The sequence below is a fragment of the Nocardia yamanashiensis NBRC 100130 genome (assembly GCF_001613325.1).
In the GTDB taxonomy this organism is placed as follows: domain Bacteria; phylum Actinomycetota; class Actinomycetes; order Mycobacteriales; family Mycobacteriaceae; genus Nocardia; species Nocardia yamanashiensis.
The window spans coordinates 1-226,979 of the sequence record NZ_BDCD01000019.1 but is presented as its reverse complement, the minus strand read 5'-3'; the positions used below and the strand labels follow the sequence as shown (position 1 = coordinate 226,979).

217 protein-coding genes, 4 tRNA genes and 1 pseudogene (1 of these 222 running past the window's edge) are annotated in these 226,979 nt (G+C 68.2%); 137 read left to right on the top strand and 85 right to left on the bottom strand.

From position 1 onward, the window contains the following. The 5 genes from aceA to NY1_RS22665 all read left to right on the top strand — a co-directional run. On the top strand, positions 1 to 980 hold the 3' portion of the coding sequence (gene aceA, locus NY1_RS22680; protein WP_067716784.1) for an isocitrate lyase. The gene continues 310 nt to the left of window position 1, outside the view; only the last 980 of its 1,290 coding nucleotides appear in the window; its start codon lies beyond the left edge, outside the window; the stop codon is at positions 978 to 980. A gap of 254 nt (positions 981 to 1,234) precedes the next feature. Further along, positions 1,235 to 2,107, top strand: a complete 873-nt coding sequence (locus NY1_RS22675; RefSeq protein WP_067716781.1) for a 3-hydroxybutyryl-CoA dehydrogenase — start codon at positions 1,235 to 1,237, stop codon at positions 2,105 to 2,107. A 260-nt stretch (positions 2,108 to 2,367) separates the two neighbouring features. Then, positions 2,368 to 4,677, top strand: coding sequence for a 5-methyltetrahydropteroyltriglutamate--homocysteine S-methyltransferase (gene metE, locus NY1_RS22670; protein WP_067716778.1), 2,310 nt, complete (start codon positions 2,368 to 2,370; stop codon positions 4,675 to 4,677). A 126-nt stretch (positions 4,678 to 4,803) separates the two neighbouring features. After that, on the top strand, positions 4,804 to 4,929 hold the full coding sequence (locus tag NY1_RS45145) for a hypothetical protein (RefSeq protein WP_267888431.1): 126 nt from the start codon (positions 4,804 to 4,806) through the stop codon (positions 4,927 to 4,929). Between the two features lie 95 nt (positions 4,930 to 5,024). Next, the gene (locus NY1_RS22665) at positions 5,025 to 5,225 is read left to right on the top strand and encodes an antitoxin (RefSeq protein WP_067716776.1); all 201 of its coding nucleotides are present in this window, start codon (positions 5,025 to 5,027) and stop codon (positions 5,223 to 5,225) included. A 139-nt stretch (positions 5,226 to 5,364) separates the two neighbouring features. Here the strand turns inward: NY1_RS22665 and NY1_RS22660 are convergent, their stop codons facing one another. After that, positions 5,365 to 5,610: a hypothetical protein gene (locus tag NY1_RS22660; protein WP_067716773.1), complete on the bottom strand. Its 246-nt coding sequence runs from the start codon at positions 5,608 to 5,610 to the stop codon at positions 5,365 to 5,367. Positions 5,611 to 5,737: 127 nt separating this feature from the next. Further along, the gene (locus tag NY1_RS22655) at positions 5,738 to 7,876 is read right to left on the bottom strand and encodes a WD40 repeat domain-containing serine/threonine protein kinase (RefSeq protein ID WP_084535230.1); all 2,139 of its coding nucleotides are present in this window, start codon (positions 7,874 to 7,876) and stop codon (positions 5,738 to 5,740) included. A gap of 30 nt (positions 7,877 to 7,906) precedes the next feature. On the opposite strand from NY1_RS22655, the gene NY1_RS45140 reads away from it, so the two are divergent. Continuing rightward, positions 7,907 to 8,041: a hypothetical protein gene (locus NY1_RS45140; RefSeq protein WP_267888430.1), complete on the top strand. Its 135-nt coding sequence runs from the start codon at positions 7,907 to 7,909 to the stop codon at positions 8,039 to 8,041. A gap of 51 nt (positions 8,042 to 8,092) precedes the next feature. Here the strand turns inward: NY1_RS45140 and NY1_RS22650 are convergent, their stop codons facing one another. Beyond that, entirely contained in the window at positions 8,093 to 9,262 is a 1,170-nt protein-coding gene (locus NY1_RS22650) for an AI-2E family transporter (RefSeq protein ID WP_084535229.1), read from the bottom strand. 204 nt (positions 9,263 to 9,466) lie between these two features. Further along, positions 9,467 to 10,519: an NAD(P)-dependent alcohol dehydrogenase gene (locus tag NY1_RS22645; RefSeq protein WP_067717026.1), complete on the bottom strand. Its 1,053-nt coding sequence runs from the start codon at positions 10,517 to 10,519 to the stop codon at positions 9,467 to 9,469. Positions 10,520 to 10,584: 65 nt separating this feature from the next. Between NY1_RS22645 and NY1_RS22640 the strand changes: the two genes are divergently transcribed. Continuing rightward, positions 10,585 to 11,316 carry a ZIP family metal transporter gene (locus NY1_RS22640; protein ID WP_067716768.1) on the top strand — a complete coding sequence of 244 codons (732 nt, stop codon included), beginning with the start codon at positions 10,585 to 10,587 and terminating at the stop codon, positions 11,314 to 11,316. 66 nt (positions 11,317 to 11,382) lie between these two features. Beyond that, on the top strand, positions 11,383 to 12,486 hold the full coding sequence (locus NY1_RS22635; protein ID WP_067716764.1) for a S1C family serine protease: 1,104 nt from the start codon (positions 11,383 to 11,385) through the stop codon (positions 12,484 to 12,486). 1 nt (position 12,487) lies between these two features. On the opposite strand, the gene NY1_RS22630 is transcribed toward NY1_RS22635, so the two are convergent. The 4 genes from NY1_RS22630 to NY1_RS22615 all read right to left on the bottom strand — a co-directional run bounded on the left by NY1_RS22630 (position 12,488) and on the right by NY1_RS22615 (position 15,578). Next, the gene (locus NY1_RS22630; RefSeq protein WP_369690447.1) at positions 12,488 to 13,057 is read right to left on the bottom strand and encodes a vitamin K epoxide reductase family protein; all 570 of its coding nucleotides are present in this window, start codon (positions 13,055 to 13,057) and stop codon (positions 12,488 to 12,490) included. Next, entirely contained in the window at positions 13,054 to 13,842 is a 789-nt protein-coding gene (locus tag NY1_RS22625) for a DsbA family protein (RefSeq protein ID WP_233434435.1), read from the bottom strand. Before NY1_RS22625 ends, NY1_RS22630 begins: the two co-directional genes overlap by 4 nt. A 154-nt stretch (positions 13,843 to 13,996) precedes the next feature. After that, positions 13,997 to 14,848: a polyphosphate kinase 2 family protein gene (locus tag NY1_RS22620; RefSeq protein ID WP_067716758.1), complete on the bottom strand. Its 852-nt coding sequence runs from the start codon at positions 14,846 to 14,848 to the stop codon at positions 13,997 to 13,999. A gap of 49 nt (positions 14,849 to 14,897) precedes the next feature. Next, a complete protein-coding gene (locus NY1_RS22615) occupies positions 14,898 to 15,578 on the bottom strand; it encodes an ESX secretion-associated protein EspG (protein WP_067716756.1) in 681 nt (226 codons plus the stop codon). A gap of 272 nt (positions 15,579 to 15,850) precedes the next feature. On the opposite strand from NY1_RS22615, the gene NY1_RS22610 reads away from it, so the two are divergent. Further along, positions 15,851 to 17,344: a hypothetical protein gene (locus tag NY1_RS22610; RefSeq protein ID WP_067717021.1), complete on the top strand. Its 1,494-nt coding sequence runs from the start codon at positions 15,851 to 15,853 to the stop codon at positions 17,342 to 17,344. A 7-nt stretch (positions 17,345 to 17,351) separates the two neighbouring features. Here NY1_RS22610 and NY1_RS22605 read toward each other — a convergent pair whose 3' ends face one another. From NY1_RS22605 to NY1_RS22595, 3 genes are all read right to left on the bottom strand, one after another. Further along, positions 17,352 to 18,593, bottom strand: coding sequence for a saccharopine dehydrogenase family protein (locus NY1_RS22605; protein ID WP_067716753.1), 1,242 nt, complete (start codon positions 18,591 to 18,593; stop codon positions 17,352 to 17,354). 76 nt (positions 18,594 to 18,669) lie between these two features. Beyond that, positions 18,670 to 20,100: an ABC1 kinase family protein gene (locus NY1_RS22600; RefSeq protein ID WP_067716749.1), complete on the bottom strand. Its 1,431-nt coding sequence runs from the start codon at positions 20,098 to 20,100 to the stop codon at positions 18,670 to 18,672. A 142-nt stretch (positions 20,101 to 20,242) separates the two neighbouring features. After that, complete coding sequence (locus tag NY1_RS22595; RefSeq protein WP_233434434.1) at positions 20,243 to 20,959, bottom strand: TetR/AcrR family transcriptional regulator; 717 nt, start codon at positions 20,957 to 20,959, stop codon at positions 20,243 to 20,245. 148 nt (positions 20,960 to 21,107) lie between these two features. On the opposite strand from NY1_RS22595, the gene NY1_RS22590 reads away from it, so the two are divergent. The 6 genes from NY1_RS22590 to NY1_RS22565 all read left to right on the top strand — a co-directional run bounded on the left by NY1_RS22590 (position 21,108) and on the right by NY1_RS22565 (position 26,480). Further along, positions 21,108 to 22,448 carry a DUF445 domain-containing protein gene (locus tag NY1_RS22590; protein ID WP_067716747.1) on the top strand — a complete coding sequence of 447 codons (1,341 nt, stop codon included), beginning with the start codon at positions 21,108 to 21,110 and terminating at the stop codon, positions 22,446 to 22,448. 123 nt (positions 22,449 to 22,571) lie between these two features. Continuing rightward, positions 22,572 to 23,120 carry a helix-turn-helix domain-containing protein gene (locus tag NY1_RS22585; RefSeq protein WP_067716744.1) on the top strand — a complete coding sequence of 183 codons (549 nt, stop codon included), beginning with the start codon at positions 22,572 to 22,574 and terminating at the stop codon, positions 23,118 to 23,120. After that, a complete protein-coding gene (locus tag NY1_RS22580; RefSeq protein WP_067716742.1) occupies positions 23,117 to 23,782 on the top strand; it encodes a heparin-binding hemagglutinin in 666 nt (221 codons plus the stop codon). The genes NY1_RS22585 and NY1_RS22580 overlap by 4 nt, the downstream gene beginning before the upstream one ends. A gap of 60 nt (positions 23,783 to 23,842) precedes the next feature. After that, complete coding sequence (locus NY1_RS22575) at positions 23,843 to 24,136, top strand: DUF2516 family protein (protein ID WP_067717015.1); 294 nt, start codon at positions 23,843 to 23,845, stop codon at positions 24,134 to 24,136. A gap of 129 nt (positions 24,137 to 24,265) precedes the next feature. After that, the gene (locus NY1_RS22570) at positions 24,266 to 25,243 is read left to right on the top strand and encodes an alpha/beta fold hydrolase (protein ID WP_067716739.1); all 978 of its coding nucleotides are present in this window, start codon (positions 24,266 to 24,268) and stop codon (positions 25,241 to 25,243) included. A 238-nt stretch (positions 25,244 to 25,481) separates the two neighbouring features. After that, the gene (locus NY1_RS22565; RefSeq protein WP_067716736.1) at positions 25,482 to 26,480 is read left to right on the top strand and encodes an alpha/beta fold hydrolase; all 999 of its coding nucleotides are present in this window, start codon (positions 25,482 to 25,484) and stop codon (positions 26,478 to 26,480) included. 78 nt (positions 26,481 to 26,558) lie between these two features. On the opposite strand, the gene purU is transcribed toward NY1_RS22565, so the two are convergent. Both purU and NY1_RS22555 read right to left on the bottom strand, forming a co-directional pair. Further along, positions 26,559 to 27,449, bottom strand: a complete 891-nt coding sequence (purU, locus tag NY1_RS22560) for a formyltetrahydrofolate deformylase (protein WP_067716733.1) — start codon at positions 27,447 to 27,449, stop codon at positions 26,559 to 26,561. A 43-nt stretch (positions 27,450 to 27,492) separates the two neighbouring features. Continuing rightward, complete coding sequence (locus NY1_RS22555; protein ID WP_067716730.1) at positions 27,493 to 28,035, bottom strand: GNAT family N-acetyltransferase; 543 nt, start codon at positions 28,033 to 28,035, stop codon at positions 27,493 to 27,495. A gap of 71 nt (positions 28,036 to 28,106) precedes the next feature. Here NY1_RS22555 and deoC point away from each other — a divergent pair, with 71 nt between their 5' ends. Continuing rightward, positions 28,107 to 28,766, top strand: a complete 660-nt coding sequence (deoC, locus tag NY1_RS22550) for a deoxyribose-phosphate aldolase (RefSeq protein WP_174567212.1) — start codon at positions 28,107 to 28,109, stop codon at positions 28,764 to 28,766. A gap of 54 nt (positions 28,767 to 28,820) precedes the next feature. On the opposite strand, the gene NY1_RS44050 is transcribed toward deoC, so the two are convergent. After that, positions 28,821 to 30,113, bottom strand: a complete 1,293-nt coding sequence (locus NY1_RS44050; protein ID WP_084535226.1) for an LmeA family phospholipid-binding protein — start codon at positions 30,111 to 30,113, stop codon at positions 28,821 to 28,823. A gap of 113 nt (positions 30,114 to 30,226) precedes the next feature. On the opposite strand from NY1_RS44050, the gene NY1_RS22540 reads away from it, so the two are divergent. Together NY1_RS22540 and NY1_RS22535 are read left to right on the top strand one after the other, a co-directional pair. Continuing rightward, positions 30,227 to 30,829: a type IV toxin-antitoxin system AbiEi family antitoxin domain-containing protein gene (locus tag NY1_RS22540; RefSeq protein ID WP_067716724.1), complete on the top strand. Its 603-nt coding sequence runs from the start codon at positions 30,227 to 30,229 to the stop codon at positions 30,827 to 30,829. Between the two features lie 76 nt (positions 30,830 to 30,905). Next, positions 30,906 to 32,468, top strand: coding sequence for a hypothetical protein (locus tag NY1_RS22535; protein ID WP_157762430.1), 1,563 nt, complete (start codon positions 30,906 to 30,908; stop codon positions 32,466 to 32,468). Between the two features lie 205 nt (positions 32,469 to 32,673). Here the strand turns inward: NY1_RS22535 and NY1_RS22530 are convergent, their stop codons facing one another. The 3 genes from NY1_RS22530 to NY1_RS22520 form a co-directional block, all read right to left on the bottom strand. After that, positions 32,674 to 33,378 (bottom strand): class I SAM-dependent methyltransferase, encoded by a 705-nt coding sequence (locus tag NY1_RS22530; protein ID WP_233434433.1) that lies wholly within the window; start codon positions 33,376 to 33,378, stop codon positions 32,674 to 32,676. Positions 33,379 to 33,446: 68 nt separating this feature from the next. Then, a complete protein-coding gene (locus NY1_RS22525; protein ID WP_067716717.1) occupies positions 33,447 to 33,962 on the bottom strand; it encodes a DUF2505 domain-containing protein in 516 nt (171 codons plus the stop codon). Positions 33,963 to 33,993: 31 nt separating this feature from the next. Next, the gene (locus NY1_RS22520) at positions 33,994 to 34,479 is read right to left on the bottom strand and encodes a DUF2505 domain-containing protein (protein ID WP_067716715.1); all 486 of its coding nucleotides are present in this window, start codon (positions 34,477 to 34,479) and stop codon (positions 33,994 to 33,996) included. 92 nt (positions 34,480 to 34,571) lie between these two features. Here NY1_RS22520 and NY1_RS22515 point away from each other — a divergent pair, with 92 nt between their 5' ends. The 3 genes from NY1_RS22515 to NY1_RS22505 all read left to right on the top strand — a co-directional run bounded on the left by NY1_RS22515 (position 34,572) and on the right by NY1_RS22505 (position 38,012). Then, a complete protein-coding gene (locus NY1_RS22515) occupies positions 34,572 to 35,645 on the top strand; it encodes a UDP-N-acetylmuramate dehydrogenase (RefSeq protein WP_067717009.1) in 1,074 nt (357 codons plus the stop codon). A gap of 64 nt (positions 35,646 to 35,709) precedes the next feature. Further along, on the top strand, positions 35,710 to 36,948 hold the full coding sequence (locus NY1_RS22510; RefSeq protein ID WP_067716713.1) for a L,D-transpeptidase: 1,239 nt from the start codon (positions 35,710 to 35,712) through the stop codon (positions 36,946 to 36,948). A gap of 95 nt (positions 36,949 to 37,043) precedes the next feature. Then, positions 37,044 to 38,012 carry a hypothetical protein gene (locus NY1_RS22505; RefSeq protein WP_157762429.1) on the top strand — a complete coding sequence of 323 codons (969 nt, stop codon included), beginning with the start codon at positions 37,044 to 37,046 and terminating at the stop codon, positions 38,010 to 38,012. Here the strand turns inward: NY1_RS22505 and NY1_RS22500 are convergent. The 4 genes from NY1_RS22500 to NY1_RS22485 all read right to left on the bottom strand — a co-directional run bounded on the left by NY1_RS22500 (position 38,009) and on the right by NY1_RS22485 (position 42,280). Continuing rightward, on the bottom strand, positions 38,009 to 39,559 hold the full coding sequence (locus NY1_RS22500; RefSeq protein WP_067716708.1) for a class I adenylate-forming enzyme family protein: 1,551 nt from the start codon (positions 39,557 to 39,559) through the stop codon (positions 38,009 to 38,011). The two genes, NY1_RS22505 and NY1_RS22500, sit on opposite strands and share 4 nt — an antisense overlap. After that, positions 39,556 to 40,308, bottom strand: coding sequence for a glycosyltransferase family 2 protein (locus tag NY1_RS22495; RefSeq protein WP_067716705.1), 753 nt, complete (start codon positions 40,306 to 40,308; stop codon positions 39,556 to 39,558). The genes NY1_RS22500 and NY1_RS22495 overlap by 4 nt, the downstream gene beginning before the upstream one ends. A 146-nt stretch (positions 40,309 to 40,454) precedes the next feature. After that, positions 40,455 to 41,369 carry a beta-ketoacyl-[acyl-carrier-protein] synthase family protein gene (locus NY1_RS22490; protein WP_067717006.1) on the bottom strand — a complete coding sequence of 305 codons (915 nt, stop codon included), beginning with the start codon at positions 41,367 to 41,369 and terminating at the stop codon, positions 40,455 to 40,457. A gap of 176 nt (positions 41,370 to 41,545) precedes the next feature. Then, on the bottom strand, positions 41,546 to 42,280 hold the full coding sequence (locus NY1_RS22485; protein WP_067716702.1) for an SDR family NAD(P)-dependent oxidoreductase: 735 nt from the start codon (positions 42,278 to 42,280) through the stop codon (positions 41,546 to 41,548). A gap of 58 nt (positions 42,281 to 42,338) precedes the next feature. Here NY1_RS22485 and NY1_RS22480 point away from each other — a divergent pair, with 58 nt between their 5' ends. The 6 genes from NY1_RS22480 to NY1_RS22455 all read left to right on the top strand — a co-directional run bounded on the left by NY1_RS22480 (position 42,339) and on the right by NY1_RS22455 (position 49,226). Continuing rightward, positions 42,339 to 43,163, top strand: coding sequence for an alpha/beta fold hydrolase (locus NY1_RS22480; protein ID WP_067716698.1), 825 nt, complete (start codon positions 42,339 to 42,341; stop codon positions 43,161 to 43,163). Positions 43,164 to 43,253: 90 nt separating this feature from the next. Then, positions 43,254 to 44,621 (top strand): D-inositol-3-phosphate glycosyltransferase, encoded by a 1,368-nt coding sequence (gene mshA, locus NY1_RS22475; protein WP_067716695.1) that lies wholly within the window; start codon positions 43,254 to 43,256, stop codon positions 44,619 to 44,621. Beyond that, positions 44,618 to 45,205, top strand: a complete 588-nt coding sequence (locus tag NY1_RS22470; RefSeq protein ID WP_084535222.1) for a type III secretion system chaperone family protein — start codon at positions 44,618 to 44,620, stop codon at positions 45,203 to 45,205. The genes mshA and NY1_RS22470 overlap by 4 nt, the downstream gene beginning before the upstream one ends. A 12-nt stretch (positions 45,206 to 45,217) precedes the next feature. After that, positions 45,218 to 46,099, top strand: coding sequence for an ROK family protein (locus NY1_RS22465; protein ID WP_067716692.1), 882 nt, complete (start codon positions 45,218 to 45,220; stop codon positions 46,097 to 46,099). 42 nt (positions 46,100 to 46,141) lie between these two features. Next, complete coding sequence (locus NY1_RS22460) at positions 46,142 to 46,879, top strand: phosphoglyceromutase (protein ID WP_067716689.1); 738 nt, start codon at positions 46,142 to 46,144, stop codon at positions 46,877 to 46,879. A 295-nt stretch (positions 46,880 to 47,174) separates the two neighbouring features. Beyond that, positions 47,175 to 49,226, top strand: coding sequence for a CocE/NonD family hydrolase (locus tag NY1_RS22455; protein ID WP_067716687.1), 2,052 nt, complete (start codon positions 47,175 to 47,177; stop codon positions 49,224 to 49,226). Positions 49,227 to 49,300: 74 nt separating this feature from the next. On the opposite strand, the gene NY1_RS22450 is transcribed toward NY1_RS22455, so the two are convergent. Next, positions 49,301 to 49,939 (bottom strand): NADPH-dependent F420 reductase, encoded by a 639-nt coding sequence (locus NY1_RS22450; RefSeq protein WP_067716685.1) that lies wholly within the window; start codon positions 49,937 to 49,939, stop codon positions 49,301 to 49,303. A gap of 89 nt (positions 49,940 to 50,028) precedes the next feature. Here NY1_RS22450 and NY1_RS22445 point away from each other — a divergent pair, with 89 nt between their 5' ends. The 3 genes from NY1_RS22445 (at position 50,029) to NY1_RS22435 (ending at position 52,583) form a co-directional block, all read left to right on the top strand. Continuing rightward, the gene (locus NY1_RS22445; RefSeq protein ID WP_067716682.1) at positions 50,029 to 50,415 is read left to right on the top strand and encodes a winged helix-turn-helix transcriptional regulator; all 387 of its coding nucleotides are present in this window, start codon (positions 50,029 to 50,031) and stop codon (positions 50,413 to 50,415) included. A 234-nt stretch (positions 50,416 to 50,649) separates the two neighbouring features. Continuing rightward, a complete protein-coding gene (locus NY1_RS22440) occupies positions 50,650 to 51,897 on the top strand; it encodes a sensor histidine kinase (protein ID WP_067716680.1) in 1,248 nt (415 codons plus the stop codon). Continuing rightward, entirely contained in the window at positions 51,894 to 52,583 is a 690-nt protein-coding gene (locus NY1_RS22435) for a response regulator (RefSeq protein ID WP_067716677.1), read from the top strand. Before NY1_RS22440 ends, NY1_RS22435 begins: the two co-directional genes overlap by 4 nt. Before the next feature lie 163 nt (positions 52,584 to 52,746). Here NY1_RS22435 and NY1_RS22430 read toward each other — a convergent pair whose 3' ends face one another. The 6 genes from NY1_RS22430 to NY1_RS22405 form a co-directional block, all read right to left on the bottom strand. Further along, positions 52,747 to 53,079: a hypothetical protein gene (locus NY1_RS22430; protein ID WP_067716674.1), complete on the bottom strand. Its 333-nt coding sequence runs from the start codon at positions 53,077 to 53,079 to the stop codon at positions 52,747 to 52,749. A gap of 192 nt (positions 53,080 to 53,271) precedes the next feature. Continuing rightward, positions 53,272 to 53,736 (bottom strand): hypothetical protein, encoded by a 465-nt coding sequence (locus tag NY1_RS22425; RefSeq protein ID WP_067716671.1) that lies wholly within the window; start codon positions 53,734 to 53,736, stop codon positions 53,272 to 53,274. Between the two features lie 11 nt (positions 53,737 to 53,747). After that, positions 53,748 to 54,209 (bottom strand): hypothetical protein, encoded by a 462-nt coding sequence (locus NY1_RS22420; RefSeq protein WP_067716669.1) that lies wholly within the window; start codon positions 54,207 to 54,209, stop codon positions 53,748 to 53,750. A 19-nt stretch (positions 54,210 to 54,228) separates the two neighbouring features. After that, positions 54,229 to 54,750: a hypothetical protein gene (locus tag NY1_RS22415; RefSeq protein ID WP_067716667.1), complete on the bottom strand. Its 522-nt coding sequence runs from the start codon at positions 54,748 to 54,750 to the stop codon at positions 54,229 to 54,231. An 84-nt stretch (positions 54,751 to 54,834) separates the two neighbouring features. Next, a complete protein-coding gene (locus NY1_RS45135; RefSeq protein ID WP_067716664.1) occupies positions 54,835 to 55,509 on the bottom strand; it encodes a hypothetical protein in 675 nt (224 codons plus the stop codon). Positions 55,510 to 55,628: 119 nt separating this feature from the next. Then, positions 55,629 to 56,534, bottom strand: coding sequence for a DUF3109 family protein (locus NY1_RS22405; protein ID WP_174567211.1), 906 nt, complete (start codon positions 56,532 to 56,534; stop codon positions 55,629 to 55,631). Between the two features lie 65 nt (positions 56,535 to 56,599). Here NY1_RS22405 and NY1_RS22400 point away from each other — a divergent pair, with 65 nt between their 5' ends. The 9 genes and pseudogenes from NY1_RS22400 to NY1_RS22365 all read left to right on the top strand — a co-directional run bounded on the left by NY1_RS22400 (position 56,600) and on the right by NY1_RS22365 (position 65,399). Next, entirely contained in the window at positions 56,600 to 57,592 is a 993-nt protein-coding gene (locus NY1_RS22400) for a Ppx/GppA family phosphatase (protein ID WP_067716661.1), read from the top strand. A gap of 1,757 nt (positions 57,593 to 59,349) precedes the next feature. Further along, positions 59,350 to 59,604, top strand: a pseudogene (locus NY1_RS45560) (Rv0497 family membrane protein); the annotation flags it as partial. A gap of 64 nt (positions 59,605 to 59,668) precedes the next feature. Continuing rightward, complete coding sequence (locus NY1_RS22390; protein ID WP_067716998.1) at positions 59,669 to 60,538, top strand: sugar phosphate isomerase/epimerase family protein; 870 nt, start codon at positions 59,669 to 59,671, stop codon at positions 60,536 to 60,538. Positions 60,539 to 60,635: 97 nt separating this feature from the next. After that, on the top strand, positions 60,636 to 61,529 hold the full coding sequence (locus NY1_RS22385; protein ID WP_067716655.1) for a thioesterase family protein: 894 nt from the start codon (positions 60,636 to 60,638) through the stop codon (positions 61,527 to 61,529). Between the two features lie 27 nt (positions 61,530 to 61,556). Then, positions 61,557 to 62,375, top strand: a complete 819-nt coding sequence (gene proC / locus NY1_RS22380; RefSeq protein WP_067716653.1) for a pyrroline-5-carboxylate reductase — start codon at positions 61,557 to 61,559, stop codon at positions 62,373 to 62,375. 219 nt (positions 62,376 to 62,594) lie between these two features. After that, positions 62,595 to 62,840 carry a helix-turn-helix domain-containing protein gene (locus NY1_RS22375; protein WP_408639419.1) on the top strand — a complete coding sequence of 82 codons (246 nt, stop codon included), beginning with the start codon at positions 62,595 to 62,597 and terminating at the stop codon, positions 62,838 to 62,840. Between the two features lie 194 nt (positions 62,841 to 63,034). Beyond that, the gene (locus tag NY1_RS42130) at positions 63,035 to 63,136 is read left to right on the top strand and encodes a 30S ribosomal protein bS22 (protein WP_003402602.1); all 102 of its coding nucleotides are present in this window, start codon (positions 63,035 to 63,037) and stop codon (positions 63,134 to 63,136) included. A gap of 149 nt (positions 63,137 to 63,285) precedes the next feature. Then, positions 63,286 to 64,383: an NAD-dependent epimerase/dehydratase family protein gene (locus NY1_RS22370; RefSeq protein WP_067716993.1), complete on the top strand. Its 1,098-nt coding sequence runs from the start codon at positions 63,286 to 63,288 to the stop codon at positions 64,381 to 64,383. Beyond that, positions 64,380 to 65,399 (top strand): lysophospholipid acyltransferase family protein, encoded by a 1,020-nt coding sequence (locus NY1_RS22365; protein ID WP_067716651.1) that lies wholly within the window; start codon positions 64,380 to 64,382, stop codon positions 65,397 to 65,399. The genes NY1_RS22370 and NY1_RS22365 overlap by 4 nt, the downstream gene beginning before the upstream one ends. Before the next feature lie 143 nt (positions 65,400 to 65,542). Here the strand turns inward: NY1_RS22365 and NY1_RS22360 are convergent, their stop codons facing one another. Next, on the bottom strand, positions 65,543 to 66,562 hold the full coding sequence (locus tag NY1_RS22360; RefSeq protein WP_408639258.1) for an HAD family hydrolase: 1,020 nt from the start codon (positions 66,560 to 66,562) through the stop codon (positions 65,543 to 65,545). A gap of 103 nt (positions 66,563 to 66,665) precedes the next feature. Here NY1_RS22360 and NY1_RS22355 point away from each other — a divergent pair, with 103 nt between their 5' ends. The 5 genes from NY1_RS22355 to NY1_RS22335 all read left to right on the top strand — a co-directional run bounded on the left by NY1_RS22355 (position 66,666) and on the right by NY1_RS22335 (position 72,130). Continuing rightward, complete coding sequence (locus tag NY1_RS22355; RefSeq protein ID WP_067716648.1) at positions 66,666 to 66,926, top strand: glutaredoxin family protein; 261 nt, start codon at positions 66,666 to 66,668, stop codon at positions 66,924 to 66,926. A 302-nt stretch (positions 66,927 to 67,228) separates the two neighbouring features. Next, positions 67,229 to 68,077, top strand: coding sequence for a redox-sensing transcriptional repressor Rex (locus NY1_RS22350; protein WP_067716645.1), 849 nt, complete (start codon positions 67,229 to 67,231; stop codon positions 68,075 to 68,077). Continuing rightward, positions 68,074 to 69,459, top strand: coding sequence for a glutamyl-tRNA reductase (locus tag NY1_RS22345; protein WP_067716642.1), 1,386 nt, complete (start codon positions 68,074 to 68,076; stop codon positions 69,457 to 69,459). The genes NY1_RS22350 and NY1_RS22345 overlap by 4 nt, the downstream gene beginning before the upstream one ends. Continuing rightward, positions 69,456 to 70,571: a hydroxymethylbilane synthase gene (gene hemC, locus NY1_RS22340; protein WP_084535219.1), complete on the top strand. Its 1,116-nt coding sequence runs from the start codon at positions 69,456 to 69,458 to the stop codon at positions 70,569 to 70,571. Before NY1_RS22345 ends, hemC begins: the two co-directional genes overlap by 4 nt. Beyond that, positions 70,568 to 72,130 (top strand): bifunctional uroporphyrinogen-III C-methyltransferase/uroporphyrinogen-III synthase, encoded by a 1,563-nt coding sequence (locus tag NY1_RS22335; RefSeq protein ID WP_067716640.1) that lies wholly within the window; start codon positions 70,568 to 70,570, stop codon positions 72,128 to 72,130. The genes hemC and NY1_RS22335 overlap by 4 nt, the downstream gene beginning before the upstream one ends. A gap of 82 nt (positions 72,131 to 72,212) precedes the next feature. Here NY1_RS22335 and NY1_RS22330 read toward each other — a convergent pair whose 3' ends face one another. Further along, positions 72,213 to 72,524, bottom strand: a complete 312-nt coding sequence (locus NY1_RS22330; RefSeq protein WP_067716637.1) for a hypothetical protein — start codon at positions 72,522 to 72,524, stop codon at positions 72,213 to 72,215. Positions 72,525 to 72,765: 241 nt separating this feature from the next. Here NY1_RS22330 and hemB point away from each other — a divergent pair, with 241 nt between their 5' ends. From hemB to NY1_RS22310, 4 genes are all read left to right on the top strand, one after another. Continuing rightward, positions 72,766 to 73,743, top strand: a complete 978-nt coding sequence (hemB, locus tag NY1_RS22325) for a porphobilinogen synthase (protein WP_067716634.1) — start codon at positions 72,766 to 72,768, stop codon at positions 73,741 to 73,743. A gap of 19 nt (positions 73,744 to 73,762) precedes the next feature. Continuing rightward, entirely contained in the window at positions 73,763 to 74,296 is a 534-nt protein-coding gene (locus tag NY1_RS22320) for a hypothetical protein (RefSeq protein WP_157762427.1), read from the top strand. Between the two features lie 284 nt (positions 74,297 to 74,580). Beyond that, positions 74,581 to 75,126 (top strand): transport-regulating membrane protein Mce1N, encoded by a 546-nt coding sequence (mce1N, locus tag NY1_RS22315; protein WP_067716631.1) that lies wholly within the window; start codon positions 74,581 to 74,583, stop codon positions 75,124 to 75,126. After that, complete coding sequence (locus NY1_RS22310; RefSeq protein ID WP_067716629.1) at positions 75,126 to 75,362, top strand: hypothetical protein; 237 nt, start codon at positions 75,126 to 75,128, stop codon at positions 75,360 to 75,362. Before mce1N ends, NY1_RS22310 begins: the two co-directional genes overlap by 1 nt. Positions 75,363 to 75,574: 212 nt before the next feature. Here NY1_RS22310 and NY1_RS22305 read toward each other — a convergent pair whose 3' ends face one another. Continuing rightward, positions 75,575 to 75,934 (bottom strand): hypothetical protein, encoded by a 360-nt coding sequence (locus NY1_RS22305; protein ID WP_084535240.1) that lies wholly within the window; start codon positions 75,932 to 75,934, stop codon positions 75,575 to 75,577. Positions 75,935 to 76,300: 366 nt separating this feature from the next. Here NY1_RS22305 and hemL point away from each other — a divergent pair, with 366 nt between their 5' ends. The 6 genes from hemL to ccsB all read left to right on the top strand — a co-directional run bounded on the left by hemL (position 76,301) and on the right by ccsB (position 82,709). Then, positions 76,301 to 77,620, top strand: a complete 1,320-nt coding sequence (hemL, locus tag NY1_RS22300) for a glutamate-1-semialdehyde 2,1-aminomutase (RefSeq protein ID WP_439956031.1) — start codon at positions 76,301 to 76,303, stop codon at positions 77,618 to 77,620. Positions 77,621 to 78,063: 443 nt separating this feature from the next. Beyond that, positions 78,064 to 78,669 carry a histidine phosphatase family protein gene (locus NY1_RS22295; RefSeq protein WP_067716982.1) on the top strand — a complete coding sequence of 202 codons (606 nt, stop codon included), beginning with the start codon at positions 78,064 to 78,066 and terminating at the stop codon, positions 78,667 to 78,669. Beyond that, the gene (locus tag NY1_RS22290; protein ID WP_067716620.1) at positions 78,666 to 79,265 is read left to right on the top strand and encodes a TlpA family protein disulfide reductase; all 600 of its coding nucleotides are present in this window, start codon (positions 78,666 to 78,668) and stop codon (positions 79,263 to 79,265) included. The genes NY1_RS22295 and NY1_RS22290 overlap by 4 nt, the downstream gene beginning before the upstream one ends. A gap of 5 nt (positions 79,266 to 79,270) precedes the next feature. Further along, complete coding sequence (locus tag NY1_RS22285) at positions 79,271 to 80,086, top strand: cytochrome c biogenesis CcdA family protein (RefSeq protein ID WP_084535239.1); 816 nt, start codon at positions 79,271 to 79,273, stop codon at positions 80,084 to 80,086. Next, complete coding sequence (gene resB, locus NY1_RS22280; RefSeq protein ID WP_067716614.1) at positions 80,086 to 81,720, top strand: cytochrome c biogenesis protein ResB; 1,635 nt, start codon at positions 80,086 to 80,088, stop codon at positions 81,718 to 81,720. The genes NY1_RS22285 and resB overlap by 1 nt, the downstream gene beginning before the upstream one ends. Further along, complete coding sequence (gene ccsB / locus NY1_RS22275) at positions 81,720 to 82,709, top strand: c-type cytochrome biogenesis protein CcsB (RefSeq protein ID WP_067716611.1); 990 nt, start codon at positions 81,720 to 81,722, stop codon at positions 82,707 to 82,709. The genes resB and ccsB overlap by 1 nt, the downstream gene beginning before the upstream one ends. A gap of 12 nt (positions 82,710 to 82,721) precedes the next feature. On the opposite strand, the gene NY1_RS22270 is transcribed toward ccsB, so the two are convergent. From NY1_RS22270 to NY1_RS22260, 3 genes are all read right to left on the bottom strand, one after another. After that, positions 82,722 to 83,045: a hypothetical protein gene (locus NY1_RS22270; protein ID WP_067716608.1), complete on the bottom strand. Its 324-nt coding sequence runs from the start codon at positions 83,043 to 83,045 to the stop codon at positions 82,722 to 82,724. Between the two features lie 255 nt (positions 83,046 to 83,300). Further along, positions 83,301 to 83,489, bottom strand: a complete 189-nt coding sequence (locus tag NY1_RS22265; protein WP_067716980.1) for a hypothetical protein — start codon at positions 83,487 to 83,489, stop codon at positions 83,301 to 83,303. A gap of 70 nt (positions 83,490 to 83,559) precedes the next feature. Then, a complete protein-coding gene (locus NY1_RS22260) occupies positions 83,560 to 83,793 on the bottom strand; it encodes a BldC family transcriptional regulator (protein WP_067716605.1) in 234 nt (77 codons plus the stop codon). Between the two features lie 193 nt (positions 83,794 to 83,986). On the opposite strand from NY1_RS22260, the gene NY1_RS22255 reads away from it, so the two are divergent. Both NY1_RS22255 and cds1 read left to right on the top strand, forming a co-directional pair. Continuing rightward, a complete protein-coding gene (locus NY1_RS22255) occupies positions 83,987 to 84,328 on the top strand; it encodes a DUF4229 domain-containing protein (protein WP_084535217.1) in 342 nt (113 codons plus the stop codon). After that, complete coding sequence (gene cds1, locus NY1_RS22250; RefSeq protein ID WP_067716600.1) at positions 84,325 to 85,410, top strand: L-cysteine desulfhydrase Cds1; 1,086 nt, start codon at positions 84,325 to 84,327, stop codon at positions 85,408 to 85,410. The genes NY1_RS22255 and cds1 overlap by 4 nt, the downstream gene beginning before the upstream one ends. 37 nt (positions 85,411 to 85,447) lie before the next feature. Here cds1 and NY1_RS22245 read toward each other — a convergent pair whose 3' ends face one another. After that, entirely contained in the window at positions 85,448 to 86,332 is an 885-nt protein-coding gene (locus tag NY1_RS22245) for an MmyB family transcriptional regulator (protein ID WP_067716598.1), read from the bottom strand. A gap of 140 nt (positions 86,333 to 86,472) precedes the next feature. Here NY1_RS22245 and NY1_RS22240 point away from each other — a divergent pair, with 140 nt between their 5' ends. The 4 genes from NY1_RS22240 (at position 86,473) to NY1_RS22225 (ending at position 88,153) form a co-directional block, all read left to right on the top strand. After that, complete coding sequence (locus NY1_RS22240) at positions 86,473 to 86,760, top strand: hypothetical protein (protein ID WP_157762426.1); 288 nt, start codon at positions 86,473 to 86,475, stop codon at positions 86,758 to 86,760. Positions 86,761 to 86,885: 125 nt separating this feature from the next. Next, on the top strand, positions 86,886 to 87,107 hold the full coding sequence (locus NY1_RS22235) for a helix-turn-helix domain-containing protein (RefSeq protein WP_067716592.1): 222 nt from the start codon (positions 86,886 to 86,888) through the stop codon (positions 87,105 to 87,107). Then, positions 87,107 to 87,691, top strand: coding sequence for a Clp protease N-terminal domain-containing protein (locus NY1_RS22230; RefSeq protein WP_067716590.1), 585 nt, complete (start codon positions 87,107 to 87,109; stop codon positions 87,689 to 87,691). Before NY1_RS22235 ends, NY1_RS22230 begins: the two co-directional genes overlap by 1 nt. A gap of 81 nt (positions 87,692 to 87,772) precedes the next feature. Then, complete coding sequence (locus NY1_RS22225; protein WP_067716587.1) at positions 87,773 to 88,153, top strand: phage holin family protein; 381 nt, start codon at positions 87,773 to 87,775, stop codon at positions 88,151 to 88,153. Positions 88,154 to 88,233: 80 nt separating this feature from the next. Here NY1_RS22225 and NY1_RS22220 read toward each other — a convergent pair whose 3' ends face one another. After that, on the bottom strand, positions 88,234 to 89,103 hold the full coding sequence (locus tag NY1_RS22220; RefSeq protein WP_067716584.1) for a 1,4-dihydroxy-2-naphthoate polyprenyltransferase: 870 nt from the start codon (positions 89,101 to 89,103) through the stop codon (positions 88,234 to 88,236). 60 nt (positions 89,104 to 89,163) lie between these two features. Next, a complete protein-coding gene (locus tag NY1_RS22215) occupies positions 89,164 to 89,619 on the bottom strand; it encodes an SRPBCC family protein (RefSeq protein ID WP_067716582.1) in 456 nt (151 codons plus the stop codon). Positions 89,620 to 89,698: 79 nt separating this feature from the next. On the opposite strand from NY1_RS22215, the gene NY1_RS22210 reads away from it, so the two are divergent. Further along, complete coding sequence (locus tag NY1_RS22210) at positions 89,699 to 93,424, top strand: AfsR/SARP family transcriptional regulator (RefSeq protein WP_084535216.1); 3,726 nt, start codon at positions 89,699 to 89,701, stop codon at positions 93,422 to 93,424. A 16-nt stretch (positions 93,425 to 93,440) separates the two neighbouring features. Here the strand turns inward: NY1_RS22210 and NY1_RS22205 are convergent, their stop codons facing one another. The 11 genes from NY1_RS22205 to NY1_RS22155 form a co-directional block, all read right to left on the bottom strand. Next, positions 93,441 to 94,307, bottom strand: coding sequence for a cytochrome c biogenesis CcdA family protein (locus NY1_RS22205; protein ID WP_067716576.1), 867 nt, complete (start codon positions 94,305 to 94,307; stop codon positions 93,441 to 93,443). Next, complete coding sequence (locus tag NY1_RS22200) at positions 94,304 to 95,083, bottom strand: DsbA family protein (protein WP_218028411.1); 780 nt, start codon at positions 95,081 to 95,083, stop codon at positions 94,304 to 94,306. The genes NY1_RS22205 and NY1_RS22200 overlap by 4 nt, the downstream gene beginning before the upstream one ends. A gap of 75 nt (positions 95,084 to 95,158) precedes the next feature. Continuing rightward, entirely contained in the window at positions 95,159 to 95,560 is a 402-nt protein-coding gene (locus tag NY1_RS22195) for a hypothetical protein (RefSeq protein ID WP_157762425.1), read from the bottom strand. Between the two features lie 76 nt (positions 95,561 to 95,636). After that, entirely contained in the window at positions 95,637 to 96,476 is an 840-nt protein-coding gene (locus tag NY1_RS22190) for an ABC transporter permease (RefSeq protein WP_067716568.1), read from the bottom strand. After that, positions 96,473 to 97,483, bottom strand: a complete 1,011-nt coding sequence (locus tag NY1_RS22185) for an ATP-binding cassette domain-containing protein (protein ID WP_067716565.1) — start codon at positions 97,481 to 97,483, stop codon at positions 96,473 to 96,475. The genes NY1_RS22190 and NY1_RS22185 overlap by 4 nt, the downstream gene beginning before the upstream one ends. Positions 97,484 to 97,672: 189 nt before the next feature. Further along, on the bottom strand, positions 97,673 to 98,809 hold the full coding sequence (menE, locus tag NY1_RS22180; protein ID WP_067716563.1) for an o-succinylbenzoate--CoA ligase: 1,137 nt from the start codon (positions 98,807 to 98,809) through the stop codon (positions 97,673 to 97,675). Between the two features lie 105 nt (positions 98,810 to 98,914). After that, on the bottom strand, positions 98,915 to 99,298 hold the full coding sequence (locus NY1_RS22175) for a DUF3349 domain-containing protein (RefSeq protein ID WP_084535215.1): 384 nt from the start codon (positions 99,296 to 99,298) through the stop codon (positions 98,915 to 98,917). 25 nt (positions 99,299 to 99,323) lie between these two features. Further along, entirely contained in the window at positions 99,324 to 99,593 is a 270-nt protein-coding gene (locus NY1_RS22170) for a hypothetical protein (protein ID WP_067716560.1), read from the bottom strand. 11 nt (positions 99,594 to 99,604) lie between these two features. Further along, on the bottom strand, positions 99,605 to 100,843 hold the full coding sequence (locus NY1_RS22165; RefSeq protein WP_084535214.1) for an inorganic phosphate transporter: 1,239 nt from the start codon (positions 100,841 to 100,843) through the stop codon (positions 99,605 to 99,607). A gap of 98 nt (positions 100,844 to 100,941) precedes the next feature. Beyond that, complete coding sequence (locus NY1_RS22160) at positions 100,942 to 101,337, bottom strand: VOC family protein (RefSeq protein WP_067716557.1); 396 nt, start codon at positions 101,335 to 101,337, stop codon at positions 100,942 to 100,944. Positions 101,338 to 101,400: 63 nt separating this feature from the next. Continuing rightward, complete coding sequence (locus tag NY1_RS22155) at positions 101,401 to 102,294, bottom strand: 1,4-dihydroxy-2-naphthoyl-CoA synthase (RefSeq protein WP_067716974.1); 894 nt, start codon at positions 102,292 to 102,294, stop codon at positions 101,401 to 101,403. 344 nt (positions 102,295 to 102,638) lie between these two features. Here NY1_RS22155 and NY1_RS22150 point away from each other — a divergent pair, with 344 nt between their 5' ends. Next, the gene (locus NY1_RS22150; RefSeq protein ID WP_067716555.1) at positions 102,639 to 103,085 is read left to right on the top strand and encodes a DUF6918 family protein; all 447 of its coding nucleotides are present in this window, start codon (positions 102,639 to 102,641) and stop codon (positions 103,083 to 103,085) included. A gap of 109 nt (positions 103,086 to 103,194) precedes the next feature. Here NY1_RS22150 and NY1_RS22145 read toward each other — a convergent pair whose 3' ends face one another. Further along, positions 103,195 to 104,022: a siderophore-interacting protein gene (locus tag NY1_RS22145; RefSeq protein WP_067716552.1), complete on the bottom strand. Its 828-nt coding sequence runs from the start codon at positions 104,020 to 104,022 to the stop codon at positions 103,195 to 103,197. A gap of 122 nt (positions 104,023 to 104,144) precedes the next feature. Between NY1_RS22145 and menD the strand changes: the two genes are divergently transcribed. Continuing rightward, a complete protein-coding gene (gene menD, locus NY1_RS22140) occupies positions 104,145 to 105,776 on the top strand; it encodes a 2-succinyl-5-enolpyruvyl-6-hydroxy-3-cyclohexene-1-carboxylic-acid synthase (RefSeq protein WP_067716551.1) in 1,632 nt (543 codons plus the stop codon). A 27-nt stretch (positions 105,777 to 105,803) separates the two neighbouring features. On the opposite strand, the gene NY1_RS22135 is transcribed toward menD, so the two are convergent. Further along, complete coding sequence (locus tag NY1_RS22135; RefSeq protein ID WP_067716548.1) at positions 105,804 to 106,067, bottom strand: Rv3202a family protein; 264 nt, start codon at positions 106,065 to 106,067, stop codon at positions 105,804 to 105,806. Positions 106,068 to 106,162: 95 nt separating this feature from the next. After that, positions 106,163 to 106,396 carry a DUF8836 family protein gene (locus tag NY1_RS22130; protein ID WP_067716545.1) on the bottom strand — a complete coding sequence of 78 codons (234 nt, stop codon included), beginning with the start codon at positions 106,394 to 106,396 and terminating at the stop codon, positions 106,163 to 106,165. Between the two features lie 177 nt (positions 106,397 to 106,573). Between NY1_RS22130 and NY1_RS22125 the strand changes: the two genes are divergently transcribed. Next, positions 106,574 to 107,158, top strand: a complete 585-nt coding sequence (locus NY1_RS22125; RefSeq protein ID WP_233434431.1) for a TIGR03086 family metal-binding protein — start codon at positions 106,574 to 106,576, stop codon at positions 107,156 to 107,158. Positions 107,159 to 107,164: 6 nt separating this feature from the next. Here the strand turns inward: NY1_RS22125 and NY1_RS22120 are convergent, their stop codons facing one another. Then, on the bottom strand, positions 107,165 to 107,794 hold the full coding sequence (locus tag NY1_RS22120; protein ID WP_067716542.1) for a TetR/AcrR family transcriptional regulator: 630 nt from the start codon (positions 107,792 to 107,794) through the stop codon (positions 107,165 to 107,167). 83 nt (positions 107,795 to 107,877) lie between these two features. Between NY1_RS22120 and NY1_RS22115 the strand changes: the two genes are divergently transcribed. Beyond that, positions 107,878 to 108,912 (top strand): aldo/keto reductase, encoded by a 1,035-nt coding sequence (locus tag NY1_RS22115; protein ID WP_067716969.1) that lies wholly within the window; start codon positions 107,878 to 107,880, stop codon positions 108,910 to 108,912. A gap of 16 nt (positions 108,913 to 108,928) precedes the next feature. On the opposite strand, the gene NY1_RS22110 is transcribed toward NY1_RS22115, so the two are convergent. From NY1_RS22110 to NY1_RS22100, 3 genes are all read right to left on the bottom strand, one after another. Next, the gene (locus NY1_RS22110) at positions 108,929 to 113,425 is read right to left on the bottom strand and encodes a bifunctional nitrate reductase/sulfite reductase flavoprotein subunit alpha (protein ID WP_067716540.1); all 4,497 of its coding nucleotides are present in this window, start codon (positions 113,423 to 113,425) and stop codon (positions 108,929 to 108,931) included. 101 nt (positions 113,426 to 113,526) lie between these two features. After that, positions 113,527 to 114,240, bottom strand: coding sequence for a demethylmenaquinone methyltransferase (locus NY1_RS22105; RefSeq protein ID WP_084535213.1), 714 nt, complete (start codon positions 114,238 to 114,240; stop codon positions 113,527 to 113,529). A gap of 9 nt (positions 114,241 to 114,249) precedes the next feature. Then, positions 114,250 to 114,723 carry a DUF3592 domain-containing protein gene (locus tag NY1_RS22100; protein WP_439956032.1) on the bottom strand — a complete coding sequence of 158 codons (474 nt, stop codon included), beginning with the start codon at positions 114,721 to 114,723 and terminating at the stop codon, positions 114,250 to 114,252. A gap of 105 nt (positions 114,724 to 114,828) precedes the next feature. Here NY1_RS22100 and NY1_RS22095 point away from each other — a divergent pair, with 105 nt between their 5' ends. Beyond that, positions 114,829 to 115,332 (top strand): DUF2505 domain-containing protein, encoded by a 504-nt coding sequence (locus NY1_RS22095; RefSeq protein WP_067716534.1) that lies wholly within the window; start codon positions 114,829 to 114,831, stop codon positions 115,330 to 115,332. A gap of 74 nt (positions 115,333 to 115,406) precedes the next feature. Here NY1_RS22095 and NY1_RS22090 read toward each other — a convergent pair whose 3' ends face one another. Next, positions 115,407 to 115,841: a VOC family protein gene (locus NY1_RS22090; protein ID WP_067716532.1), complete on the bottom strand. Its 435-nt coding sequence runs from the start codon at positions 115,839 to 115,841 to the stop codon at positions 115,407 to 115,409. Between the two features lie 190 nt (positions 115,842 to 116,031). On the opposite strand from NY1_RS22090, the gene NY1_RS22085 reads away from it, so the two are divergent. Beyond that, complete coding sequence (locus NY1_RS22085; RefSeq protein WP_067716966.1) at positions 116,032 to 117,675, top strand: purine-cytosine permease family protein; 1,644 nt, start codon at positions 116,032 to 116,034, stop codon at positions 117,673 to 117,675. A 6-nt stretch (positions 117,676 to 117,681) separates the two neighbouring features. On the opposite strand, the gene NY1_RS22080 is transcribed toward NY1_RS22085, so the two are convergent. Both NY1_RS22080 and NY1_RS22075 read right to left on the bottom strand, forming a co-directional pair. Beyond that, complete coding sequence (locus tag NY1_RS22080; protein ID WP_067716529.1) at positions 117,682 to 118,101, bottom strand: helix-turn-helix transcriptional regulator; 420 nt, start codon at positions 118,099 to 118,101, stop codon at positions 117,682 to 117,684. After that, the gene (locus NY1_RS22075) at positions 118,098 to 119,372 is read right to left on the bottom strand and encodes a geranylgeranyl reductase family protein (RefSeq protein WP_067716526.1); all 1,275 of its coding nucleotides are present in this window, start codon (positions 119,370 to 119,372) and stop codon (positions 118,098 to 118,100) included. The genes NY1_RS22080 and NY1_RS22075 overlap by 4 nt, the downstream gene beginning before the upstream one ends. 157 nt (positions 119,373 to 119,529) lie before the next feature. Here NY1_RS22075 and NY1_RS22070 point away from each other — a divergent pair, with 157 nt between their 5' ends. Next, a complete protein-coding gene (locus tag NY1_RS22070) occupies positions 119,530 to 120,552 on the top strand; it encodes a polyprenyl synthetase family protein (protein WP_067716523.1) in 1,023 nt (340 codons plus the stop codon). A 77-nt stretch (positions 120,553 to 120,629) separates the two neighbouring features. Further along, on the top strand, positions 120,630 to 121,511 hold the full coding sequence (gene htpX / locus NY1_RS22065) for a zinc metalloprotease HtpX (protein ID WP_067716520.1): 882 nt from the start codon (positions 120,630 to 120,632) through the stop codon (positions 121,509 to 121,511). Positions 121,512 to 121,585: 74 nt separating this feature from the next. Here the strand turns inward: htpX and NY1_RS22060 are convergent, their stop codons facing one another. Beyond that, on the bottom strand, positions 121,586 to 122,077 hold the full coding sequence (locus NY1_RS22060) for a YajQ family cyclic di-GMP-binding protein (protein ID WP_067716517.1): 492 nt from the start codon (positions 122,075 to 122,077) through the stop codon (positions 121,586 to 121,588). 149 nt (positions 122,078 to 122,226) lie between these two features. Between NY1_RS22060 and NY1_RS22055 the strand changes: the two genes are divergently transcribed. The 10 genes from NY1_RS22055 to rplA all read left to right on the top strand — a co-directional run bounded on the left by NY1_RS22055 (position 122,227) and on the right by rplA (position 127,230). Then, positions 122,227 to 122,309, top strand: a tRNA-Tyr gene (locus NY1_RS22055). A gap of 256 nt (positions 122,310 to 122,565) precedes the next feature. Continuing rightward, a tRNA-Thr gene (locus tag NY1_RS22050) sits at positions 122,566 to 122,638 on the top strand. Positions 122,639 to 122,717: 79 nt separating this feature from the next. Continuing rightward, positions 122,718 to 122,790, top strand: a tRNA-Met gene (locus tag NY1_RS22045). A 44-nt stretch (positions 122,791 to 122,834) separates the two neighbouring features. Continuing rightward, on the top strand, positions 122,835 to 123,005 hold the full coding sequence (gene rpmG, locus NY1_RS22040; protein ID WP_029925945.1) for a 50S ribosomal protein L33: 171 nt from the start codon (positions 122,835 to 122,837) through the stop codon (positions 123,003 to 123,005). A gap of 199 nt (positions 123,006 to 123,204) precedes the next feature. Further along, positions 123,205 to 124,263 (top strand): fused (3R)-hydroxyacyl-ACP dehydratase subunits HadA/HadB, encoded by a 1,059-nt coding sequence (locus NY1_RS22035; protein ID WP_067716963.1) that lies wholly within the window; start codon positions 123,205 to 123,207, stop codon positions 124,261 to 124,263. Positions 124,264 to 124,435: 172 nt separating this feature from the next. After that, positions 124,436 to 124,508, top strand: a tRNA-Trp gene (locus tag NY1_RS22030). Positions 124,509 to 124,537: 29 nt separating this feature from the next. After that, a complete protein-coding gene (gene secE / locus NY1_RS22025; RefSeq protein ID WP_067716515.1) occupies positions 124,538 to 124,927 on the top strand; it encodes a preprotein translocase subunit SecE in 390 nt (129 codons plus the stop codon). A gap of 118 nt (positions 124,928 to 125,045) precedes the next feature. Further along, positions 125,046 to 125,843 carry a transcription termination/antitermination protein NusG gene (nusG, locus tag NY1_RS22020; protein WP_067716512.1) on the top strand — a complete coding sequence of 266 codons (798 nt, stop codon included), beginning with the start codon at positions 125,046 to 125,048 and terminating at the stop codon, positions 125,841 to 125,843. Between the two features lie 171 nt (positions 125,844 to 126,014). Beyond that, positions 126,015 to 126,449 carry a 50S ribosomal protein L11 gene (rplK, locus tag NY1_RS22015; RefSeq protein WP_067716510.1) on the top strand — a complete coding sequence of 145 codons (435 nt, stop codon included), beginning with the start codon at positions 126,015 to 126,017 and terminating at the stop codon, positions 126,447 to 126,449. A 70-nt stretch (positions 126,450 to 126,519) separates the two neighbouring features. After that, entirely contained in the window at positions 126,520 to 127,230 is a 711-nt protein-coding gene (gene rplA / locus NY1_RS22010; protein WP_067716507.1) for a 50S ribosomal protein L1, read from the top strand. Positions 127,231 to 127,340: 110 nt separating this feature from the next. On the opposite strand, the gene NY1_RS22005 is transcribed toward rplA, so the two are convergent. Next, the gene (locus tag NY1_RS22005; protein ID WP_067716504.1) at positions 127,341 to 127,589 is read right to left on the bottom strand and encodes a hypothetical protein; all 249 of its coding nucleotides are present in this window, start codon (positions 127,587 to 127,589) and stop codon (positions 127,341 to 127,343) included. A gap of 108 nt (positions 127,590 to 127,697) precedes the next feature. On the opposite strand from NY1_RS22005, the gene NY1_RS22000 reads away from it, so the two are divergent. Further along, complete coding sequence (locus NY1_RS22000; RefSeq protein WP_067716501.1) at positions 127,698 to 127,934, top strand: hypothetical protein; 237 nt, start codon at positions 127,698 to 127,700, stop codon at positions 127,932 to 127,934. A gap of 10 nt (positions 127,935 to 127,944) precedes the next feature. Here the strand turns inward: NY1_RS22000 and NY1_RS21995 are convergent, their stop codons facing one another. Continuing rightward, positions 127,945 to 128,262 carry a hypothetical protein gene (locus tag NY1_RS21995; protein ID WP_067716499.1) on the bottom strand — a complete coding sequence of 106 codons (318 nt, stop codon included), beginning with the start codon at positions 128,260 to 128,262 and terminating at the stop codon, positions 127,945 to 127,947. 321 nt (positions 128,263 to 128,583) lie between these two features. Between NY1_RS21995 and rplJ the strand changes: the two genes are divergently transcribed. The 16 genes from rplJ to NY1_RS21915 all read left to right on the top strand — a co-directional run bounded on the left by rplJ (position 128,584) and on the right by NY1_RS21915 (position 150,061). Further along, the gene (rplJ, locus tag NY1_RS21990) at positions 128,584 to 129,144 is read left to right on the top strand and encodes a 50S ribosomal protein L10 (RefSeq protein WP_067716496.1); all 561 of its coding nucleotides are present in this window, start codon (positions 128,584 to 128,586) and stop codon (positions 129,142 to 129,144) included. A gap of 64 nt (positions 129,145 to 129,208) precedes the next feature. Then, on the top strand, positions 129,209 to 129,589 hold the full coding sequence (gene rplL, locus NY1_RS21985; RefSeq protein ID WP_067716494.1) for a 50S ribosomal protein L7/L12: 381 nt from the start codon (positions 129,209 to 129,211) through the stop codon (positions 129,587 to 129,589). A 358-nt stretch (positions 129,590 to 129,947) separates the two neighbouring features. Continuing rightward, entirely contained in the window at positions 129,948 to 131,006 is a 1,059-nt protein-coding gene (locus NY1_RS21980) for an ABC transporter ATP-binding protein (protein ID WP_067716491.1), read from the top strand. 10 nt (positions 131,007 to 131,016) lie between these two features. Beyond that, positions 131,017 to 131,811 carry an MlaE family ABC transporter permease gene (locus NY1_RS21975; RefSeq protein ID WP_067716488.1) on the top strand — a complete coding sequence of 265 codons (795 nt, stop codon included), beginning with the start codon at positions 131,017 to 131,019 and terminating at the stop codon, positions 131,809 to 131,811. A gap of 105 nt (positions 131,812 to 131,916) precedes the next feature. Beyond that, positions 131,917 to 132,681 (top strand): ABC transporter permease, encoded by a 765-nt coding sequence (locus NY1_RS21970; RefSeq protein WP_233041687.1) that lies wholly within the window; start codon positions 131,917 to 131,919, stop codon positions 132,679 to 132,681. After that, positions 132,678 to 134,030 (top strand): MCE family protein, encoded by a 1,353-nt coding sequence (locus NY1_RS21965; RefSeq protein ID WP_067716484.1) that lies wholly within the window; start codon positions 132,678 to 132,680, stop codon positions 134,028 to 134,030. The genes NY1_RS21970 and NY1_RS21965 overlap by 4 nt, the downstream gene beginning before the upstream one ends. Then, on the top strand, positions 134,027 to 135,115 hold the full coding sequence (locus tag NY1_RS21960) for an MCE family protein (RefSeq protein ID WP_174567210.1): 1,089 nt from the start codon (positions 134,027 to 134,029) through the stop codon (positions 135,113 to 135,115). The genes NY1_RS21965 and NY1_RS21960 overlap by 4 nt, the downstream gene beginning before the upstream one ends. Further along, entirely contained in the window at positions 135,116 to 136,123 is a 1,008-nt protein-coding gene (locus NY1_RS21955) for an MCE family protein (RefSeq protein ID WP_067716481.1), read from the top strand. Between the two features lie 2 nt (positions 136,124 to 136,125). Then, positions 136,126 to 137,385, top strand: a complete 1,260-nt coding sequence (locus tag NY1_RS21950; protein ID WP_439956030.1) for an MCE family protein — start codon at positions 136,126 to 136,128, stop codon at positions 137,383 to 137,385. Continuing rightward, positions 137,382 to 138,605: an MCE family protein gene (locus NY1_RS21945; protein WP_067716478.1), complete on the top strand. Its 1,224-nt coding sequence runs from the start codon at positions 137,382 to 137,384 to the stop codon at positions 138,603 to 138,605. Before NY1_RS21950 ends, NY1_RS21945 begins: the two co-directional genes overlap by 4 nt. Next, positions 138,602 to 139,840 (top strand): MCE family protein, encoded by a 1,239-nt coding sequence (locus tag NY1_RS21940; protein WP_067716476.1) that lies wholly within the window; start codon positions 138,602 to 138,604, stop codon positions 139,838 to 139,840. Before NY1_RS21945 ends, NY1_RS21940 begins: the two co-directional genes overlap by 4 nt. A 52-nt stretch (positions 139,841 to 139,892) precedes the next feature. Beyond that, positions 139,893 to 140,720, top strand: a complete 828-nt coding sequence (locus NY1_RS21935) for an Rv1363c family protein (protein ID WP_084535210.1) — start codon at positions 139,893 to 139,895, stop codon at positions 140,718 to 140,720. A 13-nt stretch (positions 140,721 to 140,733) separates the two neighbouring features. Beyond that, positions 140,734 to 141,435, top strand: a complete 702-nt coding sequence (locus NY1_RS21930; RefSeq protein ID WP_067716473.1) for a hypothetical protein — start codon at positions 140,734 to 140,736, stop codon at positions 141,433 to 141,435. 477 nt (positions 141,436 to 141,912) lie between these two features. Next, the gene (gene rpoB, locus NY1_RS21925) at positions 141,913 to 145,398 is read left to right on the top strand and encodes a DNA-directed RNA polymerase subunit beta (protein ID WP_067716471.1); all 3,486 of its coding nucleotides are present in this window, start codon (positions 141,913 to 141,915) and stop codon (positions 145,396 to 145,398) included. A gap of 107 nt (positions 145,399 to 145,505) precedes the next feature. Beyond that, complete coding sequence (locus NY1_RS21920) at positions 145,506 to 149,459, top strand: DNA-directed RNA polymerase subunit beta' (protein WP_067716468.1); 3,954 nt, start codon at positions 145,506 to 145,508, stop codon at positions 149,457 to 149,459. 140 nt (positions 149,460 to 149,599) lie between these two features. Further along, the gene (locus NY1_RS21915; RefSeq protein WP_067716465.1) at positions 149,600 to 150,061 is read left to right on the top strand and encodes a hypothetical protein; all 462 of its coding nucleotides are present in this window, start codon (positions 149,600 to 149,602) and stop codon (positions 150,059 to 150,061) included. Positions 150,062 to 150,065: 4 nt separating this feature from the next. Here NY1_RS21915 and NY1_RS21910 read toward each other — a convergent pair whose 3' ends face one another. Beyond that, positions 150,066 to 150,713: a DUF8020 domain-containing protein gene (locus NY1_RS21910; protein WP_067716462.1), complete on the bottom strand. Its 648-nt coding sequence runs from the start codon at positions 150,711 to 150,713 to the stop codon at positions 150,066 to 150,068. Between the two features lie 113 nt (positions 150,714 to 150,826). After that, on the bottom strand, positions 150,827 to 151,765 hold the full coding sequence (locus NY1_RS21905; RefSeq protein WP_067716460.1) for an EamA family transporter: 939 nt from the start codon (positions 151,763 to 151,765) through the stop codon (positions 150,827 to 150,829). A gap of 39 nt (positions 151,766 to 151,804) precedes the next feature. Between NY1_RS21905 and NY1_RS21900 the strand changes: the two genes are divergently transcribed. Continuing rightward, positions 151,805 to 152,335, top strand: coding sequence for a CGNR zinc finger domain-containing protein (locus tag NY1_RS21900; RefSeq protein ID WP_067716457.1), 531 nt, complete (start codon positions 151,805 to 151,807; stop codon positions 152,333 to 152,335). A gap of 34 nt (positions 152,336 to 152,369) precedes the next feature. Here the strand turns inward: NY1_RS21900 and NY1_RS21895 are convergent, their stop codons facing one another. After that, the gene (locus NY1_RS21895) at positions 152,370 to 152,972 is read right to left on the bottom strand and encodes a TetR/AcrR family transcriptional regulator C-terminal domain-containing protein (RefSeq protein ID WP_084535209.1); all 603 of its coding nucleotides are present in this window, start codon (positions 152,970 to 152,972) and stop codon (positions 152,370 to 152,372) included. Between the two features lie 39 nt (positions 152,973 to 153,011). On the opposite strand from NY1_RS21895, the gene NY1_RS21890 reads away from it, so the two are divergent. From NY1_RS21890 to NY1_RS21880, 3 genes are all read left to right on the top strand, one after another. Continuing rightward, positions 153,012 to 153,530 carry a hypothetical protein gene (locus NY1_RS21890; protein WP_067716454.1) on the top strand — a complete coding sequence of 173 codons (519 nt, stop codon included), beginning with the start codon at positions 153,012 to 153,014 and terminating at the stop codon, positions 153,528 to 153,530. A gap of 76 nt (positions 153,531 to 153,606) precedes the next feature. Further along, positions 153,607 to 155,112, top strand: coding sequence for a malate dehydrogenase (quinone) (gene mqo / locus NY1_RS21885; RefSeq protein ID WP_067716452.1), 1,506 nt, complete (start codon positions 153,607 to 153,609; stop codon positions 155,110 to 155,112). 99 nt (positions 155,113 to 155,211) lie between these two features. Beyond that, entirely contained in the window at positions 155,212 to 155,682 is a 471-nt protein-coding gene (locus NY1_RS21880) for a PaaI family thioesterase (protein ID WP_067716449.1), read from the top strand. A gap of 7 nt (positions 155,683 to 155,689) precedes the next feature. On the opposite strand, the gene NY1_RS21875 is transcribed toward NY1_RS21880, so the two are convergent. Then, positions 155,690 to 156,697 (bottom strand): aldo/keto reductase, encoded by a 1,008-nt coding sequence (locus NY1_RS21875; RefSeq protein ID WP_067716446.1) that lies wholly within the window; start codon positions 156,695 to 156,697, stop codon positions 155,690 to 155,692. A gap of 205 nt (positions 156,698 to 156,902) precedes the next feature. Here NY1_RS21875 and NY1_RS21870 point away from each other — a divergent pair, with 205 nt between their 5' ends. Continuing rightward, a complete protein-coding gene (locus tag NY1_RS21870; protein ID WP_067716954.1) occupies positions 156,903 to 157,742 on the top strand; it encodes a helix-turn-helix transcriptional regulator in 840 nt (279 codons plus the stop codon). Positions 157,743 to 157,811: 69 nt separating this feature from the next. On the opposite strand, the gene NY1_RS21865 is transcribed toward NY1_RS21870, so the two are convergent. Beyond that, complete coding sequence (locus tag NY1_RS21865; RefSeq protein WP_157762424.1) at positions 157,812 to 159,470, bottom strand: carboxylesterase/lipase family protein; 1,659 nt, start codon at positions 159,468 to 159,470, stop codon at positions 157,812 to 157,814. A gap of 61 nt (positions 159,471 to 159,531) precedes the next feature. Next, on the bottom strand, positions 159,532 to 159,951 hold the full coding sequence (locus NY1_RS21860) for a RidA family protein (protein ID WP_067716443.1): 420 nt from the start codon (positions 159,949 to 159,951) through the stop codon (positions 159,532 to 159,534). Between the two features lie 34 nt (positions 159,952 to 159,985). Between NY1_RS21860 and NY1_RS21855 the strand changes: the two genes are divergently transcribed. Then, positions 159,986 to 160,624 (top strand): TetR/AcrR family transcriptional regulator, encoded by a 639-nt coding sequence (locus NY1_RS21855; RefSeq protein ID WP_067716948.1) that lies wholly within the window; start codon positions 159,986 to 159,988, stop codon positions 160,622 to 160,624. 54 nt (positions 160,625 to 160,678) lie between these two features. Here NY1_RS21855 and NY1_RS21850 read toward each other — a convergent pair whose 3' ends face one another. The 4 genes from NY1_RS21850 to NY1_RS21835 all read right to left on the bottom strand — a co-directional run bounded on the left by NY1_RS21850 (position 160,679) and on the right by NY1_RS21835 (position 162,979). Next, entirely contained in the window at positions 160,679 to 161,650 is a 972-nt protein-coding gene (locus NY1_RS21850) for a pirin family protein (protein WP_067716440.1), read from the bottom strand. Further along, entirely contained in the window at positions 161,647 to 161,958 is a 312-nt protein-coding gene (locus NY1_RS21845; RefSeq protein WP_067716437.1) for a GNAT family N-acetyltransferase, read from the bottom strand. The genes NY1_RS21850 and NY1_RS21845 overlap by 4 nt, the downstream gene beginning before the upstream one ends. 3 nt (positions 161,959 to 161,961) lie before the next feature. Then, positions 161,962 to 162,444, bottom strand: a complete 483-nt coding sequence (locus NY1_RS21840; protein ID WP_067716434.1) for a carboxymuconolactone decarboxylase family protein — start codon at positions 162,442 to 162,444, stop codon at positions 161,962 to 161,964. A 76-nt stretch (positions 162,445 to 162,520) separates the two neighbouring features. Continuing rightward, on the bottom strand, positions 162,521 to 162,979 hold the full coding sequence (locus tag NY1_RS21835) for a MarR family winged helix-turn-helix transcriptional regulator (protein WP_067716431.1): 459 nt from the start codon (positions 162,977 to 162,979) through the stop codon (positions 162,521 to 162,523). A 98-nt stretch (positions 162,980 to 163,077) separates the two neighbouring features. On the opposite strand from NY1_RS21835, the gene NY1_RS21830 reads away from it, so the two are divergent. After that, on the top strand, positions 163,078 to 163,719 hold the full coding sequence (locus tag NY1_RS21830) for a GTP cyclohydrolase II (RefSeq protein WP_067716428.1): 642 nt from the start codon (positions 163,078 to 163,080) through the stop codon (positions 163,717 to 163,719). 50 nt (positions 163,720 to 163,769) lie between these two features. Then, positions 163,770 to 164,570, top strand: coding sequence for a dioxygenase family protein (locus tag NY1_RS21825; protein WP_067716426.1), 801 nt, complete (start codon positions 163,770 to 163,772; stop codon positions 164,568 to 164,570). Positions 164,571 to 164,625: 55 nt separating this feature from the next. Here the strand turns inward: NY1_RS21825 and NY1_RS21820 are convergent, their stop codons facing one another. Then, a complete protein-coding gene (locus NY1_RS21820) occupies positions 164,626 to 165,639 on the bottom strand; it encodes an aldo/keto reductase (RefSeq protein WP_067716423.1) in 1,014 nt (337 codons plus the stop codon). After that, positions 165,636 to 166,103: a MerR family transcriptional regulator gene (locus NY1_RS21815; protein WP_067716421.1), complete on the bottom strand. Its 468-nt coding sequence runs from the start codon at positions 166,101 to 166,103 to the stop codon at positions 165,636 to 165,638. The genes NY1_RS21820 and NY1_RS21815 overlap by 4 nt, the downstream gene beginning before the upstream one ends. A 140-nt stretch (positions 166,104 to 166,243) precedes the next feature. Between NY1_RS21815 and sigJ the strand changes: the two genes are divergently transcribed. Next, the gene (gene sigJ / locus NY1_RS21810) at positions 166,244 to 167,185 is read left to right on the top strand and encodes an RNA polymerase sigma factor SigJ (RefSeq protein WP_067716945.1); all 942 of its coding nucleotides are present in this window, start codon (positions 166,244 to 166,246) and stop codon (positions 167,183 to 167,185) included. Positions 167,186 to 167,266: 81 nt separating this feature from the next. Further along, a complete protein-coding gene (locus NY1_RS21805) occupies positions 167,267 to 168,448 on the top strand; it encodes an NAD(P)/FAD-dependent oxidoreductase (RefSeq protein ID WP_067716418.1) in 1,182 nt (393 codons plus the stop codon). Between the two features lie 204 nt (positions 168,449 to 168,652). On the opposite strand, the gene NY1_RS21800 is transcribed toward NY1_RS21805, so the two are convergent. Next, on the bottom strand, positions 168,653 to 170,119 hold the full coding sequence (locus NY1_RS21800; protein ID WP_218028409.1) for an MFS transporter: 1,467 nt from the start codon (positions 170,117 to 170,119) through the stop codon (positions 168,653 to 168,655). Between the two features lie 174 nt (positions 170,120 to 170,293). On the opposite strand from NY1_RS21800, the gene NY1_RS21795 reads away from it, so the two are divergent. Further along, on the top strand, positions 170,294 to 171,130 hold the full coding sequence (locus tag NY1_RS21795; RefSeq protein WP_067716416.1) for an NAD(P)H-binding protein: 837 nt from the start codon (positions 170,294 to 170,296) through the stop codon (positions 171,128 to 171,130). Between the two features lie 13 nt (positions 171,131 to 171,143). On the opposite strand, the gene NY1_RS21790 is transcribed toward NY1_RS21795, so the two are convergent. Continuing rightward, complete coding sequence (locus NY1_RS21790; RefSeq protein ID WP_067716413.1) at positions 171,144 to 171,509, bottom strand: VOC family protein; 366 nt, start codon at positions 171,507 to 171,509, stop codon at positions 171,144 to 171,146. A 73-nt stretch (positions 171,510 to 171,582) separates the two neighbouring features. On the opposite strand from NY1_RS21790, the gene NY1_RS21785 reads away from it, so the two are divergent. Further along, positions 171,583 to 171,783, top strand: a complete 201-nt coding sequence (locus NY1_RS21785; RefSeq protein ID WP_067716410.1) for a hypothetical protein — start codon at positions 171,583 to 171,585, stop codon at positions 171,781 to 171,783. Between the two features lie 13 nt (positions 171,784 to 171,796). On the opposite strand, the gene NY1_RS21780 is transcribed toward NY1_RS21785, so the two are convergent. Further along, positions 171,797 to 172,288 (bottom strand): SixA phosphatase family protein, encoded by a 492-nt coding sequence (locus NY1_RS21780; RefSeq protein ID WP_067716407.1) that lies wholly within the window; start codon positions 172,286 to 172,288, stop codon positions 171,797 to 171,799. A gap of 224 nt (positions 172,289 to 172,512) precedes the next feature. Here NY1_RS21780 and NY1_RS21775 point away from each other — a divergent pair, with 224 nt between their 5' ends. Continuing rightward, complete coding sequence (locus NY1_RS21775) at positions 172,513 to 174,180, top strand: FAD-dependent oxidoreductase (RefSeq protein WP_067716404.1); 1,668 nt, start codon at positions 172,513 to 172,515, stop codon at positions 174,178 to 174,180. A 57-nt stretch (positions 174,181 to 174,237) separates the two neighbouring features. On the opposite strand, the gene NY1_RS21770 is transcribed toward NY1_RS21775, so the two are convergent. Both NY1_RS21770 and NY1_RS21765 read right to left on the bottom strand, forming a co-directional pair. Further along, on the bottom strand, positions 174,238 to 174,738 hold the full coding sequence (locus tag NY1_RS21770; protein ID WP_067716402.1) for a hypothetical protein: 501 nt from the start codon (positions 174,736 to 174,738) through the stop codon (positions 174,238 to 174,240). Between the two features lie 90 nt (positions 174,739 to 174,828). Continuing rightward, positions 174,829 to 175,602: an acyl-[acyl-carrier-protein] thioesterase gene (locus NY1_RS21765; protein WP_067716398.1), complete on the bottom strand. Its 774-nt coding sequence runs from the start codon at positions 175,600 to 175,602 to the stop codon at positions 174,829 to 174,831. 182 nt (positions 175,603 to 175,784) lie between these two features. Between NY1_RS21765 and NY1_RS44250 the strand changes: the two genes are divergently transcribed. The 9 genes from NY1_RS44250 (at position 175,785) to NY1_RS21720 (ending at position 185,981) form a co-directional block, all read left to right on the top strand. Beyond that, on the top strand, positions 175,785 to 177,617 hold the full coding sequence (locus NY1_RS44250) for a serine/threonine-protein kinase (protein WP_067716395.1): 1,833 nt from the start codon (positions 175,785 to 175,787) through the stop codon (positions 177,615 to 177,617). 84 nt (positions 177,618 to 177,701) lie between these two features. Further along, complete coding sequence (locus NY1_RS21755; RefSeq protein ID WP_067716392.1) at positions 177,702 to 178,676, top strand: NADPH:quinone oxidoreductase family protein; 975 nt, start codon at positions 177,702 to 177,704, stop codon at positions 178,674 to 178,676. Positions 178,677 to 178,759: 83 nt separating this feature from the next. Then, positions 178,760 to 179,872 (top strand): winged helix DNA-binding domain-containing protein, encoded by a 1,113-nt coding sequence (locus NY1_RS21750; protein WP_067716390.1) that lies wholly within the window; start codon positions 178,760 to 178,762, stop codon positions 179,870 to 179,872. A gap of 172 nt (positions 179,873 to 180,044) precedes the next feature. Then, positions 180,045 to 181,385, top strand: coding sequence for an amidohydrolase family protein (locus tag NY1_RS21745; protein WP_067716387.1), 1,341 nt, complete (start codon positions 180,045 to 180,047; stop codon positions 181,383 to 181,385). Between the two features lie 105 nt (positions 181,386 to 181,490). Next, on the top strand, positions 181,491 to 182,306 hold the full coding sequence (locus NY1_RS21740; protein WP_084535206.1) for an ABC transporter ATP-binding protein: 816 nt from the start codon (positions 181,491 to 181,493) through the stop codon (positions 182,304 to 182,306). Next, entirely contained in the window at positions 182,303 to 183,091 is a 789-nt protein-coding gene (locus NY1_RS21735; RefSeq protein ID WP_084535205.1) for an ABC transporter permease, read from the top strand. Before NY1_RS21740 ends, NY1_RS21735 begins: the two co-directional genes overlap by 4 nt. 37 nt (positions 183,092 to 183,128) lie before the next feature. After that, the gene (locus tag NY1_RS21730) at positions 183,129 to 184,292 is read left to right on the top strand and encodes a type 2 periplasmic-binding domain-containing protein (RefSeq protein WP_067716384.1); all 1,164 of its coding nucleotides are present in this window, start codon (positions 183,129 to 183,131) and stop codon (positions 184,290 to 184,292) included. Positions 184,293 to 184,318: 26 nt separating this feature from the next. Further along, positions 184,319 to 185,308 carry an isopenicillin N synthase family dioxygenase gene (locus tag NY1_RS21725; protein WP_067716381.1) on the top strand — a complete coding sequence of 330 codons (990 nt, stop codon included), beginning with the start codon at positions 184,319 to 184,321 and terminating at the stop codon, positions 185,306 to 185,308. A 28-nt stretch (positions 185,309 to 185,336) separates the two neighbouring features. Then, positions 185,337 to 185,981 carry a GntR family transcriptional regulator gene (locus NY1_RS21720; protein WP_067716378.1) on the top strand — a complete coding sequence of 215 codons (645 nt, stop codon included), beginning with the start codon at positions 185,337 to 185,339 and terminating at the stop codon, positions 185,979 to 185,981. A gap of 214 nt (positions 185,982 to 186,195) precedes the next feature. On the opposite strand, the gene NY1_RS21715 is transcribed toward NY1_RS21720, so the two are convergent. After that, positions 186,196 to 186,714, bottom strand: coding sequence for an Lrp/AsnC family transcriptional regulator (locus tag NY1_RS21715; RefSeq protein ID WP_067716376.1), 519 nt, complete (start codon positions 186,712 to 186,714; stop codon positions 186,196 to 186,198). A gap of 138 nt (positions 186,715 to 186,852) precedes the next feature. Here NY1_RS21715 and hppD point away from each other — a divergent pair, with 138 nt between their 5' ends. The 7 genes from hppD to tuf all read left to right on the top strand — a co-directional run bounded on the left by hppD (position 186,853) and on the right by tuf (position 193,905). Further along, the gene (gene hppD / locus NY1_RS21710) at positions 186,853 to 188,055 is read left to right on the top strand and encodes a 4-hydroxyphenylpyruvate dioxygenase (protein ID WP_067716373.1); all 1,203 of its coding nucleotides are present in this window, start codon (positions 186,853 to 186,855) and stop codon (positions 188,053 to 188,055) included. Between the two features lie 36 nt (positions 188,056 to 188,091). Further along, complete coding sequence (locus tag NY1_RS21705; RefSeq protein WP_067716371.1) at positions 188,092 to 188,628, top strand: DUF3558 domain-containing protein; 537 nt, start codon at positions 188,092 to 188,094, stop codon at positions 188,626 to 188,628. Continuing rightward, positions 188,625 to 189,191 carry a DUF3558 domain-containing protein gene (locus tag NY1_RS21700; protein ID WP_084535204.1) on the top strand — a complete coding sequence of 189 codons (567 nt, stop codon included), beginning with the start codon at positions 188,625 to 188,627 and terminating at the stop codon, positions 189,189 to 189,191. Before NY1_RS21705 ends, NY1_RS21700 begins: the two co-directional genes overlap by 4 nt. Positions 189,192 to 189,470: 279 nt before the next feature. Continuing rightward, the gene (gene rpsL / locus NY1_RS21695) at positions 189,471 to 189,845 is read left to right on the top strand and encodes a 30S ribosomal protein S12 (RefSeq protein ID WP_014353064.1); all 375 of its coding nucleotides are present in this window, start codon (positions 189,471 to 189,473) and stop codon (positions 189,843 to 189,845) included. After that, positions 189,845 to 190,315: a 30S ribosomal protein S7 gene (gene rpsG / locus NY1_RS21690; protein WP_040813378.1), complete on the top strand. Its 471-nt coding sequence runs from the start codon at positions 189,845 to 189,847 to the stop codon at positions 190,313 to 190,315. Before rpsL ends, rpsG begins: the two co-directional genes overlap by 1 nt. 177 nt (positions 190,316 to 190,492) lie before the next feature. Beyond that, a complete protein-coding gene (gene fusA, locus NY1_RS21685; RefSeq protein WP_067716368.1) occupies positions 190,493 to 192,598 on the top strand; it encodes an elongation factor G in 2,106 nt (701 codons plus the stop codon). Positions 192,599 to 192,714: 116 nt separating this feature from the next. After that, complete coding sequence (gene tuf / locus NY1_RS21680; protein ID WP_067716365.1) at positions 192,715 to 193,905, top strand: elongation factor Tu; 1,191 nt, start codon at positions 192,715 to 192,717, stop codon at positions 193,903 to 193,905. A 78-nt stretch (positions 193,906 to 193,983) separates the two neighbouring features. Here tuf and NY1_RS21675 read toward each other — a convergent pair whose 3' ends face one another. Beyond that, a complete protein-coding gene (locus tag NY1_RS21675; protein ID WP_067716362.1) occupies positions 193,984 to 194,220 on the bottom strand; it encodes a hypothetical protein in 237 nt (78 codons plus the stop codon). 36 nt (positions 194,221 to 194,256) lie between these two features. Next, complete coding sequence (locus NY1_RS21670) at positions 194,257 to 195,027, bottom strand: glutamate racemase (protein ID WP_067716360.1); 771 nt, start codon at positions 195,025 to 195,027, stop codon at positions 194,257 to 194,259. 145 nt (positions 195,028 to 195,172) lie between these two features. Between NY1_RS21670 and NY1_RS21665 the strand changes: the two genes are divergently transcribed. Next, entirely contained in the window at positions 195,173 to 195,529 is a 357-nt protein-coding gene (locus NY1_RS21665; RefSeq protein WP_067716357.1) for a DUF1330 domain-containing protein, read from the top strand. A gap of 88 nt (positions 195,530 to 195,617) precedes the next feature. Here the strand turns inward: NY1_RS21665 and NY1_RS21660 are convergent, their stop codons facing one another. Then, positions 195,618 to 196,823, bottom strand: a complete 1,206-nt coding sequence (locus NY1_RS21660; protein WP_233434430.1) for an NAD(P)/FAD-dependent oxidoreductase — start codon at positions 196,821 to 196,823, stop codon at positions 195,618 to 195,620. A 155-nt stretch (positions 196,824 to 196,978) separates the two neighbouring features. Here NY1_RS21660 and NY1_RS21655 point away from each other — a divergent pair, with 155 nt between their 5' ends. The 5 genes from NY1_RS21655 (at position 196,979) to NY1_RS21635 (ending at position 202,010) form a co-directional block, all read left to right on the top strand. Beyond that, on the top strand, positions 196,979 to 197,332 hold the full coding sequence (locus NY1_RS21655; protein WP_067716353.1) for an SPW repeat domain-containing protein: 354 nt from the start codon (positions 196,979 to 196,981) through the stop codon (positions 197,330 to 197,332). A 5-nt stretch (positions 197,333 to 197,337) separates the two neighbouring features. After that, positions 197,338 to 197,961 (top strand): TetR/AcrR family transcriptional regulator, encoded by a 624-nt coding sequence (locus NY1_RS21650; protein ID WP_157762423.1) that lies wholly within the window; start codon positions 197,338 to 197,340, stop codon positions 197,959 to 197,961. A gap of 177 nt (positions 197,962 to 198,138) precedes the next feature. Further along, positions 198,139 to 199,329: a lipase family protein gene (locus NY1_RS21645; protein WP_067716349.1), complete on the top strand. Its 1,191-nt coding sequence runs from the start codon at positions 198,139 to 198,141 to the stop codon at positions 199,327 to 199,329. A 90-nt stretch (positions 199,330 to 199,419) separates the two neighbouring features. Then, positions 199,420 to 201,756, top strand: coding sequence for a hypothetical protein (locus NY1_RS21640; RefSeq protein WP_067716346.1), 2,337 nt, complete (start codon positions 199,420 to 199,422; stop codon positions 201,754 to 201,756). Then, the gene (locus tag NY1_RS21635) at positions 201,756 to 202,010 is read left to right on the top strand and encodes a hypothetical protein (RefSeq protein WP_067716345.1); all 255 of its coding nucleotides are present in this window, start codon (positions 201,756 to 201,758) and stop codon (positions 202,008 to 202,010) included. The genes NY1_RS21640 and NY1_RS21635 overlap by 1 nt, the downstream gene beginning before the upstream one ends. 244 nt (positions 202,011 to 202,254) lie before the next feature. On the opposite strand, the gene NY1_RS21630 is transcribed toward NY1_RS21635, so the two are convergent. Next, entirely contained in the window at positions 202,255 to 202,881 is a 627-nt protein-coding gene (locus NY1_RS21630; protein WP_067716342.1) for a DUF3761 domain-containing protein, read from the bottom strand. A gap of 182 nt (positions 202,882 to 203,063) precedes the next feature. Between NY1_RS21630 and NY1_RS21625 the strand changes: the two genes are divergently transcribed. Both NY1_RS21625 and NY1_RS44665 read left to right on the top strand, forming a co-directional pair. After that, on the top strand, positions 203,064 to 203,771 hold the full coding sequence (locus NY1_RS21625) for a DNA alkylation repair protein (RefSeq protein ID WP_067716928.1): 708 nt from the start codon (positions 203,064 to 203,066) through the stop codon (positions 203,769 to 203,771). A gap of 300 nt (positions 203,772 to 204,071) precedes the next feature. Beyond that, on the top strand, positions 204,072 to 204,638 hold the full coding sequence (locus NY1_RS44665; RefSeq protein WP_233434429.1) for a transglycosylase SLT domain-containing protein: 567 nt from the start codon (positions 204,072 to 204,074) through the stop codon (positions 204,636 to 204,638). A gap of 7 nt (positions 204,639 to 204,645) precedes the next feature. On the opposite strand, the gene NY1_RS21615 is transcribed toward NY1_RS44665, so the two are convergent. Further along, entirely contained in the window at positions 204,646 to 205,701 is a 1,056-nt protein-coding gene (locus NY1_RS21615) for a ferredoxin--NADP reductase (RefSeq protein WP_067716339.1), read from the bottom strand. Between the two features lie 63 nt (positions 205,702 to 205,764). Beyond that, positions 205,765 to 206,385: a mycofactocin system transcriptional regulator MftR2 gene (gene mftR2, locus NY1_RS21610; RefSeq protein WP_084535203.1), complete on the bottom strand. Its 621-nt coding sequence runs from the start codon at positions 206,383 to 206,385 to the stop codon at positions 205,765 to 205,767. Positions 206,386 to 206,593: 208 nt separating this feature from the next. Here mftR2 and mftF point away from each other — a divergent pair, with 208 nt between their 5' ends. From mftF to NY1_RS21590, 4 genes are all read left to right on the top strand, one after another. After that, positions 206,594 to 207,994, top strand: coding sequence for a mycofactocin biosynthesis glycosyltransferase MftF (gene mftF / locus NY1_RS21605; protein WP_067716338.1), 1,401 nt, complete (start codon positions 206,594 to 206,596; stop codon positions 207,992 to 207,994). 198 nt (positions 207,995 to 208,192) lie between these two features. Next, positions 208,193 to 209,548, top strand: coding sequence for a GAF domain-containing protein (locus NY1_RS21600; RefSeq protein WP_067716334.1), 1,356 nt, complete (start codon positions 208,193 to 208,195; stop codon positions 209,546 to 209,548). Between the two features lie 519 nt (positions 209,549 to 210,067). Further along, positions 210,068 to 221,617 carry a non-ribosomal peptide synthetase gene (locus NY1_RS21595; protein WP_067716331.1) on the top strand — a complete coding sequence of 3,850 codons (11,550 nt, stop codon included), beginning with the start codon at positions 210,068 to 210,070 and terminating at the stop codon, positions 221,615 to 221,617. Then, positions 221,617 to 226,979: non-ribosomal peptide synthetase (locus NY1_RS21590; protein WP_157762422.1), on the top strand; the 5,363-nt coding region annotated here is incomplete at its 3' end. The genes NY1_RS21595 and NY1_RS21590, both read left to right, overlap by 1 nt.

The window sequence follows — 226,979 nt, the reverse complement described above, 5'->3', positions numbered from 1 at the left end:
ACACCTACCCGGACCAGTCGCTGTACCCGGCCAACTCGGTTCCGGCCGTGGTGCGTCGCATCAACAACGCGCTGCTGCGCGCCGACGAGATCGCCAAGGTCGAGGGTGACACCTCGGTCGCCAACTGGCTGGCCCCGATCGTCGCCGACGCCGAGGCCGGCTTCGGTGGCGCGCTGAACGCCTACGAGCTGCAGAAGGCCATGATCGCGGCCGGCGCCGCGGGCGTGCACTGGGAGGACCAGCTGGCCTCCGAGAAGAAGTGCGGCCACCTGGGCGGCAAGGTGCTGATCCCCACCCAGCAGCACATCCGCACCCTGACCTCCGCGCGTCTGGCCGCCGACGTCGCCGACGTGCCGTCGGTGATCATCGCCCGCACCGACGCCGAGGCCGCCACCCTCATCACTTCCGATGTGGACGAGCGCGACCGTGAGTTCCTGGACGGCACCCGCACCCCCGAGGGCTTCTTCGGCGTCAAGAACGGCATCGAGCCCTGCATCGCGCGTGCCAAGGCCTACGCCCCCTACGCCGACCTGATCTGGATGGAGACCGGCGTGCCGGACCTCGAGGTCGCGCGCAAGTTCGCCGAGTCGGTGCGCAGCGAGTTCCCGGACCAGCTGCTGGCCTACAACTGCTCGCCGTCCTTCAACTGGAAGGCGCACCTGGACGACGCCACCATCGCGAAGTTCCAGCGCGAGCTGGGCGCCATGGGCTTCAAGTTCCAGTTCATCACCCTGGCCGGCTTCCACTCGCTGAACTACGGCATGTTCGACCTGGCGTACGGCTACGCCCGCGAAGGCATGACCGCGTTCGTCGACCTGCAGGAGCGCGAGTTCAAGGCCGCCGCCGAGCGTGGCTTCACCGCCATCAAGCACCAGCGTGAGGTCGGCGCCGGCTACTTCGACACCATCGCCACCACGGTCGACCCCAACACCAGCACCGCTGCGCTGAAGGGCTCCACCGAAGAGGGCCAGTTCCACTGAGCCACAAACGGTTCTGAGGACTAACCCCGGGCAGCAGTCGCATCACACCTTCCGCTGCCCAGGGCCTCGGATCCGCCGAGGGGGACGGCAAGCCTCCCTCGGCGGGTCCGCCCACCCTTCCCGTCGACAGCCCCGGCGGGGAGGGTTTTTTCCTATAGCTTCGAAATCAAGACCTTAAGAAGGCGCAGGGTCACAAGTCAGTCCGACGCCTTCACCCACGAGCCACGACGGCCAACAACCAGCAGGAGCGGGACGTGAGCACCGAAAAGATTCAGCGTGTCGGCATTATCGGCGCGGGACAGATGGGCGCGGGTATCGCAGAGGTCTGCGCCCGGGCACATGTCGATGTACTCGTCTTCGAGCAGACTCGTGAACTCGCCGCTGCCGGTCGCGCCCGCATCCTGCGGTCGCTGGACCGCGGGGTGTCCAGCGGCAAGATCACCGAGCGGGAGCGTGAGCAGACCGCATGGCGGCTGCGCTTCACCTCGGACCTGGGTGATTTCGCCGATCGTCAGCTGGTCGTCGAGGCCGTCGTGGAGAACGAAGAGGTGAAGACCGCGATCTTCGCCGAGCTGGACAAGGTCGTCACCGATCCCAATGCGGTGCTGGCCTCCAACACCTCCTCCATCCCGATCATGAAGATCGCCGTGGCCACCAACAACCCCGAGCGGGTCGTGGGCATGCACTTCTTCAACCCGGTGCCGGTGCTGCCGCTGGTCGAGCTGGTCACCACGCTCAAGACCACCGAGACCGTCACCAAGCGAGCCGAGCAGTTCGCTGCCGACGTGCTCGGCAAGCAGGTCGTGCGTTCCGCCGACCGCTCCGGCTTCGTGGTCAACGCGCTGCTGGTGCCGTACCTGCTGTCGTCCATCCGCATGGTCGAATCCGGTTTCGCCACCAAGGAAGACGTCGACAAGGCCATGGTGCTGGGCTGTGCCCACCCGATGGGGCCCCTGGCCCTGACCGACCTGGTCGGGCTCGACACGGTGAAGTCCATCGCCGACTCCATGTACGAGGAATTCAAGGAGCCGCTGTACTCCGCGCCTCCGCTCCTCATGCGCATGGTCGAAGCCGGGCTGCTCGGTAAGAAGTCCGGAGCGGGCTTCTACCAGTACAACCGGGGCTAACCCGCCTCTCCGCGTACTCAGCGGGCGGCTGTGAGCCGTCGACGTCGGCAACCCGTGCCGGCGGTTGGGTGCCCAACCGATTTTGGACGTACCCGATGAGTTACCCGCCCCTCGCGAAATCAGTCGTTGCGTCGGGCGGGGTTCATCGGAGCCTCTCTCACAGGGGAGCGTCGCCGGGCATGTGGCGGCGTCCACCCTCATCGGGCATAAGCTGCAAATAGGTCGAGTCCGGCCAGCAGCTCGGAAGGAGTGTCCCGCTCATGGTCAACGTCACCGACGGCTTCGGGTCCAGCATTCTGGGGTACCCGCGCATCGGTCCGCACCGGGAACTCAAGCGTGCTTTGGAGTCCTATTGGCACGGCACGCTTTCACGCGACGAGCTGCTGGCCGTCGGGCGTGAGATTCAGGAGAGCCAGTATCTGGAACTGGCCGCCACCGGGCTCACCCAGGTTCCGGGCAACACCTTCTCCTACTACGACCACATTCTCGACAACGCGCTGCTGTTCGGCGCGGTCCCGAAGCGGTTCGAGGCGGAGCGAGAGGGCTTGCACCCCTTGGACTTCTACTTCCTTATGGCGCGCGGTCGTCCCGACCTGCCGCCGCTGGAACTGGTGCGCCTGCTCAATACCCCGTACCACTACCGGCAGCCGGAGCTGGAGACCGACACCGAGTTCTCGCTGCACCCCGAGGCGCTGCTGGACGAATTCGACCGTGCCAAGGCGGCCGGCATCGAACTGCGTCCCGTCGTGCTCGGGCCGCTGTCGCTGCTGCTGCTGTCCAAGACCGGGCACGTGCCCGGGGAGACCGAGTTCGACAAGCTGAAGCTGCTCGACAAACTGCTGCCGGTCTACGAGGAACTGTTCGAGGTGCTCGCCAAGCGCGGCGCCACCTGCGTGCAGCTGGACGAGCCGTGCTTCACCAGCGATCGCTCGCCGTCCACCATCGAACTGTTCGAGAAGGCGTACCAGCGGCTCTCGAAGGCCCCGCTGCGGCCGCGCCTGCTGGTCACCGGGCAGTACGGCGACTTCGGCGAGGCGCTCACGGTGCTGGCGCGATCCAATGTCGAGGCCATCGGGCTCGATCTGGCCAGCTTCCGGATCACCCCGGAGGCGCTGGCCGAGATCCCCGGCATCAAGCGCAAGCGGCTGTACGCGGGCGTCATCAGCGGCACCAACGTGTGGCGCGCCGACCGCTACCGGACCCTGGACTACCTGCACAAGCTGGCCCAGGTGTGCCCGGACATGGTGGTGTCCACCGGATCGACGCTGCTGCACGTGCCCTACGACACCCTCGTCGAGTACGAGCTCGAGGAGAACGTCGCCGACCGGCTCGCCTTCGCCAAACAGAAGGTCCTGGAAGTGGTTTCGCTCGCGAAGGCGCTCACCGAAGGGCCCTCGGAGAAGTGGCGCAAGGTGCCGACCGCGGTGCACTTCAAGCAGAAGCACGCGGTGCGGCAGCGGGTGTACGCCATCACGCCGCAGATGCGCGAGCGCGAACCGTATGCCGCCCGCAAGGTCGCGCAGCAGGCCAAGCTGAACCTGCCGCTGGTCCCAGCCACCACGCTGGGCTCCTTCCCACAGACCTTCACCGCCCGTCAGGCGCGCTACGACCTCGGTCAGGGCCGGCTGTCCTACGACGAGTACCGCAAGCGCATCGAAGCCGAGATCGAGTCCACCATCCGGTTGCAGGAGGACATCGGCCTCGATGTGCTGGTGCACGGCGAGCACGAGCGCAACGACATGATCCAGTACTTCGCGGAGCTGCTCGACGGCTTCGCCACCACCCACTTCGGCTGGGTGCAGGTGTACGGATCCCGTTGCGTGCGACCGCCGATCGTGTACGGCGACGTGTCCCGGCCCAAGGCCATGTCGGTGGACTGGACCGCCTACGCGCAGTCGCTCACCGACAAGCCGGTCAAGGGCATGGTCACCGGACCGGTCACCATGCTGGCGCGCTCGTTCGTGCGGCAGGACCAGCCGCTGTACGAGACCGCCGACCAGGTGGCGCTGGCGGTGCGCGACGAGGTGGTGGATCTGGAGAAGGCGGGCATCGCCATCATCCAGGTGGACGAGCCGTCCATTCGCGAGCTGCTGCCGCTGCGCAAGAAGGGGCAGGCGGAATACCTGCGCTGGGCGGTCGGGGCGTTCAAGCTGGCCACCTCGGGGGTCAAGCCGGAAACCCAGATCCACACGCACATCGGCTATTCCAGCCGGGACGACGTGGTGCAGGCGATCGAGGAACTCGATGCCGACGTCACCGCCATCGTCGCCACCCGCTCCATCGAATGGGTGCTGGAATCGCTGAAGGACGACTGCGCCGAAGGGCGCGGCCTCACCCACGGCGTCGGCCCGGGCGTGTACGAGTCGCGGTCGGCTCGCATCCCGGACATCGACGAGCTGGACGAACTGCTCACCGCCGCCGCGGAAGCCGTTACGCCGCAGCGGTTGTGGGCCAATCCGGACGGTGGCCTGAAGACCCGCCACCACTGGCAGCTCGATCCGTCCCTGCGCAATATGGTCGCGGCCGCCCGCCGCGTCCGCCGCCGGGCCGAAGCCGCCGAACAGGGTTAGCTCGAAAACTGAGGGGCGGCGCGGACTTTCGTCCGCGCCGCCCTTTTTCGTGCCCGATGCGCGGTCATGAACCGGTCACGAAACGCGAATTAGCCTGCGGAGGAAGGTTTTCGGAAGGAGAACGAGATGGATCCGTCAGGCAAGACCGACCAGCCCCAGCCCGACCCGGCGCCCGCCCGCGAGGCCGGGGAGAGCTACCGGGAGAAGACCGGCGAGGCACCGCCGGAATGGCAGTGGAAGACCTCGCGCTAGGGCGGGGAGTGGCGTAGAACGCGTCCGGAGTTCCCGGATCGGACGGATGCGCCGGGTTAGCCTGGGCGGGTTCGAATCGAGATGGGAGTAGGGCCGTGGGTCTGTTCGACAACTTGAAGGATGCCGCCGGGAAGGCCGCCGAGCTGGCGGGACAGCACGCGGACAAGCTGGATCCGCTGGTGGACAAGGCCGGCGACATGCTGGACGAGAAGACCTCCGGCAAATACGCCGAGCACGTGGACAAGGTGCAGGACGCGGCCAAGAAGGCGCTGCACGAGCAGGCGGGACAGCAGTAGCGGGTACTCCTCGTCGAGCGGCCGGCGGCTACGCTGTCGCCGGTTCGCTACTGCCGCAGGGTCTTTCGTGGCCTTTTAGGCCACTCACCGCGAGGTATCCGGGGGCCGAGCCCCCGGTAGCCCCCGGGAATCTGGGGATTCACCAGTTCCGACCGCTGTTGCCGCCGCTGCCGTTGTGATCGCCGCGGTCGTGGCCGTGCTCGGACTGCCAGCGATCCTTGTAGTGGCTCCAGCAGTAGTTCCAGTCGTAACCGCGGCTGTTGCGATCGCAGTAGTAGTGGTAGTCGTCGCGATCGCTGTTCGCGGCGGCGATGCCCGCGCCCAGGGGGAGGGTGAAGGCGGCGGCGACCAGTACGGTGGCGAGGCGCTTGGCGGTGTGTTTCATGCGATGGGCTCCTGTTGCGTTGGGACTCGGGGCGATTCCCTTGCAAGCAATGGTGCTGTTCAGCGCCGATATTCTCTGTCCGCTGCTCGACGGGCCAAGTGTGTTCGCGCCGACAGTCGCCCTCGGTTCAGCGCAGCAGCTCCGACACCTGCCACAGCCGCACCGTGGCATCGGCGCTGCCGGTGGCCAGCACCTTCCCGTCCGGGCTGAAGGCCAGGGTGTGCACCGGAGAAGTGTGGCCGGACAACGGATTTCCGATCGGCTCGCGGGTGCCGAGATGCCACAGCCGGGCGGTGCCGTCGCGGCTGCCGCTGGCCAGCAGCGTCCCGTCGGGGCTGAATCCCAGGCTCAGGATCGGTTCGCTGTGGCCGCTCAGCGGTTTGCCCGAGGCGGCGCGATCGGCCCACAACCGGATGGTGGCATCGTCGCCGCCGCTGGCCAGCAGGGTGCCGCCCGGGTTGTAGGCGACCGTGCGGATCTGGCTGTTGTGGCCGGTGAGGGTGGCCAGGGCGGCGCGGGTCTTGACCGACCAGAGGCGCACCGTGGTGTCGGCGCTGCCGGTGGCGATGGTGGCGCCGTCCGGATGGAACGCCACGCCGCGCACCGCGCCGGTGTGCCCGGTGAGCGCCGCGCCCGCCGGTTGCCGCGACCGCACCGTCCACAATTGCGTCGTGGTGTCCTCGGAGGCGGTGGCGAGCAGGGTGCCGTCGGGGGAGAAGGCCAGTGCGCGAATGGCATTGGTCTGCGCGGTGAGCGGGCTGCCGAGCGGCTGGCGGGTGTGCGCGTCCCACAGCCGGACGGTCATGTCCTCGCTGCCGGTGGCGAGCAGTGCGCCGTCGGCGGAGATGGCGAGCGCGCGGATCGAATTGCTGTGCCCGGTCAGCGGATTGCCCAGCTCGCGGCCGGAGGCGACCTCGAAATAGCGGGCGGTGTTGTCCTTGCCGCCGATGATCAGCGTGCCGCCGTCCGGGGTGAACGCCAGAGCCAGCACCTGGGACGGAAGCGTGAGCCGCTCCGGGGTTTTCGCGGCCTGGGCGGGTTCGCTCGCGGAGTTCTGGTCGCCGTCCCGGGTCGAGACCGCGAGCGCCGCCGCCGCGACCGCCGCGCTGACCCCGGCAGCCGCGCCGCCGATGAGCAAGCGCCGCCGTGTGATGAGACGCCTTGGTGATTCAGGGGGAATCCCCTGTGCCGCAGACCCTTCCTGGCCGGTAGTGGGACCGGTTGCTGGGCTGCCGCCCGGAAACCGCTGAGCCGCAATGCCTTCCGGAGGTGTCGGGGTGCGGCGTTCCGGCTGGTAGAAGCCGAGTCCGCGGCCGGACGGATTCGATCCGGGCGTGTCCGCCGGTGGGGGAGTGCGTGGTTCGCCCGGCGGCGTGGTGATCGTCGCCTCGTCCGCGGCGGGGACGTAGCGCCTGGTCACGGTGTTCCCGGACGGCTCCGCCACCAGTGCCGCATGCGCCGCGCGGGCCATGCTGGTGCAGTCGGTGTAGCGGTCGTCCGGATGCTTGGCCAGCACCGTGGCGAACACCTCGTCCAGCGCTGCCGGCAGATCCGGGTAGCGCTCGGAGGGGCGCGGCGGGGGCGAGTACAGGTGCGCGGCCATGATGGCGGCCTCGTCCGGGCGCGGGTACGGGGCCTCGCCGGTGAGGAGTTTGTAGAGCGTGCAGCCCAGCGAGTAGATGTCGGCGCGGTGGTCGACGGGGTTGCTGCTGAAGCGTTCCGGGGCCGCGTAGGCGACGGTGGCCGAGACGCGGGAACCGGTCTCGGTATCGTCCAGGCTGCGCGCGATGCCGAAGTCGGTGACCAGGGTGCGTTCGTAATCCTCTTGTTCGACAAGGAGATTCGCGGGTTTCACATCGCGGTGCAGGATGCCGTAGCGATGGGCGTGGTCGAGCGCGGCGGCGGCATCGCCGATCATGCGCACGGCCCGCGCCACCGGGATGCGCCCGCCGGAGGCGTTCAGCAGCCCGGCGGCGTCGCCGCCCTCGATGAACTTCATGGATATCCACAGCACATCGTCGTCGGGCGAATTGCGGTCGTAGATGGGCACGATGTTGGGATGGTCGAGCGCGGTGATCATCGCTGCCTCGCGCTCGAATCGCGCCCGCGCCTTCTCGTCGTCGGCGAAGCTCTCGTTCAGAACTTTGAGGGCGACCAGTCTCTTCAGGCGTGGATGCCGGGCCAGATACACCACACCCATTCCGCCCGCGCCCAATTGGCGTTCGATGGTGTACCCCGCGAACCTCGCTCCAGCCCGGAACCGCATCGGGCACCTACCTCCCCTGATACACGCGCCGTGCAGTCACAGTACGCCGTGATCCGGCCCTTGGCCGAAGGAAAGGTGTGGGGGTTTCACCCCCACACCCCCTTCTTCGAGGTGGTGGGCTCCACCCCGCCGGTCGACATCCGCCTCCAACCGGTCGGCGGGTAGCGCACGGCGGCCACCGATCACCCGGTACTACGAGCCGGGCGGGCGGCAGGTTCAGGAGGGAGCGGAACGGAATCGGTCTCGCAGTGATTTGCGTGGGCGGGCTTGGGGTTTCGCGACGTCCGGCGGCACCACCTCGTAGCGCCGGATGTACGCGCCGATGAACGCCTGCGCGGTGGCGGTCACGGGTATCGCGAGCAATGCGCCCGTCGCGCCGAACAATGCCGCGCCCGCCAGCACCGCCCCGAAGGCCACCGCCGGATGCATATCGAGCGTGGTGGCGGTGATGCGCGGTTGCAGCACATAGTTCTCGAACTGCTGATACACCACGATGAACGCCAGAATCCAGAGCGCGTCGCGCGGCTGCTGCGCCAGCGCCACCACCACCGGCAGCGCCCCGGCCAGGTAGGTGCCGACGGTCGGGATGAACTGCGAGACCACGCCCACCCAGATGGCCAGTGCGAACGCCGACGGAATCCCGATGATCCGCATGGCCGCGTAGTGGGCGACGGTCGAGCAGAGTGCCAGCAGCGCACGGGAATACAGGTAGCCGCCGGTCTTCTCGACCGCGATATCCCAGGCCCGCAGCACGGGTACCTGACGTTGCGGCGGCAGCAGCGAGCACACGGCATTGCGGAAACGCGGCCCGTCCGCGGCGAAGTAGTAGGTGAACAGCAGCACCCCCAGCCCCTGGAAGATCACCCCGATGGCGGTGGTGCCGATGCCCCACACATCCCCGGCCAGCCCCACCACGTACCCCTCCAGCGAGGAGCTCACCTCACCGGCCCGCTCGGTGATATCGGCGGCCGAAAGTTCGGTGTGGAAGGTCGAATTGATCCAATCCACCGTGTCGTCGGCATAGCGCGGGGCATTGCGCACCAGCGAGGTCACCTGCTCGACGACCAGCTCACCCAGCGTCCACACGAAACTGATCAGCACCACCAGCACGCCCGCGAACACCGCTCCGGTGGCCGGCCCGCGCTTCCACCCCTTGCTCGCCAGCCAGTTCACCGCCGGTTCGATCGCGAACGCCAGAAACAGCGACACCACCAGCACGGTCAGCAGCCCGCGCAACTGCAACAGCACCCAGAAGGTGACGACCACCGCCGCCACCGTGACCGCCGCGAGCAGATACGCACGCGGCAGCCACGGCGGCAGCACCGCCGAAACCGGAACCGGCTCGGGCGCTAGGTCTTCCTCGGGAGCACGATCATCCTCGGACACACGGCCAACGTAGTCGGCGACCGCCTTTCACACCGGGAGCGGCGCGCGGCCCTCGGCGCCGCCGGCACCGGGGGGCAGAGTCGGCGCGACTCGCGGACACTATCCACCCCCGGGAGGTGAGGAGGCGGCGCGACCCGCGGACACCACCCCTCTCCCAGGGGGTTTCAGGGGCGAAGCCCCTGAGAGTTTCGAGAGTTGTACCTACTACATCGTCGCCGCGTCGATGACGAAGCGGTAGCGGACGTCGCTGGCGATCACGCGGTCGTAGGCCTCGTCGATGCGGTCGGCGGAGATGACCTCGATTTCGGCGCCGATGCCGTGCTCGGCGCAGAAGTCCAGCATGGCCTGGGTCTGGGCGACGCCGCCGATCATCGAACCCGCGAGCGAGCGACGGTAGCCGGCGAGGGTGAAAGGCTTGGCCTCCAACGGCTTTTCGGGCAGGCCGAGAATCACCAGCGTGCCGTCCAAAGCCAGCAGCTTCAGGTAGCTGTCGATCGGCAGATCCGCGGAGACGGTGTTGAGGATCAGGTCGAACCGCCCGCGCAGGTCCTTGAACGTCTGCCGGTCCCCGGTCGCGTAGTAGTGCGCCGCCCCGAACTTCTTCCCGTCCTCCTGTTTGGACAGCGACTGCGACAGCACCGTCACCTCGGCCCCCATGGCGGCGGCGATCTTCACCCCGATATGCCCGAGCCCGCCCATCCCGATGATGGCGACCTTCTTGCCCGGCCCCGCGTTCCAATGCCGCAGCGGCGAGAACAGCGTGACCCCCGCGCACAGCAGCGGCGCGGCCACATCCAGCCCGATCCCCTCCGGAATCGACACCACGAACCCCTCGGTCACCACCACCTGCGTCGAGTACCCGCCGAGCGTGTACCCGCCCGCCTGCGCCGTCTCCGGCACCGGCGAGTTGTAGGTCATGGTCGCCCCCGGCACGCAGTACTGCTCCTCACCGGCCAGGCAGGGCGCGCATTTGCCGCACGAATCGACCATGCAGCCCACGCCGACCCGATCCCCGACCCGGTGCCGGACCACCTCGGACCCGACCGCGGCCACGATCCCGGCGATCTCGTGCCCCGGCACGCACGGATACCGGGTGCCGCCCCACTCGTCACGGGCGGTGTGAATATCGGAATGGCAGATACCGGCGTATTTCACGTCGATCAGCACATCGTGCGGTCCGAGCTCCCGTCGCTCGACGGCGACCTTCTCGAACGGCCCCTCGGGACTGGATACGGCATACGCGGCAGCAGTGCTCATGGATTCCAGCATGGCACGCGGTGTGGCGTGCCGAAGGACCGGCAACCGCTCGGCATGCTGGTTCGATGGCCATTCTGCTGTCCCTGGTCTCCATGTGCGCGACGCTGATCGGCGGTCTGCTGGCCGTCCGCATCGGCGAGCGCAAACGCCTGGTGCTGGGCCTGGCCGCGGGCGTCATGCTGGGCGTGGTCGCCTTCGACCTGATGCCGGAGGCCCTGGAAGCCGAGACCGGCAGCGCGCTCGGGGTGCCGATTCCGCTGCTGGCCGCGGTGGCCGGGTTCTTCACCGTGCACATCATCGAGCGCACGGTGGCCATCCACACCGGGTACGAGGACGAATTCGGTTCGCACCACCACGATTTCGCCTCGGTGGGTTTGCTGGCGGGCGCGGGGCTGGTGTTCCATTCCACGCTGGACGGGCTCAGCATCGGGTTCGGGTATCAGGCCGGTTCGGCGATCGGCGCGGCGGTGGCCATCGCGGTGATCTGCCACGACTTCGCCGACGGCTTCAACACTTTCACCATCACCACGCTGTACGGCAATGCCCGCAAACGCGGCCTGATCATGCTCGGCCTGGACGCCGTCGCACCGGTGGTGGGCGCGATCATCGGCACCCTGGTAAAGGTCCCGGCGGAACTCGTCGGGCTCTACCTCGGCTACTTCGCGGGCTTCCTGCTCTACCTCGCCACCGCCGACATCCTGCCCGAGGCACATGCCGGCAAACCCGCCAAAGGACCGCTGTTCTGCACCCTGGCCGGGGTGCTCTTCATGCTCGGGATCGCCGCACTGAGCCATTGAAAAACTGGTACACCAGTAGATAACAGACGCTCGAAGCCGGCGGGCGAACAGCAGTCGGGAGGGTCCATGTACGACGACTCGCGCCGGACGCGACCCAGCTGGGGCGGCCGCGTCCTCGCCCTGATCGTCGCGGCCGTCCTGGCCGGCACCGCCTTCCTCGGCTACCACGGCGAATTCGCCCGCTGGTCGTTCGGCGCGCAGACCAGCACCGCCGGGCTGGTCGGGCCGCCGCTGCCGCCGCTGGACGCCACGCTGGTGTCCGGCGAGGTCGAGCCCGCACTGGTGAACATCACCGCGGGGCTGCGGCCGTACGGGGTCGGCGCGGCCGGGTCCGGCATCGTGCTCACCGCCGAGGGGCAGGTGCTGACCAGCCATCACGTCATCAAAGGGGCGGACACCGTATCGGTTTCGGATATCGGCACCGGGGCGGTGTATCAGGCCGTCGTGCTGGGGTACGACTCCGGCGCGGATATCGCGCTGCTGGAGCTGTCGGGGGCCAGCGACCTCCCGGTGGCGCGGATCGGCAGTTCCGCGCCGTTGCGCCTGGGCGACGAGGTGCTGGCCATCGGGAACGCGGGCGGCACCGGCTCGCCGACCGCGGTGGGCGGCAATATCACCGGATTGGATTCGTCCATCGTGGCGCGCAATTCGGCGGACCTGTCCCGGAAATCCTTGCGCGGCATGATCGAAGTGGCGGCGCAGGTGGCGGCCGGGCAGTCCGGCGGGGCGCTGGTGGACCGGTACGGGGCGGTGGTCGGGGTGGTCACGGCCGCCTCGGGGGAAATGCAGAAGGCGCTGGGCCGCGGGCCGAACGGGTACGCGGTGCCGATCGACGCCGCCATGCGCGTGGTCCGCCAGATCCGTTCCGGCACACCGACCGACAGCGTGCACGTGGGGCCGACGGCGACGCTGGGCATCATCACCTCGGACGCCAAACCGGTGGGGGCGCGCATCGACGTCGCGGTGTTCGGGCAGCCCGCCTACGCGGCGGGGCTCGCCGAGGGGGAGGTGATCACCGCCGTCGACGGCCGGGCGATCGCGAACACCCAGGCGCTGAAGTCGGCGCTGAACCTGCACAAGCCCGAAGACGCTGTGCAGCTGGAGATTTCGGAGCCCGGGGGAGCGCAGCGGACGGTGAGCGTGACGCTCACCGCCGGCCCGCCCAACTGATTCAGAGCTTCTCGGCCCAGTAATCCTGGAACTGGATGTAGACGATCAGGATCACCACGGCGTAGTAGACGGCGACCACGGTCCACCGCCATTCCATGATGATCTGCAAAAGTCCCTTCGACCGGCCCCACAGCTGCCCGGTCACGATGGCCAGCAGCGCCGGCGTCACCGCCCACACCACCATGCACCACGGGCACAACGCGTGGATCTGGAAGACCGCCTGATAGATCAGCCAGCCGATGAATCCCATCCCGGCGGCCAGGCCGATCCACAGCCCGCCCCAGATCCATGTCGGGAAACCGATGCCCGCCACCGCGAGCACCCCGAGCGTCACCACCACCGAGAAACCGACCACGCCGATGATCGGATTCGGGAACCCGAACGCCGCCGCCTGATCCGATTCCATGATGGTCGTACAGGCCACCACCTGATCGATGCTGCACAGCGGTTTGAACCCGGGTTCGGTGAAGAGCTTGAACTTGTCGACCAGCAACGTCACCGACGCGATCCAGCCGATCAGTCCGCCCAGCAGCAACGGCCAGGCGGACTTGGGGGGAGCCGCGGCGATCACTGCTTCGCCGCGGCCTCGATGACCGGCTTCAACCCGCCCTGGCTCATCAGCGACTGACCGTCGGTGACCTGCTTGCCGGCCACGTACACGCTCGGCGTGGACTTGAGGCCGGTGCCGAACACGGCGGTGGTCTCGTCCTTGACGTACTGGGCGTACTTGTTGCCGCGAATCGCGTCGGCGATGGCGGGATCGGTGTATCCGGCCTCGTTCGCGATCTGGATCAGCTGGTCGTCGGTCATGCCGTTGCCGCCCTCCTTGGGCTGCTTGGCGAACATGGTGGCCAGCCAGTTCTGGAACTTCGACGGATCGGCCGAGCCGACCACGTAGGCGGCATTGGCCGCGCGGCTGGAGTACTGGTTGCCATTGGAGGCGCGATCCAGGAACGAGATGATGTTGTACTCGACGGACGCGGTGCCATTGGCCACCTCCTCCTCGAGGGTCTTGGCATTGGCCTGCTCGAACATCTGGCAGGCGGGGCACTGCAGGTCGGCGACGACCTGGACGCGCACCTTGGCGTCGGCCTTGCCGATGCGGATCGCGCCGCCGGCGGTGACATTCGGCGGAATCGCGCCCGAACTGGTGACCGTCGGGGCGAAGGCGCTGGCGCCGTCGCCGCCGGAGTCCTTGTCGGACTTGCGCATTGCCAATCCGATGCCGATGGCGGCCACCAGGCCGACCAGGACCACGGCCACGCCGACCTGGATCAGCACCTTCCGATTGCGATCGGCCTGCGCCGCTTTGGCCAGCGGATTGTTGCCGGATTTCTTGTTCACCTGAGCGCTCACCACGCCTTCCGTCGTGTCACGTCCTGCGGGCCCCATCTTTGCCCGCAAACCTGAGAGTTTCCTAGTGAAACCGCATGCGGTCACGGCCTGCACCGGGTCGGCGCAGGCCGCGGGGGCCCGGCGGGTCAGAGTTCACCCGCGCGAGCGACAGGGATCACGCCCGGGCCAGCCGCCGTTTCTGTTCCTCGATATCGAAATCGGCGGGCGGCCAATCCAGCTTCAAGCCCTGCAGCGCGTCGATCAGCAATTCGGTGACGGCCAGGCGGGCGTACCACTTGGAATCGCAGGGCAGTACGAACCACGGGGCGTAGTCGGTGTTGGTGCGATCCAGAACGGCCTGGTAGGCCTCTTGATACGCGGGCCAGTACGCCCGCTCGTCGATATCGGCCGGATTGAACTTCCAGTATTTGTCGGCCCGCTCCAGCCGCTGGGCCAGGCGCTTCTTCTGCTCGTCCAGCGAGACGAACATGGCCACCTTGACGATGGTGGTGCCCTCGTCGGCCAGCTTGCGCTCGAACTTGTTGATCTCGTCGTAGCGCTTGCCCCACACCTCCGGCGGCACCAGATCGTGCACCCGCACCACCAGCACGTCCTCGTAGTGCGAGCGGTCGAAGACGCCGATCTGCCCGCCCTTGGGCAGTTGCTTGCGAATACGCCACAGGAAGTGGTGCTTCTTCTCCTCCGCGGTCGGCACGCCGAAGGCCGCGTGGTCCACGCCCTGCGGGTCGACCGAGCCGATCACGTGCCGGACGATGCCGCCCTTGCCGGCGGTGTCCATGCCCTGCAGCACCAGCAGCACATTGCGGGTGTCGCCGGAGCGGCCGTTGGCGTAGAGCTTTTCCTGGAGATCGGAGAGCACCGCGCGGCGTTCCTCGAGATATTTCTCGCCGGCTTTCTTATCGCCTTTGAATCCGGGGGTTGCCGCGGTGTTCAGATCCTTCACCTGGACGCCGTCGGCGCGCAGGGCTTTCGAAACCGGTTTCGACCAGGTAGTCGCTTTCGCCATCCTCCATGGTTAACACGAGGTGACCATTCGCGCAGGCAACCTCGCCGAATCAGACCCGGGCGAGACGTACCAAATGGTCCGCCAACTCCTCGTCGCTGACCGGAGCCAGCGTCAGATCCGCGGCGGTGGTCAGCAGATAGCGGCCGTCGCCGGAGAAATCCAGCCAGGTGCGATGGCGGGTCGGCGGGGACAGCGGATTGGCCGGTTCCACCGAGACGGTGATGAAACCGCGGCCGTCCACCGGATCGCGCAGCTTGCTGCGGAAGCGGTCGGCGCCGGCCGGATCGGCGGCGGGATCGGGTTGCAGTACCGCGCTCTGCGCCTCCTGCATGGGGGCGAGCCGGCCGGGCGGTGCGGAGCCGATGATCTCGACCAGCTCCCGGCCCAATTGCTCGGCGGGACAAACCGATACGGTCACGGTGTCGGGCAGGCCGACCAGAATGCCCGCGCGCTGCTGGGCGACGGCGGCGAAGGCCAGGATGCGGCCGGACTCGGGCGCGGTGCGCTCGCCGTAGAGGGTGACCGTGGTGGTGTCGCTGCGGGCGCACAGGGCCAGCGCGGCGGCCAGGTCGGGATCGGTGCGGCGCAGATAGCGATGCGCCAAACGCGGTGTGGCGTCGGGGTTCTCCGGAGCGGGCGGCATGGTGTCGAGCGGATAGGGGTGGCGATCACGCTGCGTTTCACGGGTCCAGACCAGTGCGAACTCATCGGGGGTCAGGATCCATTTCACTGTGGCCGGCCTCCGGTGGAGGCGGGGCCAGTCGAACCTGACCCGATGTCCGAAGTGGACATATCGGGTGTCCCCCCTTTCCTTGGTGCGATCCTCCGTCCCGATCGCGACCCTACCCGAGGGGTCGGCCGGTCGCCGTTCGTCGGACAAGCCACTCGAATCCGGCAAACGCCCGGTAGGGTTCCCGCCCGGGACGTGCGGATCGAGCCCGTCCGGTCGATTGACCAGCTGTTGTGTGGCCGCGCGCCACGATCGGGAACCCGGAGGTGGCGATGGCGACCGCCCGCATGCGGATGGCACGATTTGTCGGTGCCGGAGCCGTAATTGTCAGCGCCGGAACCGGAATCGCCGCCGCCGCGCCCATCCCCGCGCTGCCCGCGACCGGAGCCGAATTCCTCGGCACGCCCGCGGTGGCACGGCCCGTCACCGGCGTGCCCGCCGTGCCGCGGCATCCGGGGCTGGCGGGCAACGGCGACTCCGGCATCCACAACGACGGGTGGATGAGCGACACCTACACCCGGCCGGGACCGCTCGGCCGCGACACCCGGGTGGATTCGCTGCTGCTGGGCAGCGAGTGCGGGTCCATCGCCTTCGATCGGGCCGGGCGCATCGTGGCCACCTGCCCGGGGCTGAATCCCGGTCTGTACCTGATCGATCCGGGCGCGCTGCGGGTGCTGGGCAAATACCCGCTGCCGGGGCGCGGGGCCGGGGAATTCCTGAAGCCGGGCGCGTTCACGAATTTCGGTGGGGGAGCGTACTTCTACCTCGATCAGGCCGATCGCGCCGTGATCGGGCTGAGCACCGGGCACGTGCTGGTGCTCGCCGAGAACGCGGGCGCGGACGGGTTCACCCTCGAACGCGACTACGACCTGACCGGGGTGCTGCGCCCCGGCGAGACGCTCAACTCGGTGCTGCCGGACGCCACCGGGCGGCTGTGGTTCGTGGCCAAGACCGATGGCGTGGTGGGGACCATCGATCCGGAAAGCGGTGCGGTGCGGGCGATCCGGCTCGGCGACGGGGCGGAAGGGGAGATCGAGAACTCCTTCGCGGTCGGGGCCGAGGGTGACGTGTACATCGCCACCAATCGCGAGATGCTGCGGTTCGACGCCGCGCCCGACGGCTCGCCCGCGATCACCTGGCGGGTCACCTACGCCAACAGCGGGCAGCACAAGCCCGGGCAGGTGGACGACGGCACCGGGACCACGCCGACCGTGCTGCCCGGCGGGTACGTGGCCATCACCGACAATGCCGATCCCATGAACGTGGTCGTCTATCGCACCGCCGCGGCGGCCGCGCAACGCGAGGTGTGCGCCGTGCCGGTCTTCGCGAAAGGCGCGGGCAGTACCGAGAATTCGCTGATCGGCGCGGGCAATTCGCTGATCGTGGAGAACAACTACGGCTACACCGGGCCGGAGGCGACCCTGGCCGGCCAGACCACCACCCCCGGCTTCGCCCGCGTGGACATCGAACCCGACGGCAGCGGTTGCCATCTCGTATGGACCAACGACACCGCCGCCGCCCCCACCGTGGTGCCGAAACTGTCGCTCGCCACCGGCCTGATCTACACCTACACCAAGGGCACCGACGTCACCGATCCCTGGTACTGGACCACCCTCGACTTCCACACCGGAAACCTGGTGTGGCAGCGCCGATCCGGCTCCGGCCCGCAATACAACAACAACTACGCGGGTCTGGCCCTCGGCCCGGACGGCGCCGCCTACCTGGGCGTACTCGGCGGCCTGATCGCGCTGCGCGACGGCGCGTAGCCGAGGCTCAGCCGCGTTCGACCTCGATGGTGATGTCGGCCTTGCGGAGGCGGTCGGTGAGGGCGTCGCCCATGGCCGAGGCGGGGGTCAGGATGCCTGCCAGTTCGGGGAGCTGGTCGAAGGCCAGGCAGAGGCCGGCTTGGCCGAGCATGACCGAGGTGGCCTGATAGCCGGGGTCGCCCTTGCCGGCGAAGGTGCATTCGTACTTCGCGCCGGAGGTGGTGTGGGCGAAGGTGCGCATGGTGAACCAGCCGCTGTTGCGGGCCTTCTCGCTGGGGCCGGTGCCCGGCTTTGGGACGATCCGGTCGAGCAGTTTGCGGCCCAGGCCGACGCGCGAGAGGACCGCGCCCGCGGCCATGGTCGCCACGATGCCGCCCGCCATGCCGGCCGCGACCAGCGGGGCGGTGGGGGCGGAACCGGCGCTCATGACCTCGCGGTAGCGGAAGTTCTTGCCGTACGGCCAGCCGAGCAGGCCATTGGAACGGCGGACGATCTTGGTGTTGTGGGCGGCCATGATGAAGGTGGACACCCACCCGTGCAGGCTCGGGTCGATGCTCGACGCCCGCTGCAGCGCCTGATCGGTCTGGCGGCCGACATCGGGGTCCATGGACTTGTCGGGGCTCAGCGAATACGGGTGCGACATGACCGAGGCCTTGGACGGATCGGCCGCGATGGCCTCCATCATGGCGCGGCCGGAATCCACCGTGCCGCCGCTGACCCCGCCCTTGAGCCAGGCGACCAGGGTGGTGTCGGTCAGCTCGCCGGTATTGTCCGCGACGGTGCGCTTGTACAGCTGGTACACGCTCAGATCCGACGGAATCGAGTCGTAGCCACAGGAATTCACGATCTTCGCGCCGGTCGCTGCGGCCCGCTCGCCGAAGCGGTCGATGCACTCCCGGATGAACAGCGGCTCACCGGTCAGATCCGCGTAGTGCGTACCGTTCTCGGCGCACGCCTCGACCAGCGGCAGCCCGTAACGCAGGTACGGTCCGACCGTGGTCACCACCACCTTGGTCCGCGCCGCGAGCGCGTTCAAGCTCGCCTGATCATTCGAATCCGCCTGCACCAGCGGCCAATCCGCCGCCTGCGGCCCCAGCTCGGCGCGCACCGCGGCCAGCTTCTCCGGCGACCGGCCCGCCAGCGCGATCCGCGCCCCGGCGGGCGCCGCGCCCACCAGATACTCGGCCGTCAGCTTGCCGACGAAACCGGTAGCCCCGAATAGGACTAGGTCGAATTCCCTGTCTGCCATGGTCTTCCTCGCTGCTTCCTGAAGTTGGGGTTTCAGGGGCGAAGCCCCTGAGAGCCCTCGAGAGTTCCGAGGTCCGTCACGCTTTCGCGGTGCGCTTGCGGGTCTTCTTGGCGGGGGCCGTGGCCGGATCCGGCTTGGGGCGGCCCGCCAGCCATTCGTGATGGGCGCGACCGAGTTCGGTGACGGGCGCGTCGCCGTACAACCACTCCCGGGCGATCCGATGCCAGTTCCCGGTGGCCTCCAATTGCCCCAGCATGCCGAAGGTCAGGAAGTCCGCGCGCCGCGAGAACAGATGCTCCGGCGGCAGATTCTGCTGCTTCATCTCCGAGAACTCGCTCGCCCGCGGATCCACCGCCAGCACGAAAGCGCCGGAAGCAAGTTCCGGCGTAATGGTCAGATCCTGGTCGATGAGCGCCCATTCACAGGCGGCGAGCACGTACTCCAGGCATTCCTCGGGCGTGATCTCGTCCTCGTCGTCGATCACCCCGCGCGCAATCATCAGGTCCCGCAGGTCTTCTGCGCGTTCCTCGGCCGCCGCCCGGATACAGGTGGCCTCGAACTGCACGTGCTCGGGATCCATCAGGTTGTAGAGCCCGAAGTCCAGGAACGCCACCCGCCCGTCCGCGCCCAGCAGCAGATTGCCCGGATGCGGATCGCCGCAGAATTCGTTGAAGGTGAACAGCGAGCCCACGTAGAACCGGTAGATGATCTCGCCGATCCGGTCCCGCTCCGCCGCCGGCAGCTGCCGGATCTCCTCGAAACCCTTGCCGGGGAAGTACTCGCTCACCAGCACCCGCTGCGTGGACAGCTCCGGCATGGTGTCCGGCACGAAGATGAACGGATGCCCCGCGAACACCTTGGCGATGCGCGCCTGGGTGGTCGCCTCGGCGACGTAGTCCAGTTCGCTCTCCAGGTTCAGCCGCAGCTCGTCCAGCACCGCCGGGGTCACCCACGGCATGGCCGACTGCAGGATGCGCCGGAACATGGCCAGGTTCTTCAGATCCGCGCGCACCGCGGCGTCGACGCCCGGGTACTGCACCTTCACCGCGACCACCCGCCCGTCGTGCAGCGTGGCCCGGTACACCTGTCCGATGGAGGCGGCGGCGATCGGCTCGGATTCGAATTCGGCGAACACCTCGGAAAGCGGCTTGCCGTAATCCTCTTCGATGACCGCGGCCATGGTCTCGAACGAGACGCTCGGCGCGCTGTCGCGCAGCACGGCCAGCCGGCGCTGGAAGCGTTCGCGATGCTCCGGCGGCACCAGATCCAGATCCAGCACCGAGAGCATCTGCCCGAGCTTCATGGCGACGCCCTTCATGGTGCCCAGCACCATGACCATCTGCTCGGTGGACCGAATGATGGATTCCTCGGCCATCCGGGCGCGCACCGCCTCGGATCTGCCGCGCATGGAACGTCGGGTCTTCTGCGCCCGGATGGCATTGCCGGCCACGGCCATGCCCAGTTTGGTCCCCCGCGCGAGCCTGGAAGTAGGCAGCTCTTTCGCCATCAGTGACCCTCCATTGGAGCCAACACCCCCGTTGGTGCCGACGCGGCGGACCACCCCTGAAGTGCCGCCGCTAGTCAGCCTAACCACATCCAGATCTTCCAGCCCAGTGCAGGAAGGGACGGATTTCGCGGAGCGTTACGAACTAGTCAGTATTCTCTGGGTCCGGCAGCACATGCTGCTTGGAGTTGAACCACGCGCGGTCGCCGCCCGCCCGGACCATGCCCTCGACGGCGCTCCACGCCATCATGGTCAGGTAGTCCAGCATCTCCTCGACGGACATGGTGCGGTTGGAGATCCACCAGTCGGTGGCCAATTGCACGCCGCCGACGAGCACATACGCCCACAGCATCGCGCCTTCCGTCTGCACGCCGCGGTCGAAGGCCTTGTCGATGATGACCGCCGACACCACCTGTGCGAACAGCTTCTCGAAATCCGCGAGGGTGGAGGTGTCGGTGGAGGAACCGTTGCCCATGATGAAGCGGTAGACGTCGGTGTCCTCGTCGACCGTGTGCACATAGGCGGCCAAAGTATTGCGGACCAGCTGATATTCGTCGAGATCGTCGCTGATGGCCTCGTAGATGCGCGGCATCAGCGTGGTCTCGATGAACCGTTCCATGGTGGCGCGGGTCAGATCCTGCTTGTCCGAGAAATACCGGTACAGGACCGTTTTGGAGACGCCGATCTCGGCGGCGATCTCGTCCATGCCCGCGTCGCCCCCGCGTTTGCGGATGGCGGCGAGGGTGCCGTCCACCAGTTCTTCCCGGCGGTCGATCTTGTGCTGCTGCCAGCGGCGCTTACGGCCGTCCACCCGACCGCCGGTACCGCGGGTGCCTCCGGCGGCGTCGATGGCGGCGCTCACGGTGCCCTTCGTAGTCGACAGGGTGGACTCCTCGTTCGCGGGTTGTGCTGGGCCTATTCAGCTTAAGCCTCGCATGCGTCCGCTGGTCGCCGATCGGGACCGGCCCGGTGGCCGAGAACTTGTCGGAGAAACCAGCAGAATGGAGCTTATGGAGCAACCTGCCGGCAGTGCCGGGGTACTCGAAGCGAAGACGACGAAACCGGTCACCACCTCCGGCGGGGCGTTTGCCGACCTGCTGGACGAAGAGGGCAAGAAGCGCGAACTGTGGCGGATGAAGGCCATCGCCACCGGCTTCCTCGCGACGGCGACCCTCATCTACCTGTTCTGCGCGTGGTACCAATCGCGCGGGAACGGCGGCGAATGGGTGGGTTATCTCAAGGCCGCATCGGAAGCGGGCATGGTCGGCGCGCTCGCCGACTGGTTCGCGGTCACCGCGCTGTTCCGCCATCCGCTCGGTATCCCCATTCCGCACACCGCCATCATCCGTAAGAAGAAAGATCAAGTAGGCGAGGGCCTGGGCGATTTCGTGCGGACCAATTTCCTCTCCCCGGACGCGGTGGCGGCGAAATTGAATTCGGCGCAGATTTCCTTCCGGCTGGGCCGCTGGATGGCCGATCCGGAGCACGCCGCGCGGGTGTCGGACGAGAGCTCCACCCTGCTGCGCGCGGTCGTCGGGGCGCTGCGGGACGAGGACGTCGAGCAGATCATCGACCAGACCATCGTCAAGCGCATCGCCGAACCGCTGTGGGGGCCGCCCATCGGCAAGGTGCTCAACGAGCTCATCGCCGACAACCGCCAGGCGCCGCTGCTGGATCTGCTGGCCGAGCGCGCGCACCAGTGGGCCCTGGATTCGCAGGAGACCCTCGATCGCATCGTGAATCGCGACGCGCCCTCCTGGGCCCCGAAATTCGTGAATTCACTGCTGGCCGAACGCATTTATCGCGAGCTGGTGGAATTCACCTGGAAGGTGCGGACGCAGCCCGATCATGAAGTGCGATTGGCGGCGAATCGTTTCCTGGAGGATTTCGCGCACGATCTGCAATTCGACGACGCGATGATCAAGAAGGCCGAGAAGATCAAGACTGAGCTCATGGGCCGGCAGGAGATCACCGGGATGGCGCACGCCACCTGGCGCGCCGGCAAGCGGATGATCCTGGAATCGGCCGACGATCCGAACTCCACGCTGCGCCGCAAGGTCGCCGAGAACGTGCAGCAGCTGGGCGAGCGCCTCTCGACAGATCCGGCGATGCGCGACAAGGTGGACGGGTGGCTGGAGCGCGGCGTCCGGTATCTCGTCGCCAACTACGGCGCCGAGTTCGCGACGCTGGTCAGCGACACCGTTGCCCGGTGGGACGCGGACGAGGCCAGTCGCAAGATCGAATTGGCGGCCGGCAAGGATCTGCAATTCATTCGCATCAATGGCACGGTGGTGGGTTCCCTGGCGGGCCTCGCGATCTACGCCATTTCACATTTGCTGTTCAATGGCTGAACGATTGTCCAAAATGGCTCGCGGGCGTGGCGCCGGGCGTTAGCCGTAATGGTGCTAACAGACTGCTTGCAAGAGTTAGCACCCCGTTCTAGAATTGGCCCTACAACCGCCGGAAGGTGAGTGATGACACACGACCCCGAGGTTCCCGAACCGAACGACGGCACGGAGACGTCCGCCGCCGAAGATCGGTCGGGCCGCGTAGCCAGCGCGGCTCACGACATCGGGGGCTTCATCCGGGCGCAACGCGAAGCCGCTCAGGTCTCGCTGCGCCAGCTCGCCGCGCTGGCGGGGGTGAGCAACCCGTATCTCAGTCAGATCGAGAGAGGGCTGCGCAACCCGTCCGCTGAGGTACTCGCGCAGATCGCCAAGGGTCTGCGGGTCTCCTCGGAGGTCTTGTACATGCGGGCCGGGTACCTCGAGCAGAGGCCGCACGGTCCGGTCCGGGACGCCCTGCTGAACGACGACGGTCTCACCGAACGTCAGAAGCAGGTGCTGCTGGACATCTACGAATCGTTTCGCCGCGAGAACCAGGCGAACGAGAACGAAGGGGACGCGACGGACCACCAAGGGGGCGTTCCCGGGGGGATCCAGGGCAGCGATGCCCTGAGGGACAACGAGGTTCCGCACCGCACGACCGAAGTTCCGCCACGCCAGGAGAACGAAACATCATGACCGAACCCAAGATCAGCACCGCTACCGTGACCAAGCCGATCTACGCCACCGTGGGTGCGGGCGACGCCGTGTACGCCGCCGTCCTCGACGCCTACGCGCAGCTCAAGGATCGCGCCGCCGCCGTCGACGTGACCGGCCGCGTGGAAGAGGCCCGCGAGCGCTTCGCCAACCTGCCGGCCGACGCCCAGGGCCAGTTCGAGACCCTGCGCCAGCGCGTGCAGGCGCTGCCGTCCGAGCTCCCCGAGGACCTCGCCGAGCTGCGCGAGAAGGCCACCCCGGAAGAGCTGCGCAAGCTGGTCGACCAGTACTACCACCAGCTGCTGGACCTGTACGCCGACCTGGCCGCCCGCGGCGAGGAGGCGGTCGACAAGCTGCGCACCAACCCGGCCTTCGAGGAGCGCATCGGTCAGGCCGAGAGCTTCTACAACGACCTGGTCGCGCAGACCCAGGACGTGTTCGGCAAGGTCTCCGATCAGGTCTCGCCGCTGCTGGGCCGCGCCAAGGAAGAGACCGCGGCGGTCGTCGAGACCGTCGACGCCGAGGTCGTGGGCGTGACCACCGAGGCCGAGCCGGCCGAGGCTCCCGTGAAGGCCGCGCCGGCCAAGAAGGCTCCGGCCAAGAAGGCCCCCGCGAAGAAGGCTGCTCCGGCCGCCAAGAAGTAACGCGATTCGTTCGCCCGAAGCCCCCGTGTACAGCTGGTACCCGGGGGCTTCGCTCGTATGATGGGGCAGGTGAACGCGATTCCGGATTTCATTCTGTGGGTGCTGCAACTAGGTGCGATAGCCATGACGGTGTTCGCGCTGGTGCACGCGATCAGGCAGCGGCCGGATGCCTTCACCGCGGTCGACAAGCTGACCAAACCGGTGTGGATCGCTATCCTGGCCGTCGCGCTGGTCTTCCTGTTCTTCATGCCGCTGATCGGCATCCTGGGCATCGCGGCCGTGGTCGCGACCGGTGTGTATCTCGCCGATGTGCGGCCCAAGGTGGACGAGATCCAGCGGGGTCCGCGCTGGTAGCAGCGCCCTTTCCAGGCTTTCGGCCGTCACCCGTTCGGGTGGCGGCCGAATTTTTTTTTGGTGCTTGCTCTAGCTAGCACGGTGTGCGCAGGGTTACTGTATCGAGGAGTAACACAAAGGAGTGTCCCCATGCGCGCAATGCTGCGTAACCATCGGGCCGACCTGCGGACCCGGACCTACGGCAATGCGGACCTGAACCCGCCCGCCGGGCCCTACGAGGTCATCCCGGTCACCGCCACCGACGGAGCCCGCCTGCGGGTGCACTCCTACGGCCCCGCCGACGGCGATGTCATCGTGCTGGTGCACGGCTGGACCTGCTGCCTCGAATACTGGAATCCCCAGATCAATGCCTTCGCCGGTGAATACCGCGTGGTCGCCTACGACGTGCGCGGGCACGGCGGGAGCGACCTCGGCACCGCGCCGCTCACCACCGACCAGCTCGCCGACGACCTTTCGGCCGTGCTGGACGCCGCGCTGAAGCCGGGGCAGAAGGCCGTGCTGGTCGGACACAGCCTGGGCGGCATGACCATTCAGGGCTGGGCCGGGCGCTATCCGGAGCAGGTCGAGCGGCGCACGCACGCGGTGCTGCTGACCAATACCGCCGCGGGCGATCTCATCGCCGAGACCACCGTGGTGCCGTTCTTCAATCGCGGCCTGGCCAAGCTGCCCTTCGTGCTGGGCCTGCTCGGCTTGAGCGCGCCCGTGCTGTTCCCGCCGGTCGCGCCGATGAAGTGGGTCTTCCGGCGGCAGATCATGAGCCTGAACTCGGTCGGCGATATCGCCGATTTCGGTCTGAACATCGTGCGCTCCTGCCCGGCGCGGGTGCGCGGCAAGTTCGGCACCCTGCTGTCCTACCTGGATGTGGGCCGGGGCGCGGCGAACCTGACCGTGCCGACCACCGTCATCGCCGGATCGCTGGATGACATGACGCCCGTGGTGCATTCGGAGCGGATCGTCGAAATGCTCACCGCGACCGGCAGTCTGGACGGCTACCGAATCCTGCCGACCGGCCATCTCGGCAATGTCGAGGCCTATGCGGAGTTCAACGGCGAACTCGCGCGGATTGCCAAGGCGGCGTTCGGGATTGCGACGGCGGTGGGGGCCTGAGCGGGTGGGATTTCCCACCCCTTGGGGTCCTTATCCGGGGCATGAATCCGCCCCAAACTGTGTTGTAGATAACAGAAGTCCCCTGGTCCGAGCGCGAAAAAGCAGGAATGCCGCTGTGCCGGAACGGGTATCCCGGAAAGGCGGGCCGCAATGCGGCAGGATCGAAATATCTTGCCGCTTGCACTAGCAAGCACTACTGCTAGCGCGGTAGTGTGGCCTGGAACACAAAGGAGTGCTCATGCTGGTAAAGCTGCCTGAGGCGGGCGCCGACATGCTGACCGCCCCCTTCCGAACCGCACTGCGGTCCCGCACCTACGCGACCGAGTCGTTCAATACCCCGGAACCGGACGCGGTCATTCCCGTCACCACCCCCGATGGCGCGCAACTGCGGGTGCACGCCTACGGTCCCGCCGACGGCGAGGTCATCGTCCTCGTGCACGGCTGGTCCTGCGCCATCGAATACTGGAACCCCCAGATCAATGCCTTCGCCGGCGAATACCGCGTGGTCGCCTACGATCAGCGCGGCCACGGCGAATCCACCATGGGCACCCGGGCTTTCGGCTCCGAACAGCTCGCCGACGACCTCGTCGCGGTGCTGGACGCGGTGCTGCGCCCGGGCCAGCGCGCGGTGCTCGCCGGGCACAGCATGGGCGGCATGACCATTCAGGCCTGGGCCAAGCACTACCCGGAACAGGTCGCCCGGCGCGCCTCCGCGGTGCTGCTGGCCACCACCGCCGCCCGCGAGATCCCGGGCCGCGCCACGGTCATCCCCTTCCTCAATGACGTGGTGCCCGCGCCGGATTGGGTCGCCAAGGTCATGTTCGGCACCCCGCTCCCGCTGCCCGGCGGCCGCGCGGTGCACATGGTCGCCAAGAGCCGCCTGATGACCAGGACCGCCACCGCCGATCAGGTCGCCTTCGGCACCTCGATCGTCCGCTCCTGCCGCCCGTCGGCGCGTGCGGCCGTGGCCCGCGGCCTGCTGCGGCTGGACCTGCACGGCGCCGCCGCGAACCTGACCGTGCCGACCACGGTCATCGCCGGTTCGTCGGATCGCCTGCTGCCGGAACTGCATTCGCGCGAGATCGCCGACACCCTCGCGGCCGCCGGCTACCTGGATCGCTACACCATCCTGCCCACCGGGCACCTGGTGAACATCGAGGCCGAGCAGGCCTTCAACAGCGAGCTGCACCGCGTGATCCGCTCGGGCCGCCGCGGCAACGTCGCCGTCGCGGGCTGATCGAAAAGATCACGGCCGCAAGAAGAACGCCCCTTCCGTACTCCGGTGCGGAAGGGGCGTTCGGCTTTTCGCGGCTCGTCAGTCGAAAACGACGGTGCGGCGGCCGTGCACGAGCACGCGGCCTTCCAGATGCCAGCGCAGCCCGCGCGCCAGCACCACGCGCTCGATATCGCGGCCCTGGCGCACCATGTCGTGCACCGTATCCGCGTGATCGATGCGGGTGACGTCCTGTTCCAGGATCGGCCCCGCGTCCAGCTCGGCCGTCACGTAGTGGCAGGTCGCGCCGATCAGCTTCACCCCGCGCGCGAACGCCTGGTGGTACGGCCGCGCGCCGACGAAGGACGGCAGGAAGCTGTGATGGATATTGATGGCCTTCCCTGCCCAGTGCTCGCACAGCGATTCCGGCAGCACCTGCATGAACCGCGCCAGCACCACCGCGTGCGGATCGTGCGCGTCCACCAGTTCCCGCACCTGCTCGAACGCCGGCCCGCGCTCGGCCGGATCCTTCGGGAACGGCACGTAGTGGAACTTGATGCCGTGCGCCTCGGTCATCGCCGCCAGATCCGGGTGATTGCCGATCACGGCCTCGATGGTGGCGGGCAGTTCACCCGACGCCGCCCGGCCCAGCAGATCGTGCAGGCAGTGCCCGTCCTTGCTGACCAGCAGCACCGCCCGGCGCTTGGCCCCGGTGTCGTGCACCTGCCATTCGGTGTCCGGTCCCAGCTCGGCCGCCACCGCGGTGAACCGGTCGCGCAGTTCCTCCAGCGAGAACGGCACCGTCGCCGCCTTGATCGCCTGCCGGGTGAAGAACCAGCCGGTGTCCAGGTCGGAGTGGTATCCGGCCTCGACGATCGAGCCCCCGAAGTCGGCAATGAACGAGGTGATGCGGGCGATGATGCCGGGACGGTCCGGACAGCCCAGGGTGAGCACGTAGCGGCGGTCATCGGGGGTGGAACTCATACCGGACATAGTCCCAGCCCCGATGTGCCGGCGAATTGCCGGGTCAGCTCCGCTACAGCTCGTAGAAGGGTTCGGCGTAGCGGAACTCGCCCTTGATCTCGGAGTCGTAGGCCGCCAGCGGGCGCACCTGGAAGTGCGAGGTCCAGTCGGCCTGGTCGGGGACCACGCCCAGCCGGATGCCCGGCACGAAGCCGAAGCGGGGGTAGTAATCGAGGCTGCCGAGCAGACCCACCAGGGGCTCGTCGAGGGCTTCGGCCGCGCCGAGCGCGGCGTGCATGAGCGCGGAGCCGACGCCCGCGCCCTGCTGGTCCGCGCGCACGCCGATGGGCCCGAGCGCCAGCACCGGGAACGGCCCGATGCCGGCCCGGGTGAGGCAGACGTGGCCCACCACCTGGTCCCGGAATTCGGCCACCATGGACAGCGTCGGCATCCACCCGGAGTGGTCGCGTAGCTGCCTGACCAGGCTCACTTCCGGCGGTTCGATGGCACCGGCCGCAGTCTCGCCGTTGGCGGCGGCGTACTGGCGGGCGAATGCGCTGCGGTGCACCGCGTCGATCGCGGCGGCGTCGCCGGTACGTTCACGACGGATCAGCACACTACGAGTGTGCGCGAGATCGGTGGCGGCTCGCAACGAAATTCGCCACGCATATGCCAAACTCGGTGCTCATGGCTGAGATTTCCCGCCGGGACGTGGCGGCGATGATCGATCACACCCTCCTCGCGCCGGAAGCGACCGCCGCGGATGTTTCGGCATTGATCGAGGAAGCGCGCGAGCTGGGGGTGCTCGCGATCTGCGTGTCGCCCTCGATGCTGCCGGTGCGCGCCCCCGGGCTGGTGGTCGCGACCGTCGCGGGTTTTCCCTCCGGCAAACATCATTCGCTGGTGAAGGGCGCGGAGGCGCGGCTGGCGGTCGAACAGGGCGCCGCCGAGGTGGACATGGTCATCGATGTGGGCGCGGCGCGCGCGGGTGATTACAACGCGGTGCTGGGCGACATCATCGCGGTGCGCGAGGCGGTCGGGGATCGCGCGCTGCTCAAGGTGATCATCGAATCGGCGGCGCTGAGCGACGAGGCGATCGTGCAGACCTGTCTGGCCGCCGAGAAGGCCGGCGCGGATTTCGTGAAGACCTCCACGGGTTTTCACCCCGCGGGCGGCGCCAGTGCGCACGCGGTGCGGCTGATGGCGGAGACGGTCGGCGACCGGCTGGGCGTCAAGGCCAGCGGCGGCATCCGGGACGCGGCCGCGGCGGCGGCGATGATTGCGGCGGGCGCCACCCGTTTGGGGCTCTCGCGCAGCCGCGAAGTGCTGGAAGGCTTTCCGGGCTGATCGGCGCGCCCGGATGCGGCCCGCCAGGGTGCCTGGCGGGCTGTCATCGGCGAATCAGCAGCTGACCGTGGTGCTCTGGCCGTTCGCGGACTGCAGCTCGGTGCGCCCGCCTTCCAGGTGCACCTTCAGGCCGTCGTTGGTGACCTCGACCTTGGTGGGCTTCATATCGAGCGGGTAGCTCTGCAGGCTCTCGGTCATGAGCTGCACGATGCCCGAGACCAGATCGGTGGGCAGGCCGAAGCCGAGCAGTGAGGCCTGGATGGTCTCCACCTCGACCTTGTCGCCGACGATCTTGGGCTTCACCTGCAGTTCGGCCAGCCCGCCGAGCACGGCGAAGTCCAGGGTGCCATTGGCCGGATCGCCCTTCGCGCCGGAAACCAAGCCGCCCATGGTCTTCACGATGCCGTCGGTGCTCCAGGTGACGTCGGCCGTCGAGCTGCCGATGGTGCCGCCGCCCTTGCCGTTGTCCTTGACCTCGATGTCGTTGAACTTGGCGTGCACGTCCATGCCCTGCGCGGGACCGAACTTGCTGTCCTCGCTGTCCACCGTCACCGACGACACCTTGTTGTCGAACATGGTGAGCAGCAGCGGTTTCCAGCCGAAGGACACGTCGATGCTGGTGCCCATCTCCTTCTCGAACTGCGAGCTGATGCAGTTCTCCATGGTGCGCCGGGTGTAGACCTCGCCGGCCGCCACGCCGCCGACCGCGAGCAGCGCCACCACCAGGGCGACGATGAGCACGGTGCGCCGCGTGCGCCGCACCTTGCCCGAACCGCCTTCTCCGCCACCGACCTTCGTCGGCGGGGGAGTGCCGGGCGGGGGCGTGCCGCCCGGGCCCGCCGGGTAGGCGCCGACCGGCTCGCCGAGCACCTGGGTGGAATGCGGCCCGGTGGTTCCGAATTCACCCGCGCCGAGCACCTGGGTCGGATTCGGCCCCGCCTCCGCGGGTTGCGGTGCGGTGAAGCCCGCGCCGAGCACTTCGGTGGGCTGCGATCCGGTAGTGCCGTACGGCGCGCCGCTCTGCGGTCCGAGCACCTGCGTGGCTCCGGCGTTCGCGCCGAGCACCTGCGTCGGCTGGGCATCGGGGCGCTGCGCGTCGAGCACCTGGGTGTGCTGCTCCTGCTCGGTGTCCCACCAGTTCTGTCCCGTGCCGCCGAGCGCCTCGGTGGGCGCGGCGTCGTTCGCGGGCTGCGGCGTCGCCCCCGGTCCGGGGGCGATCACTTCGGTTTCGCCACCGCCGTTTTCGGGCCCGCCGCCCGTACGTAGCGTCTTGTCGTCCGTACCGGACGAGGCGCCGGTCTCCGGGCCGTGGGCGGTCGCGTCGTCCGAGGTGGGTTTCGAACTCATGGGCCCGATTGTTCCCGAGCTTTCTGTGCGAGTTCTGTGCTTCCGGTGAGGGTGTCGCGTCACCCCGGCCGATTGTGACATAACACACAGGAGGCTGGCGTAGCCTGATCGGTATGGCTGGGAAGCCCGCAGCGGAGCCGGACCCGGAGCACGGCTGGCAGGCGCTGCAAGAAGTGGCCGGGCAGCACGCGGGGTATTTCACCACCCGCCAAGTGCTGCGCACCGGATGTGAAGCCCGGATCCGGGACGGTCTGCGCGACGGCAGCGTCATGCGCGCCGGGGTGGGACTGCTCCGGCTGTCGCAATGGCCGGACGGCCCGCTCGACGAATACGCCATGTGGTCGGCCTGGTTCGACGGGGCCGCCGCCGTCTCCCATCACAGTGCCGCCGAACTGCACGGATTGGGCCGCCTGCGCCCGCGCTTCGTACACATGTCCGCCCGGGTCGGCCGGTTTCCGCTGTCCCCCCGCCTGGTCGTGCTGCGCCGCGCCTTCGCCCGCAACGAGGTCGAATCGGCCGGTACCTTTCTCGTGACCACCCCGCTCCGCACCGTGCTCGACCTGGCGGAAGCGGGCATCGGTCAGGCCGCTCTCGACGAGGTGGTGGCCGACGCGGTCGCTATCCATCGCTGTGCGCGCGCCGAAATTCGTTCCGCCAGTACCACTTTGCCCCCGCAGACGGCGGCCCGGCTGCATCGCGCCCTGACCCGGGCCTGAAGACGTCCCCGGTGGTGAGACTGCACAGCGAGGTTTCGAGTTTTGCGGGGACCGGTTTCGTGGCAGGGTGCTGATCATGGGGACCGTCGGTGATGGCATGTGGGACCTGGTTTTTCCGCCCGGACCGCCGGATCGGGTTTCCGATATGGTCACCGCCGCCGTGGTGGCGGACGCGGTGCGGGAGTTCGACGCGGACCTCGCGCAGTCGGTGGAGACGTGCCGGGACTGGCGGCATCGGCATCATCGGCTGTTCCGGAACATGACGGCGCTGGCGGTCAGCCGGCCGGAGACGTCGCTCGGAATCGCGCGGGCCGGCCTGGCATCGGCGCGGACCATGCTGCGGTTCGCGTCCGGGCGGGCGGTGACATCGCTGGATGCGATCGACGCCGAGGCGCTCGAGTCGGAGGCGGAATCCGCTGCGGGCCTGCTGGATACCGGGGAGGTGCGCGGCGAGGCCGCACCGGTGCCGCGGCTGGAGATCCCGTGGCGCGGGCGGCTGCTCGCGGAGGACGAACTGCGGGCGCAATTGGCGGTCTGGGAGCAGCGCGGCATCGTCGAGCCGGGCTTCGCGGCGGCGATCGAGCAGGTGATCGATCACCCGGAATGGTTGCGGCTACCGGGTTTCCGGCTGATCGCACTCGGCGCGGGAGCCGAACTGGGCCCGGTTCGCCCCCTGCTGGCCTGGGGCGCGGAGGTGATCGCCGTGGATCGCCCCGGCCGAAGCCGCTGGCATCGCCTGCGCACCCACGCCCGAGCGGGCGCGGGCCGCATGACCTTTCCCGTCACCGCCGCCGGTCCCGGCGCGGATATCGCGAAAAGCCTTCCCGCCCTGCTCCATTGGCTTTCCCGCTCCCCGGACCTTCGCCCGGTGCTCGGCATGTACGCGGGCCTCCCCGGCGCGGCCGCCCTGCGGGTAGCCGCCGCGTCCGACGTCCTCGCCGAAGCCCTGCTCCGCCGCCACCCCGGCACCGCCCTGGCCGCCCTGGGTTCCCCCACCGACTGCTACGCCGTCCCCGAACAGGTCGTCACCGCCGCCCGCCGCCACTTCACCGAACGCGGATTGCGCGGCGCCGCACAGGATCTCCTGCACCGCCTGGCCCCCAGCTCCGTCTACAGCCCCAACTACACCAACCCGGTCACCGACACCGTGGGCGCCCAATGGGGCCTCTTCGACAACCTCCCGGTCCTCTCCGGCGCCGACTACGCCCTCGCCCACCGCCTCCCCCGCTGGCGCGCCGTCCTCGCCCAGGACTCCGCCACCACCATCTCCTACACGGTCGCCCCACCCGCCTGGACCGCCGCGGTCCGCGAAACCGCCTGGCGCCGAGCGGCCTACCGCGCCGTCTCCGCCTTCGGCGTAGAGGTCTTCGACCCCGCCACCGCCCGCACCCTGCTCGCCGCGAAACTCGTCGCCGACCTCCACGCCCCGCAGCCGGGATCGAATCCAATCGCCTCGCCGTCCGCCAATCCCGAGGCCCTGTTCGCGATAGGCGCCGCCCACGGCGGCCTCTGGCGCCAGCCCTTCGCCCCCCGCTCCCTCCTGGCCCCCGCCGCCCTCTCCGGCAGCGTCCAAGAAGCCCGAGACCGAGCCCGCACCCTCCTGACCCGCGCAATCGAAATCGCCACCCCCACCCCCTGATTGAATCTCGAGAAGGCGACAACGGCCGGAACGGCGGAACTTCCCACCCGAACGGCACTCCGCTCCACAAGCTCCGATGATCCGCGCGGGTATGCGCGGATCATCGCAGCCTGCGGTCGGCCGAAACGCCCCACGGAGGGGCTGGGGTTCGGGGACCGTTGCGTGACAGCGTAACTCGATCCATCCCGGCCGCGCGGCAAGTCGGTCAGGAGGCAAGGGGAGCGACGGCCGCCCACGGCACCGTCAGCTGGTTGTCGCGCAGGCGTCGGCGCTGCGGACGGAGCGGGAAACCCTGCTCGCGCAAGAGGTTCGCGGCATGCCGCCAGCGCACGCGCGGGCCGTAAGGGGCGAGGGGCGCGGCGTGGGACCAGGCGCGGTCGGCGGCGGTCAGCAGGGCGTGGACGGGTTCACCGGGGATATTGCGGTGGATCAGGGCTTTCGGTAGTCGCTCGGCGATATCCGAGGGAGTTTCGACGGTGAAGGGATCCCAGGCGAGGGTCAGAGAGAGCGGTCCGCTGCGGTCGAGCAGAACCCAGGCGCAGCGGCGGCCGAGTTCGTCGCAGGTGCCATCGAGGAGCAGGCCGTCGGGGGCGAGGCCGGAGAGGATGGTGGACCAGGCGTCCGGGACGGCGGATTCCGGGTATTGGCGCAGGACGTTGAAGGCGCGCACCAAGGTCGGCCGGAGGCCCGCCAGTTCGAAACCGCCGCGGGCGAATTCGACGCCGTCGCGGCCGGGCACCACGCGGTCGGGGTCGATCTCCAGGCCCACCACGCGCAGGTCCGGGCGGACGGTGCGCAGTCGCCCCGCCATTTCCAGGGTGGTGACGGGGCTGGCGCCGTAGCCGAGGTCGACCACGAGTGGATCGGCGGCGTTCAGCAAGCGCTGAGTTACCAAGGGGTCGTGCATCATCCACCGGTCCCCGCGCCGCAGGCGGTTGATCCCGGTGGTACCGCGGGTGATCGTCCCGATCGGCTTGTTCAGCCGACGGGATGCTGCTGATCCAGCCAGAGCTTCGTCACCTCGGCTTCGGCGCGGAACAGGTCGATCAGGTTCACCAGCATGACCTGTTCGAGCTTGCGCCCGAAGAACGGAATGGTCACCGTGGCCTTGGAAGAGGTGCGCAGGGTGCACCCGGTCTCGGTGGGGAACAGGCGCATGGTGCCGCCCAGGGTGCCGGGCCCGCCGGGGATCTCGGCGGTGTATTCGCCGGTCACCTCGGGTCCGAAGGGGCCGTAGCTCTCCCGGCGGGTGATCACCATGTCCTTGTGCATGACCAATTGCGCCATCTCCGGCAGCTTCTCGCGCGGCAGCACATGCCGCGTCTCGATCTCGATGCCGTGCTCGCCAGCGGTCAGGCTGACGATGTCGTTGGGCGAGTGTTTCCGCATTTCCTCGATGCGCGCGTCCCAGTGGTCGCGGTTCATCAACGCCGCGTACACCTCTTGCGTGGTGTGCAGCGGATAGCGTGCGGAGTAGTCGAGTCGGCGAGGCACGATCGCTCAGGTTACTGCCGGGAAGCCCCCGTCAGTGCGAACTCAGCCAATTGTCGGTGAACTCGGCTTCTCGCTCCAGCAGTTCGGTCAGGTGCTGCTGGATGGCGGCCTCGATCTTCTTGCCGAAGAGCGGGATCTTCACGTCGATGGACGCGTCCACCACGAAGGTGGAGCCGGTGCCGTCGTCGGTGACGGTCAGCGTGCCGTTCACGTTCGCGGGCGCGCCGTCCACATGCGCCTCGACGGTGCCGCCGTTGCCGTGCCAGGTCTCGATGCGCGGAATGATCAGGCCCTCGGGCTTGATCGCGGTGATCTGCGCGGGCAGATCGTCGGGCGAGATGGCCTGCACCATTTCCACCCGCACGTTGTCGCCGCTGATGGAGATGTTGTCGATGCGCGCGCCCGGGCCGCCGACCGCTTCGATGCGGTCTTTCCAGTACTGCTCGTCGGCGAACGCCGCACGCACCGCGGCCATGGGATGGGTCGAGTGCGCGGTGAAGGCCAGAGGTGTCGCCATGGTGGGACAGGCTACCGTCTGTGGTCGTGCGTACTTCTCGGGTGGTGGCGTTCGACGAACTGCGAGACCTGCTGGCGGCGACCGGGGCGCGGCTGCGCGAGTCGGTGCCGCTGGCGGAACTGACCACGCTGCGGGTCGGCGGTCCCGCCGTGGTGGCCGATTGCGAGACCACCGAGGCGCTGGTCGAGACGGTTCGCGCACTGGACGCGGCCGGAATTCCGCTGCTGCTCATCGCCGGTGGCTCGAATCTGCTCATCGCCGACACCGGTTTCGACGGCGTCGTGGTGCGGATCGCCACCGAGGGCGTCGGCATCGTCACCGCGGGCGGCTCCGAGGAGGACGAGGACGAGGTGTTCGTGGTCGCGGAGGCGGGCGCGAACTGGGACGCGGTGGTGGCCGAGACGGTGGCCGCCGGTTTCGGCGGCCTCGAATGCCTGTCCGGTATTCCGGGTTCCGCGGGGGCCACGCCGGTGCAGAACGTGGGCGCGTACGGCGTGGAGGTGGCGAGTTTGCTGCGCCGCGTGCGTTTGCTGGACCGGGCGACGGGGGAGACCCGCTGGGTCGAGCCGGAGGAGCTCGGATTCGGTTACCGCACTTCGGTTCTCAAGCACAGTGCCGCCGCCGTCGTGCTGGCCGTGGAATTCGCGCTGCGCGCGGACGGTTCCAGCGCACCGCTCGGCTATCGCGAACTGGCGAATGCCCTGGGCGCCCAGGAGGGGGAATCCCGTCCCGCCGCCGCGGTGCGCGCCGAGGTGCTGCGCCTGCGCGCGAGCAAGGGCATGGTGCTCGATTCCGAGGATCACGACACCTGGTCCGCGGGGTCCTTCTTCACCAATCCGATCGTTCCCGACTCCCGGGTACCGGCCGTGCTGGAAGCGATCGCCACACATGTCGGCCCCGATGTGGCCGTCCCCACCTGGCCCGCCGACGGCGGCGTGAAGTTCTCCGCCGGCTGGCTCATCGAGCGCGCCGGCTTCGCCAAGGGCTACCCCGGCGCGAATGCCCCCGCCCGGCTGTCCACCAAACACACCCTGGCCCTGACCAATCGGGGCGGCGCCACCGCCGCCGATCTCGCGGCCCTCGCCCGCACCGTTCGCCAGGGGGTTGCCGACCGCTTCGGGATCACCCTGGAACCCGAGCCCGTGACCGTGGGTGTGCCCCTGTAATTGGTGTCCTGGACCACTTCCGCGCAGACCGGGGGACCTGGTTTGCCGGGGTAAGGTCGAGGAAGTGAGCAATCGACAAGTGTCTCGGCGGTCGACCGCCGTAGTGGCGGCGCTGTTGGCCGTGGTCGCGCTGGTAGCCGGGTGCACCTCCGACAAGTCGGGTGGTTCGGCCAAGGAAGCCGAACCCGCCGCCAAGGTCACCGTGAGTCCCGGCAATGGAACCGCCGACGTCGACCCCAAGGCGGCGGTCAGCGTCTCCGTGACGGGCGGCCGCATCGACCAGGTGGCGCTCACCAATCCCAATGGCAAGCAGGTGGCCGGTGAATTCACCCCGGACCACAGCAAGTTCACCGTGACCGAGCCGCTCGGCTACGGCGTCACCTACACCTGGAACGGCACCGCCACCGGCACCGACGGCAAGCCGGTCGCCATCGACGCCAAGTTCAGCACGGTCACCCCGAAGAGCGTGGCGACGGCGACCATCAATATCGGCGACGGCCAGGAGGTCGGCATCGCGGCGCCGATCATCCTGCAGTTCAAGGGCCACGTGAGCGACAAGGCCGCGGTCGAACGCGCGCTGTCGGTCACCACCACCCCGAACAACGAGGGCTCCTGGGCCTGGCTGCCCGACGACAACGGCGGCTCCCGCGCGCACTACCGGACCAAGGAGTACTGGCAGCCCGGCACCAAGGTGCAGGTGGCGGCCAAGCTGTACGGCCTGAATCTGGGCGACGGCGTGTACGGCGACTCCGACATCACCTCCGATTTCACCATCGGCCGTTCGCAGATCGTGAAGGCCAACGCGCCGAGCCATCGCATGCAGGTGGTGCGGGACGGTCAGGTCGTCTTCGATTTCCCGGTCTCCTACGGTGAGGGCAACGAGGATCGCAATGTGACCCGCTCCGGCGTGCACGTGGTGACCGAGAAGTACCAGGACTTCATGATGTCCAATCCGCCGTACTACACGAATGTGCGCGAGCGCTGGGCGGTGCGGATCTCCAACAACGGCGAGTTCATTCACGCCAACCCGATGTCCTCGGCGGCGCAGGGCAATACGAACGTCACCAACGGCTGCATCAACCTCAGCGACGGCGACGCGCAGTCCTACTTCCCGACCGCGCTCTACGGCGATCCGGTGGAGGTGACCGGCACCCGCATCAACCTGTCGGCCGCCGACGGCGATCTCTACGACTGGACCATCGACTGGAACACCTGGAAGAGCATGTCCGCGCTGCAGGGCGATCCGTCGCCGGTGGTCTCCGCCACCGCGGTCCCGCCGCAGGCGCCGGGCGGCACCCGCTGATCGCCGCGCCGTAAGGGCGCGCCTCGCCGCCGAGCGGACCGCCGGATTCCGGGTTATGTTTCTCCCGGAGCTGGCTTCGGTGGTGAGGAGGCCCGGTGGCGAGTGGAGCGGCAACGGCTGCAACGGGATTCACGCGGGCGCGGCGCGGGTTCGCGCGGCCGCTGAGCCGGGCCGAGCGCTGGTTCTGGATGATCGACGCGATCTCGCCCGCCAATTGCGTTGCGCGGGTGCGGGTGCACGGGGTGCTCACGCCGGAACGGCTGGAAGCGGCCGCGGACACCCTGGTCTCGGAATATCCCGTGCTGCAGGCGGCCGTGCGCGGCCCCGCCGACGATCCGTGGCTGGCCTCGCTGGCCGAACCGGTGATTCCGGTGCGGCGCATCGCATCCGATGATCCGCAGGCCTGGCAGCGCGAGATCGAAGCCGAGCTGGCCCGGCCGTTCGATGTGCGGGCGGGCCTGTCGCGCATTGCCGTGGTCGGCGGCCGGGACGCGGCGGCGGGGGAGTTTCACGACGTCATCCTCACCATGTCGCGCATCATCGGCGATGGTCGTTCGTCGCTGGCGGCCCTGCGCGAACTGATCGAAGCCGCGGCCGGCGCGCCACCGCGCACGCCGCGCACTCCCATCCCGCCCGCGAACGAACTGATCCGGATTCCGCCGCGCGGCTTCTGGCGCTGCCTGTTCACCAAACCGCACGGCCGGACCCGGATCGTGTACCGGGTGCTGGACGCGCAGCGGCTGGCCGCGCTGGCCGCGGACTGCCATCGCGCGGGCGTCACCGTGCACAGTGCGCTGGTCGCGGCGGTGGACGGCCGCGTCACCTGGAACACCTCGGTGATCGATCCGGGGCGGGTCGAAATGCCGGAACAGGCCGGGACCGTGCGGCTTTCGGGCGTCGCGCTCGCCGCGTCGAACTCCGGCATCGGCGCGCTCACCGTCACCGTCACCGCGGCACACGATGAGCTGCGCCTCGGATTCTGTTATGCGGAAGGCGTTTTGACCGCCGCGCAGGCCGCGGCGTTCGCCGACCACGCCATCGCCAAGCTGCTCGAACCGCGTTAGCGTCCGGCCCGCGCCATTCGATCGGCCAGCAGCGCCCGCAGCAGGGCGCGATCGGGTTTGCTGGTGCGCCCGCTCACCGGAATCTCCGCGACCGTCACGATGTCGTCCGGCAGCGCGGAAATATCGATGAGCGCGGGCAATTCGCGGCGCAGCCGGGCTTCCACATCGCCGCTCCCGGGCTCCGGCACCACGGCCAGCACGATGCGCTCGTCCCCGACCTGATCCGGCAGCCCGACCATGACGGCCTGCCGCACCCCGGCCACCGCGCCGATGGCCGGTTCGTACAGGCCCGGATAGATATTGGTCTTGCCGCGGATCATCATGTCCTTCTTGCGGCCCAGCAGCACCAGTTCGTCGCCGTCGAAGCGCGCGAAATCACCGGTGGCTATCTCGGTCAGCGGCGGCTCGCCGAGATAGCCGCGGCACAGGTTCGGCCCGAACAGGATGAGTTCCCCGTCCCCGGCGACATGCGCGGTGATGCCGTCGACCGGTGCGCCGATCAGATCGCCCGATCCGGTGTAGCCGAGCTTCGCCGCCCCCGAAGTGATCGCCACGGGCAGGATTTCGGTCATGCCGTAGATGGCGAGGAACTCGCAGCCCGGCAAGGCCGCGGTGGCGCGCCGCAAGAGGTTGGCGGTGACCGGCGCCCCGCCGAGCGAGATTTCGCGCAGGCGTCCCGGTGCGCGCAAGCGCCCGGATTCCACAGCCGTGAGAACTGTGGATAAATCCGCCGGGGTGAAGAACGCGTGCGTGGCCGGTTCGAGCTGCCGGGTGAAGCGCAGCGGATCGATATGCGTGCCGAAGCGCGGATAACGGGGCATGGACCAGCGCGCGCCCGCCATGAGCGCGGGCAGGCCGATCATCAATTGCTCGGTGTGCAGATGCGCGCCCCGCGCGACGCTACTGCGCCCCGCCACCGCCGCCAGCCCCGCGCCCAGTGAACCGCGGGTGTGCACCACGGCTTTCGGGGCGGCGGTGGTGCCGGAGGTGAAGACGATGAGCGCCTCCGCTTCCGGATTCGCCGCGCCGCGCGCGAACTCCGCCGCCGCGTCGAAGCTCGGTTCGAGCAGCCGCGCGGCCGACAGCGAACCGGCTGGGGTGCCGGGCAGGCGCGGACCGCTGTGGATATGGCGCACCGGCAGTTTCGCGAATTCGGGCAGCGACAAGCCGAGCCGCCGCCCCGCGCCCTGCAACGGCCCGCCGAGCGCGTACAGCAGCGATTCCGTTGCCGCCCAGCCCGGGCGCGCCAGCTCGATGCGCCGCGCGAACAGTTCCGGTCCGACGCCGGGATCCACGAACACGATGGTGCCGCCCGCCGCGATGGTCCCGAGGATGAGCACCACCGCGTCCGGGCACGGCCGGATGGAGAACAGCATCCGGTCGCCGGGCCGGAATCCGCTCCGGTACAGCCGATTCGCCACCCCGTCGATGCGCTCGGCGAGCTGCGCGTAGGTCAACGGCGGCTGCCCGACGGTCCCGAGCGCCGCCGCCAGCGGCTGTTCCCGCCCGCGCTCGCGCAGCAGTTCGATGAAGTCCTTGTCGCTCAACGGATATCGACCACTTCCGGCTTGTATCGATGGTCGGCGTACCACTCCAAGGTCCGCCGCACCCCCCATGCCCGCACTCGCCGATTCGACCCGTACACCCGCACATCCCGCCGCAATCCGTAGTCGGTGGTGAGCATACGCACCGCGTTCACCAGCGCCCGATCCTCGTGCAGCTCCTCGATCGCGGTGCGCGGGAATCCGCCTGCGGCTTCGTACAATTCGGCCGTGATCGCCATATTGCACCCCGGCGTCATCACATACGGACCGAGATAACGCGGATCCTGATTCCCCGGCCGGAACTTCCCGAACGTGGACGCCAGCTCCAGCGCCACCCGGATGATCGTCCGATCCACCCACCGCACGCCCTCATCGGTGCGCGGCAGCAACTGCCCGCTGATCAGCCGCAGCCCGGAATCGAAGGCGGCGTGTATCCGTTCGGTCCAATCGGGCGCGGGCAGGCAGTCGGCGTCGGTTCGCGCCAGCCGCACCGCCCCGGCGGCGATCGCATGCCGCATACCGGTGTCGGCCGCCGCCCCGGTGCCTTTCCGCGATTCCGTGACGACCTCGATCCGCGGCACCGGATGCTGGAGCGCGAACTCCCGCACCACCTTCGCGGTCCGATCGGTCGATTCGTTGTCCACCACGATCACCGTGAAATCGCGATCCCGCTGTGCCGCCAGCGCTTCCAGCGTCGCGGTAATGCCGTGTTCCTCGTTGTAGGCGGGTACCACGATCCAAAGCTTGCTCATGCCTTCACCTGCCGGCGGTGGGCCGTGGCGCGGTCCGAACCGACCTGTTCGCCTGGGAGTAGCGCGTCTTGCCGCAGGTTGGCTCGGCCGGCGAGAACCTGCTCATGTCCTGCTCCCTTCGATACCCGGCCGTGGCGCCGGCTTGTTCACCCGATCGCGGGCAGGCGATAGGTGATGGCGGCGGCGGCTGGTCCCGCGCCCGCCGCGACGAACAATGCCACGGCGAAGCGTTCGAGGCGACCGCTGTCGCGGGCCGCCAGGTAGGCGACGGGCAGCGCGGAGGTGCGGGCGTCGCGGGGGAAACTGGTGCCGGCCTCGGCTCCCGCCCGGTCGTCGAGGCAGCGGTCGTCGTCCGTGGCGATCGCGTCGGGCGCGATCCCGAGGCGGGCGGCGAGCAGCCGGGGGAATTCGGGAGTGGGCCGCCCGCACAGCAGGAATACCCGGGCGGGGTCGGCGCCGGCTACTTCGAGGGCTTCGGTGGCGGCGCTCTCGGCGTGATGCAGCAATTCCTCCGTGGAGGTGCCGGAGCGGTCGACGGTAATGGATTCGCGGCCGGGGCTGCCCGGCTCGGTTAGTCGGACGAAGCCGGTCGCGGCGGGGCGGCCGTCGGTGGCGCTGATGTGCAGGGCGCCGAATCCGATTGGCGCACTCGTCTTTTCGAGCACCAGCGCGGCCCCGACCGGCTTGCTCGGGAAACCGGGTTCCGGATGCGCGTCGCCCGCCACCACGACGACCCGCGCGACCGTCGGCGCCGCCAGCAGCGCCTGGCTCACCTGAATCGCATTGAGCACCCCGACGGCCCCGTTCATCAGGTCGAACGTCAGGCACGGCGTCGCCCCGCCGCGGTATTCCAGGCCGATGCCGGCGGCCTGCTGAATCAGCGCGGACACGGCCGGTTCCACCAGGTGCGCATCGCGGTACACGCCGGTATTGATGAGCGCGTCCACCGCTTCGGGCGTACCGCCCGCCGCCGCGACGGCCCGCTTGGTGGCGGCCACGGCCTGGTCGATGGAGCTGCCGCCGCCGGTTTCCACCGCTACGGCCGAAATGATGATTGCCATACTGATCACACCCGAAGCTCGCCGAGAGTCACCGCCGGCGACCCGGAGACGCGGGCGCCGTCGGTGCTTTCGAACCGGACGCTATCCGTTGTCACCGGTACGCATCGGCGAAAACCGCGAAATTCGAGGTGAATGCGGCGCTCCCAATTTCCCTGCGGGATGGCCGAATTGCGGATTCAGCCGCGGCGCGCGAAACGCCCCGCTTCGGCCTGATCCCGCGGCTTCACCACGATGGTGTCCAGATTGACGTGCGGCGGCCGCGACGCCACGAATCCCACGATTTCGGCGATATCCTGCGCGACCAGCGGATCGATGCCCTTGTACACATTCGCGGCCCGCTCGGCATCGCCGTCGAAACGCACCAGCGAAAACTCGGTTTCCACCGCGCCCGGGGCGATTTCGGTCAAACGCACCGGCTGTCCGAGCAGTTCACCGCGCAGCGTGCGGTGCAATACCGCCTGCGCGTGCTTGGCGGTGGTGTAACCGGAACCATTGTCATAGGCCGTGAACGCCGCCACCGAGGTAATGGTGACGATGAGCCCGTCGCCGGATTCGATCAGCTTGGGCAGCAATGCCTTCGTCATGCGCAGCGTGCCCAGCACATTGGTTTCCCACATCCAGCGCCAATCGTCCAGATCGGCCTCGGCCACGGTCGCCAAACCCTTTGCGCCACCGGCATTGTTGACCAGCACGTTGCACTGCCCGACCGCATCGGTGAAGGCCCGCACCGATTCCTCGTCGGTCACGTCCAGCGCCAGCGCCGTCCCGCCGATCTCGGCCGCCAGCGCTTCCAGCCGCTCGACCCGGCGCGCGCCCACATAGACGTGATAGCCCTGCTTGGCGAGTTCACGGGCGGTGGCTTCCCCGATGCCCGAGCTGGCTCCGGTGACAACGGCGGTACGAGTGCTCATGCCCTGAGCTTAGGCACGGCATACCGCATCGGCGTCGCGGGTGGTTAGCCTCACTCACATGGCGATCAGGGAAGTAGCTAGCGCGGACGGCACGAATATCGTTTACAGCGTCACCGGGCCGGAAGGCGCGCGGCCGCTGGTGTTGCTGCACGGCTGGTCCGGCAATCTGCGCTGCTGGGGACGCGCCGCCGACGAGCTGGCGCGTGAGTTCCGGGTCATCGCGCTCGACCTGCGCGGCCACGGCTACTCCGATGCCCCCGAAGCCGGTTACGACGATCCGAAGAACTGGGCCGCCGACGTGGCCGCCGTGCTCGCCGCCGAAGCGATCACCGCCGGCGCGGTTCTGCTCGGCTGGTCCTACGGCGGCATCGTGCTCACCGACTACCTGACCGCCTACGGCACCGGCGCGGTCGCGGGCGTCGTGTACACCGGCTCCCAGGCCGGCATCGGCCGCGGTGTGCCGGGCGCGACGCCCGGCCCGGCCATGCAGAAGGCGATTCCCGATGTGTTCGAGGAGAGCGCCGGCCGGGCGAATCGCGGGTTCGCCGCCTTCGGCAATGCCAATACCGGTCCCGGCCGCGACAAGGGCGAGGACGCCCAGCGCCTGTTCGGCGGCAGCCTGGCCACCCGCCCGCGGGTCCGCAAGGCGCTGTTCTATCGCACCGTCGACAACACCGAAACCCTGCGCGGCCTCGACGTCCCGGTCCTCGTCCTGCACGGCACCGCCGACCCGGTGGTCCCGATCGAGAACGGCCGCTACATCGCCGAGACCGTGCCCACCGCCACCACCTCGTACTGGGCCGATGCCCAGCACGGCCTGTTCGTGGAGGACCCCGAGCGCTTCGTGAGCGAACTCACCGCATTCGTGAACGCCCTGGCCTGACCCGTATCGCGGCGAGATTCCTTGTGACTCAGCTCACTTGGTCGGGTAACCCACGTAGGCCGGATAACGGGTTGCGTGCACACTGGAGAGGTGAGTCAACGCCCCGACCTACGGCCGAATCGGATTGCCGTGCTATCGGTGCACACCTCACCTCTCGCCCAACCGGGAACCGGCGACGCGGGCGGCATGAACGTCTATGTGCTGCAGACCGCCGTCGAACTGGCCCGCCGCGGCACCCAGGTCGAAATCTTCACCCGCGCCACCTCCTCCAATGACGAACCCGTCGTCGAGGCGGCGCCCGGAGTCCTGGTGCGCCACGTGGTGGCCGGGCCGTTCGAAGGTCTGGACAAGCACGATCTGCCCACGCAGTTGTGCCCGTTCGCGGCGGAGGTGCTGCGCACCGAGGCCCGCAACCTGCCCGGCCACTACGACCTGATCCACTCCCACTACTGGCTGTCCGGCCAGGTGGGATGGCTGGCGCGCGACCGCTGGCGGGTGCCCATGGTGCACACCGCGCACACGCTCGCCGCGGTCAAGAACGCCTACCTGGCCGAGGGCGACACCCCGGAACCGGCCGCGCGCGAGATCGGCGAGAAGCAGATCGTCGCCGAATCCGACCGCCTGGTGGCCAATACCGCCGAGGAAGCCCGCCAGCTCGTCGAGCTCTACGGGGCCGACCCGGACCGCATCGACGTGGTGCTGCCGGGTGCGGACCTGACCCGCTACCACCCGGGCGACAAGGCCGCGGCGCGCGCCGAGTTCGGGCTGCGCGCCGATGAGCGGATCGTCGCCTTCGTCGGCCGCATCCAGCCGCTGAAGGCCCCCGACGTGCTGATCCGCGCCGCCGCGCAGATGCTGGCGGACGAGGCCGCGCTGCCGTATCCGCCGGCCCGGCCGCTGCGCGTGGTGATCGTCGGCGGACCCTCCGGCACCGGTCTGGAACGCCCCGACGCGCTGATCGAATTGGCTGCGGCCCTGGGCATTTCCGATCGCGTCACCTTCCTGCCGCCGCAGCCGCCGCACCGCCTGGTGCAGGTCTATCGCGCCGCCGACCTGGTCGCCGTGCCGAGCTACAACGAATCGTTCGGCCTGGTCGCCATCGAGGCGCAGGCCAGCGGGACGCCGGTGCTGGCCGCCGATGTGGGCGGCCTGGGAACGGCTGTCCGCGACGGGGTTTCGGGCCTGCTGGTGCCCGGCCATCGCACCCCGGACTGGGCTGATGCGCTGCGCTCGCTGCTGTCCGATCCGGTCCGGCTGGAGGTCATGGGCGCGGCCGCCGTCGATCACGCCGCCAACTTCTCCTGGGCGCACACCGCCGAGGGCCTGCTCGACAGTTACTCCGCCGCCATGGCCCAGACGCGTGTCCCGCGCCCGCGCGCCGGTAGCCTGCACACCGACAGCAATCACGCCCGATCGCAGTCGCTGTGGCGCCGCCGGATGGGAGCAGTACGCCGATGAGCGAAACCGAACGCCCGGATACCGCCGCGCGCGCCCAGGGCGGCGTCGCCGTCCGCCCGCACGAGAGCAGCGGTCAGCTCAACGACGACACCGCCCGCGCGACAGCGCTACTCATCGACGAGACGCTGCGCGACCGCGAGATCGAATACAGCCGGGAAGCCCCGAACCTGTTCGTGGTGGTGCTGCCGGGCGAGCGCAAGCTCAAGACCGTCATCGGCGTCTCCATCGGCAAGCACGGCATTCGCATGGAATCCTTCGTGTGCCGTAAGCCGGACGAGAATTTCGAAGGCGTCTACAAATTCCTGTTGCGCCGCAATCGCCGGCTCTACGGCGTGGCCTACACGATCGACCGGGTGGGCGATATCTATCTCGTCGGCCGGATGTCCAACGAGCGCGTCACGCCCGACGAACTCGACCGCTGGTTCGGGCAGATCCTCGAGGCCGTGGACGCCGACTTCAATACCCTGCTCGAACTCGGATTCGCGGAATCCATTCGCCGGGAATGGAAATGGCGGGTGTCGCGCGGGGAATCGCTGAAGAACCTGCGCGCTTTCGAACATCTCGTGGACACCGACGACAACTAGCCGGAGCGGACCATGGTGGCTTTGGCCGTGGATATCGGCGGCACGAAATTCGCCGCCGCCCTGGTGGATGCCGAGGACCGGCCGATCGATGCGCAGCGGATAGCCGTTCCGCCCGCACGGGTCTGGGCGGCGTGCCGGGATCTGCTGCTGTCCGTGGCGGGCGACGCGGAGGTGACCTCGATCGGCATCGGATCCGCCGGGCCGGTGGACGTCACCACGGGGGTGGCCGGTCCGCTGAACATTCCGGAATGGGCGGCGGGATTCCCGATCGTCGAGTCGATCCGGAAACTGTTCCCGGCGGCCGGGATTCGCTTCGCCATCGACGGGGTCGCGCTCGCGCTGGCCGAGCAGCGCTGGGGCGCGGCGCGGGGCGTTCCCGATTTCCTGGCCGTGACGGTCTCCACCGGCATCGGCGGCGGCGTCAGCTCCGACGGCCGAGTGATCATGGGCCGCACCGGAAACGGCGGGCACGTCGGTCACATCGTGGTGCCAGGCAATGAAGAGCCCTGCGCCTGCGGCGGTTTCGGCTGTGTGGAAGCGGTGGCCAGCGGACCGTCCTCGGTGCGCTGGGCCCGGCGGCAGGGCTGGACCGGTGCGGACGGCGTCGAACTGTCCCGGGACGCGCAGGCCGGGGACGAGATCGCAATGGCCGCGCTCGCCCGGGCCGGAACCGCGCTCGGCGTCGCGGTTTCCTCCGCCGCCGCGCTGCTGGACACCGACCTGGTCGTGATCGGCGGCGGCTTCGCGCAATCCGGGCAGCCGCTGTGGGGGCCGCTGCGGGAGAGCGCCGCCCGGCATGCCCGGCTCAGCTTCCTGCGCGGCCTGCGCATCGTCCCGTCGGAGCTCACCGACCAGGCCACCCTCGCCGGTGCGGCCCTGCTGGCCACCCGGTAGGCCCAGTCCTGGGATGAATCCGCGCGATGGGAGGATGACCCCATGACGTACACCCTCGTGCTGCTGCGCCACGGCGAGAGCGAATGGAATGCCCTGAATCTTTTCACCGGGTGGGTGGATGTCCGCCTGACCGACAAGGGCGTGGCCGAAGGCAAGCGTGCCGGCGAATTGCTGGCCGAGCACGGGATTCTCCCCGATATCGTCTACACCTCGCTGCTGCGCCGGGCGATCTCCACCGCGAACAATGCCCTCGACGCCTGCGATCGGCACTGGATTCCGGTGGTGCGGGATTGGCGGCTGAACGAGCGGCACTACGGTGCGCTGCAGGGCAAGAACAAGGCGCAGGTCAAGGACGAGTTCGGCAACGAGCAGTTCATGCTGTGGCGGCGCAGCTACGACACCCCGCCGCCGCCCATCGAGGTGGATTCGGAATACAGCCAGGACGGCGACCCGCGCTACGCCGGGATCGACGTGCCCGCGACCGAATGCCTCAAGGACGTCGTCGCGCGCATGGTGCCGTACTGGGAGGACACCATCTCCGCCGATGTGCGCTCGGGCAAGACGGTTCTGGTTGCCGCGCACGGCAATTCGCTGCGTGCGCTGGTCAAGCACCTGGAGAACATCTCCGACGAGGACATCGCCGAGCTGAACATCCCCACCGGCATTCCGCTCAAGTACGAGCTGGACGAGAACCTGCGCCCCATCGGCAAGGGTGAGTACCTGGACCCCGAGGCTGCCGCCGCCGGCGCCGCCGCAGTGGCGAATCAGGGTGCCAAGTAACAACTCTCGTGGCTCTCAGGGGCCTCGCCCCTGAAAACCCGGAGGATCTCCAAGATATTTGAAACGAAATGCGCGTCACCGCCGAATTAGTCGGCGGTGACGCGTTTTTCATTTATCCTGAACGCGATGTGAGCTGGGTCTCACTACGGTTCCGTAGGGTATTTCTTTCTCTCGCAATGCAATTTGCCGAAGTATTGCTCCTTTAAAAACAGTAGGTGTAACCGGGGTTTGCAACTTACTTCGGAGTAGATATGCTCTGGACGTTCGACCATTTGCGAGAGGTAGATCACGTTCGATGAGGAACACGCTACGGGCCACGGTGCTCGCCGCCGCGGCAGCGCTATTGCTGCCTGTGACGGGCATCGCCGCCGATGCCGCCCCGACCGCCACCGGTCCCGACGGCGGATTCGCCGGCGCCGCCTGGACCGCCGCCGAGGACGGGCCGCAGCAATACCCGAACGTCTTCATCGAATGGGATGTCCCGATCACCATGAGTGACGGCACCGTCCTCAAGGCGAACGTCTACCACCCCGCCGACGCCTCCGGTCGTCCCGTGGACACCCGGACTCCGGCCGTCGTGAACATGACCCCGTACACCAAGCTGGTGTCGAACGTCGCCGACAGCGCGTTCGCCATTCCGGGCCTGGGTGACGCGCTGGTCAACCTGTTCCGCAGCATCAACCTTTCCGGCACACCGATTTCCGGCTTCGGCGAACTGCTGAACGCCGCGGGCAACGGCGAACTCCGCAACTTCTCCGTCGACCGCCAGCTCGTCAAGGCCGGATACACCCAGATCGTCGTCGACGTCCGCGGCACCGGCTTCAGCCAGGGCGAATGGGACATGCTGCGCACCCGCGAGCAGGACGACACCGTCGAGGTCATCGACTGGGCGTCCCGGCAGGGCTGGTCCACCGGAGACGTCGGCATGACCGGACTGTCCTACTCGGCCATCAACCAGGTGCAGGCCGCGGAGAAGCAGCCGCCCGCGCTGAAGGCCATCTTCCCGATCGTGCCCGGCAGCGACCTCATCAACGATGTGCTCGCGCCCGGCGGCGGCTTCGGCTTCAACTTCATCCCGCTGTGGCTGAGCGCTATCAACGGCCTCAAGTGGGTGCCGGACCTGGCCGCGGTCGCGCAGGGCAAGTTCGATTTCAAGTGGCTGCAGGACCGCGCGTCGGACCCCTTCACCTATCTGGACGTGCTCATGTCGGCCTACACCAGCGCCGATATGAACAGCCTCGACCCGCGCGTCAAGGCCATGCTCAACGATCTGTCCGCGGAACGGCAGGCGTGGCTGGGTGATCCCAGCAAGATCCGGGCCAAGACCTTCGTGGTCGGCGGCTGGCACGACCTGTTCACCTACTCGGAATCCAAGATCTACAACGAGATTCCGGCCGCGCCCGGTGAGAAGCAGCTGCTCATGGGCAACGGCTACCACATCACCTCCGGCGCCGAAGCCGGCAAGCCGGGCCTGCCGCCGCGCCTGGACGTGCTGCAGCGCGCCTGGTTCGACAAGTGGCTCAAGGGCATCGACAACGGCATCGACACCTACGGTCCGGTCACCCTGCGCGAACAGGGCGGCGGCTGGGTCACCAAGGGCGGCTTCGGCGAATCGGCTCCGGCCGAGGAAGCCTCCCGATACCGCCGGATGTACCTGTCCGGCCAGCGTTCCGGCACCGCCAACAGCCTCTACGACGGCTCGCTCACCGGCGAGGCCAACGGCGACACCGATCGCCTGACCGTCGCGCCCGGCCTGAGCACCATCTGCTCCAATGACGCCGCCCAGGCCACCGCGGGCTTCCTGTCGCTGCTGGACTTCTGCGCCAAGGACTCCCGCATCGCCGAGACCAACGCGCTGACCTTCACCAGCGCGCCGGTCGCCGAGGCCACCACCGTCTCCGGCCCGATCGCGGTGCGGCTCAATACCGTTCAGGACGCCTCCGACGGCTACTGGACCGTGACCGTCAACGATGTCGCGCCCGACGGCACCTCCACCGTGCTGACCTCCGGCCAGCTCATGGCGTCGCTGCGGGAAGTGGACGAGGCCAACAGCACTCGTTCCGAGAACGGTGACTACACCGATCCGCGTTCGTTCACCTCGATCGACAAGCAGCAGCCGACCGTGCCGGGCGAGGCCACCACCCTCGATATCGCGCTGTCCGGCACCCAGGCCGTGCTGCAGCCGGGGCATCGACTGCGGGTGGACGTGTTCGCCGGCAATTTCCCCAAGGGTCTGCCGATCCTGCCCATGCTCAACGACACCGGTCTGAAGAACCAGCACATCCAGCTGGATCCCAGCCGCCCGAGCTTCGTGAATATCCCGGTCCGCGGCAATACCGGTTGGTGAAACCGCCTCGCCGGGAATGAAATCCCCGGATGTGCACAACGGCGTGCGCATCCGGGGTTTTCGCCTTTCCGGGGCTAGTCGGCGTCCGCGAAGGTCGCTTCCAGGGGCGGGAACATGGCGCGGGCGTCCTGCCCGCCGAACCACAGGCCGACCACGAAAGCCGAAGTGGCCTCCAGATATCGGGCCCGGCGCAGTCCGCCCGCGGGCACGGGACGCAGCTTCAGATCCTCGGTCAGCCCGGACACCAGTGCGATGGCGTCCGGGTCGTCGCCGCACAGCGGGACCAGCAGCGGACGGCCCTCGAACTCGCGCACCGCTCCTTCCCATACCTCGGCCGCGCACAGATTGAACGCCTTCACCACGTGCGCGCCCGACACCGTGGCCGCGATCCGTTCGGCGACAGCGTCTTCGGAGAGGATGAACCCGCCGCTGTCCGGAGCGAAGGCATTGGTGCAATCGATGAGGGTGCGGCCGGTGAGGGTCTCGGTCAGTACATCGGCCAGTGCCGACACCGGGACCGCCAGCAATACCGTCTCGCCGAATTCGGCTGCCGCCGTGATGGTTCCGCTCCGAGCGCCGTTCCCGATCGCCGCCGCGGTCTCCGCGGCATGCGCCGAATCCCTTGCGCCTACCAGGATTTCGTGCCCGGCCGCCGCCCACCCGCCGCCGAGCGCGCGCGCCATCGACCCGGCTCCGATGATTCCGATTCGCATGATTGAACTCCTTGGTCGTCGTACGAGTCAGACGCTAGGAATTCCGATAGGCACCTGCGGGTGCGCAACGGCGCTGGCAGGCTGGAGGCATGACAGCGGCCGAACCGAACGTGGTGCAGTTCCCGCCCTACGGCGACTACGAATCCGATTGCCCCGCCCGGCTGGCCGTGGACATCTTCGGCAACTCCTGGCTCACCGTGATCGTCTACACGCTGCGCGAGGGCCCCATGCGCCCCGTCGAACTACGCCGCGCCATCGGCGGCATCAGCCAGAAGATGCTCACCCAGACCCTGCGCCGCATGGAGAGCATGGGTTTGCTGGAGCGTCGCCGATTCGCCGAAGCCCCACCGCGCGTGGAATACGCCCTGACCGCCGCGGGCCGCGATCTGCTGATCCCGATCCTCGCCCTGGGGGAGTGGGCCGACCGCCACGGCGACACCGTCCGCGCGACCCTCTACGGCGATCCAGACGACTGACCGGTCTGCCGACTTCGTCCGGTCGCGCCGTCGAGACTCCCCTCCCAACTGGGGTTTCAGGGGCTCGCCCCTGAGAATCCCCATTTCCCGCCAGGGAGTTCGCGGGGGATTCGCCACGCCGAGTGCGAACAACACGTAAACGCCCGGGTAACGCCCGTGGAAGTGCCCGTGACCTGGGTGAAACTTCCAACACCCCGGGTTGGCCCGCGTGTCGGCGACCGTACGATTCAGTATGTGAGCGTTCCACAGGCCGTGCTTCTGGCAGTCCTGGCGGCCGTAGTTGGACTGGCCGTCGGCGGATTGCTCATCCCGTATGTGAATGCCCGGCAGGAGCGGCTGCGCGCCGCGGCCGACCCCGGGCTCACCATGTCGCAGGTCCTGGACCTGATCGTGCTGGCCTCCGAGAGCGGCATCGCGGTGGTCGACCAGTACCGGGACGTGGTGCTGGTGAACCCGCGCGCCGAGGAGCTGGGCGTGGTGCACGACCGGTTGCTCGACGAACGCGCCTGGGCCGCCGTCGAACAGGTGCTTTCCGGCGCGCAGGACGTCGAATTCGAGCTCACCGCCAAGATTCCCATGCCCGGCCGTGCCCGCCTCGCTGTCCGAGGGGTTGCTCGCCCGCTCTCGCAGGAGAACACGAACTTCGTGGTCCTGTTCGCCGACGACGACTCCGAGCAGGCCCGCATGGAAGCCACCCGGCGCGACTTCGTGGCCAACGTCAGCCACGAACTCAAGACCCCGGTCGGCGCCATGAGCCTGTTGGCCGAGGCGTTGCTGGAGTCCGCCGACGATCCCGATTCGGTGCGCCACTTCGGTGAGCGGCTGCACGGCGAAGCCCGCCGCATGGGCAAGATGGTCACCGAGCTGATCGCGCTGTCGCGCCTGCAGGGCGCGGAGAAGCTGCCCGAACTCGAGGCCGTGGACGTCGATTCCGTGGTCACCCAGGCGCTCGAGCGCTCCCGGAACGTGGCCGAGGCCGCGGGCATCACCGTCAGCACCGACGCCAACAGCGGCCTCGAGGTGCTCGGCGATCAGACCCTGCTGGTGACCGCGCTGTCGAACCTGGTGGAGAACGCCATCGCGTACTCCCCGCGCGGTTCGCACGTCTCGGTGAGCCGGTCGCTGCGCGGCGGTTACGTGAACATCGCCGTCACCGACCGCGGCATCGGCATCGCCAAGGAAGATCAGGAACGGGTCTTCGAACGATTCTTCCGGGCCGACAAGGCGCGCTCGCGCGCCACCGGCGGTACCGGGCTCGGGCTGGCTATCGTCAAGCACGTGGCCGCCAACCACAACGGTGAGATCACCCTGTGGAGCAAGCTGGGCACCGGATCCACATTCACCCTGCGGATCCCGGCCCACCCCGCCGACCTGAACGGCGCGGACAAGAAGCTCTCCGCCGGCATCCCGGCGGTGAAGAAGGAAAACGGCACGCGCCCCCTCGGGCGGGCCAGAACCAACGGTGTGGAGGCAACCCGATGACGAGTGTGCTGATCGTCGAGGACGAGGAGTCGCTGGCCGATCCGCTCGCGTTCCTGCTGCGCAAGGAAGGGTTCGAAGTCACCGTGGTCGGTGACGGCCCCTCGGCCCTGGCCGAGTTCGATCGCTCCGGCGCGGACATCGTCTTGCTCGACCTCATGCTGCCCGGCATGAGCGGCACCGACGTGTGCAAGCAGCTGCGCGCTCGCGGCAGCGTCCCGGTCATCATGGTGACCGCGCGCGACAGCGAGATCGACAAGGTGGTCGGCCTGGAACTGGGCGCGGACGACTATGTCACCAAGCCCTATTCCTCGCGTGAGCTGATCGCGCGCATCCGCGCCGTGCTGCGCCGCGGCGTGGGCGAGGAGGCCGATCAGGGCGGCGAGACCAGCGTGCTGGAGGCGGGACCGGTCCGCATGGACGTGGATCGCCACACGGTGCAGGTGAACGGCAAGTCGGTGACATTGCCGCTCAAGGAGTTCGACCTGCTGGAGTACCTGCTCCGCAACTCCGGCCGCGTGCTGACCCGCGGGCAGCTCATCGACCGGGTGTGGGGCGCGGACTACGTCGGCGACACCAAGACCCTCGACGTGCACGTCAAGCGCCTGCGCTCCAAGATCGAAGCGGATCCGGCCAAGCCGGAGCACCTGGTCACGGTCCGCGGCCTGGGCTACAAGCTGGAAGCGTAAAACCGCCTCCCCGAACATGATTCGAGCCCGCTGCGTGCCACGCAGCGGGCTCGGAACTCTTCCCGAGCGGACTCGGGCGGCACCCCGCAAAAGAAACTCGCGCCCGCTTCTACCGAAGCGGGCGCGAGAAAGTCTTTCACCCCGACCGTCGAATGGTCTTTCGTCAGAGCGGCAGGGTGGTCCACGCCTTGCCCAGCGGGGTGTCGATTTCCTTGAGGTTGACCCAGCCGTAGGCGTCTTCCTGCATGCAGTCGTACCAGGCCACGTCCACGCCGTTGCCGCGGCAGGCGATGGTGCCGTTGACGCCCGTGGGGCTGATGATGAGCAGCTTGCCGTTGGCCTTGGCGTTCAGCGCGGCCGGATCGTTGTAGGGCACGAAATCGGCGGTGCGGTCGGAGAACTTGGTGGGATCGACGCTGTCGGCGCCGGCGATCGGAGCGAGGGCGACAGCGGCGCCGGCGGCCAGAGCGGCGACGGCGAGGGTTTTCTTGATCATGGGCAGGATGTCTAACACGTTTTGGTGAATTCGCTATAGCCGAACGGTGTCGGGCCTACTTCCGGCTACTCACAGCGCCAGGTCATCGACCCCGAGGTTTCCCGAAACCGGGTTCGGCGCAGCCTGATTGGAAAGACCGCGCCGAACCCCGGAAATTCACCCGCCGGACACCTTCGGTGATACGGAATCGCTCTAAGACCCGGCGCTGCCGGTGAGCCCGCCCAGAATGCTGCCCAGGCCCTTGCTCGCGCTCCCGGAATCGCCGCCGCCGGGCGTGCCCGGATTGCCGGGGACGGACGGATCCACCACATTGACGGTGATGGTCTTGGTGCTCCCGCCCTGCGCGGCCGTGATCAGATGCTGCCCCGCGGTGGCCGGCTTCCATGTGATGCTGGCCTCGCCGACCGGCCACGGCACCTGACCCGCTTTCGGTTCCAGCTTCTCGCCGTTGTCGGTCCAGTAGACGAGCAGCCCGATGCCCGCCCCGCTCAGGTTGGCGGTCAGCGTGTACTCGGTGTTGATCTTGTACGGCGCGGCCCCGGAGATGGCCACGGCATCGACCGTCGCCTGCGCCTGCGGGGCCGCGATGACGGCCACGGCGGCCGCGGCGGCCACGCCCGCCACCGCGGTGCCCATCCGGTGCGAGAAGGTGCTCATGACGCGTCCTGTCACTTGTTGTCCGGCGTGGTGCCGCTGCTGCCGCTGCCCAGCGGACCGCCGGGCCCGAAACCGCTGCCGCTGGAAGAGCTGCCGGACCCGATCGGCTGCTCCTGCACGTCGACCACGACCGAGCGCGTGAACCCGCCCTGTTCGACGGTGATGGTGTGCTTGCCGGCGGTCGAGGGCGTCCAGGCGGTGCTCGACTTGCCCGGCGGCCACGGCACTTTCGGCTTGCCGATGAAGTCGCCGTTGTCGCTGTAGTAGACGAGCAGCCCGGCCGGGGCGCCGCTGACGGTGACCGAGATGGTGTATTCCTTGCCGACCGTGTAGCCGGAGCCTTCCACCGTGACGGTGTCGACCGAGGCCAGGGCGGCGGGTGCGGCCAGGACCGCGGCGGCGGCCAGCGCGGCGATGCCGGTGGCCCCGATGCCGGTGCGGCGCAGGCTGATTCGCGCGGGGGTGATGCGCATGGTGCTGTTTCTCCTGTACCTAGCTGCTGCCGAGCAGTCCGCCGAGGATCTTGCCCGCGCTGCCGGAACCGCCCGAACCGCTGCCCAGGCCGCCGCTGCCGGAGCTCGGCTTGGTGGTGGGCGGTGCGGTGGTGGTGCTCGGCGGGACCGTCGTGGTCGGCGGGACGGTGGTCGAGCCATCGGTCACGGTCACCACCAGCGACTTGGTATTGCCGCCCTGAGTAGCGGTGATGACATGCTGCCCAGCGGTTTTCGGCGTCCAGCTGGCGCTGGAGTGGCCCGGCGGCATCGGCACCTGGGCCGCCGGATCGGTCAGCGCCTCGCCGTTGTCGGCCCAGTAGATGAGCAGGCCGACCGACGCGCCGCTCAGCGTCGCCTGCAGGTCGTAGGTCTGCCCGACGCGCAGATCGTTCGACGAGATGCTGATGGCGTCCACGGTCGCCGCGGCGTCCGGGGAATTGCCGACGACGAGCGCCGCGCCCGCGGCGACCGCGAGCCCGGCGATACCCACGCCGATGCGGCCGGCTGGTTTGAACTTCATGGGGGTTCTCCTGTGCTGCGATCAGGGGAGGGGTGAATCAGGGGAGGGGTGAGAAGGGATCCCGGGACACGGGATCCCTTCGGATCAGAACGGCAGGCCGTCGAAGCTGCCCGAGCCGCCGCCGGGCTTGGTGGTCGTGGGCGGCACCGTGGTGGTCGTGGTCGGCGGCACCGTGGTGGTCGGCGGCACGGTCGTGGTGGGCGGGACCGTCGTCGTCGGCTCGGTGGTCGGCGGGACCGTCGTCGTGGGCGGCACGGTCGTGGTGGGCGGCACCGTGGTGGTCGGCTCGGTGGTGGGCGGGACCGTGGTGGTCGGCGGCACCGTCGTCGTCGGGGGGACCGTGGTCGTGGTTGTCGGCGGGACCGTGGTGGTCGGGACCGAACCATCGCTCACGTTCAGCACCAGGGTCTTGGTGCTGCTGCCCTGCGACAGCGCGATCACATGCTGCCCAGCGGTTTTCGGCGTCCACGGGGTGCTGGTGTGGTACGGCGGGTACGGCACTTTCGCCGCGGGATCGGTGATGGCGTCGCCGTTGTCGGTCCAGTAGACGAGCAGTCCGAAGCTCGCGCCGCTGAGGTTGGCGCTCAGCGTGTACTGGGTGCCGACCTTCAGATCGGTCGCCGAGACGCTGATCGAGTCGACCGCCGCGTTGGCGTCCGGCGTGGCGGGTGCGTAGAGGGCCGCGCCCACGCCGGTCGCCACCGCGAGCCCGGCGATGCCGAGACCGATACGGCGGCGGCCGGGGGTGAAAGTGCTCATGCTGTTCTCCTGTGCTGCGACCCATTGAGGGGGATGGGTCTGTCGCACAGTAAGTGAGCAGCTATCTGAAATTACCGGTTTTCAGAAAGTTACCGGTCAGTTGTCTAGTTTCTCCGGGATTACCCGGCCGTCTTGGCTTTGGACTTGGCGGCCTTGGCCTTCGGAGCCGCCGCGGCCGCTTTCTCCTGCGCGACCACCGTCGCCGGATGCACCGCCACGATGCCCAGCCCCTGCCGCCGCCGGCAGTGCCGCGCGAGTTCGTCGTAGGCCGGCTGCCCGAGCAGCTCGATCAATTCCGGCGCGTACGCCTCCCACACCGGCCGGGTGCCGACATGCGCGTCCGGCGATCCGGTGCAGTACCAGTTCAGGTCCAGCCCGCCCGGCCCCCAGCCGCGCCGGTCGTACTCGGTGACCACGGTGCGCAGGATCTCCACGCCGTCGGGCCGGTCCACCCACTCCTGGGTGCGCCGGATCGGCAGCTGCCAGCACACCTCGGGCTTGACCGTCAGCGGTTCCAGACCCTTGCGCAGCGCCATGGTGTGCAGCGAGCAGCCGATGCCGTTCGCGAAGCCCGGGCGGTTCAGGAAGATGCACGCGCCATCGAAACGCCGGGTGCGCACCGCCGGTTCGTCATCGAGGTCGTCCTCCTCGAGATACAGCTTCTTGCGCACCTTCCCGGAGGCGTCGGTGGCCTCCGGCATCAGCTGCCAATCCTCGGGTGTGAGCATTTTCACAGCCTTGTGCAGCTTCTTGGCGTCGTCCTCGTCCGACAGGAATGCCCCGTGTGAGCAGCAGCCGTCGTCTATGCGGCCCTCGATGATGCCCTGGCACGCCGGCGTACCAAACACGCAGGTCCAGCGCGACAACAGCCAGGTCAGATCGGCCGCGATCAAATGCTCGTCATTAGCTGGATCCACGAACTCGATCCATTCCCTGGGGAAGTCGAGTTCCACCTCCGGGGCCGGGTTGATCTTCGCCGCTGGTCGAAGCCCGGTCGGCGCGCTCGCCGATGCACCTGCCGTCACACCGCGGAACGCTAACAGTTCAGTCGCCATGCCTGAAGTCGTGACGCACCCAGTACCGTGTTCTTGTGCGGCTCGGTGTACTCGATGTGGGAAGCAATACCGTCCACCTGCTCGTGGTGGACGCGCATCGCGGTGGCCATCCGCTGCCGATGTCTTCCACGAAGGCGACGTTGCGTTTGGCGGAGAGCATGGACAGCCGGGGGCGGATCACGCCCGCCGGGGCGGCCAGGCTCACCGCGACGGTCGGCGAATTCGCCAGTATCGCAAGGACTTCCGGCTGCGTGGAGTTGATGGCCTTCGCCACCTCCGCGGTCCGCGAGGCCACCAATTCCGAAGAGGTGCTGGCCAAGGTGCGCGCCGAGACCGGCGTGAACCTGAAGGTGTTGTCGGGGGTTGACGAGGCCCGGTCCACCTTCCTGGCGGTGCGCCGCTGGTACGGCTGGAGCGCCGGGCGGATTCTCAATCTGGATATCGGCGGCGGCTCGCTGGAGTTGAGCAACGGCGCGGACGAGGATCCGGATCTGGCGCTGTCGCTGCAATTGGGCGCGGGCCGGCTCACTCGGGACTGGCTGCGGCACGATCCGCCGGGCAAGCGCCGGGTCGCGGTGCTGCGGGACTGGCTGGACGCCGAATTGGTGGTCCCCGCCAAGCAGATGCTCGAAGTGGGCAAACCGGACTTAGCGGTCGGCACCTCGAAGACCTTCCGCTCGCTCGCCCGTCTCACCGGCGCCGCCCCCTCTACCGCGGGGACCCGGGTACGGCGTACCCTCACCAGTTCCGGCCTGCGGCAGCTGATTGCGTTCATATCGAGAATGACAGCGGCCGACCGGGCAGAATTGGAAGGCGTAAGTTCTGATCGGTCCCAGCAGTTGGTGGCGGGCGCGTTGGTCGCGGAAGCGAGCATGCGCGCGTTGTCGCTGGACACGCTGGAAATCTGTCCCTGGGCGCTACGGGAGGGATTGATATTGCGAAAACTCGATACCGACCTGGATAGCGAACCGATAGCCGGTGGCCCCAACGGCGCTGCGTCGGGCACGATCGAAACGGTGTCTCGATGACCGAGGATGTAAGTCAGCTGTCCGTCGCCGAGCTATTGGCGCGGAACGGGCAACAAGCGGCGCCCGCCAACGGCGGGGGTGGGCGCAGAAGGCGTAGCGGCCGCGGGATTTCGGTCGCGGACCTCACCGGGGATATCCCGGTGGTGGGGCGGGGGTCTTCCTCGCACGCCGCGCCGGATGAAGCGGCGGCCGAGCCGGCGGCCGAACCTACGTCCACCGATTCGGACTTTTCAAACTATTCGAACTTCCCGAATTATTCTGACTACTCGAACTTTTCGGATTACTCGGACTTTTCAACTCCTACCGCCGATCCACAGCCGGACTACTCCAGCTACTCGGTACCCGATTCCGAGCCCGCGTATTCACCGCTCTCCGGGCCGATTTCGTTCTACGACCCCCTAGCGCCGACCGAACAGCCCGATTCGGGCTCGGGCTCCCTATCCGATTCCTCCGGCTACAGCTGGTCCAGCGGCATCGACTGGCCCCCCGCGCAGACGCCCCCGGCCGACCCGCGCGGCGGAAGCAACGGTTACGGCGCCCCGAACGGTTACGGCGCGAACGGCGCTGCCCCGAACGGCTACGGCGCGAACGGCGCAGCCGCAGGCGGTTACGGCGCGAACGGTTACGCCGATCCGGCCGCCGGCGCGAACGGCTATGCGGGACAGTCCGCCAACGGGTACGCCGCGCCGAACGGCTACGGGTCCCCGGACGATTACGCCGCCCCCCGCAACGGCTACCCCAACGGCACGAACGGCTCCTTCGATGCCGCCGCCCTGCTCGACGGACAGGCTCCCGCCGCCGGGAAGTCGCGCGGCGGCCGCCGCCGCAAACCCGATCCGCTGGACGACGAACTCGCCCCGGGCGAGTTCGACGGCGGCGCCGCGCCGGAGGCCCCGCGCGAGGGCGGTCGCCGCCGCCGCTTCGATCCCGACGACGAGTCCACCGACGAGGTGCATCCCTTCCGTGGTGACGGTGCGGGCCGCCTGCAGCACGGCGACTCCGGGCCCTCCTGGTCCGCGCCCGCCGCCCCGCCGGCCCCGCCGCGCACCCCGGGTTTCGATCCCATCCAGGCCGCCCCCATGGCGCCGCCCGCGCCCGCACCGGCCGCGCCGCCCATGTCGCGCTCGGCCCGTCGGCACGCCGAGGCGCAGCGCCAGGCCGAAGCCGAGCGTCAAGCCCCGGAGCCGCGCTTCGGGCAGGACCCGCGGGGGCTCGATCAGGGTCCCGGTTTCGACAATCGCAACGGCCGTGGCGGTCGCGAGGATCTGGCTCCCAACGGTCGCGGCGCGGGTCGTGATGCGCGCGAGGACGATTCACGGCGCGGCAAGAGCGCACTCGCCGAATGGACAGCGCGCCGCCGGCCCGCCGAAGTCGAGGACGACCACGACGACCACGATGATCATGCCGATTCCTGGGCGCATGCCGAGGAAGATCAGCAGCTGCTGTCCGGCGAGACGGTTGCCGGTGATCTGCTCCGCGATGCGCGCGACCGTGCGGACGAACGGAATTCGCGCCGCGGCGGCAAACGCCGGGCCGGTGGTTCGCGCCGCCGGGGCGCGGCCGTCGCCGAACCCGATCCCGACGAACAGCTCACCGACTTCTACGAGCCGCTCGACGATTACGACGAAATCCCGGACGAGGAACGGACTTCCGTGGTCGGCCGGCTCTCGGCGCTGGCCTCGAAGGCTACCCGCGGCACCCGTTCGACCCCGTCCCGCAGCCGCGGCAAGGGCCTGTCCGAGGACGACGAGAATCGCCGCCAATGGCTGGTGCTCGGCGGCCAGAGCGCGGGCGCCGCGGTGGCGGGAATGTTGCTGTTCAAGGGTTTCGAACGCATGTGGGAATTGCTCCCCTGGGTTGCCCTGGCATTGGCGATGGTCGTGATTCTCGGCTTGGTCGCGCTCGTGCGGGTACTGCGCCGCACCGACGATATTTTCAGCACTGTGATTGCCGTCGTCGTAGGCGTCTTTGTGACGCTCGGACCGCTAGCCTTTCTACTCAGTACTAACTGAGCAGGGAGCAGCAGTGGGGAACAGCGCGCAGGGGGCGACTGAGAACCGGGGCGGGCAAGTCCGGATCGGACTCTCGACCGCTTCGGTCTATCCGGAGAACACCGAGGCCGCGTTCCGCTATGCGGCCGAATTGGGTTACGACGGCATCGAATTGATGGTCTGGGCGGAACCGGCCAGCCAATCCATTTCGGCCGTGCAGCAGTTGATGCACCGCTACGACGTGCCGGTGCTGGCCGTGCACGCGCCGTGTCTGCTGATCTCGCAACGGGTCTGGGGGTCGGACCCGGTCGCCAAGCTCACCCGCAGCGTGCACACCGCCGAGGCGCTCGGCGCGGCCACCGTGGTGGTGCATCCGCCGTTCCGCTGGCAGCGGCGCTACGCCGAGGGTTTCGCCCGCCAGGTGGCCGAACTGGAGGACGGCAGCCCGGTCTCGGTGGCGGTGGAGAACATGTTTCCCATGCGCGCGGACACCCTGTTCCGGGGCAGCTCGGTGCGGCGGCTGGAACGGCGCGGCGGGCCCGGTCCGTCCATCACCACCTTCAGCCCGTCCTACGACCCGACGGACACCGGATTCCGCCACTACACCCTCGACAGTTCGCACACCGCCACGGCGGGCGTGGACCCGCTCGAACTGGCCGCGCGCATGGGTTCCGGCCTGGCTCACCTGCATCTGGCGGACGGGCGGGGCGCGGCGACCGACGAGCACTTGATTCCCGGCGAGGGCACCCAGCCGCTGGCCCAGCTCTGCCAGAAGCTGGTGGCCAACGGGTTCGACGGTCAGGCGGTGATCGAGGTGAACACCCAGACGGCCCGCACCACCATGGACCGCGCCGCGATGCTCAATCGCGCCCTCACCTTCGCACGTGAACACCTCAACGGCGTCGCCCCCGAACCTCGGCCGGAACCCGAGCCGTCGGTCGCGCACCGCGCCTGAATCTCGCCGATTCGGCAGTGATTCATCCCACCGGGGAAGAAATTTGCCCGGGGTGCGCTTGTACGCTGTACAAACCGACAGCGGAAGGAAGCAGCGGATGACAACGGAGTTGACCGTCGACCTCGACCCGGCGAATCTCGCCGACGCGCCGTTCAGCCGCGTCTGCGCGCTCGCCGAACTCCCCGGCGGCGACCCGGAGACCGGCCGCTACGCCGGCGTCATCGACCCCACCTGGACCATCGGCCCGAAGGTGCACGGCGGCACCATGGTCGCCGGCAGCGCGGCCGCCGCGACCGAATGGCTGCGCCGCACCGCGCCGGACCATGCGGCCATGTTCCCCATTTCCGCCAGCACCGACTTCCTCGGCGCCCCCGACCCCGGCGAGGTCGAATACACCGTCCGCACCCGCAAGGTGGGCCGCCAGATCTGCCTGATCGACGCGAGCCTGATCCAGGGCGGCCGCACCCTCGTGCACACCGCCTTCACGTTCAGCCACCTGGACGACACCGCTCCGGCCTACACCGCCGACCACGCCGGCGATATGCCTCCCGAGCCGTCCGCCGACGCCATGCACTACGACTCCGCCAACCCCATGGGCAAACTCGTTCACGTGGCCGAGGGCGCCTCGGTCGCCATCGACCCGAAATGGGCGGCCTTCCTCCGCGGCGAAACCGCCGAACCTCAGCTCCGCCTCTGGATCCGCCCCCGCGCCGGCGACGAACAGGACCCCGACGTGTCCGCCTACTTCGCCATGATGGCCGCCGACATGTCCCCGCCCGTCCCCATGAACCTCGGCCAATTCGGCTGGGCCCCAACGGTTCAGCTCACCACCTACCTCCGCCGCCGCCCCGCCCCCGGCTGGCTCCGCGTCATCGCCCACGCCCGCGAAGTAGGCGGCCGCATGTTCGACGAGGACCAACTCGTCATCGACTCCACCGGAGCCGTAGTAGCCCAGAGCCGCCAGCTCGCCCTGATCCCCCAATCTCGGTAGTCGCCCGCCCCGCTAGCCTTGAACCTTATGACGAGGATTGCGGTAATCGGTGGAGGCCGGATCGGGGAGGCGCTGATTGCCGGCCTGCTCGAATCCGGGCGGGCGAGTAAAGATCTGGTGGTGGTCGAGCCGGTCGCGGCCCGCGCGGAATTGCTGGGGCAGCGCTTCGCCATTCGCGCTACCGACAATATTTCCGAAGCCACCAAGTCCGCCGATCTGATCGTGATCGCGGTCAAACCGCACGATGTGGACGGCGTCGTCACCGAGATCGCCCGCGCCGGCCTGGACGACGAACGCGATCAGGTGCTGGTCTCGCTCGCCGCCGGCGTCCCCACCACGCGTTTCGAGGGCAAGCTGCCCGCCGGTTTCCCGGTGGTCCGCGTCATGTCGAACACCCCGATGCTGGTCGGCCAGGGCATGAGCGTCATCTCGCCCGGCCGCCACGCCCGCAAGGAACAGCTGCAGCAGGTCAGCGAACTGCTCGAGTCGGTCGGCCAGGTCGCCACCGTCGCCGAATCGCAGATGGACGCCGTCACCGCCGTGTCCGGTTCCGGCCCCGCGTACTTCTTCCTGGTGGTCGAGGCCATGATCGACGCCGCGGTCGGCCTGGGCCTGACCCGCGATGTGGCCACCCAGCTGGTGCAGCAGACCATGCTCGGTTCGGCCGCCCTGCTGGAGGAGTCCGGCCAGTCCGCCGTGGAGTTGCGCGCGGCCGTCACTTCGCCCGCCGGGACGACCGCGGCGGCCATCCGGGAACTGGAACGCGGCGCCCTGCGCTCGTCCTTCTACGAGGCTTTGAATGCCGCAAAACGACGTTCCGCCGAACAGGGCGCGATTTCGGACTAGCGTTGAAGTAGGTGACGGTTCGCCGTCACCTTCATCAGTCACTCCGATACTGGTCGGTAGCTGGTTTGCTGCCGGAGGGCGACTCGCCACAGCAAAGGCTGATTTCTCACACCCGTCGCAGCAATCCCACTGGTCCCGCTAAGCTTCAAGGAGCACGTGCGTGTCTGTTCCGCCGGTGGGGAAGCCGGCGGCGCGGACGTGCCGGAGGTCAGTGGCGCAATGATGTCTGGAAACAGTCAAGCGAGGTCCGGTAACTCACCCGTAAGCGCAGGAAACGTCATCGGCGGTGGAACTCAGTTCCTGACTGTCGCCGAAGTGGCGAATCTGATGCGGGTATCCAAAATGACGGTGTACCGATTGGTGCATTCGGGAGAGCTGCCCGCGGTGCGGGTGGGGAGATCCTTCCGGGTGCACGCCAAAGCGGTGCACGACTACCTGGAGACGTCCTACTTCGACGCGGGGTAGGCGTACTCCGTAAGTCCCCAGGCCCGACCCGTTTCGTTCGCCGGAGAGTGGCCCGGTAACATGGACCGGCATCCTGTACGTGCCGGTTGGTGCCGTCGGGTCCGACTCGGCTCGTAGCGGGTAGGGACTGTGCAGGGTCAGTAACTGTGCTCCCCGCGGATGCGGGGCGACCCGAGAGAACGCGAGGACACCCTATGGGTTCTGTGATCAAGAAGCGCCGCAAGCGCATGTCGAAGAAGAAGCACCGCAAGCTGCTTCGCCGTACGCGTGTTCAGCGTCGTAAACTCGGCAAGTAAGCGCTGAGGCGTAGCTGGAAGCCCGTCACCTACGGTGGCGGGCTTTCGCTATATATCAGGTGACAGAACTCATCGTTAGATCCTGGTTAATACTCTTCGGCGACACCAGGTGTGGCAGTTACCCTGGGACTCGCGGGAAAACAATAATGATGGGGGCTGGCGAGTTGGGATCCGGCGTGGTGGGTACCCGGGACGGGCAGGCGCCCAAGGTCGTGCTGGTGACCGGCGCGAGCCGCTTCTTCGGCGGCAATGTGGTGGCCCGGCTGGCCGCCGACCCGACCGTGGAACGCATCATCGCCGTCGACGCCAAGCAGCCGAGCCGGGAACTGCTGCGCCGCATGGGCCGCGCCGAGTTCGTTCGCGCCGATATTCGAAATCCGTTGATCCGCAAGGTGATCGACGGAAATCAGGTGGACACCGTGGTGCATCCCGCGGCGCTGTCGCGGCCACCGGCCGGTGGCGGGCGCGCCGCCATGAAAGACATGAACGTGCTCGGCGCCATGCAGTTGTTCGCGGTGTGCCGCAAGGCTTCCAGCGTGCGCCGCGTGGTGGTGCGGTCCTCGTCCGCGGTGTACGGCTGCAGCGCCAAGGATCCGGTGAAATTCACCGAGGAAATGAGCGCGCGCACCCCGCCGGGCGGTTGGTTCGCCCGCGACATGATCGAAGTGGAGGGTTTCGTCCGCGGTCTCGCGCGGCGCCGGCCCGATATTTCCGCCGCCATTCTGCGTTTTCCGCCGATCGTGGGACCGCAGCTGGCGAAACGCGGTGTGCAGTATTTCCGTTCGCCGATCACCCCGACCATCCTGGGCCGGGATCCACGGCTGCAGTTCCTGCACGAGGAGGATTCCATCGCCGCCCTCACCCAGGCCGCGCTGACGGCCCCGGGCGGCACTTTCAACGTGGCCGGTGACGGCGCCATGGCATTGTCACAGGCCATCCGCCGGGCCGGGCGGATCGAATTACCGGTCCCGTACACGGTTTTCCGTACCGCCGGACGCAGCCTGATGGGTCCGGTCATGCGGGAATTCACCGCCGAACAGATCGATTACTTCCATTTCGGCTGCGGTCTGGACACCACCCGGATGCGCACCGAACTGGGATTCCAGCCGCGCTGGACCACGGTGCAGGCATTCGACGACTTCATAGGGGGCGCAGCGTTGCGGCCCGTGATCGATCCGCATTGGATCGATGCCGCTGAGAACAAACTTCTCGGTCTGCTCGGGGCCGGGACGGGAGCACACCAATGAACGACGTAGCGAAGGTGATTCGTCTTCACGACGTGGATTTCGAGGCGCGCCATCGGCCGCAGCGGGCCTGGCCGGGCCCGGGTGATTCGGCGTTGTCCCCGGTGACCTCGCTGACCGATCGGCTCGCCGAAGTCGAAGCGCGTCAGCCCAAATCGTTCGGTGAGCTGATTCGCGGCGCCGTGGCCGACGGGGTCGGCCGCACCGCGGATTTCGCGCGCCGCCGCCTGACCGGTGACTATCAGGTCGACGAATTCGGCCTGGACGAGCACCTGTTGGAGAACGTCATCCTGCCGCTGCTGCGCCCGCTCTCGGACCTGTGGTTCCGAGTGGAAGTGACCGGCACCGAGAACATTCCGGAGGTGGGCGGCGCGCTGCTGGTCGCCAATCACGCCGGCACCGTTCCGCTCGACGGGCTCATGCTCCAGCTCGCCGTGCACGACCGGCATCCCAAACAGCGCGCGCTGCGCATTCTGGCCGCGGACCTCATCTTCGAGACGCCGCTGGTCGGCGGCTGGGCGCGCAAGGCCGGCCACACCCTGGCCTGCCCCGCCGATGCCGAAAGGCTGTTGCGCGCAGGGGAAATCGCGGGCGTGTTCCCCGAGGGGTACAAGGGCATCGGCAAGCCGTTCGGCGATCGCTACAAGCTGCAGCGTTTCGGTCGTGGGGGTTTCGTCTCCGCCGCCGTGCGCACCGGCGTTCCGATCATCCCGGTCTCGATCGTCGGCTCCGAGGAGATCTACCCGAAGCTGGCCGACCTCAAGCCGCTCGCGCGGCTGCTCGGCATCCCGTATTTCCCGGTGACGCCGCTGTTCCCGCACCTGGGTCCGCTGGGCGCGCTGCCGCTGCCGTCCAAGTGGTACATCGAATTCGGCGAGCCGATTTCCACCACCGGCTACGAGCCCACCGACGCGGACGACCCGATGACCATGTTCGAGGTCACCGATCAGGTCCGCGAAACCATTCAGCAGACCCTCTACAAATTGGTGATCAAGCGCCGTAATCCCTTCACGGGATAGATATTTCGCGCCGTCCGAGAGGGAGGCGGCCGGTCCTGACGGACCGGCCGCCTCTCGCATTCGGAGGGGGCGACTCGTCCCCGGACGGAAATGGGCCCGGTCCGTAAGGACCGGGCCCATTTGATCTTTCGGTATTTCTCGATTCAGCTGGCGCGCGCTTCGCGTTTGCGGGAGAGCACGGCCGCGGCCGCACCGCCCGCCGCGCCGAGCGCGAGCGCCGTCGGCACGCCGACTTTCGCGGCCTTGCGGCCGGTGCGGAAGTCGCGGATCTCCCAGCCGCGGTTCTTGGCGACCTCGCGCAGATCCGCATCCGGGTTGATGGCCACCGCGGTGCCGACCAGCGACAGCATCGGCACGTCATTGTGGCTGTCGGAGTAGGCCGTACAGCGCTTGAGGTTCAGCCCCTCGCGGATGGCGAGCGCGCGCACCGCGTGCGCCTTGCCCAGCCCGTGCAGGATATCGCCGACCAATCGCCCGGTGAACAGCCCGTTCTCGCTCTCGGCGACGGTGCCGAGCGCACCGGTCAGCCCGAGCCGCTTGGCGATCACCTGGGCCAGCTCGACCGGCGTCGCGGTCACCAGCCAGACCTGCTGCCCGGCGTCCAGGTGCATCTGCGCCAGCGCCCGGGTGCCCGGCCAGATCTTGTCGGCGATGATCTCGTCGTAGATCTCCTCGCCGAGCGCGGCCAGTTCGGCGGTCGGCCGCCCGGCGATGAAGGACAGCGCCTTCTCCTTGCCGGAGGCCATGTCCGAATGCGATTCCTTGCCGGTGATCCGGAATTTGACCTGCTTCCAGGCCATATCGGCGAGGTCGGAGGTCTTGAAGTACTTGCGCGCCGCCAGTCCGCGTGCGAAGTGCACGATGGACGCGCCCTGCACCATGGTGTTGTCCACGTCGAAGAACGCGGCGGCGGTGAGATCGCGGGGGACGGGCGGCTCGGCGCTGTCCTCGTACAGGGCGAGTTCCGCGTCGTGCAGCGCCAGGGCGGCGTCGGCGCTGGCCTCGCCGGCCAGGTTGGCGCGGACCTCTTCCTCGCTGGGTCCGAACGGGCTGCGGGTGATCCGGGTGAACTGGTCCTGCAGACCTTCCGCCCAGCGGGCCGGGAATTCCCCGAATCGTCCCGCGATCAATCCGGCCCTCGCCTCTTTCGAACGTTCCGGCACCAGTACCTCCGCCTGTTAGCGCGAACAAGTCCACAGTAACTCCCGCTGGTGGCCGGGACGTAGACGCTGAACGACATATCAGGAGTGTTGTTAGATGGCCGCTATGAGCGATTCCCCACACACGGTGACGTTGTTGACCCGGAACGGCTGCGGCCTGTGCGCCGCCGCGCTGGCGGAATTGCGTCCCATCTGCGCGGATTTCGGCGTCGAGGTCGAGATCGTGGATGTGGACGAGGTCGCGCCGGTCAACCCGGAGCTGCGCGCGGAGTTCGGGGACCGCTTGCCGGTGGTCCTGCTCGACGGCCGTGAGCACAGCTATTTCGACGTGGACGAGCCGCGGCTGCGCGCCGACCTGGCCCGCTGACGGCATTCGCTCGAGCCTTGGGTCGGCGTGGCTGATTACCGGCGCGTTGCGTAGCGGGTTCGACCTGATAAGGGTTGAATGACCTCGGGGCTGGAGCCCACCGCAAAGTGACTGAATTCACCGACTTTGTGCAGGGCTTCACAAGCGGTTACGGTGGTGGCACGCAACCCGCCTTTCGGGCAGCGGAAGCGACCCCCTGACTGACTCGACCTCGCCACCACGACCGCCCAGCGACGGTCCGGCTCGGGTCGAGAAATAGAACCCGGACATCTACCCCCGGCCGGACGAGGAGCGCAAGCGACGTGACAGAGCAACACGAGACGCCGCCTACTGGCGTCTCCAAGGCTCTGCAGAAGGACATCCCGCAGGCCACGGTGGCCCGGCTGGCCACTTATCTCCGTGTGCTCGCGGTGCTTGCCGACGATGCTGTTGCCATCGTATCGAGTGAGGAACTGGCTGTCGCGGCGGGTGTCGGTTCGGCCAAGTTGCGCAAGGATCTTTCGTTCCTCGGACCCAATGGCGTGCGTGGCGTCGGCTACGACGTGATCAAGCTGCGCGACCGCATCGAGGATGTGCTCGGACTCTCCGAAGGACACCGGGTGGTGCTGGTCGGAGCCGGAAATCTGGGTCGCGCGCTGATCGGGTACGGCGGTTTCCGCCGCCGCGGTTTCGCCATGGTGGGCGTGTTCGACAACGATCCGGCGGTCATCGGCACCGAGATGCCCGGCATCACCGGCGGACTGGTCGTCCGCGATGTGGCCGAATTGCCCGGCGCCATGGCGGCATTGGAGCCGACCATCGCCGTCATCACGGTGCCGGACCGGGCCGCGCAGAGCGTGTGCGATCTGCTGGTGGCCGCGGGCATGCAGCACATCCTGAGCTTCTCGCCGGTCGCGCTGGACGCGCCGGCGCACGTGGAGGTGCGGCGCGTGGACCTGGCGGTGGAAATGCAGCTGCTGTCCTTCGAACGGGCCCGCTCGGCCGAATCGGCCGCCGCCGAACTCGCCGCGGAGGAACTGGCGGCCGGGGACACGGTGGGCGTGGTGTCGAGCCGGTTGACGCGGGTCGCGCCCCAGACTTCTTCGCATGCGGCAGTTCGCCCGTCGGGCGGCACGGAGGCAACCAGCAAGGGAGCGGTGGTCCAGCCATGAGTGTGCTTCTCGTCGGGATATCGCATCGCAGCGCACCCGTCGCGGTGTTGGAGAAGATCGCCATCACCGAGCACGACCGGCCCAAGCTGACCGACAAGATGCTGGCCTCGACCCACGTGTCAGAGGCGATGATCGTGTCCACCTGCAACCGGGTGGAGATCTACGCGGTGGTCGACGCCTTCCACCCGGCGCTGGGCGAGATCAGCGAATTGCTCACCAAGCATTCGGGTCTGGTGCTGCCGGAACTGACCAAGCACGCCTACGTGCGCTACGCCGAAGCCGCCGCCGAGCACCTGTTCGCGGTCGCCTCCGGCCTGGATTCCATGGTGGTCGGCGAGCAGCAGGTGCTGAGCCAGATCCGCGCCGCCTACGCCGCCTCGGATTCGCAGCAGGCCGCCGGGCGCACCCTGCACGAACTGGCGCAGACCGCGCTGCGGGTCGGCAAGCGGGTGCATTCGGAGACCGGGATCGACCGGGCCGGCGCGTCCGTCGTGTCGGTGGCGCTGGATCGCGCGCAGCTGGTGCTGGGACCGCTGGCCGGGCGCACCGCGCTGGTGCTGGGCGCCGGGGCCATGGGCGGCCTGGCCGTCGCGCAGCTCGCGCGCGCCGGGATCGGCAAGATCCTGGTCGCCAACCGCACCTTCGAACGCGCTGAGCGACTGGCCAATACGGCCACCACCATGCACGGCGTCACCGCCGAGGCCGTCGAGCTGGACCGGCTCGCCGAGGCCATGGCCGCCGCCGAGGTCGTGGTGACCTGTACCGGCGCGGTCGGCACCGTGGTGTCGATCGCCGACGTGCACCGCGCGCTGTCCTCGAAGGGCGCGCACGATCAGCTGGTCATCTGCGACCTGGGCCTGCCCCGCGATGTGGAGCACGCGGTGGCCGGGCTGCCGGGCGTGACCGTCATCGACATGGAGACGCTGCAGCGCGATCCGTCGGCCGGTGCGGCCGCCGACGACACCGCCGCCGCGCGCACCATCGTGGCCGACGAGCTGGCCAAATACCTTGCCGGACAGCGCATGGCCGAGGTGACGCCGACCGTGGCGGCGCTCCGGCAGATGGCCGCCGACGTGGTCGAATCGGAATTGCTACGCCTGGATTCCCGACTACCGGGACTCGCATCCACCGATCGCGAGGAAGTTGCCCGTACCGTGCGTCGAGTGGTGGACAAACTGCTGCACGCGCCGACCGTGCGGGTCAAGCAGCTGGCGTCCACGCCGGGCGGCGATAGCTATGCCGAGGCTCTTCGGGAGCTGTTCGAGCTCAAACCCGGTGCGGCCCAAGCGGTCGCCGCGCCCATGGAAATCGCGGCGCCGGCCACCCTGGCCGATGACTTCACCGCCGCCCACCCCGGCGACGAACAGGGGCGAAACGCATGACCACCGAAGCCTTGGTGCACGAAACAGAGGACGCTGTGCGCGAGACGACCGACACTTCCGCCGCGAAGGGCACCGCCGAGAACCCGTGGCGCATCGGCACTCGCGGCAGCCTGCTGGCGCTGACCCAGGCCGGGACCGTGCGCGACGATCTCATCGCCGCCGGCCAGATCGCCGAGCTGATCATCGTGAAGACCGCCGGTGACCAGAACGCCACCGATCCGGTGCAGAAGATCGGCGTCGGCGTGTTCACCGCCGCGCTGCGCGACGAATTGGCTTCCGGCAGCGTCGATATCGCGGTGCACTCGTACAAGGATCTGCCGACCGCGCAGGACCCGCGCTTCACCATCGCCGCGATTCCGCCGCGCGAGGATCCGCGCGACGCGCTGGTCGCCCGCGACGGCCTGGTGCTGGGCGAACTGCCTGCCGGGTCGGTCATCGGCACCTCCGCGCCGCGGCGCTCCGCGCAGCTGAAGGCGCTCGGCCTCGGGGTCGAGATCGTCCCGCTGCGCGGCAATCTCGACACCAGACTTTCCAAGGTCGCCAAGGGTGAATTGGACGCCGTGGTGGTGGCGCGGGCGGGGCTGTCCCGCATCGACCGCCTGGACGCCGTCACCGAGGCGCTGGAGCCGGTGCAGATGCTGCCCGCTCCCGCCCAGGGCGCGCTCGCTGTGGAATGCCGCAGCGAGGACACCGAACTCGTGACCATCCTGTCCGCCCTCGACGATGCCGGCACCCGTGCCGCCATCACCGCGGAGCGGGCGCTGCTGGCCGAACTGGAGGCGGGATGCACCGCCCCGATCGGCGCGCTGGCCGAGGTCGTCGAATCGCTCGACGACGACGGCAGAGTGGTGGACGAACTGTCGCTGCGCGGGTGCGCGGCGGCGATCGACGGCTCGGACGTGATCCGGGCATCGGCGGTCGGCTCGCTCGAGAACGCTGAGCAGCTGGGCCGCGCACTGGCGCGTGAGCTCTTGGAGCTGGGGGCGCGTGAACTGCTCAGTGCACCGGAAGAGCCTGGATCATCAGGCGGCTCACCGGAAGTGGAGCGGTCAGCGGCCGCGGATGACAACGACAGCAGCAGCAATCCCAGCCCAATGGAGAACAACCGATGAGCCGAGCCTCGAAGAAGCACCCTGGTCGGATCCTCTTTGTGGGGTCGGGTCCGGGTGATCCGGCGCTGCTCACCGTGCGGGCCCGCGAGGTCCTGGCCCGGGCCGAGCTGGCGTTCACCGATCCCGATGTGGACAAGGGCGTGCTCGCCCTGATCGGCATCGCCGTGGAACCCGGCCTGGACGGCGAGCGTCCGGTGGACGTGCGTCCCGCACTCGGTGACGCCGCCGAGGTCGCCAAGACCTTGATCACCGAGGCCCGCAACGGCAACGATGTGGTGCGCCTGGTGTCCGGCGATCCGATGACCACCGATTCGGTCATCCAGGAAGTCAATGCCGTCACCCGTTCGCACATGGTGTTCGAGGTGCTGCCGGGTCTGTCGGCCGGCACCACGGTGCCCGCGTACGCCGGTATCGAGATCGGCTCCAGCCACACCGAGGTCGATGTGCGCGGCGAGGTGGACTGGGCGGCCGTGGCGGCCGCGCCGGGACCGCTGGTGCTGCACGCCACCTCGGGTCACCTGGCCGAAACCGCTTCGGCGCTGGTCGAACACGGCATGGCGCCGCAGACCCCGGTCGCGGTGACCGTGCGCGGCACCACGCGGCAGCAGCGCACCATCGACGCCACCCTGGCGACCCTGAACAACGCCGCCTCCGAGATGGTCGGCCCGCTGGTCGTCACCGTCGGCAAAGAGGTCGAGAAGCGCGCCAAGACCTCCTGGTGGGAGTCGCGGGCGCTGTACGGCTGGACCGTGCTGGTGCCGCGCACCAAGGAGCAGGCCGGCGAGATGAGCGAGAAGCTCGTCATGCACGGCGCCATCCCGATGGAAGTGCCGACCATCGCCGTGGAGCCGCCGCGTTCGCCCGCGCAGATGGAGCGCGCGGTCAAGGGCCTGGTCGACGGCCGCTACCAGTGGGTGGTCTTCACCTCCACCAATGCCGTGCGCGCGGTGTGGGAGAAGTTCGGCGAATTCGGTTTGGACGCCCGCGCTTTCAGCGGCGTCAAGATCGCCTGCGTCGGCGAGGCCACCGCGGAGAAGGTGCGCTCGTTCGGCATCAACCCCGAGCTGGTGCCCAGTGGTGAGCAGTCCTCCGAGGGCCTGCTCGCGGACTTCCCGCCCTATGACGACGTTTTCGATCCGGTCAACCGGGTGCTGCTGCCGCGCGCGGACATCGCCACCGAGACCCTCGCCGAGGGCCTGCGTGATCGCGGCTGGGAGATCGACGACGTCACCGCCTATCGCACCGTGCGCGCGTCCCCGCCGCCCGCGGAGACCCGCGAGATGATCAAGACCGGCGGTTTCGACGCGGTGCTGTTCACCTCGTCCTCCACGGTCCGCAACCTGGTCGGCATCGCCGGGAAGCCGCACGCCCGCACCATCGTGGCGTGCATCGGCCCCAAGACCGCCGAGACGGCCATCGAATTCGGTCTGCGCGTGGATGTGCAGCCCGAGATCGCCCAGGTCGGCCCGCTCGTCGAAGCCCTCGCCGAGCACGCCGCCCACCTGCGCGCCGAGGGCCTGCTGCCCCCGCCGCGCAAGAAGAGCCGCCGCAGCCGCTAGCCGCGAAAGCGCGCCGGAGACATCACGGGCCCCGCATCGAAAGATGCGGGGCCCGTGCGTATTCCGGCCGAGACCACCTCGCTCAGCGCTGAGCCTGCATCATCCGCCGGACCATGCGGCAGGTGGCGTCCGACGGCCAGTGCACGCCGATGCGCTCGGCGGTGTCGCGGATCTTCTCGTTGCCGGCCTGGTCCGCGGCGAACGCGCCGGAATCCAGCAGGGCGATGGCCAGGCGCATCGCCTTCAACCGGCGGTTGTGGGCGATGTACCAGGACCGTGGACGTCCGGCCGGCAATGGCTGCTTGGCCAGCGGCATCCACGGATGATCGATGACCTCCCCCTGCTTGGGCACCCCAACTGCCTTGTCGGACAAGCTCTTCACACTTGCGAGCACGACCAATCCTCCCGTCGCGACCCGAGCCCGGCCGATGCTCGACCTCCTCGAACACCATCCGAACTCTCGAACACATCTTCGATTCTACAGGTCGGCACCGACAGAAACCGCTGCTCAACGGCGGGATGATCAACTTGCCGGCCGCCGTCGGAATGCCCTTCGCGCCGATTCCCGCGCGGGCGCGCCGGGCCTGGCGGACGCCGCGCGCACCCGGCCTCGGCGACGGGCATATCATGCGTGCATGACCGGAATGGACCGCCCACGGCGGTTGCGCCGTACCCCCGCGCTACGCCGGCTGGTGGCCGAAACCACGCTCCAGCCACGGCAATTGATCCTCCCCATGTTCGTCGCCGACGGGCTCGCCGAACCGCGCGAGATCTCGTCCATGCCGGGCGTGCACCAGCATTCGATGGATTCGCTGCGCAAGGCGGCGGTGGAGGCGGTCGCGGCGGGCGTCGGCGGGCTCATGCTGTTCGGCGTGCCCAAGCCGGAGGACAAGGATCCGCTGGGCAGTCAGGCCAGCGATCCGGAGGGCATCCTGAACCGGGGCCTGCGCGCGCTGGTGCACGAGGTCGGTGATTCGACCGTGGTCATGGCCGACACCTGCCTGGACGAATTCACCTCGCACGGGCATTGCGGCGTGCTGAGCCCGGAGGGCGCGGTCGACAACGACGCGACCCTGCAGCGGTACGTGGATATGGCCTTGGCGCAGGCCGAAACCGGCGCCGATCTGCTCGGCACCAGCGGCATGATGGACGGCCAGGTGGGCGCCATCCGGGCCGGGCTGGACGCGGCCGGCTACACCGACACCGGCATCCTGGCCTATGCCGCCAAGTACGCGTCGGCGTTCTACGGCCCGTTCCGGGAGGCGGTGGGTTCTTCGCTGGAAGGCGATCGCCGCACCTATCAGCAGGATCCGGCCAATCGCCGCGAGGCCATTCGCGAGCTGGAGCTGGACCTGGCCGAGGGCGCGGACATCGTCATGGTCAAGCCCGCCATGTCCTACCTGGACATCCTGCGCGATGTGGCCGACCGCTCCACGGTGCCGGTGGCGGCGTACCAGATCTCCGGCGAGTACGCGATGATCACCGCCGCCGCGCAGAACGGCTGGATCGACCGCCGCGGCGCCATCCTGGAATCGCTGCTCGGAATCCGCCGTGCCGGTGCGGATATGGTGCTCACCTACTGGGCAACCGAAGCCGCGCACTGGCTTTCGTGATCGCGGGAACCGCTCAGCCGTGAATCCGATCGTGCCCCCGGCGGGCCCGCGACCTTTGCCGGGCCCGCGCCCCGTACCCGAGGACGTCCGCACCGCCGCCCAACTCTGGTGGGCCGCACTGCTGCTGGGCGTCGTGCAACTGACCGCCACCTTGATCTCGCAACTCGGTCAGCGCCGCGAGCTGGCCGCCAAGATGCTCGACCAGCTGCGCGAGCAGCAGCCCGCCATCACCGAGGCGCAGGTGCAGATGTGGACGGTGGTGCTGCTGGTGGTGATGGCCTTCTTCTGGCTGATCCTCACCGGCGCGGCGGCCGCCCTGGTGTATCTCATGCGGCACGGCAAGAATTGGGCGCGTGCGATTCTCACCGCGCTGGCGGTGTTCCTGACCCTCGGCGCGCTCGGCACCCTCTTCGCGCCGGGCAGCGGTATGCCGGGCGTGATCGGAGCGGTCGCGGGCGGGGCCGGGATCGTGCAGTCGGTGGCCGCCTGCGGAGCCGTATTCCTTTGCTATCGAAAGGAATCCGAGCAGTACTTCCGGCCGGTAGCACACTGAAGACCCTGGAGTTTGTTACAGGCTTACTAACCGGTATGGTGAGGGTTGTCACAGAGAATTCCGGAACCGGATACCGGATGCCAGCCGTTGAGGTAAGGCGCCTTCGTCTCCGGAGTTCTGCTCGAGAGTGGAGGCAACGATGCGAGTGGTGATCCAGCAGCCACACAGTCTGCGGCGCGACGTCATGGCGTTCAGTCTGCTTTTCCTCTTCGGACTGCTCACTCTCGCCGTACTTCTGCTTCCGGGTCTCGTCGGCTGACCCGTATGCCCGTAATGTGCGGCCTATGAGTGAGGCTGGAGCCCCCGCGGCCGTACTGTTCGCCGAACCCGGCGCACGCTGGCGCACCATCGCGTACGGACCGGCGCTGTGCGGGATCATCCTGGTACTGGAGCTGATTCGCGGCGGCGACGTGCACTGGTTCGGCCTGGTCTTCTGCGCGGTGCTGCTGGGCGGCTTCGTGTGGTTGCAGGTGATCGCCGGGCGGCGTCACATCAGCGTCGAACTCACCGCCGACACGCTGCGCGAAGGCACCGAAGTCGTGTCGCTGGGCGACATCGCCGAAGTGTTGCCGGAGCCGGACGAGCAGTCCTGGGATGATGAGGACTGGGAATCGGCGCGGGCGCTCGGGGAACTCACCGGAGTGCCGCGGCGGCGCAAGGGTTTCGGGCTGAAGCTGCGCGACGGTTCGCTGGTGCAGGCGTGGGCGCGGGATCACCGGACGCTGCGGGCGGAACTGACCGCGGCGCTGGAACGGCGCGACGGGGTGCCCGTCGACGGCGGTGCCGAAGCCGACCGGTCCGGCGGTGACGAGGAGAAGGAGGCGCGGTGATGCGGTGGCTCGCCGTGCTGGCCGAGGTCGTGCTGGTGCCGCTGCTGGGGTTCGCGGCGGTGTGGTGCTGGCGCAACGGGATTCACACCGGCTGGTTCAAGCCGGCCGGGGAGACACCGGGATTCACCGCCACCCGCTATTCGGGGCCCTGGCTGGCGTGTGCCGCGCTGCTGGTGACGGTGGCCGGGGTGATCTTCATCGATGTGCTGAGCCGGGTCTATCGCCTGGCCCGCTGACCGCGTATGGGGCGACACGCCCGGGCGAGGTGCGCGAAGTGATCGTTTCGGCGGGCGCTCGGGGGTGGGTGGGCGGAGAATGGATCGCATGAGGAGCCCATATCTCGTCCCGATATCCTGGCTCGACTACCTGCCGCCGCAGCTCAACTGCCTGTTCTCCACGGGCTGGGCGGCATTCTGCATCGGGCTACCGCTGTCCTGATCCGCCGAATTCAGTTCCAGCTCTGGTAAACATCCAGCACTCGGCCCCCGCGGGTGCCCGGAGCATTGAGGAACATGACCACGGTGCCGTCCGGATGCTGGGCGGCCTCCATGACCACCTGCCGCAATGACGCGTGCACGCCGCCGTTGTCGTCCTTGTAGATCTGCGTCTCCTGATGCAGGCCCGCGCCCATGCGGCTCAGCGGCACCACCATGCTGACCACCGCGGGAGCCGGACCGCCGGCGAACGCGGCGGTCTCGTCGTGCGACAGATGCATGCCGATCCGGCCCTGATCGAGCTGCACGATCGGTGCGCCCGCACACGCCTGACCGGTACCGATCACGCCCGCGACCGCAACGGCCGCAACCATTCCGACTCCGAACCGCACGACCCGCATACCGTCGCTCCCACTCTCGCCGCAGACCCCTTCTGGAGCCGAGATTACGCATCGGCAACCTTCCAGCGATCTATCTCGCGTCGACCAATTTCCGGCGTGTTGCGTTCGCCCGCGCCACCTTCGGTGAACGGGCCGTTCCGGTGCATCGCCGCAGGCAGGTGGTGGTGAGGCAGGTGCGTGGGGTGCGGGGAGCCGGCGTTCGCGGCCGTAGGAGATGCGGCGCGCCGATCGGGGTGGGAGGATGGCGGGTTGCTGTGGGACAGGACACTCGACTACACCCTGTCGTCGACGGGGGAGGGGGCGGCTGAGAGACTGGGTGCCGTGAGTTCTTCTCCGCGTGTGAGCCAGGCATCGGTGCCGGTCTCGGCCCAACTCTTCGAACGCGCCGCGGCGGTGATCCCGGGTGGTGTGAACTCGCCCGTGCGGGCGTTCAAATCCGTGGGCGGGACACCGCGATTCATCGCGTCGGCACAGGGGTGCACGCTGACCGACGCGGGCGGGAACGACTATGTCGACCTCGTCTGTTCGTGGGGGCCGATGATTCTCGGCCACGCGCATCCGGCGGTCGTCGACGCCGTGCGGTCCGCGGCGACCAAGGGCCTGTCCTTCGGCGCGCCGACCGAAGCCGAGATCGAACTGGCCGAGGCCATCGCGGCGCGGGTGGATCCCGTCGAGCGGGTGCGGCTGGTGAACTCCGGCACCGAGGCCACCATGAGCGCGGTCCGGCTGGCGCGCGGCTTCACCGGGCGCTCCAAGATCGTCAAGTTCAGCGGTTGCTATCACGGGCACGTGGACGCGCTGCTCGCCGACGCCGGCTCGGGCGTGGCGACGCTGGGTCTGCCGACCTCGCCGGGCGTCACCGGTGCGCAGGCCGCGGACACCATCGTGCTGCCGTACAACGATCTCGAGGCCGTGGCCGCCGCGTTCGCCGCGAATCCCGGTGAGATCGCCTGCGTCATCACCGAAGCCGCCGCGGGAAATATGGGCGCGGTCGCGCCGCAGCCCGGATTCAATGCCGGCCTGCGCGATATCGCGCACGCCAATGGCGCGCTGCTCATCATGGACGAGGTCATGACCGGCTTCCGGGTGAGCGCCTCGGGTTGGTACGGCATCGACGGCGTCGCCGGTGATCTCTACACCTTCGGCAAGGTCATGTCCGGTGGTCTGCCCGCCGCCGCGTTCGGCGGTCGCGCCGACATCATGAACCACCTGGCCCCGCTCGGCCCGGTCTATCAGGCCGGCACGCTGTCCGGTAATCCGGTCGCCGTCGCCGCCGGTCTCGCCACCCTGCGCACCGCCGACGCCGAGGTCTACGCGGCGCTGAATCGCAATTCCGAGCGTCTGGGCAAGCTGCTCGGCGCGGCGCTGGACGCCGAAGGCGTCCCGCACCATGTGCAATTCGCGGGCAATATGGTGAGCGTGTTCTTCGCCGAGAACCCGGTCACCGACTACCACGCCGCCAAGGCGAGTCAGACCTGGCGTTTCCCCGCTTTCTTCCACGCCCTGCTCGACGGCGGCGTGTACGCGCCCCCGAGCGCGTTCGAAGCCTGGTTCGTCTCGGCCGCGCTCGACGAGAACGCTTTCGACCGCATCGCCGCCGCCCTCCCCGCCGCCGCGCGCGCCGCGGCGGCCGCCACCCCCGAAGGATCCGCCGCGTGAGCTCCACCCAGCAGCCAGACACCGGAATCCCCGCCCCCGCCCCCCACGAGGCCCCGCTCTCCGCCACCGAAGCCGCCCGCCTCCTCGACTCCATCCGTCAGGCCGAAGCCGAACTCGCCGAAACCGGCGAGCAGATCGCCGTCGCCCCGGCCGAAACCGCCACCCCCGCAACGGATTCGGCCGCCGCGGCAGACGCCGAAACCGCCCAGCCGACGGCCGAAGCCGCGACCTCCGCCACCGCGGAGTCCGAGGTCGATGCCGCTGCGGCGGATGCCGATGCCGACGAGGCCGGGGAAGAGTCGCCGGTCGAGGCCGCCGGGAGCGATCGGGAGGCGGCGGAGGCCGCTGCGGCCGGTCGGGAGGCGGGTGAATCCGTTTTGACGGCAAGTGGTTTCACCTTGCCGGGGGATGTCGCGGACGACGTGGAGACCATCGTGCATGTGATGCGGCACGGTGAGGTGCACAATCCGAAGGGGATTCTGTACGGGCGGTTGCCCGGGTTCCAGTTGTCGGTGACGGGGCGGGCGCAGGCGCAGGCCGTGGCGCGGTCGCTGGCCGATCACGATGTCGCGCTGGTGGTGGCTTCGCCGTTGCAGCGAGCGCAGGAGACCGCGGAACCCGTTGCGGCGCAGCACGGGGTGATCATCCGGACGGACGAGAACCTGATCGAGGCGGGGAACATCTTCGAGGGGCTGCGGGTGGCCGTGGGGGACGGCGCGCTGCGGCAGCCCCGGCATTGGTGGAAGCTGCGGGATCCGTTCACGCCGTCCTGGGGTGAGCCGTACCTGCAGATCGCGCATCGCATGCTGGCCGCGGTGAACAAGGCGCGCGTCGAGGCGGCGGGCCGCGAGGCCGTGCTGGTCTCGCATCAGCTGCCGGTGTGGACCCTGCGCCGGTTCCTGCAGGGGCAGCGGCTGTGGCACGATCCGCGCAACCGGCAGTGCTCGCTCGCCTCGCTGACTTCGCTGGTCTACCAGGGCGATACGTTGATCGACATCGTCTACTCGGAGCCCGCCGGGACCTCCGATCCCAAGGTGTTCGGGGCATGAGACGCGCCATCGCGTCCCTGCTGGCGGGCGTCGCCGTCGTGGCGGCGCTCGCGGGCTGCTCGACCGCCGGTAAGGACGCGGTGGCGCAGGGCGGCACCTTCGATTTCGTGTCGCCGGGCGGTAAGACCGACATCTATTACGATCCGCCGGAATCACGCGGCACCATCGGCAAGCTCGCCGGCCCGGATCTGATGACCGCCGGGAAGACCACCTCGGTGGACGACTTCCCGGGCAAGGTCGTCGTCGTCAATCTGTGGGGCCAGTGGTGCGGCCCGTGCCGCGCGGAAGCGCCCGCGCTGGAACAGGTTTACGAGGCGTACAAGGACAAGGGCGTCGCCTTCCTCGGCATCAATGTCCGGGACAACCAGCAGGACAAGGCGCAGGACTTCGTGACCGACAACAAGGTCGGCTACCCGTCCATCTACGACCCGTCCATGCGCAGCCTGCTCGCGCTCGGCGGCAAGTTCCCGACCAGCGTCATCCCGACCACCATCGTGCTGGACAAGCAGCATCGCGTCGCCGCGGTCTACCTGCGCTCGCTGCTCGCCGAGGATCTGCGGCCGATCCTGGACAAGCTCACCGGAGAACAGTCGTGACCGATGTGACAGTGCTGGCGAGCGTGGGACAGTCGTTCCAGGACACCGCCGCCACCGGACCGCTGCTGCTCGCCCTCGGCGCGTGCGTGCTGGCCGGCCTGGTGTCGTTCGCGTCCCCGTGCGTGGTGCCGCTGGTGCCGGGCTACCTGTCCTATCTGGCGGGCGTGGTCGGGGCCGAGGCGCCGCCGGTGACCGTCGAATCCGCCAGGCGCACAGCCACTCTCGAACGCCGGGGCCGCCTGCGGGTGGCCGGTGCCGCGGGCCTGTTCGTGGCCGGATTCACCGTGGTGTTCGTGCTCGCGTCGGCCACCGTGTTCGGCGCCATCAACGCGCTCAATGTGAATCGCGAACTGCTGACCCGCATCGGCGGCGTGGTGACCATCGTGATGGGCCTGGCCTTCATCGGCCTCATCCCGGCCCTGCAGCGCGACACCCGCATGGAGCCCCGGCGATTGAGCGGCCTGATCGGCGCACCCCTGCTCGGCGCGGTCTTCGCGCTCGGCTGGACCCCCTGCCTCGGCCCCACCCTGTCCGGCGTGATGGCCGTGTCCGCGGGCACCGAGGGCACCACCGCCGCGCGCGGCGTCGCCCTCATCGTGGCCTACTGCCTGGGCCTGGGCCTGCCCTTCGTGATCCTGGCGTTCGGCTCGGCCACCGCATTGCGCGGGGTCGGCTGGCTGCGCCGCAATTCCCGCACCATTCAGGTGATCGGCGGCATCCTGCTGGTGGCCGTCGGCTTCGCCCTGGTGACCGGGGCCTGGGACCAGTTCGTGTCCTGGGTCCGTGACGCCTTCGTCTCGAATGTGACCCTGCCGATCTGATGACCGTGACCGCCGAAACCCCCGCCGCCCCGAATCCCGTTCGCCCGCCGCGCCAATCGCCGCTGGGCCGGGTGATCGCCCTGCTGCGCAATACCTGGCGCGGGCTCACCAGCATGCGCACCGCGCTCATGCTGCTGTTCCTGCTGGCGCTGGCCGCCATCCCCGGCGCACTGCTGCCGCAGCGGAGCCTGAACGCGCAGAAGGTCGATCAGTACATCGCGGACCGCCCGACCCTGGGCCCGTGGATGGACCGGCTCGAACTGTTCGACGTGTTCTCCAGTTTCTGGTTCACGGCCGTCTATGTGCTGCTGTTCGTTTCGCTGGTGGGCTGCATCCTGCCGCGCGTGCTCGATCACTACCGGGCGCTGCGCACGCCGCCGGTCAAGGCCCCGCGCAATCTGTCTCGCCTGCCGCATCACTTCGAGGGCGGCGACACCGCCACCCCCGACGAGGTCGTCGAGCGCGTCCGCAAGGGCCTGCGCGGCTGGCGCGTGGTGGTGCAGCCGGGCAATCGCGAAGGGGAAGTGACCCTTTCGGCCGAGAAGGGCTACTCGCGCGAACTCGGCAACCTGGTCTTCCACCTGGCGCTGGTCGGGCTGCTGGCGGCCATCGCCATCGGCAAGCTGTTCGGGTACGAGGGCAATGTGGTGGTCATCGCCGACGACGGCCCCGGTTTCTGCACCACCTCCCCGGCGGTCTTCGACTCCTTCCGGGCCGGCAATGTCAACGACGGCACCGGCCTGACGCCGATGTGTATCCGGGTCAAGAACTTCAAGGCCGACTACCTGCCCAACGGCCAGGCCGAGATGTTCACCTCCGACCTGCAGTACCAGGCCGGCGACGACCTCAGCACCGGCACCTGGCGTGACACCTCCGTGCAGGTCAACCACCCGCTGCGGCTGGCGGGCGATCGAATCTACCTGCAGGGCCACGGTTTCGCCCCCACCTTCACGGTGACCTTCCCGAACGGCCAGACCCGCACCGAGACCATCCAGTGGAAGCCGGACGACGCCACCACCTTCCTGTCCTCGGGTGTGCTGCGCATCGATCCGCCCGGCGGCATGTATCCGAACGAGGCCGAGCGCCGCAAGCACCAGGTCGCGATCCAGGGCCTGTTCGCGCCGACCGCGCTGCTGCACGGTTCGCTGCTGACCTCGCGCTATCCGGCCATGACGGATCCGATGGTGGCCGTGGACATCTACCGCGGCGAGACCGGCCTGGACACCGGCCGGGCGCAGTCGCTGTTCTCGCTGGATCCGGAGATGATCAAGCAGGGCCGGCTGACCAAGGAACAGCGCGTCAATCTGAAGCCCGGTGAGGGCGCGACCCTCGCCGACGGCACCAAGGTCACCTTCGACGGCGCGAAAGAGTTCGTGAACCTGCAGGTCTCGCACGATCCGGCGCAGCAGTGGGTGCTGGTCAGCGCCTTGACCATGATGGCCGGCCTGCTGGGTTCGCTGCTGATCAAGCGCCGCCGCATCTGGTTGCGCGTCTACCCCGCCGCAGAGCCTTCCGAAAAACGACGTACCGTAGTAGAAATGGGCGGACTGGCCCGCACCGACCAAGCCGGTTGGGGCGGCGAATTCGATCGCCTGCGTGAGCGGCTGCTGACCGACAACCCGGGAGAGAAGTAATGCCGATCGACGAGACTCTCGCGTCCTACAGCGATCTCGCCTTCAAGTCGGCCATCGTGATCTACGCGCTGGTCTGCCTGATGCTCATCTGGCAGTTCGCCGTCACCCGCACGGTTCCCGAGACCGCCCGCAAGCTGGTCACGGTCGGCGGCGGCACCGGTGACGACACCCTGCCGCCCGCCGATGTGCCCGGCAAGGTGGTGCGCACCGGCCGCCCGCAGCGCCCGTTCCCGGAACGCCTGGGCAATATGGCTTTCGCGGTGCTGTTCGTCGCCTTCGGGCTGCACGCGGCCTCGATCGTGTTGCGCGGCTTCGCGACCCACCGCTTCCCGCTCGGCAATATGTACGAGTTCGTCAGCATGGCCTGCGCGGCCGCCGTCGGCCTCGGCCTGGTGCTGCTGCGCGATCAGCGCTACCGCGGCATGTGGGCGTTCCTGCTGCTGCCGGTGCTCATCCTGATGTTCCTGGCGGGCACCGTCCTGCACGCCGACGCGGCCCCGGTGGTCCCGGCGCTCAAGTCGTACTGGCTCCCGGTGCACGTCACCGTGGTCTCGATCGGCAGTGGCGTGTTCCTGGTGTCGGGTGTGGCGAGTCTGCTGTTCCTGTTCCGCCTGCGGCAGCCCGCGGGCGGCGAATCATCCTCTCTGCTCGGCAATCTGGCCCGCCGCCTGCCCGATGCCCAGACCCTGGACCGGCTGGCGTACCGCACCACCATCATCGGTTTCCCGATCTTCGGTGCGGGCGTCATCCTGGGCGCCATCTGGGCCGAGGCCGCGTGGGGCCGCTTCTGGGGCTGGGACCCGAAGGAGACGGTCTCCTTCATCGCCTGGGTCCTCTACGCCGCGTACCTGCACGCCCGCGCGACTTCCGGCTGGCGAGACACCAAGGCCGCGTGGATCAATGTGGCAGGTTTCGTAGCCATGCTGTTCAACCTGTTCATCATCAATATCGTGGTGAGCGGTCTGCACAGCTACGCGGGCCTGAACTAGCCCCTCATCGGGTTACGGCTGTTCCGAAGGCCGCCAGCAGGCCAGCGGCGGTCCGGGCGGGTAGAGCAGCGACCAGCCGATGGCCGCGCCGATCGCCGCGCCGATGGCCGCGCCGGGCACCGCGCTCAGACTGCCGCCGATGACGCCGCCCACCAGCGCGCCGATGATGGCATTGCACTGGTGCATGACCGGATCGTCGATTGCGGGGTCGTAGACGGGTTCGGTGACCGGTGGCGCCGGCTCCACCGCGACGGGTTCCGCGCCCACTACTCCGGCGGTGAGCACCGTGGCCGAGAAGGCGAGCACGGCGGCTGCTGTGAATCGTTTGATCTTCATCGCTCCTTCTTCCGTGCTGGTTGAAAAACCTGGAAAAACGAGAGATTCAGCGATCTTGCTTGGACTGACTTCCCGCTGTGCGGGCGCTCAATCCTGGCAAAGCAAGATCGAGTATGCCCCCGGAGTGGAAAGCAAATGTTCGGTTTGCACCAAAACGAGACGTCCCCCGGCTGATCCGTTGCAGGGCGGATCGTGCCGGGGGACGGTCACAGGTACTGCCAATAGGGGAGCTCGGTCGCGAGCCCTATGGGTTCATCAGGTCGATTCGCCGTCGCGATGCTCACGGGAGAGCCGGCGCAGGAAATCCGGATCGTCCTCGGGCCCGATTATTCGGGTGCGCCGGGTGGGTGCTGGACCGGTGCCGGCGGATCGCTGGGGCCCGAAAGCTTTCCAGCACAACATCGCGACGGCCACTACCGCGATGAGTGCCAACAGGTACGCCACGTCGCTCACCTCCTGCGAACGAGGGTAGTCCGGTTACGTACCTCTGACACTGTGGAACTCGAAATAGGGTTTACACGCGGGTCGCCTCGGTGGTGAGGGACTTGAGCAGTTGCATGACTTCGGATTCGCGGAATCGGCGGTGACCGCCGGGGGTACGCAAGGATCCGAGGCGTCCGGCATGCGCCCAGCGCGTGACGGTCTTCGGATCCACATGGAACAGGGCTGCCACTTGGCCCGGGGTGAGCAGGGTGTCCTGGCCGGTGACGGAACCCAATACGCGGGGTACCGCGGTGAACGCAGTCATTCGCAAACCTTTCCGTATCGACAGATCCCTCATCAGTAGCGACATCGTTGCACTGTCACCCCCGAGTGTTCGAACAGTCTCGATTTGGTAAAGGGGAAGTAATAGACAAAACGGATATCCGTTATGTGTTTACGGTCACGGTTTTCCGGCTCGCAGCGAACATTCAGCGACATTCGGGCGGAGGGTGCGGGGAATGCCCGAATCGCGGTCACCTAGGCTGAGGGCCGTGTCTGACGCATCCCCGACCCCGAGCGCGGGCCGCCGCCTGGCTCGCAATCTGGCCCTCTACACGGTGGCCCGGCTGGGCCTGGTGGTCGTCATCGCCGCGATCATCCTGGGCGTGGCCGCGCTGGTGAAGGTGTCCATCCCGCTCATCGTCGCGCTGCTGTTCGCGCTGCTCATCGCCATGCCGCTGTCGCTGGTGCTGTTCAAGAAGCTGCGCGCCCAGGTGAACAAGGACATCGCCGCGGTGGACGCCAAGCGCCGCAGCGACCGCGAGCAGCTGATGAAGCGGCTGCAGGGCGGTGACGCGTGAAGCGCTGCGTGCGCTCCACCCCGCGGGCCTGGGCCGACAATGCGGTGCGGCTGATCGACGCCGATACCCAGCGCAGCGCCGACACCCATCTGCTGCGCTACCCGCTGCCCGCGGAATGGGGCATCGAGCTCTATCTCAAGGACGAATCCACCCACATCACAGGCAGTCTCAAGCATCGTCTGGCGAGATCGCTGTTCCTGTACGCCATCTGCAACGGCTGGGTGGTCGAAGGCACCACGGTGGTGGAGGCTTCGTCCGGTTCCACCGCGATCTCCGAGGCCTACTTCGCGAAACTGCTGGGCCTGGACTTCGTGGCGGTGGTGCCGGCCAAGACCTCGCCGGAGAAGCTGGCGCTGATCGAGGCGCAGGGCGGGCGTTGCCATCTGGTCGAGAAGGCCCCCGATATCTATACGGAGGCAGCGCGTTTGGCGGCCGAGACCGGCGGCCACTACATGGACCAGTTCACCTACGCCGAACGGGCGACGGACTGGCGCGGGAACAACAACATCGCCGAATCCATCTTCACCCAAATGGAGTTGGAGACGCATCCGGTGCCGGAGTGGATCGTGGTGGGGGCCGGCACCGGCGGCACCAGCGCGACCATCGGCCGCTACCTGCGCTATCGGCGGCACGCCACCAGGCTCGCGGTGGTGGATCCGGAGAATTCGGCCTTCTACGGCGGCTACGAACTCGACGACATCGGGTACCAGACCGGAATGCCTTCGCGGATCGAGGGAATCGGGCGGCCGCGGGTGGAGCCCTCGTTCGTGGGGCAGGTGGTGGACACCATGCTCGAGGTGCCGGACGCGGCGTCGATCGCGGCGACGCGGATCGCCAGCGAGGCCCTCGGGCGCCGGGTGGGCGGTTCGACCGGAACCAACCTCTGGGGGGCATTTGCCCTGATAGCCGATATGATTTCGGAGGGTCGCAAGGGTTCTGTGGTCACCCTGCTGTGTGATGGCGGAGACCGTTATGCCGGAACCTATTTCAACGACGACTGGGTTGCCGGTCAGGGGCTGAGCCTCACCGAGCCCACCGCGGTCATTGCCGAATTCATCGCTACCGGTCATTGGTCCGGCTAGTTTTCGCACGGCACGGCGATCGGCTGAGAACCGTTGATCACCCATCTTCCGGTTTGCTAATTATTTGCTGAAGTGGCTGTGTGGGTAGGGGTTCGCGCCCTTTCCGGCCCGGTTGCGGGCGCATTACGAGGGTGTCGGGGCCCTCGGATCTGTTAATAGCCCTTGACGCCGCGGGGCGTTCACGCAGGACTGGACGGGTGACCGCCATGGGTTGGTCCACGCTCGTACCGAGCACCAGCATCCAGGATTGCAAGCCGGATTGGGTGCGCCAGATGTTCATCCGGAGCTCGGTGATGGCGAGGGTCTTGGGATTGCGCACCAGCTTCGTGCGATCCGGCCGCTCGTTGGCGACGGCGTCCCCGCGCCACAGGATGCCGAATTCCGGGCTCTCCAGGCAGGTGTCGATGATCTGCTGGGTGCGCTCGCTGGGTCCGTTGCGCGCCAGCATGATCCGGAAGGACTTGACCGCCTGTTTGGCCTCGCCCATCCAATCGACCAGTACGGTTTTGGAGATGGGATTGAGCATCATCCACTCCAGATAGTTGACGCCCGGCAGCAATTGCGGGAACGCCTCCTCGTGGGCGGCATTGATGGCGATGATGTCCATGGCCCCGGTGATGAAGGCCGCGATCTTGGGATTGAGCAGCTCGAGATACTCGAGGTCGATGGCGGAGGGCTGATCGGGTTCGATTCGCGGACTTGGTCCTTCGGCCAGGATGAGGGCGTACTCGAACTCGGCGGGCAGCAGTTCCAGTGCGGTGCTGAGTGATTCGACGACCCGCCGGGAGGGCGTGGCGCCGCCTTCGATCTTGGTCAGATAGGGGACCGAGAGGTTGGCGAGCCACGCGAGTTGGGGGCGGGTGAGGCTAGCGGTCGTGCGCCGTTGGCGAATGAACTCGCCGAACGTTGGAACTCCATTCATTACTTAGGGTGACCTTACTTGTATAGCCGTCTGGTACACGCGCGGTTGTCCAGCGATACACGCACGGTCGCCTGACGAGGGGGTGTGCGGTATCCCGTTCTGCTCCAATAGTTTGAAACAACAACAAATCAGGAGTCGAGTTGGGGCAGCATCCGCGATCGGTCATGGACGTCAACGTCACGGTCGGGCCATGGGTGATGACGTACGGCGGTGACCAGACCATTCGGTCGGAATCGCTGCGGACCGGGCACGCGTGGGAGCCGATGGCCTGCGGGCTGTATCGCGATCGCGACGGCGATATCTGGGAGCGGGTGCCCAGCGGCTGGCTGCTCCGGCTGCAGGACGGCGTCGAGGTCGATCCGGAGACCGTGTGGGGCTGGGTCGACGGGCATGTGTGCGACTACGCCCCGTTCACCACTTGGTACTGAGCGGTTCCGCGACGACTGTCGTTCCCATTGCGAGGGCTCGGAGGATGTTCCCTCCGGGCCCTCTTTTTCGCGCTGCGTGTCAATTTTCGTTGACGACTCGAGTGTGTCAACGTAAATTGACGTACATGAGTGAAGCAACGACTCTGGCGGCCGCCGCCGGCAGCCCCGACCCCCAGGTCGGGCTCCGCGCGGTCCTCGCACTGCGCCGATTGCTCGAACGGCTCGAGACCATCCAGGTCGCCAATGCCCGCAAACAGGGCTGGTCGTGGCAGGCCATCGCGGACGCGCTCGAGGTCAGCCGGCAGGCGGTCCACCAGAAGTACAACCGGAAGGGCGGTATCCGCTGATGTTCGAACGATTCGCCAAGGCGCCCAGGTACGCCATCGTGGTGGCGCAGGAGGAAGCCCGCGAACTGCGCTCCTCGTCCATTCAGGTCGAGCACGTACTGCTGGGTTTGCTGGTCGCGCCCGACGAGGGGCTGCGCGAAGTGCTCGCCGGACAGGGCATCACGGCCGAGGGGGTGCGGGCCGAACTGGGCCGCAAGCGAACCGGGGAGCCGCTGGGGGCCGAGGACGCGGAAGCGTTGCGCTCCATCGGGATCGATCTGGACGCGGTGCGGGAGAGCCTCGAGGCCACCTTCGGCGAGGACGCGCTGGAACGCGCCGTGCCCGCGGAGCCGGAACGGCGCGGGATCTTCCGCTCGCGGGGCATGAGCATGGGACATATCCCGTTCACCAGGGACGCCAAGAAGGTCCTGGAACTGTCGCTGCGTGAGGCCATCGCGCGCGGGGACGATCGCATCGAGGCCGGTCACGTGCTGCTCGGAGTGCTGCGCGCGCCCAATGACACCACGCGGCGGCTGCTGGGCGGGGCGAGCGGGGTTGCGGCGATGCAGGAGGCCGTCGGGCGCTATCTGGACCAGGCGGCTTGAGGGCCTCCGCCGACGCAATTGTGACCGGTCGGTTTCGTGTGCTGCCGGGCCCCGAGCTCGATCGCGTCCTACCATCGCAGCATGACGCTCCTGCTTCGCCTGATCATCAACGGTGTCGCCATCTGGCTGGCCGCCGCCTGGGTTGGTGGTATCGAGATCGTGTCGCCCGAGAACACCACGCAGAGCAAACTGATCGTGATCGCCATCGCCGCGGTGGTGTTCGCCGTGATCAATGCAGTGGTGAAACCGATCATCAGCTTCCTGTCACTGCCCCTGGTGGTGGTGACGCTGGGCCTGTTCCTGCTGGTGATCAATGCCTTCGTGCTGTGGCTGACCTCGAAGATCACCGAGACCACCAGCTACCAGCTGCACGTCGAGGGATTCTGGGCCGCAGTGCTGGGCGGCATCATCATCGCGCTGGTGAACTGGATTCTCGGAATCCTGGTCCCCGACAACGACTGACGCGGTCCCCGGGACGGCCGGTACGGAAAGGGGGTGTGGGGGTTTCGCCCCCACACCCCCTTCGCGAGTGCGACTCGCCGTCAGGCGAGGGTGAGCGCGACCGCCGTCGCGATCGACCAGACCAGCAGGGCCAGGCCGGTTCCCGCCAGCGCGGGGATCAGGCCCGGGCCGTTCTTTCCGGTGCGCACCGGCTCGTTGGCCTTGAACGCCAGCGGCAGCGCGATCAGCCCGGCCAGCGCCCACGGGGTGCGGGCCACCAGCACCAGGCTCATCAGGAACGGCACCGCGATCAGCACCAGATGCAAAGTGCGGGTGCGGGTATCGCCGAGCTTGACCGCGAGGGTGGTCTTGCCGGTCACCGCATCGGTCGGGATATCGCGCAGGTTGTTGGTGACCAGCACGGCGCTGGAGAACGAACCCACGGCCACCGCGCCCGCCAGGCCGGCCCAATCGATCTTCCCGGCCTGCACGAACTGGGTGCCCAGCACTGCGACCAGGCCGAAGAACACGAACACCGCGATCTCGCCGAAACCGCTGTAGCCGTACGGATTCCGGCCGCCGGTGTAGAACCAGGCGCCGGCCAGGCAGGCCGCGCCCACGATCAGCAGCCACCAGGCGCTGGTCGCCACCAGCACCAGGCCGACGATCGCGCCGAGCACCAGGCAGCCGATGGCGGCATTGCGCACCGCGGCCGGACTGGCCAGCTTGGAACCGACCAGGCGCAGCGGGCCCACCCGCTCGTCGTCGGTGCCGCGAATACCGTCGGAATAGTCGTTGGCGTAGTTCACGCCGATGATGAGCGCCACCGAAAGCAGCAGGCACAGCGCCGCTTTCCACCAGTTGACGCCGTCGATCGAGGCCGCCGCCCCCGTCCCCACCAGAACCGGGGCGACCGCGTTCGGAAGTGTGCGCGGCCGCGCGCCCTCGATCCACTGTGCTGCTGTAGCCATGCACCGCAGCCTAGTGCGCGGGGCGCGGCGGGCGCTGCCCCGCGCGAGGTGACTTCGGGATCAGCGCTCGGCGGCAGCCTTGAGCTGTGCCAGGCCCTTCTCGAAGTCCTTGCCCACCAGGCGATCCATCGGGATGAAACGGCTCAGCAGGGCCATCGGCCCGGTGTGCTTGCCGGTCATCCGCCAGGTCACGGCGGTGGTGTCGCCCTGCGGGGCGAATTCGAAGGTGACGTTGTTGGTCGCTTTCCAGGGCTTCTCGAAACGCAGGCGAATACCGATGGCCTCCGCGGTGGCCGAGGTGATCTCCATGTCACCCTTGCCGGCCTTACGGTTGCCGTTCCAGAAATACCGGGCGCCTATGCCGCGATCGGCCCCGCTGTACACACGCTCCATATCGGGATCCATGCCCTCCCACGGCGACCACTTCTGCCACTGGTGGAAGTCGTCGATGAGCGCTTGGACCTGGACGGGATCGGCCTTGATGACCGTTTCCCGCTGAATGTCGAATTCGGCCATGGGCTGAGCCTAGGCGACGGCACCGGCGGATCGGTCGAATCCGGCGACCGTATCGCCGCTCACCTAGGATTGGCGAGGAATGTATTCGCAAACAGGCAGTTCTGGGGCCGGGAACACCCGGCCGGTTACCGCGAACCACGCGGTCCTGGTGGCCCTGCTGGGCGAGGTCGCGCTGCGCCGTGACGGCGCGCTCGTACCCGTACCCGGCACCCGCGCCCGCCTGCTGGTCGCCGCCCTCGCGACCCATCCCGGCCGCAGCCGCAATGCCCAGGCGCTGATCGACGGCGTCTGGGGCGATGAGCCGCCCCGCGCGCCGATGAACGCCCTGCACACCCAGGTCTCGCGACTACGCTCGGCGCTCCCCGAGGGCGTGCTCGAAATCGGCCCCGCCGGATATCGCCTGGTGCTCGCGCCCGATCAGGTGGACCTGACCCTCGCCCAGCACCTGGAAAAGCAAGCCCGCCAAGCCCATACCGCCGGTGACCCCGCGGCCGCCCTGGAACTGATCGCCGCCGCCCGTGACCTCTGGCGCGGCGACCCCGGCGCCGACCTCCCGCCCGGATCGGTCGCCGACGAACTCATCGGCCTCGCCGCCGCCCAGTCCCGCGCCCTCGACACCGTCGAACTCGCCGCCCGCGAACAACTCGGCGACCTCGACGGCGCCATCGACCTGGCCCGCGCCACCGTCACCGCCGAACCCCTGGACGAACCCGCCCACGCCACCCTCATGCGCCTGCTCGCCACGGCCGGCCGCACCAACGAGGCCCTGGACGTCTTCGCTTCTCTCCGAACCCGATTGGTCGACCAGCTCGGCGCAGACCCGGGCCCGGCCCTGGTCGCCCTGAACACCGCCATCCTGCGCGGCGAACCACTCCCCGGCAGCCCGCGGCCGGGCGGGCGAGGCGAACACGGAATCGGCGCCGGACATGGTCACGGCGGACCCGCTCGAGGCAGCCGCGCCGCCGACGAGGTGGCCGGCGCCGACGGATACCGGCCGGGAAGTGCGGTGCCCGCGCCGTCCGAATCGGAAGGGTTCGGTTCCGGTCGGTATGTCGCGGGCGGGGCGGATTCCGGAGTTGCCGCCGGCGGTTCCGTCACGGTCGGCGGGGCCGCCGGATCGTTCGCCGGGGTCAGCGGCTCGGCGAGCACGGGCTCGGCGACGGGCGATCTCCGGGGCGCGCACGCTCCGGCCGGAGCGTCGTACCGGCCGAGGATGGAGCAACCTGCCGGACCGGAAGCTGATTATCTTGCGGCACAAGGTGATACGGATGGCGGACGCGGTGCGCTGCTGTCGCACACCGCGCAGATCGGGTTGCGGGTCGCGCCGAACCCGTTGCTGGGACGGGAAGCCGACCTGGCGGAGCTGGAGGGGCTGCTGCGCCGGTCGCGGGTGACCACGGTGCTGGGGCCGGGTGGGACCGGGAAGACGCGGGTCGTGAACGAGCTGGGTGCTCGGTTCGCCGAGGAGACCTCGGTGGTGCTGGTCGAATTGGCTTCGCTGCGGCCGGATCCGGGCGGGGTGGCCGAGACGCGGCTCGAGGTGGAGGGCGCGATCGCGGCGACGCTCGGGGTGGGGGAGGTGAGCCGGGACACGAATGTGTTGCGGCCCATGCGAACTCGCGATGTGCGGGTGCGATTGCGGGAGGCGCTGGCTTCGCGGCCGATGCTGTTGATCCTCGACAATTGCGAGCATTTGATCGAAGCCGTGGCGGAGGTGGTGGCGGATCTCGTCGGGGTGACCGACCGGCTGACCGTACTGACCACCAGCCGGGCGCCGCTGGAGATCTCGGCGGAGACCGTATATCCGTTGCCGCCCTTGGAGATCGATCCCAACGGCTCGCCCGCCACCGAACTGTTCTCGGTGCGGGCGCGCGCGGTGCGGCCCTCGGTGCGCTTGGATCCGGAAGTGGTGGCGCGGCTGTGTCACACCCTCGACGGGCTGCCGCTGGCCATCGAACTGGCGGCGGCGCGGGTGCGCACCATGAGCGTGGAGGAGATCGAATCCCGGCTCGATCGCCGATTCGCCTTGCTGCGCAGCGGGGATCGCGGTTCGCCGCAACGGCATCGCACCCTGCACGCGGTGATCGAATGGAGCTGGAATCTGCTCGACGCCGAACAGCGGATCGCGCTGCGCCGGCTGTGCCGATTCCCGGCGGGCTTCACGCTCGGCGCGGCCGAGGCGGTGTCCGCCGACGACCAGGTGCTCGATATCGCGGCCGCCGTCGACGGTCTGGTCGGGCAATCGCTGCTGACCGTGCTCGGCGAGGAATCCGAGCGCGGCGAACGCACCCGCTATCGCATGCTGGAAACGGTGCGCGAATTCGGTGAGGAACAGCTCGCCTTCGCCGGCGAGGCCGAACTGGTGATGGACCGGATGACCGCGTGGGGCCGCGATTTCGCCATCCGAGCCGCGATCCGCTACCCGACCGACGAACAGATTCCGGCCGTGCTGGACGTGGTCTCGGAGATCGACAATCTGGTCGCGGTGCTGCGCCACGCCCTCGATCGCGGCGACGCCGAGACCGTGCACATCGTCTATCCGCTGCTGGCCGGCATCTGGGTGATGCGCGGCGCGCACCTGGAACTCATGGGCTGGGTGTGGCGCATTCTCGCAATGCCCATCCGCTCCGGACCGCAGAGCGAGGCCGAAGCCGATCTGCAGATGTTCGGGCAGCTCGTCCTGGGCCTGCACATGATGTACATGTTCGGCACCGGCCTGCGCGGGATCGCCACCGTGCGCACGCATATCCGGCAACTGCTGGCGGCGCCCATCCCGCTCTCCCCGGTCTTCCGGTACCTGGGCGAACTCGCGACCATCAATACGGGCGAGGGCTCGCTGCGGCTGGCCCGCGTGCTCTGCGACGGCGCGCGCTCGCCCGACCGCCGCACCCAGGGCGCGGCACTGCTGCTGCGCGCGAACCTGCGCGAGAACTCCGGCGACGTGCACGGCTCCATCCGCGATGCCGAACGCGCGCTGAAAGCCGGTGTGGCGGAAGACACCTGGGGCACCGCCATGGTGTGCCAGCACCTGGGCAGCATGCACGGGCAGACGGCGCACTACGCCGAATCGGTCGACTTCTACCGGCGCGCGGCCGAACTCATGCACCGGCTGCACGCCTACGAGGAGAGCGTCGAGATCCGCAGCTATCTGGCGGTGGGCCTGGCCGCCACCGGCCGGGTCGAAGAGGGGCGGCGCGAACTGGAACCGCTCATGGGCCTGGTCGGGATCGAGACCTCGCTGCTGCGCGGCAGTCTCGAACCCAATCACCGGCGCGCGGTCGTCACCGCCGGACTGGCGGAAATCGAACTGGCCGAAGGGGACATCGAGACCGGGCTGCGCCGGTACCGGCGGGTCCTGACCCTGCTGAACTGGCCGCACGCCGGACCCGCGCCCGGCCCCGGCGAGATGATGCTCGGCTCCGCCGTGGTGGACGCCTACGTGGTGCAGGATCGCGCCGGGGAAGTGCACAAGCTGGTCATCGAACTGGTCGACATGGCGGTGCAGCGGCTGGCGCAGTACTGGGATCTGCCGCAGGTCGGCGGGGTCGCCTGCGCGGTGGGCAGCTATATGCTCGCCATCGGCGAATACACCGATCACGGACTGGAACTGCTGGCGCTCGCACCGCGCGTGTTCGCCCGCCAGGACTATCCGTCCATGCGGCTGGGCCGGCACCTGGACCTGCACCGGCCCAAGCTCGGCGCGGAACGCGTCCGGACCGCCGTGCAGGCGACCGCGCATCTGGGCCGCCGGGCCGCCGCCGAGCGAATCATGGAGCTGCTCACGGAGTTCCACGAGAATCACTGACGGCGGCGCCCGCGGCTCAGGCGTTCTCGAGCTCCCGGTCCGCGGTCTCGTCGCTCTCGCCGGCGCCGGTGCGCAACAGCCGCCACGCCAGTACGGCGAGGGCGACCGCGCCCAGGATCAGCAGCACGGTGGTGTCCGAGACCGTGGCGCCGAGTCGCTGCACCGCGGATTCCAGGCGGAATTCGGTGTCCGCGTTCACCATTCCGGGCAGCGCGGACGCGCCGTCGAAGAGCAGGAACACCGCGCCGAGCACGATGAAGAAGACCCCGGACAGCAGGGACGTGGTGTGCAGTTCGAGGCGGCCGAGGTGGAAACTGCGGCCGCGCAACCACTGTCGCCGGCCCAGGCCGAAGCGATCCCACAGCGATGCCATGACGAACAACGGGGCGGCCAGGCCGAGGGCGTAGACGGCCAGCAGGATGCCGCCCTGGACCGGTGATCCGCCGACCGCCGCCACGGCCAGAATCGACCCGAGGATCGGCCCGGCGCAGAAACCGGCGAGACCGTAGACCAGGCCGAGCAGGTAGACCGGGCCGGAGCGTTCGGGACGGCCCTGCTTGGCGGCGGCGCGCTGGGCGAAGCCGAAAGCGAAACCGCGGCCGAAGATCTGGAGAACGCCCAGGGCGATGATGGTCCAGCCGCCGATGGTGATCAGCAACTCGCGGTGCCCCGAAAGCAGCTGTCCGGCAAACGATCCCGCCACACCCAGCGGCACCAGCGTGGTCGCCAGCCCGAGGTAGAAGACCCCGGTGCGGGCTAGCAGCTTGCCCTGCGATTGGAACGAGTAGGCGAAGAAGCTCGGCAGCAGCAGCGCGCTGCACGGGCTAAGCAGCGCCAGCAGGCCGCCGAGGAAGGCGGCGAAATAGCCGACGGTGCCGCTCATTCCTGACCGTCCCGCACCGCCTGGGCCGCCAGCTCGATCACGGCCTTGAACTGCTCGATCGGCTGCGCGCCGAGCACCGGGCGGCCATTGATCAGGAAAGCCGGGGTGGAGGAGACGCCGAGCGAGTACGCCTCGGTCACGTCGCGCTGCACGGCGGAGGCGGCGGCGGGCGAATCCATATCGGCCCGGAACTTGGCGATATCGGCGACTCCGGCCTGCCCGGCCAGTTCCGCCATGCGATCGGGCGTGAGCGCGCCGGTGTTCTTCTTCTCCGGCGCGTTGGCCATCAGGGTGTCGTGGAATTCCCAGAACTTGCCCTGCTGCCCGGCCGCCCAGGAGGCGTGCGCGGCGGTCTCGGACTCCGCGCCGAAGATCGGGTAGTTGCGCCATTCGATGCGCAGCACGCCCTGATCCACGTAGTCGGCGATGAGCTGCGGTTCGATCTTGCGGCCGAAGGTGCGGCAGAACGGGCACTGGAAATCGGAGTACTCCACCATCACCACGGGCGCGTCGGCGCGGCCCCGGGCCAGCGGGTCGGCGGCATCACGACGGGCCAGTTTCGCCAGTTCCGCGTAGCGCGGGTCGCTCGCGGCGGCGGACTTCTGTGATTTCGCATCGGCTTTGTCGCTGCCGCTGCTCATTTGGAATACGGCAATGCCGAGCAGTACGGCCGCGGCGGCGAGCGCCAGTCCCGCAAGCCATTTGCGATTGTTCGAGGTTTTCCGGGCAGTGGTTTTCCGCGCGGCGGTTTTCCGGGCAGGGGTCTTTCGAGACAAGGGAATGCTCCTGAACAGCGATCATCCGAATCGAGGGTGAATGCGAGAACGGCACGAAAAGGCGTGCCGGATCATCTAAATGATCAGCACCGTCGTCAGATGGGGAGCCGGCACCGGCACGGCGGGCGCGCGCGGCCGGGCGTCGATCGAAAGTCGCTGCTCCGGTGTGAATTCCGGAATCAGCCCGGTGACCGGGGTGATGAGCTGGTCGGCGGCCGCGCGTGGGGGAGCGGCCAGCGGGGCGATGGGATCGGCCGCGCCGGGATCGCGCTTACCGCAGACCGGCGTCGTGCCGAGCGTCACGTGCGACAGCCCGGAGGCCACCGCGTATTCCTTGGAGGCAATCGAAACCTGTTGGGTGGAACCCCATTCCGCCACCGCGACCAGCAGCCCGAACACGGTGAGAATTCCGGTCACCAGCACAGCGCAGCGCAGCCGAAAGGACTTTCGGCGTAGCGGGGCGGTCGCGGAATTCACCGGACCGACCATAACAGAACGCCCGCTCACCGATTTCGCGGTGGACGGGCGTTTTGCGATTGTCGAGCGTGCTCGCTCAGGCGCGGCGCATGTAGGCGCGCACCGCGAGCGGGGCGAAGATCGCGATCACCACGATCGAGCCGACCAGCGACCAGAGCAGGTCGGTGCTGTACACACCGCCGTTCATCAGATCGCGGGCGGTATTGACCATGTAGTAGATCGGGTTGACCTTGTTGATGCCCTGCAGCCAGCCCGGCATGGTGGAGACCGCGGCGAACGCGCCGGACATGAAGGTGAGCGGGAACATGATCATCATCGACATGCCCTGCACCGCGGGCGCGCTCTTGCCGGTGATGCCGATGAGCGCCCAGATCCAGCTGATGGCGAAGGAGCAGAACACCACGACCAGGCCGGCGACCAGTACGGCCAGCACGCCGCCCTGCGGCCGGTAGCCCAGGACCAGGCCCATGGCGATGGTCAGCGTGGTGGCCAGCCCGTACCGCACCATATCGGCGATCAACGCCCCGGCGAGCGCCGAGATACGGGCGATGGGCAGCGATTTGAAGCGGTCGAACACGCCCTTGTCCATGTCCTCGCGCAGCTGGGTGCCGGTGACGACCGAGGTCAGCACCACGGTCTGGACCAGGATGCCGGGGATCAGGATGGGCAGGTAGTCGTGCACATTGCCGCCGATCGCGCCGCCGAAGATATAGGCGAACAGGGCGGTGAACAGGATGGGCTGCACGGTGACGTCGAACAGCTGCTCCGGATTGTGCTTGATCTTGAGGATGCCCCGGTAGGCCATGGTGAGCGAGTTCGCGACCGTCTGCTTGAGCGGAACGTGATTGCTGACCTCGGGAATCGGGGTCCGGTCGGCGGCGTGCCGTCCGGCGGGTTTGTCGAGGGTGGTGGTCATGCCGCGCTCCGTTCGGTGCTGTCGGTCTCGTCGTCGGCGCCGTGCCCGGTGAGTGCGAAGAACACTTCGTCCAGGGAGGGCTTGGCGACATTGATCTCGTCGATCCGGATGTCGTGCTCGCGCAAGCGGATCAGGATGTCGGTGGTGATGGAGGGGTCGGGCAGTGGGGCGGTGATCCGACCGGCCTCGGGGCTGACCGTCGCTTCGACGATGCGGCCCTCGGCGCGGGAGAGGAACTCGCCCACCAGGATTCGCGCCTGTTCGATCTGGGCGCGATCGGCCAGCGTGAGCTGCAGGGCCGAAAGGCCCACGGACGCTTTGAGTTCGTTCGAGGTGCCGTCGGCGATGACCTTGCCGCGATCGATGACCGCGATCCGGTCGGCCAGCTGGTCGGCCTCGTCCAGGTACTGGGTGGTGAGCAGGACGGTGGAGCCCTCGCGCACCAGGCGGCGGATGGTGTCCCACATCTGGGCGCGGGTGCGCGGGTCCAGGCCGGTGGTGGGTTCGTCCAGGAACAGCAGCGGCGGGCGCGAGATCAGGCTGGCGGCCAGGTCGAGCCGGCGGCGCATACCGCCGGAGAAGTTCTCCAGCGGCTTGTCGGCCGCCTCGGTGAGCCCGAACTCCTCCAGCAGTTCGGCCGACTTGCGCCGGGAATCGGCCTTGGACAGGCCGAGCAGGCGGGAGAAGATCACCAGGTTCTCGGTGGCGGACAGTTTCTCGTCGACGGAGGCGTACTGACCGGTCACGCCGATCAGCGAGCGCACCGCGGTCGGTTCGGTCAGCACATCGCGCCCGAAGATCCGCGCGCTGCCGCCGTCGGGCCGCAGCAGCGTGGCCAGCATGCGAATGGTCGTGGTCTTGCCAGCGCCGTTGGGGCCGAGCACGCCGTACACAGCCCCCCGCGGAACCGCGAGACTGACGCCGTCGACGGCCCGCTGCTCCCCGAAGACCTTGACCAGGCCGTCCGCCTCGATGGCGAGCGTCTCAGCAGAGGTGTAAGAAGTCATGCCGAGAACTCTGCGGTGCGAGACTTTCACCGCCCTTGCACGGCGATTGCGTGACCGGCGCAAGCCCGCTTGCACGCCCTGTCGCCCCGGTCGGGGCGAAGAGAATAGGCGGGGGCAAAGCCCCCGGACCCCCTTCTCTCATGGGGTTTCAGGGGCTTGCCCCTGAGAGCTACGAGAGTTGTCTCACTCTCAGTGCGGGGACCCCGCGAGGAGGTGTTCGCGGAGTTTGGTGCGGTCGGGTTTGCCGGGGCCGCGGAGGGGGAGTTCGTCGAGGATCGCCAGTTCGCGGGGGGCGGCGATGGCGTCGAGTTCGGCTACGACGTGGTCGCGGAGTTCGTCGAGGGTGGGCGGGGTGACTCCGGCCACGGGGACGATGGCGGTGGCGACGCGCTGGCCCAGGCGGGCGTCGGGGAGGCCGAGGACGACCACTTCGGAGACCGCGGGGTGGGTGATCAGCACGGCTTCGACCACCTGGGGGATGACCAGCAGGCCGCCGGTCATGATCGCCTCGTCGAGGCGGCCGGTGACGGTGAGCACACCGTCTTCGAGGAAGCCCGCGTCCTCGGTGCGGAACCAGCCGGGTTCGGCGAACGCGGCGTGATCGGGCTGGTTGCGGTAGCCCTTGGCCAGGGTCGCACCGCCGAGCAGGACGCGTCCGTCATCGATGCGAACCTCGGTGCCCGTCAGCGGTACTCCGTCGTACACGCAGCCGCCGCAGGTTTCGCTCATCCCGTAGGTGCGGACCACATTGATCCCGGCCTCGCGGGCGCGCGCCAGCACCGGTGCGGGCGTGGCGGCCCCGCCGACCAGCACGGCGTCCAAACCCGCGAGCGCTTCCCGCCCGATCGGCTCGTCCAGGGCTTTGATCAGCTGCGTCGGCACCAGCGAGGTGTACTTGCGCGGCCCCCGCATCCCGGCGATCGCACTGGCCAGCCCTTCGGGCAGGAACCCGCCGGACACATCCAGCACGGCCGGTTCGGTCCCGGCCAGAATGCTGCGCAGCAGCACCTGAATGCCCGCGATGTGATGGGTCGGCAACGCCAGCAGCCACTGCCCGGGCCCGCCGAGCCGCTCGTGCGTGGCATCGCCGCTGGCCCGCAGCGCGGCCGCGGAGAGCATGGCGCCCTTGGGAATTCCGGTGGTCCCGGAGGTGGTCACCACCAGCGCCACCTCGTCGTCGATGGACTCGCCGGGCCGCAGCGAACTCGAGAGTCGTTGCGCCTCACGGCGGTCGGTGGTGGGGATGGGCAGCCAGGCGGGGCCGTTGCCCTCCAGGGCTTCCCGCAGGTGCGGCAATACGTCACCGACGCCTGAGCCGGTGGGCATGGGGAGGGTGCGGAGGGTATTGCTCACGTTCGCGATCGTGCCATTTCGATGGAGGGCGGCGCGCGAGAGGGGGTTCGGCGCCCGGGGTCGATGGTGGTCGGTCGGTCAGTCGGACGTCGGTGTCGCCAGCGGCCAGCCACCGGCTGCCAGCCGGGAGGCCACCCGAGCGATATCGTCCTCGCCGGGCTGCTCCTTGGCAACTCGGGCGATGGCGGCCTCGATGTCGGTGCGCTCGATCTCCGAGCTGGCGACGCGTTCGCGCACCAGCTCCTCCACGATGAGATGCACCTCGTAGTCGGTGAGCCGCCGGTGCAGCACCGCGAGCAGCGCCACATAGTCCGATTGCGGAATGCCCTGCGGATATCCGGCTTTGAGCCAGTTCAGGACCTTCTGCGGAACACCGGCCAGCGGCAGCGACGGCCGCGCCGGTTCGGCCGGGCGCGCGGGCTCGGGCGAATCGGGGGCGTTCGGCTGTTCGGGAGTGCTCATCAGCGTGCCTTTCGGTACGGCGGCGTCACGCGCCGAGCAGATGGATACCCAGTCGGGAGGCGAGGAATGCGCGTGCGATGAAGAGCACACCCACCACCACCGCGATCATGACCACGGCGAAGCAGATCGAGGACACGGCCAGCGCGATCGAGCGGGTGCCGCCGGTGACGCCCGAATCCACCTGCGCGCGATAGCGAATCCCGAGCGCGAAGATGGTGGGCAGGCCCGCGCCGAAGAGCAGCGCGGCCAGCGTGACCTGCCACAGATCGGTGAGGTTGTTCATGAGCGTGTGCATGATCGTGGCCCCTAACCGATTCCGTTGCTGATCGCGCCGCCGTCCGGCCGCACCGGCGTGCCGGAGCCGCCCGCCGGACCCGAACCGCCGGCCGGACCGGAGTCGCCGGGCGTCTCGCCCCGCCACTCGTCATTGACGTTGTGCGAGTTGACCGCGGTGCGCTGCGAGCGGATCCAGATCATTCCCGCCATGGCGATGAGCAGCGCGAACACCACCAATACGCCCGCGAGCCCGCCGATTCCGTGCAGCAGCGCCCAGCACAGCGCGCCCACCACGCCGGCCAGCGGCAGCGTCAGCACCCAGGCCACCACCATGCGCCCGAGCACCGCCCAGCGCACTTCCGCGCCGCGCCCGATGCCCGAGCCGAGGATGGATCCGGTCACGGTCTGGGTGGTGGACAGCGGCAGGCCGAAGTGCGCGGAGGTGAGAATGATCGCCGCCGAGGTGGATTCGGCCGCGAAGCCCTGCGGCGGGGCGATGTCGACCAGGCCCTTGCCGAGCGTGCGGATGATGCGCCAGCCGCCGAGGCAGGTGCCGGCGGCGATGGCGACCGCGCAGGACACGATCACCCACAGCGGCAGCGGATCGCTGGCTTTGGCGGAGCCGTGCGCGATGAGCGCCAGGAAGATGATGCCCATGGTCTTCTGCGCGTCGTTGGTGCCGTGCGCGAGGGAGACCAGCGAGGCGGAACCGATCTGCCCCCACCGGAATCCGCGATCCACGGTCTTCTCGTTGCTGCCCCGGGTGATCCGGTACACCAGCCACGATCCGATGGCCGCGACCAGCGCCGCCACCACCGGGGCCAGCAGCGCCGGAATGATGATCTTCGCGAGCACGCCCTTGCTGCCCGCGGTCCAGATCACCCCGTCCCAGCCCAGCGCCGCGATGGTGGCGCCGATCAAGCCGCCGAACAGTGCGTGCGAGGAACTCGACGGCAGGCCCAGCAGCCAGGTGAACAGATTCCAGAGAATGCCGCCGACGAGTCCCGCGAAGACGATGTCGAGCAGTGCCCGCCCGCTGACTTCGGAGAGGTCGACGATGCCCTCCGCGACGGTGGCGGCGACCGCGACGCTGAGGAAGGCGCCGACGAGATTCAGCGCCCCGGACAGGAGTACGGCTGTACGCGGCGGGAGCGCACCGGTGGCGATCGAGGTGGCCATCGCGTTCGCGGTGTCGTGGAATCCGTTGGTGAAGTCGAACGCCAGGGCCGTGAGAACAACGATCAGCAGAACGAGCAGTTCGGCAGACACACCGTTCAGTCTGCGGCACGCCGTTCACGGCGTGTTAACCGACACCCCCGGACGCGAATCACACCAACCAGTTTGCTAAGGCTTTCGCGCAACGAGATTCAGTTCGGTTTCGCCCGGCTGTCCCGGCGAATCGGGTGATCCTCGGGGATCTGCACGAGCACGATCGGCACCCCGTCCGGATCCCGCAGCCACATCTCGATCAGTCCCCACGGCTCCTGCTTGGGGGCCCGGTCGATCGGAATGCCGCGCAGCGCGAGCTCGGTCGCGGCGATCGAACAGTCGCGCACCTGCAACCAGATCGCACCCGAGAACCCCGCCGGGGCATCCTCACCGCGGCCGTGCCCGGCCACCTCGATGAGCCCCTGCCCGGCGAAGAACACCGTCCCCCCGGGGTACTCGCGGGCGATGGCCAGCCCCAGCGCATCTCGATAGAACTCCAGCGTCCGCCCGTACTCGACCGGACGCAGGATCAACCGACTGCTGAGTATCTCCATGCCGCCAGCTTTGCAGAGCGGAAAAGGGTTCGGGGGCAAAGCCCCCGAGAGCCCCGGGAGAGGTCAGAAGTACCAGGGGTACGGCTTCCAGTCCGGCTTGCGCTTTTCGAGGAAGGCGTCGCGGCCCTCGACGGCCTCGTCGGTCATGTAGGCCAGGCGGGTGGCCTCGCCGGCGAACAGCTGCTGACCGACCAGTCCGTCGTCGGGGAGGTTGAACGCGTACTTCAGCATGCGAATCGCCTGGGGCGACTTGCCGAGGATCTCGGCGGTCCATTCGAGGGCCACGTCCTCCAGCTCGGCGTGATCGACGACCGCGTTCACCGCGCCCATCGCGTGCATCTCCTCGGCGGTGTACGGCCGCCCCAGGAAGAACACCTCGCGAGCGAACTTCTGCCCCACCATCTTCGCCAGGTAGGCGCTGCCGTACCCGGCGTCGAACGAGCCCACGTCGGCGTCGGTCTGCTTGAACCGCGCGTGTTCGCGCGAGGCCAGGGTGAGGTCGCAGGTCACGTGCAGCGAATGCCCGCCGCCCGCCGCCCAGCCGTTCACCAGTGCGATGACCACCTTCGGCATGAACCGGATCAGCCGCTGCACCTCGAGGATGTGCAGCCGCCCCGCGCGCGCCACGTCCACCGTGTCGGCGGTGTCGCCGGTCGCGTACTGATACCCGCTGCGCCCACGAATGCGCTGATCGCCGCCGGAGCAGAAGGCCCAGCCGCCGTCCTTCTCCGAGGGCCCGTTCCCGGTGAGCAGGACCGCGCCCACATCGGCGGTCATGCGGGCGTGATCGAGCGCGTTGTACAGCTCGTCGACGGTGTGCGGCCGGAAGGCGTTCCGGACTTCCGGTCGATCGAAGGCGATCCGGACGGTGCCCTGCTCGATGTGCCGGTGGTACGTGATGTCTGTGAGGTTCTCGAACCCGGGCACGGGCCGCCACAGCGCGGAATTGAAGGTCACGGCACCGAACATACTGCTGAGGGGTCGGTGTTGGTGCAGCCACACCAGGGTGATTTCGCTCCCTCGGAATTTCGCCGGTCGCGGATTTCGGCCGTGCGATAAGGGAGCTGATCGATAGCGGACGGGGTTACCCGAATGACGCTCGGCGGTCTTCACGCGGTGTGGGAAGTGAACGCCGGTCAAACGGGAGCCGAAAGTGAAACGCTGCCAATCGATTGCGGGTGCTTTACAGTGCTGTTGCTGCCCTGGCAGTGAGACGCGCGACGGCATCGTGTGTGCGGGGTCACCGGTGCGTATAGTTGCGTGCGCTCGTTCATCGAAAAACTATCCGGAGGAACCTGAAAGTGGTTGCAGCACTGTCTGAATCCCTGCTCGATGACGCCAAGCGTCCGGCCTTCATCGCCGACGCTCAGAAGGTTCTTGATGAGGAGGTGTCGGACAAGGGCGGCGCGTCGGGCCTCGCCGTGAAGGGCGGCTACGCCGCGATCAAGAAGGTCAGCCCTTCGATCGTGGGTGACGCGCTGGAGTCGTTCGCACCCAAGCTGGTCTCGCAGCTGGAGCCGTACTGGGCCGAGTTCCAGGCTTCCGGCTCGGGCTCGTTCGCCGACCTGCTGGTCGCCAAGCAGGACGAGGTTGCCGAGGCGCTGCTCGCGGTCACCGACGCGCGTGCCGAGTCGTCTTCGCGCCCCGCGCTGACCAAGGTCTACAACTCGATGCGTGGTTCGGCGAAGAAGCATGTCGCCGAGGCTCTTCCGCGTGTCGGCGCCCTCATTCAGCGTCACGCCGGTTAAAAAACCGACCGGTTCGCGACCCGGTGGGGGTCGCGAACACGGTTCCGCGACGATCGTTTTCACGATCGCGCACGGGATCGATCCCCCTGGGATCGATCCCGTTTTCAATTCACCCCTGGGCTTTACCGACTCGCCAGTAACCGGTGAAAACAATGTCGGCCTTCGGGATTTCCCGCTCCTGCGCCAGGTAGCGCCGCACGCTCGCGCACAACTTCTGCTCGCCGGCCACGAATGCGTAAACCCCTCTTGCGGGAATCTCGGCCCGCCGCACCGCATCCGCGCACAGCGCCCCGGCCTCGCCGTCCGCATCGGTGCGAACCAGCCAATTCACCTCGACGCCCGCGGGCGCGTTCAGTTCCTGCTTGTCCTCCGCGCTCGGAATCTCGATGAACGCCGCGCCTTTCACCTCGCGCGGCGCGGACCGCAGAATGCCGCCGATGGCGGGCAGCGCGCTCTCGTCCCCGACCAGCAGCGACCATTCGGTGTGCTCCGGCGCCTGGTAGGTGATGCCCTCGTCCAGCAGCCCCACCTTCGACCCCGGCGTGGCGGTGTTGGCCCAGGCCGCGGCCGGGCTGTCCTCGGCGTGGACGGCGAAATCGATATCGAGCTCGGCCGTGCTGCCGAACTCCCCGAAACCGGCAGCGCGGTAGTCCCGCACGGTGTAGTTGCGCACCAGCGGCCGATGCTCCTTGCCCATCATCAGGTACTGCGCGTACCAGCCGAGGGAGGCGGTCGAGGTCGGCAGTTTCAGATTGCCGTCCTTGCCCGGCATGAACAGCCGGAACCACTGGTCGAATCCCATTGCGGTGAAACCGGACAACCCGTCCCCGCCCAGTGTGACGCGAACGAAGTTCGGGCTGATCCGCTTGCTCGCCAGCACTTCGGGAGTGAGAATCGCCCGCTGCTCGGGCTTGAGGTACTTGGTGCGCTTCGCCATTCGCTTAGGTTAGCAAACCCTAACTAATACCAGAACCGTGTGGAACCGGAATGACGGGCAATCACCCAGGGTGTGAGCGGGGTGACGCAGCGCGATGATCGACTGTCTGAGAGGCTGGGGTTGTGAATCCCTCGACAGCACAGGCTCAGGTCGTCGTCGACGAACTCGCGCGCGGTGGCGTGCGCGATGTGGTCCTGTGCCCCGGGTCGCGAAATGCGCCGCTGGCCTTCGCCTTACAGGCCGCCGACGCGGCCGGGCGGATCCGGCTGCACATGCGGATCGACGAGCGCAGCGCGGGATTCCTGGCCATCGGGCTGGCGGTGGCCGCGGGCCGCCCGGTTCCGGTCGTCATGACCTCCGGCACCGCGGTCGCCAATCTCGGGCCCGCGGTGCTCGAAGCCAATTACGCGCGCATCCCGCTCATCGTGATCAGCGCCAACCGGCCGTACGAGATGCTCGGCACCGGATCGAACCAGACGGTCGAGCAGTTCGGCCTGTTCGGCAGCCAGGTGCGCGCGGCCATCAGCCTCGGGCTGGCCGAGGCGGAGCAGCCCGCGGACCTGTACCCCAAGCAGAACAGCGTGTGGCGTTCGGCGGTGTGCCGGGTGCTGGCCGCCGCGCGCGGCACCCGCTCCGGCAATGCCGGCCCGGTGCAATTCGACATCCCGCTGCGCGAACCCCTGGTCCCGGATGCCGCGGGCGCGGCGCTGCCCGCCGGGCGCGACGGCGACCGCCCGTGGACCGCAACGCAATACGCGACCCTGGATGTGCCGCTGGATATCGATCTGACGCCGGACACGGTGGTCATCTCCGGGCACGGCGCGGGGCATCGGCCCGAACTCGCCGCGCTGCCCACGGTGGCCGAGCCGACCGCGCCCATGCACGGTCCGGCCCTGCATCCGCTCGCGCTGCCGCTGCTGCGGCCCAAGCAGGCCATCATCACCGGGCGGCCGACCTTGCACCGGCCGGTCTCGCGGCTGCTCGCCGATCCCGAGGTCACCGTGTACGCGCTGACCACCGGCCCGCGCTGGCCCGATGTCTCGGGCAATGTGGTGGGCACCGGTACCCGCGCGGTGACTTACGGCGCGCCGCGCGCGGAATGGCTCGAACACTGTCGTGACCTGGATGCCAAGGCCGCCAAGGTGGTTCGCGACGAACTCGCCGGACACCCGAAGCCGACCGGTCTGCATGTGGCGGCGGTGGTGATGGACGCCCTGCGCGAGGGCGATCAACTGCTGCTCGGCGCGTCCAACCCGGTCCGCGATGCCGCCCTGGTCTCCACCCCGCGCCCGGGCGTGCGCGTCATGTCCAATCGCGGCGTGGCCGGTATCGACGGCACCGTCTCGGCGGCGGTCGGCGCGGCGCTCACCCATGCCGGCCGCACCATCGCGCTGATGGGCGACCTGACCTTCCTGCACGATGCTTCCGGCCTGCTCATCGGCCCGGGCGAACCGCGGCCGGAGGATCTCACCATCGTGGTCGCCAATGACGACGGCGGCGGCATCTTCGAACTTCTGGAACAGGGCGATCCGCAGTACGCGGGCGTGTTCGAGCGCGTGTTCGGCACCCCGCACGGCATGGATCTGGCTGCGCTCTGCGCCGCCTACCGGGTGCCGCACCGCCAGGTGGATCCCGCGCAGCTGGCCGTCGAACTCACCGGCGGCGCGCACGGCATCCGGGTGCTGGAGGTCGCGACCGAACGCTCCAGCCTGCGGGAACTGCACGCCACCGTGCGGGCGGGCGTCGCGGGCTAGGGGCTCCGGTCCGCCCCGGCGCGCGGCCTATTCGCCGTTCGCCGTGTCGTATTCGTCGTCGAGGGGCACCGGAATCGATTGCTCGACGAGATCGGCTTCGTTCGCGGTCCAGCCGCTGTCGCCCGCGGGCAAGGGGGCCGTCTCACTGTCGGATTCGATGACGGAATCGGCGAGCACATCCTGATCGGGATACGCGTCGGCGTCCGGATACGGTTCGTTGCCGGGGTAGGCGGGCGTGTGCTGTTCGACGTAATCGGCTTCGGGTACGGATTCGATGCTGCGATCGGTCATCGGGGGTACTCCTCTCTGCCGGGCCGGCCGGGGGCCGAATGCAGTCGGATATTTCGAGCATGCCCCCGATCGCGGCGAATAGGCAACCTCCCGGCTCACTCGTCCGGCAGCGCGGTGTCCTGAGCCGGATGCTCCACCAGGGCCACCACCCGGGACGCCAGGAACCGCGCGATGCGCACGGCGCTGCCGGTCCTGGTCACTTCACTGACTTCCACCACGCCGCGCGCGATGCGGACCTCGACCCGCCGGCCCGCGCGAGTGGCGGCTACTTCGTAATTGCGAGAACCCTCACCGGTGTCGATGACGATCTCCACTCGATCACCCTTCATCTATCAATTCTCCTCGCCACCAGGGCTTTTGGGCGATTACGGGCCTAACGATGCGGTTGCGAACGGGCGGTGCGATCGCATTTCGCCGAAAACAGCGATGATTTCCGGCGAACCGGGTAGTCCACATTCGGGAGCAGGCCGCCGCCCCGGCGTCCGCTACTGAACCGGGAGGATCCCGTGCAGCATCCGACCTTCGATATGGAACCCGCGGCCATCGCACTCGAAACGGTGGTCACCGGCATTACCGACGAGCAACTCGAACTCCCCACTCCCACCGGCGCGAACGTGCGCGCGCTGCTGGCCCATGTCGCCATGCTGACCGAGGCTTTCCGGCAGGCCGCCACCAAGGAATCCGTCGGCGTCTCGGTCGCGCCCACCGCGGTCGAAACGGTGCTCGGAAACGATTGGCGCACCGTGATTCCCGCCCAGCTCAAGGCGCTGGTCGCGGCCTGGCAGGAACCGGCCGCCTGGGTCGGCGAGACCGAGGCCGGCGGGGTGCTGCTGCCCGCCGCGGAAATGGCCGGGGTGGCGCTGGACGAAATGGTCATCCACGGCTGGGATCTGGCGCGGGCGACCTCGCAGCCCTACGCGCCGGATTCGGACGATATCGCCATCCTGTTGGACATGATGAAGGGCAATCCGATCGAGGGCACCCCCGGCCTGTTCGGCCCGGTCGTCGCGGTCCCGGACAATGCCTCGTCGCTCGATCGCCTGCTCGGCCTCACCGGCCGCGATCCCGACTGGACCGCCAGCCACAACTGATCTTCCTCATTCCGGGGCGCTCGCGGCCGGAACCCACACGCCCGCCCGTGCGGCGACGGCGGCGGCTTCGGCTGCGCCCGTGACGGTTTCCTCGTCGATGGGATCGCCGCTGGCGAGCAGCCGGTAGTACAGCGGGGCCGAAACGGCGGACAGCACCGCGCGCGGGTCGGTGCCGGGCGGCACTTCACCCCGGGCGATGGCCGCCTCGACACAGGGCGACCATTCGGTCAGGCGGGTGTCGTAGAAGCGGTGCAGTGCGATGGCGGCCGTATCGTCGCTGGTCGCGGCGGCGATGACGGCGCGGAAGAGCCGCCCCTGCCGGTCGTCGGTCAGCGTCTTGGCGACCAGCCGCGCATTGGCCCGCAGGTCACCGGCCAGCGAGCCGGTATCGCTGTGCGGCAGTGAGGTTTCCGCCATCTCCACCAGCAGATCCGCGACCAGTCCCGCCGGGGTGCGCCAGCGCCGGTAGACGGTGGTCTTGCCGACCTCGGCGCGGGCCGCCACCTCGGCCAGATCCAGGCGCGCGAACCCGTGTTCGGCGAGCAGGTCACCGGCGGCGCGCAGGACGGCATCGCGGACGCGGGCGGTGCGTCCACCGGGGCGAATCGAGCCGGGGACGGCCGAATCCTGATCCATAACGGGCCTCCAGTTTCATTTGCGGCGAGAGGAGTGTATCGTCCGAATTGTTAATGAAACTGTAGTTCCGTTAGGAGTTGGTCATGGAATACCGTCGGCTGGGTGCGTCCGGACTGCTGGTGCCGGCGCTGAGCTTCGGCGCGGGCACCTTCGGTGGACGCGGCGAACTCTTCTCCGCCTGGGGCGACACCGATGCGCAGGCGGCGCGCAGGATGGTGGACATCAGCCTGGAAGCGGGCGTGACGCTGTTCGACACCGCGGACGTCTATTCGGACGGGGCTTCGGAAGAGGTGCTGGGCGAGGCGATCCGGGGCCGCCGCGACGATCTGCTCCTGTCCACCAAGGCGTCCCTGCCCACCGGGCCGGGGCCGTTCGACGCCGGGTCGGGGCGGTCCCGGTTGATCCGCGCGGTGGAGGGTTCGCTGCGTCGTCTCGGGACCGATTACATCGATCTGTTCCAGCTGCACGCCTTCGACGCCGGTACACCGGTGGAGGAAGTGCTTGCGGCACTGGACGATCTGGTGCGGGCCGGAAAGATCCGCTACGTCGGCGCGTCCAACTTCGCGGGCTGGCAGCTCATGAAATCCCTTGCGGCGGCGGACGCGCACGGCTTCCCGCGCTATGTCGCGCATCAGGTCTACTACTCGCTGGTCGGCCGGGACTACGAATGGGAACTCATGCCGCTGGCCCAGGACCAAGGTGTCGGCGCGGTGGTCTGGAGCCCGCTCGGCTGGGGGCGGCTCACCGGCAAGATCCGGCGCGGACAGCCGCTTCCGGCAGGCAGTCGCCTGCACAAGACGGCCGAAGCCGGGCCGCCGGTCGATGACGAAGTGCTGTACGACGTGGTCGATGTGCTCGACGAGCTCGCGGCGGAGACCGGTCGCACGGTGCCGCAGATCGCGCTCAACTGGCTGCTGAACCGGCCCACGGTGTCGACGGTCATCGTGGGCGCGCGCAACGAGGAACAGCTGCGGCAGAACCTGGGTTCGATCGGCTGGAACCTGGATGCCGAGCAGATCGCCCGCTTGGACAAGGCGAGCGCGGTGACGCCGCCGTACCCGTACTACCCGTACTACCGCCTATCCGATTTCGCCCGCCTCAACCCGCCCGCGGTGTGAATGGATTCAGCGCACGTCAGTAGACGTCGCGGACGTAGCGTTTCTCGGCGACCAGTTGCTTCTTGAACGCCAGCGCGCCGTCCTCGCTCAATTTCCCGTGAATGCGAGCGATCTTCAGCAGCGTGTCGTCCACATCCTTGGCCATGCGGGAGGCGTCGCCGCAGACGTAGAAGTGGCCGCCCTCCCGCAACCAGGCCCACAGCTCCGCACCGTGCTCGATCATGCGGTGCTGTACGTAGATCCGTTCGCGCTGGTCCCGGGAGAACGCCAGGTCCAGGCGGGTCAGGAAGCCGGAACGGAACATGTCCTCGAGTTCGGCCCGGTAGTAGAAGTTGTCCTTGGCGTGCTGATCGCCGAAGAACAGCCAGTTCCGGCCCTTGCAGCCCAGGGCTTTCCGCTCCTGCAGGAATCCCCGGAACGGCGCGATGCCGGTGCCCGGACCCACCATGATCATGGGCGCGTTCGGGTCCGGCGGCGGCCGGAAATGCGGGGAGCGCTGCAGGAAGATCGGAATATCGGACTCGGCGCGATCGGCCAGGAAGCTCGAGCACACCCCGCCGCGCCGCGCCGCCGACCCGATCGCCTCCGGATCGCCGTACCGCACCACGCTCACCGTCAGCTGCACCTCGTGCGGGCTCACCAGCGGACTGGAGGAAATCGAATACTGGCGCGGCTGCAGCTTTTTCAGCGTCCCCAGCCACTCCACCAGATCGGCCCGCACCGGGAAGTCCCGCAGCACGTCCACCGCCTGCCGATCCCACAGATACCCGTCGAGCTCATTGCGATTGTCGCGCCGCAGCAGCTTCGCCAGCCGCGCACTGGAATTGCGTTCCGCGACGAAGGCCAGCAGATCGCCGCTCACCTTGGTGATGTCGTAGCGGGTGCGCAACGCCTGCTCCAATGGCAGCTCCCGATCGTCCACATCGATCAGCCGATGCCCCTCCAGCCCGGTCAGCTGCAACCATTCCGCCACCAGCGCATCGCAATTGGTCGGCCGGATGCCGAGTGCGTCCCCGACCTCGTAGGTGGCCTCGGAGCCGCTCAGATCGAACCCGAACTGCCGCACCTCTTTCCCGCAACCCGGCCGCGACAACAGTTCATTGCGCAGCAGTTTGGTGGACAGCGGTGAAGTGCGGGTGAACTGCGCCGGGGCCACCGTCGCCAGTGAGGTCCGGGTGCGCACACCCAGGTGACTGCGCAGCGGGCTGTTCGGGGTGGGCGTGGACTGTGCGCCTGGAACTGATCCGGCGGCCCGATAGCCGCTGCCTGGATCCGCCTCGGCAGCCCGGTAGCCACCGCCCGGAGTGGTTCCGGCAGCCGGATAGCCGCCCGCATTCGATCCGGCGGGTGGGACGCCGCCATTTGTCATCGCGCCGGCCGAGTTGTCGCCGCCCGGCCCGGTTCCGTGCAGATCCACGCCGGTCCCGCCGACCGCCGCGCCGCCGCCCAGCACGGCGGCGATCTCGTCCAGCCATGCCTCGGACAGGTCGTCGTGGTCGGGTTCGCTGTCCACTCGGGGCAGCAGCCGGGTGGCTCCGCGCTTGGCGAACAGCTCGTCGAGCTTGCGCCCGTGCCCGCAGAAGTCGTCATAGGACGAGTCGCCGAGCGCGAACACGGCGTACCGCATGCCGGTGAAGCGGGTTTCGCTGTCGGACAGCAGATCCCAGAATTCCGCCCCATTGTCCGGCGGGCCGCCGTCGCCGAAGGTGCTGCTGATGATCAGCACATCGCCGGTCAGGTCGGACAGTTCGGCGGCGTTCATATCCAGCAGCCGTGGAATCAGCCCGGCATCGGCGAGCTTCGTGATCGCCGCCGCCGCCAGATCCTCCGCCGTGCCGGTCTGCGAGGCCCACAGCACGGTCACGATCGGCGGCAGTTCGTCCGGCGCGGCGAGGTGGCCGTCGTCGCCGGGAACCCCCGCCGTTTCCAGACCGGCCATGGCCGCCTCCCCCGGCGCGGACCGCGAATACATGCCCGCGAGCAGGCCGTTCAACCACATCCGGTTGCGCTGGGTCAGCGGCGCGGTCTCCGGCAGCACCGGCACGCCGGTGATCGGCAGCGATTGCAGAGCGGCGAGGTAGCCGCCGAGGTAGATGGATTCCGTTTCGCTCAGCGTCGGCGTGACGGTGGCCTGTTCCAAGCCGAGCATCGCAGCCAGCGGATGCCGTTGCGGCACACCGGTGACCGTCGCGTCGGCCGCGAAAGCGGGCACGGCGGATCCGGCGGGATGCGCCGGTGTGGGGGAGCCGCCCGGATTTGCGGCACCCATCGGGCGCGCCGCCCCGATCGTCGTCGAATCCGGTTCGGCGGCAGGCGCGTTCGCCGCGCTCACGGCCGCCACCTTGCGCAGCCGCACCGCGCACACTTTGAACTCCGGCTGTAGCGAGTCCGGGTCCACGGCGTCATTGGTGACCGCGTTGATGGTCAGGTATTCGCCGTGCTCGTCGTTCCAGTGGAACGGCGCGAAGCATTCGCCCGCCCGCACCCGGTCGCTGATCCGTGCGGGCAGGACCGCGCGCCCGCGCCGCGACCCGATCTCGACCTGATCACCCTCGCGCACTTCGAGTTTCGCCGCGTCCTCGGGGTGGATCTCCAGGAACGGCTGCCCGTTGAGTTTCGTCAGCTTGGCCACCTTCCCGGTCTTGGTCATGGTGTGCCACTGGTGTTGCAGCCGCCCGGTATTGAGCACGAACGGGTGATCGTCGTCGGGCATCTCGGCGGGCAGCAGATGCGGGCGCGGCCAGAACACGGCCCGGCGGGTCGGGGTGGGAAAGGCGAGGCCGGGCCGGTGACTGTCGGCATCGGTGTGCAGATGCTGGCTGACCCCGTCGTTGACGTACCGGATCGGATTGCGCCGCTGCGCCGGATCCGGGCACGGCCATTGCATCGGCCCGTCGGCCAGCGCCTCGTAATCGATGCCGCGCAGGTCGTACCCGGTCACCGGATTGCTGAAAAGCTTGATCTCCGCGAAGATCTCGGCGCTCGACGCGTAGTCGAACCCCGGGAACCCCATGGCCGTCGCCACCCGCGCGATCAACTGCCAGTCCGGCCGCGCCTCGCCCACCGGCGGCACCGACTGCCGCAGCAGCGTCATGGTGCGTTCCGAATTCACCATCACCGCATCGGATTCCGCCCACAGCGTGGCGGGCAGCAGCAGATCGGCGTAGGCGTTGGTGGCGGTATCGACGTACACGTCCTGCGCGATCACCAGTTCGGCGGCTTCCAGCCCGGCGATCACCGTCTTGCGGTTCGCCACGCTCGCAACGGGATTGGAGCAGATCACCCAGGCGGCCTTGATCCGCCCGTCGGCCAGGCCGCGGAACATCTCCACGGTCCCTGGCCCGCCCGCATCGCGGATGCTGCCCGGCGCGAGCCCCCACACCGATTCCGCGAATTCCCGGTCCTTGGGGTTCAGCACGCTGCGCTGGCCGGGCAATCCCGGTCCCATGTAACCCATTTCGCGCCCGCCCATGGCATTGGGCTGGCCGGTCAGCGAGAGCGGCCCGCTCCCGGTGCGGCTGATCGCCCCGGTCGCCAGGTGCAGATTGCAGATGGCATTGGTGGTCCAGGTGCCGTGCGTGGACTGATTGACGCCCATGGTCCACAACGACGTCCACTCCCCGGCCGCGCCGATCCAGGCGGCGGCGGTGCGGATATCGGCCTCGGCCAAGCCGGTGGCCTGCGCGACCAGGTCGGGGGTGTAGCCGGCGAGGAAGTCGGGCATGGCGTCCCAGCCGTCGGTGTGCGCGGCGATGAATTCGGCGTCGATATCGCCGTTCTCGACCAGCAGGTGCAGCAGGCCGTTCAGCAAGGCCAGATCGGTGCCGGGTTTGATCTGCAGGAACAGATCGGCCCGGGCGGCGGTGTCGGTGCGGCGCGGATCCACCACGATGAGCTTCGCGCCCGCCTTGAGCCGATCGGCCATGCGCAGGAACAGGATCGGATGGCAGTCGGCCATATTCGCGCCGATCACGAAGAACAGGTCGGCGTGATCCAGGTCGTCGTAGGAACCGGGCGGGGCGTCCGCGCCCAGGGACTGCTTGTAGCCGGTGGCGGCGCTGGCCATGCAGAGCCGGGAATTGGCTTCCATATGCGTGGTGCGCAGGTGGCCCTTGGCGAATTTGGTGGCCAGGTATTGGGCTTCGATCGACATCTGCCCGGACACGTAGAGCGCGATGGCATCCGGTCCGTATGTGTCGAGAATCACCCGAAGCCGGTCGGCCGCTTCCTGAATCGCCGCGTCCACCGGCAGCGGTTCGGGGGTGGCCCCGCGCTCCGGGCGGCGGTACGCGGTAGCCATGCGACCCTCGGTCGCGGCCATCATCTCCGTGTGTGTCGCACCCTTGGTGCAAAGTCGCCCGGAGTTAACCGGATGTAGCTTGTCGCCACTGACCTTGGCGATAACCGGTAACCCGGCTGCGTCCGGACGGGTCTGCACGGTGATTCCGCACCCCACCCCGCAGTACGAGCACTGGGTTCGCGTGCTCGTCTGGGGTGTGGTCGAATCCGCCATGCCCTCGATCTTCGCGATCGGGGATTGCGCCGGATTTACCGAAGGTTATCTCCAGATGACATTCCACCTCACAGTTGGTTTTCCGGGTGGTGAGGTGCCGTCTAGCCGAGCTTGTAACCCCGGTGCAGGGCGACCGCGCCGCCGCTGAGATTGCGCCACTTGACCGCGGACCAGCCCGCATCGGCGATCCGGAGGGCGAGCTGCGGCTGCGTCGGCCAGGCCCGGATGGACTCGGCGAGATAGACGTAAGCGTCCGGATTGCTGGACACCGCGGTCGCCACCTTGGGGAGCGCCTTCATCAGGTACTCCATGTAGATCGTCCGGAACGGCCCGAACGTGGGCGTCGAGAATTCGGCCACCACGAGCCGCCCGCCGGGCTTGGTCACCCGCAGCATCTCGCGCAGCGCCAGATCCGGATCCGACACATTCCGCAGCGCGTAGGAAATCGTCACCGCGTCGAACGACTCGTCGGCGAACGGCAACGCCATGGCATCGCCGGCGACCATCGGCACATTCCGGAATCGCCCGGCCTGCAACATGCCCTGCGAGAAGTCGGTTGCGACACACCAGGCGCCGGACTTGCCGAATTCGACCGTGGAAACGCCGGTCCCGGCCCCTAGGTCGAGCACCCGTTCACCGGGCCGCAAGCCCAGAGCCTGCCGGGTAGCCCAGCGCCAGTACCGGTCCTGGCCCATGGAAATCACGGTGTTGGTCAGGTCATACCGCTTAGCGACCCCGTCGAACATCGACGCGACCTCTTTGGGCTGCTTCTCCAACGAGGCCCGAAACGATTCCCGCCGCTCTGTTTTCGCCACAATCGCACCCTAGCTGCCGCCGCGGGCCCGCGACCATCGCGTCCACAGCCCGCGCAGGCGCGTCGCGAACGCCCCCAGCCACACCATCGGCGAGCAACCCAGCAGCCACAACAGCGGGATGGCGATGGCCCACGCCACCACGATCACCGACGCGGCCGGGATGACGGCGACGCTGGCATCGCGCCCCGCCACCCGCACCAGATCCGGATCGCTGCGCCGGTATTCGACATTGATCCGCTCGCCGGCGGTCAGTTTGGTCGGATACAGGACGCCGACCTTCGGATTGTGGGTCTGCCCGTCCGGGGTCACGTAGATGACCGCCGACCGCAGCCGGCCCGCGGACAGCACTTCCGCGCTGGTCACGCCCTTGTCGGAGCTGATCAGGTGATCGTCGCGCCAGGCCGCCAGCACCAGCAGCACCGCCAGCACGCTGAACGCGGTCGCGGTGATCACCACCCCGATCCGGGCTCGCCGCAAGCGAATCGCGCGCCGCTGTGCGGGATCGACACTCCGCAGCGCGGTGCTTGCAGACTGGCTAGTTTCCGACACTTCAGCAGGCTATTCCATGACTGGGCTACCGTTGCCGCCATGTCCCGTAAATTCAGCTTCACCGTGCAGTACAGCGTCCCGGTCGAAGAGCTTCACCGGGCACTCACCAACGACGAGATGTGGCAGGCGCGGTTCGCCGACGCGACGACCGCCACGCTGGACCTGTCCCACCCGGACGGCCCCGGCACCATTCGCATTCATATGACCGAAAAAGCGCCCGAGGACAAGATTCCCGGCATCGTGAAGAAGGTCCTCAAGAGCGATCTCATGCTCGAGCGCACCGACACCTGGGGCCCGCTCGAAGGAGATGTCGCCAAGGGCACCTTCAAGGGCGCGTCGGGCGGCATCACCACCGAGATGGAGGGCGCATTCGAATTGCGGCCCACCGCAGAGGGTTCCGAGATCGCCGCCTCCGGCACCATCGACGTGAAGGTGTCGCTGGTCGGCGGGGCCATCGAGCCGCTGGTGGAGAACCTGCTCGAAAAGGTGATGAACAGCGAGCGCAAGTCCGTCGAGGCCTGGTTCGCCGCGCAGAACGCCTAAAAGGGGTTCGGGGGCTCGGCCTCCGTCCCGCGAATCCGCGAGGGGGTTGGGCGAGTCCCCAGCCCCTTCGCGTGCTACAGCCCGTTCGGATCGAATGCGCGCGGCTCCACCAGTACCAGCCAGTTTCCCGAGTTGTCTCGGATGATGGCCTCCACGCCGTAGGGCCGCTCGGCCGGCGGCTGTACGAATTCCACGCCCTTGGCGGTCAACTCCTCGAATGTCTTGTGGCAGTCGGCGGTTCGCAGCCCCAGCGCCCCGTGCGTGCCGTTCGCCATGGACCGCCTGATCGCCTCGGCGAGGGCGTCGTCCAGCGGCGGCCCCGGAATCATCAGCGTCACTTCGAGTTCCGGATGATCCGGATGCGCCACGGTCACCCAGCGGAACCCGTTGTCGCCCATGGTCACATCGCCGGTCTCCACGAACCCCAGCTTGTCGATGTACCACTGCTTGGCGGCGGTCTGGTCGGTCACGTACACGGTCACGAGCGAAACATTGGTGATGGTCGTCATGCCATCAGGCTATGGACCGGATCCCCGCCACCGCTTCTCCGAAATTGCGGTGTCGCCGTGAATCCAGACGTAACAAGAGTGAGGCTTACGTAACTCGATAGAAACCGCTCGGAATCTCATGATCAACATTCGGACACCAGTCTCGTGAACGTATACAGCAGGTGAGGAACCCGAAACGAGGAGTTTGCCGGTGGTTCAGGTCGAATCGCGCCCTTCCGACGCGGTCACCGCGTCGAAGGAGACGCTGGAGGACTACACACTGCGGTTCGCGCCGCGCAGCTATCGCAAATGGAGCCCGGCGGTGGTCGGCGTCTCCGCGCTGGGCGGCATCGCCTACCTGGCAGACTTCGCCATCGGCGCGAACATCGGCATCGAGCACGGCACCGGCAACGCGCTGCTGGGCATCGGCATCTTCACCGTGGTGGTCATGCTCACCGGCTTCCCGCTGGCCTACTACGCGGCGCGCTACAACATCGACCTGGACCTGATCACCCGCGGCAGCGGCTTCGGCTACTACGGGTCGGTGATCACGAACATCGTGTTCGCCTCGTTCACCTTCATCTTCTTCGCGCTCGAGGGCTCGATCATGGCGCAGGGCCTGCAACTGGGCCTGCACATCCCGCTGCCGATCGGCTATCTGATCTCCACGGTGATGATCTTCCCGCTGGTCATCTACGGCATGAACACGCTGGCCAAGCTCCAGGTCTGGACCACCCCGCTGTGGCTGATCCTGATGGTGCTGCCGTTCGCGTTCCTGCTGGTGCGGCACCCGGAATCGGTGGACACCTTCCTGGCCTTCGGCGGCAAGGACGGCGACGGGGTGAGCCTGTCCGGCGCGCTGCTGGCCGCCGGCGTGTGCCTCTCGCTCATCGCTCAGATCGCCGAGCAGATCGACTACCTGCGTTTCATGCCGCCCAAAACCCCGGAGAACAAGGGCAAGTGGTGGGGCTGGATGCTGCTCGCGGGCCCCGGCTGGGTGCTGTTCGGCGCGGCCAAGCAGGTCGTCGGCCTGTTCCTGGCGGTCTACCTGATCGCGAATCTGCCCGGAGCGCAGAACATCGCGAACCAGCCGGTGCACCAGTTCCTGGAGATCTACCGCGACATGATGCCGGGCTGGCTGGCCATGACGCTGGCCGTGGTGCTGGTCGTCATCTCGCAGATCAAAATCAATGTGACCAACGCCTATTCGGGCTCGCTGGCGTGGACCAACTCCTTCACCCGCGTCACCAAGACCTACCCCGGCCGCCTGGTCTTCCTGGCCTTGAATCTCGTCATCGCGCTGATTCTGATGGAAGCCAATATGTTCGACTTCCTGAACAATATCCTCGGCTTCTACGCCAACTGCGGCATCGCCTGGATCGTCACCGTCGCAACGGATATCGCGATCAACAAGTACGTGCTGAAGCTCTCGCCCAAGCAGCCGGAATTCCGGCGCGGCATGCTCTACGACTTCAACCCGGTCGGCCTGGTGGGCTTCGGGCTCTCGGCGGTGCTGTCGATCGTGACCTTCTTCGGGCTCTTCGGCGAGACCCTGAAGCCGTACTCGCCGATCGTCGCCGTGGTGGTGTCGTTCCTGGCCACGCCGCTCACCGCGATCCTCACCAAGGGCAAGTACTACCTGCGCCGCACCGACGACGGCATCGAATTGCCGATGTTCGACGAGCACGGGAATCCGTCGGGGGAGACGCTGACCTGCGTGGCCACCGGCATGGAATTCGAGCGGCCGGACATGATCGCTTCGGCGGTGCCGGGACCGGAAGGCGAGATCCAGTACATCAGCTCGCTGGCGCTCTCCACCGACAAGGCGGGCGTGCACATCCTGCCGCGCCAGTAAGGCCCGCTACAGCAGGGGTTTTCGATCCGAGAGCCCGTGCATGAAGACGTAGCAACCAGGAATATGGGGTGCGCCCTCGGCGGCGAACTTGGCTTGATACGCCGAGGGCGACATCCCCACCAGCTCGGTGAACTTCCGGCTGAACGAACCCAGCGAGCTGTAGCCGACCAGCATGCACGCCTCGGTGACGGTGACATTGGTGGCGCGCAACAGATCCTGCGCGCGTTCGATCCGCCGCTCCGCCAGATACGCGGCCGGCGTCTTGCCGTAGGTGGCCGAAAAACAGCGCAGGAAATGATATTTCGATACGCCCGCCGCGGCGGCGAGCGCATCCAGATCCAGGGGCTCCGCGTAATTCCGGTCGGCCAGATCCCGGGCCCGCCGCAGATGCGGCAGCAGGTCCTCGGGAACCGGCCGGGTGGTCACGAGAACGGCTGGAGTTTGTCGAATCGCATGGACGCGCGGCCCGCGCCGCGCCACAGCTTGGCGGTCAGGTCCAGGTCCTCGTCGGTGACCAGGTTGCCCATCACCCGAACCGCGGTGCGCTGCAACAGTTTCGAGCGCATGACCGGCGGCCCGCCGAGCGGCACCGTGCGCGGATGGGTGGCCAGCGCGGCCAGCCGCCGGGCCACCGAATAGGTCTTGCCGTAGCGGGCGCGCAGCATTTCCGGCCAGATCTTGCTCAGATCCGGTTCGTCCAGGATCTCCGAGAGCATGTGGCCGCCCTCCAGGCCGTAGTCGATGCCCTCGCCGTTCAGCGGATTCACGCAGCCCGCGGCATCGCCGACCAGCGCCCAGTTGCGCCCGGCCACATTCGACACCGCACCGCCCATGGGCAGCAGCGCCGACGCCACCGCGCGCGCCTCGCCGTCGAAACCCCACTCCGCGCGCCGCTGCGAGACATAGTGCTGGAGCAGCGGTTTCAACGCGATGTGCGACGGCCGCTTCTCGGTCGCCAGCGAACCCACGCCGATATTGACCTCACCGTTGCCGAGCGGGAACACCCACCCGTACCCCGGCACCAATTCGCCCTGCGCGTCCCGCAATTCGAGATGCGAGGTGATCCACGGATCGTCGCTGCGCTCGGACTTGATGTACGCCCGCGCCGCCGTCCCGTACGCGTACTGCCGATGCCAGGTGCGCCCCAGCAGTTTTCCGACGGGGGAGCGGACGCCGTCGGCCACGATCAGCGTCTTGCACGACACCGCGCGCAGCCCCGCATCGGTCTTGACGGTCACCCCGGTGACGCGATCCCCGTCCCGCGCCACCTCGACCACCTTGGCCCCGTCCACCATGTGCGCACCCGACTTCACCGCCGTCTCGCGCAGCTTGTCGTCGAGTTCGGTTCGCGGAACGGCGCTTCCGTAACTCGGGAACGACCCGTCCGGCCACGGCAGCAGCGCCTCGCGCCCGAACCCGGCCATCCGCAGGCCCTTGTTCACCGTGTGCGTACGCACCCAGTCACCGAGCCCCAGATGCTCCAGCTCGGCCGTCGCACGCGGCGTAAGACCGTCCCCACAGGTCTTGTCGCGCGGGAATACCGCCGCATCCGTGAGCAATACGTCACGACCCGCGCGCGCCGCCCATGCGGCCGCGGCCGAACCGGCCGGTCCTGCGCCGACGACCAGCACATCCGCGTGCGCAGGCAAAACGTCCGACGATTTCCCCTGCTCGGGCGCGTTATCCGGAGAAGCCATGGCCCCAATACTTGCAGCACACCAGCATCGGTGCCATCCCGCCTCCCCGGGCAATGCGGTGTTCCTTCCGTCGCACTACGGTGGTGTCCGTAGGGGGTGATCGACCGAGACGCTAGGTTCTTTAGGCGTGGGGTCGGACGCGGCACTGGGAGATGGAATGAGCGCATCGGCTGTGAGCGATGAGAGCACCGTGGTTGCGGGGGTGGATCTGGGTGATCCCGAGCTCGCCGCGACCGTGCGAAAAGGCCTGGTCCAGGTCGAGGACCTGCTGATCACCGAACTGTCGGACGGTGAGGAGTTCCTGCAGGAGGCCGCGCTGCATCTGGCTCGCGCCGGGGGCAAACGGTTCCGTCCGTTGTTCACGCTGCTCACCGGGCAGCTCGGACCGGACCCGACCAGCCCCGACCTGGTCACCGCGGGCACCGTGGTGGAGCTCGTGCACCTGGCCACCCTCTACCACGACGACGTCATGGACGAGGCCCCGATGCGCCGCGGCGCCACCAGCGTGAACGCCCGCTGGGGCAACAGCGTCGCCATCCTGGCCGGCGACTACCTCTTCGCGCACGCCTCCCGGCTGGTCTCCACCCTCGGCCCGGACGCGGTGCGGATCATCGCCGAGACCTTCGCCGAACTGGTCACCGGCCAGATGCGGGAGACCATCGGCGCCAAGCAGTCCCAGGATCCGGTCGAGCACTACCTGCGCGTGGTGTGGGAGAAGACCGGTTCGCTGATCGCCGCCTCGGGCCGTTTCGGCGGCACCTTCTCCGGCGCGGACCGCGAGCACGTGGAACGCCTGGCCCGGCTCGGCGACGCGGTCGGCACCGCCTTCCAGATCTCCGACGACATCATCGACATCTCCTCGGTGTCCGAGCAGTCCGGCAAGACCCCCGGCACCGATCTGCGCGAGGGCGTGCACACCCTGCCCGTGCTGTACGCGCTGCGCGACGAGGGCCCCGAGGGCGATCGCCTGCGCAAGCTGCTGGCCAAGCCGCTGGAAACCGACGCCGAGGTCGAGGAGGCGCTGGACCTGCTGTCCCGCTCCCGCGGCATGGTGCTGGCCAAGGAGAAACTGCAGGGCTACGCCGATATCGCGCACGCCGAACTGTCCGCGCTGCCCGGCGGTCCCGCCAACGAGGCGCTGGAGCGGCTGGTGCGCTACACCATCGAGCGCGTCGGCTGACGGGGAACTTCCGACCGCGCCTCTATCGTTTACCTGGAGTAACACACAGGGGACCGGGGCGCGGCGGAAGGAGACCTATGCACTCCCACGGGTATGCGAACGGGTTGAAGACGTTCGGACTACTGGCCGGCATGTCGGCGTTGATCGTGTTCGCCGGAGCGATGTTCCGCAGTCCGACCATTCTGATCCTGTCGATCGTGCTGGCCATCGGCATGAACGCCTACGCGTACTTCAACAGCGACAAACTCGCGCTGCGCGCCATGCACGCGCAACCGGTCACCGAACTGGAAGCGCCGGTCATGTACCGCATCGTGCGCGAGCTCGCGACGGCCGCCCGGCAGCCCATGCCGCGGCTCTACATCAGCCCCACCAATGCCCCCAATGCCTTTGCCACGGGCCGCAATCCGCGTCACGCGGCCGTCTGCTGCACCACGGGAATTCTCCAGCTCCTGGACGAACGTGAGCTGCGCGCGGTACTGGGCCACGAACTGTCGCACGTCTACAACCGCGACATCCTGATCTCCTCGGTCGCGGGCGCTCTGGCGGCGGTCATCTCCGGCCTCGCGAACCTGGCCTTCTTCGCCAGCGCCTTCGGCGGCCGCGGCAATGGCGAAGGCCCGAATGTCATTGGCGTACTCCTGGTTTCGCTGCTCGGCCCGATCGCGGCGTCACTGATCAAACTGGCCGTCTCGCGTTCTCGCGAATATCAGGCCGATGCCGACGGAGCGGTGCTCACCGGCGATCCGCTGGCCTTGGCCTCGGCCCTGCGCAAGCTGGAACGCGGCACCCAGGCGGCGCCGCTGCCGCCCGAGCCGCAGCTCACCGCGCAATCGCATCTGATGATCGCCAACCCCTTCCGGGCCGGCGACAAGATGGCGAAGTGGTTCTCGACGCACCCGCCCATGGCGGACCGGATCGCTCGCCTGGAGGAAATGGCGGGCGGCACGCGCAACCTCTGAAAACGGAAGGGTCCGGGGGCTGAGCCCCGGACCCTGGCCTTTCGGGGTGTGGGGCTCAGCCCCACGAACCCATGTCAGCGGTAGTTCACGAACTGCAGGGCGATATCCAGATCAGCGCCCTTCAGCAGCGAGATGACGGCCTGCAGGTCGTCGCGGGACTTGCTCGAAACGCGCAGTTCCTCGCCCTGAATCTGCGCCTTGACGCTCTTCGGGCCCTCGTCGCGGATCTTCTTGGCGATCTTCTTCGCGTTCTCGGAAGTGATCCCCTGCACGATCGTGCCTGTGATCTTGTACACCTTGCCGGACTGCTGCGGATCGCCGGCGTCGAACGCCTTGAGCGAGATATCGCGGCGAATCAGCTTCTCCTTGAACACGTCCAGCGCGGCCTTGACCCGCTCCTCGGCCTCGGCCGAGAGGATGATCTTGTCCTCACCCGACCACTCGATGCTCGCGCCGGTGCCACGGAAGTCGTAGCGGGTGGTCAGCTCCTTCGCCGCCTGGTTGAGGGCGTTGTCCACCTCCTGGCGATCGACCTTGCTGACGACATCGAACGACGAATCGGCCACGCTTTGCTCCTGTCGAAGATCGGAAGTTCTTCCGAGTTTTCCGAGGGTTTTCCCACCGACGCTAGCCGGTCCGCGACCGCCGTATCCAGCCGGTTTGCAATCGGGGCGGGGGATCGTTGTATTCTTTCAGCGCACCGAATGCGGCGCACGGCAGATTGCCCGAGCGGCCAATGGGAGCGGACTGTAAATCCGTCGGCGAAAGCCTACGTAGGTTCGAATCCTACATCTGCCACAGAGAAACCCCCGAGGACACAGTCCCCGGGGGTTTCGCCTTTTTCCGGCTCCGCGCGACCGGTTTCCGGGGTCGCGGGACCGCTTCCGGTGCCGACCGGTTCGTCCGAATCGCATCCCCTCGAACCCGCGCTGCGAGTAGCTCGAATCGCCGCGAAAACCGGCTCTGAACACCCGGTTTGGTATGTGGTCCGGATGTTGTGTAATCTCGTTCAAGTCTTCAGCGCCCCGGTCCTGGACCGGAGCAAGACAGACACGCCCCCTTAGCTCAGTCGGCAGAGCGTTTCCATGGTAAGGAAAAGGTCAACGGTTCGATTCCGTTAGGGGGCTCGCCGGATTGCCGGTGGTGACCGACTCGGCTTCTCGTGCAGGACCCGGGAACATCCCCGCCGTCTAGTCCGCACATGATGGCGGTGTAGCTCAGTCGGTAGAGCAAACGACTCATAATCGTTGTGTCGCCGGTTCAAGTCCGGCCATCGCTACATATCTGATATTCCCATCAGGCTGTCCGGAAGGAAGGCAAATCGTGGCCGCGAAGTCCACTGATATCCGGCCAAAGATCACCTTGGCCTGCGAGCAGTGCAAGCACCGTAACTACATCACCAAGAAGAACCGGCGTAACGACCCGGACCGCCTGGAGCTGAAGAAGTTCTGCCCCAACTGCGGTACTCACCGGGCGCATCGCGAATCCCGCTAACTTAACCCCGCGCGCTCTACCGCGTGGAAGAAGTGCCGGATCGGTAAGCTGCTTCGTCCCCCACACAAAGGGACAGTGGCCCCGGTCCGGCACTTGGCGTATATAGCGGTGGTTCAGCGCTCCGCCGATTCCGGGACCGGGATCAGATAAGGGACTTCCTGCCGTGACGATCAACACCGAGATTGACACCGAGGTCGAGATGATCGAAGAAGCCGAGGCGGCTTTCGATCCCGCTGCCCACGCCGCCGCCATGGTCGGCCATCACTACCGCGTCGACGACTACTACGAGGTCGGTCGCGAGAAGGTGCGCGAGTACGCCCGCGCCGTGCAGGACTACCACCCCGTGCACTGGGACGAGAGCGTCGCCCGCGAATACGGCTACGACGGCCTGGTGGCCCCGCTCACCTTCATCTCCCTGGTCGGAATCCTGGCCCAGCGCAAGCTCTTCGAGCAGATCGTCACCGGCTACGACCTGAGCCAGATCATGCAGACCGATCAGATCCTGGAATTCCACCGGCCCATCAAGGCCGGCGACCAGCTCTCCTGCATCGTGTACCTGCACTCGTTCCGGCAGGCCTTCGGCGGCGACATCATCGTCACCCGCAACGACGTGGTCGCGCAGAACGACGAGCTGGTGCTCACCACCTACACCACCCTGATCGGCCGCAGCGGCGGTGACATCGATCCCAATATCGGTGACGCCGTGCGCAATGTGCTCATGCACGGGGTCGGCCCGGACGAGACCCCCGAACACCGTCCGCTCGCCGCCGATGCCGCGGTGGCCGCCGATCCGGTGCCGGTGAAGGTGACCGCGGGCGCGATCGTGGCGAGCAAGCACGCCATCCGCTTCGAGGACGTGGCCGTCGGCGACGAACTCCCCACGCGCGTGGTGAAACTGACCCGCGGCGATCTGGTGAACTACGCCGGCGTCTCCGGCGACGCCAATCCGATCCACTGGAGCGACGAGGTCGTGAAGCTGGTCGGGCTGGAAAACGTGGTGGCGCACGGCATGCTGACCATGGGCCTGGGTGGCGGCTTCGTCACCTCCTGGCTCGGCGACCCGGGTGCGGTCAAGGAATACAACGTGCGCTTCACCAGCCCGGTGTACGTCCCGATCGACAGCCCGGCGGAGATCGAATACACCGGCAAGGTGAAGTCGGTGGACCCGGAGAATCGCACCGCCGTCGTCGCCATCGTGGCGAAGTCGGAGGGGCGCAAGATCTTCGGTCGCGCCACCGCCACCGTGCAGCTGGCCTGACCTGGGACGTTGGACCCCCGATTGGCGATTGCCGCGGCGCGTACCGTAGACTCGGCAATCTGGGGTCACCAGCCGATGCGCGCTGCTCCGAGGAGCGGCGCGTATGTTGTGTGAAGACCAGGTTGTATAACTGAATAGAACAGTGGCTGGACAATACTGATCGTCCGGCCGAAGGGGCGTAGCTCAACTGGCAGAGCAGCGGTCTCCAAAACCGCAGGTTGCAGGTTCAAGTCCTGTCGCCCCTGCCCTATGCCGGCGACGAGAGAGGATCGACGTGAGCGACGAGCGGGATACTCGCCACGGCGCGCATGCCGAAGACGGCGACGACACCGCGGTGGCTCGGCCGAGCGGTAAGCGCACCGCCCGGCGGTCACGTACGGCGTCGTCCGCGACCGTCGCGGTAGCCGATCGGCCCTCGTCCACGACGAAGGCAGACAAGAAGCAGTCCGGCAAGGCCGGTCGCAGCGGTACGGGCAATCCGTTCAAGCGCCTGGTGAAGTTCCTCAAGGAAGTTGTTTCCGAACTTCGCAAGGTGATCTGGCCCAACCGCAAGCAGATGGTCACCTATACGAGCGTTGTTCTGGTGTTCGTGATCTTCATGGTCGCGTTCATCAGCGGGTTGGATCTGGCGTTCATCAAGGGTGTCAACTGGCTGTTCGGCTAGCTGACCGGTCGGCGCTGGTTCACCGTCCCGCGTGCAGAGGCGTGAGGACGGACCATCCGTCGGGGTATTCCCCCGGCGCGCAAAGAATTACGTGACGACAAGGAAGGCGAGTGCCCCAGTGAGCACCCCGGAGAACGGTACGACCGACGAGTTCGAGATCGACGAGACGGTGGACGAGACCATCGCCGACGCCGACGACTTGGTGGACTCCGACGCCTCCGTGGATGCCGAAGAGGACGACGCCGCGCAGCCCGCTGCCGAACTCTCCGAGCCCGCCGAACCCCTCGACCCCGTCGCCGAGATGACCGCCGCGCTGCGTCGCGCGCCCGGCGACTGGTACGTCATCCACTCCTACGCCGGTTACGAGAACAAGGTGAAGACCAATCTCGAGACCCGCGTGCAGAACCTCGGTCTCGAGGACTACATCTTCCAGGTCGAGGTGCCGACCGAAGAGGTCACCGAGATCAAGAACGGCCAGCGCAAGAACGTCAACCGCAAGGTGCTGCCGGGCTACATCCTGGTCCGGATGGAACTGAACGACGAGTCCTGGGGCGCGGTCCGCAACACCCCCGGCGTCACCGGTTTCGTCGGCGCCACCTCGCGCCCGTCGCCGCTGTCCATCTCCGATGTGGTGAAGTTCCTGGTCCCGGCCGCGCAGCAGAAGAAGGCCGCCGCGCCGGCCACCGCTGCCGCCGCCGGCGCCGACACCACGGGCGAGACCCCCATCGTGAAGCCGACCATCGAGGTCGACTTCGAGGTCGGCGAGTCGGTGACCGTCATGGACGGGCCGTTCGCGACGCTGCCGGCCAGCATTTCCGAGGTCAATGCCGAACAGCAGAAGCTCAAGGTGCTGGTCTCGATCTTCGGTCGCGAGACGCCGGTCGAGCTGGCGTTCACGCAGGTCGCCAAGATTTAATCGCGTGCAGGCGGTGGCCCGGGTTCGCCCCGGTGTCACCGCCTTTTTCGCGTTCACATAGACTTGTCGGGTTGTGCCTCGTGCCGCCTGCCCGATGGCAGGCAAGGCCTGGGCGCACATCCCTGAGAAGGCTTACGGGATTCCGTAAGGAACCTAACCCAAGGAAGAAAGATGCCCCCGAAGAAGAAGAAGGTCGCTGGGCTCATCAAGCTCCAGATCCAGGCCGGTGCCGCCAACCCGGCTCCGCCCGTGGGTCCGGCGCTGGGTCAGCACGGCGTCAACATCATGGAGTTCTGCAAGGCGTACAACGCGGCGACCGAGTCGCAGCGTGGCAACGTCATCCCGGTCGAGATCACGGTCTACGAAGACCGCTCGTTCGACTTCAAGCTGAAGACGCCGCCCGCCGCGCGTCTGCTGCTGAAGGCCGCCGGTGTGCAGAAGGGCTCCGCCGAGCCGCACCGCAACAAGGTCGCGCAGGTCACCATGGATCAGATCCGTGAGATCGCCAAGACCAAGCAGGAAGACCTCAACGCCAACGACATCGACGCCGCGGCGAAGATCATCGCTGGTACCGCCCGCTCGATGGGTATCACCATCGCGGAGTAGAGCCTTCCCGGCTCGGTGGGAGGGACGGCCAGTCCCGCACCACTTCTGACTTAGACAAGGACAGACAAACATGGCAAAACGAAGCAAGGCTTATCTCGAGGCGGCCGCCAAGGTCGACAAGAGCGCGCTGTACGCCCCGCTGGCCGCCGCGCGGCTCGCGAAGGAGACCGCCACCACCAAGACCGACGCGACCGTCGAGGTCGCCGTGCGTCTCGGTGTCGATCCCCGCAAGGCCGACCAGATGGTCCGCGGCACCGTCAACCTGCCGCACGGCACCGGTAAGACCGCCCGCGTCATCGTGTTCGCGGTCGGCGACAAGGCCGCCGAGGCCGAGGCCGCCGGTGCGGACGCCGTGGGCGCCGAGGACCTGATCGAGCGCATCCAGGGCGGCTGGCTGGACTTCGACGCCGCGATCGCCACCCCGGACCAGATGGCCAAGGTCGGTCGCATCGCGCGCGTCCTGGGCCCGCGTGGTCTGATGCCGAACCCGAAGACGGGCACCGTCACCCCCGACGTGACCAAGGCCGTCAACGACATCAAGGGCGGCAAGATCAACTTCCGAGTCGACAAGCAGGCCAACCTGCACTTCGTGATCGGCAAGGCTTCCTTCGACGAGAAGAAGCTGGCCGAGAACTACGGCGCCGCGTTCGACGAGATCCTGCGCGTCAAGCCCTCCACCGCGAAGGGCCGCTACGTCAAGAAGGTGACGTTCTCGACCAACACCGGACCGGGCATCCCGGTGGATCCGAACCGCACCCGCAACTTCGCCGAAGAGGACTGACCTCTCCGCGACTTGCGTAGCAACGCAAAGCAGTAACGAGGGCCGGCACGCGAAATGCGTGCCGGCCCTCGGCTATTCGGGAGGGCATCCTGTGGCCGGATGCCCGAGCATCACAGATCGTGCAGCCCGCAGATCGGGTCGCCGGTGCTCAGAGTGCACAGGGATCGGATGAGCGTCCCCACGATCGGAGTGACGATGGCGGCCGACCCGGCCTGAAGCACCGTGGATCCGGCATCGACCCCCGCCGACCCCGTGCCGCGCGGCGGCAATTCCGGATCAGCGGCCGCGGGCGCGGCGGCCATCCCGATCAGAGCGGCGGAAAGGGCCGCAGCGGCAAGGGATTTGGTGAAACTGGGCATGATTACCTCCGGAAAGCCTGTGCCGCGAGACTAGCCCGAATCCGCCAATTTGAAATACCCCAGTTTTACAGTCTGTCGCGCCCGGAGAAACGATGACACGGTGCCGCCATGCGCCGTCTCGCCCTGTCCTTCACCGCCGCCGCCCTGCTCACCGGCCTGCTTGCCACCCCCGCCGCCGCCGAAACCCCTTCCGGCGGAACCGGATCCAAGTCCGGCCCGCTCGGCCTGCCCTACCTGGGCTCCGCCGTCATCACCGGCTGCACCGGCCTGGTGAGCCCGAACCCCGGCTCCAACATCCCCGAATACTGCAAGGTTCTGGACAGCCTCTTCACCGGCAGCGTGTAGCCCGCCTCGGTTACGGCTCGACCCGGCTCCAGAATTCCGCGGGGATCCCCGCTTCGTTGTGGAGCCAACGGCCTGGGTCGCGGAGTTCGTTGCTGGCGAAGGAGTTCAGGAGGACGTCGAGGATGTCGGCGTCCTTGTCGGCGCCCAGGCGGGCGCGGATCAGGTCGAAGGTGGTGCTGGAGAAGGCCCAGGCCCATTCGTATTCGCTGAAGGGGCCGCCGAGGTCCTGGCCGTCGATGATGAGGTCGCCGCGCTCGTTGAGACGGGCGCTGACGAACCAGCCGTTCACGCCGACCAGGCTGACCTTGCGCTCGTTCCGTTCTGTCATGGTGGACTAGTACCACGGCGACCCCGTTTTGGTGGATAGATGCGGGTCGGCTATATTGGACGACGGTCATTGATTCGTTCGGTGATCAACCCACATCGTTCTACCGAAGACCGTTGGTTGCTGCCCTCGGGGCAGTCGAAGGTCCGGCGATATTGCCGGCGGCCCACGCAGGGAGAGCCGAGGTCGGGAAACCTGCGAGAAATCGCGTTTCTTGTGCGCCCCGGGACCACTCTGCGTCCGGGGCGTTTGCTTTGTCGCCGGCCCCTGTGGCGGAACTCGGTAGTTCATACGAGAACCGACCATCCAGAGAGGAGGCGAAGTATGGCAAAGGCTGAGAAGGTCACCGCGGTTGCGGAGATCACTGAGCAGTTCAAGTCGTCCACGGCGACCGTCGTCACGGAATACCGTGGCCTGTCCGTCGGCAAGATCACTGAACTGCGTCGTGCGCTCGGCGCGAACGCTACCTACTCCGTCGCCAAGAACACCCTGGTCAAGCGCGCTGCCGCCGAGGCGGGCGTGGAAGGCCTGGATGACTTGTTCGTCGGTCCGACCGCCATCACCTTCATCACGGGTGAGCCGGTCGACGCCGCGAAGGCGCTGAAGGCGTTCGCCAAGGACAACAAGGCGCTGATCATCAAGGGCGGCTACATGGACGGCGCTGCGCTGTCCGTGTCCGAGGTCGAGCGCATCGCCGACCTCGAGTCGCGCGAGGTGCTGCTGGCCAAGCTGGCCGGCGCCATGAAGGGCAACCTGTCGAAGGCTGCCGGGCTGTTCGCCGCCCCGGCCTCGCAGATCGCCCGTCTGGCCGCGGCCCTGGAGGAGAAGAAGCGCGCCGAAGGTGGCGCTGCCGAGGCTGCTCCGGCTGCTGTCGACGCCGAGTAATAAACCACCCCAAACCTTTTCGTCGCCGTTCGCGCGGTGACGAACCCACCGAAAGGAAATATCAATGGCCAACGTTGATGAGCTGCTCGAGACCTTCGCCGGCATGACCCTGCTGGAGCTGTCCGAGTTCGTGAAGGCGTTCGAGGACAAGTTCGAGGTCACCGCCGCTGCTCCGGTCGCCGTCGCCGTCGCGGGTGGCGCTGCCGCTCCGGCCGACGCCGCCGAAGAGCAGGACGAGTTCGACGTGATCCTGGAGTCGGCCGGCGACAAGAAGATCCAGGTCATCAAGGTCGTGCGTGAGATCGTCTCCGGCCTGGGCCTGAAGGAAGCCAAGGACCTGGTCGAGGGCGCCCCGAAGCCGATCCTGGAGAAGGTCGCCAAGGAGGCCGCCGAGGCCGCCAAGGCGAAGCTGGAAGAGGCCGGCGCCAAGATCACCGTCAAGTAAGGTTCTGCCGACTCTCGGGACTCTCAGGGGCTTGCGCCCCTGAAACCCCTTGGTCTCGGGGTGGGGGCTTCGCCCCCATCGCCCCGAGGTGGCGGACCGCCGCGAAAGCGGACGGGTTCTTAAAGCCTGAGAAGAGCAGTCCCCTTGTGGGACTGCTCTTTTCGCATTTTCGGCGGTTGTGATCTGTCCGTGATTCGCAACGGGCTGCGAACGTTTCTACTCGCGAGTCAGGTCTCGGTGTCCGAGACGGGGCATATGCGATACAGTGACCGGACCTACTGTGATGCGCCACACCGCGCGCTGAGTTAACAGTGGAAGCACCAGTAGTGCGCTCGTCTGAGAATTTGTGGAGGTTGGCGTGGGCGTCGAGGTCAGGACCGAAGGCATCACCAAGTCATTCGGTTCGCAGCGGATTTGGCAGGACGTCAGCCTGACGCTGCCCCCGGGGGAAGTCAGTGCTCTGCTCGGCCCCTCCGGTACCGGTAAGTCCGTCTTTCTGAAGTCCCTGATCGGTTTGCTGCGCCCGGAAAAGGGCTCGATCTACATCGACGGCACCGACATCACCACCTGCTCCAACAAGGAGCTGTACGAGATCCGGAAGCTGTTCGGCGTCCTCTTCCAGGACGGCGCGCTCTTCGGCTCGATGAACCTGTTCGACAATGTGGCCTTCCCGTTGCGCGAGCACACCAAGAAGAGCGAATCCGAGATCAAGAAGATCGTCATGGAGAAGCTCGAGCTGACCGGTCTGCTGGGCGCGGAGGGGAAGCTGCCCGGTGAGATCTCCGGCGGTATGCGCAAGCGCGCCGGCCTGGCCCGCGCCCTGGTGCTGGACCCGCAGATCATCCTGGTCGACGAGCCGGACTCGGGTCTGGATCCCGTTCGCACCACCTACCTTTCGCAGCTGCTGATCGATATCAACGCGCAGATCGACGCCACGATCCTGATCGTCACGCACAACATCAACCTGGCCCGTTCGGTGCCGGACAACATCGGCATGCTGTTCCGCCGCAACCTGGTCATGTTCGGCCCCCGCGAGGTGCTGCTCACCTCGGAGGAGCCGGTGGTGAAGCAGTTCCTCAACGGCCGCATGCAGGGCCCGATCGGTATGTCCGAGGAGAAGGACGAAGCCCAGATGGCCCGCGAGCAGGCCATGTTCGACTCGGGTCACCACGCCGGTGGCGCCGAAGAAGTCGAGGGCATCATCCCGCAGATGCGGGCGCAGCCGGGTATGCCGGTGCGCCAGGCCGTGCACCGTCGCCGGGAGCGCGTGCGCCAGATCCTGCACACCCTGCCGCCCGCCGCGCAGGAGGCGATCCGCGAGTCCATGGAGACCAACGGGGACGACGACACGCAGGTGATTCCCGCCTACCAGGGCACGTACGACACCACGGTTCGACAGAACCTGACTAACGGGTAACATACGCGGCGTGAATCCAACCCTGACACGACTGCGCACCCCGGTCGAGTCGGGTCTTGCCCAGGCCGGCAACGTCTTCGCACTCCTATTGGACGTGGTCCGTAAGACGTTCCGCCGGCCCTTCCAGTTCCGTGAATTCATCGAGCAGTCGTGGTTCATCGCCTCGGTCTCGATTCTTCCGGCCGCACTGGTGGCAATCCCGTTCGGCGCCGTGGTCGCTCTGCAGACCGGCTCCCTCATCAAGCAGCTCGGCGCCGAAAATTTCACCGGCGCCACCAGTGTTCTCGCAACCGTTCAGCAAGCGGCACCCGTGGTGACCGCGCTGATCATCGCGGGCGCAGCGGGTTCCGCGGTCGCCGCGGATCTCGGCTCGCGCACCATTCGCGAAGAGATCGACGCCATGGAAGTCCTCGGCATCGATCCCATTCAGCGCCTGGTGGTTCCGCGCGTGCTCGGCATGATGCTGGTCGCGCTGCTCCTCAACGGACTCGTCTCCGTGGTCGGCATCATGGGCGGCTACGGCTTCAACGTGCTGCTGCAAGGCGGCACGCCCGGTGCGTATCTGGCGTCGTTCTCGGCGCTGGCGCAGCTGCCGGACCTCTGGATCGGCGAGCTGAAGGCTTTGATCTTCGGGCTCGTAGCGGGTGTCATCGCCGCCTACAAGGGGCTGCATCCCAAGGGGGGACCGAAGGGAGTGGGCGACGCGGTGAATCAATCGGTGGTCATCTCGTTCCTCACGCTCTTCTTCCTTAATCTGATCCTGACCCTGATTTATCTTCAGGTCGTCCCGGCAAAGGGCGCGTGATCAATGGTCGTTTCGCAGCGCACCACCGTCATTACCCGGTCGGCGCGCCGGGTCACCGGTGCCCTCAAAGCGCCGGTGCACCTGGTCGACAAAGCCGGCGATCAGATGTCGTTCTATTCGCGGGCCATCGCCTGGATTCCGCGCACCGTCGTGCATTACCGCAAGGAAGTCATGCGGCTGCTGGCCGAAGTGACTTTCGGTTCGGGCGCATTGGCGGTCATCGGCGGCACCATCGGCGTGATCGTGTTCATGTCGGCCTCGGTCGGCGTGGTGGTCGGCCTGCAGGGCTTCAAGGCCCTGGACGCGCTGGGTTCCGGCGTGCTCACCGGCTTCCTGACCGGCTACATCAACACCCGTGAGCTGGCGCCCCTGGTTGCGGCACTGGCCCTTTCGGCGACGGTCGGTTGTGGTTTCACCGCGCAGCTGGGCGCCATGCGTATTTCCGAGGAGATCGACGCGCTCGAGGTGATGGCGGTGCCGTCGGTGCCGTTCCTGGTCACCAGCCGCGTCATCGCCGGATTCGTCGCCGTCATTCCGCTGTACGTGGTCGGCCTGCTCGGCACGTATGTGGCCTCACGATTGATCAGTATTTATTTCAACGGTCAATCCAGTGGTTCCTACGACCACTATTTCCAGCTCTTCCTGCCACCTGAAGACGTCGTCTATTCGTTCCTCAAGGTGCTGGTCTTCGCATTCGTCATCATCCTGGTGCACTGCTACTACGGCTTCAATGCCAGTGGCGGCCCGGCGGGCGTCGGCGTGGCCGTGGGCCGCGCGGTGCGCGCCGCCATCGTGCTGATCAATGTGCTCGATTTCTTCCTGTCCCTGGCGATCTGGGGCACGACCACGACGGTGCGGGTGGCCGGATGAGCAACCCGGAGCGCGTGCAGTTCTGGCGCAAGACCGAGAAGCTGCGCAGCCGTACCCTCGGCGTGCTGTTCTTCGTGGTGGTGGCGCTGTTCCTGTGGACCACCATCGCCATCTACAACAAGCAGTTCGTGGACACCGTCCGGGTCAACCTGATCACCGACACCGTCGGCAACGCCCTCACCCGCAATGCGGACGTGAAGGTGCGCGGGGTGAATGTCGGTGAGCTGCGGTCGAGTTCGTACGACGGCAAGAACGTCACCCTGGACTTGGCCATCGATCCGGCCAAGGCCGATCAGATCCCGGCCAATGTGACGGCGCGACTGCTGCCCAAGACGCTGTTCGGCGAGCGCTACATCGATCTGGTGTGGCCGGAGAACCCGAGCGGGCACCTGACCGAGGGCGCGACCCTGCATCAGGACACCACCGGCAATGCCATCGAGGTCAGCCAGCTGCTCGACCACATTCTGCCGCTGCTGCAGGCGATTCCGCCGCAGTACCTGTCCTCCACCCTGGGCGCGCTCTCGCAGGCGCTGCAGGGCCAGGGCGAGGAGCTGGGCAAGACGGTGGAGCGCCTGGACGAGATCTTCAAGCAGGTGAACACGGAACTGCGGACGCTGCAGGAGGATCTGCGGCTGTTCGCGGACGTCGCCGAGACCTACAGCGATGCCGCGCCGCAGCTGGTGGACGCGCTGGACAATCTGCGCACCACCAATGCCACCATCGTGCAGAAGCGTTCGCAGATCGACACCATGCTCGCGGTGCTCACCCCGAGCTCGGCGACGCTGGCCGACTTCCTGCTGACCAACCGCGACAACATCATCGACGTGGCGGCGGATTCGCGGCCCGCGCTGGAAGCGCTGGCCAAGTACTCGCCCGGCTACACCTGCGCGCTGAAGAACTTCGCGCAGATGAAGCCGCGCATCGACGAACTGTTCGGCAAGGGCACCGATCTGCCCGGCTCGCGCGTGACCGTCGAGATCGTCAATCCGCGCGGCCGGTACGTGCCCAATCAGGACGAGCCGCGCTGGTTCGATCCGCGTGGGGCCATGTGCATTCCGGAGTACCCGCTCAATGTCGATCCCGGCCAGTACACCAACGGCTCGGCCAATGACGGCTCCTACCAGCCGCCCAGCCGCACCCCCGGTGACCAGGCCATCGGCCTGCAGCCGTCGCCGCAGTACCGGATGTACGGCCCGTACGACGTGACCACCGCCGGATCGAAGCAGGAGCAGCAGACCCTGGGCACCATCTACGGCGCGGCGCACGGTGTTTCGCCGCAGCAGGTGCCGAGCTGGATCACCAAGATCGCGGCTCCGGCCTTCCGCGGCAGTGAGGTGAGCGTTCGATGAAGGATCTGCTGCGCGGCCTCGGCGGCACGCTGACCAAGTTGATCGCGTTCATCCTGGTGACGGTCGCCGCCACCACGGTGCTGGCGCTGACCATCGCCAATTACGGTGGCGGCGGGACCAAATTCAATGCCCGCTTCACCGATGTGACCTCGCTGAACCCCGGTGACGAAGTGCGCATCGCGGGTGTGCGGGTGGGCAAGGTGTCCAAGGTTTCGATCGTGGACAAGCGCCTGGCCAATGTGGAATTCGAGATCACGGACCGCGATTGGCTGCCCGCCTCGACCACGGCGACCATCAAGTACCGGAACCTGGTGGGCCAGCGCTACATCGCGCTGGAGCAGGGCACCGGCCAGCAGGGGCGCAAGATCACCAAGGGCGCCACCATCCCGCTGGAGCGGACCACGCCGGCGCTGAACCTGACCGAACTCTTCAACGGGTTCCGGCCGCTGTTCCAGACGCTGACCCCCGACGATGTGAACAAGCTGTCCTACAACATCATTCAGGTGTTCCAGGGCGAGTCGGGGACCATCACCGAGCTGGTGCAGAACACCGCCTCGCTGACCAACAAGATCGCCGACAAGGACGCGGTGATCGGCGAGGTCATCAAGAACCTGAACGCGGTGCTCGATGCCATCAACGCCCGCGACGGGCAGCTCGACCAGCTCATCGTGAACACCGAGGCGCTGATCACCGGACTGAACGCCGAACGCGGCACCATCGGCTCGGCCGTCAGCTCGCTGGGCAATCTGGCCTCGGCGACCGCGGACCTGCTGGTGCCGGTGCGGCCGAACCTGCAGGGCGCCATCGCGGGGCTGAACCAGTTGACCGGCACCCTGAACAGCCGCCAGGACGAGGTCGACGAGGGCCTGACCAACCTGCCCATCAAGATGGACAAGCTGGGCCGCGCCGCCTCCTACGGTTCCTGGTTCCAGTTCTACCTCTGCGGTATCGACATCGTCGCCGGACCGGGCCTGCCGGACGCGCAGGGCCTGAATCTGCCCGCGGCGGTGGCGAACATGCCGACGATCAATCAGCCGATCTACACGAACCCGGCTCCGCGCTGCCACGGGAAGGGAGGCCGCTAGATGGACGACCGCATTGTGCTGGGCAAGCGCAGTCCGGCATTCATGGGCGGCATCGGCCTGCTCATGGTGCTGCTGGTGACCGTGTCCGCGTTCAGCCTGGACAAGCTGCCGATCATCGGCGCGGGCACCAAGTACACCGCCGAGTTCTCCGAGGCCGCCGGGCTGAAGAAGGGCAACGAGGTGCGCATCGCCGGCGTCAAGGTCGGCACCGTGCAGGACGTGAGCCTGGACGGGGACAAGGTGCTCGTCGACTTCCGCACCCAGGACGCCTGGATCGGCGACGAGACCACCGCCTCCATCCAGATCAAGACCCTGCTCGGGCAGAAGTACCTGGCGCTCGATCCCAAGGGCGCGCACGCCGCGGATCCCTCGAAGGCGATTCCGTTGTCGCGCACCGTGTCTCCCTACGACGTGGTGGACGCCTTCAGCGATGCCGCCCGCAATGTCGAGGAGACCAATACCGAACAGCTGGCGCAGTCCTTCCAGGTGCTGTCGCAGGCGTTCTCGGGCACCCCGCAGGAACTGCGCGGCTCCATCGACGGCGTGGCGCGGCTCTCGGAGTCCCTGGCCAAGCGTGACGATCAGCTCAAGCAGTTGTTCGCCGCCACCAAGAAGACCTCCAAGGTGCTCGCCGATCGCAATGCCGAATTCGAGCGGCTGCTGGCCAACGGCGGACAGCTGCTGGCCGAGCTGAACGTGCGGCAGTCGGCCATCTCGCAGCTGCTCACCGGTGCGAAAACCATTGCGGCCGAACTGACCGCGCTGGTGGCCGACAACGAGGAGCAGATCGGCCCGGCGCTGACCAACCTGCAGAAGACCATCGAGATCCTCAACGACCATCAGGCCGATATCTCCAAGACGCTGACGCTGGCGGCCCCGTTCTACGGGCTGTACGCGAACGTGCTGGGCACCGGCCGCTGGTTCGACGCGGTGATCACCAACCTGATTCCGCCCGCGCTGCCGGAGATTCCGGGCGACCGTGCGCCGATCCGCAAGATGGGAGGCTGATCGTGGCGAAGAACCCGTTGACCGCTCTGCAGGCGTCGAGCCGGAAGAGCAAGATCACCGCCGCGGTGGTGGCCGTGGCCGTGCTGGCCGGCGGGCTGGCGTGGTGGGGTTACGGCAAGCTCAACACCACCACCATCACCGCCTACTTCGACAAGTCGGTCGGCATCTACGAGGGCTCGGACGTCCGGGTGCTCGGCGTGCCGGTCGGCTCGGTGAAAGAGGTCACGCCGGAGGGCGAGCAGGTCAAGGTCGTCATGCAGGTGGATCGTCGCTACGACATCCCCGCCGACGCCAAGGCCGCGCAGATCACCCCGTCCGTGGTGTCCGACCGGTACATCCAGCTCGCCCCCGCGTACAAGGGCGGCCCGAAGATGGGGCGCGAGGCCACCATCCCCAAGGACCGCACCGCCACGCCCGTCGAGGTGGACCGGCTCTACAAGAGCATCGCGGAACTCTCCGATGCGCTGGGCCCCAACGGCGCCAACAAGGACGGCGCGCTGAACGAACTGGTGCGCACCTCCTCGGCCAATCTGGCCGGCAACGGCGACGCGCTCGGCAACAGCTTCACCCAGCTCTCCAAAGCCGCCAAGGCGCTGTCGGATTCGCGCACGGACATCTTCGACACGGTGAAGAACCTCAACGAATTCGTGCGCATGCTGGCCGAGAACGACAGCCAGGTGCGGGAATTCAATACCCAGCTGGCCTCGCTGTCGGGCTTCCTGTCCGACGAGCGGCGCAATCTGGGCGATGCGCTGAGCCTGCTGTCGGTGGCGCTCGGCGACGTGGCGCGGTTCATCGATAACAACCGGGACCTGGTGCAGTCCAACGCGGAAGCGCTGACCAAGCTCACCAAGACCCTCGCCGATCAGCGCGAGGACCTGGCCAAGGCGCTGCCGCTGATCCCGACCGCGCTGAGCAACCTGATCAACGTGCACAACGGTGAGACCGGCACGCTCGACATGCGACCCAACTTCACCGACTTGCAGGACCCGTTCGGCGTCATCTGCAAGATGCTGGATCTGGGCAAGCTGCGGCCGGGCGATCCCAAGTTCGATGCCATCTCGGCGCAGATGCGGCCCATCCTGGACGCCTGCACCACCATCACCGGTCAGCTCACCGCGGGCGTGAAGACGCCGTCGCTGGTGCTGCCGTTCGGCATCCTCAGCGGTGACAACATCCAGCGCAACGCGGTACCGGGCTCGGTGCCGGGCACGCCCTCCAATCAGGAAGCGCCGTCGCAGCAGGAAGGTGGACAGCGATGAGCGCCAAGCGCATTCGCACCGTCGCGGTCGCGGCCTCGCTGGGCGCGGTGACCCTGCTGGCCACCGCCTGCGGCAACGGGGCCTACAGCATTCCGCTGCCGGGCGGGCCGAACGTGGGCGGCGATCCCATGCACATCAATGTGCAGTTCTCGGATGTGCTGGACCTGGTGCCGCAGTCGACCGTCAAGGTGGACGGCGTACCGGTCGGGCGGGTCGACAAGATCGAGCTCACCCCGGACGGCTGGACGGCCGAGGTCAAGACCATCGTCAATCGCGATGTGAACCTGCCGGCCAATGCCCGCGCCGAGGTGAAGCAGACCAACCTGCTCGGTGAGAAGTTCATCGAACTGTCCGCGCCCTCGCACGATCCGTCGCCGGAGAAGCTGACGGACGGCTCGACCATCAAGGTCGAGAACACCCGCACCGCGACCGAGACCGAACAGGTGCTGGGCGCGCTTTCGTTGCTGCTCAACGGCGGTGGCGTGGCGCAGTTGCAGCCCATCGTGACCGAGCTGAACAAGACCCTGGACGGGCGTACCGACAAGGTGCGGTCGCTGCTGGAGCAGGCCAACACCCTGATCGCGGGCCTGGACAAGCAGGTCGAGGACATCACCCGCGCGCTCGACGGGCTGGACAAGCTGAGCGGCCGGGTGAGCCAGCAGACCGGCAAGATCGCCGGGATCCTGGACGAACTGCCCGAGGGCATCAAGATCCTGAACGAGCAGCGGCCGGAACTGATCGGACTGCTCACCCAGCTGGATCGGGTGGGGCAGGCCGGTTTCGACGTGCTGAACCACTCCAAGGACAACCTGATCACCGATCTGTCCTCGCTGCGGCCCACGCTGCAGGAGCTCGGCAAGTCGGCCGATGACCTGGTGACCGCGTTCCCGCTGGTCCCGACCTATCCGTTCCCGGACGAATCGATCAAGTCGGCGTTCGGCGGGCAGGTCAACACCTGGCTGTCGGTGGATCTGGAGATCGGCACCCTGCTGTCGAATCTCGGTGTGGGCAAACCGAATCCGGTGTACTTGCCGCCGAACGGCCGGCAGGTGAACGTGGATCCGAGCAACCCGTACTACAACGGCAACGGCCCGCGCGGCGGCTGGCCCACCATTTCGCTGCTGCCGCTGCCCAATACGGTGGTCGCGCCGGCGGCCGGCATCGGCCCGACCGATCCGCTCGGCTCCATCCTCCAGCAGCTGGGAGTGGCCCCGCGATGAGCAAATTGGTACGCAACCAGCTGATCGCCTTCGCCGTCATCGCCGTGCTCGGCGTCGCCTTCGTCGGCGCCAAGTACGTGCGGCTGGACAATATGCTCGGCTTCGGCCTGTACCACGTGAAGGTGCAGATGCCGCAGACCGCCAATCTGTCCAAGGGCGCGGAGGTCACCTACCGCGGCGTGCCCGTCGGCCGGGTCGGGGATCTGGAGATCTCCTCCGACGGCGTGGTCGTCACCCTCGATATGGACTCCGGCGCGCCCAAGGTGCCCGCGAGCGCGAAAGCCGTGGTGGCCAATCGGTCCGCCATCGGCGAGCAGTACGTGGATCTGGTGCCCGACAGCAACAGCTCGCCGTATCTGAAGGAAGGCTCGGTGATCGTCGGCGCCACGCTGCCGATCCCGGTGGAGGACCTGCTCGCCAGCGTCGACCACTTCGTGGCCACCACCGACCTGGCGGCGCTCAGCACCACCGTCACCGAGCTCGGCAAGGCGTTCAACGGGCAGGGCGACAATCTCAAGGTGCTGGTGGACTCGCTCAACAAGTTCACCCAGACCGGCATCGAGAACCTGCCGCAGACCCTGGCTTTGATCCGCAATGCGCGGACCGCGCTGAACACCCAGTCCGAACAGTCCTCGTCCATCCGCACTTTCAGCGACGGCCTGGACAAGCTGACCGCGCAGCTGCGCTCCAGCGACCCGGACATCCGGCGGCTGATCGGCACCTCCACCGAGGCCGGCGATCAGATCCAGCGCCTGCTGCAGGAGAGCGGACCGGCCCTGACCGAGGACCTGTCCAACCTGCGCACCCTGCTGCTCACCGTATCGCCGAAGTTCTACGCGCTCGGACCGGTGCTGCAGATGCTGCCACTGCTGTCCATCGGCGCCTCCGCCACCGCCCCCGGTGACGGCACCACCCACTTCGGCCTGGTGCTGGAAACCAACAATCCGCCCGCGTGCACGGTGGGTTACGAAGGGACGCAGGCGATCCTGGCGCAGGAGAAGGCGCGCAATCCCAACTTCGACGATTCGCGCGACGACTTCCCGTTCAATACCGAGGCCAAATGCGCTGTGCCGCAAGGCAGTGAGACCGCCGTCCGCGGCGGGGCGCGCGCCGAGCTGGCCGACCCGTCGGTGCCGCAGCCGTGGGACGACAAGCCGAAGTACGACCCGGAGAAGCTCAATCTGAACCCCGTCGCCACCCAGCTGGCGACCCTCATGGGCGTCACCCCCAAGTGATGATGCCCGCAGCCCGAGCGTTACCGCGCGGAAAGGACAGTATGGTGGCGGCGTGAGCCAGCAAAAGGACAGCGAACTGGGGGAGAACCCGGAGCAGCCGGCGGAGACGACGGCACCCGCGAGCGAACCCGCAGCCGCCGCACCCGATGCCCAGGCTCCGGCCGAGCCGGACTCGCCGTCACCGCAGCCGTCTTCCGACAAGGAAGCGACCGAGCCGGTCGCCGCCGCGCCGGGCAAGAAGAAGGAGCGGGCCGAGCGTCCCGCGCCCCAGCCGGGCGCGGTGGATCCGAGCGTCAAGCAGGCCGTGACCATCGGCGCGATCGCGCTGGCCGTGGTGGCCGCCGTGGCCGCGGCCTGGTTCGGCGGCACCTGGATCGTGGGCGGGCTCATGCACGATCGCCCGCGCGCCCAGGCCCGCGACGCCGCGCTCACCGATGCCCGGCAGGCCGCCATCAACCTGATGACGTTCGACCCGAACAATGTCGACGGCTCGCTGCAGAACATGATCTCCTCCACCACCGGTCAGCTCCACGACGAGCAGACCAAGGATCTGGAATCGCTGAAACAGCAGGTCACCGAGGCCAAGACGAATATGCAGTCGACCGTCGAGGGCGCCACCCTGACCGCGCTCAACAGCGAACTCGACCACGCCTCGGCCTATGTGGTGCTGCGCATCAACCGCAGCTGGCCCGGCGGCCAGCCCGCCGCCTTCCGGCAGTCCTGGTCGCTGGACATGGTGAAGGTCGGCGACGTCTGGAAGGCCGAGAAGGCCCAGAACCTCGGCAACCCGGTGCAATTGGACTCCGGCGCGCTGCAGCAGAACGGCGCGCCCGCCACCCCGGCGCCGTCCACCACCGCCGCCCCGGCCCCCGGTAACTAGGAGGGAGCGATCCATGGCCAACAAACGACCCGTCAATCGCGTCACCTCCCAGCGCCGTCCGGCCGCCCAGCGCAGCTCCGGCCGCGTCGGGGGCAATACCGCCCGCCCGGCGGCCCGGCCGGCCGAGACGACGGCTCCCGCGGGCAAGGGCGCGAAGGTCCGGATGTCGAAGGACACCGCGCGCCCCGCGCCGCGGACCGAGTCCGCGGCATCTTCCGCAAGCTTCTGGCAGACCTGGCGCGTGGCGATCGGCTGCGGTATCGCCGCGGTCGCGCTGGCCGTGCTGGCGATCGTCGGCTTCCTGCGGCCCGGCGTCGACGACGGCAATCTGGCCTACGTCGACAACTCGGCCACCGATGAGGTCAAAGCGGCCGCCCAGCACGCCCTCACGACCCTCTACGGCTACAAGGCCAAGGAGATCGACAAGTTCAAGGACAACGCGCGCACGGTCCTCACCGGCCAGATGCTGGCCGACCTGGACAAGTACGCCGACACCGGCCTGGACGTGATCAAGCAGACCGATACCGACACCCAGGTCACCACCGACCCGCTGGGCGTCACCCTGCTCACCGATGATCGCGCCGAACTGCTGGTCAACCTGAACATCTCGGCCGTCAAGAACGGCAGCCCGCAGGCCCTGGCCTCGGGCCCGATCGTGCTGCGCATGCAGAAGGTCGACGGCAAGTGGCTGGCCTCGGAGATCGCCGACAAGTAGTCGCCGTCGTGCCCGGTACGAGGGCATTTCGCGGCGTCCGCAGGTGATCTTGCAGGGAGACAGGCGATCTCGCGTTTTGTCAACTCGTGCCGCCACTTGACGAGTTTCGCTCCAGCCGTCACGCTATTCACAACAGCGGCGGCTGTCACAGGGGACCGGACGCCGACGAGGACTGGGAAGCGCAGCCAGCGGACCCCGGGATCGCGTCGGATTACGGTGTGAAATCCGCCACATAACACCCGGCGCGCCGGTCATTGCAGGTGACGCGAGCGGTGGTACTTTGACACCCCCTGGGGTATGGGTGTAATTTTGGACGTTGCGCTGGCTGCCTCCTGTCCACACCTCGATCGCTACGACGAAAGTTCCACCTTCCGGTGTTACTTCCGCTGTTTGCTGTTCGGGTTTCGTTCGGGTCGTAACCAGCGGAATTCGTAGCAGACAAGCGACGGTCGCGGACCACCACGCGACGCGCGTTAGGTGCTGGAAGGACGCATCTTGGCAGTCTCCACCCAGACCAAGGCCGGTATTCCCGGAGCCCCGAAGCGGGTGTCTTTCGCGAAGATTCGTGAACCTCTGGAGGTTCCCGGTCTTCTCGATCTACAAACCGAATCTTTCGCCTGGCTGGTCGGCTCAGCGGACTGGCGTGAGCGTGCTGCCGCGCGCGGCGACGTCAATCCCGTCGGCGGCCTCGAGGAAGTGCTCGAAGAGCTCTCCCCGATCGAGGACTTCTCGGGCTCCATGTCGCTGTCCTTCTCCGATCCGCGCTTCGAAGAGGTCAAGGCCTCCATCGAGGAGTGCAAGGACAAGGACATGACCTACGCGGCGCCGCTCTTCGTCACCGCGGAGTTCATCAACAACAACACCGGTGAGATCAAGTCTCAGACGGTCTTCATGGGTGATTTCCCGATGATGACCGACAAGGGCACGTTCATCATCAACGGCACCGAGCGCGTGGTCGTCTCGCAGCTGGTCCGTTCGCCCGGTGTGTACTTCGACAGCTCGATCGACAAGTCCACCGAGAAGACGCTGCACTCCGTGCGCGTCATCCCGTCGCGCGGCGCGTGGCTGGAATTCGACGTCGACAAGCGCGACACCGTCGGCGTGCGTATCGACCGCAAGCGCCGCCAGCCGGTCACCGTGCTGCTGAAGGCGCTCGGCCTGACCGCCGAGGAGATCACCGAGCGTTTCGGTTTCTCCGAGATCATGATGTCCACCCTGGAGAAGGACAGCACTCCGGGCCAGGACGAGGCGCTGCTCGACATCTACCGCAAGCTGCGTCCGGGCGAGCCGCCGACCAAGGAGTCCGCGCAGACCCTGCTGGAGAACCTGTTCTTCAAGGAGAAGCGCTACGACCTGGCCCGCGTCGGCCGTTACAAGGTCAACAAGAAGCTGGGCGTCAATGCCGGTGTGCCCGTTCAGGGTTCGGTGCTGACCAAGGAAGACATCGTCGCCACCATCGAGTACCTGGTCCGTCTGCACCAGGGCGATCGCTTGATGACCGTGCCCGGCGGCGTCGAGGTGCCGGTCAACGTCGACGACATCGACCACTTCGGCAACCGTCGTCTGCGTACCGTGGGCGAGCTGATCCAGAACCAGATCCGGGTCGGCCTCTCGCGTATGGAGCGCGTCGTGCGTGAGCGCATGACCACCCAGGACGTCGAGGCCATCACGCCGCAGACCCTGATCAACATCCGTCCCGTCGTGGCCGCGATCAAGGAGTTCTTCGGAACCTCCCAGCTGTCGCAGTTCATGGACCAGAACAACCCGCTCTCGGGTCTGACCCACAAGCGTCGTCTGTCGGCGCTGGGCCCGGGTGGTCTGTCCCGTGAGCGCGCCGGCCTGGAAGTCCGAGACGTCCACCCGTCGCACTACGGCCGCATGTGCCCGATCGAGACCCCGGAAGGCCCGAACATCGGCCTGATCGGCTCGCTCTCGGTCTACGCGCGGGTCAACCCGTTCGGTTTCATCGAGACCCCGTACCGCAAGGTCGAGAACGGCCGCGTCACCGACGAGGTCCGCTACCTCACCGCCGACGAGGAGGACCGCGAGGTCCGCGCCCAGGCCAACTCGCCGGTCGACCTGGACGGCAACTTCATCGAAGAGCGCGTGCTCGCGCGCCGCGGCGATGAGGAAATGGAATACGTGGCCCGCAACGAGGTCACCTACATGGACGTCTCGCCGCGCCAGATGGTGTCGGTCGCGACCGCCATGATCCCGTTCCTCGAGCACGACGACGCCAACCGTGCCCTCATGGGCGCGAACATGCAGCGTCAGGCCGTGCCGCTGATCCGTTCCGAGTCGCCGCTGGTCGGCACCGGTATGGAGCTGCGCGCCGCCGTCGACGCCGGCGACGTGGTCGTGAACGCCAAGGCCGGTGTGGTGGAAGAGGTTTCGGCCGACTTCATCACCGTCATGCACGACGACGGCACCCGCCGCTCGTACCGCCTGCGCAAGTTCGAGCGCTCCAACCAGGGCACCTGCGCCAACCAGCGTCCGATCGTGGACGAGGGCATGCGCGTGGAGGCCGGGCATGTGCTCGCCGACGGCCCCTGCACCGAGAACGGTGAGATGGCGCTCGGCAAGAACCTGCTCGTGGCGATCATGCCGTGGGAAGGCCACAACTACGAGGACGCGATCATCCTGTCGCAGCGCCTCGTGGAAGACGACGTGCTCACCTCGATCCACATCGAAGAGCACGAGATCGACGCGCGCGACACCAAGCTCGGCGCCGAGGAGATCACCCGGGACATCCCGAACGTCTCCGACGAGGTCCTGGCGGACCTGGACGAGCGCGGCATCGTGCGAATCGGCGCGGAGGTCCGTGACGGCGACATCCTGGTCGGCAAGGTCACCCCGAAGGGCGAGACCGAGCTGACCCCCGAAGAGCGCCTGCTGCGCGCCATCTTCGGTGAGAAGGCGCGCGAAGTCCGCGACACCTCGCTCAAGGTGCCCCACGGTGAGTCCGGCAAGGTCATCGGCGTGCGCGTGTTCTCGCGTGACGACGACGACGATCTGCCCCCGGGCGTCAACGAGCTGGTCCGCGTCTACGTGGCCCAGAAGCGCAAGATCCAGGACGGCGACAAGCTCGCCGGCCGCCACGGCAACAAGGGCGTCATCGGCAAGATCCTGCCGCAGGAAGATATGCCCTTCCTGCCGGACGGCACCCCGGTCGACATCATCCTGAACACCCACGGTGTGCCGCGTCGTATGAACATCGGTCAGGTGCTGGAAACCCATCTGGGTTACATCGCCAAGACCGGCTGGCAAGTCGAGGGCACTCCCGACTGGGCCCGCAACCTGCCGGAGGAGATGATCGGTCAGCCCGCTGACACGAACATCGCCACCCCGGTGTTCGACGGCGCCCGCGAGGAAGAGCTGACCGGCCTGCTGGGCTCGACGCTGCCGAACCGCGACGGCGACAAGATGATCAACGACGACGGCAAGGCCATCCTGCTGGACGGCCGCTCCGGCGAGCCGTTCCCGTACCCGGTCTCGGTCGGCTACATGTACATCCTGAAGCTGCACCACCTGGTCGACGACAAGATCCACGCGCGTTCGACCGGTCCGTACTCGATGATCACGCAGCAGCCGCTGGGTGGTAAGGCGCAGTTCGGTGGTCAGCGTTTCGGCGAAATGGAATGCTGGGCCATGCAGGCGTACGGCGCGGCCTACACCCTGCAGGAGCTCCTCACCATCAAGTCGGACGACGTGGTCGGCCGCGTGAAGGTGTACGAGGCCATCGTCAAGGGCGAGAACATTCCGGAGCCGGGTATTCCGGAGTCGTTCAAGGTTCTGCTCAAGGAACTTCAGTCGCTGTGCCTGAACGTGGAGGTGCTGTCCTCCGACGGCGCCGCCATCGAGATGCGCGACGGCGATGACGAAGACCTCGAGCGTGCCGCGGCGAACCTGGGTATCAACCTGTCCCGCAACGAGGCTGCGACGGTCGACGACCTGGCGCAGTAAGAGCGATCGGTCCGGGAAGGCCGCTCATTTTTACGAAAAGCCTTCCCGGGCAACGGATTTAGCGAACTTTTGCTCATACTCAACCCGAACAGGGGAAAGGAAGTTACGTGCTAGACGTCAACTTCTTCGATGAACTCCGGATCGGCCTGGCGACCGCGGAAGACATTCGTAACTGGTCTTTCGGCGAGGTCAAGAAGCCGGAGACCATCAACTACCGCACGTTGAAGCCGGAGAAGGACGGCCTCTTCTGCGAGAAGATCTTCGGTCCCACCCGGGACTGGGAGTGCTACTGCGGCAAGTACAAGCGCGTCCGCTTCAAGGGCATCATCTGTGAGCGCTGTGGCGTCGAGGTGACCCGCGCCAAGGTGCGCCGTGAGCGGATGGGCCACATCGAGCTGGCCGCTCCGGTCACCCACATCTGGTACTTCAAGGGCGTTCCGTCGCGCTTGGGCTACCTGCTCGACCTGGCGCCGAAGGATCTCGAGAAGATCATCTACTTCGCCGCCTACGTCATCACCAATGTCGATGACGAGCTCCGCCACAACGAGCTGTCCACGCTCGAGGCGGAGATGGAGGTCGAGAAGAAGACCGTCGCCGATCAGCGTGACGCCGACCTGGAGGCCCGCGCCCAGAAGCTCGAGGCCGACCTGGCCGAGCTCGAGGCCGAAGGCGCCAAGTCCGACGTCCGCCGCAAGGTCAAGGACGGCGGCGAGCGCGAAATGCGTCAGCTGCGCGACCGCGCCCAGCGCGAGCTGGATCGTCTCGACGAGATCTGGACCACCTTCGTCAAGCTGGCCAAGAAGCAGCTGATCATCGACGAGGTCATCTACCGCGAGCTGCAGGACCGCTACGGCGAATACTTCACGGGCGCAATGGGTGCCGAGGCCATCCAGAAGCTCATGGAGACCTTCGACATCGCGGCCGAGGCCGAGAGCCTGCGCGAGACCATCCGTACCGGCAAGGGCCAGAAGAAGCTTCGCGCGCTGAAGCGCCTGAAGGTCGTCGCCGCGTTCCAGACCAACGGCAACTCGCCGATGGGCATGGTCCTCGACGCCGTGCCGGTGATCCCGCCGGAGCTGCGCCCGATGGTGCAGCTGGATGGTGGCCGCTTCGCGACCTCCGACCTGAACGACCTGTACCGCCGCGTCATCAACCGCAACAACCGGTTGAAGCGACTGATCGACCTCGGCGCGCCGGAGATCATCGTCAACAACGAGAAGCGCATGCTTCAGGAGTCCGTTGACGCGCTCTTCGACAACGGCCGTCGCGGCCGTCCGGTCACCGGCCCGGGCAACCGCCCGCTGAAGTCCCTGAGCGATCTGCTCAAGGGCAAGCAGGGTCGTTTCCGTCAGAACCTGCTCGGCAAGCGCGTCGACTACTCCGGCCGTTCGGTCATCGTGGTCGGCCCGCAGCTCAAGCTGCACCAGTGCGGTCTGCCCAAGCTGATGGCGCTCGAGCTGTTCAAGCCGTTCGTGATGAAGCGCCTGGTCGACCTGAACCACGCGCAGAACATCAAGTCCGCCAAGCGGATGGTCGAGCGGCAGCGCCCCCAGGTGTGGGACGTCCTCGAAGAGGTCATCTCCGAGCACCCGGTGCTGCTGAACCGTGCGCCCACCCTGCACCGCCTGGGTATCCAGGCCTTCGAGCCGCTGCTGGTCGAAGGCAAGGCCATCCAGCTGCACCCGCTGGTCTGTGAAGCGTTCAACGCCGACTTCGACGGTGACCAGATGGCCGTGCACCTCCCGCTGTCCGCGGAGGCGCAGGCCGAGGCCCGCATCCTGATGCTGTCCTCGAACAACATCCTGTCGCCGGCCTCCGGCCGCCCGCTCGCCATGCCCCGTCTGGACATGGTGACCGGCCTGTTCTACCTGACCCGCCTGGAAGAGGGCGCGAAGGGCGAGTACCGGGCCGCCACCAAGGACGAGGCCGAGTTCGGCGTCTACTCCTCGCCCGCCGAGGCGCAGATGGCCGTGGACCGCGGTGAGCTGACCGTGCGTTCGCTCATCAAGATCCGTCTGACCGAGCAGCGCCCGCCGAAGGACATCGAGGCCGAGCTGTTCCCGGACGGCTGGCAGCGGGGCGACGCGTGGACCGCCAAGACCACGCTGGGCCGCGTCATCTTCAACGATCTGCTCCCGGCGGACTACGCGTTCATCGACGAGCCGATGCCGAAGAAGCGTCAGGCGGCGATCATCAACGATCTCGCCGAGCGCTACCCGATGATCGTGGTCGCGCAGACCGTCGACAAGCTGAAGGACTCGGGCTTCTACTGGGCCACGCGTTCCGGCGTCACCGTCTCCATGTCGGACGTGCTCGTTCCGCCGGAGAAGGCCGACATCATGGCGCGCTACGAGGCGCAGGCCGATCAGATCGAGAAGAAGTACCAGCGTGGTGCTTTGGACCACCAGGAGCGCAACAACGCCCTGGTCAAGATCTGGCAGGAAGCCACCGAAGAGGTCGGTCGCGCGCTGCGTGCGCACTACCCGGCGGACAACCCGATCATCACGATCGTCGACTCCGGCGCGACGGGTAACTTCACCCAGACTCGTACCCTCGCGGGCATGAAGGGTCTGGTGACCAACCCGAAGGGTGAGTTCATCCCGCAGCCGATCAAGTCCTCCTTCCGTGAGGGCCTGACGGTGCTGGAGTACTTCATCAACACCCACGGTGCGCGAAAGGGTCTGGCCGACACCGCGCTTCGTACCGCCGACTCGGGTTACCTGACCCGTCGTCTGGTGGACGTGTCGCAGGACGTCATCGTGCGCGAGACCGACTGTGGCACCGAGCGCGGCATCGTGGTGCCGATCGCGGAGAAGCAGGCCGACGGCTCGCTCATCCGGGACGCCCACGTGGAGACCAGCACCTACGCTCGTACGCTGGCCACCGACGCGATCGACGCCAAGGGCAACGTGGTGGTCGAGAAGGGCCACGACCTGGGCGATCCCGCCCTGGAGGCGCTGCTCGAGGCCGGTATCACCGAGGTGAAGGTCCGCTCCGTGCTGACCTGCACCACCGGCACCGGCGTCTGCGCCACCTGCTACGGCCGCTCGATGGCGACCGGCAAGCTGGTGGACATCGGCGAGGCCGTCGGTATCGTCGCCGCCCAGTCCATCGGTGAGCCCGGTACCCAGCTGACCATGCGTACCTTCCACCAGGGTGGTGTCGCGGGTGACGACATCACGGGTGGTCTGCCCCGCGTGCAGGAGCTCTTCGAGGCTCGTGTGCCCAAGGGCAAGGCGCCCATCGCCGAGGTCTCCGGCCGCGTGCGGCTGGAGGACGACGACCGCTTCTACAAGATCACCATCATTCCGGACGACGGTTCGGACGAGGTGCTCTACGACAAGCTGTCGAAGCGTCAGCGTCTGCGGGTCTTCAAGCACGACGACGGTTCCGAGCGGCTCCTGGCCGACGGTGACCACGTCGAGGTGGGCCAGCAGCTGCTCGAGGGCTCGGCCGACCCGCACGAGGTGCTCCGCGTGATGGGCCCGCGTCAGGTGCAGATCCACCTCGTGCACGAGGTCCAGGAGGTGTACCGGTCGCAGGGTGTGTCCATCCACGACAAGCACATCGAGGTGATCGTCCGCCAGATGCTGCGCCGCGTCACCATCATCGATTCGGGTGCGACCGAGTTCCTCCCGGGTTCGCTGGTGGAGCGCGCCGAGTTCGAGTCCGCCAACCGCCGCGTGGTCGCGGAGGGTGGCGAGCCCGCCTCGGGTCGTCCGGTCCTCATGGGTATCACCAAGGCGTCGCTCGCGACCGATTCGTGGCTGTCGGCGGCCTCCTTCCAGGAGACCACCCGCGTGCTCACGGACGCCGCGATCAACTGCCGCTCCGACAAGCTGATCGGCCTGAAGGAGAACGTGATCATCGGTAAGCTCATCCCGGCCGGTACGGGTATCAACCGTTACCGGAACATCCAGGTGCAGCCGACCGAGGAAGCCCGCCAGGCCGCGTACGCGGTGCCGTCCTACGACGACACCTACTACACCCCGGACGGCTTCGGCACCACCACCGGTGCCGCGGTTCCGCTGGACGACTACGGCTTCAGCGACTACCGCTAAGGCCTAGCCAGACAGAGACATTCGGCCCCCGCTCTCCGGAGCGGGGGCCGTTTGCGTTTCGGCGGGGGCGGGCGGGGCGGGCGAGTACGCTGCTGGTTAACCGATAGACCTGGTAGTTCCCTCGCCGGAGAGGTGGCGTCATGTCGATTCGCCGCAGTCTGCTGCTGCTCGCCCTGTGCTGCGCGGCCCTACCCGCGATCGCGCCGGCGGGGGCGTCGCCGGGGACCGAGCTGGGCGGGTGTTATCGAGGGAATGTGCTTACCGGAGAACGGATTCCGGGCACGGGGAGCGCCGGGCAGAGCGTACGGCGGCAGGGTGACGTCTGGGAGTGCCGCAGTCCGGTGCTGCCCGCGCAGATCACCGGCGGGCGCTTCCGGGTCGAATTGCCTTGGCTCGGCAATGGAACCACGACGTCGGGCACGTTCACCTGGTCCGATGGCAGCGTCAGCGTGGTGACGGGACTGCCGAACACGCTGTGGACGGTGACCTCCGGTCCGGCGCAGGGGCATGTGCTGCGTTTCGATCTCGCCATGGAGATGAACGGCGACTGGTATTACACCGACAACGCCATGGCGATCGATTCGCTGACCGTGGTGCGCTGACCGATCAGGCGGGCGCGGCGCCCGGGACCAGGGAGGCGGCGTACTCCACGGCGGTGTCGATGGCGGGCTGGCCGCCGGCCAGATAGAGACCCGCGGCGGCGCCGATGAGCGCGCCCACCACGGTGGTGATCGGGATGGTGATGAAGTCGAGCACGAAAGCGCCCGCGGGGAAACCGAGCAGGAAGCCGATCGCCGCGCCGATGGCCGCGCCGCCGCCGACCATCGGCAGATTCGCCTGCACCAGATCGAAGAACCGCTGCTGGGCGCTGATATCGCGGAGCGCGACGGGGGACTCCCCGACCGGGGTGAGGGTCAGTCGCCGGTGGTTGTCGGTGATGTCCGGGGTGACCGCGAGGGTCTTGCCCGCGACCTCGTATTTCAGTGGCACGGTGGCCAGTTCGAGGCCGGCGTCGTCGGTGACCAGGATGGCCTGGCCGTCCCAGGTGGCGAGGAAGCGCCCGGCGTTCAGGGTGGTGACGGTGGCGCGCTGATCGTCGGTGAGCGCGGTGCGGAAGCCGACGCCGTGATCGGCGCCCAGCACCTGCGGGCCGGGATTTTGCTGGGGCGCTGCCGGTTCGGCGGCGGCGATACCGGCGGGCAGGACGGCGGTCAGGCAAAGCAGAGCGGGTACAAGCTTTTTGGTGATAGCCATTTCTGTCTCTCGCTGCGTACGGACAAGGCCCCCGATTGTTTGCTGACGAACGTACCGGGGGCCGTGCGAGATCGGAAGTGATCGGCGCATATGCGCCTTATCGGGCGGAGCGGTCAGTCGGGCTCGCCCAGCCGGACCACGATCACGCCGATGAGAATCAGTGCGCCGCCGATCAACTGGATGGCGCGGGGCGTCTCGCCGAGCAGCAGCCAGGCGAACACGATGGCGGCCAGCACCTCGGTGAGCGCGGCGAAGGAGGCCAGCCGGGAGCCGAGCAGGCGGGTGGCGGCGATGCCGGTCACGTAGGAGAGGCTGGCGGTGACGACGCCCAATCCGGCCAGCGGCACCCACCACCGGGTGGTGAAGTCCTGGAAGACGATCGGCGCGGTGGTGGCGTGCAGCGGCACGATGCCGATCAGCCCCGCGGCGAGAATGCCGAGGCCGCCGATCAGCAGGCCGCCGGTGGCCAGCACGGTGCCGGGGACGGTGTCGCCGCTGTGCGCGGAGAGTAGGAAGTAGCCGGCCGCGCCGATCATGGCGCCCAGGGCCCAGGCGATGCCGATCCAGCTGGTCCGGACGCCGGACGTCAGGTCCAGCACCAGAATCAGCCCCGCGATGCCGATGACCGCGCCGAGCACGGTTGCGCGCGTGGGCTTTTGATCGTGCCGCAGCCACAGATACCCGACCACCGCGATCGGTGCGGTGTACTCGATGAGCAGCGCGGCCCCGACCTCCATGTGGTTGACCGCGTTGAAATAGCACAGCTGCGCCCCGGCGACCGCCAGCAGGCCATAGCCCACCAGCAGTGAGGCGTTCTGCCGCAACAGCTTCCAGTTCCCGCGCAGCTGATACAGCGCGATCGGCAACAGCACGACCGCGCCCAGCAGCACCCGGACGATGACGGTCGAGGCCGGACTCCAGCCCGCGTCCATCAGTCCGCGCGCGAGTGGTCCGGAGAGTCCGAAAGCGGCGGCGGACAAGGCGGCTACGAGCAGCCCGTTCCGGAGATGGTGCTGCCGCGACACCGTGGTGTCATGAGTCAACGTCGCCATGACTAATGACGCTAAGGGGTTGTCATGTAATATGTCAACGTGCTTTTCACTGATGACACCGCCGCGTCCATGGCCGCCGCCGTAGAACTGGTGAATACCGCCGAGGATCCGGACACGCTGACCGAGATCGCGCAGCTGAACGACTTCTTCATCCGGCACCGCTACTCCGGCGGCCACGAGCGCACCGCCGCCGAGCTGGCCGCGGTCCGGGCCCAGCGCGCGCCCATGCGCCGCCTGCTCACCGCGGACCGCGACACCGCCGTGGAACTGGTGAACGAGATCCTGGCGACCCACCGCGCCGTGCCCCGCCTGGTCCGCCACGACGGCCTCGACTACCACATCCACGCCGTCCCCCAGGACGCCCCGCTCGCCGTCCGCATCGCCGTGGAAACCGCCATGGCCATGATCGACCTGATCCGCGCCGACGAACTCACCCGCCTCGCCATCTGCGCCGACGACACCTGCGAGGGCATCGTCCTGGACCTGTCCCGCAACAGATCCCGCCGCTACTGCAGCACCGCCTGCGGCAACCGCAACGCCGTAGCCGCCTACCGCGCCCGCAACCGCTGACCCGGAAGCGCTGCCGCCCAGCGGGTTTCGCGCGTCAGCGCCCGGCGGTCTCCGCGAGCCGATCGCGCAGGCCGTCGAGCAGTGCGGCGAGCCCGAATTCGAAGCTGCTGTCGGGCGCGTCGTTATAGCCTGTGGCAGCGGCCTTTTCGATACGTGACCGCAGCCGCGGATACTGCATGGCGGTCTCGGTGGCCTCGGCGACGGCCGCGTTCATCGCCGCCTCGGCATCCTCGCCCTTGAGGGCCAGCCGGCGCTTCAGCGAGATATTCGCGGCATGTCCCACGGCATTGCCGAGCACGAACATGAACACACTGGCCGCGGCCTGATCGGCCTGCTGTTCATCGAATCCGGCCTTTTCGTAGACCTCCAGCACCCGCTCGTTGTGACGGGAAGTGTTGGGGCCGTAGAGCAGATAACCCGACTGTGCCTGCACGATCCACGGATGCCGCGTGATCATCGCGTACATGCCGCCGGCCAGGGCTTCGGCGGCGGTGCGCCAGCCGCCCGCGTCCGGCTCCGGCAGCGGAATCTCGCCCCACACTTCGTCGGTGGCCAGCCGCACCAGATTGTCCTTGTTCTTGACGTGCCAATACATGGCGGTGGCGGCGGCATCGAGGCGTTTGCCGAGGCTGCGCATGTTCAGGCCGTCGGGGCCTCCCGGCCAGAGGAGAACGCAATGAACGCCGTCATCGCCGCCGTCGAGCTCACCGCCGCCGCCGCTTTCGTGAGCATGCCGATCGTGCGCAACCGCTACGGGACGCACGCCATGGCGGTCGCCGAGGGGGAGCTGGCGCGTCAGGGCGTGCGCACCACCGCGCTGCGCGAGAACGGGATGCGGTTCGACGCCAGCGGGCACGAGTGGTGGGCCCCGGGCGGCATCGCTGCCCTGCTGGTGGTCATTGCCGGGGTGAACCTGGCCGGGTTCGACTGGCTGCGCCCCGTCAATTGGGTGGTCATGATCGCGCTGTTCCTGGCGAATTCGGTCATCGTCTACTCGAACCTGACCGCGGCGCGATCCGTTCAGGCGGCTTTCCAGCGCAAGAACGATCCCGAACTGGCCCGTATCGACGTTCCGGCGCTGCTCGGCGCGGCCGAGGGGGGCTTCCCGGCCTGGACCTGGATGCTGCAGAAGGTGCGCAACACCGTGGTGTTCGCCGGTGCGGTCCTGGGTCTTGCGGTGCTGTTCCTCGGGTGACGCTCGAATACCGGCGTCGGGTATTCGGTGTTAGCGTGCCCGTACGCTGAACGAGTCCGATGGGGGCATCCGAGTAATGAAAACCCAAGCGGCCCTGCGTCCCTATGATGTGGTGCTGGTCGGTGGCGGAATCATGAGCGCCACGCTCGCGATGCTGCTGAAACACCTGGAACCCGACTGGACGATCGCGGTATTCGAGCGGTTGCCGGAAGTCGGCTCGGAAGCCTCGGCGGCCTGGAACAATTCCGGTACCGGACACGCCGGATTGTGCGAGATCGACTACACCGGTGAATTGCCGGACGGATCCATCGATATCGGCCACGCGCTCGAGCTGAACGAGCGTTTCCAGCAGACCCGGCAGTTCCTGGGCAGTCTGGTGGAGGCCGGAATTCTCGGCAAGCCGGACACTTTCATCAATCCGGTGCCGCATATGACCTTCGTCCGTGGTGAATCGGACGTGAATTTCCTGCGGCGGCGGCACGAAACCCTGGCCTCGCATCCGCTGTTCGGTTCCATGCGATTCAGCGCCGACCGCAAGGCCATCGGCGAATGGGCTCCGCTGCTCACCCGGGAGCGTGACGCGGCCGATGCCATCGCCGCCACCCACGACGTGACCGGCAGCGATATCGACTTCGGCGAGATCACCCGCCAGCTCTTCCATCATCTGCGGTGGAAGGACGTGGAGATCCATCGCAATTGCGAGGTGCGCGGGATGCGCCGCAACAATGACGGCACCTGGCAGCTGCGCATCGACTGGAATACCGGCAACGATCACATCACCCGCAAGGTCGATGCCCGTTTCGTCTTCGCCGGCGCGGGCGGCTGGGCGCTGAAGGTGCTGCAGAAGGCCGGGATCCCGGAGGCGCAGGGCTACGGCCTGCTCCCGGTCAGCGGCCGGTTCCTGCGCTGCGACAATCCGGCGGTGGTGGAGCGGCACGAGGCCAAGGTGTACGGCCGGGCGCCGGCGGGCGCGCCCGCTATTTCCATGCCGCACTTGGATACTCGCGTGGTGGACGGGAAACGCGCGCTCGTTTTCGGGCCGTACGCGGGCGCGAATCCCCGCTTCCTGAAACACGGTTCGTTCTTCGACGCCGCCGCCGCGCTGCGCCCGCACAATGTGAAACCGCTCGCCGCGATGACCAAGGACAATCGAGAGCTGTTGTGGCTGTTGTTCGGTCAGCTCGCCAGCACCCGGAAACGCAAACTGGCGGCGCTCCGGGATTTCGCGCCTACCGCTGACGCCGCGGATTGGAAATTGATCACCGCGGGCCAGCGCGCGCAGATCGTGAAGGCCGATCCGGTGCGCGGCGGGGTGCTCGAATTCGGCACCGAAGTCGTTGCCGCGCACGATGGTTCGATCGCCGCGGTATTGGGTTCCTCGCCCGGCGCCTCGACCGCCCCGGCGATTCTGCTGGAGGTGCTGCAGCGCTGCTTCCCGCGCTATCAGCCGTATTGGCAGCCGCGGCTGCGGGAATTGATTCCCACCCTCGGCCACAGCCTGGTCCGCGATACCCGGCTGGCCCGCCAGACCGTCGCGCGTACGGCCGAGGTGCTGAATCTGAACGCGCCGCTGCCCGGCTGACCGGGCGCGGCAGTTTCCTGCCGCGCCATGGACAACTCCGGTCCCACTCGGTATGAAATTAGAACAAGTTTCAATTCCGTATGGTCGACAGGAGACACGATGGACAGCGCCACCATGGGTGATCTGGTGATGGCGGGCTTCAAGAAGCTCGGATTCATCCAGTTCACCGGCATCGAGGCGGTGGAATTCGCCAGCGGCCGCAATGTGGTGAGCATGGAGCCGAAGCCCGAGCACCTCAACCACAACGGCGATATCCACGCCGCGCTGCTCTTCGGCCTCGCCGAGACGGCCGCCATGGGCGCGTCCATCTCCGGCATCGTGGACCTGATGGGCGAGACCTTCATCGTCGCCCGCGACGGCCGCATCGAATACCTGGCGCGGGCCAAGGGGGAACTCGGCCCGTTCCTCGCCACCTCGGTGCTGTCGGCGGAACTCATCGAGCAGACCCGCGCCGATATCCAGGGGCAGCGCGAGATCGAACTCGCCGTACCGGTGGACATCACCGACAACACCGGGAAGTCCGTCGCGGCAGCCACTTTCACCGCTGTCATCCGTCCCCGCCGGAAGTAGCGGCGGTTCAGCGCTCGCTGTCGAGCATGGCCATCTGCGCGGCGGCGTAGCGCTCACCGGCCACCCGGTCGGCGGGCACCGCCGCTTCGATGGCGGCCAGCTCGTCCTCGGACAGCTTGATGTCCAGCGCCGCAACGGCTTCCGTCCACCGCTCCGGCCGCCGCGCGCCGATGATCGGCACGATATCCTCACCCCGCGCCAGCACCCAGGCGATGGCCAGCTGCGCCACGCTCACCTCGTGCCGGGCGGCGATCTCGGCCAGCGCATCCACCAATCGCAGGTTGGCGGTGAGGTTCTCGCCCTGAAAGCGCGGGCTGTGCGCCCGGAAATCGGTGGCCGCGAACTGCGCGCCGCCACGCAGCGAATCGCTGAGCAGGCCGCGCGACAGCACCCCGTACGCGGTGATGCCGATGCCGAGTTCCCGTGCCACGGGCAGGATTTCGGCCTCGATGCCGCGCGAGATGAGCGAGTACTCGATCTGCAGGTCGGCGATGGGATGCACCGCCGCGGCCCGGCGCAGCGTGTCCGCGCCCACCTCGGAGAGCCCGATGTGCCGGATGAACCCGGCCCGCACCAGCTCCGCCAGCCCGCCGATGGTCTCCTCGATCGGCACGTTCGGATCCAGTCGCGCGGGCCGGTAGATATCGATGTAGTCGGTGCCCAGCCGCTGCAGCGAATAGGCCAGGAAGTTCTTGGTGGCAGCGGGCCGGGTGTCCACCCCGCCGAAGCTGCCGTCGGGCCCGCGCAGCGCCCCGTATTTCACGCTGAGCAGCACGTCCTCACGCTTGCGTTCGGTCAGCGCCCGCCGGATGAGCAGTTCGTTGTGCCCCATCCCGTAGAAGTCGCCGGTGTCGATGAGATTGGCCCCCGAGTCGATGGCCGCGTGCACGGTGGCGATGGAGGTGGCGTCGTCGCTGCTGCCGTACATGCCGGACATCCCCATGGCGCCCAGCCCGATGCGGGCGGCGGCGGGCCCGGTGGAGCCGAGCTGAACGGTGTCGATGTGGTTGGTCATGCTTCGAGCCTGCGCCGCCGATATCCGGATCGGGAGAGGAGCGCCTATCGGGGGATCGCCGATACCAGGCTGGCCCCGGGTGCGGGCGGGCCGGCTCCGGGCGTCCCGGTGGAAATCGGCAGGTTCCGGCGGGTGACGCGGCACGGGGCAGAGGGGGAGTATCGGTACCTGGATAGTGCCGCCCGCGCGCGGCAGAGTGGAAGTCGTGGATCGAGAAGAGCTGGCCGATTTCCTGCGCCGTCGCCGTGAGCAGCTGCAACCCGGCGCCGTGGGGCTCGCGCCGGGCACCCGCCGCCGTACTCCGGGACTGCGCCGCGACGAGGTGGCCCTGCTCGCGGGCATGTCGACCGACTATTACACCCGTCTCGAGCAGGCCCGCGGCCCGCGCCCGTCGACGCAGGTCCTCGCCTCCCTGGCGCGCGCTCTGCGCCTGACCGACAGCGAACGCGACCACCTGTACCACCTGGCCGGCCAGCAGCCGCCCGCCCGCGGCGGCGACAGTCACGTCGGCCCGGGCATTCTGCACGTGCTCACCAAACTGGACGACACCCCCGCCTGCGTCATCTCCGATCTCGGCGAGGTCCTGGTCCAGAACCGCATGCACACCCTGATCGCCGGCGACCTGTCCCAGAGTCGCGGCCTGGACCGCTGCATCCCCTGGCTGTGGTTCACCCACCCCGAGGAGCGCCTGCGCTTCGCCGCCGAGGACCGGGAAGGACTGGGCCACAAGCACGTAGCCGACCTGCGCGCCACCGCCGCCCGCCGTTCCGGCGACGCCGACATCACCGACCTGGTTACCCGCCTGCGCGCCGCCAGCCCCGAATTCGAGCGCCTGTGGAACGAACACGAGGTAGGCACCGGCGCCGGCCACAACAAACGCATCCTGCACCCCGAAGTAGGCCTCCTCGAACTGATCTGCGAGCCCCTCCTCACCCCCAGCGCCACCCGCCACCTCCTGGTCTACTACCCCAAGCCCGGCACCGACACCCAAGACAAACTGGACCTGCTGCGCGTCATCGGAACCCAGACCCTCACCACCGGATAGTGCTGCCGGACAGACGAATTCGGCCCCGGATGCAGGTCCGGGGCCGAATATCGTGCGGTGCGGGTGGTTTCAGCCGTTCGCGCCCGGCAGGGGCTGGCGCTCCCAGAATCCGCAATGGTGATCGGCGGCGAAGCTCGCACTGACCGTGCTCCCGGCGGCCGCGAGCGACAGCAGCCGTCCCTCCCCGGCCCGCGGCCATTCGGGCAGCCCGGCACCATTGGGATTCCCGGCGCGGACGAAGTTCGCCCAGTAGCTCACCACTTGATTCGCCAGCGCGGTCTGTCGCGCGTCGAAGGCGACGGGCAGGTCGGCGACGTCGAACAGGTAGGGCAGTTCGGCGGTGTGATAGGCGCCCATCGGGAACGAGGTGCTCCGCGGGAACGGTGCGGCCTCGGCGAATTCGAAGGTGTAGGCGGGTGCGGCGGCGGCCCGGGCATCGGCCTGGGAGTTGACGTCGCACACCCAGGCATCGGTCATGGCGGCAGCGAAACCGCTGGTGGGGGAGGGGTATTGCCCGACCGGGTATTCGCGCCGGACCTGGGCGGGATCGCCGCCGACCGCTGCCAGCACCGCTTCGTAGTTCTCGGCCCCGATGGTTTTGCCCTGGGTCTCGAACCCGAGGTAGACGGCCATCCGCATTTCGTCCCGGGTGGTGCCGCTGAGGACCGGGACCCGTGCGGCCCGGCCGGCGCGGATGGCGTCGGCGGGATTTTCGGGCAGGGCCGATCCGCCGGAAACCAGCCAGGGCCCGTTGCCGTAGGCGATGTGCCCGAGGGTGATGGGGTAGGAAACCGGCTGGGCGACAAGCCGTTCGGCGGGCAGAGCGCGCAGGCAGGCGGCGGCGGTACCGGGATCGGCGCAGCCCAGCGCGGCCGCGTATTCGAGGCTGCTGCGGCGGGCGGTCGTGGCCGGGACGGTGGCGTCACAGGCTCCGCTTTCGAGCACCGCGGAGCGGAACAGTCCGGCCGATCCGGGCGCGGCGAGATGCCCGCACACCGAGATACCGCCCGCCGACTCCCCGGCGATGGTCACCTGGGCGGGATCCCCGCCGAACGCCCCGATATTGCGCTGCACCCACCGCAGCGCCGCCTGCTGATCGAGCAGCCCGTAGTCGCCGCCGCTCCCGTCGGCATCCACCGCCGGATGCGCCAGGAATCCGAGCGTGCCCAGCCGATAGTTGACGGTCACCACCACGATGCCCTGCGCCGCAAGCCGTTTCGCGTCGTATGCCGAGCCGCTGCCGCCGGTGAACGAGCCGCCGTGGATCCACACCAGCACCGGCAGCCGGTCCTCCGCGCTGCTCGCCGGCGTGCGGACATTCAGGAACAGGCAATCCTCGGCGACCGGCTCGGTCGCCGTCCCCGCCAGGTCCACCGGTAGCAGTCCGTGCCCGGTGGCCGCCTGCGGGCAGCGCGCGCCCGGCCGGGTGGCATCGCGGACGCCGTCCCAGTTCGCGGCGGCCGCGGGCGGTTGCCAGCGCAGCGCGCCGACCGGGGCGGCCGCGTACGGAATCCCCTGGAACAGCCGGGAACCGTTGTCGCCGTTGCCTTGCACCTTGCCGGTATCGATGCCGACGGTATCGGGCAGGGCCGGTCCGGTGTGGTCGGCGGGCCGCACCGCGGAGCACGCGGCGACGAGCAGGGCCGCCGCGAGTGCGAGCACGGCGAGGACGATGGCGGTGAGGGTGCGGTCGGACGGGTGCGTCCGGCCGGATACGAGGCGCTTCATGAGCTGGATGTCGATTCTCTGCGGAACTCGGTAATGCCTAGCGGGGGAGCGGGTTTCGGACTCAGTCGGCGAGCCGCACGATGGCGGCGATCTCGATGAGCTGATCCGGCACGGCCAGATCGGTGACGCCCATGGCGGTGCTGGCGGGGCGATGATCGCCGAAGTATTCGGCGTGCAGCCGGGCGGCGGTGTCCCAATTGGCGCGCAGTTCACGGATCAGCACGGTGGTCTCCACGATCTGTTCCCGGGTCGCGCCGTAGTGCGCGAGCACCCGGTCCAGGTTGGCGAAGCTGGTGCGCACCTGGAGTTCGAAGTCGCCCGCACCGACGAAGTTGCCGTCCGCGTCGTGGGAGAGCTGCCCGGAGACGTAGACCAGGTCGCCGCTGCGGCGGGCCTGGGCGTACCCGTAGCTCTGCTCCCACGGCACCCCGAAGGAGAGCACGTCGGCGGTGGTCGGCTGGGTGGCGGTCCGAATGGTCATGGGGTTCCTCATCTTTCGCTCCGAACTGAGGCCCATGACGCCACCAGGAACCCGCGCACCCCAGGGGGAGCGCGCCGAACGCAAACGCCAGGCCATCCTGGAATCCGCGCGCGAGATCTTCCTGACCGACGGTTACGCGGCCGGCATCGACGCCATCGCCGCCGCGGCCAATGTCTCGAAGGTGACCATCTACAACCATTTCGGCAGCAAGGAAGAGCTCTTCGTGGCGGTCGTCGGCGACGCGCTACGGGAGGCGCTGGCCGACGCGCACGCCGCCGCCGAGCAGAGCGTCGGCAAGGGTGCACACGCCCGCGAATGCCTGACCCGCATGGCCCGGGCCTGGGTGCGCGGGCTGACCGATCCGGCGGTCACGTCCCTGCGCCGCCTGGTGGTGGCCGAGCGGAATCGCTTCCCGCAGTTGGCCGAGGCCTGGGAGGCCGCCGGGCCGGGGGCCAGCCAGCCCATCCTGGTCAAGGCGTTCGAAGCGCTCTCGGAACGCGGCGATCTGGAGATCCCGGACGTGGACCTGGCGATCGTGCAGTTCTACAGCCTGGTGCTGTACCCGCATCTGGTGCGCGACGCCTATCGGACGGGGCTCTCCAAGGCCATGACCGACAAGCTCATCGTCAATGGCGTGGACATGCTGGTGGGGCACTACGCGCCGCGGGCATGAGAACGGCCCCGAACCGGAATGGTTCGGGGCCGTGCGAAAACTGTTGCGCCGCAATCAGAACTTGCGTTTGCGCGGCTTCAGGTGCAGGCCCGGCAGGGGTGGCGCGGGGATGCGTTGGTCGGGGGTGTGCCCGGCGATGTCGGGGAATCGGGTGAGATCGTGGTTCTCCCAGTCGTTGCGGGCGGCTTCGATCTCCTCGTGGCTGCGCGCCACGAAGTTCCACCACATGACCAGGTCCTCGCCGAACGGTTCGCCGCCGAGCAGCAGGACCTGGGCGCCGGCGGTGCTGGTCAGTGTCAGGTCGGTGCGGTCGCTGCCGAGGTAGAGCAGGCCGTCCGATTGTGCGTCGAGGCCGGCGACGGTCAGGTCGCCGCTCACCACCAGGACCGCGTATTCGAAGTCGGGGCGGACCGGGAGGGTCACCTGCGCGCCGGCGTCGACGATGAGGTCCGCGCCGACGATCGGGGTGTAGGCGGTGGCCGCCGAGGTGGCGTCGCCGAGCGTGCCGATCAGGACGGTGGCGCGCAGGCCGGGCAGTTCGAGGACGGGGAGGTCCTTGTGCTGCTCGAAATGCGGTGCCACCGTGCGTCTTTCATCGGGCAGGGCGATCCAGAGCTGCAGGCCCGCGCCGTTCGGATTGCCGGGGACCCGGTACTCCGAATGCGCGATGCCCTGGCCCGAGGTCATCAGGTTCAGCTGGCCGGGGACGATCTCGATATCCGAGCCGACGCTGTCGCGATGCCGGATCCGGCCGTCCAAAGGCCAAGTGACGGTTTGCAATCCGATGTGCGGATGCGGGTCGATGTCATGACCCTCGGGCGTGGTCGGCCCGCTGGAGCCGAACTGGTCCAGGAAGCACCACGCGCCCACCGTCGGCAGATCGCGTTGCGGCAGCGAGCGGTGCACGGTGACCCCGCGGACGCCGCCGAGCGGTACCTCGCGCGCCGGATGGAAATCCGCGCGCGGTCCCGGCCGGCCGGAGCATTCGCAGCGCGTCTCCTCCGGATTCGGCTCCAGATCGCTCATCGTTTGATGCCCTTTCCGACGACGTGCTCGTCGTATTCCGGATGCTTGTCGAGCCAGCCCTTGATGAACGGGCAGCGCGGCACGATGACATTGCCGCGCGCGATCACATCGGTGATCGCCTCCTGGGCGAGCAGATTGCCGAGCCCCTTGCCGCTGAATTCGCCGTCCACCTCGGTATGGATGAACACGGTGTCGTTGTCGCGCTCGCGGTATTCGGTGAAACCGGCGAGCGAGCTCCCGTACCACACCTCGTACCGGTGTTGCGCGTCATTACGAACGACAGCAGCCGCCACGGCCTGTTCGCTCATTGTTCAGTTCTCCTTCCGCACCCGCACCGGATGTTTGCTCATGATCGACACACGGTTGAACGCGCCGATCGTGGTCGCGGCCCAGATCAAAACCGAAATCTGGTCATCCGACAAATGTTGCCGCGCAGCAGCATACTCACCATCGGCCATCTCGTCGTCCGGCAGCGAATTCACCGTTTCGGCGAGGCTCAGCGCCGCGCGTTCCTGTTCTGTGAACAAGTAGGGGCTGCGTCGCCACGCGTCCAGAACCGCCAGTTGCTGGGCGGTGACTCCGGCTTCGAGCGCGTAGCGCGCATGCAGATCCAGGCAGTAGGCGCAGCGATTGAGCTGGGAGACGCGGACATTCACCAGTTCCATGACCGCCCGGCCCAAATCGGCCGCGGCGGCGGCATTGCGCACCGCGAGCGCGACCGCGTTCAGGGCGTGGAAGGCCGTGGGCGTCTGCTTGTCGAGCCAGACTCGATCGTGAGCTACTACGGACTGCATAGTGCTGGCATCGTAAGCGTTCAAAGTTAAACCTGCCGTCCAGTCTGAGAATTGCGGTGCGAGAAACCGTTCCACGCTATTCGGGATCGCGTAGCCGCCGGTTCACTTCACCCAGCCCCGTGGCGATAGCGGTGATTTGCTCGGGGGTGAGTACATCGGCGAAGAGTTCCCGCACCAGCGCCACATGCCCCGGCGCGGCTTCCTCGAGCTTGCGCCGCCCGGCGGGGGTCAGCTTCGCGTACACCGCGCGCAGATCGCTGGGGCAGGACCGCCGGTGCACGAACCCGGCCTTTTCCAGCCTATCGATCTGATAGGTGAGCTTGCTCTTGGCGTCCAGCAGCGCCGCCGCCAGCTCGGTCATGCGCAGCTCGCCGTCGGGCGCCTCGCTCAGCCGCACCAGGATCTCGTACTGCACGTGCGAGAGCCCCGCGTCCCGCTCCAGCTGCTGATCCAGCCGCCGATTCAGCAGGCCGGCCGCGCCGAGAAACGCCAGCCAGGCCCGGCGCTCCTCGTCGTTCAGCCATCGCGGGGTCATAAGTCCAGGTTAACGCCGATTGTTCGAATTGGAATAACCGGCCGCCGGGGGTGGTTCTGGTTGATCGGAACGCGTCCCCAGAGACCCATGGAGCAGCCATGAGCACCACGAGCATCGTCAGTGCGAGCGTCCGCACCCGCGTGCGGATCCCGCTGACCTTCGCCGACGGCTACTCGACCGCCGCCGAGGCGGTCACCTTCGACGGGCTGAGCGACGGGCGCGAGCATCTCGCCCTCATCCTCGGCGAACCCGGCGACTTCCGCGCGCCGGGTGCGAATGCGCCGCTGGTGCGGCTGCATTCGGAATGCCTCACCGGCGATGTCTTCGGTTCGGCCCGCTGCGATTGCGGTCCGCAATTGCGGGAAGCCGTGGAGCGCATCGCCGAGACCGGCGGCGTGCTGCTCTACCTGCGTCAGGAGGGCCGCGATATCGGGCTGTACAACAAGCTCGACGCCTACGCGCTGCAGGATTCCGGTCTCGACACCTACGCGGCCAATACCGCGCTCGGACTGCCCGAGGACGCCCGCGATTACACGGCTGCCGCGCAGATGCTGGGCGCGCTCGGCATCGACGCCCTCGATTTGCTGACCAACAATCCGGACAAGGGGCGGCAGCTGGACGCGCTCGGCGTGACCGTGCGCGCCACCGTCCCGACCGGCGTGCACGTCAACGCCTCGAATCTCCGCTATCTGCGGGCGAAGGTCGAGCACACCGGGCACACCATCACCCTGGCGGGCTGATCACTCGCCCCGATCCCGTGGCGCGGCATCGCCGACCGGAAGGAAAATCCATGTCCGACACAGTGACTCGTGATCCGGCGCGTATGCCGGTGCTGTACCTGAGCCACGGCGCGCCGCCCCTGGCCGACGATCCGGTCTGGCCGGGGCAGCTCGCCGCCTGGTCGGCCGAATTGCCCAGACCCACAGCCATTCTCATGGTCTCCGCGCACTGGGAGGACGCGCCGGTCACGCTCGGCGCGACCACCACCGTGCCGCTGGTCTACGACTTCTGGGGCTTCCCCGAGCACTACTACCAGGTGCAATACGCCGCCCCCGGCGCGCCCGAACTGGCCGCGAAAGTCCGTGCCCTGCTTGCCCGTCCGGGTCACGAGGTGCACGATGCCCCGGACCGCGGCCTCGACCACGGCGCCTACGTCCCCCTGGTCGAGATGTACCCCGACGCCGATATCCCGGTCCTCCAGATCTCCCTGCCCACCCTGGATCCGGTCGGCCTCTACGACCTCGGCCGCCGCCTCGCTCCGCTCCGCGACGAGGGCGTATTGATCGTCGGCAGCGGCTTCTTCACCCACAATCTCCGCGAAGCCGACTTCGGCGCGGCCCCGGACGAGGCCCCGGGCTGGTCCCGCGAATTCGACGACTGGGGCCGGGAAGTGTTGCGCGCGGGCGATATCGACGCCCTGCTGAACTTCCGCCACACCGCCCCGGCCGCGCTGCGTGCGCACCCGCGCATCGAACATTTCGCCCCGTTGTTCGTCACCCTCGGCGCCGGTGAATCCGACCTGCATGCGCAGCGCACCCCGATCGAGGGCTTCTGGCTCGGCCTCGCGAAGCGCTCCATCCAACTGGGCTGAACCGCACCCTCGTCATCCCGGCTGAAAGCATGCCGGGATGACGAGGGGGACTGTGTTATTCGCGACCGACCGCGGTGAAGTTCATGTCCGCGTAGCGGTTTCCGGCGACCTGGCCGGCGATCGGTTCGAGGGTGGCCAGCTCATCGGCGGTGAGTTCCACCGTCGCGGCCGCGATGTTCTCCGCCACCCGGGTCCGGCTGCGGGTGCCGGGGATCGGCACGACGGGCAGTCCGTGCACGGCCGAGCGGGCGTGCACCCAGGCCAGTGCCACCTGGGCCGGGGTGAGGCCGCGGGCTTCGGCGATCGCCCGGAGCGGGGCCAGGAGGGCGGCGTTGCGGTCCGCGTTGTCGCCGGTGAAACGCGGCATGGTGCGGCGGATATCGCCTTCCGGGAGTTCGCCGATCGGGGCGGCCCCGGTCAGGAATCCGCGTCCCAGCGGCGAATACGGCACGAAGGTGATGCCGAGATCGGCCGCCGCGGGCACCACGGTGTTCTCCACGTCGCGGGAGAACAGCGACCATTCCGACTGCACCGCCGCGATCGGATGCACCGCGTGCGCCGCGCGCAGTTCCGCGCCCGTCACCTCGGACAGCCCGATCTGCTTCACCTTGCCCGCCGCGACGAGTTCGCCGAGCACCCCGGCGGTGTCCTCGACCGGCACCCCCGGCTGTTTGCGGTGCATGTAGTACAGGTCGATGACGTCGATGCCGAGCCGCCGCAGGCTCGCGTCCACGGCCGAGCGAATGTACTCCGGTGAGTTGTCCGTCCCGCGATACGCCGGATCCTCGGCCTTACGCACGATCCCGAATTTCGTTGCCAGCACGATGTTCTCGCGATTGGCGCGCACGAAATCGCGGAGGAACTCCTCGTTGTGCCCGGCCCCGTACACATCCGCGGTGTCGAACAGCGTCACGCCCAGTTCGAGCGCCCGCTCCAGCGTCGCCCGCGATTCCGCCAGATCGCTGTCCCCGTAGAACTCGCTGATCCCCATCGCCCCGTACCCCTGGACGCCCACCCGGGTCCCGTCCGGTCCGAGGGCGGTGGTGGGAAGAGCCTGGGTATTGGTCATGCCTGAACCCCTTCGCTAGCAGCCTGTTTCGACACGACTCGCCAGTCGGCCGCCGGATTGCCCTCGTACAGGGCGATCTTGCAGTCGAGCACGGCGACGGTCTGCTTCAGTTCCTCGATCTGGGCGAGCACGTCCGCGCGGGTCTGCCGGAACATCGCCAGCCGCTCCGGGAAGGTCGATTCGCCCTCCCGCACCAGCTCCGCGTACCGCACCATGTCGGCCACCGACATGCCGGTGCGCCGCAGCCGCCCGATGAGCTCGAGCCAATCCATATCGCGATCGCTGAACCGCCGCTGCCCGGAGTGATCCCGGCCCACGTAGTTCATCAACCCGATCCGCTCGTACCAGCGCAGCGTGTCGCGGGTCAGCCCGCTCCGCTCGGAGACCTCCCCGATCGAATACCGCGGCCGCTCGTAGTCGGCCCCGTGCGGCTGTACCGTCTCCGCCGCCGCTGTTGCGCCCATGGTCTCGCCCCTGTCTCTCGGAACAGCTCAAACGCTAGCCACCTGGAGTGCACTCCAAGCAAGCCTTATTCTCGCGCGAATTCGAAGGTCACACCGGGTGCGGGTGGACGCGCCGGGTGTGCATGGCAGACGATGTCGGCATGTTGCTCACGCGTGAGGCGGATGTGTTCGAAGGCTCCCGGGCCCGCCTGGAGGCGATCGCCTATCGCTTGCTGGGCTCGGCCGGCGATGCTGAGGACGCGGTGCAGGAAACCTACCTGCGCTGGCAGGCCGCCGACCGCGAGTACGTGGAGACGCCCGAGGCGTGGCTGACCAAGGTGCTCACCAACCTGTGCCTCAACCAGCTCACCTCCGCTCGCGCCCGCCGGGAAACCTATGTGGGCGAATGGCTTCCGGAGCCGGTGCTGGCCGGCGGCTCGATGCTGGGCCCGGCCGACACCGTGGAGCAGCGCGAATCGGTGTCCATCGCCATGCTCACGCTGATGGAGCGGCTGACCGCCAAGGAGCGCGTGGTGTACGTGCTCCGCGAGGCGTTCGGCTACTCGCATCAGGAGGTCGCCGAACTGCTCGACATCACCGAGAGCAACTGCCAGCAGGTGTATCGCCGCGCCAAACAGCATCTGTCGATGGAGCGGGCGCGCATCGAGGTCGACCAGGCCGCGGCCCGGCGGATCGTGGAGGAGTTCCTGACCGCCGCGGTCACCGGCCAGACCGACATGCTGGTGCGGCTGCTCACCGACGACGCCTCCATCATCGGCGACGGCGGCGGTTTCATCCCGACGCTGAGCCGGCCGCTGCTGGGCGCGGACCGTATCGCGCGGTTCGTGCGGATGGCTGTCAAGCCGACGAACAGCACCTGGAACAAGCTGGGCGGCAATCCCGCCATGTACGCGGAGATCGTCAACGGCATGCCCGCGCTGGTGCTGGTGCACGCGGACCGGATCGTCGGCATGGTGGTCATGCAGGCCACCACCGACGGCATCGCCGCCATCCACGCGCACGTCAACCCGGAAAAACTGGCCTACGCCAACCGCCAGTGGGCCGCTGCCGAGCACGGGGAACCCCTGCCCGAAATACGGTGACCCATATCACAGTCGGCCGCTGTCAGCATTCGTGACCCTGTCCGGTTCAAGTACCGAACCCACCGAGACAGGAGCACCACCATGAAGCACCGCATCGTCGTCCTGGGCGCCGGATACGCCGGAGCCATCACCGCCGGCCGCCTGGCCAAGCGCCTGCACCGCGACGACGTCGAGATCACCGTCGTCAACGCCGATCCCGATTTCGTCGAGCGGGTCCGCCTGCACCAGGTCGCGACCGGACAGGACCTGCCGGTGCGCCCGCTGCGGAAGCTGTTCGCGGGCACCGGCGTTCAGGTCCGGATCGCCCGGGTGCGCGCGGTCGACGCGGATCGCAAGACCGTCGCGATCGCCGACGAGAACGGCGCCGCGACCCTGGAATACGACACCCTGGTCTACGCCCTGGGCAGCACCGTCGCCGACTTCGGGGTGCCGGGCGTCGCCGAGTACACCCACCACGTGGCGAGCAAGCCGGCCGCGCTGCGCCTGCGGGAGCGCCTGCGCGAACTGGCCGCCGGGGAGACCGTGCTGATCGTCGGCGGCGGCCTGACCAGCATCGAGGCCGCCACCGAGATCGCCGAGGCGCGACCGGATCTGCGGGTCGTGATGGCCGCGCGCGGCGGGGTCGGCGACTGGCTGAACGAGAAGGCGCAGGCGCACCTGCGGGCCGCGTTCGAGCGTTTCGGCATCACCGTGCACGAGGACGCCGATGTCGTCCGCGTCACCGAGGACGGTGTGGTCACCCGGTCGGGTGCGGAGATCCCGGCCCGGATCACGGTCTGGACAGCGGGTTTCGCGGTGCACGAGATCGCGGCCGCCAGCACCCTGACCGTGTCGGACGCCGGCCGGATCGTCGTCGACGCCACCCTGCGGTCGGTCTCGCACCCGGATGTCTACGCCGTCGGCGATGCCGCGCACGCGGCGGGCGTGGGCGGCAAGACGCTGCGCATGGGTTGCGCCACCGCCTCCCCGATGGCGTGGCTGGGCGGTGACGCGATCGCCGCGCGCCTGACCGGCCGCCCGGTTCCGGACGCCCCGATCGGCTACAACAGCCAGTGCATCAGCCTGGGCCGCCACGATGCCATCGTGCAGAAGGTGACCAAGGAGGACGAGCCGACCGCGAAGGTCGACCTCGGCCGCAAGGGCGCCCGCATCAAGGAACTGATCTGCAAGGGCGCCGCCTGGAGCGTCCGCAACCCGACCCTGATGCTGCCGAGCCGCCGGCGCCGCGTGATCGCCGCCCCCGCCCCCGTCACCGCCGCCTGAGCGCGGGTGTGGATTACGCGAAGGTCCGCCACGGCCGGAAAGAGGCTGGGACGGAACGGTATCGGGTAGTGGCAGCCTGCGCACGGGCGTGGAACGCACGCAGGTCCGCCCAGCCGGAACAGGCTGGGCGGACCGGAATGCGATACCAGGGGGCCGGGCTCCGGCGGCCCGGGCGGCCGGGCCGGTGCGGAGCGCGGCAGACGCTCAGTGCGCTTGCGCGGCACCCTGTTTCGGGAGGCCGTACACCACCGCGAAGGACGCCGCGGTGAGCGCGATGGCCACGCCGGTCACCGTTCGCATCGCATCCAGGGCGACCGCCGGGCCGTCACCGAGCGCGAATCCGCTGAAGAACACCGTCCCCAGAATCGCGACCCCGAGCGCTGCCGCGCCCTGCTGGAAGGACTCCAGCAGCCCTGAGGCCGAACCGATCTCGTGGTCGTCGAGTTCGCCGACGATGATCCCGAACAGCGGCACGAAGATCATGCCCATGCCCAGCCCGTACCCCAGCAAGGCCGGAGCCAGCGCGAGCGCACTCGGCGCGGTCGATCCGCCGAACTGGAAGAACAGCGCGATCAGCCCGAGCAGCATGCCCGCCAGCCCCAGGTGCAGCACCTTGCGGCCGAGCTTGGGCGCCAGGCCTGCGCTCACCCCGGAACCGAGGAACGCGCCGATCGCCCAGGGCGCCATGGTCAGACTGGCCCGCAGCGCGCCGTAGCCCAGCCCCAGCTGCAGGAACAGCCCGACGGCCAGCGAGAAACCGCCCACCCCGCCGAAGAACACGGTCACGAAACCGATGCCGGAGGTGTAGGAGCGCTTGGCGAACACACTGGTCTCGATGAGTGCGGCCCGACCGGTCCGGGAGCGGCGCACCTGATCACGGACGAACAGCCCGAGCACCGGAACCGACGCGATCAGCATGGCGACCATCCAGCTCGGCCAACCGGCTTCCCGGCCTTCGACCAGCGGGTACAGCAGCATCCCCATCCCGGCTCCGGCCACGACGGCGCCGCGCAGATCCAGGCTCAGACCCGGCAGCGGAGCCGCGGCGGGCAGTATCCACGCACCCAGCGCCAGCGCCACCACGCCCAGCGGCAGATTCATCAGGAAGATCGACCGCCAGCCGCTGCCGAACAGATCGGCGTCGATGAGCAGCCCGGCCACGATCGGCCCGGCAATGGTGGCCACCCCGATCAGCGGACCGAAAGCCGCGTAGGCCTTACCGAATTCGCGCCCGAACAGATCGCGGATGAGCCCGAAGCACTGCGGCACCATGACCGCCGCGAACAACCCCTGCACCACCCGCCCGGCCAGCAGCAGTTCGATGGATCCGGCCGCGCCGCACAGCAGCGAGGCGATCAGGAAGCCGGTGAGCCCGATCATGAGCACCCGCTTGCGCCCGTACATATCGCCGAGCCGCCCGCCGGTCAGCAGCCCGATGGCCATGGCCAGGGTGTATCCGGCGCTGAGCCACTGCACGGTCGCCGCCGACCCGCCCAGCTCGCCGCGAATGGCCGGCGCGGCCACGTTCACGATGGTGGCGTCCAGCAGGTTGAGCAGGGTCGCGGCCAGAATCGCGACCAGCCCCCACCAGCGCCGCGGCAGCGGACCGGTGGATTCGGTGGTGGTGGCGGGGTTTTCGAGTTGCGTCGGATGTTCGACTGCGATGGTCACTGCTGTCTCCTGAGGCCGGCTGGCGAACCAGAACGGAATGCTTCGTTCCGTTCAAGTGAAACAGAACGAATCATTCCGGTCAACCCGAAAAAATGATTTGGAATAGATCATTCCGTTCTGATACTGTTCGAGTCATGCGACCGACCAGGGTCGCTGATCCGAAGGGAAGAACCCATGTACCTCGTCATCGGCGCCACCGCTCACTTCGGCCGGCAGGCCGTGGACGCCCTGCTCGCCGCGGGCCAGCCGGTGCGCGCTCTGACCCGTCGTCCCGAAGCCGCCGAATTCCCCGCCGGGGTGCAGGTGACCGCGGGCGACCTCACCTCCGAAGACGCGCTGGCCGAGGCGGTTTCGGATGTCGAAGCGATCTTCCTGGTGCTGCCCTACGGCATGGAGGTCGCGCCTTTGCTCGCCGCCGCGCAGCGCGCCGGGGTGCAGCGCATCGTCTTCCTGTCCTCGGGCGCGGTGGTCGACGGCGCGACGGCCCAGCCCGACGTGATCGCGCAGTACCACCGCGATGTGGAAGCCGCGGTCGAAGCGTCCGGCATCGAATGGACCTTCCTGCGCCTGCTGTTCCCGGCCATCAACTCACTGACCTTCGCCATGCAGCTGGCCGGCGGCGATGTCATCCGCGCCGCGTACGGGCAGGCCGAGGCGTCGGTCATCCACGAGGACGATGTGGCCGCGGTGGCCGCGGCCGTACTGCCCGGCGGCCATGCCGGGAAGGTGTACGAGCTCACCGGCCCGCAATCGCTGACCCAGGTGGAACAGGTCGAGATCCTGGGCAAGGCGCTGAACCGCCCGCTCACCTTCGAGGAGCTCGACGACGCCCCGGTGCGGGCGCAGATGGCGCAGTTCATGGACCCGGCGTTCATCAACGCGCTGTTCGACCTGATGGCCGCGACCGTCGGCAAGCCCGCCGCGGTCAATACGGTCGTCGCGGATCTCACCGGGCGCGCGCCGCGCACCTACGCCGCATGGGTCGGCGACCACCTCGCCGACTTCGCCTGAGCGGGTGCGGGATTCAGTACTTCGGCAGCTCCTGGACGGCCCATTTGTTGCCGTCCGGGTCCGCGAAGTAGGTGAACAGGCCCCAGCCCTCGTCCTTGACCGGCGTCGCCTCGACGCCGGCCGCGATGAGCTGCTGGTAGGCCTGTTCCGCGCTGGCCACCACCACCTGCATGCCCTCCACGCTGCCGGGGGCGGCGCTGGTGAGGCCCTTTCCGATGCAGATGGAACAGCCGGAACCGGGCGGGGTCAGCTGGACGAAACGGATGTCCGGGCTGGGGGAGTGGTCGTGGTCGGCATTGAAACCGATCTTGACGTAGAAGTCCTTGGCACGATCGACGTCGGAGACGGGCAGGGCTACGAGTTCGATTTTCCAATCCATGGGTTCGAGAGTGCCACTCGGCGCCGGTCGAAACGGGCGGATCGGAAACAGAATTCGCCCGTACCCTGGGGGCATGGCTAAAGAGATCGACCGCGTCCGGGCCCGCTCGGCCCTGGAATCGGTGAAGGAACAGCCGGTCATCGCGGCAATCGCGGCCCTGCCGGTGCTGGTGATCCTGGGCATCGTCGGCGTGGTGGCGGGGTGGGGCTGGGCCCTGCTGCTGTTGCTGGCGCTGGGCGGCGTCGCGGTGTGGCGCGGGCGGCTGTTGAAGTAACCCGGGAACGGGTTCAGCGGGGCACGTGGAAACGGACCAGTTCGCCCGTGCCCGGGTCGGCGGCTGCCCAGGGGCGGTCGAATTCCAGCACGGCCAGCGCCGAGGTGGGGAATTTGCGGCTCATGTCCTCGGCCGCCGCGGAGTTCCGGTTGGCCGCCAGTTCCCATGCGGTCCAGGGCATTCCGGGGGAGTGGCCGACCAGCAGCAGGGTTTCCACGCTTTCGTCGGCCAGTTGCACCAGTTCGATCAAGGTGTGCGGGGAGGCTTCGTAGATGGCGCTCTCGTAGGTGACGGGCGCGGTGATGCCGGTGGCGGTGAGCGTTTCCCGGGTGCGGGTGGCGGTGGAGCAGAGCACCGCGTCGATCTTCGGCTGGGTCTCGCGCAGCCAGTCCCCGGCGAGTGCGGCTTCGCGTTGCCCGCGCGGGGCGAGCGGGCGTTCATGGTCGGCCACGCCTTCCGGATAGCCGGATTTGCCGTGTCGCATGAGGATCAAGGTCCGCGCCATACCGATACGTTAGGCCGCGATGAGTTGACAGGTGGGGGCCGGTGCCACAATGTTCTACTCCGACGCCGCCGAGAGACGACCCTCACACTCGAGGCACACTGAAGGTGGCGTCACACCGGGGCTCGACCGCGCCGGAACGCCGCCTATATTAGAACGTGTTCTACCGACCCTGCTCGAACCCGAGCTGAGTAGCACCACGCGACTGTTTCGAGGATCTGCGAGATATGGCCTATGTGATCACGCAGCGTTGTTGCAACGACGCCAGCTGCGTACCCGAGTGTCCGGTCGATTGCATTCGTCCCACTCCGGAGCAACGTGAGTTCGCCACCACCGAACAGCTCTACATCGATCCGGACACCTGCATCGACTGTGGCGCTTGCGTCGACGCCTGCCCCGTCGACGCCATCTTCTCCGAGGACGACCTGCTCTCCTCGCTGGCTCGGTTCCGCGACATCAATGCCGCCTACTTCCAGCGGCATCCGCTCGAATCCAACTTCGAGCCCCTCGTCGCCCCGACCCGCGCGCCCAAGGATCTGGGCACCCTGCGGGTCGCCGTCATCGGCGCGGGCCCGGCCGCCTGCTACGCGGCCGAGGAACTGCTGCGCCGCGCCGACGTCGAGGTCGAGCTGTTCGACCGGCTGCCCACGCCCTACGGCCTGGTGCGCGCCGGCGTCGCCCCCGACCACCCGGGCACCAAGTCCGTGGCCTCGCTGTTCGAGTCCGCGTTCCGGCGCGAGGCGCTGCAGTACCGGCTCAATGTCGAGGTGGGCAAGCACATCTCGCACGAGGAGCTGCTGCAGCACCACCACGCGGTGATCTACGCCGTCGGCGCGGCCACCGACCGCAAGCTCGGCGTGCCCGGCGAGGACCTGCCCGGTTCGTACTCCGCCACCGAATTCGTGGCCTGGTACAACGGGCATCCGGACTTCGCCGACCGCGAATTCGATCTCTCGGGCGAGCGGGCCGTCATCGTCGGCAACGGCAATGTGGCCCTCGATGTGGCGCGCGTGCTCACCGTCGCGCCGGACGAACTGGCCAAGACCGATATCGCCGACCACGCCCTGGACGCGCTGCGGCGCAGCAATATCCAGGAGGTGGTGGTGCTAGGCCGCCGCGGACCGCTGCAGGCCGCCTACACCTCGCCGGAATTCCTGGCGCTCGGGCATCTGAAGGGCGTCGACGTCATCGTCGATCCCGTCGACCTGGAACTCGATCCCGCCTCGCAGGCCGAGCTGGACGATGCCGAGGTCGAGCCGTCGCTGCAGCTCAAGTACACCCTCGCGCAGGAGTACGCGGCCGGGACCCGCAACCCGGCCAACAAGCGAATCGTGTTCCGCTACCTGGTTTCCCCCACCGCCATCACCGGCGACGGCAAGGTCCAGGCCCTGGAATACGTGCACAACGATCTCGTCGAGGAGAACGGCGTCACCCGCGCCGTCGCCTCCGACCGGACCGGCGTGCTGGAGACCTCGCTCGTGCTGCGGTCCATCGGCTACAAGGGCGAGCCCGTCGCCGAGGTGCCGTTCGACGAGGCGCGCGGCGTCATCCCGAATGCCAAGGGGCGCGTGCAACTCGACGGCGAGACCGTGCCGGGCGTGTACGTCTCGGGCTGGATCAAGCGCGGCCCGCGCGGCGTCATCGGCTCCAACCGGGTCGATTCGCAGGAGACCGTCGATCAGCTGATCGAGGACTTCAGCACCGGCAAACTGGCCGCGCCGCAAGCCGATCGGGCCGCGCTGGACGCGCTGCTCGCACAGCGGCAGCCGGATCAGGTCGGCCGCGACGGATGGAAGTCCATCGACGCCGCGGAGAAGACCGCGGGCAAGGCCGCCGGGCGTCCGCGCGTGAAGTTCACCAGCCTCGAGGATCTGCTCAAGGCCGCCAAAGGGTAAGGCGTAGCACGGCGAATGGCCCCGTCCCGCTCGGACGGGGCCGTTCGCCCTTCCGGATCAGTTGGCGCGCAGGTTGATCAGCAGACCGTCCTTGGCGCACATGGACGGCACCGCCGGATCGGGCTGCGCATTGCACTGCCAGCCGTCGACCACCATCACATCGCTGTCGCTGATGGTCTGCGCGTATTTCGTGGCCACATTGATGGCCTCCGTGCAGCCGACCCGCCCGGCCGGGGTGCCGACCGCGATCACCGTGCGGGTGCCGCCGCCGGCATCGGTAACCGGCCCGCAATCGGCGTCCGCGATCGGCGCGGTCGATGTCGTGGTCGGCGGCGGCGAGGTGGTGACGGTCGTAATGGGCGCCGGTGACGTGGTGACGGTGGTGGGCGGTGGCGGCACGACAGCGCTGGTCGTGGTGGCGGGCACGGCCGTCGTGGTGGTCGCGGCCGCGGTGGTGGTCTTCGCGGCGTCCTTGGAATCCGAGGATTGACCGCACGCGGTCAGCCCGGCCACCAGCAGCGGCGCGGCGGCCAGCAGGGTGAAATGCGTGAGCCTCATGCTCGGCGAGTCTGCCAGGCAAACTTTCAGCGACGGCCATTTCGCCGGGAATGTCGCGGCGGCAACCGATTCGGCGCCGGCCCCTCGTCCTCAGTTCGGCAGCGGGCCGATGCGGACGGCGGTGGTGGTCACGCCGCCCACCACGAACCACAGGCGCAGCACCGGATGCCCGGTGCGGTCGCCCGGCTCGTACCGGCTGCGCACCGCGATGTGCTGGCGCGCCCACACCGGGGCGATGTATTCGATGACCGCGCGGTGCGGTCCCGCCACCAGCTTCGGGTAATCGACCAGATACTGCTCCACCGCTTGCCAATACGCGGCATTGTTCACGTGGTTGTACTGGTCGATATCGGTGGAGCGCACCGGGAACGGCAGATCGGTGTCGCTCTCCGGCGGGGTCTGATCGGTCAGCCAGGGCCGCCAGCGCAGCCGGTGCTCGTCGGTGGTGCGCGACAGCTGCGCCAGCATGTCGTCGCTGATCCGGGTCGGCATATTGGTGAACTCGTTGATATTGATCCAGAACCCCTCGGTCTCGATCAATCCGCCGTTCTCGCTGGTGATCCGGACCCGCATATTGGTCCACCGGGTGGACATGGCCGAACACCAGCGGGTCAGCCGCACCCGGTCCGGCCAATGGATGGGCCGCACCACGTCCACCACCGTGCGGCGCACGATCCAGGCCGGATCGGAGTTCTCGAAAGCGCCGGAATGCATTTCCTCCCAGGCGATGTCCTGCAGATAGCGGGCCGTGGCGTCGAAACGCAGCCGCTGATAGGGATCCACGTCGCCGGCCCGGACCGGCCACGACGCGGAGAAACCCGAGCCCTCCTGGGGAAGCGGGGCGAGTGGCTGATCGAGTGACACTGGTGCTCCTCGCGCTGCACTGGGTGTGCCGCGTTTCGTGCGGTGCTTGCTGAAACAAGACTTTACGGGGCGTGCGTCACACATACGCGTCGAGTCGGCTGTACTTGTCCCGACCCGTGGAACTCGGCGGTGCCGGGCCGTAGCCTTGCGGGTGGTACGGCGAGCGACGGGGAGGCGGGACGGTGGCCGCAGGTGATCGGGCCGGTGCGCGGTTCGGGCAGTACGAATTGCGGCGGCTGCTCGGTGTCGGCGGCATGGGCGAGGTGTACGAGGCCTATGACACCGTGCGCGACCGGGTGGTGGCGATCAAGCTGCTGGATGTGGAGCTGGCCAAGTCGGCCACCTATGTGGAACGTTTCCGCCGCGAATCCCGGACCGCCGCGCGGCTGCAGGAACCGCATGTCATTCCGGTCCACGACTGGGGCGAAGTGGACGGCGTCCTCTACATCGACATGCGGCTGGTGCGCGGGCGCGACCTCAAGGCGCACCTGCACGAGGACGGGCCGCTGCCGCCCGCCGACGCGGTCTCGGTGGTCGAACAGGTGGCCGCCGCCCTGGACGCCGCCCACGAAACCGGCCTGGTGCACCGCGACATCAAACCCGGCAACATCATCCTCACCGGCGAATTGTTCGCCTACCTGGTCGATTTCGGCATCGCCCACACCGCCTCCGACGCCCAGCTGACCAGCACCGGCAGCACCATCGGCTCCTTCGCCTATATGGCCCCCGAACGTTTCGAACACCACGCCGCCGTCGCCCCCACCTCCGACATCTACGCCCTGGCCTGCGTCCTCTACGAATGCCTCACCGGCACACCTCCTTTCCGCTCCGAGAACAACCTGGGCACCATCCGCGCCCACATGCTCACCCCGCCCCCGCAACCCAGCCGCCACCCCGGCATCCCCCCGGCCTTCGACCACGTCGTAGCCCTCGGCATGGCCAAACACCCCGCCCAGCGCTACGCCTCCGCCGGCCAACTGGCCCGCGCCGCCCGAGCCGCCCTCCAGCACGACTCCGCCGTCACCTCCCCGACCGGCCCCACCATCCCCTACCCACCTGCCGGACAACACAATTCACCCGGCTCCACCGCCTGGTCCGCGCAACCACCCGCCGGCCTGCAGCCGGGCCAGAGCAGCTCCGGCGCGCAGCCACTTGCGAAGCCGAACACGTCAGGTCCTGCCTCCGCAGCTGGGCACCCTTCGGGGCCGATGGACTATCCGCCGCCCGGTGGGCCGGTGTCGGGGGCAGGGGCGCAGGCGGGGCCCGGAGGGTATCCGACGGGCGACTCCGGGGAGTTCGCGCCTGCCGGGAGCGGGTATTCACCGTTGCCGGCGGATCGGCCGCAGGTGCGGGGCGGGTATTCGCCTTTGCCGGAAGGGTATTCGGCGACTCGGGTGGGCGGGGCGGCGGGTTTCACCGGGCCGCGCGAGCATCCTTCCGCGCCGCTGCCGCTGCCGCCGAAGCAGCGCGGGTCCATGCCGGTGCTGGTCGGCGGGCTGATCGTGGTGGTGCTGCTGTTGGGTGGGGTGCTGGGGTGGGTGTTGTTGTCGGGCAACGGGGGTGGCGGGGGGAGTGCCAAGAATTCGGCGGGGTCCGTGGCCGGTAGCGCCGCGCAGGCGGGGGGTGCGACGGCGGGCGGGCAGATGAATACGACCGTGTACGCCACGACGCTCGCGCCGCTGGTGGGGAATGTATCCGGAACGGACGGGCAGGGTTTCGTCGGCGGGCCGCGGTGCAATGGCGACAATCCGGCTGTCGCGTACGGGCGTACGGCGTCGTCACGGGTGCTGATCTGCCGCACCGGCGTCGGGCGCTACTACTACAAGGGCGTGCGGATCAGCGACGGCGCGGGCATCGAACTCGACGATCCCACCTCCGACGGCAGCGGCGGCTGGACCGTCACGAACCCGAAGGACAGCACCCAATACCGGATCACTTCCGACGCGCTCGTCATCACGAAGAAGAACGGCAAGGTCGACAGCAATGAGACGATGATCGAATACGCCCACCGCTGACCAGGTGCAGGCATTGGCAACGGACTGGGCGATCGGTTACGTTCGGCTGGTATCCGCAGGTGGATTGATCGGAGTTGATCGGGAATGCGCGCAGCCGTCGTGAGCAAGCTGGAGGGCCCGGAATCCATCGAGTTGCTGGAGGTTCCCGAGCCTTCGGCATATCCGGGTGGCGTGGTGATCGACGTGCACGCGGCGGGCATCGCCTTCCCGGACGTGCTCATGACCCGCGGGCTCTATCAGATGAAGCCGCAGCTGCCGTTCATCGTGGGCTGTGAGGTGGCGGGCATCGTGCGCGAAGCCCCCGCGGACGCGCACGTGCGGGCCGGCGACCGGGTGGTGGCGCTGACCCTGCTCGGCAATGCCGCCGCCGAAGTCGCGGTCACCCCCGCCAATATGGTGTTCAAGCTCCCGGACAACGTGTCCCTGGAATCCGGTGCGGGCGTGCTGTTCAACGACCTCACCGTGCACTTCTGCCTGCGCAATCGCGGCCGCCTGGCTGAGGGCGAGACGGTGCTGGTGCACGGCGCGGCGGGCGGCATCGGCACCTCCACGCTGCGGATGGCGCAGGCGCTCGGCGCGGGCCGGGTGATCGCGGTGGTCAGCACCGACGAGAAGGCGGAGGTCGCGCGGGCCAACGGGGCCACCGATGTGGTGCTCACCGACGGCTGGCTGGACGCGGTCAAGGAATTGACCGGCGGCCGCGGCGTGGACATCGTGCTCGATCCGGTCGGCGGCGACCGCTTCACCGACAGCATCCGCTCCCTCGCCGGTGGCGGCCGCCTGCTGGTGGTCGGCTTCACCGCCGGTGAGATCCCCACCGTGAAAGTGAACCGCCTGCTGCTCAAGAACGTCGAGGTGGTCGGCGCGGCCTGGGGTGAATGGGTAATGAGCCACCCGGGTTACCTGCAGGAACAGTGGGCCGAGGTGGAACCGCTGCTGGCCAACGGCAAGATCAACCCGCCGGAGCCGGTGCTCTACACCCTCGGCCACACCGCCGAAGCCGTTGCGGCACTGGACCAGCGCACCGCCACCGGCAAGGTCGTCGTCACCATCCGCTGACCCTGCCTAGCGACAGGCTGAAGCCCGCCGACCTGTGATCTCGGGGCGCGACAGTGTCATCCTGGTGCCGTAGCGTCGCGGTCGTGACGCTCTCCACTCGCACGTTGAACCGCACCCTGCTGGCGCGCCAGCATCTGCTGGAACGCTCGACCCTGGACGTCGCGGAGATGTGCGATCACCTGATCGGCTTGCAGGCGCAGGACATGCTGCCGCCGTTCCTCGCCATGTGGAGCCGCACAGCGGATTTCGACCCGGCCACCATCTCGGCCGGGCTCGACGACCGCTCGCTGGTGCGAATCACTTTGATGCGCGGCACCATTCACCTGGTCACGCCGCCGGACGCGCTGCGCATCGCCCCGCACATCCAGCCCGAGCTCGAAAAGATCCCCTTCCGAAAGGGATTCAACTACGGCGCGATGGTCGGGCTGGACCCCGACCAGGTCCGCGCGCACGGTGAAGCCGCGCTCGGCGACGAACCCATGTCCGCCGCGGACCTGCGTGCCCGTGCCGCCGAGCTCTACCCCGACCGCGATGCCGGTGCGGTCTTGCAGACCTGGCTCTATCAGCTCCCGGTCCTGCAGACCCCGCCGCGCGGCCGCTGGCGCGACAGCAGCCGCCCGGTCTGGTCGCGCGTCGAACCCTGGCTCGGCGCGCCCCTGGACCCGGACTATCCCCTCGAAGAACTCCTGCTGCGCTATCTGCGCGCCTTCGGCCCGGCGACCACCATGGACATGCAGACCTGGTCCAAGCTCACCAATCTCAAACCGGCCGTGACCCGCCTCGGCGATCGGGTCCGCACCTACACCGACGAGCGCGGCCGCACCCTCTACGACGCCGCCGACGCCGAACTCGCCGACCCGGATCAGCCCGCCCCCGTACGCCTGCTGGGCTGGTACGACAATGCCGTCCTGTCCCATCAGGACCGCACCCGCATCGTCCCCGACGGCCTGGCCCCGCCCTTGCGCGCCTTCGCCACCCAGCTCTCCCCGATCCTGGTCGACGGCTTCCTGGCCGGCACCTACAAGATCTTCCCCGAACGCGATACCGCCCGCCTGCGCATCACCCCGGGCCGGAAGTGGACGGCGGCCGAACACGCCGACGTGGAAGCCGAAGCCCACGCCCTCCTGAAATTCGCGGAGCCCGAACGCACCCCGAGCGTCGAAATCCTCGAGGTAGGCGCAGACCTCCGCCCCTGAACCAACGCATCCACGCCGTGAAGACGAGTGGGTGCGGGGTGTGAGCCGACCGTAACTTGCGGGAAATGCGGCGGGGCTACGCTTCCCGGCACGGCGCTCATGGCTGCAACGGGCGCGGGGCACCACCGGAAGGCGGTGGGCGAACCAGCCGCATTTCCGAGAGGAATGCCGCATGGTGCGCAATTCGCCCCTGTCCGCCGTCATCGGTTCGGTCACCGTTTACGCCGCCACCCCGGACGGCCCGCGTTGGTTGCCGGGGCAGGACGTGGTCGTCGAGGACGGCCGGATCACCGCGATCAGCTCGGGGGCCGAACGGGATCGCGGGCTGCCGTATACCGACGGCAGCGGCGGACATCTGATTCCCGGGTTCGTGAACACCCACACCCACCTGCAGCAGTCGGTGCTGCGCGGCGCGGGGGAGGGCCTGCCGCTGCTCGAATGGCTGCACTGCGTAGGCGAATTCACCGTTGCGGCGACCGCGGAACAGACCTATCTGGCGGCCCTGGCGGGTGGCCTCGAGCTGCTGCGCAGCGGCGTCACCACGGTGGTGGAGCACATGTGGCCGAACCCCTCGGATGCCGTGCACGCCGCCGCTTTGCGGGCGCTCGGCGAACTCGGCATCCGGGTGATCTTCGGCCGCGGGGTGGCGGACCGGCCCGACCCCTCGCGCAAGTGGGGGATGGATCCGCGTCTGCTGCAACCGCTTCCGGAGGTATTGCAGCATATTTCCGATCTTGACGCGCGCCTGGCCGGTTCCCGCATCACCACCGCGCTCGCGATCCCCAATCCCCGCTGCCTGACCCCGGACGGCATGGCCGCCGTGCGCGAGCACTCCGACCGCACCGGCAAGACCATCTCCATCCACCTGCTGGAGACCGATACCGACGAGGACATGTGCCGATTGCATGCAGCCTGTTCCGCGGTCGACTACCTGGACTGCGGCGGCCTGCTCGGCCCGCGCACCCTCGCCGTGCACTGCTGCCGCCTGGACGAGCGCGGCCGTGCGATCCTCGCCGCGCGCGGAGTCGCGGTGTCCTACAACCCCTTGAGCAATATGCGCCTGGGCAGCGGCGTCGCACCGGTGCCCGAGATGCTGGCCGCCGGCATCGGCGTCGGCCTGGGCGTGGACGGCGCGGCCAGCAACGACACCCAGGACATGCTGCTGGCTCTGCGCATGGGCGCCTACCTGCAAAGAGTCACCCACCGGCGCGCCGACCTGTTCGGCATCGACACCATGCTGCGCCTGGCCACCCGGGGCGCGGGCCGCGCGCTCGGCGATCCGGCCGCCCATGACGGTCTCGCCGTCGGCGACCGCGCAGACCTCACCCTGCTGCGTTTCGACCGGGACTTCGCCTGCCTGCCCGTCCGCGATCCGGGCGCGACCCTGCTGACCACCGCTTCGCCCCGCGTGGTGGACACGGTGTGGGTGGACGGCGACCCCGTGCTGGCCGACGGCCGCAGCACCCGGGTCGACGCCGGCGAGCTGGCGAAGCGCCTGAGTGACATGCAATAACAGTTAATCAGCTGGAAATAGTTCCACGATTGCATGTAATCAGGATCGATAAGACTCGAATCATGCACACGGTGCACGCAATCTGATCGAGAGTAGGTGAGTGCGATGGTCCTGTTGACCGGACCCGACACCGGCACCGCCCCGGTGCGAACCACCCCCGGAACCACCCGCGCCGAACGCCCCGCCGTCTCCTTCGCGGGAATCGGAAAGCGCTACGGCGGCAACACTTCCGACGCGGTCACGGCCCTGGCCGATATCGACCTGGAGATCCGCCCCGGCGAATTCACCGCCGTCGTGGGCCCTTCCGGCTGCGGCAAGTCCACCCTGCTGCGCCTGGCCGCCGGCCTGGACACTCCCACCACGGGAACCGTTGCGGTGGACGCGGATTCGGTCGGCTTCATCTTCCAGGAAGCCACCCTGCTGCCCTGGCGCAAGGTACTGCGCAATGTCGAACTGTGCGCCGAACTGCGCGGCATCGACCGCGCCACCCGCCGCGCCCGCGCCACCCGCGCCCTGGCCGCGGTCGGCCTCGCCGACTTCGCGGGCAAACTCCCCGGCCAGCTCTCCGGCGGCATGCGCATGCGGGTATCCCTCGCCCGCGCACTGGCTTTGGAACCGCGACTCATGCTGCTCGACGAGCCGTTCGGCGCGCTCGACGAGATCACCCGGCTGGATATGCAGGAGGAACTGCTGCGGCTCTACCGCGACAATGCCTTCACCGCGCTGTTCATCACGCATTCGGTGTCGGAAGCGGTCTTCCTGGCCGGGCGGGTGGTGGTCATGTCGGCTCGCCCCGGCCGTATCCACGAGATCATCGATATCGATCTGCCGTACCCGCGCGACCGGGACCTGCGCTACCAACCGGCCTTCAACGACCTGGTGTCCCGGGTTTCCCACGCGTTGAAAGCGGCCTGCTCATGAGCGTTCTCGTCCTGCCCCGCAAGATCGCGGTGCCGCTGCTGTCGACCGGATTGGCGCTGGGTGCGTGGTATCTGGTCTCGCTGGTCCTGCTGGCCCCGGACCGCCGCTTCCTGCTGCCGCCGCCGCACACCGTGTTCGCCGAATCCCTCAGTGATCCGGCGAAATTGGAGACCATGCTGCGGGCGCTGGCCGTCACCGGGCGGATCGCGGTGACCGGCCTGGCCATCGCCGCCGTGCTGGGCATCGCGGTCGGGGTGTTCATGAGCCAGGCCAAGATCTTCGAACGGGTCGTGTACCCGTACGCGGTTGTGCTGCAAGCCATTCCGGTGCTGGCCGTGGTGCCGCTGATCGGCCTGTGGTTCGGTTACGGCCCGGCCGCCCGCACCATCGTGTGCGTGCTCATCGCCGTGCACCCGATCATTGCCATGACCCTGTTCGGCATCCAATCCGTGGACCCCAACCTGCGCGAACTGTTCACCCTGGGCCGCGCGAATCGCCTGCGCCGCCTGGTATCCCTCGAGCTACCGGCTGCGCTGCCGTCCATCATGGCCAGCCTGCGCACCGCCGCCGGACTCTCGGTCACCGGCGCGGTCATCGGCGACATGTTCTTCGCCAAGGGCCAGCCGGGCATCGGCACCCTGCTCGACACCTACCGCGCCCGCCTGCAATCGGAGGATCTGCTGGCCGCGCTGGTGCTGGCCGCCCTGTTCGGCGTCACCGTCTTCGCCGTGTTCACCGCCGCCCAGCGGCTCACCGTCGGCCGCTGGCACGCCTCCGGCCGCTGACGCCCGGCCCGAATTCATCAACACCTGTGGAGAACCCATGCACAACCTGCTGCGCCGTTGCGGCGTGGCCGCGCTGACCGCCCTCGTGGTCACCGTCGCCACCGCCTGCTCCGGCACCGAAACCGACACTCCCGCCGTCGCTCTGGAGCCAGCCGCTCCGGAACAGCAACTCGCCGGCGTCTGCCCGGCTACCGTGACCGTCCAGCTGCAATGGGAACCGGAAACCGATTCCGGGCCGATCTTCGGCCTGCTCGGACCGGGTTACTGGGTGGACGCCGACAACAGCAAGGTCACCGGGCCGCTCGTGGTGGGCGGCAAGGACACCGGCGTGAAGCTGGAGATCCGGGCCGGCGGGCCCGCCATCGGATTCCAGACGGTGCCCTCGCAGATGTACGTCGATCCGTCGATCACGCTGGGGCTCAGTCATTCCGAGCACGCCATCGCCGCTGCGGGCAAGCAGCCGCTGGTCGCCGTGACCACGCTGCTGCGCTACAGCCCGCAGATGCTCATGTGGGACCCCAAGACCCATCCGGACTGGAAGGGCATCGCCGATATCGGTAAATCCGGTGCGTCCGTGGTGGTTTCGAAGGGCCAGCTGTATCCGGACTGGCTGGTGGCGCGCGGCCTGGTGAGCGCCGGGCAGATCGACGCCTCCTACGACAACTCGCCCTCGCGCTTCGTCGCCGACCCGGGTTTCGCGCAGCAGGGCTTCGCCAACTCCGAACCGTACGTCTACCAGCACGAAGTGCGGGCCTGGAACAAGCCGATCGCCTACCAGCTGCTGCGCGACGTCGGATACGAGGGCTATGCCCGCACCGTCAACGTGCGCGCCGACAAGCTGAACGAACTGCGGCCCTGCCTGCAACGCCTGGTGCCCATGATCCAAAGGGCCACAGCCGAATTCCGCGCCGACCCGAGCCATGTGAACGACGTGGTCGTGGACGTCGTCGCCAAATCCCCGAAGTTCACCCCCTACAGTGCGGAGCTGGCGGCCTTCGGTTCCAAGGTCCTCATCGACAACGGCCTGATCGGCGGCGACACCGACGGCGTGATCGGCGGCTTCGATCTGGCCCGCGTGCAGCGGGTGATCGACGAATTCGCGCCCATCCTGCGCCGCGGCGGCTCCGACGTGCCCGCCGGGCTCGCCGCGAAAGACCTCGTCACCACCGAATTCCTGGACCGCACCGTCACCGCCGGGTGAAAACCCCCGAACGACAAGGAAATCCGATGACCACCAGTTACGACCTGTCCGAAGTCGCCCGCGAACAGCGGATGGGCGGCGCCGGTTCGGAAACCGCCCGCGAGATCCGCGTCATCGACCTCACCGATTTCGAGGAGCGGCGCGCCGAGATCACCGAACAGCTCTGGATCGCCGCCACCGAGATCGGGTTCTTCCAGCTGTCCGGGCACGGCATTCCGCAGGAGCGCATCGATGCCGTATTCGGGCGCACCGCGGACTTCTTCGCCCTCGACGAAGCCGTGAAAGCGCAATACCCGCTGGTGAAAGCGAACAACTCCGGATGGGAGAGCCTGAGTCAGGTGCGGCCGTCCATCGGCGTGCCGGACCAGAAGGAGTCCTACCAGATCACCCGGCCGCACATGGACGGGCTGTGGCCGAGCGAGGCCGAACTGCCCGGATTCGTCAGCGCCGTACTGGAATTCGAGCGTGACTGCTGGACCGTGGCCATGCGGGTGCTGTCGTGCTTCGCCGATCGCCTGGGCCTGCCCCGCGATCACTTCACCCGCGCCCACGATCCGGAATCCGCCGAAAATCAATCCACCCTGCGGCTGCTGCACTACTTCGCCGTGCCCGCCGAACTGCGCGACGTCCCCGGGCGCTGGCGGGCCGGTGCGCACACCGACTTCGATTGCCTCACTCTGCTTTTCCAGCGCGACGGGCAGGGCGGGCTGCAGGTCTGCCCCGGCAAGGAGATGGAGAACCAGCAGTGGACCTCCATCACCCCGTCCTCCTCGCTCATCACCTGCAATATCGGCGACATGCTCACCCGCTGGAGCGACGACCTGCTGCCGTCCAACTTCCATCGCGTGCGCAGCCCCGGCGCGGACGAATACCAGGGCGACCGCTACTCCATCGCCTACTTCGCCCAGGCCGACCGCGACGCGATCATCGAAGGACCCCGCGGCGTCTACCCGCCCGTCACCGCCGCCGACTTCCTCACCCAGCGCGTCCAGGCCAACTACCGCCCGCAAGGGTAATTTCGAACAGACCAGGAAGGACCATTCCATGACCGAACCGGACGGCGAGCTGCTCGGGCCGAGCGTGCACCGGCAACTCCGGCAGCTCGTCCTGTCCGGCGAACTGGAACCGGGCGCGCCGCTGAGCGTGCTCGCCCTCTCCGCGCGACTCGGCGTGAGCCGCAGCCCCGTTCGCGAAGCCGTCCAGCAGCTCATCTACGAGGGCCTGGCGGTGAACGTGCCGCACGCCGGCGCCCGCGTGGCCGTGGTGGACGACGCCCAGATCCGCGACGTGCTCGCGGTCCGGGCGGTCCTGGACGGCCTCGCCGCCGCCGGCGCCGCCACCCGCCTCACCGAAGCCGACCTCGGCAAACTCACCACCATGCTGGCCATCCAGGACCAGCACCTGCGCGACAATGCCGACCCGGCCCGCGACGCCGCCCTGGACCTGGAATTCCACACCTTCATCCGCGATCGTTCCGGAAACCGCACCCTCGCAGACGAACTCGCCCGCCTGGAAGCCCAGGCCCACCTCTACCGCGGCGACCTCTGGCAGCACCCCCGCAACCGCACCACCGCCCTCCGCGAACACCGCCGCATCCTCGAAGCCCTCGAATCCGGCCACGCCCCCGACGCCCGCACCGCCGCCGAAGCCCACGTCTGCGGCCTCATCACCCGCATGGACCGCCGCTAGCCGGTGGTCCGGATTCGCCTGCGCCGGCCCGCCCGCCACCCACTTCTTCGTCCGGGTGCCCCGAGCGGTGTCCGCGACCCGCGACCGCGCCTTGGTTCGCGTGCCCCATCGATCTGCGCCGCCACCGGCTCGCTGGTCTGGGTGCCCGAGAGACCGGTGCCGCCCGCCACCCGCTCACTGGGGGGTCGGTGTTATCCCCGAGAGGTGGGATATCTCAGTGCGCGCTGCGGTAGGCGGGGGCCTTGCTGGACCCGGCCGGGGTGAGGGTGCGGAGGAGCGGGAGGGTGCGTTGTGGGACGACCGTCGACAGCACGATCACGCTGTGTGAGCGGGTGACCGCCGTGCTGCGGTCGATGCTCAGCAGCACGCTCTGCAGTCCGGCGTGAGAGTCCGCGCCGATGCGGCACAGCACGTCTCCGGAACCGGTGGTCGCATACGCCTCCAGCACCCCGGGAATCGCCTCGAGATCGGCCGCCACCGCGTCCAGCGCACCCTGCGCGATCTCCAATGTCACGAACGCCTGCACGTCGAAACCCGCTGCGGTGACATCGATCTGGGGGTCGTAGGAAGCGATGACCCCCGCCTCCTCCATGCGCGCGATGCGCGACTGCACCGTCGCCCGCGCGACCCGGGTCCGCCTGGACAGCTCCAGGATCCCCGCCTTCTGGTAGTCGTGCATGGCGGTCAGAATCGCCAGGTCAAGTTCGTCCAGTCTGGCGGGTGTGCGTGCCATGGCGGACCTCCGCTCGCGCTCGATGCTCCTATTCAAATTGTCCAGCACCAGCCGCCTCGAGGTGACGCAATTCACCAGAGTGTCCAGTGAATCTCGGCGATATTGCCTAGCCGCCGCGGCCGGAGATTTCCTGGGTACATGAGCATCGAGACCCCCGCCGCCCCCCGCTCCGGTGATCTTCCCGGTGACGACGAACTGCGCCGCCTCGTCGGACTGGTCGACCACGATGCCGCCGCCGACCCCTTCCCCGTCCTCGGCTGGGACGCGCTGGTGTGGGTGGTCGGCAATGCCACCCAGACCGCGCACTATCTGCAATCCGCCTTCGGCATGCGGCTGGAGGCCTACTCCGGCCCCGAGACCGGCAATCGCGATCACAAGGCCTTCGTATTGCGCAGCGGCGGCGCCCGATTCGTGGTCAAGGGCGCGGTGGACCCGGACAGCGCACTGGTCGGGCATCACGATCGGCACGGCGACGGCGTGGTGGACATCGCGCTGGAGGTGCCCGATGTGGACCGCTGCATCGCGCGCGCCCGCGCACAGGGTGCGACCGTGCTCGTCGAACCGCACGACGAGACCGACGAATACGGGACCGTGCGCTCGGCCGCCATCGCAACCTACGGCGAAACCCGGCACAGCCTCGTGGACCGCTCCCGCTACGACGGGCCGTACCTGCCGGGCTATCGGCCGCGCGGCTCCGCCTACCGCAGCCGGGCCGGTGCGCCGAAGCGCATCTTCCAGGCCATCGATCACGTGGTCGGCAATGTCGAACTCGGGCAGATGGACAAATGGGTCGAGTTCTACCGCCGCGTCATGGGATTCCAGAACATGGCCGAATTCGTCGGCGACGACATCGCCACCGACTACTCGGCCCTGATGAGCAAGGTCGTCGCCAACGGCAACCATCGCGTCAAGTTCCCGCTCAACGAACCCGCGCCCAGCCGCAAGCGCTCCCAGATCGACGAATACCTGGAGTTCTATCGCGGTCCCGGCGTCCAGCACATCGCCCTCGCCACCGGCGACATCCTCACCGCCGTCGACGTATTGCGCAGGGAGGGAATCGAATTCCTGGACACCCCGGACACCTACTACGAGGACCCGGAACTGCGCGCCCGCATCGGCCACGTCCGCGTGCCGGTCGAGGAGCTGCAGCGCCGCGGCATCCTGGTCGATCGCGACGAAGACGGCTACCTGCTGCAGATCTTCTGCAAACCCATCACCGACCGGCCCACCGTCTTCTTCGAACTGATCGAGCGCCACGGCTCGCTCGGCTTCGGCAAGGGCAACTTCAAGGCGTTGTTCCAGGCCATCGAACGCGAACAGGACGCACGCGGAAACCTCTGAGCCACGTACCAATTGCCCGGCCAGTAGGGTGGGGGCATGCGGATGACGTCGGCGCTTGTCACGGGGTTGAGCCTCGCGCTTTTGCTGTCGGCCTGCGGGGGGAGCGACGATTCGGGCATGCCGTCCGGGCCGGTGAAAGCCCCGCCGAAGGTCGCGACGCTGGGCCCCTTCGTGGGGGAGTGCGGGCACCTCACCGATGACGAGGTGCGCGATATCGGCGGCCTCGTCAGCGTCTCGCGGGTGTTCAAGAACGCGGTCGGCTGCAATTGGCAGGGCGGCGGCATCGGTTCCTCCAGCGTCACCTTCGCCTCCTATCGCGGCAGCCCCATCGATCGCGAGAAGGCGTGGGTGAACAGCGTCGGCCGCGATCCGCAGACCATCGAAGTGGGCGGGAAGAAGGGCTTCCAGGCCCTGGACCCGCGCGGCAGCGTCTGCGATCTGGCGGTGCAGCTCGACGACGACTTCTTCGAATGGTCCATGTCCTACGGCGTCTTCGGGGTGAGCAATCAGGGCAACCCGTGCGACCGCACCCGCAAGATGGCGGAACTGACCGTGCAGCGGCTCGGCTCATGAAGGGACGCGACATGCGGCGCAGCGGCGCGATCGTGCTGGCGGTGCTCGGCCTGACCGCGACCCTGGCCGGCTGCGGCAAGACCGTGCCGGGCACGGCGCTGCCGGCGGGCTCCGGCACCGGCGGCAGTACAAAGATCAATACGAACTTCGACAAGCTGCTGCGCGAATGCGAGGTGGTCTCGCTCGACGAGATCGGCAAGGCGGTCGGCGAAGGCACCTACGTGAACCCCTCCTTCAACGGAGCGGTCTGCATGTGGGATCTGGACGGCGGCTCGATCGGCAGCGGCATGGTGACGCTCAGCTGGTACGAAGAGGGCTCGCTGAGCAACGAGAAGCAGAACAACGACCGGCTCGGCTATGTGACCAACGACATAACCGTGCAGGGCCGCCGATCGCTGGAAACCCGTCGCCCCAACGACGCGGACTCGTGCGGAGTGAGCGCACCGGCCGCCGACACCGGGATCGTCGGGTGGTGGATCAACTATCGCGCCGGCTCCAGCCACCCCGACCCCTGTGAAGGGGCCCGGAAGCTGGTGGAATTGACCCTGAATCTGGCGCGATAACGGCTCTACCAGCCGCGCTCGAGGGACCCCTTTTTGCCCCCGAAAACGGCAACGAGTATCGTGGACCGCTGTGCCCGGAAGCATTCGGGCAGGTTTGTGCGCAGTACGTAGGCCAGCGAGAGCGGCTGACCGTTCCAGCGCGCCCTGAAAAGGGTTAGTGCGCTGCGTATGACACGCCCGACCTCGTGGACGCAATATGCCACGTGAACTGGGCGGAACGCTCGAATGACAAAGACATGAAGTTCCAGACACCTGGTTACTAATAAGGAAAGCCGGTCTATGCCAACCATCAACCAGCTGGTCCGCAAGGGTCGCCGCGACAAGGTCGCCAAGACCAAGACTGCGGCCCTCAAGGGGAGCCCGCAGCGTCGTGGCGTGTGCACCCGCGTGTACACCACGACCCCGAAGAAGCCGAACTCCGCGCTGCGTAAGGTCGCGCGTGTTCGCCTGACCAGCGCGGTCGAGGTCACGGCTTACATCCCCGGCGAAGGCCACAACCTGCAGGAGCACTCGATGGTGCTCGTTCGCGGCGGTCGTGTGAAGGACCTCCCGGGTGTGCGCTACAAGATCATCCGCGGCTCGCTCGACACCCAGGGTGTCAAGAACCGCAAGCAGGCCCGCAGCCGCTACGGCGCCAAGAAGGAGAAGAGCTAATGCCGCGTAAGGGCCCCGCTCCCAAGCGTCCCCTGATCAACGATCCGGTCTACGGCTCGCCGCTGGTGACGCAGCTCGTCAACAAGATCCTCCTCGACGGCAAGAAGTCGACTGCCGAGCGCATCGTCTACGGCGCCCTCGAGCAGGCCCGTGAGAAGACCGGCACCGATCCGGTCGTGACCCTGAAGCGCGCGCTGGACAACGTCAAGCCCGCCCTCGAGGTCAAGCCCCGTCGTGTCGGTGGCGCCACCTACCAGGTGCCGGTCGAGGTCCGTCCGGGCCGCGCCAACACCCTCGCGCTGCGCTGGCTGGTCAACTACTCCCGCGCCCGTCGCGAGAAGACCATGGTCGAGCGTCTGGCCAACGAGCTGCTGGACGCCAGCAACGGTCTCGGTGCTTCGGTGAAGCGTCGTGAGGACACCCACAAGATGGCCGAGTCGAACCGGGCCTTCGCGCACTACCGCTGGTGACCTGTGGCCCGGCCCTCCGTTCGGAGCTGCCGGGAGACGAGTCACATGTCGGGCGCGACCGCCGAGCTGTGTAAGCGAGGCACTTTCGCGTCGCGCCCGACGTTGACACCGAGGGCCTCACCAACCCTGAGGCCCATCCCGTTGAATCCCAACTAGCTACGAGCGGGGAAGATTTCCGTGGCACAGGAAGTGCTCACCGACCTGAACAAGGTCCGCAACATCGGCATCATGGCCCACATCGATGCGGGCAAGACCACCACCACCGAACGCATCCTGTTCTACACCGGCATCACCTACAAGATCGGTGAAGTTCACGATGGCGCCGCCACCATGGACTGGATGGCGCAGGAGCAGGAACGCGGCATCACCATCACGTCCGCCGCGACGACCTGTTACTGGAACGACAACCAGATCAACATCATCGACACCCCCGGCCACGTCGACTTCACCGTCGAGGTGGAGCGGTCGCTGCGCGTGCTCGATGGCGCCGTCGCGGTGTTCGACGGCAAGGAAGGCGTCGAGCCGCAGTCCGAGCAGGTGTGGCGTCAGGCCGACAAGTACGACGTGCCGCGTATCTGCTTCGTGAACAAGATGGACAAGCTGGGCGCGGACTTCTACTTCACCGTTCAGACCATCAAGGACCGCCTGGGTGCGAAGCCGCTGGTCATCCAGCTGCCGATCGGCGCCGAGGACACCTTCGAGGGCATCGTCGACCTGGTCGAGAACAATGCCAAGGTCTGGCGCGGCGAGACCAAGCTCGGTGAGCAGTACGAGGTCACCGAGATCCCGGACGATCTCAAGGAGCGCGCCGAGCAGTACCGTCAGGAGCTGCTCGAGACCGTCGCCGAGTCGGACGAAGCGCTGCTGGAGAAGTTCTTCGGCGGTGAGGAGCTCTCGATCGAGGAGATCAAGGGCGCCATCCGCAAGATGACCGTCAACTCCGAGCTCTACCCGGTGCTGTGCGGTTCGGCGTTCAAGAACAAGGGCGTGCAGCCCATGCTCGACGCCGTCGTGGACTACCTGCCGTCGCCGCTGAACGTCGAGTCCGTGCAGGGCCACGTGCCCGGCAAGGAAGAGGAGATCCTGACCCGGAAGCCGTCCTCGGACGAGCCTTTCGCGGCGCTGGCGTTCAAGATCGCCACCCACCCCTTCTTCGGCAAGCTGACCTACGTCCGTGTGTACTCCGGCAAGGTCGACTCCGGCGCCCAGGTCATCAACGCGACCAAGGGCAAGAAGGAGCGTCTGGGCAAGCTCTTCCAGATGCACTCCAACAAGGAGAACCCGGTTCCCGAGGCCGTGGCCGGCCACATCTACGCGGTCATCGGTCTGAAGGACACCACCACGGGTGACACCCTGTGCGATCCGCAGAACCAGATCGTGCTGGAGTCCATGACCTTCCCGGATCCGGTCATCGAGGTGGCCATCGAGCCGAAGACGAAGGCCGACCAGGAGAAGCTGGGCACCGCGATCCAGAAGTTCGCGGAAGAGGACCCCACCTTCAACGTGAAGCTGGACCAGGAGACCGGCCAGACCGTCATCGGCGGTATGGGCGAGCTCCAGCTCGACATCTACGTCGACCGCATGAAGCGCGAGTTCAAGGTCGAGGCGAACATCGGTAAGCCGCAGGTGGCCTACCGTGAGACCCTCACCAAGACGGTGGACAAGTACGAGTACACCCACAAGAAGCAGACCGGTGGTTCGGGCCAGTTCGCCCGCGTCATCATCTCGCTCGCGCCGCTGGTCGACGCCGAGGACGGTGCCACTTACGAGTTCGAGAACAAGGTCACCGGTGGCCGCGTTCCGCGTGAGTACATCCCCTCGGTCGACGCGGGTATCCAGGACGCCATGCAGTACGGCGTGCTCGCCGGCTTCCCGCTGGTGAACGTGAAGGCCGCGCTGCTCGACGGCGCCTACCACGAGGTCGACTCCTCGGAAATGGCGTTCAAGATCGCTGGCGCGATGGCCCTCAAGGAAGCGGCCCGCAAGGCCGGTCCGGTGATCCTCGAGCCGCTGATGGCGGTCGAGGTCACCACGCCCGAGGACTACATGGGTGAAGTGATCGGCGACCTGAACTCCCGCCGTGGCCAGATCCAGGCCATGGAGGAACGCAGTGGTGCCCGTGTCGTCAAGGCGCTGGTTCCGCTCTCTGAGATGTTCGGCTACATCGGTGACCTGCGGTCCAAGACCCAGGGCCGGGCGAACTTCTCGATGGTGTTCAATTCGTACGCGGAGGTTCCGGCCAACGTGTCGAAGGAGATCATCGCCAAGGCGACCGGCGAGTAATTCGCTGTCGGGGCGGGTTCTCCGGAAGCCGCCCCGAATCGGTCGTCGAACGACCCCCTGTAATACAAACCGCACTGCTGCAAAAAGCACGCACTAACTAGTCCAGGAGGACAACAGTGGCGAAGGCGAAGTTCGAGCGGACGAAGCCCCACGTCAACATCGGCACCATTGGTCACGTCGACCACGGCAAGACCACGCTGACCGCGGCGATCACCAAGGTGCTGGCTGACAAGTACCCGGACCTGAACGCGGCCTTCGCGTTCGACCAGATCGACAAGGCTCCGGAGGAGAAGGCTCGTGGTATCACGATCAACATCTCCCACGTCGAGTACCAGACCGAGAAGCGTCACTACGCGCACGTCGACGCCCCCGGCCACGCCGACTACATCAAGAACATGATCACCGGTGCCGCCCAGATGGACGGCGCGATCCTGGTCGTGGCCGCCACCGACGGCCCGATGCCGCAGACCCGTGAGCACGTGCTGCTCGCCCGTCAGGTCGGCGTGCCCTACATCCTGGTCGCGCTGAACAAGTCGGACATGGTCGACGACGAGGAAATCCTCGAGCTCGTCGAGATGGAGGTCCGCGAACTGCTGGCCGGCCAGGAGTTCGACGAGGATGCGCCGGTCGTGCGCGTCTCCGGTCTGAAGGCGCTCGAGGGCGACCCGAAGTGGACCGAGTCCATCGTCGAGCTGATGAACGCCGTCGACGAGTCGATCCCGGACCCGGTCCGTGAGACCGACAAGCCGTTCCTGATGCCGATCGAGGACGTCTTCACGATCACCGGTCGTGGCACCGTCGTCACCGGTCGTATCGAGCGTGGCATCATCAACGTGAACGAGGAAGTCGAGATCGTCGGCATCCGCGAGAAGACCACGAAGACCACCATCACCGGCATCGAGATGTTCCGCAAGCTGCTGGACAACGGCCAGGCGGGCGACAACGTCGGTCTGCTGGTCCGTGGCATCAAGCGCGAAGATGTCGAGCGCGGCCAGGTCGTCGTGAAGCCGGGCACCACCACTCCGCACACGGAGTTCGAGGGCCAGGCCTACATCCTGTCGAAGGACGAGGGTGGCCGCCACACCCCGTTCTTCAACAACTACCGCCCGCAGTTCTACTTCCGTACCACGGACGTGACCGGCGTCGTGACCCTCCCCGAGGGCACCGAGATGGTCATGCCCGGCGACAACACCGAGATGAGCGTCAAGCTCATCCAGCCGGTCGCCATGGACGAGGGCCTGCGTTTCGCGATCCGTGAGGGTGGCCGCACCGTCGGTGCCGGTCGCGTCACCAAGATCATCAAGTGATTTCCGAAATCACCTGGTGATTCGCTGAATCGCTAGTCGAACGGCGTCGCTCCGAAAGGAGCGGCGCCGTTTGCCTTTTCAGGCGTCTTTGCCGAATATGGGCCGCCCCTGCTCGTCCACCCAGTCGGTGACCGCGGTGCCCGAAACCATGCCGTCCGTACCCGGCATGACGGTCAACGGCCGCTCGTCCTTGTACGCCTCGGCCATCTCGTGCGCCCGCTTGCGGTGCTTCTCCTCGATCTCGGGTTCCGGGATCATCTCGCGCTCGTCCTGTTTCGCGGATTCCGCGTGGATCCGCCGTTCCTCTTCGCTCATGCCGGGGTTCTGCCCGGGTGAGCGCGGATCAAACGGTCAGGTGTGGACGGGCAGCGCCCCGAGCAGCAGGCCGGAATCGAAAGCCGCTGCGGCGGAGGGCAATTCGCCGGGCCGGCCGGAAGAGAGCACGCGGACGGTGCCGGCGCCGGCGGTGGGGCGGCCGAGGGCGTCCATGCGGCGCAGGGTCTGTCCCGCCACCGCTTCGGCGCTGTCGAAGATCCGCACGCCGCGGGGGAGCGCGGCGAGGATGGCATCGAGCACCAGGGGGTAGTGGGTGCAGCCGAGCACGATGCCCTCGGTATCGGCCGGGGTGCGGGCGGCGGCGCTGGCGATGGCCTCGGTGATGGCGGGCAGATCCCCGCGGTCAATGGCGTCGGCGAGTCCGTGGCAGGCCACGCCGGTGACTGCGGCGTCGCCGCCGAACTTGGCGATCAGGTCGGCTTGATAAGCGCTGGCGGTGGTGGCGGCGGTCGCCCAGACGGCAACCGTGCGGCAAGCGGCGGCGGCGGGTTTGATGGCGGGGACGGTGCCGATCACCGGCACGTCCGGACCGACCTCGGCGCGCACCTGTTCCAGCGCGGTCACGCTGGCCGTATTGCAGGGCAGCACAATGACTTCCGCGCCCTCGCGCAGGGAGGTGCGCGCGGTCTCGAGGACCCGGTCGACGACCCACTGCTCGGGTTTCGGTCCCCACGGCGCACCGTCGGGATCGGTTTGCAGCAGCAGATCGAGATCGGGCCGCAGCTTCCGCAACCATGCGGCGGTGGGCAGCAGGCCCAGGCCGGAATCGATGAGCGCGACGATCACATCAGTCACGGTAGTGAAAGGGACCGCTCCGGCGCGAACCGCGGGTCGGCTCGGGGCGCCCGCACCCCGCTTTACCTGCGGGGTAATTGGCTGCCGGGCCATCGCGCCCTACCGTCGGGGGATCGCCTCGCCCGAAGGAACGCCCATGACCGTCTACGGTTTCGCCCATCTGCGCGTCCGCCGCCCGCATCCGGAGATCATCGAATACATCGAGCGGGTGCAGGAGACCCTCGACCCCTTCGACGGCCGCTTCGTCATTCACGGCCCGCCGGTGGAGGTGGTCGAGGGGGATTGGTCCGGCAGCATGGTGCTGATCGAGTTCCCGGACCTCGACACCGCCCGCGCCTGGTACGCCTCACCGGCCTACCGCGAGATCATCCACCTGCGCACCGACCACATCGACGGCGATCTGGTCCTCGTCGAGGGCGTCGGACCGGACTACCACCCGCGTGAACGCGCCGCCAAGCTGCGCGCCGCCGCGACCGCCGAACACCCGGCGTAGGCGCACCCTCCGTCGTTCCGGCGCGCTCAGCCGGCATACACGCGGATGTGGTTCGCCGCTGGAAGCATGCTCGGGACGACGAGGGCGCTCAGCCGATCGCGGCGGCGACGCCCGCGGCCAGCTGGGCGCGCATCTTCATCACCTTGCCGGTCATGCTCGCGCCGACGACCGCGACGAGGGTGTCCCCACGGAGGTAGTGGGCCAGGAACTTTCGGCCCTTGTCCTCGATGATCTGCACTTCGTCGGCGAGCGCCGGAATGCCGAGCACCTGGATCTTCATGTCGTACTGATCGCTCCACACGTACGGAACCTGTACGCCCGCAGCCGCTTCCGTGCCCAGTAGCGCATTGGCCAGCAGGGTGGCCTGCTCGCCCGCATTGGTCCAGTGTTCGACGCGTTTGTTGCGCCCGGTGGCGTGCGGCCAGGAAGCCACGTCGCCGACCGCCCAGACGCCGTCCACGGCGGTGCGCCCGGTCTCGTCGGTGAGCACGCCGCCGCCTTCGGCGGGTGCGGCCAGTGGGATGCCGGAGTCGGCGAGCCAGTCGGTCACCGGGATCGAGCCGATGCCGATGACCACCAGATCGGCGTCCACCACGCTGCCGTCGGTCAGCTGGACGCCGGTGACGGATTCGCCTGCGTCACCGCCGTTCTCGGTCACGATGCCGGCGACGCCGATACCGCAGCGCAGGTCGACGCCTTCCTCGACGTGCAGCCGCGCCACCAGCCCGCCGATCTCCTCACCGAGGGCGGCGGCCAGGGGAGTGGGCTGGGGTTCGATCAGGGTCACGTCGAGGCCGCGGGCGCGGAAGCTGGCGGTGAGCTCGCAGCCGATGAACCCGCCGCCGACCACCACCGCGCGCGTGGCGGTAGCGAGGTGTTCGCGCAGGGCCGCCGCATCGGCATGCGAACGCAGCACGTGCACCCCGGCCGCCTCGGGCAGCCCCGGAATCCGCCGCGGGCGCAGTCCGGTCGCGATGATCAACCGGTCGTAGCCGATCCGCGAACCGTCGGCCAGCGCCACCTCGCGCGCCGCCGTATCGACACTGGTGGCAGCGGTCCCCAAGCGCAGCGTGATGCGCTGTTCGGCGAAGAATTCGGCGGGCCGCAGCACGGTGTCGTCGGTTTCGCCGCGAACGTACTGTTTGGACAGCGGCGGCCGGTCGTACGGCGGTCGATCCTCATCGCCCAGGAGGGTGATTTCACCCGCGTAACCAGCCCGGCGGAGTTCCTCGGCGGTGCGCAGGCCCGCCAGCCCCGCGCCAACAATTAGAACGTGTTCCACCGACTGTGACATAGCGCAAACCATATCTGTTCATCGCGGCGCGCGGCGCTGTGTCCCGCACCACACCCGAGCTGGTGCTGAATCGTAGCCGGGCATTTATTGATCGGGCGGTCAATCAGGAATACAACGGAAGCAGGACATATCCTCAGCCTTTAAGGAGGCACATCATGTTCACCGAGAGCCGCACACAGGACGCTGTGGCTGTAGTACTCGGCGCTTTCACCGCCCTGTCCACCCTCTGGGTCGACCACAGTGACAAGGCCTTCTGGACCCTCGTGGTCCTCGGCGTGCTCATCGCCGCCACCGGACTCGGCCGCATGGCCAAGGTCCTGTCCGACACCGCCGATTACGTGCTCGGTCTGCTGGGTGTGCTGTTGTTCGTCTCCCCGTGGGTGATGAGCTTCGACAACTACAGTGGTGCTTCATGGACCGCGTGGGTGGTGGGCGCACTGACGGTAGTGATCGCACTGGCCGCGATGCCGGCCGTGTCGACCCGTCTGCACGCGGTGACGCATCACTGATGCAGATGCCTCGTGCCCCCCGAGCGGGGCGTCGCCGGAGCAAGAAAACCGATGGCGACGCCCGTCAGCTCATCCTGGATGCCGCCGAAACCCTTTTCGCGGCACAGGGGTTCGATGCCACGCCGACCGCGGCCATCGCGACCGCGGCCGGCGTTCCCAAGGGTCTGGTGTTCTACTACTTCCCCACCAAGGACGCGATTCTGTCGGCGCTCATGGCCGAACGCGTACCGCCGCAGCCGATCGACGACATCTTCGAGGTGGTCGTCTCGGGTGATCCGGCGAAGAGCCTGGTGAATCTGGATGCCGCGGTGAATCTGCGCGATCATCATTCCTCGGTGCTGCGCGTCATCATGTGGCGCGAGGCCGATACCCATCCCGATGTGCGGAAGCAATTGCGCCGCATGCGCGATCAGCTGCTCGACGTCACCGCCCGGGTATTGCAGGCGAGCGCTCCGGTGCCGGTGCAGCCGGGTACGCTGCGCGCGTGCGCGGCGGCGTGGGTGTCGGCCATGTTCGCCATCGCGAGCACCGATCGCCTGCACGCCCTGGACGGCCTGACGCTGCCGACCGCCGATGAGGTCATGAATGTGGCGCAGGTGGTGGCGGCGGGCATGACGCAGCTGGGCTGAATCCAGCGAACAGACCGCCCGGTCTCTCAAATCGTTTGCTGGCGTGTCGCTATACCTTTCGTCCCATTCTCGGGACACTCGTTCTGAAACGTTGTATATCCGCATTTGCTGCGAATTCTCGTGGAGGCATGAGTGAACGCCGGACGATTGCTACGTGGCTGGGCGCGAGCGGTGACCATGATGACGGCGATCGCCCTGACCGCCACCGTGCCGCTGACCCTGACCAGCCCGGCCGCGGTGGCCGAGCCCGCCTATCCGCGGCCCGACCCGGACCCCTTCTACGCCCAGCCCGCCGGCCTCGAAAACCAGGCTCCCGGCGACGTTCTCGAAACCCGGGCCATGCCCGCCAACCCGATGTTCCCCGAAACCTCGGTCACCCTGGTCAAATTCCGCTCCACCAGCTCGCAGGGCAAACCCATCGCCGCCGTCACCACCGTGCTCACCCCGCGCGAGCATCAGGTGAACGGTCCGCTGCTGTCCTATCAGCACATCATCAACGGCCTCGGCGCGGACTGCGCGGTATCGAAGGTGCTGTACACCTCGGACCCGAAACTCGTGGTGCGCGAGGCGATCGCGCTGAACGCGGTGCTGCGGCGCGGCTGGTCCATCGCGCTGCCCGACCACCTGGGCCCGAATTTCGCCTACGGAGCGGCCAAGCTGGGCGGTCAGATCACCCTCGACGGAATCCGTGCGGCGCAGCGGGTTTCCGAACTGGGGCTGGCCGCCAGCCCGGTCGCCATGACCGGCTACTCCGGCGGCGGCATGGCGACCGCGTGGGCGGCGGCGCTGGCGCCCACCTACGCGCCCGAACTGCGGATCGCGGGCGCGGCCTACGGCGGCGTGCCGATGAACCTGGTCAGCATGGTGCGCGCCATCGGCATGCAACCGCATCCGGCCTTCGGCCTGGCCATGGCCGCGGCGATCGGGCTGGAACGCGAATATCCGGACCGGCTGCCGGTGAGCACCCAGATGAATCAACTCGGCTTGACCACCCGCGACGCCATGGCGAACGGCTGCACCAACGAGATCATGCTGATCGGCGCGGGCCGCAGCGCTCGCGAATTCGCCGCCAGCACCTCCATGGTCGACGATCCGAACGTGCAGGCGGTGCTGGAGGAGAACAGTCTGGAATTCTTCGACGGCATCCCGAATATGCCGGTTTTCGAATGGCATTCCGGCAGCGATCCGCTGATTCCGGTGGACGCCATCGTCAACACCGATCGCCGCTACTGCGCCGCCGGAGTCCGCCTGCAAACCGATTCCAACATCTCCCCGGAACACCTTTCCGCGGCCGTCTTCGGCGTCCCGGCTGCCCTATTGTGGCTGGATGCGCGCTTGCGGGGGGAACCGGCGCCCGTCAAATGCTGATTCGTCAATGCCCCAATACCGTTGCTCGTGAATAGCTTTCGCAACATCCCGAGTCGCACCCCACCCGGTGCAACGGTAAGAATGTCGCCCATGGATGCCGATTTCTCGACCAGACTGGGTGAATCCCTGAACGCCCGGCGGGAGACCTACCGCCTCACCCACGGGGAACCCACTGGCCCGGGCACCGCGCCGACCCCGCCGCTCACCGGCATCGACACCGGCTCGAACCGCGCTCTCACCAACGGCTCCAGCCCGCGCTCCACGACGGGCGACGCCCCCGTGGAGCCGGTGCTGCGCCGCGCCTACACCGGCCGCAACGACGTCATTCCGGGCGCTTCGCGCTTCACGGGTTCGAACGGCATCGACCCGGGGTCGGGCTTCACCGGCACGCCGGCCCCCGATCCCGGCTACCCGGGCAGCGACAACGCCGCCCCCTCGATCGCCTACTCGGACCAGATTCCCGCCAATCCGGCCTCCAGCTACGCGGGCATCAACGGCATCGATCCCGCGCCCGGCTACCCGGGTGTGAACGGAGTGGATTCCGGGACCGGATATTCGGGCGCGAGCAGTTTCGATTCCGCCGGCGGTTACTCGGGTGCGAGCGGCGGCGATGCCGCGGGCGGCTACCCGCGCGTGAACGGGTCCGATCCGGCGGCCGGCTATTCGAGCGTCAACGGCGTCGATCCGATGCTCGGGTACACCCGGGGCGGCAGCTTCGACTCGATGCCGGGATACGCGAGCCCGAATGCGGCCGAATCCATTTCCGGCGCCGCCGGGCTGACCGGCTACACCTCGCCGGCCGAACCGGCCCAGCCGGTGCCGCGGCTGTCCCCGCCGTCCGCGGCCCTGCCCACCCGCACCCCTGGCGAATTCGCGCCGACTTCGTTCGCCACCGGCGAATCCGGCTCCGCTACCTTCGGTTCCACTCCCATGGCCGATGCCTTCGCCGCACCGGACGTCAGCGTCCCCCCGGCGGTCGAACAATCCGGCACGGGTTCGTCCGCCGATGCGGCGTCCTATCTCCCGCCCGCCGAGTCCTCGGTGTCCTCCTACCGCTCCCTGCTGGATTCGGTGGCGGCCGGCCTGCTGTCGGACGACCCCGCAACCCTCTCCGCCCGGATGGAATCCGCTCTGGCGGCCCACCGCTCCGCGCGCGAGACCGGCAGCCCCGCGATTCCGGTCGTGTCGGAGACCGACTCGGCCACGACGGGTTCCGCGCCCGCCACGGATTCGACCGGGAGCACCGCCGCGGCAGCGGCCCGGATGCCGGCTTTCACCACCTCCGAAGCGGAGCCGCGCACCCCGGATCTCGCCGCGATGGAATCCGCGCGCGCCGCGACCGCGATCCGGCACGGATCCGCCGCCGACTTCCACAGTGCCCCCGCCGACAGCGCCGACGCCGCACCCGCGGCATTCCTGGGCCAGGCCCCGGAATCCATTGATTCCATTGCCGGTTCCGCGCCCGCCACCACGCATGCCGCCGCTGCCGGTCCCGACACCACGCCGTCGCTGAGCCTGCCGGCGGTAGACCCGGCCACGCGCCGCCCGGCGGCCGCCGAACCGGCCGCGCGCCGCGCCGGGACCGTCCCGCCGTCGCCGCGCCGGGTGACGACGGGTACCGCCGCCACGCCCCGGATCGCCACGGCCGAACTGGAACTCAGCGCTTCGCTGCCGCCCGCCGATCTGGTCCCGGAGTCGAAACCCCGCCCGGCCGAAGCCGCCGCGGCCGCCGTTGATTCGAGCCCGGCCGAAGCCGCCGCGGCCTCCGACGATTGGCGCCCGGGCCGCCGCCGGTCGGTCTCCACCGCGGAACTGTCCGAACCCCGCACCGCGGAGCTGAATTCGATATCGGCCCCGGAGGCAGCCGTGCCCGCAGCCGTGGGCGAGCCCGTGCGCGAACCGAACGGGGACGAGCCCGCGTGGCGCGAATCCAACGACGAACCGGCGGAACAGCTTTCGTCCGTGCGTCGGCGGACTGCCGAATCACCGCGGATCGCAGGCGAATCCGAGCTCACGCCGGACCGAACGGGAGAATCCGAAGTGCTGTCCGATCGCCCCTCGCTGCGCGAATCATCCGCGGCGGCCACCCCGCGCAGCGCCACCGCCGCGCCGCCGAGGTCCCGCCGCGCCGCCCGGGAAAGCGCACGCGCCCAAGAGAATTCGGCTCCCGTGCGGACCGATTTCCGTGAGCCGGGCTCCACCTCCATCGGCCTCCCCGAGATCATGCGCCTGCTCGTGGCCAGCCAGGATCTCGAAGCCGCCGCCCTGCAAGCCGAAGCGGGCGACATCACCGTCTCGGACCTGGCCCGCGCCGCCCGCCGCACCCGGCACGCGGCGGTCGACCTGGTGACCTCCTGGTACGGCGGAGCCGACCAGATGCGCGTCTTCGGCGAGATGCTGCTACGCGCAGCGGGTGAAACCGCCTGATGCTAGCCACCGAAGGCCAGCCCGGTGACCTATCCATCCGCTGGCCCGAAATCACCCGCCTCCTGATCGCCAGCCACGAACTGGAAACCGCCGCCGATCGAGCCGAAGCGGGCGACATCACCGTCACCGAGCTGGCTCGCGCCGCCCGCCGCACCCGCCGCGCCGCCGCCGACCTCATCGCCGTCTACTACGACGCCGACCGGCCCGCGCCCGCCCCGCCGCCGGACTCGGAGGACGCGACCGCGGAGCGTTGAACGGGCGGGATCGCCGTAACCTGTTGCCCTGCTACGGCATCTTGCTGCTCGATGCCTTCCAGCTTCAGCCCGGCCAATGCAGTCCGCGGGTCGCCCGGATCCGCCGGTCGCCGGTTCACGAACTCGATTCCCAGCACCCGCCTTTCGATTCCGCCGCCCGGCGCTGTCGATCTCCAGGAGAGACGGCTCGGCATCGGCGCGGTCGTTCATGACCGCATGGTCGCATCCGGAATCGGTGGTGGGGCTACAGCCAGCGGGACACGCCGCCGTGGTGGGAGCAGGTGCCGCTGCGGGTCTGGCTGTAGGAGTAGGTGCCGTCGCCGCATTGCGCGGTCGCGCCCGGCGGGGTGGTGGCGGCGGTGACGGGGTCGTGGACGCAATTGCCGCTCGCATTGCGGTAATAGCCGTTGCCGCAGCCTGTTTGGGTGGTCGGCGGAGCTTCGGTGGTGGTCGTCTCCGGTGCGACCGGTTGCGGGTCCGTGGTGGGCGCAGGTGCCGGCGGCTCGGGCACCGGTTGGGTGGTTTCTGCTTCGGCGGCAATGGGTTTCGGTGCGCTCGCGGCCGGTGCGCCGGCGAGCGGGACGGCCGGGTCGGTGGTGGCGGGCGCTGGCTGGGTCGTCGCCGGATCGGGGGCGGCGGCCGGCGGCGGGACCGGAATCGTGGTGGCGACCGGTACGGGGGCCGCGGCGGGGGAGAGGGTCGCGCCCGCCGCGGAATCGACGGCGGGGGAGAGGGTGTGGTCGCCCGCTGCCGAAGCGGCGGCGACCGGTTTGCCGGGGGTGGTGTGGGTGGTGCAGCCCGTGAGGGTCATGGCCGCGAGGAGGGCGGTGAAAATGCCGGTGGTGACGCGCCTGCGGGATCGGAGGTGCATTGTCGCTCCAGGTCGGGGGCGCGCGGAGTGCGCGTCCGATGCCGGGGCTATCGGGGGCGGTGGCCGGGCATTACCGGCCGCGGCGTGGCGCGCAGGGTGTGTTGTCCGGTTCGGTGTGGGAGCGCGCGGGTGTCGGTGGGGTGGCAGATCATGGTGAGGTGGAACAGACGGCGGCCGCGGTGATGGCGGAGTTGGCGAAGGTTTCGGATGCGGCGGACGCGGTGCATCTGCAGCGGTTCTTCAAGACCGGGCCGGGGGAGTACGGAGAGGGCGACGTCTTCCTCGGTGTGCGGGTGCCGGCGACCCGCGCGGTGGCGAAAGGTTTTGCCGGGCTGGAGCTTTCGGAAATCGACAAGCTGCTCGACAGTGAGGTGCACGAGCATCGCCTGGCGGGGCTGGTGATTCTGAACGCCCGGATGGCGAAGGCCATGGGCAAGCGTGCGCCGGACCCGGCGCTGCAACAGCGAATCGTCGACCTGTACCTCGCGGCGGTGCGGCGCGGCCGGGTCAACAACTGGGACCTGGTGGACGCCTCCGCCGAATTCGTCCTGGGCCCATGGCTGCTGGAGCGCCCGCGCGAGTTGCTGTTCGAGCTGGCCGCCCAGGAGTCGCTGTGGGAGCGGCGGGTCGCGCTGCTGACCACGTTCGCCTTCATCAAGGCGGGCGATACCGGAACCACCCTGGAACTGTGCGAGCTGCTGCTGCCGGACCGCCGGGATCTGATCCAGAAGGCGGTCGGCTGGATGCTGCGGGAGATCGGCAAACGAGTGGACCGGGCGCAGCTGACCGCGTTCCTGGACGCGCACGCCGCCGAGATGGGCCGGACCGCGCTCAGTTATGCGACCGAGCACCTGACCGCCGAGGAGCGCACCCACTACCGCGCCCAGTGACCGATTCCGCACCGATCCGGCAAACGCCCGGTCAGAGCATGGATTGACGCTCCGAACCGCGACGACACGCGGACAAACACCATTTGTTCATCTTCAGTTCAGTTTACGTTAACTTACCGCAATCATTCTGTGATCAGCCCCAGTGGTCATGCGTCCAGCCCCGCGAGTTGTGGCGCGCATGAACGGTGATTCCCGGTAGGTCCGGATCTCGTTCGCCCACAACCCAATTCACAACCCAGCAGCGTATCGGCGAGCACCGTCGGGTGCCCGCTGTGGGGTCCTGCGCTGTCGAAATGCGCTATGTCTCTGAGAAAACTGCTTGTCCTGCCGTCCTCGGCGTTGATCGCCGCCGCCATCGTCTGCACCACCGGCCCGGCCGCCGCCGACCTTCCGGGTGTTCCGGTCGAACTCCAGCAACCGGCTCAGCAGCTGCAGCAAACCGCCGAGCAGTGGCAGCAAACCTTGCCGAAGGGTCAGCAGGACCAGGTCCAGCAACTGGTGCAGCAGCTCCCGGCCCCGTATTCGGGCCTGCTGCCGCCGGTCTTCGCCAATGATCTGGACGGCTGGATTCGCAATGCCATCTACGTCATGAACCAGCGCGCCATTCCCGGCAGCTACGACGGCATTTTCCGCAACATCATGCGGGAGTCCGGCGGTAACCCCCAGGCGATCAACCTCTACGACTCGAATGCCGCCGCCGGTATCCCGTCCAAGGGACTGCTGCAGGTGATCGACCCGACTTTCCAGGCGTACCACGTCGACGGCACCTCCTGGGATATCTACGACCCGGTCGCGAATATCGCCGCCGCATGCAACTACGCGGCGCATCGCTACGGGTCGATCGACAACGTCTTCGGCGCGTACTGAGCCCGTCTCAGAACTGAATCTTGAGGTGATCCGTCACCGGCCGCGCCTGGCACCCGAGGATGTACCCGTTGGCGATGTCCTCGGGGTCCAGGATTTCGGCGTTCTCCATTTCGACGGTTCCTTCGAGCACGGTGCACGCGCACGAACCGCATTCGCCTTCGAGGCAGGAATAGGGAACGTCGAGACCCTTCGAGAGCATGATGTCGACCAGCGTCTGACTACGCGGCCAGCTCATTTCGTGCGTCTCGCCGTCCAGCTCGACTTCCACGGTCGCCGCGTCGGCCTGTTCCTCGGCGCTGATTTCCGCCGGCGCCACCTCGGCGAACGGATCGCCGGAGAGCGAATTGAACACCTCGGCATGAGTCCGATTGCGCGGCACGCCGTTCTGCGCCAGCGCGTCGTGCACCCGATCCATGAACGGCTTGGGCCCGCACATGAATGCTTCGTATTCGCGGTAGGGCGCGGTCAGGGTCGCGAGCGCATCGGCGGTCGGCAGCCCTTGCAGGTGCTCCAGCCAATGGATGATCGCCAGCCGCTGCGGATGCTTGTCCGCGAGTTCGCGCAGCTCCGCGGCGAAGATGACATTGTCGTGATCACGATTGGCGTACACCACCACGATGCGCCCGTTGCCGCGCGCCAGCGCCGATTTCAGGATCGACATGACCGGCGTGACCCCGCTGCCGGCCGCGAAGAGCAACAGGTTCTCGTCCAGATTCTTGGGCGTGAAAACGCCTGAGGGCGGCAGGACTTCGAGTTCGTCCCCGGCTTTCACGTTGTCGCACACCCAGTTCGAGGCGTACCCGTCGGCGGTCCGCTTGACCGTCACCTTGGGCTTGTCGTCGGTGTGCGGCGAGCTGGCCAGCGAGTAGCAGCGCGCCACCGATCCGGTGAGATCGCTCGGAATGCGCAGCGTGAGAAACTGGCCCGGGGTGTAGCTGAAGCGTTCGCGCAGTTCCTCGGGCACGTCGAATACCAGCGAACAGGCGTCGGCCGTCTCGTTGATGACCGCGGAGACCCGCAGCACGGCCGATCGTGAGCTCTGCGGTACGTCGACGGTGGTCATAGTGTCCTCTCGAACCCGGCGTGGCCGGTACGGCTTTTCAAACTAGAACGTGTTCTAGTTTGACTATACGTGGCTGTCTCGCTGCCGGACAAGCTGAGCCTCGAGTCCGGCGATCAGCACGTCCATGGAGAAGTCGTAGGAGTATTTCCCACGCAGATCCGCCATATGTTTGGTGGCCCGCTCCACGGCCTCGGGCAGCGCCCGGTCGTGCAGCGCGGTGCGATCGCGCGGGTTCACCTTGGAGCGCCCGAACAGGTAGGTGTGGATGGTCGCGTAGGAAGCCAGCACATTGCGATCGTCGAATCCGGCGTCGAACAGGATCTCCATCACGGCGGCGATCAGATCCAGCTGTTTGCTCAGCAGCTGCTCGATCAGCACGTCCCCGAGCCCCGGATGCTTGCGCAATTTCTCGTCGATCTGATCGATGAGATCCCGCAGCCGCATTTGCCACGAGCCGAATTCCGGTGGGGGCTTGCGGACTCCGGTGAGCGCGGCGGTGGCGACCAGGTCGAGTAGCTCGCGCTTGTCGGCGACGTAGTAATAGGGGGCCATCGGCGAAACTCCGAGTTCGCGGGACAGCCGGCGCATGGACAGTTTCTCCACGCCGTCCTGACGAACCACTCGCAGCGCGGCTTCGACGATCTCGGATTCCGAGAGGGTGTTGCCGCCCCCGCTTGTCTGCATACGCCCGACTCCCATGCCACCTCGACCACCGCGGGGCGGTTTTCCGTCCCATGCCTGTTCACCTGCTGGATTTCCCACCGCAGTGTAGAGCGCCGGGCCCTGCGCCGGTCCCGCCACGGGTGCGCCGCGACGGATTACCGGACGATCCGGATACCGGGCGGCGCGCCAATCATGATTGCCACGTGTTGGCTGACCTAGCATTCCAGGAATGCGCCATGATCGCCTTCCCGATGGTTTCGGGGTGCGAATCGATCCTCGGGTGCGCACATACTCCGGTGGACGTTTCCTGGTCGGCGGCACGCCGACGCGGTTGCTACGCCTCGCTCCGGAAGCTGCGGCCTTGATCGGTGACGGGTACCTCGAGGTGACGGATCCGACGTCGGCTCGGGTAGCCAGACGCCTGCTCGATTCCGGGGTGGCAAATCCGCGCCCGCGGCTGCTGCCCGCGGTGGAGGACGTCACCATCATCGTCCCGGTGCACAACGACAGCCCCGGCCTGCATCGATTGCTCTCGGCGCTGCGCGGCCACACCGTGATCGTGGTCGACGACGGCTCGGACATACCGGTGCGGGTGCCCGCCGCGCGCGTCAATCGCTGCCGGGTGACGGTGCTGCGCCGGGACCGGCGGCACGGCCCGGCGGCCTCCCGCAATTTCGGACTGCGGGCCGCGGCAACCGAATTCGTGGCCTTCCTGGATGCGGACGTGGTGCCGCGCACCGGCTGGCTGGAGGTCATGCTCGGGCATTTCAGCGATCCGAAGGTGGCGCTGGTGGCCCCGCGCATCCTGGCCATGGATCCGGATTCGACCATGCTCGCCCGCTACGAGCACACCCGCGGTTCCCTGCATCGCGGCCGGCGCGAGTCGGCGGTGCAGGCGCACGGCCCGGTGCCGTACGTGCCGAGCACCGCGCTGCTGGTGCGCCGGCTGGCGCTGCTGGGCGCGGGCGGTTTCGACGAGTCGATGGGTGCGGGCGGCGATATCGATCTGTGCTGGCGGCTGGACAGCGCCGGCTGGCGGCTGCGCTACGAGCCGGCCGCCCGGGTGGCCCACAGCAACCCGGTCTCACTGCGGAAATGGTTCGCGCACAAGCTGACCCACGGTACCGGAGTGGCCCCGCTGGGCCAGCGCCACGCCGGGATGGCCGCCCCGCTGTCCATGCCGATCTGGACCGCGGTGGCCGCGCTGCTGTTCGGCACCCTCACCCGCTGGGGTGCGCTGGGCGGGCTGATCACCATGGTGGCGACGCTGTTCCGGCTGCGCCGGGTGTTCGCCGAGCTGGACAATCCGACCCGGGTGGCCGCCATCTATATGGCGCGCGGTTTCTCCGGCGGGGTCTGGCGCCTGGCTTCCGCGCTGTGCCGCCACTATTGGCCGGTGACCCTGCTGGGCATGCTGTGCTCGCGCCGGATCCGGCAGCTGGCGATCACCATGGCGGTGGCCGACGGGCTCGCGGATTGGTTCATCCATCGCGAACAGGGCGGCTTGGATCCGGCCCGGTATCTGCTCTGCAAACGTCTGGACGATGTCGCGTACGGGTCCGGGCTATGGTGGGGTGCGGCCCGGATCCGGAGTTTCGCGTCGCTGCGACCGACCTTGCCGCCCAACTGAATCCGCACGTCGGAGCCGTGCGCGAGGGAGCCCCGCAGCCAGCACGGGCAGTCAACTGAACCGCTTCTGTTTAAGAAATTGCTGCGTAGCTCACATTTCGCAAGGTTCCCGTCGAGGTGTGACCTGCGGGACAAACGTCCGGCTTCCGCCAATCCGGGGTACCCCCACCGGTACCCTTTGGGGCGGAAAGAAAGGCAAATGGTCAGCAATCTCGCAGGTGGGGGGCACCCGCAGCAAAACGGCGTGGAACCGGGCTCGCAGCTCGGCGCGCTGGAGGCCTATGCCGCTCAAGCCCACGGGTATTTGAGTGTCGGCGGCGAGCAATTGGGACAGCTCGCAGGTTTGCTGCGCCCGATGGTGCTCGAATCGTGGCTGCGTACCCTACGCGGCGGGGTCGATCCCCTGGATGACGGTGACGGCCGCGGACTGCGCGGCACGGATCTGGAGCGTTATCGCGACGCGCATCCGATCGCGGCGGTGATGCCGTTGGTCGACAAGTTGCTGCTGCGCGATGCCACCAGCACCGGTCTCATCGTCGTGGTCGCCGATCAGTTCGGCCGCGTGCTCTCGGTGCACGGCACCGCCGATCGGGTGCAGGCCGCGTCCGATGCCGGCCTGCGCGAGGGCAATGACCTGAGCGAACGCCGGGTCGGCACCAATGCGGTGGGCCTGGTGGTGCGCACCGGCCGGGCCGCCTGGATCCACGGCCCCGAGCATTTCCTGCACCGCATGCATCAGATCACGGGAGCCGCTGCGCCCGTTCACGATCCGGACGGCCGCCTGGTGGGCGTGCTGATGATCGCGGGCGGCGTGCGGGTGGCGCGTCCGGAGATACTGGCCCTGGTGAAGGCTGCCGCCACGGCCGCCGAAATGGATCTGCTGCTGGCCGCGGTCCGTTCCGGCCAGGATCGGCGTTCCGGCGCCGACGCGCCCGCGCCGGAGCGGCTCGGCCTGGAGGTGCTGGGCCTGGGCCAGCCGCAGCTGACGGTGGCGGGGGAGCGAGTTCCCTTGTCGCAGCGGCACGCCGAGATCCTGCTGCTGCTGGCCGAGCATCCCGAGGGGCTGTCGGCCGATCACCTGGCGCTGCTGCTGGATGACGCCGATCTCGACAATGCCACCATTCGCGCCGCCATGTCCCGGCTGCGGTCGGTGGTTGGCCCGAATGTCTTCGGCTCGCGCCCTTACCGTTTGCGGGTGCCGATCGCCACCGATGTGGAGGCGCTGCGCGCCGCCCTGGATTCCGGCGATGTCGATTCCGCCGTGCGCCTGTATTCGGGCCCGGTCCTGCCGCGTTCGAATGCGCCGGGAGTTATAGACATAAGAGATGAATTGCGCGTGCGTTTGCGGACCGCCGTGCTGCGTTCGAATGACGCTTCGGTATTGAGCCGGTGGACCGCCGGTGCGGAGGGACGCGACGACGCGGCCGCGTGGGCGGCCTATCGCGCCACCGTTGACCGGGACTCTCCGTTGTATGCGCAGATCGAAGCGAAGATTCGGGTGCTCGATCGCCGTCTCGGCGCCGATGCAACGCAGATGCAACGTTTCGACTCATAGTCTGCCCAACTGAAAGTGCGGTCGGTCACACCGCGGCTCAGTCATGTGGGCGTACGCACATTTCTCCCGCGCCGAGCGCGATCTCCTCAACCAACTAGACGCTCGTCCAACTTTTTTTGGGGAAAAAGTTCCGTTTTATTCACCGACCGCCTAGTCTTCGCAATGCATGGACGGCATCCCTGTGATGCAGGCAACAACGGCACGATCCGAGACCCCCGATCGAGGGTCGCGCCGCAGCGGTGAAGTTGGAGGAATTCGGAGCAGCACAACTCGGATGCGGACGGCCCGGAGGCGACCGCATCCCGGCCGGCGCAAGCGAGGGCCCGGCCGGTTTCGCGTACTAGTTTGATCAGCCACGCGCACGTCCGCGCCGGACGTGGCGCGTATTCGTCGAATCCATCAGGGGCAGTGCGGTTTACCGCGGCCTGGGCACCGGCAGACCGGTATCTCAGGTCTATTTCGTGCACCCCGAAAACGCTTCGGCCACAAAGTATTTCGTGAGAGCAAAGGGAGGCTCTGGTGCACCGTACCGAGTTGGGGAAGCCCGTTCCGGAAGAGGTTTCGCAGCAGGCCGGCGCGCCGTCCGCCGGCGCCGCGGCGCTTCCGCCGGGCGCCACCGAGCCCTTCCCGCTCGGCCCCGCGCAGGTCGGTCTCTGGTACGCGCAGCTGCTCGAGCCGGAAGTCCCGGTGAACATGGCCCAATACGTGGACATTCACGGTGATTTCGATGTCGAACTGCTATTGCGCGTCTCCCGGGAGGGTGTGAACGTCTGGCGTTCCTCGCAGTTGCGCTTCGCCGAGATCGACGGGCAGCCGGTTCAGTACCTCGACGAGTCCGACCAGGATTCGCACCACGGCTACCTGGATCTGACCGATGCGGCGGATCCCGTTGCGGCAGCGCACGAATGGATGCGCGGCGAAGTGGTGCGGCCGGTGAACCTGCTGACCGATCTGCTGTTCGCGCCCACCCTGATCAAGGTTGCCGAGCGCCGCTACTTCTGGTTCGTGCGCGCGCACCACATCGTCGGCGACGGTTACGCCGCCATGAGCGTCATGCAGTGGACGGCCAAGCGCTACACCGCATTGCAGCAGGGGCTCGAGCCCGAAGTGGTGAAACCCGGTACGCCGCAGGAGATCGTGCAGGGCGAGTTCGACTACCGGGAGAGCAGCCGGTTCCGCACCGACCGCGCCTACTGGGCCGAGCGCACCCGCGGCCTGGACGGCGCCACCGCCCTCAACACCCGCACCGCGCCGCGCAGCGCCGGTAATCGCGTGTACGGCACCGCTCTGCCGGCGCGGCTGCAGGAGCGCATCGAAGCCGTTGGCGCGCAGAGTGATTCCGGGCTGCCGGTGGTGGTGCTGGCCGGTTTCGCCGCCTACCTGAGCCTGATGACCGGCAAGGACGAAGTGGTGATCAGCCTGCCGGTGACGGCGCGCACCACCGCGGTCATGCGGCGCTCGGTCGGCATGCTCTCCAATATCGTCCCGCTGCGCATCTCCCTCGATGCCACCACCAGCTGGGCGGAGCTGCTCACCGCCATGCGGGTGGAGGTCTCGGGCGCGCTGCGGCATCAGCGCTACCGGCACGAGGACATTCGCCGCGACGACGCCGAGCGCGAGGGCCGACCGGCCTCGCGGGCGCTGTACGGGCCGATGGTCAACATCATGCTGTTCCACAACCGCCTGGACTTCGGCGAGCTGAGCGGGCGGCTGCACATTATGTCGACCGGGCCCATCGAGGACCTGAGCCTCAATGTCTTCTACGGCGACAACGACCGCGTGCACCTCGATTTCGAGGTGAACCCGAACCTGTACAGCGCCAGCGAGCTGACCCGGCATCATTCGCGTTTCCTGCGCTTCCTGGAGCGCCTGGTGGAGCTGGATCCGGCCGCCCCGATCGCCGGTGTGGACGTCGCCACCGAGCTGGAACGCGAAGTGGTGCTGCGGCTTTGGAACAATACGGGGCACGCGCGGGACGAGCGCGCGACCCTGGTGTCGATGTTCGAGGCGCAGGCCGCGCGCACGCCGGGCGCGAGCGCGGTGCGTTTCGCGGGCGAACCGGAACGCGATCTCGACTACGCGGGATTCGCGGCGCGGGTGAACCGCCTTGCGCGGTACCTGATTTCGCAGGGCGTCGGACCGGAAGACCTGGTCGCGCTGCACCTGCGGCGGTCGCCCGAACTGGTCGTCGCCATGTACGCCGTGCAGGCGGCGGGCGCGGCCTACGTACCGCTGGATCCGGATCATCCGGTGGAGCGCACTCGCCATATTCTCGAAACCGCCGCTCCGGCAATGGTTCTCACCGTGTCGGCGGATCGCCCGGCGGAGTCCGTCGTGGCCACCGCCTTGGACGAGCTGGAACTGTCCGCCTTCTCACCGGCCCCGATCACCGATGCCGAGCGCCGGTCCGGGCTGCGTCCGGCCAATACCGCCTACGTCATCTTCACCTCGGGTTCCACCGGCCGCCCCAAGGGCGTGGCCGTGAGCCACGCCGCCATCGTCAACCGCCTGGTGTGGATGCAGCGCACCTACGACCTGACCGCCGCCGACGTGGTGCTGCAGAAGACCCCCGCCACCTTCGACGTATCGGTGTGGGAGTTCTTCTGGCCCTTGCAGATCGGCGCGACGCTGGTGCTGGCGCAGCCGGACGGCCATCGCGATCCGGCCTACCTGCGCACGGTCATCGCCGAGTACGGCATCACCACCGCGCATTTCGTGCCCTCCATGCTGGAGGTCTTCCTGTCCGGCCTGGACGCCGACGCCGCCGCCGGCCTGGGATCGCTGCGGCAGGTGTTCGCCTCCGGCGAGGCGCTGGCCGCGCCCGCCGCCCAGCGGCTGCGTACGCTGACCGGTACCAGGCTGCACAATCTCTACGGTCCCACCGAAGCCGCGGTCGACGTCACCTTCCACGAGGTGACGGCCGCTGACACCGTGTCCGTGCCGATCGGCGCGCCGGTGTTCAACACCCGGTTGTACGTGCTCGACGCACGGCTGCGACCGGTGCCCGTGGGTACCCCGGGTGAGCTGTATCTGTCGGGGGTTCAGCTCGCCCGGGGCTACGTGGCGCGACCGGGACTGACCGCCGAGCGGTTCGTCGCCGACCCCTTCGCCGCCGCGGGGGAGCTCATGTACCGCACCGGCGATCTGGTCAGCTGGACCGAGGACGGCGAACTGGAGTACCTGGGCCGGACTGATTTCCAGGTGAAGGTGCGCGGCCTGCGCATCGAGCTGGGCGAGATCGAGACGGTGCTGGCCGATCTGGACGAGGTCGAGCGCGCGGTGGTCGTCGTGCGGGACGACCAGCTGGTCGCCTACCTGGTGGCGGACCGGCCGATCGAGGACACCCGGCTGCGCGCCATCGCCGCGCGCGCCCTGCCCGCCTACATGGTGCCCAGCGCGTTCGTGGTGCTGGATGCGCTGCCGCTCAATGCCTCCGGCAAGCTGGACCGGGCCGCGCTGCCCGCGCCCGTGCGGGTGGCCGCGCGCTACGAAGCGCCGGTCTCGACGGTCGAGCAGGCCGTGGCGCGGGTGTTCGGCGACACCCTGGACGCCGAACGGGTCGGCCGCACCGACGACTTCTTCGCCCTCGGCGGCAACAGCCTGATCGCCACCCAGGTGGCGGCGCGGCTCAATGCCGAACTCGGATCCCGGCTGACGGTGCGCGAGATGTTCGCGGCCACCAGCGTCGCGGAACTCGCGGCGCTCATCGACGCCCAGTTCCTGGACGCCGACGCGAATCCGGTGGCGCTGCCGCTGGTCCCGCGGCACGGCGCCGATCGCCCGGAGCTGGTGCCGCTCTCGCCCGCGCAGCAGCGCATCTGGTTCCTGAACCGCTTCGACGTCACCGACGCCAGCTACAACATGCCGTTCGTGGTGCGGCTGCGCGGCGCGGCGGAGCTGCCGGCCCTGCGCGCCGCGGTCGCGGATGTGCTGGCGCGGCACGAATCCCTGCGCACCGTCTTCCCGTTCACCGCGGAGGGGCAGGCGTATCAGCGGGTGCTGCCGGTCTCTGAACTGACCGACCGGTCCGATCTGGTCGAGCACCGGGTGGTCACCGACGGCGCGGAACTCGACGCCGCGCTGGCCGATCTCGCCGGCCGCGGCTTCGATCTGGCCGCCGAGATCCCGTTCCGCGCGGGCGTTTTCACCGTTCTGGATGCCGCCCCGGACTTCGTACCGACCAGTTCGGTATCCGCCGACGAGCCCCGCTACGCCCTGGCCATGGTGCTGCATCACATTGCCGCCGACGGCCTTTCGCTGCCCATCCTGGCCCGCGATCTCATGCTGGCCTACGTCGCGCGCACCGCCGGGCAATCGCCCGAATGGTCCGAATTGCCGGTGCAGTACACCGATTACACGCTGTGGCAGCGCGATCGGCTCGGCGCGGCCGACGATCCGGAATCCCTGCTCGCCACCCAATTGGACTTCTGGCGGCGGACTCTCGCCGGCGCGCCCGACCAGCTCGACCTCAACGGCGACCGCCCGCGCCCCGTGATCGCCACCGGCCGCGGCGGCAAGCGCGCCGTGGAGCTGCCCGCCGAACTGCACGCCCGCATCACCGAAACCGCCCGCGCCGAGGGTGTTTCGACCTTCATGTTCCTGCACGCCGTACTGGCGGTGCTGCTGGCGCGCATGTCCGGCGAATCCGACATCGTGATCGGCACCCCCGTCGGCGGCCGCGGCGCGCCCGAACTCGACGACCTGATCGGCATGTTCGTCAACACCCTGCCGCTGCGCACCGAGGTCGACGGCACCCGCGGCTTCCGGGAATTCGTGCGCCGCGTCCGCGACACCGATCTCGCCGCATTCGCGCACGCCGACGTCCCCTTCGAGCAACTCGTCGAGGCCCTGAATCCGCCACGCTCGCAAGCCCGGCACCCGCTGTTCCAAGTTGCCCTGTCGTTCACCGCATCCGGGAATATCAGTGTCGAACTGCCCGGATTGCTTGCCACGGCAGGTACGCTGGACACCGGAGTGACCAAGTTCGACCTTTCGGTCGCGGTCACCGAAAGCTTCGTCGGTGCCGGTCCCGGGGAAGGTCCGGCACCGGCGGGGATCAACGCGGAGATCGAATTCGCGCTAGATCTGTTCGACCCCGCCACCATTGACGTCTTCGCCGCCCGATTCGAGCGGTTCCTCATGGCTGTCACCGCCGACCCGGACATCGTGCTCGACACCCTGCCGCTGCTGTCCGACGCCGAATACGCCGACCTCACCACACGTTCCGGCGGACCCGTCGAGACCGGCGCGGTACTGCCGGACCTGCTCGCCGCGGCCGTCGCGGCCAATCCGGACGGTATCGCCGTGGTGGACGGCGACCGCGAGATCACCTACCGCGAACTCGACCGCCGCTCGAATCGACTGGCGCGGCAGCTCATCGCGCTCGGCGTCGGCGCCGACGATCTGGTCGCCGTCGGTATGCCGCGGTCGCTGGAGTGGATTCTGGCGGTGTGGGCGATCACCAAGTCCGGCGGCGCCTGGGCCCCGGTCGATCCGGCGTATCCGGCCGACCGCATCGAACGCATGGTGGCCGATTCCGGGGCGGCGTACGGGCTCACCGTGACGGCCGCGGCCGCCGGGCTCCCCGGCCTGCTCACCTGGCTGGTGGTCGACGACGCCGAATTCGACGGGGCGCTAACCGCATTCGCCGACACGCCGATCGACCCCGCCGAGCGGGTGCGCCCGCTGCATCCCGCGAACCTGGCCTATTGCATCTACACGTCGGGTTCGACCGGGCTGCCCAAGGGCGTCATGATCACCCACGCGGGCATCCCGGGCTTCGCGGCGGGGCAGACACAGCACTTCTTCCTGGACCAGACGGCCCGCGTGCTGCACGTGGCCTCGCCCGCGTTCGACATCTCGGTCGGCGAAATCGCCATGGCCATCGATTCGGCGGCCGCGCTGGTCATCGCGCCGCCGCACGCCACCATGGGCGCGGAGCTCACCGAAGTGCTGCGCACGCACCGGGTTACGCACGCCTTCATGACCCCGTCCGCGCTCGGCACCGTGGACCCCCTCGAAGCCCCCGACACCCGGGTGGCGATCGTCGGCGGCGAACCCTGCCCGGTCGAACTGGCCCGCCGCTGGGCCGAGGCCGGCCGCGATTTCGTGAACGTCTACGGGCCCACCGAGACCACCTGTGTGTCGCAGGCCGCCAACCCGTACTCGGTCACCGACGAACTGCACATCGGACCGCCGTTCGCGGGCGTCTACGAATGGGTGCTGGACGACCGGTTGCGCCCGGTGCCGGTCGGCACCGTCGGCGAGGTGTACATCGGCGGGCCGCAGATGGCGCGCGGTTACCGCGGCCAGGCCGGTCTGACCGCGGGCCGCTTCGTGGCCTGCCCGTGGGCGCCCGGCGAACTCATGTACCGCACCGGCGATCTCATGCGCTGGACCGGCTTCGGTTCCATGCAGTGCCTGGGCCGCAACGACTTCCAGGTGAAGCTGCGCGGCTACCGTATCGAGCTGGGCGAGATCGAATCGGCACTCGCCGAGCAGGCCGGCGTCCGGCGTGCGGTGGTGCTGCTGCACAAGCACGAGCTGCGCGGCGATCAGCTGGTCGCCTACCTGGTCTCCGATGACGCGGAGCTGGACGTGACGGCGGTCAAGGCCGGACTGGCCGGTCGCCTCGCCCCGTACATGGTGCCCGCCGCCTTCGTGGTGCTCGACGAGATCCCGTTCACCGCCAACGGCAAGCTCGACCGCCGCGCACTGCCCGAGCCGGTGTTCGAGGCCGCCGCCTACCGCCGGCCGGCCACCGTCACCGAAGAATTGGTGGCCGGGGTGTTCGCCGAGGTGCTCGGCCTGGACCGGGTCGGCGTGGACGACGACTTCTTCGCCCTCGGCGGCAGTTCGCTGGTGGCCGCCAAGGTGGTGGCTCGCCTCGGCTCCATGCTCGGCGCCACCGTCGGCGTGCGCGTGCTCTTCGAGGACTCCACGGTCGGCGCGCTGGCCGCCCGGCTGGACGCGGGCCTCGGCGATACCCGGCGGCCCGCGCTGGTCGCGGGCGAGCGGCCCGACCGGCTGCCGCTCTCGCCCGCCCAGCAGCGCATGTGGTTCATCAACCGCTTCGATCGCGATTCCATCGCCTACAACCTGCCGGTCGCGCTGCGCCTGACCGGTGCGCTGGATGTGGACGCGCTGGCGGCCGCCTTCGGCGATGTCCTGGAGCGGCACGAGACGCTCCGCACCGTCTATCCCGAAACCGCGCAGGGCCCGGCGCAGGTGATCCTTCCTGCGGCCCAGGCGCTTCCGGCCCTGACCGCCATGCCGGTCGCGGAAAGCGAACTGGCCGAGCGGATTCCGGCGATCCTCACCACCACCTTCGACGTCACCACCCAGGTGCCGATCCGAGTGGAACTGCTCCGCGTACTCGACGCCGCGGGCGAGCCCACCGGCGAACACGTGCTGGCCGGTGTGCTGCATCATATTTCGGCCGACGGCTCCTCGGTGGTCCCGTTCGTCCGCGACCTCATGATCGCCTACAGCGCGCGCCTCTCCGGCGCGGCCCCGGCCTGGACGCCCCTGTCCGTTCAGTACGCGGACTACGCCCTGTGGCAGCACGAACTGCTCGGCGCGGAAGACGACGACACCTCGATCGCCGCTCAGCAGCTCGCCTTCTGGCGCGAGGCGCTGGCCGGTCTCCCCGATCAGCTGGATCTGCCCGCCGACTTCCCGCGCCCGGCCCGGCAGACTCTGCGCGGCAAGCAGATTCACGCCGTGGTCGACGGCGAGCTACACGCCCGCCTCACCGAGGTGGGCCGCCGCACCGGCGCGACGCTGTTCATGGTGGTGCACGCCGCCTACAGCGCCCTGCTGGCCCGCCTGTCCGGCACCGCCGACATCGCGATCGGCACCCCGATCGCGGGCCGCGGCGACACCGCCCTGGACGACGTGATCGGCATGTTCGTCAACACCCTGGCCCTGCGCACCCACGTGGACGCCGCCGCCCCCTTCACCGACCTCCTGGCCCGAGTCCGCACCGCCGACATCGCCGCCTTCTCCCACGCCGACATCCCCTTCGAGCGCCTGGTGGAAGTCCTGAATCCGGTTCGCTCCCAAGCCCGCCACCCCCTCTTCCAGGTCGGCCTCTCCTTCCAGAACTACGAACAGGCCGAACTCCGCCTGCCCGACCTGACCGTGTCCCCGGTCGATTTCGACAACCACATCGCCCAATTCGACCTGCACCTCTTCGCCTGGGACCGCTACACCGAAACCGGCGCCCCCAACGGCCTGGACCTAACCCTCGGCTACGCCACCGACCTGTTCACCGAATCCACCGCCCAGCGCACCCTGGACGCCCTGCTGCGCGTCCTGGAAACCATCGCCGTACAGCCGGAAACGATCGTCGGCGATATCGACCTGCTGGGCGCGGACCACCGCGAGCTGATCCTCGATACCTGGAACGCGACCACCCACCCGGTGCCCCCAGCGACCCTCGCGGACCTGGTCGACGCGCAGGTGGCCGCCACTCCGAACGCCCCGGCTCTCCTGGATGCCCACGGCGAAACCTCGCTCACCTACGCCGAATTCGACGCACAGGTCAACCGCCTCGCCCGCCGCCTCATCGCCTCCGGCGTCGGCCCGGAAACCGCCGTCGTCCTGGCCATGCGCCGCGGCATCGACCTGGTGATCGCCATGCACGCGGTGATCAAGGCCGGCGGCGCATACGTCCCGATCGACCCGGACCACCCCGCCGACCGCATCACCTACATCCTCGAAACCGCCCGCCCCGCACTGATCCTCACCACCGCGGCGGATGGTGCTTCGCCGGTATCCGGAGACGTACCGGTGATCGAGGTCGATCGGGTCGACCTGAGCGGGTTCTCGGCGGCGTCGATCGTAGATGCCGAACGGATTCGGCCGCTGCGCGGAGACCACGCCGCGTACGTCATCTTCACTTCGGGATCGACCGGACTGCCGAAGGGCGTGACCGTTCCGCATTCCGCGATCGTCAACCAGTTGCAGTGGCTGCGAACTACTTTCGCGCTGGGTTCGAGCGACCGCGCGATGCTGAAGACGCCCGCCACCTTCGATCTTTCGGTGTGGGAGTTCTGGTCGCAGCTGACTTCCGGCGGCAGCCTGGTGGTGACCGCCGCGGGTGATGAGCGGGATCCGGATCGGCTGCGCGGTGTGATCGAGCGGCACGGGGTCACCGTGCTGCACCCGGTGCCTTCGCTCCTGGGCATGTTGCTCACCGGTGGTGAGCTGCCCGTTTCGGTGCGGGCGGTGCTGGCCATCGGTGAGGCGTTGCCCGCGGCGACCGCTGCGGACTTCCTCGATAGGAGCACCGACGGCGCAAAGCTTTTCAACCTGTACGGCCCGACCGAGGCGGCGGTTTCCATCACCGCGTTCGAGGTGCGGGAGCGGCACGCGCAGGCGGTGCCGATCGGCGCTCCGGCGTGGAACAGCCGGGTGTATGTGCTGGACAACCGGTTGCATCCGGTGGCCGTCGGCGTGCCCGGTGAGCTGTACCTGTCGGGTGCGCAGCTGGCGCGTGGCTACCACGGCCGCGCGGCGCTGACCGCCGACCGGTTCGTGGCCGATCCGTTCACCGGCGAGCGCATGTACCGCACTGGCGACATCGTGCGCTGGCTGGCGGACGGGAATCTCGAGTACGTCGAGCGGGCCGACTTCCAGGTGAAGATCGGCGGCTTCCGGATCGAGCTCGGCGAGGTCGAGACCGCGCTGCGTAAGCAGGCCGGCGTGACGGCGGCGGTTGCCGTGGCGCACACCGGCGGTGATGCGGGCGCACGGCTGGTCGCCTACGCGGCCGTGCCGGACGCCACCGACGCACAGCGCGAAGAACTTTCGGCGGTCCTGCGTGCTGCGCTCTCGGCCGAGCTGCCGAAGTACATGGTCCCGGCCGCGATCACTGTGCTGGATGCCCTGCCGCTCAACGCGAACGGCAAGGTGGACCGGGCGCTGCTGCCCGAGCCGGTGTTCCTGGCAGGGGCCTACCGCGAACCCGTCACCGAGCTCGAGCGCGCCGTGGCGGCTTGCTTCGCCGAGGTGATCGGCACTTCGAGTGTGGTGGGTGGTGCAGGGCTCGCGGACGCGTCCGTCATCTCCGCGTCGTACGGCCCGCTCGGCGAGGCGGGTGGGATCGCACCGGTGGAGCCCGCTGCCACCGTCGGTGCCGCGCACATCGGCCTGGACTCGGATTTCTTCGCGTTGGGCGGCAATTCGCTCATGGCGACGCGGCTGGCAGCGCGGCTCGGCACCGACTTGGGTGTGCGGGTGCCGGTGGCGGCGATCTTCGAAGCGCCGACGGTGGGGGAGCTGGCGCAGTGGCTGGCCACCGCCGATCGCGGGGAACTGCTGCCCGCGCTGACCAAGCGGGCGGGCGGCGGGCTCGCGCCGGTTTCGCTGGCGCAGCAGCGCATGTGGGTGCTGAACCGGTTGCATCCGGAGTCGGGGGCCTACAACATTCCGGCCGCTATCCGGTTGACCGGGGAGCTGGAGTTGCCGGCCATGGAGGCGGCGCTGCGGGATGTGCTGGAGCGGCACGAGATTCTGCGGACTCGGTACCCGGAGAAGAACGACGAGCCGGTGCAGCAGGTGCTGGGCGTGGACGAGCTGGACCTGGAGCTGATTCCGGTTCCGGTGTCCGAGAACGAGATTCACGAGCGGCTGTTCGAGGTCGTCACGGCCGGGTTCGACGTGACCGCCGCGCCGCCGGTGCGGGTGCGGTTGTTCCGGGTGGCCCCGGACCAGCACGTGCTGGTCGTGGTGGTGCATCACATCAGCGCCGACGGCTACTCGGTGGTTCCGATGACCCGGGATCTGGTGCTGGCCTACACTTCCCGGGCCGCCGGGCGCGCCCCGGGCTGGCAGCCGCTGGAGGTGCAGTACGGCGACTTCGCCGCCTGGCAGCGCGAGGTGCTCGGCTCCGACGCCGACCCGGACAGCCTCCAGTCGCGGCAGTTGCGCTTCTGGGTGGACGAATTGGCCACCGCGCCCGAGCAACTGGCGCTGCCCACCGACCGCCCGCGTCCGGCCCGCCGCGATATGCGTGGCGCGGTAATCGATTTCGAGATCGCCGAGGAGACCGTCGAGCAGCTGTCGGCGCTGGCGCGCGAGCACGGCGCGACCCTGTTCAGCGTCGTGCACGCCGCCTTCGCCATCCTGCTGGCCAAGATCTCCAGCCAGCGCGACGTCTCCATGGGCGTCGCGGTCGCCGGTCGCGGCGAGCGGGCCCTGGACGACCTGATCGGCATGTTCGTCAATACCGTGGTGCTGCGCACCGAGGTGGACGGCAAGCTCTCCTTCCTGGAACTGCTGCGGCAGGTGCGGGACCGGGACCTGGCCGCCTTCGCCAACGCCGACGTCCCGTTCGAACGCGTGGTGGAAGCCGTACTGGCGGCCAACGGCCGCCCGCGTTCCGCCTCGGTCACCCCGCTGTTCCAGGTCATGTTCGCCTTCCAGAACATCGGCGCGGGCGCGGTGGCGCTGCCCGGGCTGACGGTGGAGGCCCTGGAACCCGAGCTCACCGAAGCCAAGTTCGACCTGCAGCTCACCGGCATCGAACGCCGTGACGACGCCGGTCGCGTGATCGGCCTGAACATGCGATTCGGTTATGCCACCGACATTTTCGGCGCGGACACGGTGCGCCTGCTGGCCCAGCGCCTGCGGCTGGTGCTGGACGCCGTGCTGACCGATCCGGCGGCGGCCGTGCGCTCCATCGACATTCGGACCGAGCGGGAACGCACCCGCCGCCCGGGCGCCGTGGAATCGGCTCCCGCACCGGGGAATCCGGCCGCCCCGGCCGACCTCCCCGCCCTGATCGCGGCCGCCGCCGCGATCGCCCCCGAGACGATCGCCGTCACGCACGGCGATCACACCGTCACCTATCGCGCGCTCGCCGACAAGATCGGCATCACCGCCCGCGCCATGGGTGCCGCGGCCAAACCGGAAGCCCTGGTGAACGTCGCACTCGCCGGTTTGGTGCCCGGCATCCTGACCGCCCTCGGCGGGGCCGGTCTCTCCCAGGTCCTGGGCACGCTCGCAGCGCAGGCCCGAACCCTGGTTCTCAGTTCGGAAAGCACGTCGGAAGGAATCCTCTGATGCAGTACGCAGAGTCGATCGCTACCACCCGAACCGGCCGCGTCACGGCCTTGCGACGAGCTTACGGAGTCGGCGACCTACCCGGCCTGGTCCAGCTGGTGGCCGAGCTGGACCCCGCCCGCACCGCCCTCGAGTACGGCGGCCTGACCGTCTCCTACGGCGTGCTGGCGGCCGAGATCGCGGGCCTGAGCGAGGCCATGGGCGGCGCGCTGGAGCCCGAAGCCCTGGTGCAGGTGGTGGTTTCGGGTCAGCTGCCCGCCCTGATGGACGGCGCGGAAGGCGAATTGACCGCCGTGCTGGAGGGTTTGGTCGACGACGCGGTGCTGGCCGCCTCCGGCGTGCTGGACCCGAAGCTGGCCCCGGTCGAAACCCTGATCACCCAGTTCCGCGAGCAGGTGCGCCGCACCCCCGACGCGGTGGCGCTGGAATTCGAAGGCGCGCAACTGACCTACGCCGAATTCGCCGCGCGGGTCACCGTGCTGGCCCGGCATCTGCGCGGTCTGGGCGTGGGCCCGGACGTGCTGGTCGGCCTGGCGGTGCGCCGCTCGTTCGAACTGCTGGTCGGCATGTACGCCATCCTGGAGGCGGGCGGCGCGTACGTGCCGATCGATCCCGATCATCCGGCCGAGCGCATCTCCTACCTGCTCGAGGTGGCCACCCCGGTCGCCCTGCTCACCACCACCGCCGATCAGCCCGAGCTGGACGCCGACTACCCGGTACTGCGCATCGACGAATTCGAGCGCACCGCAACGGAATCGGGCGCCACCGGCCCGCTGCTCTCGCCCGCCGAGGACCCGGAACTGGCCCAGCCGAGCGCGGACAACCTGGTGTGCGTGCTGTTCACCTCCGGCTCCACCGGCCGCCCCAAGGGCGTGGCGCTGGCGCACCGCGCGCTCATCACCTTCTTCCAGTCCGAACAGCGCCGGCTGCGCCTGTCGGACGCGGACGCCATGCTGTTCAAGACCCCGATCACCTTCGACGCCTCCGTGTGGGAGATCTTCTGGACCTTGCAGTCCGGCGCGCGCCTGGTGATCGCCGCCCCCGAGGGCCACCGCGATCCCGCCTACCTGCTGCGCCTCATGCGCGAAGCCCAGGTGACCGGCGCGTTCTTCGTGCCGTCCATGCTGTCGGTGCTGGTGAACGAGGCCGAGCAGGACCCCGAGGGCCTGTCCGATTCCATGCGTTTCGTCTATGCCGGCGGCGAAGTGCTGCCCGCCGCGACCGCCGCTGACTTCCGCAGCGTCAGCGGCGCGACCCTCTACAACATCTACGGCCCCACCGAGGCCACCGTCATGGTGACCATTCACGAGGTGACCGCCGCCGATATCGACACGGTGCCGCTGGGCGGTCCCGGCGACGAGTGCGAGCTGATGGTCCTGGACGAGGACCTGCGCCCGGTGCCGCCCGGTGTGGTGGGCGAGCTGTACCTGGCCGGAATGCAGCTGGCGCGCGGCTATTACGGCCGCGCGGATCTCACCGCCGACCGTTTCGTGGCCAATCCCGAAGGCCCGTCCGGTGATCGCATGTACCGCACCGGCGACCTGGTGCGCTGGGTGACGCCCATCGACGGCGGCCCGGACGTACTGGAGTACCTGGGCCGCAGCGACTTCCAGGTGAAGCTGCGCGGTCAGCGCATCGAGCTCGGCGAGGTGGAGTCCGCGCTGCGGCGCTCCGCCCTGGTCGCCCAGTCGGCGGTGCTCATGCACACCCGCGACGACGGCCAGCAGGCCCTCGTCGGCTATGTGGTGCCCACCCGCGAGGCCGAATTCGACGCGGCCGCGGTGCTTTCCGAGACCCGCGCGCACGTGCCCGCGTACATGGTGCCGTCGCTGCTGGTCGAACTGCCGGAGTTCCCGCTCACCGTGCACGGCAAGCTGGATCGCCGCGCGCTGCCCGCACCGGTGTTCGCCGACTCGGCCGCCGAGTACCGCGCCCCGGTCAGCGCCGCCGAGATCGCCGTGGCCGCGGTCTTCGCCGACCTGCTCGGCGTGGAGCAGGTCGGGCTGGACGACGACTTCTTCATGCTGGGCGGCAATTCGCTGGTCGCGACCCGCGCCATCGCCCGGATCCGGGACGCGCTGCACGTGGTCGTCGATGTGCGGGACTTCTTCGAGCACCCCACCGTGGGGGCCATCGCGAAACTGGCCGAGAACAGCCCCGCCGCAACGGCTTCCGCGCCCGAACTGGTGGCGGGTCCCCGTCCCGACGAGATCCCGCTCTCCCCGGCGCAGCAGCGCATGTGGTTCCTCAACCGCCTCGCCAACACCGAATCCGATTCCACCGCAGCCGGATTCGACGCCGCCGCGGTGGACAATGTGGTCGCCGCCATCCGCCTGCGCGGCGCCCTGGACACCGAGGCCCTGGGCGCGGCCATCGCCGATCTGGTCGACCGGCACGAGATCCTGCGCACCTACTACCCGCAACTGCCCGGCGGCCCGGTCCAGCGGATCCGCGCGCTCCCGGACCTCGACGCCGGCATGGTCGACCTGACGCCGACGCAGGTCGACGAACGCTCGCTGGTGCCGACCGTGCTGGCGGCGGCGGGGCGCGGCTTCGACGTGGCCGCGGAAGTCCCGCTCCGACTACGCCTCCTATGCCTGGGCGCCGACGATCACGCCCTGGTGCTCGTGGTGCACCACATCGCCTCCGACGGCTTCTCGCTCGGCCCGCTGGTGCGCGATCTCGTGGTGGCCTACGCGGCACGCCAGACCGGCAGCGCGCCGGGCTGGGAACCCCTCGCGGTGCAGTACGCCGACTATGCGCTCTGGCAGCGCGAACTGCTGGGCGACGAATCCGACGCCGACTCCCGCGCGGCCCGCCAGATCGCCTTCTGGACGAACGAACTCGCCGACCTGCCCGCGCAATTGGAGCTGCCCGCCGACCGCCCCCGCCCCGCGGACTCGAGCTACCGAGGCGCGAGCTTCTCCACCCTCGTCCCGGCCGAGCTGCGCGCCGCCGTCGACGCGGTCGCCGCGCGCTGCCAGGCCACCCCGTTCATGGTGCTGCACGCCGCGCTCGCGGCGCTGCTGGCCCGCCTGTCCGGCACCACCGATATCGCCATCGGCACCCCGGTGGCCGGTCGCGGCGAAGCGGCGCTGGACGACCTGATCGGCATGTTCGTCAATACCCTGGTGCTGCGCACCGAGGTGCGGGGCGCGCAGACCTTCGCCGAACTGGTCGGCCATGCCCGCGACCGCGATCTGCGCGCCTTCGCCCATCGCGACGTGCCGTTCGAGCGCCTGGTCGAGGTGCTCAATCCGGTGCGCGCCCGCAATCGCCACCCGCTGTTCCAGGTGGCGCTGTTCATGCAGAACCAGGGCATCCCCGCGATGGCGCTGCCCGGCATGAACGCCGAACTGGTCGACTTCGATCTGACGGTCGCCAAGTTCGACCTGAACCTCGAGGTGACCGAACTCGATTCCGGCTACCGCATCGACTTCACCTATGCCACCGACCTTTTCGACGAGGCCACGGTGCGCGAGTTCGCGGCCAAGTTCGAGCGCCTGCTGATCGCCGCCACCGCGGACGCCGATCGCGCCGTCGGCGATATCGAACTGCTGAACTTCGGCGAACTGGACTACGTCCTGGAGAGCTGGAACGCCACCGGCGCGAAGGTCGCCGACACCCTGCTGCACGCCGGTTTCGACGCCCAGGCGCAGCGCACCCCGAACGCCGTCGCCTTGATCGCGGGCGAGCACACCCTCACCTACGCCGAGCTTTCCGAACGCGCCGACCGCCTGGCCCGGCGGCTCGTCGCGGCCGGCGTCGGCCCGGAATCGCTGGTCGTGCTGGCCATGGCGCGTTCGGTGGAGCTGGTGGTCGGCATGTACGCGGTCCTGCGCGCCGGTGCGGCCTACGTGCCGGTCGATCCGAGCCATCCGGCCGAGCGCATCGCCAACGTACTCGACACGGCCGCACCGAAACTCGTGCTCACCACCGCGGCCGACGGATTCGCCACCGACGCCGCGCCGGTGCTGCGCATCGACGAACTCGATCTCTCCGAGTTCCGGGCCGGCAAGATCACCGACCGGGAGCGCCGCGCCGCCCTGCACCCCGAGCACCCCGCCTACGTGCTCTTCACCTCCGGCTCCACCGGCAAACCCAAGGGCGTCGCCGTCAGCCACCGCGCCATCGCCAATCAGATGGCCTGGATGCAAGCCGAATACGGCATCAATCGCTCCGACGTCTACCTCCAGAAGACCCCCAGCACCTTCGATGTCTCGCTGTGGGGTTACTTCCTGCCGCTGCGCGTCGGCGCGACCCTGGTGCTCGCCGATGCGGACGGGCACCGCGACGCTCGCTACCTGGCGGAAACCATTGCCGCGCAGGGTGTCACGCTCACCGACTTCGTCCCCTCCATGCTGTCGGTGTTCACCGCGCACGCCGAGCCGAGTGAATTGTCCTCGCTGCGTGACGTTTTCGTCGCCGGTGAGGCCTTCCCGGTGGAGACCGTCACCGCCTTCCGCGCCATCAGCGACGCCACCCTGCACAACCTCTACGGCCCCACCGAGGCCGCCGTCACCGTCACCTACCGCGAAGCCGACGAGCTGACCCCCGCCGTGCCGATGGGCGAACCCGAGTGGAACACCCAGGTGTACGTGCTGGATTCGCGCCTGCGCCCCGCCCCGATCGGCGTGCCCGGCGAGCTGTACCTGGCGGGTGTGCAGCTCGCGCGCGGCTACTACCGCCGCGGCGATCTCACCTCCGATCGCTTCGTGGCCAACCCGTTCGGCGCCCCCGGCGCGCGCATGTACCGCACCGGCGACCTGGTGAAGTGGACCGCCGACGGCGAACTGGCCTACCTGGGCCGCATCGACTTCCAGATCAAATTCCGCGGCCAGCGCATCGAACTGGCCGATATCGAGAGCGCCCTGCTGACCCTGCCCGAGGTGGCGCAGGCGGCGGTGCGGCTGATCACCGCCGACGCCGGGGACTACCTCGCCGGTTACGTGATCCGCACGGAGGGAACCGAACTCGACGTCACCGCCGTCCGCGAGCGCCTCACCGCCCTGCTGCCCCCGTACATGGTGCCGACCGCCGTGGTCGAGCTCGACGAGTTCCCGCTCGGCACCAGCGGCAAGCTGAACCGCGCCGCGCTGCCGGTTCCGGTGCTGGCCGCCAAGCGTTTCCGCGCCCCCGTCGACGCCCGCCAGCTGGTGGTGGCCCGCGTCTTCGGCGAGGTGCTGGGCCTGGAGCAGATCGGCCTGGACGACGACTTCTTCGCCCTCGGCGGCAGCTCCCTGCTCGCCACCCAGGTCACCGCGCGCGCGGGAGCCGAACTGGGCGTGCGGGTTCCGGTGCGCCTGCTGTTCGACGCCGGGACGGTCGCGGGCTTCGCCGCCGCCCTCGGCACCCTCGCCGA

Coding starts and splice junctions, on each gene's coding strand:
- NY1_RS44665 (WP_233434429.1), top strand. CDS start 204,072: ATGTCTCTGAGAAAACTGCTTGTCCTGCCGTCCTCGGCGTTGATCGCC.
- NY1_RS22605 (WP_067716753.1), bottom strand. CDS start 18,593: ATGGCAGACAGGGAATTCGACCTAGTCCTATTCGGGGCTACCGGTTTC.
- NY1_RS21995 (WP_067716499.1), bottom strand. CDS start 128,262: ATGACAGAACGGAACGAGCGCAAGGTCAGCCTGGTCGGCGTGAACGGC.
- rplL (WP_067716494.1), top strand. CDS start 129,209: ATGGCCAACGTTGATGAGCTGCTCGAGACCTTCGCCGGCATGACCCTG.
- NY1_RS21790 (WP_067716413.1), bottom strand. CDS start 171,509: ATGGATTGGAAAATCGAACTCGTAGCCCTGCCCGTCTCCGACGTCGAT.
- NY1_RS21630 (WP_067716342.1), bottom strand. CDS start 202,881: ATGCACCTCCGATCCCGCAGGCGCGTCACCACCGGCATTTTCACCGCC.
- NY1_RS22565 (WP_067716736.1), top strand. CDS start 25,482: ATGCTGGTAAAGCTGCCTGAGGCGGGCGCCGACATGCTGACCGCCCCC.
- NY1_RS22120 (WP_067716542.1), bottom strand. CDS start 107,794: ATGGATCAGGATTCGGCCGTCCCCGGCTCGATTCGCCCCGGTGGACGC.
- NY1_RS22635 (WP_067716764.1), top strand. CDS start 11,383: ATGTACGACGACTCGCGCCGGACGCGACCCAGCTGGGGCGGCCGCGTC.
- NY1_RS21795 (WP_067716416.1), top strand. CDS start 170,294: ATGTACCTCGTCATCGGCGCCACCGCTCACTTCGGCCGGCAGGCCGTG.
- rpsG (WP_040813378.1), top strand. CDS start 189,845: ATGCCGCGTAAGGGCCCCGCTCCCAAGCGTCCCCTGATCAACGATCCG.
- resB (WP_067716614.1), top strand. CDS start 80,086: ATGACCGTGACCGCCGAAACCCCCGCCGCCCCGAATCCCGTTCGCCCG.
- mce1N (WP_067716631.1), top strand. CDS start 74,581: ATGAGTGAGGCTGGAGCCCCCGCGGCCGTACTGTTCGCCGAACCCGGC.
- NY1_RS22075 (WP_067716526.1), bottom strand. CDS start 119,372: ATGGCTTCTCCGGATAACGCGCCCGAGCAGGGGAAATCGTCGGACGTT.
- rpsL (WP_014353064.1), top strand. CDS start 189,471: ATGCCAACCATCAACCAGCTGGTCCGCAAGGGTCGCCGCGACAAGGTC.
- NY1_RS21730 (WP_067716384.1), top strand. CDS start 183,129: ATGCACAACCTGCTGCGCCGTTGCGGCGTGGCCGCGCTGACCGCCCTC.
- htpX (WP_067716520.1), top strand. CDS start 120,630: ATGCACTCCCACGGGTATGCGAACGGGTTGAAGACGTTCGGACTACTG.
- NY1_RS22310 (WP_067716629.1), top strand. CDS start 75,126: ATGCGGTGGCTCGCCGTGCTGGCCGAGGTCGTGCTGGTGCCGCTGCTG.
- NY1_RS22130 (WP_067716545.1), bottom strand. CDS start 106,396: ATGAAGGGTGATCGAGTGGAGATCGTCATCGACACCGGTGAGGGTTCT.
- NY1_RS22170 (WP_067716560.1), bottom strand. CDS start 99,593: ATGCACACGCTCATGAACAACCTCACCGATCTGTGGCAGGTCACGCTG.
- NY1_RS21955 (WP_067716481.1), top strand. CDS start 135,116: ATGGACGACCGCATTGTGCTGGGCAAGCGCAGTCCGGCATTCATGGGC.
- proC (WP_067716653.1), top strand. CDS start 61,557: ATGACGAGGATTGCGGTAATCGGTGGAGGCCGGATCGGGGAGGCGCTG.
- NY1_RS21825 (WP_067716426.1), top strand. CDS start 163,770: ATGTCCGACACAGTGACTCGTGATCCGGCGCGTATGCCGGTGCTGTAC.
- NY1_RS21860 (WP_067716443.1), bottom strand. CDS start 159,951: ATGACCATTCGGACCGCCACCCAGCCGACCACCGCCGACGTGCTCTCC.
- NY1_RS22435 (WP_067716677.1), top strand. CDS start 51,894: ATGACGAGTGTGCTGATCGTCGAGGACGAGGAGTCGCTGGCCGATCCG.
- NY1_RS22485 (WP_067716702.1), bottom strand. CDS start 42,280: ATGAGCACTCGTACCGCCGTTGTCACCGGAGCCAGCTCGGGCATCGGG.
- NY1_RS22660 (WP_067716773.1), bottom strand. CDS start 5,610: ATGAAACACACCGCCAAGCGCCTCGCCACCGTACTGGTCGCCGCCGCC.
- NY1_RS22535 (WP_157762430.1), top strand. CDS start 30,906: ATGGGGACCGTCGGTGATGGCATGTGGGACCTGGTTTTTCCGCCCGGA.
- NY1_RS22070 (WP_067716523.1), top strand. CDS start 119,530: ATGAGCGCATCGGCTGTGAGCGATGAGAGCACCGTGGTTGCGGGGGTG.
- NY1_RS22645 (WP_067717026.1), bottom strand. CDS start 10,519: ATGAGCACTGCTGCCGCGTATGCCGTATCCAGTCCCGAGGGGCCGTTC.
- NY1_RS22295 (WP_067716982.1), top strand. CDS start 78,064: ATGCGGCACGGTGAGGTGCACAATCCGAAGGGGATTCTGTACGGGCGG.
- NY1_RS22520 (WP_067716715.1), bottom strand. CDS start 34,479: ATGGCGACACCTCTGGCCTTCACCGCGCACTCGACCCATCCCATGGCC.
- NY1_RS22095 (WP_067716534.1), top strand. CDS start 114,829: ATGTCCCGTAAATTCAGCTTCACCGTGCAGTACAGCGTCCCGGTCGAA.
- NY1_RS22210 (WP_084535216.1), top strand. CDS start 89,699: ATGTATTCGCAAACAGGCAGTTCTGGGGCCGGGAACACCCGGCCGGTT.
- NY1_RS22655 (WP_084535230.1), bottom strand. CDS start 7,876: ATGCGGTTCCGGGCTGGAGCGAGGTTCGCGGGGTACACCATCGAACGC.
- NY1_RS22600 (WP_067716749.1), bottom strand. CDS start 20,100: ATGGCGAAAGAGCTGCCTACTTCCAGGCTCGCGCGGGGGACCAAACTG.
- NY1_RS21865 (WP_157762424.1), bottom strand. CDS start 159,470: ATGAAGCGCCTCGTATCCGGCCGGACGCACCCGTCCGACCGCACCCTC.
- NY1_RS21640 (WP_067716346.1), top strand. CDS start 199,420: ATGGATGCCGATTTCTCGACCAGACTGGGTGAATCCCTGAACGCCCGG.
- NY1_RS21820 (WP_067716423.1), bottom strand. CDS start 165,639: ATGACCAATACCCAGGCTCTTCCCACCACCGCCCTCGGACCGGACGGG.
- NY1_RS21875 (WP_067716446.1), bottom strand. CDS start 156,697: ATGACCAACCACATCGACACCGTTCAGCTCGGCTCCACCGGGCCCGCC.
- NY1_RS21940 (WP_067716476.1), top strand. CDS start 138,602: ATGAGCAAATTGGTACGCAACCAGCTGATCGCCTTCGCCGTCATCGCC.
- NY1_RS22430 (WP_067716674.1), bottom strand. CDS start 53,079: ATGATCAAGAAAACCCTCGCCGTCGCCGCTCTGGCCGCCGGCGCCGCT.
- NY1_RS22480 (WP_067716698.1), top strand. CDS start 42,339: ATGGCGATCAGGGAAGTAGCTAGCGCGGACGGCACGAATATCGTTTAC.
- NY1_RS21895 (WP_084535209.1), bottom strand. CDS start 152,972: ATGCGCAGCCTCGGCAAACGCCTCGATGCCGCCGCCACCGCCATGTAT.
- hppD (WP_067716373.1), top strand. CDS start 186,853: ATGAGCATCGAGACCCCCGCCGCCCCCCGCTCCGGTGATCTTCCCGGT.
- NY1_RS22530 (WP_233434433.1), bottom strand. CDS start 33,378: ATGATGCACGACCCCTTGGTAACTCAGCGCTTGCTGAACGCCGCCGAT.
- NY1_RS21720 (WP_067716378.1), top strand. CDS start 185,337: ATGACCGAACCGGACGGCGAGCTGCTCGGGCCGAGCGTGCACCGGCAA.
- ccsB (WP_067716611.1), top strand. CDS start 81,720: ATGCCGATCGACGAGACTCTCGCGTCCTACAGCGATCTCGCCTTCAAG.
- NY1_RS22575 (WP_067717015.1), top strand. CDS start 23,843: ATGGGGCAGGTGAACGCGATTCCGGATTTCATTCTGTGGGTGCTGCAA.
- NY1_RS22190 (WP_067716568.1), bottom strand. CDS start 96,476: ATGACCACCACCCTCGACAAACCCGCCGGACGGCACGCCGCCGACCGG.
- NY1_RS22175 (WP_084535215.1), bottom strand. CDS start 99,298: ATGAGCACTCCCGAACAGCCGAACGCCCCCGATTCGCCCGAGCCCGCG.
- NY1_RS22580 (WP_067716742.1), top strand. CDS start 23,117: ATGACCGAACCCAAGATCAGCACCGCTACCGTGACCAAGCCGATCTAC.
- NY1_RS21705 (WP_067716371.1), top strand. CDS start 188,092: ATGCGGATGACGTCGGCGCTTGTCACGGGGTTGAGCCTCGCGCTTTTG.
- NY1_RS21740 (WP_084535206.1), top strand. CDS start 181,491: ATGGTCCTGTTGACCGGACCCGACACCGGCACCGCCCCGGTGCGAACC.
- hemB (WP_067716634.1), top strand. CDS start 72,766: ATGACCGGAATGGACCGCCCACGGCGGTTGCGCCGTACCCCCGCGCTA.
- deoC (WP_174567212.1), top strand. CDS start 28,107: ATGGCTGAGATTTCCCGCCGGGACGTGGCGGCGATGATCGATCACACC.
- NY1_RS21845 (WP_067716437.1), bottom strand. CDS start 161,958: ATGAGCGAACAGGCCGTGGCGGCTGCTGTCGTTCGTAATGACGCGCAA.
- NY1_RS21655 (WP_067716353.1), top strand. CDS start 196,979: ATGTTCACCGAGAGCCGCACACAGGACGCTGTGGCTGTAGTACTCGGC.
- NY1_RS44050 (WP_084535226.1), bottom strand. CDS start 30,113: ATGAGTTCGAAACCCACCTCGGACGACGCGACCGCCCACGGCCCGGAG.
- NY1_RS22230 (WP_067716590.1), top strand. CDS start 87,107: ATGTTCGAACGATTCGCCAAGGCGCCCAGGTACGCCATCGTGGTGGCG.
- NY1_RS21905 (WP_067716460.1), bottom strand. CDS start 151,765: ATGGCGACGTTGACTCATGACACCACGGTGTCGCGGCAGCACCATCTC.
- NY1_RS22620 (WP_067716758.1), bottom strand. CDS start 14,848: ATGGCGAAAGCGACTACCTGGTCGAAACCGGTTTCGAAAGCCCTGCGC.
- NY1_RS21600 (WP_067716334.1), top strand. CDS start 208,193: ATGGTCAGCAATCTCGCAGGTGGGGGGCACCCGCAGCAAAACGGCGTG.
- NY1_RS21785 (WP_067716410.1), top strand. CDS start 171,583: ATGGCTAAAGAGATCGACCGCGTCCGGGCCCGCTCGGCCCTGGAATCG.
- NY1_RS21700 (WP_084535204.1), top strand. CDS start 188,625: ATGAAGGGACGCGACATGCGGCGCAGCGGCGCGATCGTGCTGGCGGTG.
- NY1_RS21615 (WP_067716339.1), bottom strand. CDS start 205,701: ATGACCACCGTCGACGTACCGCAGAGCTCACGATCGGCCGTGCTGCGG.
- NY1_RS22385 (WP_067716655.1), top strand. CDS start 60,636: ATGACAACGGAGTTGACCGTCGACCTCGACCCGGCGAATCTCGCCGAC.
- NY1_RS22260 (WP_067716605.1), bottom strand. CDS start 83,793: ATGACTGCGTTCACCGCGGTACCCCGCGTATTGGGTTCCGTCACCGGC.
- NY1_RS22640 (WP_067716768.1), top strand. CDS start 10,585: ATGGCCATTCTGCTGTCCCTGGTCTCCATGTGCGCGACGCTGATCGGC.
- NY1_RS22035 (WP_067716963.1), top strand. CDS start 123,205: ATGATCGAAGAAGCCGAGGCGGCTTTCGATCCCGCTGCCCACGCCGCC.
- NY1_RS22185 (WP_067716565.1), bottom strand. CDS start 97,483: ATGACTTCTTACACCTCTGCTGAGACGCTCGCCATCGAGGCGGACGGC.
- NY1_RS22470 (WP_084535222.1), top strand. CDS start 44,618: ATGAGCGAAACCGAACGCCCGGATACCGCCGCGCGCGCCCAGGGCGGC.
- NY1_RS21960 (WP_174567210.1), top strand. CDS start 134,027: ATGAAGGATCTGCTGCGCGGCCTCGGCGGCACGCTGACCAAGTTGATC.
- NY1_RS21725 (WP_067716381.1), top strand. CDS start 184,319: ATGACCACCAGTTACGACCTGTCCGAAGTCGCCCGCGAACAGCGGATG.
- NY1_RS22590 (WP_067716747.1), top strand. CDS start 21,108: ATGGAGCAACCTGCCGGCAGTGCCGGGGTACTCGAAGCGAAGACGACG.
- NY1_RS22090 (WP_067716532.1), bottom strand. CDS start 115,841: ATGACGACCATCACCAATGTTTCGCTCGTGACCGTGTACGTGACCGAC.
- NY1_RS21770 (WP_067716402.1), bottom strand. CDS start 174,738: ATGAGGCTCACGCATTTCACCCTGCTGGCCGCCGCGCCGCTGCTGGTG.
- NY1_RS21890 (WP_067716454.1), top strand. CDS start 153,012: ATGAACGCCGTCATCGCCGCCGTCGAGCTCACCGCCGCCGCCGCTTTC.
- mqo (WP_067716452.1), top strand. CDS start 153,607: ATGAAAACCCAAGCGGCCCTGCGTCCCTATGATGTGGTGCTGGTCGGT.
- metE (WP_067716778.1), top strand. CDS start 2,368: ATGGTCAACGTCACCGACGGCTTCGGGTCCAGCATTCTGGGGTACCCG.
- NY1_RS21970 (WP_233041687.1), top strand. CDS start 131,917: ATGTCGTTCTATTCGCGGGCCATCGCCTGGATTCCGCGCACCGTCGTG.
- NY1_RS22375 (WP_408639419.1), top strand. CDS start 62,595: ATGATGTCTGGAAACAGTCAAGCGAGGTCCGGTAACTCACCCGTAAGC.
- NY1_RS22225 (WP_067716587.1), top strand. CDS start 87,773: ATGACGCTCCTGCTTCGCCTGATCATCAACGGTGTCGCCATCTGGCTG.
- NY1_RS22235 (WP_067716592.1), top strand. CDS start 86,886: ATGAGTGAAGCAACGACTCTGGCGGCCGCCGCCGGCAGCCCCGACCCC.
- NY1_RS22005 (WP_067716504.1), bottom strand. CDS start 127,589: ATGCCCAGTTTCACCAAATCCCTTGCCGCTGCGGCCCTTTCCGCCGCT.
- NY1_RS21830 (WP_067716428.1), top strand. CDS start 163,078: ATGAGCACCACGAGCATCGTCAGTGCGAGCGTCCGCACCCGCGTGCGG.
- NY1_RS21735 (WP_084535205.1), top strand. CDS start 182,303: ATGAGCGTTCTCGTCCTGCCCCGCAAGATCGCGGTGCCGCTGCTGTCG.
- NY1_RS21745 (WP_067716387.1), top strand. CDS start 180,045: ATGGTGCGCAATTCGCCCCTGTCCGCCGTCATCGGTTCGGTCACCGTT.
- NY1_RS22115 (WP_067716969.1), top strand. CDS start 107,878: ATGGAATACCGTCGGCTGGGTGCGTCCGGACTGCTGGTGCCGGCGCTG.
- NY1_RS22585 (WP_067716744.1), top strand. CDS start 22,572: ATGACACACGACCCCGAGGTTCCCGAACCGAACGACGGCACGGAGACG.
- NY1_RS22425 (WP_067716671.1), bottom strand. CDS start 53,736: ATGAGCACCTTCTCGCACCGGATGGGCACCGCGGTGGCGGGCGTGGCC.
- NY1_RS21645 (WP_067716349.1), top strand. CDS start 198,139: ATGATGACGGCGATCGCCCTGACCGCCACCGTGCCGCTGACCCTGACC.
- NY1_RS22135 (WP_067716548.1), bottom strand. CDS start 106,067: ATGACCGATCGCAGCATCGAATCCGTACCCGAAGCCGATTACGTCGAA.
- sigJ (WP_067716945.1), top strand. CDS start 166,244: ATGTTGCTCACGCGTGAGGCGGATGTGTTCGAAGGCTCCCGGGCCCGC.
- NY1_RS21650 (WP_157762423.1), top strand. CDS start 197,338: ATGCCTCGTGCCCCCCGAGCGGGGCGTCGCCGGAGCAAGAAAACCGAT.
- NY1_RS22370 (WP_067716993.1), top strand. CDS start 63,286: ATGGGGGCTGGCGAGTTGGGATCCGGCGTGGTGGGTACCCGGGACGGG.
- NY1_RS42130 (WP_003402602.1), top strand. CDS start 63,035: ATGGGTTCTGTGATCAAGAAGCGCCGCAAGCGCATGTCGAAGAAGAAG.
- menE (WP_067716563.1), bottom strand. CDS start 98,809: ATGCCCACCGGCTCAGGCGTCGGTGACGTATTGCCGCACCTGCGGGAA.
- NY1_RS22570 (WP_067716739.1), top strand. CDS start 24,266: ATGCGCGCAATGCTGCGTAACCATCGGGCCGACCTGCGGACCCGGACC.
- NY1_RS22215 (WP_067716582.1), bottom strand. CDS start 89,619: ATGGCCGAATTCGACATTCAGCGGGAAACGGTCATCAAGGCCGATCCC.
- NY1_RS22540 (WP_067716724.1), top strand. CDS start 30,227: ATGGCTGGGAAGCCCGCAGCGGAGCCGGACCCGGAGCACGGCTGGCAG.
- NY1_RS22460 (WP_067716689.1), top strand. CDS start 46,142: ATGACGTACACCCTCGTGCTGCTGCGCCACGGCGAGAGCGAATGGAAT.
- NY1_RS21840 (WP_067716434.1), bottom strand. CDS start 162,444: ATGCAGTCCGTAGTAGCTCACGATCGAGTCTGGCTCGACAAGCAGACG.
- NY1_RS21755 (WP_067716392.1), top strand. CDS start 177,702: ATGCGCGCAGCCGTCGTGAGCAAGCTGGAGGGCCCGGAATCCATCGAG.
- NY1_RS21660 (WP_233434430.1), bottom strand. CDS start 196,823: ATGTCACAGTCGGTGGAACACGTTCTAATTGTTGGCGCGGGGCTGGCG.
- NY1_RS22290 (WP_067716620.1), top strand. CDS start 78,666: ATGAGACGCGCCATCGCGTCCCTGCTGGCGGGCGTCGCCGTCGTGGCG.
- NY1_RS21815 (WP_067716421.1), bottom strand. CDS start 166,103: ATGGGCGCAACAGCGGCGGCGGAGACGGTACAGCCGCACGGGGCCGAC.
- rplA (WP_067716507.1), top strand. CDS start 126,520: ATGGCAAAACGAAGCAAGGCTTATCTCGAGGCGGCCGCCAAGGTCGAC.
- NY1_RS22255 (WP_084535217.1), top strand. CDS start 83,987: ATGCCCGAATCGCGGTCACCTAGGCTGAGGGCCGTGTCTGACGCATCC.
- hemC (WP_084535219.1), top strand. CDS start 69,456: ATGACCACCGAAGCCTTGGTGCACGAAACAGAGGACGCTGTGCGCGAG.
- NY1_RS22415 (WP_067716667.1), bottom strand. CDS start 54,750: ATGAAGTTCAAACCAGCCGGCCGCATCGGCGTGGGTATCGCCGGGCTC.
- NY1_RS21965 (WP_067716484.1), top strand. CDS start 132,678: ATGAGCAACCCGGAGCGCGTGCAGTTCTGGCGCAAGACCGAGAAGCTG.
- rplJ (WP_067716496.1), top strand. CDS start 128,584: ATGGCAAAGGCTGAGAAGGTCACCGCGGTTGCGGAGATCACTGAGCAG.
- NY1_RS21625 (WP_067716928.1), top strand. CDS start 203,064: ATGGCGGAGTTGGCGAAGGTTTCGGATGCGGCGGACGCGGTGCATCTG.
- NY1_RS21880 (WP_067716449.1), top strand. CDS start 155,212: ATGGACAGCGCCACCATGGGTGATCTGGTGATGGCGGGCTTCAAGAAG.
- NY1_RS22445 (WP_067716682.1), top strand. CDS start 50,029: ATGACAGCGGCCGAACCGAACGTGGTGCAGTTCCCGCCCTACGGCGAC.
- NY1_RS21835 (WP_067716431.1), bottom strand. CDS start 162,979: ATGACCCCGCGATGGCTGAACGACGAGGAGCGCCGGGCCTGGCTGGCG.
- NY1_RS22160 (WP_067716557.1), bottom strand. CDS start 101,337: ATGGAGATACTCAGCAGTCGGTTGATCCTGCGTCCGGTCGAGTACGGG.
- NY1_RS21715 (WP_067716376.1), bottom strand. CDS start 186,714: ATGGCACGCACACCCGCCAGACTGGACGAACTTGACCTGGCGATTCTG.
- NY1_RS22000 (WP_067716501.1), top strand. CDS start 127,698: ATGCGCCGTCTCGCCCTGTCCTTCACCGCCGCCGCCCTGCTCACCGGC.
- NY1_RS22465 (WP_067716692.1), top strand. CDS start 45,218: ATGGTGGCTTTGGCCGTGGATATCGGCGGCACGAAATTCGCCGCCGCC.
- NY1_RS22365 (WP_067716651.1), top strand. CDS start 64,380: ATGAACGACGTAGCGAAGGTGATTCGTCTTCACGACGTGGATTTCGAG.
- NY1_RS21930 (WP_067716473.1), top strand. CDS start 140,734: ATGGCCAACAAACGACCCGTCAATCGCGTCACCTCCCAGCGCCGTCCG.
- NY1_RS21635 (WP_067716345.1), top strand. CDS start 201,756: ATGCTAGCCACCGAAGGCCAGCCCGGTGACCTATCCATCCGCTGGCCC.
- NY1_RS22355 (WP_067716648.1), top strand. CDS start 66,666: ATGAGCGATTCCCCACACACGGTGACGTTGTTGACCCGGAACGGCTGC.
- NY1_RS22495 (WP_067716705.1), bottom strand. CDS start 40,308: ATGAGCAAGCTTTGGATCGTGGTACCCGCCTACAACGAGGAACACGGC.
- NY1_RS22110 (WP_067716540.1), bottom strand. CDS start 113,425: ATGGCGGATTCGACCACACCCCAGACGAGCACGCGAACCCAGTGCTCG.
- NY1_RS22245 (WP_067716598.1), bottom strand. CDS start 86,332: ATGAATGGAGTTCCAACGTTCGGCGAGTTCATTCGCCAACGGCGCACG.
- mftR2 (WP_084535203.1), bottom strand. CDS start 206,385: ATGCAGACAAGCGGGGGCGGCAACACCCTCTCGGAATCCGAGATCGTC.
- NY1_RS21675 (WP_067716362.1), bottom strand. CDS start 194,220: ATGAGCGAAGAGGAACGGCGGATCCACGCGGAATCCGCGAAACAGGAC.
- NY1_RS22305 (WP_084535240.1), bottom strand. CDS start 75,934: ATGGTTGCGGCCGTTGCGGTCGCGGGCGTGATCGGTACCGGTCAGGCG.
- NY1_RS21855 (WP_067716948.1), top strand. CDS start 159,986: ATGACGCCACCAGGAACCCGCGCACCCCAGGGGGAGCGCGCCGAACGC.
- NY1_RS22335 (WP_067716640.1), top strand. CDS start 70,568: ATGAGCCGAGCCTCGAAGAAGCACCCTGGTCGGATCCTCTTTGTGGGG.
- NY1_RS21780 (WP_067716407.1), bottom strand. CDS start 172,288: ATGGCGCGGACCTTGATCCTCATGCGACACGGCAAATCCGGCTATCCG.
- NY1_RS21850 (WP_067716440.1), bottom strand. CDS start 161,650: ATGAGCGATCTGGAGCCGAATCCGGAGGAGACGCGCTGCGAATGCTCC.
- NY1_RS21915 (WP_067716465.1), top strand. CDS start 149,600: ATGTCGATTCGCCGCAGTCTGCTGCTGCTCGCCCTGTGCTGCGCGGCC.
- NY1_RS21805 (WP_067716418.1), top strand. CDS start 167,267: ATGAAGCACCGCATCGTCGTCCTGGGCGCCGGATACGCCGGAGCCATC.
- NY1_RS22490 (WP_067717006.1), bottom strand. CDS start 41,369: ATGGCAATCATCATTTCGGCCGTAGCGGTGGAAACCGGCGGCGGCAGC.
- NY1_RS45135 (WP_067716664.1), bottom strand. CDS start 55,509: ATGAGCACTTTCACCCCCGGCCGCCGCCGTATCGGTCTCGGCATCGCC.
- NY1_RS22455 (WP_067716687.1), top strand. CDS start 47,175: ATGAGGAACACGCTACGGGCCACGGTGCTCGCCGCCGCGGCAGCGCTA.
- NY1_RS22205 (WP_067716576.1), bottom strand. CDS start 94,307: ATGAGCGGCACCGTCGGCTATTTCGCCGCCTTCCTCGGCGGCCTGCTG.
- NY1_RS22450 (WP_067716685.1), bottom strand. CDS start 49,939: ATGCGAATCGGAATCATCGGAGCCGGGTCGATGGCGCGCGCGCTCGGC.
- NY1_RS22420 (WP_067716669.1), bottom strand. CDS start 54,209: ATGCGCATCACCCCCGCGCGAATCAGCCTGCGCCGCACCGGCATCGGG.
- NY1_RS22345 (WP_067716642.1), top strand. CDS start 68,074: ATGAGTGTGCTTCTCGTCGGGATATCGCATCGCAGCGCACCCGTCGCG.
- purU (WP_067716733.1), bottom strand. CDS start 27,449: ATGTCCGGTATGAGTTCCACCCCCGATGACCGCCGCTACGTGCTCACC.
- NY1_RS21775 (WP_067716404.1), top strand. CDS start 172,513: ATGGCCTATGTGATCACGCAGCGTTGTTGCAACGACGCCAGCTGCGTA.
- NY1_RS22145 (WP_067716552.1), bottom strand. CDS start 104,022: ATGGCGAAGCGCACCAAGTACCTCAAGCCCGAGCAGCGGGCGATTCTC.
- NY1_RS21910 (WP_067716462.1), bottom strand. CDS start 150,713: ATGGCTATCACCAAAAAGCTTGTACCCGCTCTGCTTTGCCTGACCGCC.
- NY1_RS22220 (WP_067716584.1), bottom strand. CDS start 89,103: ATGGCTACAGCAGCACAGTGGATCGAGGGCGCGCGGCCGCGCACACTT.
- NY1_RS45145 (WP_267888431.1), top strand. CDS start 4,804: ATGGATCCGTCAGGCAAGACCGACCAGCCCCAGCCCGACCCGGCGCCC.
- mftF (WP_067716338.1), top strand. CDS start 206,594: ATGCGCCATGATCGCCTTCCCGATGGTTTCGGGGTGCGAATCGATCCT.
- NY1_RS21665 (WP_067716357.1), top strand. CDS start 195,173: ATGACCGTCTACGGTTTCGCCCATCTGCGCGTCCGCCGCCCGCATCCG.
- NY1_RS21945 (WP_067716478.1), top strand. CDS start 137,382: ATGAGCGCCAAGCGCATTCGCACCGTCGCGGTCGCGGCCTCGCTGGGC.
- rplK (WP_067716510.1), top strand. CDS start 126,015: ATGCCCCCGAAGAAGAAGAAGGTCGCTGGGCTCATCAAGCTCCAGATC.
- NY1_RS22610 (WP_067717021.1), top strand. CDS start 15,851: ATGGCGACCGCCCGCATGCGGATGGCACGATTTGTCGGTGCCGGAGCC.
- NY1_RS22270 (WP_067716608.1), bottom strand. CDS start 83,045: ATGAAGATCAAACGATTCACAGCAGCCGCCGTGCTCGCCTTCTCGGCC.